This window comes from Tuberibacillus sp. Marseille-P3662 (assembly GCF_900178005.1).
Taxonomy (GTDB): domain Bacteria; phylum Bacillota; class Bacilli; order Bacillales; family Sporolactobacillaceae; genus Marseille-P3662.
On sequence record NZ_FXBS01000006.1, the window covers coordinates 1,497,413 to 1,728,098 of the forward strand.

The 230,686-nt window shown below is 42.3% G+C and carries 214 protein-coding genes, 2 riboswitches and 2 other annotated features (2 of these 218 cut by a window edge); of the genes, 51 read left to right on the forward strand and 163 right to left on the reverse strand.

Annotated elements, in window-relative coordinates:
• The 3 genes in view from B9Y89_RS16155 to B9Y89_RS16165 are tightly spaced (at most 42 nt apart) and all read right to left on the reverse strand, a layout consistent with a single transcriptional unit that may run on beyond the window.
• A protein-coding gene (locus tag B9Y89_RS16155) for a class I SAM-dependent methyltransferase (RefSeq protein ID WP_176222265.1) crosses the window boundary here: on the reverse strand, positions 1–185 show its beginning. The gene continues 1,315 nt to the left of window position 1, outside the view; the window shows 185 of its 1,500 coding nt (coding positions 1–185); it begins with the start codon at positions 183–185; its stop codon lies off the left edge, out of view.
• A gap of 39 nt (positions 186–224) precedes the next feature.
• Complete coding sequence (gene csaA / locus B9Y89_RS16160) at positions 225–554, reverse strand: chaperone CsaA (RefSeq protein WP_085524218.1); 330 nt, start codon at positions 552–554, stop codon at positions 225–227.
• Positions 555–596: 42 nt separating this feature from the next.
• Positions 597–1,349 (reverse strand): DUF2087 domain-containing protein, encoded by a 753-nt coding sequence (locus B9Y89_RS16165; protein ID WP_085524219.1) that lies wholly within the window; start codon positions 1,347–1,349, stop codon positions 597–599.
• A 221-nt stretch (positions 1,350–1,570) separates the two neighbouring features.
• Between B9Y89_RS16165 and B9Y89_RS16170 the strand changes: the two genes are divergently transcribed.
• Positions 1,571–2,227 (forward strand): cysteine hydrolase family protein, encoded by a 657-nt coding sequence (locus tag B9Y89_RS16170; RefSeq protein WP_085524220.1) that lies wholly within the window; start codon positions 1,571–1,573, stop codon positions 2,225–2,227.
• Between the two features lie 157 nt (positions 2,228–2,384).
• Here B9Y89_RS16170 and B9Y89_RS16175 read toward each other — a convergent pair whose 3' ends face one another.
• From B9Y89_RS16175 to argC, 29 genes are all read right to left on the reverse strand, one after another.
• Entirely contained in the window at positions 2,385–3,518 is a 1,134-nt protein-coding gene (locus B9Y89_RS16175) for a zinc-dependent alcohol dehydrogenase (protein ID WP_085524221.1), read from the reverse strand.
• Positions 3,519–3,603: 85 nt separating this feature from the next.
• On the reverse strand, positions 3,604–4,332 hold the full coding sequence (locus B9Y89_RS16180) for an ABC transporter permease (RefSeq protein WP_085524222.1): 729 nt from the start codon (positions 4,330–4,332) through the stop codon (positions 3,604–3,606).
• A gap of 1 nt (position 4,333) precedes the next feature.
• Positions 4,334–5,041 (reverse strand): ABC transporter permease, encoded by a 708-nt coding sequence (locus B9Y89_RS16185; RefSeq protein ID WP_085524223.1) that lies wholly within the window; start codon positions 5,039–5,041, stop codon positions 4,334–4,336.
• Complete coding sequence (locus B9Y89_RS16190; protein WP_085524224.1) at positions 5,038–5,952, reverse strand: ABC transporter ATP-binding protein; 915 nt, start codon at positions 5,950–5,952, stop codon at positions 5,038–5,040. Before B9Y89_RS16190 ends, B9Y89_RS16185 begins: the two co-directional genes overlap by 4 nt.
• A 92-nt stretch (positions 5,953–6,044) precedes the next feature.
• Positions 6,045–7,409, reverse strand: a complete 1,365-nt coding sequence (locus tag B9Y89_RS16195; RefSeq protein WP_085524225.1) for a HAMP domain-containing sensor histidine kinase — start codon at positions 7,407–7,409, stop codon at positions 6,045–6,047.
• Entirely contained in the window at positions 7,406–8,077 is a 672-nt protein-coding gene (locus tag B9Y89_RS16200; RefSeq protein WP_085524226.1) for a response regulator transcription factor, read from the reverse strand. Before B9Y89_RS16200 ends, B9Y89_RS16195 begins: the two co-directional genes overlap by 4 nt.
• A 141-nt stretch (positions 8,078–8,218) precedes the next feature.
• A complete protein-coding gene (locus tag B9Y89_RS16205; RefSeq protein WP_085524227.1) occupies positions 8,219–8,581 on the reverse strand; it encodes a hypothetical protein in 363 nt (120 codons plus the stop codon).
• Positions 8,582–8,596: 15 nt separating this feature from the next.
• A complete protein-coding gene (locus B9Y89_RS16210) occupies positions 8,597–9,145 on the reverse strand; it encodes an acyl-CoA thioesterase (protein WP_085524228.1) in 549 nt (182 codons plus the stop codon).
• A 266-nt stretch (positions 9,146–9,411) separates the two neighbouring features.
• Positions 9,412–10,299, reverse strand: a complete 888-nt coding sequence (gene cidR / locus B9Y89_RS16215) for a cidABC operon transcriptional activator CidR (protein ID WP_085524229.1) — start codon at positions 10,297–10,299, stop codon at positions 9,412–9,414.
• Between the two features lie 243 nt (positions 10,300–10,542).
• Positions 10,543–12,363, reverse strand: coding sequence for an asparagine synthase (glutamine-hydrolyzing) (gene asnB, locus B9Y89_RS16220; protein WP_085524230.1), 1,821 nt, complete (start codon positions 12,361–12,363; stop codon positions 10,543–10,545).
• Between the two features lie 285 nt (positions 12,364–12,648).
• A complete protein-coding gene (lhgO, locus tag B9Y89_RS16225) occupies positions 12,649–13,845 on the reverse strand; it encodes an L-2-hydroxyglutarate oxidase (RefSeq protein ID WP_085524778.1) in 1,197 nt (398 codons plus the stop codon).
• Positions 13,846–13,882: 37 nt separating this feature from the next.
• Positions 13,883–15,160, reverse strand: coding sequence for an Nramp family divalent metal transporter (locus B9Y89_RS16230; RefSeq protein ID WP_085524231.1), 1,278 nt, complete (start codon positions 15,158–15,160; stop codon positions 13,883–13,885).
• A gap of 76 nt (positions 15,161–15,236) precedes the next feature.
• Positions 15,237–15,932 carry a FadR/GntR family transcriptional regulator gene (locus B9Y89_RS16235; RefSeq protein WP_085524232.1) on the reverse strand — a complete coding sequence of 232 codons (696 nt, stop codon included), beginning with the start codon at positions 15,930–15,932 and terminating at the stop codon, positions 15,237–15,239.
• A gap of 389 nt (positions 15,933–16,321) precedes the next feature.
• Positions 16,322–16,531 (reverse strand): hypothetical protein, encoded by a 210-nt coding sequence (locus B9Y89_RS16240; protein ID WP_085524233.1) that lies wholly within the window; start codon positions 16,529–16,531, stop codon positions 16,322–16,324.
• A gap of 426 nt (positions 16,532–16,957) precedes the next feature.
• Positions 16,958–18,010 carry a GrpB family protein gene (locus B9Y89_RS16245; RefSeq protein ID WP_085524234.1) on the reverse strand — a complete coding sequence of 351 codons (1,053 nt, stop codon included), beginning with the start codon at positions 18,008–18,010 and terminating at the stop codon, positions 16,958–16,960.
• Positions 18,011–18,365: 355 nt separating this feature from the next.
• Positions 18,366–19,565, reverse strand: a complete 1,200-nt coding sequence (locus B9Y89_RS16250; RefSeq protein WP_085521477.1) for an IS110 family RNA-guided transposase — start codon at positions 19,563–19,565, stop codon at positions 18,366–18,368.
• A gap of 292 nt (positions 19,566–19,857) precedes the next feature.
• Positions 19,858–20,277, reverse strand: a complete 420-nt coding sequence (locus tag B9Y89_RS16255) for a nuclear transport factor 2 family protein (RefSeq protein WP_085524235.1) — start codon at positions 20,275–20,277, stop codon at positions 19,858–19,860.
• Between the two features lie 118 nt (positions 20,278–20,395).
• Positions 20,396–20,752, reverse strand: a complete 357-nt coding sequence (locus B9Y89_RS16260) for a hypothetical protein (protein WP_085524779.1) — start codon at positions 20,750–20,752, stop codon at positions 20,396–20,398.
• Between the two features lie 83 nt (positions 20,753–20,835).
• Positions 20,836–21,384: a GNAT family N-acetyltransferase gene (locus B9Y89_RS16265; protein WP_254901273.1), complete on the reverse strand. Its 549-nt coding sequence runs from the start codon at positions 21,382–21,384 to the stop codon at positions 20,836–20,838.
• 125 nt (positions 21,385–21,509) lie between these two features.
• A complete protein-coding gene (gene argH / locus B9Y89_RS16270; RefSeq protein ID WP_085524237.1) occupies positions 21,510–22,883 on the reverse strand; it encodes an argininosuccinate lyase in 1,374 nt (457 codons plus the stop codon).
• Positions 22,876–24,099, reverse strand: coding sequence for an argininosuccinate synthase (locus tag B9Y89_RS16275; protein WP_085524238.1), 1,224 nt, complete (start codon positions 24,097–24,099; stop codon positions 22,876–22,878). Before B9Y89_RS16275 ends, argH begins: the two co-directional genes overlap by 8 nt.
• On the reverse strand, positions 24,075–24,251 hold the full coding sequence (locus B9Y89_RS19155) for a hypothetical protein (RefSeq protein WP_176222266.1): 177 nt from the start codon (positions 24,249–24,251) through the stop codon (positions 24,075–24,077). The genes B9Y89_RS16275 and B9Y89_RS19155 overlap by 25 nt, the downstream gene beginning before the upstream one ends.
• 3 nt (positions 24,252–24,254) lie before the next feature.
• On the reverse strand, positions 24,255–25,214 hold the full coding sequence (gene argF / locus B9Y89_RS16280) for an ornithine carbamoyltransferase (protein ID WP_085524239.1): 960 nt from the start codon (positions 25,212–25,214) through the stop codon (positions 24,255–24,257).
• On the reverse strand, positions 25,168–28,458 hold the full coding sequence (carB, locus tag B9Y89_RS16285) for a carbamoyl-phosphate synthase (glutamine-hydrolyzing) large subunit (RefSeq protein WP_085524240.1): 3,291 nt from the start codon (positions 28,456–28,458) through the stop codon (positions 25,168–25,170). The genes argF and carB overlap by 47 nt, the downstream gene beginning before the upstream one ends.
• Positions 28,442–29,530 carry a carbamoyl phosphate synthase small subunit gene (locus tag B9Y89_RS16290; RefSeq protein ID WP_085524241.1) on the reverse strand — a complete coding sequence of 363 codons (1,089 nt, stop codon included), beginning with the start codon at positions 29,528–29,530 and terminating at the stop codon, positions 28,442–28,444. Before B9Y89_RS16290 ends, carB begins: the two co-directional genes overlap by 17 nt.
• A gap of 19 nt (positions 29,531–29,549) precedes the next feature.
• Entirely contained in the window at positions 29,550–30,737 is a 1,188-nt protein-coding gene (locus tag B9Y89_RS16295; RefSeq protein WP_085524242.1) for an acetylornithine transaminase, read from the reverse strand.
• Complete coding sequence (argB, locus tag B9Y89_RS16300; protein WP_085524243.1) at positions 30,727–31,533, reverse strand: acetylglutamate kinase; 807 nt, start codon at positions 31,531–31,533, stop codon at positions 30,727–30,729. Before argB ends, B9Y89_RS16295 begins: the two co-directional genes overlap by 11 nt.
• A gap of 18 nt (positions 31,534–31,551) precedes the next feature.
• Positions 31,552–32,796 (reverse strand): bifunctional ornithine acetyltransferase/N-acetylglutamate synthase, encoded by a 1,245-nt coding sequence (gene argJ, locus B9Y89_RS16305; protein WP_085524244.1) that lies wholly within the window; start codon positions 32,794–32,796, stop codon positions 31,552–31,554.
• 22 nt (positions 32,797–32,818) lie between these two features.
• Positions 32,819–33,856, reverse strand: coding sequence for an N-acetyl-gamma-glutamyl-phosphate reductase (argC, locus tag B9Y89_RS16310; protein ID WP_085524245.1), 1,038 nt, complete (start codon positions 33,854–33,856; stop codon positions 32,819–32,821).
• 75 nt (positions 33,857–33,931) lie between these two features.
• Positions 33,932–34,164: a binding site (T-box leader), on the reverse strand.
• A gap of 149 nt (positions 34,165–34,313) precedes the next feature.
• Positions 34,314–34,548, reverse strand: a binding site (T-box leader).
• A 227-nt stretch (positions 34,549–34,775) separates the two neighbouring features.
• Here argC and B9Y89_RS16315 point away from each other — a divergent pair.
• Positions 34,776–35,066: a hypothetical protein gene (locus tag B9Y89_RS16315; protein ID WP_085524246.1), complete on the forward strand. Its 291-nt coding sequence runs from the start codon at positions 34,776–34,778 to the stop codon at positions 35,064–35,066.
• A complete protein-coding gene (locus B9Y89_RS16320) occupies positions 35,008–35,316 on the forward strand; it encodes a hypothetical protein (protein WP_139822826.1) in 309 nt (102 codons plus the stop codon). The genes B9Y89_RS16315 and B9Y89_RS16320 overlap by 59 nt, the downstream gene beginning before the upstream one ends.
• A 132-nt stretch (positions 35,317–35,448) precedes the next feature.
• Here the strand turns inward: B9Y89_RS16320 and B9Y89_RS16325 are convergent, their stop codons facing one another.
• Both B9Y89_RS16325 and B9Y89_RS16330 read right to left on the reverse strand, forming a co-directional pair.
• Positions 35,449–36,615, reverse strand: coding sequence for an acyl-CoA dehydrogenase family protein (locus B9Y89_RS16325; protein ID WP_085524248.1), 1,167 nt, complete (start codon positions 36,613–36,615; stop codon positions 35,449–35,451).
• Between the two features lie 82 nt (positions 36,616–36,697).
• Positions 36,698–38,053, reverse strand: a complete 1,356-nt coding sequence (locus B9Y89_RS16330) for a sigma-54 interaction domain-containing protein (RefSeq protein WP_085524249.1) — start codon at positions 38,051–38,053, stop codon at positions 36,698–36,700.
• 209 nt (positions 38,054–38,262) lie between these two features.
• Between B9Y89_RS16330 and ahlS the strand changes: the two genes are divergently transcribed.
• Both ahlS and B9Y89_RS16340 read left to right on the forward strand, forming a co-directional pair.
• A complete protein-coding gene (gene ahlS / locus B9Y89_RS16335) occupies positions 38,263–39,111 on the forward strand; it encodes an AhlS family quorum-quenching N-acyl homoserine lactonase (RefSeq protein WP_085524250.1) in 849 nt (282 codons plus the stop codon).
• A 20-nt stretch (positions 39,112–39,131) separates the two neighbouring features.
• The gene (locus tag B9Y89_RS16340) at positions 39,132–40,256 is read left to right on the forward strand and encodes a zinc-dependent alcohol dehydrogenase family protein (RefSeq protein ID WP_085524251.1); all 1,125 of its coding nucleotides are present in this window, start codon (positions 39,132–39,134) and stop codon (positions 40,254–40,256) included.
• A gap of 67 nt (positions 40,257–40,323) precedes the next feature.
• Here the strand turns inward: B9Y89_RS16340 and B9Y89_RS16345 are convergent, their stop codons facing one another.
• From B9Y89_RS16345 to B9Y89_RS16365, 5 genes are all read right to left on the reverse strand, one after another.
• Positions 40,324–40,569 (reverse strand): hypothetical protein, encoded by a 246-nt coding sequence (locus B9Y89_RS16345; protein WP_085524252.1) that lies wholly within the window; start codon positions 40,567–40,569, stop codon positions 40,324–40,326.
• Between the two features lie 348 nt (positions 40,570–40,917).
• Positions 40,918–42,378, reverse strand: coding sequence for a CoA-acylating methylmalonate-semialdehyde dehydrogenase (locus B9Y89_RS16350; RefSeq protein ID WP_085524253.1), 1,461 nt, complete (start codon positions 42,376–42,378; stop codon positions 40,918–40,920).
• Positions 42,379–42,396: 18 nt separating this feature from the next.
• On the reverse strand, positions 42,397–43,722 hold the full coding sequence (locus B9Y89_RS16355) for a GntP family permease (RefSeq protein ID WP_085524254.1): 1,326 nt from the start codon (positions 43,720–43,722) through the stop codon (positions 42,397–42,399).
• Positions 43,723–43,737: 15 nt separating this feature from the next.
• Positions 43,738–44,934, reverse strand: a complete 1,197-nt coding sequence (locus B9Y89_RS16360; protein ID WP_441351495.1) for an iron-containing alcohol dehydrogenase — start codon at positions 44,932–44,934, stop codon at positions 43,738–43,740.
• A gap of 147 nt (positions 44,935–45,081) precedes the next feature.
• Positions 45,082–46,875 carry a sigma-54-dependent Fis family transcriptional regulator gene (locus B9Y89_RS16365; RefSeq protein ID WP_254901274.1) on the reverse strand — a complete coding sequence of 598 codons (1,794 nt, stop codon included), beginning with the start codon at positions 46,873–46,875 and terminating at the stop codon, positions 45,082–45,084.
• A gap of 125 nt (positions 46,876–47,000) precedes the next feature.
• Between B9Y89_RS16365 and B9Y89_RS16370 the strand changes: the two genes are divergently transcribed.
• Entirely contained in the window at positions 47,001–47,774 is a 774-nt protein-coding gene (locus B9Y89_RS16370) for a 3-hydroxybutyrate dehydrogenase (RefSeq protein WP_085524256.1), read from the forward strand.
• A gap of 231 nt (positions 47,775–48,005) precedes the next feature.
• Here B9Y89_RS16370 and B9Y89_RS16375 read toward each other — a convergent pair whose 3' ends face one another.
• Positions 48,006–49,268, reverse strand: a complete 1,263-nt coding sequence (locus B9Y89_RS16375) for a beta-ketoacyl-[acyl-carrier-protein] synthase family protein (protein WP_085524257.1) — start codon at positions 49,266–49,268, stop codon at positions 48,006–48,008.
• 237 nt (positions 49,269–49,505) lie between these two features.
• On the opposite strand from B9Y89_RS16375, the gene fabL reads away from it, so the two are divergent.
• The 5 genes from fabL to B9Y89_RS16400 all read left to right on the forward strand — a co-directional run bounded on the left by fabL (position 49,506) and on the right by B9Y89_RS16400 (position 54,665).
• The gene (gene fabL / locus B9Y89_RS16380; RefSeq protein ID WP_085524258.1) at positions 49,506–50,282 is read left to right on the forward strand and encodes an enoyl-[acyl-carrier-protein] reductase FabL; all 777 of its coding nucleotides are present in this window, start codon (positions 49,506–49,508) and stop codon (positions 50,280–50,282) included.
• 135 nt (positions 50,283–50,417) lie between these two features.
• Positions 50,418–50,672: an acyl carrier protein gene (acpP, locus tag B9Y89_RS16385; RefSeq protein WP_085524259.1), complete on the forward strand. Its 255-nt coding sequence runs from the start codon at positions 50,418–50,420 to the stop codon at positions 50,670–50,672.
• A 20-nt stretch (positions 50,673–50,692) separates the two neighbouring features.
• Complete coding sequence (locus tag B9Y89_RS16390) at positions 50,693–52,321, forward strand: class I adenylate-forming enzyme family protein (RefSeq protein ID WP_085524260.1); 1,629 nt, start codon at positions 50,693–50,695, stop codon at positions 52,319–52,321.
• Between the two features lie 90 nt (positions 52,322–52,411).
• The gene (locus tag B9Y89_RS16395) at positions 52,412–53,635 is read left to right on the forward strand and encodes an acyl-CoA dehydrogenase family protein (RefSeq protein ID WP_085524261.1); all 1,224 of its coding nucleotides are present in this window, start codon (positions 52,412–52,414) and stop codon (positions 53,633–53,635) included.
• A 1-nt stretch (position 53,636) separates the two neighbouring features.
• Positions 53,637–54,665, forward strand: a complete 1,029-nt coding sequence (locus B9Y89_RS16400; protein ID WP_176222267.1) for a zinc-dependent alcohol dehydrogenase — start codon at positions 53,637–53,639, stop codon at positions 54,663–54,665.
• A gap of 92 nt (positions 54,666–54,757) precedes the next feature.
• Here B9Y89_RS16400 and B9Y89_RS16405 read toward each other — a convergent pair whose 3' ends face one another.
• The 13 genes from B9Y89_RS16405 to B9Y89_RS16460 form a co-directional block, all read right to left on the reverse strand.
• Positions 54,758–54,973, reverse strand: coding sequence for a hypothetical protein (locus B9Y89_RS16405; protein WP_085524263.1), 216 nt, complete (start codon positions 54,971–54,973; stop codon positions 54,758–54,760).
• Positions 54,974–55,279: 306 nt separating this feature from the next.
• Entirely contained in the window at positions 55,280–56,047 is a 768-nt protein-coding gene (locus B9Y89_RS16410; RefSeq protein ID WP_085524264.1) for a 3-oxoacyl-ACP reductase, read from the reverse strand.
• A 15-nt stretch (positions 56,048–56,062) separates the two neighbouring features.
• Positions 56,063–57,511, reverse strand: a complete 1,449-nt coding sequence (locus tag B9Y89_RS16415) for an acyl-CoA reductase (RefSeq protein WP_085524265.1) — start codon at positions 57,509–57,511, stop codon at positions 56,063–56,065.
• On the reverse strand, positions 57,508–58,602 hold the full coding sequence (locus B9Y89_RS16420; protein WP_085524266.1) for a LuxE/PaaK family acyltransferase: 1,095 nt from the start codon (positions 58,600–58,602) through the stop codon (positions 57,508–57,510). The genes B9Y89_RS16415 and B9Y89_RS16420 overlap by 4 nt, the downstream gene beginning before the upstream one ends.
• On the reverse strand, positions 58,602–59,948 hold the full coding sequence (locus tag B9Y89_RS16425) for a solute carrier family 23 protein (protein ID WP_085524781.1): 1,347 nt from the start codon (positions 59,946–59,948) through the stop codon (positions 58,602–58,604). Before B9Y89_RS16425 ends, B9Y89_RS16420 begins: the two co-directional genes overlap by 1 nt.
• 83 nt (positions 59,949–60,031) lie before the next feature.
• Positions 60,032–60,130, reverse strand: a riboswitch (TPP riboswitch).
• Positions 60,131–60,171: 41 nt separating this feature from the next.
• Positions 60,172–61,362, reverse strand: coding sequence for a thiolase family protein (locus B9Y89_RS16430; protein WP_085524267.1), 1,191 nt, complete (start codon positions 61,360–61,362; stop codon positions 60,172–60,174).
• Positions 61,359–62,846 (reverse strand): AMP-binding protein, encoded by a 1,488-nt coding sequence (locus tag B9Y89_RS16435; protein ID WP_085524268.1) that lies wholly within the window; start codon positions 62,844–62,846, stop codon positions 61,359–61,361. Before B9Y89_RS16435 ends, B9Y89_RS16430 begins: the two co-directional genes overlap by 4 nt.
• Before the next feature lie 9 nt (positions 62,847–62,855).
• A complete protein-coding gene (locus tag B9Y89_RS16440; RefSeq protein ID WP_085524269.1) occupies positions 62,856–63,422 on the reverse strand; it encodes a biotin transporter BioY in 567 nt (188 codons plus the stop codon).
• Between the two features lie 243 nt (positions 63,423–63,665).
• Complete coding sequence (locus tag B9Y89_RS16445; protein WP_085524270.1) at positions 63,666–63,866, reverse strand: cold-shock protein; 201 nt, start codon at positions 63,864–63,866, stop codon at positions 63,666–63,668.
• Positions 63,867–64,041: 175 nt separating this feature from the next.
• The gene (locus B9Y89_RS19440) at positions 64,042–64,167 is read right to left on the reverse strand and encodes a hypothetical protein (RefSeq protein WP_254901275.1); all 126 of its coding nucleotides are present in this window, start codon (positions 64,165–64,167) and stop codon (positions 64,042–64,044) included.
• Between the two features lie 88 nt (positions 64,168–64,255).
• Positions 64,256–65,239 carry a Gfo/Idh/MocA family protein gene (locus B9Y89_RS16450; RefSeq protein WP_085524271.1) on the reverse strand — a complete coding sequence of 328 codons (984 nt, stop codon included), beginning with the start codon at positions 65,237–65,239 and terminating at the stop codon, positions 64,256–64,258.
• Between the two features lie 24 nt (positions 65,240–65,263).
• Positions 65,264–65,773: a GNAT family N-acetyltransferase gene (locus B9Y89_RS16455; RefSeq protein ID WP_085524272.1), complete on the reverse strand. Its 510-nt coding sequence runs from the start codon at positions 65,771–65,773 to the stop codon at positions 65,264–65,266.
• 22 nt (positions 65,774–65,795) lie between these two features.
• Complete coding sequence (locus B9Y89_RS16460; RefSeq protein ID WP_085524273.1) at positions 65,796–67,505, reverse strand: hypothetical protein; 1,710 nt, start codon at positions 67,503–67,505, stop codon at positions 65,796–65,798.
• Between the two features lie 151 nt (positions 67,506–67,656).
• Here B9Y89_RS16460 and B9Y89_RS16465 point away from each other — a divergent pair, with 151 nt between their 5' ends.
• Both B9Y89_RS16465 and B9Y89_RS16470 read left to right on the forward strand, forming a co-directional pair.
• Positions 67,657–68,196 carry a TetR/AcrR family transcriptional regulator gene (locus tag B9Y89_RS16465; RefSeq protein WP_085524274.1) on the forward strand — a complete coding sequence of 180 codons (540 nt, stop codon included), beginning with the start codon at positions 67,657–67,659 and terminating at the stop codon, positions 68,194–68,196.
• A gap of 4 nt (positions 68,197–68,200) precedes the next feature.
• Positions 68,201–68,530 (forward strand): DMT family transporter, encoded by a 330-nt coding sequence (locus B9Y89_RS16470; RefSeq protein WP_085524275.1) that lies wholly within the window; start codon positions 68,201–68,203, stop codon positions 68,528–68,530.
• 226 nt (positions 68,531–68,756) lie between these two features.
• Here the strand turns inward: B9Y89_RS16470 and B9Y89_RS16475 are convergent, their stop codons facing one another.
• From B9Y89_RS16475 to B9Y89_RS16530, 12 genes are all read right to left on the reverse strand, one after another.
• Entirely contained in the window at positions 68,757–70,382 is a 1,626-nt protein-coding gene (locus B9Y89_RS16475) for a long-chain-fatty-acid--CoA ligase (RefSeq protein ID WP_085524276.1), read from the reverse strand.
• Between the two features lie 14 nt (positions 70,383–70,396).
• Positions 70,397–71,563, reverse strand: a complete 1,167-nt coding sequence (locus B9Y89_RS16480) for an acyl-CoA dehydrogenase family protein (RefSeq protein WP_085524277.1) — start codon at positions 71,561–71,563, stop codon at positions 70,397–70,399.
• A gap of 62 nt (positions 71,564–71,625) precedes the next feature.
• Positions 71,626–72,807 carry an ABC transporter substrate-binding protein gene (locus B9Y89_RS16485; protein WP_085524278.1) on the reverse strand — a complete coding sequence of 394 codons (1,182 nt, stop codon included), beginning with the start codon at positions 72,805–72,807 and terminating at the stop codon, positions 71,626–71,628.
• 34 nt (positions 72,808–72,841) lie between these two features.
• A complete protein-coding gene (locus B9Y89_RS16490; RefSeq protein WP_085524279.1) occupies positions 72,842–73,549 on the reverse strand; it encodes an ABC transporter ATP-binding protein in 708 nt (235 codons plus the stop codon).
• Entirely contained in the window at positions 73,533–74,306 is a 774-nt protein-coding gene (locus B9Y89_RS16495) for an ABC transporter ATP-binding protein (protein ID WP_085524280.1), read from the reverse strand. Before B9Y89_RS16495 ends, B9Y89_RS16490 begins: the two co-directional genes overlap by 17 nt.
• Positions 74,306–75,298, reverse strand: a complete 993-nt coding sequence (locus tag B9Y89_RS16500) for a branched-chain amino acid ABC transporter permease (RefSeq protein WP_085524782.1) — start codon at positions 75,296–75,298, stop codon at positions 74,306–74,308. Before B9Y89_RS16500 ends, B9Y89_RS16495 begins: the two co-directional genes overlap by 1 nt.
• Before the next feature lie 8 nt (positions 75,299–75,306).
• Entirely contained in the window at positions 75,307–76,170 is an 864-nt protein-coding gene (locus B9Y89_RS16505) for a branched-chain amino acid ABC transporter permease (protein WP_085524281.1), read from the reverse strand.
• Between the two features lie 97 nt (positions 76,171–76,267).
• Positions 76,268–77,932 carry a long-chain fatty acid--CoA ligase gene (locus tag B9Y89_RS16510; protein ID WP_085524282.1) on the reverse strand — a complete coding sequence of 555 codons (1,665 nt, stop codon included), beginning with the start codon at positions 77,930–77,932 and terminating at the stop codon, positions 76,268–76,270.
• Between the two features lie 65 nt (positions 77,933–77,997).
• The gene (locus tag B9Y89_RS16515) at positions 77,998–78,777 is read right to left on the reverse strand and encodes an enoyl-CoA hydratase/isomerase family protein (RefSeq protein ID WP_085524283.1); all 780 of its coding nucleotides are present in this window, start codon (positions 78,775–78,777) and stop codon (positions 77,998–78,000) included.
• Positions 78,778–78,788: 11 nt separating this feature from the next.
• Positions 78,789–80,015, reverse strand: a complete 1,227-nt coding sequence (locus tag B9Y89_RS16520) for an acyl-CoA dehydrogenase (protein ID WP_085524284.1) — start codon at positions 80,013–80,015, stop codon at positions 78,789–78,791.
• 44 nt (positions 80,016–80,059) lie between these two features.
• On the reverse strand, positions 80,060–80,833 hold the full coding sequence (locus B9Y89_RS16525) for an SDR family oxidoreductase (protein WP_085524285.1): 774 nt from the start codon (positions 80,831–80,833) through the stop codon (positions 80,060–80,062).
• A gap of 140 nt (positions 80,834–80,973) precedes the next feature.
• Positions 80,974–82,155: a thiolase family protein gene (locus B9Y89_RS16530; protein WP_085524286.1), complete on the reverse strand. Its 1,182-nt coding sequence runs from the start codon at positions 82,153–82,155 to the stop codon at positions 80,974–80,976.
• Between the two features lie 191 nt (positions 82,156–82,346).
• Here B9Y89_RS16530 and B9Y89_RS16535 point away from each other — a divergent pair, with 191 nt between their 5' ends.
• Complete coding sequence (locus tag B9Y89_RS16535) at positions 82,347–83,294, forward strand: alpha/beta hydrolase (protein ID WP_085524287.1); 948 nt, start codon at positions 82,347–82,349, stop codon at positions 83,292–83,294.
• Here the strand turns inward: B9Y89_RS16535 and B9Y89_RS16540 are convergent.
• From B9Y89_RS16540 to B9Y89_RS16550, 3 genes are all read right to left on the reverse strand, one after another.
• Positions 83,286–84,065 (reverse strand): class I SAM-dependent methyltransferase, encoded by a 780-nt coding sequence (locus tag B9Y89_RS16540; RefSeq protein WP_085524288.1) that lies wholly within the window; start codon positions 84,063–84,065, stop codon positions 83,286–83,288. The genes B9Y89_RS16535 and B9Y89_RS16540 overlap by 9 nt on opposite strands.
• Before the next feature lie 207 nt (positions 84,066–84,272).
• Entirely contained in the window at positions 84,273–84,911 is a 639-nt protein-coding gene (locus B9Y89_RS16545) for an SDR family oxidoreductase (protein ID WP_085524289.1), read from the reverse strand.
• A 101-nt stretch (positions 84,912–85,012) separates the two neighbouring features.
• Positions 85,013–85,324 (reverse strand): hypothetical protein, encoded by a 312-nt coding sequence (locus B9Y89_RS16550; RefSeq protein WP_254901276.1) that lies wholly within the window; start codon positions 85,322–85,324, stop codon positions 85,013–85,015.
• 177 nt (positions 85,325–85,501) lie between these two features.
• Here B9Y89_RS16550 and pxpB point away from each other — a divergent pair, with 177 nt between their 5' ends.
• The 4 genes from pxpB to B9Y89_RS16570 are packed head-to-tail and all read left to right on the forward strand — an operon-like array spanning position 85,502 to position 89,221.
• Positions 85,502–86,221, forward strand: coding sequence for a 5-oxoprolinase subunit PxpB (gene pxpB / locus B9Y89_RS16555; RefSeq protein ID WP_085524290.1), 720 nt, complete (start codon positions 85,502–85,504; stop codon positions 86,219–86,221).
• Complete coding sequence (locus B9Y89_RS16560) at positions 86,218–87,219, forward strand: 5-oxoprolinase subunit C family protein (RefSeq protein WP_085524291.1); 1,002 nt, start codon at positions 86,218–86,220, stop codon at positions 87,217–87,219. Before pxpB ends, B9Y89_RS16560 begins: the two co-directional genes overlap by 4 nt.
• A 14-nt stretch (positions 87,220–87,233) precedes the next feature.
• Positions 87,234–88,004 carry a 5-oxoprolinase subunit PxpA gene (locus B9Y89_RS16565; RefSeq protein WP_085524292.1) on the forward strand — a complete coding sequence of 257 codons (771 nt, stop codon included), beginning with the start codon at positions 87,234–87,236 and terminating at the stop codon, positions 88,002–88,004.
• A gap of 29 nt (positions 88,005–88,033) precedes the next feature.
• Complete coding sequence (locus tag B9Y89_RS16570; protein WP_085524293.1) at positions 88,034–89,221, forward strand: NRAMP family divalent metal transporter; 1,188 nt, start codon at positions 88,034–88,036, stop codon at positions 89,219–89,221.
• Between the two features lie 117 nt (positions 89,222–89,338).
• On the opposite strand, the gene B9Y89_RS16575 is transcribed toward B9Y89_RS16570, so the two are convergent.
• From B9Y89_RS16575 to B9Y89_RS16610, 8 genes are all read right to left on the reverse strand, one after another.
• A complete protein-coding gene (locus tag B9Y89_RS16575) occupies positions 89,339–90,502 on the reverse strand; it encodes a cation:proton antiporter (protein WP_085524294.1) in 1,164 nt (387 codons plus the stop codon).
• A 121-nt stretch (positions 90,503–90,623) separates the two neighbouring features.
• Complete coding sequence (locus B9Y89_RS16580) at positions 90,624–90,926, reverse strand: zf-HC2 domain-containing protein (protein WP_176222268.1); 303 nt, start codon at positions 90,924–90,926, stop codon at positions 90,624–90,626.
• Positions 90,910–91,479: an RNA polymerase sigma factor gene (locus B9Y89_RS16585; RefSeq protein WP_085524296.1), complete on the reverse strand. Its 570-nt coding sequence runs from the start codon at positions 91,477–91,479 to the stop codon at positions 90,910–90,912. The genes B9Y89_RS16580 and B9Y89_RS16585 overlap by 17 nt, the downstream gene beginning before the upstream one ends.
• A 215-nt stretch (positions 91,480–91,694) precedes the next feature.
• A complete protein-coding gene (locus B9Y89_RS16590) occupies positions 91,695–92,780 on the reverse strand; it encodes a zf-HC2 domain-containing protein (protein ID WP_085524297.1) in 1,086 nt (361 codons plus the stop codon).
• A 126-nt stretch (positions 92,781–92,906) separates the two neighbouring features.
• Positions 92,907–93,866 carry a siderophore ABC transporter substrate-binding protein gene (locus B9Y89_RS16595; protein ID WP_085524298.1) on the reverse strand — a complete coding sequence of 320 codons (960 nt, stop codon included), beginning with the start codon at positions 93,864–93,866 and terminating at the stop codon, positions 92,907–92,909.
• Positions 93,867–93,893: 27 nt separating this feature from the next.
• Positions 93,894–94,652, reverse strand: coding sequence for an iron ABC transporter ATP-binding protein (locus B9Y89_RS16600; protein ID WP_085524299.1), 759 nt, complete (start codon positions 94,650–94,652; stop codon positions 93,894–93,896).
• Entirely contained in the window at positions 94,649–95,596 is a 948-nt protein-coding gene (locus tag B9Y89_RS16605) for an iron chelate uptake ABC transporter family permease subunit (RefSeq protein ID WP_085524300.1), read from the reverse strand. The genes B9Y89_RS16600 and B9Y89_RS16605 overlap by 4 nt, the downstream gene beginning before the upstream one ends.
• Positions 95,589–96,539, reverse strand: a complete 951-nt coding sequence (locus tag B9Y89_RS16610; protein WP_085524301.1) for an ABC transporter permease — start codon at positions 96,537–96,539, stop codon at positions 95,589–95,591. Before B9Y89_RS16610 ends, B9Y89_RS16605 begins: the two co-directional genes overlap by 8 nt.
• Positions 96,540–96,905: 366 nt before the next feature.
• Between B9Y89_RS16610 and B9Y89_RS16615 the strand changes: the two genes are divergently transcribed.
• On the forward strand, positions 96,906–98,255 hold the full coding sequence (locus B9Y89_RS16615) for an N-acetylmuramoyl-L-alanine amidase (protein WP_085524302.1): 1,350 nt from the start codon (positions 96,906–96,908) through the stop codon (positions 98,253–98,255).
• Between the two features lie 109 nt (positions 98,256–98,364).
• Here B9Y89_RS16615 and B9Y89_RS16620 read toward each other — a convergent pair whose 3' ends face one another.
• The 6 genes from B9Y89_RS16620 to B9Y89_RS16645 all read right to left on the reverse strand — a co-directional run bounded on the left by B9Y89_RS16620 (position 98,365) and on the right by B9Y89_RS16645 (position 104,643).
• Positions 98,365–99,084 carry a LutC/YkgG family protein gene (locus tag B9Y89_RS16620; RefSeq protein ID WP_085524303.1) on the reverse strand — a complete coding sequence of 240 codons (720 nt, stop codon included), beginning with the start codon at positions 99,082–99,084 and terminating at the stop codon, positions 98,365–98,367.
• Positions 99,059–100,507, reverse strand: a complete 1,449-nt coding sequence (locus tag B9Y89_RS16625) for a LutB/LldF family L-lactate oxidation iron-sulfur protein (protein WP_085524304.1) — start codon at positions 100,505–100,507, stop codon at positions 99,059–99,061. The genes B9Y89_RS16620 and B9Y89_RS16625 overlap by 26 nt, the downstream gene beginning before the upstream one ends.
• A complete protein-coding gene (locus B9Y89_RS16630; RefSeq protein ID WP_085524305.1) occupies positions 100,498–101,232 on the reverse strand; it encodes a (Fe-S)-binding protein in 735 nt (244 codons plus the stop codon). The genes B9Y89_RS16625 and B9Y89_RS16630 overlap by 10 nt, the downstream gene beginning before the upstream one ends.
• A 17-nt stretch (positions 101,233–101,249) precedes the next feature.
• Positions 101,250–103,031 carry an L-lactate permease gene (locus B9Y89_RS16635; RefSeq protein ID WP_085524306.1) on the reverse strand — a complete coding sequence of 594 codons (1,782 nt, stop codon included), beginning with the start codon at positions 103,029–103,031 and terminating at the stop codon, positions 101,250–101,252.
• Between the two features lie 222 nt (positions 103,032–103,253).
• Entirely contained in the window at positions 103,254–103,982 is a 729-nt protein-coding gene (locus tag B9Y89_RS16640) for a FadR/GntR family transcriptional regulator (protein WP_085524307.1), read from the reverse strand.
• Positions 103,983–104,187: 205 nt separating this feature from the next.
• The gene (locus tag B9Y89_RS16645) at positions 104,188–104,643 is read right to left on the reverse strand and encodes a hypothetical protein (protein WP_085524308.1); all 456 of its coding nucleotides are present in this window, start codon (positions 104,641–104,643) and stop codon (positions 104,188–104,190) included.
• 155 nt (positions 104,644–104,798) lie between these two features.
• Here B9Y89_RS16645 and B9Y89_RS16650 point away from each other — a divergent pair, with 155 nt between their 5' ends.
• Both B9Y89_RS16650 and dapA read left to right on the forward strand, forming a co-directional pair.
• The gene (locus B9Y89_RS16650; protein ID WP_085524309.1) at positions 104,799–105,725 is read left to right on the forward strand and encodes a DMT family transporter; all 927 of its coding nucleotides are present in this window, start codon (positions 104,799–104,801) and stop codon (positions 105,723–105,725) included.
• A gap of 184 nt (positions 105,726–105,909) precedes the next feature.
• Positions 105,910–106,094, forward strand: a riboswitch (Lysine riboswitch).
• 149 nt (positions 106,095–106,243) lie between these two features.
• Positions 106,244–107,131 carry a 4-hydroxy-tetrahydrodipicolinate synthase gene (gene dapA / locus B9Y89_RS16660; RefSeq protein ID WP_085524311.1) on the forward strand — a complete coding sequence of 296 codons (888 nt, stop codon included), beginning with the start codon at positions 106,244–106,246 and terminating at the stop codon, positions 107,129–107,131.
• A 369-nt stretch (positions 107,132–107,500) separates the two neighbouring features.
• Here dapA and B9Y89_RS16665 read toward each other — a convergent pair whose 3' ends face one another.
• Both B9Y89_RS16665 and B9Y89_RS16670 read right to left on the reverse strand, forming a co-directional pair.
• Complete coding sequence (locus B9Y89_RS16665; protein ID WP_085524312.1) at positions 107,501–108,478, reverse strand: NAD(P)H-quinone oxidoreductase; 978 nt, start codon at positions 108,476–108,478, stop codon at positions 107,501–107,503.
• Between the two features lie 43 nt (positions 108,479–108,521).
• The gene (locus B9Y89_RS16670; RefSeq protein WP_085524313.1) at positions 108,522–109,547 is read right to left on the reverse strand and encodes an NADP-dependent oxidoreductase; all 1,026 of its coding nucleotides are present in this window, start codon (positions 109,545–109,547) and stop codon (positions 108,522–108,524) included.
• Between the two features lie 194 nt (positions 109,548–109,741).
• Between B9Y89_RS16670 and B9Y89_RS16675 the strand changes: the two genes are divergently transcribed.
• The 4 genes from B9Y89_RS16675 (at position 109,742) to B9Y89_RS16690 (ending at position 112,885) form a co-directional block, all read left to right on the forward strand.
• A complete protein-coding gene (locus B9Y89_RS16675; protein WP_085524314.1) occupies positions 109,742–110,179 on the forward strand; it encodes a MarR family winged helix-turn-helix transcriptional regulator in 438 nt (145 codons plus the stop codon).
• Positions 110,180–110,429: 250 nt separating this feature from the next.
• Positions 110,430–111,098 carry a cysteine hydrolase family protein gene (locus tag B9Y89_RS16680; protein ID WP_085524315.1) on the forward strand — a complete coding sequence of 223 codons (669 nt, stop codon included), beginning with the start codon at positions 110,430–110,432 and terminating at the stop codon, positions 111,096–111,098.
• A gap of 33 nt (positions 111,099–111,131) precedes the next feature.
• On the forward strand, positions 111,132–112,058 hold the full coding sequence (locus tag B9Y89_RS16685; protein WP_085524316.1) for a glycine betaine ABC transporter substrate-binding protein: 927 nt from the start codon (positions 111,132–111,134) through the stop codon (positions 112,056–112,058).
• Positions 112,059–112,243: 185 nt separating this feature from the next.
• Positions 112,244–112,885, forward strand: coding sequence for a hypothetical protein (locus tag B9Y89_RS16690; protein WP_085524317.1), 642 nt, complete (start codon positions 112,244–112,246; stop codon positions 112,883–112,885).
• Positions 112,886–113,014: 129 nt separating this feature from the next.
• On the opposite strand, the gene B9Y89_RS16695 is transcribed toward B9Y89_RS16690, so the two are convergent.
• From B9Y89_RS16695 to B9Y89_RS16720, 6 genes are all read right to left on the reverse strand, one after another.
• Positions 113,015–114,007 carry a nuclease-related domain-containing protein gene (locus B9Y89_RS16695; RefSeq protein WP_085524318.1) on the reverse strand — a complete coding sequence of 331 codons (993 nt, stop codon included), beginning with the start codon at positions 114,005–114,007 and terminating at the stop codon, positions 113,015–113,017.
• 434 nt (positions 114,008–114,441) lie between these two features.
• Positions 114,442–116,154 carry a dihydroxy-acid dehydratase gene (ilvD, locus tag B9Y89_RS16700; RefSeq protein ID WP_085524319.1) on the reverse strand — a complete coding sequence of 571 codons (1,713 nt, stop codon included), beginning with the start codon at positions 116,152–116,154 and terminating at the stop codon, positions 114,442–114,444.
• A 136-nt stretch (positions 116,155–116,290) separates the two neighbouring features.
• A complete protein-coding gene (locus tag B9Y89_RS16705) occupies positions 116,291–117,229 on the reverse strand; it encodes an SDR family NAD(P)-dependent oxidoreductase (protein WP_085524320.1) in 939 nt (312 codons plus the stop codon).
• Positions 117,230–117,282: 53 nt separating this feature from the next.
• Positions 117,283–117,852 carry a TetR/AcrR family transcriptional regulator gene (locus B9Y89_RS16710; RefSeq protein WP_085524321.1) on the reverse strand — a complete coding sequence of 190 codons (570 nt, stop codon included), beginning with the start codon at positions 117,850–117,852 and terminating at the stop codon, positions 117,283–117,285.
• A gap of 66 nt (positions 117,853–117,918) precedes the next feature.
• Positions 117,919–119,049 (reverse strand): NAD(P)/FAD-dependent oxidoreductase, encoded by a 1,131-nt coding sequence (locus tag B9Y89_RS16715; RefSeq protein ID WP_085524322.1) that lies wholly within the window; start codon positions 119,047–119,049, stop codon positions 117,919–117,921.
• Positions 119,050–119,358: 309 nt separating this feature from the next.
• The gene (locus tag B9Y89_RS16720) at positions 119,359–121,158 is read right to left on the reverse strand and encodes a S9 family peptidase (RefSeq protein WP_085524323.1); all 1,800 of its coding nucleotides are present in this window, start codon (positions 121,156–121,158) and stop codon (positions 119,359–119,361) included.
• Between the two features lie 199 nt (positions 121,159–121,357).
• Between B9Y89_RS16720 and B9Y89_RS16725 the strand changes: the two genes are divergently transcribed.
• Positions 121,358–121,657 (forward strand): hypothetical protein, encoded by a 300-nt coding sequence (locus tag B9Y89_RS16725; protein WP_085524324.1) that lies wholly within the window; start codon positions 121,358–121,360, stop codon positions 121,655–121,657.
• 78 nt (positions 121,658–121,735) lie between these two features.
• Here B9Y89_RS16725 and rlmN read toward each other — a convergent pair whose 3' ends face one another.
• Both rlmN and B9Y89_RS16735 read right to left on the reverse strand, forming a co-directional pair.
• Positions 121,736–122,806, reverse strand: a complete 1,071-nt coding sequence (gene rlmN, locus B9Y89_RS16730) for a dual-specificity RNA methyltransferase RlmN (protein ID WP_085524325.1) — start codon at positions 122,804–122,806, stop codon at positions 121,736–121,738.
• A gap of 69 nt (positions 122,807–122,875) precedes the next feature.
• Positions 122,876–124,054, reverse strand: coding sequence for a M24 family metallopeptidase (locus B9Y89_RS16735; protein ID WP_176222269.1), 1,179 nt, complete (start codon positions 124,052–124,054; stop codon positions 122,876–122,878).
• Between the two features lie 202 nt (positions 124,055–124,256).
• On the opposite strand from B9Y89_RS16735, the gene solA reads away from it, so the two are divergent.
• Positions 124,257–125,402, forward strand: coding sequence for an N-methyl-L-tryptophan oxidase (solA, locus tag B9Y89_RS16740; RefSeq protein WP_217807191.1), 1,146 nt, complete (start codon positions 124,257–124,259; stop codon positions 125,400–125,402).
• Positions 125,403–125,560: 158 nt separating this feature from the next.
• On the opposite strand, the gene B9Y89_RS16745 is transcribed toward solA, so the two are convergent.
• The 6 genes from B9Y89_RS16745 to B9Y89_RS16770 form a co-directional block, all read right to left on the reverse strand.
• Positions 125,561–126,067 (reverse strand): GNAT family N-acetyltransferase, encoded by a 507-nt coding sequence (locus B9Y89_RS16745; RefSeq protein ID WP_085524327.1) that lies wholly within the window; start codon positions 126,065–126,067, stop codon positions 125,561–125,563.
• Between the two features lie 38 nt (positions 126,068–126,105).
• Positions 126,106–126,681 carry a hypothetical protein gene (locus B9Y89_RS16750; RefSeq protein WP_085524328.1) on the reverse strand — a complete coding sequence of 192 codons (576 nt, stop codon included), beginning with the start codon at positions 126,679–126,681 and terminating at the stop codon, positions 126,106–126,108.
• Between the two features lie 48 nt (positions 126,682–126,729).
• Positions 126,730–126,999: a hypothetical protein gene (locus B9Y89_RS16755; RefSeq protein ID WP_085524329.1), complete on the reverse strand. Its 270-nt coding sequence runs from the start codon at positions 126,997–126,999 to the stop codon at positions 126,730–126,732.
• A gap of 51 nt (positions 127,000–127,050) precedes the next feature.
• The gene (locus B9Y89_RS16760) at positions 127,051–127,596 is read right to left on the reverse strand and encodes an NAD(P)H-dependent oxidoreductase (protein ID WP_085524330.1); all 546 of its coding nucleotides are present in this window, start codon (positions 127,594–127,596) and stop codon (positions 127,051–127,053) included.
• 29 nt (positions 127,597–127,625) lie between these two features.
• A complete protein-coding gene (locus tag B9Y89_RS16765) occupies positions 127,626–128,744 on the reverse strand; it encodes an NAD(P)/FAD-dependent oxidoreductase (protein WP_085524331.1) in 1,119 nt (372 codons plus the stop codon).
• Positions 128,745–128,865: 121 nt separating this feature from the next.
• A complete protein-coding gene (locus B9Y89_RS16770) occupies positions 128,866–130,428 on the reverse strand; it encodes a flotillin family protein (protein WP_085524332.1) in 1,563 nt (520 codons plus the stop codon).
• Positions 130,429–131,218: 790 nt separating this feature from the next.
• Here B9Y89_RS16770 and B9Y89_RS16775 point away from each other — a divergent pair.
• Positions 131,219–131,863: a 5-bromo-4-chloroindolyl phosphate hydrolysis family protein gene (locus B9Y89_RS16775; RefSeq protein ID WP_085524333.1), complete on the forward strand. Its 645-nt coding sequence runs from the start codon at positions 131,219–131,221 to the stop codon at positions 131,861–131,863.
• A gap of 4 nt (positions 131,864–131,867) precedes the next feature.
• A complete protein-coding gene (locus tag B9Y89_RS16780; RefSeq protein ID WP_085524334.1) occupies positions 131,868–132,953 on the forward strand; it encodes a toxic anion resistance protein in 1,086 nt (361 codons plus the stop codon).
• A 197-nt stretch (positions 132,954–133,150) separates the two neighbouring features.
• Here the strand turns inward: B9Y89_RS16780 and B9Y89_RS16785 are convergent, their stop codons facing one another.
• The gene (locus tag B9Y89_RS16785; RefSeq protein WP_085524335.1) at positions 133,151–134,269 is read right to left on the reverse strand and encodes an NADH:flavin oxidoreductase; all 1,119 of its coding nucleotides are present in this window, start codon (positions 134,267–134,269) and stop codon (positions 133,151–133,153) included.
• A gap of 341 nt (positions 134,270–134,610) precedes the next feature.
• Here B9Y89_RS16785 and B9Y89_RS16790 point away from each other — a divergent pair, with 341 nt between their 5' ends.
• Positions 134,611–135,681, forward strand: coding sequence for a tetratricopeptide repeat protein (locus B9Y89_RS16790; RefSeq protein WP_085524336.1), 1,071 nt, complete (start codon positions 134,611–134,613; stop codon positions 135,679–135,681).
• A 193-nt stretch (positions 135,682–135,874) separates the two neighbouring features.
• On the opposite strand, the gene B9Y89_RS16795 is transcribed toward B9Y89_RS16790, so the two are convergent.
• Together B9Y89_RS16795 and B9Y89_RS16800 are read right to left on the reverse strand one after the other, a co-directional pair.
• A complete protein-coding gene (locus tag B9Y89_RS16795) occupies positions 135,875–136,636 on the reverse strand; it encodes an SDR family oxidoreductase (RefSeq protein WP_085524337.1) in 762 nt (253 codons plus the stop codon).
• Positions 136,637–136,766: 130 nt separating this feature from the next.
• On the reverse strand, positions 136,767–137,063 hold the full coding sequence (locus B9Y89_RS16800) for a DUF2332 family protein (protein ID WP_085524338.1): 297 nt from the start codon (positions 137,061–137,063) through the stop codon (positions 136,767–136,769).
• A 293-nt stretch (positions 137,064–137,356) separates the two neighbouring features.
• Here B9Y89_RS16800 and B9Y89_RS16805 point away from each other — a divergent pair, with 293 nt between their 5' ends.
• Positions 137,357–137,803: a hypothetical protein gene (locus B9Y89_RS16805; RefSeq protein WP_085524339.1), complete on the forward strand. Its 447-nt coding sequence runs from the start codon at positions 137,357–137,359 to the stop codon at positions 137,801–137,803.
• Between the two features lie 87 nt (positions 137,804–137,890).
• Here the strand turns inward: B9Y89_RS16805 and B9Y89_RS16810 are convergent, their stop codons facing one another.
• Positions 137,891–138,823: a DMT family transporter gene (locus B9Y89_RS16810; protein WP_085524340.1), complete on the reverse strand. Its 933-nt coding sequence runs from the start codon at positions 138,821–138,823 to the stop codon at positions 137,891–137,893.
• Positions 138,824–139,238: 415 nt separating this feature from the next.
• Between B9Y89_RS16810 and B9Y89_RS16815 the strand changes: the two genes are divergently transcribed.
• Both B9Y89_RS16815 and B9Y89_RS16820 read left to right on the forward strand, forming a co-directional pair.
• Complete coding sequence (locus B9Y89_RS16815) at positions 139,239–140,789, forward strand: Na+/H+ antiporter NhaC family protein (protein WP_085524341.1); 1,551 nt, start codon at positions 139,239–139,241, stop codon at positions 140,787–140,789.
• Between the two features lie 163 nt (positions 140,790–140,952).
• The gene (locus B9Y89_RS16820; RefSeq protein ID WP_176222270.1) at positions 140,953–141,207 is read left to right on the forward strand and encodes a hypothetical protein; all 255 of its coding nucleotides are present in this window, start codon (positions 140,953–140,955) and stop codon (positions 141,205–141,207) included.
• A 59-nt stretch (positions 141,208–141,266) separates the two neighbouring features.
• On the opposite strand, the gene B9Y89_RS16825 is transcribed toward B9Y89_RS16820, so the two are convergent.
• The 6 genes from B9Y89_RS16825 to B9Y89_RS16850 all read right to left on the reverse strand — a co-directional run bounded on the left by B9Y89_RS16825 (position 141,267) and on the right by B9Y89_RS16850 (position 146,475).
• The gene (locus tag B9Y89_RS16825; protein WP_085524342.1) at positions 141,267–142,754 is read right to left on the reverse strand and encodes a sodium:solute symporter family protein; all 1,488 of its coding nucleotides are present in this window, start codon (positions 142,752–142,754) and stop codon (positions 141,267–141,269) included.
• A gap of 3 nt (positions 142,755–142,757) precedes the next feature.
• Positions 142,758–143,006, reverse strand: a complete 249-nt coding sequence (locus B9Y89_RS16830; protein WP_085524343.1) for a hypothetical protein — start codon at positions 143,004–143,006, stop codon at positions 142,758–142,760.
• An 81-nt stretch (positions 143,007–143,087) separates the two neighbouring features.
• Complete coding sequence (locus B9Y89_RS16835; protein ID WP_085524344.1) at positions 143,088–143,996, reverse strand: hydroxymethylglutaryl-CoA lyase; 909 nt, start codon at positions 143,994–143,996, stop codon at positions 143,088–143,090.
• A 28-nt stretch (positions 143,997–144,024) separates the two neighbouring features.
• Positions 144,025–145,221: a CaiB/BaiF CoA transferase family protein gene (locus B9Y89_RS16840; protein WP_085524345.1), complete on the reverse strand. Its 1,197-nt coding sequence runs from the start codon at positions 145,219–145,221 to the stop codon at positions 144,025–144,027.
• 2 nt (positions 145,222–145,223) lie between these two features.
• Positions 145,224–145,898, reverse strand: a complete 675-nt coding sequence (locus B9Y89_RS16845; protein WP_176222271.1) for a GntR family transcriptional regulator — start codon at positions 145,896–145,898, stop codon at positions 145,224–145,226.
• Between the two features lie 163 nt (positions 145,899–146,061).
• Positions 146,062–146,475, reverse strand: coding sequence for a DoxX family protein (locus B9Y89_RS16850; protein WP_085524347.1), 414 nt, complete (start codon positions 146,473–146,475; stop codon positions 146,062–146,064).
• A gap of 529 nt (positions 146,476–147,004) precedes the next feature.
• Between B9Y89_RS16850 and B9Y89_RS16855 the strand changes: the two genes are divergently transcribed.
• Positions 147,005–148,267, forward strand: coding sequence for a SulP family inorganic anion transporter (locus B9Y89_RS16855; protein WP_085524348.1), 1,263 nt, complete (start codon positions 147,005–147,007; stop codon positions 148,265–148,267).
• A gap of 158 nt (positions 148,268–148,425) precedes the next feature.
• On the opposite strand, the gene B9Y89_RS16860 is transcribed toward B9Y89_RS16855, so the two are convergent.
• Complete coding sequence (locus tag B9Y89_RS16860) at positions 148,426–149,931, reverse strand: MFS transporter (RefSeq protein ID WP_085524349.1); 1,506 nt, start codon at positions 149,929–149,931, stop codon at positions 148,426–148,428.
• A 276-nt stretch (positions 149,932–150,207) separates the two neighbouring features.
• Here B9Y89_RS16860 and rfbA point away from each other — a divergent pair, with 276 nt between their 5' ends.
• The 3 genes from rfbA (at position 150,208) to B9Y89_RS16875 (ending at position 154,057) form a co-directional block, all read left to right on the forward strand.
• A complete protein-coding gene (rfbA, locus tag B9Y89_RS16865) occupies positions 150,208–151,134 on the forward strand; it encodes a glucose-1-phosphate thymidylyltransferase RfbA (RefSeq protein ID WP_085524350.1) in 927 nt (308 codons plus the stop codon).
• 104 nt (positions 151,135–151,238) lie between these two features.
• Positions 151,239–152,369 carry a dTDP-4-amino-4,6-dideoxygalactose transaminase gene (gene rffA / locus B9Y89_RS16870; protein WP_085524351.1) on the forward strand — a complete coding sequence of 377 codons (1,131 nt, stop codon included), beginning with the start codon at positions 151,239–151,241 and terminating at the stop codon, positions 152,367–152,369.
• Positions 152,366–154,057, forward strand: coding sequence for a DUF6044 family protein (locus tag B9Y89_RS16875; RefSeq protein WP_085524352.1), 1,692 nt, complete (start codon positions 152,366–152,368; stop codon positions 154,055–154,057). Before rffA ends, B9Y89_RS16875 begins: the two co-directional genes overlap by 4 nt.
• Before the next feature lie 75 nt (positions 154,058–154,132).
• Here the strand turns inward: B9Y89_RS16875 and B9Y89_RS16880 are convergent, their stop codons facing one another.
• From B9Y89_RS16880 to B9Y89_RS16890, 3 genes are all read right to left on the reverse strand, one after another.
• On the reverse strand, positions 154,133–154,348 hold the full coding sequence (locus B9Y89_RS16880) for a hypothetical protein (RefSeq protein ID WP_085524353.1): 216 nt from the start codon (positions 154,346–154,348) through the stop codon (positions 154,133–154,135).
• Positions 154,345–154,590 (reverse strand): spore germination protein, encoded by a 246-nt coding sequence (locus tag B9Y89_RS16885; RefSeq protein ID WP_085524354.1) that lies wholly within the window; start codon positions 154,588–154,590, stop codon positions 154,345–154,347. Before B9Y89_RS16885 ends, B9Y89_RS16880 begins: the two co-directional genes overlap by 4 nt.
• A 185-nt stretch (positions 154,591–154,775) precedes the next feature.
• Entirely contained in the window at positions 154,776–154,988 is a 213-nt protein-coding gene (locus B9Y89_RS16890; RefSeq protein WP_085524355.1) for a hypothetical protein, read from the reverse strand.
• A 256-nt stretch (positions 154,989–155,244) separates the two neighbouring features.
• On the opposite strand from B9Y89_RS16890, the gene B9Y89_RS16895 reads away from it, so the two are divergent.
• The 3 genes from B9Y89_RS16895 (at position 155,245) to B9Y89_RS16905 (ending at position 158,909) form a co-directional block, all read left to right on the forward strand.
• Positions 155,245–155,625, forward strand: a complete 381-nt coding sequence (locus B9Y89_RS16895; protein WP_085524356.1) for a MerR family DNA-binding protein — start codon at positions 155,245–155,247, stop codon at positions 155,623–155,625.
• 62 nt (positions 155,626–155,687) lie between these two features.
• Positions 155,688–157,175 (forward strand): class I adenylate-forming enzyme family protein, encoded by a 1,488-nt coding sequence (locus B9Y89_RS16900; RefSeq protein WP_254901277.1) that lies wholly within the window; start codon positions 155,688–155,690, stop codon positions 157,173–157,175.
• A 3-nt stretch (positions 157,176–157,178) separates the two neighbouring features.
• Entirely contained in the window at positions 157,179–158,909 is a 1,731-nt protein-coding gene (locus tag B9Y89_RS16905; RefSeq protein ID WP_085524358.1) for an acyl-CoA dehydrogenase family protein, read from the forward strand.
• A gap of 93 nt (positions 158,910–159,002) precedes the next feature.
• Here B9Y89_RS16905 and B9Y89_RS16910 read toward each other — a convergent pair whose 3' ends face one another.
• Positions 159,003–159,464, reverse strand: a complete 462-nt coding sequence (locus tag B9Y89_RS16910; protein WP_085524359.1) for a GNAT family N-acetyltransferase — start codon at positions 159,462–159,464, stop codon at positions 159,003–159,005.
• A 357-nt stretch (positions 159,465–159,821) separates the two neighbouring features.
• Between B9Y89_RS16910 and B9Y89_RS16915 the strand changes: the two genes are divergently transcribed.
• Entirely contained in the window at positions 159,822–160,226 is a 405-nt protein-coding gene (locus B9Y89_RS16915; protein WP_085524360.1) for a hypothetical protein, read from the forward strand.
• 178 nt (positions 160,227–160,404) lie between these two features.
• Here B9Y89_RS16915 and B9Y89_RS16920 read toward each other — a convergent pair whose 3' ends face one another.
• The 11 genes from B9Y89_RS16920 to B9Y89_RS16970 form a co-directional block, all read right to left on the reverse strand.
• Complete coding sequence (locus B9Y89_RS16920; protein WP_085524361.1) at positions 160,405–161,670, reverse strand: metal-dependent hydrolase family protein; 1,266 nt, start codon at positions 161,668–161,670, stop codon at positions 160,405–160,407.
• Between the two features lie 12 nt (positions 161,671–161,682).
• Entirely contained in the window at positions 161,683–162,882 is a 1,200-nt protein-coding gene (locus tag B9Y89_RS16925; RefSeq protein WP_085524362.1) for a hypothetical protein, read from the reverse strand.
• A gap of 56 nt (positions 162,883–162,938) precedes the next feature.
• Positions 162,939–164,117, reverse strand: a complete 1,179-nt coding sequence (locus B9Y89_RS16930) for an amidohydrolase (protein WP_085524363.1) — start codon at positions 164,115–164,117, stop codon at positions 162,939–162,941.
• Between the two features lie 170 nt (positions 164,118–164,287).
• A complete protein-coding gene (locus tag B9Y89_RS16935) occupies positions 164,288–165,580 on the reverse strand; it encodes a helix-turn-helix domain-containing protein (protein ID WP_085524364.1) in 1,293 nt (430 codons plus the stop codon).
• Positions 165,581–165,864: 284 nt separating this feature from the next.
• Complete coding sequence (locus tag B9Y89_RS16940) at positions 165,865–166,914, reverse strand: galactitol-1-phosphate 5-dehydrogenase (RefSeq protein ID WP_085524365.1); 1,050 nt, start codon at positions 166,912–166,914, stop codon at positions 165,865–165,867.
• Positions 166,915–167,372: 458 nt separating this feature from the next.
• Positions 167,373–168,404 (reverse strand): zinc-binding dehydrogenase, encoded by a 1,032-nt coding sequence (locus B9Y89_RS16945; protein ID WP_085524366.1) that lies wholly within the window; start codon positions 168,402–168,404, stop codon positions 167,373–167,375.
• 20 nt (positions 168,405–168,424) lie between these two features.
• Complete coding sequence (locus tag B9Y89_RS16950) at positions 168,425–169,687, reverse strand: galactitol-specific PTS transporter subunit IIC (RefSeq protein WP_085524367.1); 1,263 nt, start codon at positions 169,685–169,687, stop codon at positions 168,425–168,427.
• A 46-nt stretch (positions 169,688–169,733) separates the two neighbouring features.
• Positions 169,734–170,018, reverse strand: a complete 285-nt coding sequence (locus B9Y89_RS16955) for a PTS sugar transporter subunit IIB (protein WP_085524368.1) — start codon at positions 170,016–170,018, stop codon at positions 169,734–169,736.
• Positions 170,015–170,506: a PTS sugar transporter subunit IIA gene (locus B9Y89_RS16960; RefSeq protein WP_085524369.1), complete on the reverse strand. Its 492-nt coding sequence runs from the start codon at positions 170,504–170,506 to the stop codon at positions 170,015–170,017. The genes B9Y89_RS16955 and B9Y89_RS16960 overlap by 4 nt, the downstream gene beginning before the upstream one ends.
• 40 nt (positions 170,507–170,546) lie before the next feature.
• Positions 170,547–172,601 carry a BglG family transcription antiterminator gene (locus tag B9Y89_RS16965; protein ID WP_085524370.1) on the reverse strand — a complete coding sequence of 685 codons (2,055 nt, stop codon included), beginning with the start codon at positions 172,599–172,601 and terminating at the stop codon, positions 170,547–170,549.
• Positions 172,602–172,985: 384 nt separating this feature from the next.
• Positions 172,986–173,903 (reverse strand): aldo/keto reductase, encoded by a 918-nt coding sequence (locus tag B9Y89_RS16970; RefSeq protein WP_085524371.1) that lies wholly within the window; start codon positions 173,901–173,903, stop codon positions 172,986–172,988.
• A 346-nt stretch (positions 173,904–174,249) separates the two neighbouring features.
• On the opposite strand from B9Y89_RS16970, the gene B9Y89_RS16975 reads away from it, so the two are divergent.
• The 3 genes from B9Y89_RS16975 to B9Y89_RS16985 all read left to right on the forward strand — a co-directional run bounded on the left by B9Y89_RS16975 (position 174,250) and on the right by B9Y89_RS16985 (position 176,977).
• The gene (locus B9Y89_RS16975) at positions 174,250–175,572 is read left to right on the forward strand and encodes an MFS transporter (RefSeq protein ID WP_085524372.1); all 1,323 of its coding nucleotides are present in this window, start codon (positions 174,250–174,252) and stop codon (positions 175,570–175,572) included.
• 425 nt (positions 175,573–175,997) lie between these two features.
• The gene (locus tag B9Y89_RS16980) at positions 175,998–176,582 is read left to right on the forward strand and encodes a hypothetical protein (RefSeq protein ID WP_085524373.1); all 585 of its coding nucleotides are present in this window, start codon (positions 175,998–176,000) and stop codon (positions 176,580–176,582) included.
• 242 nt (positions 176,583–176,824) lie between these two features.
• The gene (locus B9Y89_RS16985; protein ID WP_085524374.1) at positions 176,825–176,977 is read left to right on the forward strand and encodes a Fur-regulated basic protein FbpA; all 153 of its coding nucleotides are present in this window, start codon (positions 176,825–176,827) and stop codon (positions 176,975–176,977) included.
• Between the two features lie 53 nt (positions 176,978–177,030).
• On the opposite strand, the gene B9Y89_RS16990 is transcribed toward B9Y89_RS16985, so the two are convergent.
• The 22 genes from B9Y89_RS16990 to B9Y89_RS17095 all read right to left on the reverse strand — a co-directional run bounded on the left by B9Y89_RS16990 (position 177,031) and on the right by B9Y89_RS17095 (position 199,096).
• Positions 177,031–177,852: a cytochrome c oxidase assembly protein gene (locus tag B9Y89_RS16990; protein ID WP_441351508.1), complete on the reverse strand. Its 822-nt coding sequence runs from the start codon at positions 177,850–177,852 to the stop codon at positions 177,031–177,033.
• 10 nt (positions 177,853–177,862) lie between these two features.
• A complete protein-coding gene (locus tag B9Y89_RS16995) occupies positions 177,863–178,363 on the reverse strand; it encodes a DUF2243 domain-containing protein (protein ID WP_085524376.1) in 501 nt (166 codons plus the stop codon).
• 217 nt (positions 178,364–178,580) lie between these two features.
• A complete protein-coding gene (locus B9Y89_RS17000) occupies positions 178,581–179,597 on the reverse strand; it encodes a DUF3231 family protein (RefSeq protein WP_085524377.1) in 1,017 nt (338 codons plus the stop codon).
• Between the two features lie 369 nt (positions 179,598–179,966).
• Entirely contained in the window at positions 179,967–181,373 is a 1,407-nt protein-coding gene (locus B9Y89_RS17005) for an SLC13 family permease (RefSeq protein WP_085524378.1), read from the reverse strand.
• A gap of 67 nt (positions 181,374–181,440) precedes the next feature.
• Positions 181,441–182,781, reverse strand: coding sequence for an MmgE/PrpD family protein (locus B9Y89_RS17010; RefSeq protein WP_085524379.1), 1,341 nt, complete (start codon positions 182,779–182,781; stop codon positions 181,441–181,443).
• 16 nt (positions 182,782–182,797) lie between these two features.
• Positions 182,798–183,454 carry a GntR family transcriptional regulator gene (locus B9Y89_RS17015; RefSeq protein WP_085524380.1) on the reverse strand — a complete coding sequence of 219 codons (657 nt, stop codon included), beginning with the start codon at positions 183,452–183,454 and terminating at the stop codon, positions 182,798–182,800.
• 22 nt (positions 183,455–183,476) lie between these two features.
• The gene (locus tag B9Y89_RS17020) at positions 183,477–184,964 is read right to left on the reverse strand and encodes a tripartite tricarboxylate transporter permease (protein WP_085524381.1); all 1,488 of its coding nucleotides are present in this window, start codon (positions 184,962–184,964) and stop codon (positions 183,477–183,479) included.
• Positions 184,965–184,976: 12 nt separating this feature from the next.
• Complete coding sequence (locus B9Y89_RS17025; protein WP_085524382.1) at positions 184,977–185,414, reverse strand: tripartite tricarboxylate transporter TctB family protein; 438 nt, start codon at positions 185,412–185,414, stop codon at positions 184,977–184,979.
• Between the two features lie 48 nt (positions 185,415–185,462).
• Positions 185,463–186,488, reverse strand: coding sequence for a Bug family tripartite tricarboxylate transporter substrate binding protein (locus B9Y89_RS17030; RefSeq protein WP_176222272.1), 1,026 nt, complete (start codon positions 186,486–186,488; stop codon positions 185,463–185,465).
• Between the two features lie 289 nt (positions 186,489–186,777).
• Positions 186,778–187,635, reverse strand: a complete 858-nt coding sequence (locus B9Y89_RS17035; protein WP_085524384.1) for a VanW family protein — start codon at positions 187,633–187,635, stop codon at positions 186,778–186,780.
• A gap of 819 nt (positions 187,636–188,454) precedes the next feature.
• Positions 188,455–189,843, reverse strand: coding sequence for a GntT/GntP/DsdX family permease (locus B9Y89_RS17040; RefSeq protein ID WP_085524385.1), 1,389 nt, complete (start codon positions 189,841–189,843; stop codon positions 188,455–188,457).
• A gap of 117 nt (positions 189,844–189,960) precedes the next feature.
• Positions 189,961–190,860, reverse strand: coding sequence for a phosphogluconate dehydrogenase (NAD(+)-dependent, decarboxylating) (gene gnd / locus B9Y89_RS17045; protein ID WP_085524386.1), 900 nt, complete (start codon positions 190,858–190,860; stop codon positions 189,961–189,963).
• 314 nt (positions 190,861–191,174) lie between these two features.
• Positions 191,175–192,026, reverse strand: coding sequence for a MurR/RpiR family transcriptional regulator (locus tag B9Y89_RS17050; protein ID WP_254901279.1), 852 nt, complete (start codon positions 192,024–192,026; stop codon positions 191,175–191,177).
• Between the two features lie 244 nt (positions 192,027–192,270).
• Entirely contained in the window at positions 192,271–193,314 is a 1,044-nt protein-coding gene (locus tag B9Y89_RS17055; RefSeq protein ID WP_085524388.1) for a cytochrome d ubiquinol oxidase subunit II, read from the reverse strand.
• Positions 193,315–193,331: 17 nt separating this feature from the next.
• A complete protein-coding gene (locus tag B9Y89_RS17060) occupies positions 193,332–194,636 on the reverse strand; it encodes a cytochrome ubiquinol oxidase subunit I (protein ID WP_085524785.1) in 1,305 nt (434 codons plus the stop codon).
• Between the two features lie 266 nt (positions 194,637–194,902).
• Positions 194,903–195,472 carry a class I SAM-dependent methyltransferase gene (locus B9Y89_RS17065; RefSeq protein ID WP_085524389.1) on the reverse strand — a complete coding sequence of 190 codons (570 nt, stop codon included), beginning with the start codon at positions 195,470–195,472 and terminating at the stop codon, positions 194,903–194,905.
• 123 nt (positions 195,473–195,595) lie between these two features.
• Positions 195,596–196,375: a sulfite exporter TauE/SafE family protein gene (locus B9Y89_RS17070; protein WP_085524390.1), complete on the reverse strand. Its 780-nt coding sequence runs from the start codon at positions 196,373–196,375 to the stop codon at positions 195,596–195,598.
• A gap of 51 nt (positions 196,376–196,426) precedes the next feature.
• Positions 196,427–196,654: a sulfurtransferase TusA family protein gene (locus B9Y89_RS17075; RefSeq protein ID WP_085524786.1), complete on the reverse strand. Its 228-nt coding sequence runs from the start codon at positions 196,652–196,654 to the stop codon at positions 196,427–196,429.
• A 29-nt stretch (positions 196,655–196,683) separates the two neighbouring features.
• On the reverse strand, positions 196,684–197,817 hold the full coding sequence (locus B9Y89_RS17080; protein WP_085524391.1) for an MBL fold metallo-hydrolase: 1,134 nt from the start codon (positions 197,815–197,817) through the stop codon (positions 196,684–196,686).
• Between the two features lie 30 nt (positions 197,818–197,847).
• Positions 197,848–198,156: a rhodanese-like domain-containing protein gene (locus B9Y89_RS17085; RefSeq protein ID WP_085524392.1), complete on the reverse strand. Its 309-nt coding sequence runs from the start codon at positions 198,154–198,156 to the stop codon at positions 197,848–197,850.
• 54 nt (positions 198,157–198,210) lie between these two features.
• Positions 198,211–198,693 (reverse strand): DsrE/DsrF/DrsH-like family protein, encoded by a 483-nt coding sequence (locus B9Y89_RS17090; RefSeq protein ID WP_085524393.1) that lies wholly within the window; start codon positions 198,691–198,693, stop codon positions 198,211–198,213.
• Positions 198,694–198,835: 142 nt separating this feature from the next.
• The gene (locus B9Y89_RS17095; protein ID WP_085524394.1) at positions 198,836–199,096 is read right to left on the reverse strand and encodes a metal-sensitive transcriptional regulator; all 261 of its coding nucleotides are present in this window, start codon (positions 199,094–199,096) and stop codon (positions 198,836–198,838) included.
• A 211-nt stretch (positions 199,097–199,307) separates the two neighbouring features.
• Here B9Y89_RS17095 and B9Y89_RS17100 point away from each other — a divergent pair, with 211 nt between their 5' ends.
• Positions 199,308–199,880: a ferritin family protein gene (locus tag B9Y89_RS17100; RefSeq protein ID WP_085524395.1), complete on the forward strand. Its 573-nt coding sequence runs from the start codon at positions 199,308–199,310 to the stop codon at positions 199,878–199,880.
• Positions 199,881–200,441: 561 nt separating this feature from the next.
• Here the strand turns inward: B9Y89_RS17100 and B9Y89_RS17105 are convergent.
• Together B9Y89_RS17105 and B9Y89_RS17110 are read right to left on the reverse strand one after the other, a co-directional pair.
• Entirely contained in the window at positions 200,442–200,897 is a 456-nt protein-coding gene (locus B9Y89_RS17105) for a YndM family protein (protein WP_085524396.1), read from the reverse strand.
• Positions 200,898–201,070: 173 nt separating this feature from the next.
• Positions 201,071–202,573, reverse strand: coding sequence for a malate:quinone oxidoreductase (locus B9Y89_RS17110; RefSeq protein ID WP_085524787.1), 1,503 nt, complete (start codon positions 202,571–202,573; stop codon positions 201,071–201,073).
• Positions 202,574–203,107: 534 nt separating this feature from the next.
• Between B9Y89_RS17110 and B9Y89_RS17115 the strand changes: the two genes are divergently transcribed.
• The 5 genes from B9Y89_RS17115 (at position 203,108) to B9Y89_RS17135 (ending at position 210,137) form a co-directional block, all read left to right on the forward strand.
• Positions 203,108–204,586: an aldehyde dehydrogenase family protein gene (locus tag B9Y89_RS17115; RefSeq protein ID WP_085524397.1), complete on the forward strand. Its 1,479-nt coding sequence runs from the start codon at positions 203,108–203,110 to the stop codon at positions 204,584–204,586.
• Positions 204,587–205,272: 686 nt separating this feature from the next.
• Positions 205,273–206,538 carry a glycosyltransferase family 2 protein gene (locus tag B9Y89_RS17120; protein WP_085524398.1) on the forward strand — a complete coding sequence of 422 codons (1,266 nt, stop codon included), beginning with the start codon at positions 205,273–205,275 and terminating at the stop codon, positions 206,536–206,538.
• Entirely contained in the window at positions 206,535–207,263 is a 729-nt protein-coding gene (locus tag B9Y89_RS17125; RefSeq protein WP_085524399.1) for a WecB/TagA/CpsF family glycosyltransferase, read from the forward strand. Before B9Y89_RS17120 ends, B9Y89_RS17125 begins: the two co-directional genes overlap by 4 nt.
• 16 nt (positions 207,264–207,279) lie before the next feature.
• A complete protein-coding gene (gene wecB, locus B9Y89_RS17130; RefSeq protein WP_085524400.1) occupies positions 207,280–208,392 on the forward strand; it encodes a non-hydrolyzing UDP-N-acetylglucosamine 2-epimerase in 1,113 nt (370 codons plus the stop codon).
• 14 nt (positions 208,393–208,406) lie between these two features.
• A complete protein-coding gene (locus B9Y89_RS17135) occupies positions 208,407–210,137 on the forward strand; it encodes a polysaccharide deacetylase family protein (RefSeq protein WP_176222273.1) in 1,731 nt (576 codons plus the stop codon).
• 183 nt (positions 210,138–210,320) lie between these two features.
• Here the strand turns inward: B9Y89_RS17135 and B9Y89_RS17140 are convergent, their stop codons facing one another.
• The 12 genes from B9Y89_RS17140 to B9Y89_RS17195 form a co-directional block, all read right to left on the reverse strand.
• Positions 210,321–211,283 (reverse strand): L-lactate dehydrogenase, encoded by a 963-nt coding sequence (locus B9Y89_RS17140; RefSeq protein WP_085524402.1) that lies wholly within the window; start codon positions 211,281–211,283, stop codon positions 210,321–210,323.
• Positions 211,284–211,476: 193 nt separating this feature from the next.
• Entirely contained in the window at positions 211,477–212,820 is a 1,344-nt protein-coding gene (locus tag B9Y89_RS17145; protein ID WP_085524403.1) for a GntP family permease, read from the reverse strand.
• Between the two features lie 411 nt (positions 212,821–213,231).
• Entirely contained in the window at positions 213,232–214,218 is a 987-nt protein-coding gene (gene ilvC, locus B9Y89_RS17150) for a ketol-acid reductoisomerase (protein WP_085524404.1), read from the reverse strand.
• A gap of 86 nt (positions 214,219–214,304) precedes the next feature.
• Positions 214,305–215,723, reverse strand: coding sequence for an Nramp family divalent metal transporter (locus B9Y89_RS17155; protein WP_085524788.1), 1,419 nt, complete (start codon positions 215,721–215,723; stop codon positions 214,305–214,307).
• Between the two features lie 190 nt (positions 215,724–215,913).
• On the reverse strand, positions 215,914–216,909 hold the full coding sequence (locus tag B9Y89_RS17160; protein WP_139822829.1) for a 2-hydroxyacid dehydrogenase: 996 nt from the start codon (positions 216,907–216,909) through the stop codon (positions 215,914–215,916).
• 47 nt (positions 216,910–216,956) lie between these two features.
• Positions 216,957–218,264 carry an MFS transporter gene (locus tag B9Y89_RS17165; RefSeq protein WP_217807192.1) on the reverse strand — a complete coding sequence of 436 codons (1,308 nt, stop codon included), beginning with the start codon at positions 218,262–218,264 and terminating at the stop codon, positions 216,957–216,959.
• Positions 218,265–218,296: 32 nt separating this feature from the next.
• Positions 218,297–219,205: a dihydrodipicolinate synthase family protein gene (locus B9Y89_RS17170; protein ID WP_085524406.1), complete on the reverse strand. Its 909-nt coding sequence runs from the start codon at positions 219,203–219,205 to the stop codon at positions 218,297–218,299.
• A gap of 19 nt (positions 219,206–219,224) precedes the next feature.
• A complete protein-coding gene (locus B9Y89_RS17175) occupies positions 219,225–220,007 on the reverse strand; it encodes an IclR family transcriptional regulator (RefSeq protein WP_085524407.1) in 783 nt (260 codons plus the stop codon).
• Positions 220,008–220,644: 637 nt separating this feature from the next.
• Positions 220,645–221,400, reverse strand: a complete 756-nt coding sequence (locus tag B9Y89_RS17180; RefSeq protein ID WP_085524408.1) for a glucose 1-dehydrogenase — start codon at positions 221,398–221,400, stop codon at positions 220,645–220,647.
• Positions 221,401–221,815: 415 nt separating this feature from the next.
• Positions 221,816–222,793, reverse strand: coding sequence for an aldo/keto reductase (locus B9Y89_RS17185; protein ID WP_085524409.1), 978 nt, complete (start codon positions 222,791–222,793; stop codon positions 221,816–221,818).
• 344 nt (positions 222,794–223,137) lie between these two features.
• Complete coding sequence (locus tag B9Y89_RS17190) at positions 223,138–223,884, reverse strand: SDR family NAD(P)-dependent oxidoreductase (RefSeq protein ID WP_085524410.1); 747 nt, start codon at positions 223,882–223,884, stop codon at positions 223,138–223,140.
• A gap of 43 nt (positions 223,885–223,927) precedes the next feature.
• Positions 223,928–226,174 (reverse strand): MMPL family transporter, encoded by a 2,247-nt coding sequence (locus tag B9Y89_RS17195; RefSeq protein ID WP_085524411.1) that lies wholly within the window; start codon positions 226,172–226,174, stop codon positions 223,928–223,930.
• Between the two features lie 173 nt (positions 226,175–226,347).
• Here B9Y89_RS17195 and B9Y89_RS17200 point away from each other — a divergent pair, with 173 nt between their 5' ends.
• Entirely contained in the window at positions 226,348–226,971 is a 624-nt protein-coding gene (locus B9Y89_RS17200; RefSeq protein WP_254901280.1) for a TetR/AcrR family transcriptional regulator, read from the forward strand.
• A gap of 426 nt (positions 226,972–227,397) precedes the next feature.
• Here B9Y89_RS17200 and B9Y89_RS17205 read toward each other — a convergent pair whose 3' ends face one another.
• From B9Y89_RS17205 to betA, 3 genes are all read right to left on the reverse strand, one after another.
• Positions 227,398–228,414, reverse strand: coding sequence for a DUF3231 family protein (locus B9Y89_RS17205; protein ID WP_254901281.1), 1,017 nt, complete (start codon positions 228,412–228,414; stop codon positions 227,398–227,400).
• A 260-nt stretch (positions 228,415–228,674) separates the two neighbouring features.
• Entirely contained in the window at positions 228,675–229,640 is a 966-nt protein-coding gene (locus B9Y89_RS17210) for a nucleoside hydrolase (RefSeq protein WP_254901282.1), read from the reverse strand.
• Positions 229,641–229,900: 260 nt separating this feature from the next.
• Positions 229,901–230,686: the 3' end of a choline dehydrogenase gene (gene betA, locus B9Y89_RS17215; RefSeq protein ID WP_085524413.1), read on the reverse strand. Its footprint extends 900 nt past the window's final position; only the last 786 of its 1,686 coding nucleotides appear in the window; the start codon falls outside the window, past its right edge; it ends in the stop codon at positions 229,901–229,903.

Genomic DNA, 230,686 nt, shown 5'->3' on the forward strand with positions numbered 1-230,686 from the left:
TCATTCAAATGCCAGTTGTAATAAAGGTCTAAAATCCCTTTCGTTTCCAGATCGAATGTGTGAATGATTTCGTCTGGAAAATCATTTTCTATCGCTCCATTAATATGAGGATTGATCATGAGTTTTGCTTCACCAAGTTTATGCAGGCTGACTTTCATATACTCAATGTCATCCAAACGATTCATTATAACCCCTCCTAAAGCCTCCATGATTCAAGTCTATTTTTAACTTATTGGCGTGCCATTCGGGACTTGGGCATCTGGTTGTAATAGAACGACATCTGCTTCATCAGGGGTGCCTCCAAGGACAAGCACCTCTGATTTAAAACCCGCGATCCGACGCGATGGAAAATTGACGATTGCGATCACTTGTCGCCCCTCTAGTTGTTCAGGCGTATACCGCTTCGTGATTTGAGCGCTGGATGATTTCTCGCCGAGGTCCCCAAAATCTATTTGCAATTTGATGGCCGGTTGACGGGCTTCCAGAAATGGTTCAGCCTTTACAATTGTACCCACGCGCATATCTAGTTTTGAAAAATCATCTATGGTCGCCATTTTATCCCCTCCCCCTTATTTAACACTCATCGTTTGGCTTCCCTAGTGTTTGACCCAGTATTGAGTACAGTCTTGACTGCGATCAATAAAACCGTATTCAATCAAGTATCTTCGAATCGTAGCAAAGTCACTATAGAAATTCCGAATGACTTCATTAATTTCCTTTTCAGTGTAAGTCTTAGATGCATCAAACTTTTTGAAAATGTACTGTAAAACAATGATTTTACGTTTTTCCTTGCTCGGGAACTGTATTAGTTCGCCAGTTTTATCGTCAATATACGTCTTTAAGACTTTTTGTTTTTCTTGTTCAGTAATGGCAAATCGTTCATCAACCATTGTTGCCCCCCTGTGGATATCAATTAAAGTTTCTTTGTCTTGCGCCTCATCTTTCAGTAAACCCATCATTGCTAAAAACACACGTGATTGTTTTTCTTTTTCTTTTAACTTAAAACGGTGGTTACGAATGGTCGATGGGCTGGCTCCAAGTTTTGCTGCAATATCACGATCACTCAAACCCTCCCGAAAATAAGCAATGAGGGCTTGTTGGTGTTCGGTTAAACTTGTGTATTGTTTATTCATCCCTAAAAAATAGTCAAGCATGGAATCATGCTCATGCTCAATGTGATGTCTGACTGCCTTCTCTGCATCGTACAACATATCTCCACTGGGATAGATGACACCTTTAATATAAGACTGATTACAGATTAAGCAGTTATATGCTTCATGGATGGGGTCATAAACAAATCCTTGCTGTAGTTCTTCGATGGTTGCTTGCCAAAACCGTTTATCATCCATAACCAAACACACCTCAAATATGTTTATCATTTTATAAACATTATATTAATATGTCTACAAATAGTCAACACCCGTATTTGAGTCAATATTACGTCATTCATTCTTAGCCAAATTGATGGGTGATTTTGATTGACAACTTCTATTATATTTAATAATTTCTATATGAACTAAATAAAATATTTTCATCATAATCATTAGATTGATTATAAAGGAGACAACACATGGATGTTTCAAAAACCGCCCTTGTCCTGATTGATTTACAAAAGGAAAGTGATTTTGGTATAGAGGGGGCCAGCCAAGCTATTAATCATTCAAAATATCTGATTCAAACATGCCGGGATATCGGTATACCGATCATTTATACACGCCAACTCAACCGATCTAACCAGATAGGTTTATCCAATGGCGAGCCAATTAAAGATGACGGCACGCCCGTTTATTATTCGACGGATACAACGAATGTTGAGATATTTGATGAAATTGCTCCAGAGGGTCATGATATTGTGATTGACAAATACCGTTGGAGTGGTTTCTTTCAAACCCCTCTAGACTCGACATTAAAAAGTATGGGGATCAAGCATGTCATTATGGGAGGATTCGTTACAGACGGGTGTTTGATGACCTCTGTCTTTGACGCTTATTTCCGTGACTATCAAGTGAATCTCGTCAAAGATATTTGTGCGACATCCAATGAAGGGGCACACATGGCCTCCATCATGATTATGGCCAATTGGATTTATGACATGACGATTTATCAGTCTTCTGAACTTATCAAAAAACTGAGAGGTGAGGATTATCGGGTATGGGAATCGCCAGGACCTGATTCATTACAATTCACACCTGAAAATATGCGCGACGTTTTTCATACCACTGATTGAAACAAAATGAGGACAAAAGTATATAGTCACAGAATCATCCGAACTTGTTGATTAATCAGTTCGGATGATGTGTTGAAAGGAGTCATTCCTGTCATCGCTTCGTCAAAATCCTTCGCTTTCCACAGGAGTCTAAGTCTGTATATAATCTCGCAGTATCCTATGGTTGTAGCACGACTTTGACACTGTCCTCTTGTCTCTTATTAAAAATATCGTATCCGTGACTGGCCTCATCTAACGACAACTTGTGCGTCACGATGCCCTTCGGATCAAATTCATTGTTTTTAATCATATTATATATTTTGGGCATATAGTGGACGACTGGGGCCTGCCCCATCTTAAGTGTCACGTTTCTTGCGAAAAATGGTCCTAATGGGAAAAAGTTATACAGACTGCCATACACACCCGTTAGGTGCACAGTGCCAAACTTGCGCACGGCTTTGGTTGCGATTTGGATCGCACCAAGTGTACCTCCTTGAAGTTTCAAGTTTTGTTCAACGGTTTCCAGCGGTGATTTTTTACCATCCATACCGACGCAGTCAATCACTTGGTCGGCGCCGCCTTTAGTGATTTCCTTAATATGCTCACCCATGTCCATATACTGATCAAAATTGAACGCTTCGACGTTATTCATAGCTTTGGCTTTTTGCAACCGGTATTCATAATGATCAACAGCGATGACCCGTTCCGCGCCCTTCGTCCAAGCGAACTTCTGGGCCATTAACCCAATTGGGCCGCAACCGAGAACGACAACGGTATCCCCTTCTTTGACCCCTGCATGGTCAACACTCCAATAGGCGGTCGGTAGCACATCCGAAAGAAACAGCAAGTCGTCATCTTCCATACCACTGTCCTGCGGCACCACAAATGGTGTGAAATTGCCGTATGGAACGCGGAGATATTCGGCCTGTCCGCCCGGAAAGTCACCATATTTTTCTGAATATCCGAAATAACCACCAGAATCATAATGCGGATTACTATGATCACACTGGCTTTCCATCCCATGGTTACAGTAAAAACAAGAACCGCATGCAACATTGAATGGAATGACAACGCGGTCTCCCTTCTTCACTCTTTTAACATCTGGTCCTACCTCTTCAACGATGCCCATGGGTTCGTGGCCGATAATATAACCCTTCGGCAGCGGAAAATTCCCTAAATAGAGATGCAGATCCGATCCACAAATCGCAGTACTCGAAATACGAACAATGATATCTTCATTATCCTGAATATCGGGATTGGCAACCTTCTTAACTTGAATGTCTCTTTTCCCTTGATACGTGACGGCTTTCATATGCGAACCTCCTAGTCGATACTACTAAAAGGTTAATCATTGTCCAATGAAAATATACGCCACCAAATAGAATATCTAATGTTGATCAAATCGTTTTTCTACGAAAATAAACCAGTCCCCCAATTAAGAACACTAAAAAGCTCCCGCCAATAGTGACGACCAGTGTTTCAACAGGGACATAAAAAGCACCATAGGTCCCTTCCGTTTGCGGCATCATCGTTAAGAACGGCTGCGCCCACGGATACCAGGGACCGAAATCTTCAGAGTTTGCAATCAACATATTTGGCAAGGTCAAGATAACATTTAAAGCTAAGGGGGCCGCAAAACTCGCCCATGCTGTCGATACCCATAGTTGTAACGCAGCCAACGGCAGACAGGCTAACCAACCGCCAAGGATACTTTTCAGCGCCATATCTATAGGAAAGGGATCCGTATACCCTTGAGTCCACCCGATGTCTAACCAGCCAAGCAAAAATAGGAACTGCGTGATTACCAGTATTGACGCAACAATTACCCCTTTTGAAAGATAAATTTTCCATCTAGGGGCGGGTAGAGCCACTAATTGCTTCCATCCACCGTTCTGATGTTCGTACCGACAGACGAACGCCGATAAAACCCCAGTTAATAATGGTAGAAATAGAACAGCGTGAAGTTGAATCATCATAGACATCGGATTGAGCCAAGCATTGTTAGCCATATCCATATGACTCGTAAAACCTATAAGTGTTGCCAAAGCTGGACTAATAAACGCAAGTAATCCTATTTTCGATTTCCTTAATTTTATACCTTCAGATCGCAGTAAATTCCATAGCATGTTATGTCACATCCCGTTTTGTAAAATCAATCATGCCAATCAAGAAAATGATTATGCCCGTCATACCGCCAATGATTGCGTACCATGCGACAGCGTGTTCACTTTGGAGCAGCGGCCATTTCCAGAGTACCCAATCAGGCATATCGGCTGTATACATAGAAAAAATCGCTCCCAAAATCCCAATAGATAGCGCAAGCGCTTGATTCTTGAACGTAATGGCTAACCATAGTTGAAAGGCTAATAGCGGCAGTGCAGCCAATAGTGGCATGAAACTCATTTTTAGAAGATCAATCACCGAGAATGTCCAACCGAAGTCTAAAATGATGCCTAAGATGATTGATCCCAAAAATAACAATAGGCAAGAAACCAGTAACATCAGGACTGTCACAAAAAATTTTGCACCATAAATGACTGATCTTTGAACCGGAAGGGCTAATAACTGCTTCCATGAATTTTGGTGGTGTTCAATGTTCGCGATCATGGACGTGACAATAGCGATACCGAGTAAAAGCGTAACTGGAACAAGGTTCTGGATATTACCGATTAATCCTTGCCAATCGTTGCTGTATAGATTTAACAAATAGTCATAGCGAAGACCGTAATTAACGCCTTGTAAAGCTATGACACCAAATGGACCAAGAAAGATCAAGAACCAGATCCATTTCCGTTTCATCTTCAGCATGTCAGCTTGGAACATGCGCAGCATCATAGACTGTTCGCCTCCTTTGTAATATCAAGGAAGATATCTTCAAGCGACATTTTTTGTTCTTCAACACGGTAGATCGAAAATTGTTTGGCCGCCAAATGCGAAACAATTTGAGCGACTAATTGATCATCAGTCGAATCCAATAAGACTCGCCCGTCTTCATAGTCAGCTGTATAGCCTTGGGATAATAATGACTGCCATGCTTTCTCACCATGATCGACAGCAAGGGATATTTGACTGGACGCCTTTTTGCGAAGAACATCAATCGAATCTTGGAATATCAGCGATCCGTTCGTGATAATGCCAACCTTAGTCGCCATATGATCGATTTCACTCAGTAAATGACTAGATACAATAACAGATATACCGAACTGCTCGGGCATACGTTTAATCAGTTCACGGATTTCTTGAATACCTGATGGATCAAGCCCATTGGTCGGTTCATCCAAAATCAACAATTCGGGATTCCCAAGCAAGGATGCTGCAATCCCAAGCCGCTGCTTCATGCCTAAAGAAAAGCCTTTGACAGGACGATTGGCGTCCTTTGATAAACGGACGATCTTTAATACCTCATCGATTCTTGACTTTGGAACGCCATATATCTGTCTTAAAGCTTCTAAATTCTCTTTCGCTGTCAGATGACCATAATAGGATGGCGATTCAACTAATGATCCCACTTGACCTAAAATATTAACTTTCTCCTCTTTTAAATCTTGACCAAAGATATGGATGGAACCTGATGATGGACGCATGAGTCCTAATAACATCCGGATCGTCGTTGTTTTCCCAGCACCATTCGGACCAAGAAAACCATAAATTTCACCCTTTTCTATTTCAAGATTGACGTTATTCACGGCCCGTTGTCCGCCTAATTTTTTCGTTAATTGATTCGTTCTGACAATCCATTCACTCACTCTTATCACCTCATCTTCAATCCTAACGAGCGGAGGTTAAATATAAGGTAAGGTGACGTTTAAATTTTGTTTAAAAAAACAGCCTCTGAACGTTACTCAGAGGCTGCCCGTTTTGATAGTGTCATTGTCGTGCCATTTTCGTCCGACTCAATGGTCCAAGTTAATCCCATTTCTTTAAGCATAAGCGAAACAATTGAAAGTCCGATGCCCACACCTTCTTCATCAGATTCATTACTGAGGCCTGTCCCCTTGTCTTCAATAACCAGCTGCAGTCCATCCTGAGTTTCTTTGGCTTGAAGGCCAAGGTACTTCCCATCAGAAGCATGTCGGAGAATATTTTGCAAAAGATTGTCCAAGATTCGCTCGAGCCATTGTGGATCAGCATACCAGTGAATTGCGTTCTCGGGCAGGTTAACATTAACCTCTACGCCTTCATTCTCAAAGACGGGATACCAAGTCGCAATAGCTGAGCGGACAATACGAATGACATCAACATTTTCGGGATGATAGGGATATTTTCCGGCGGAAAGCAGCGTATAGGACAGTAAATTGTCGATTAACTGTCCTAAATAACTGATTTTATGATCGATCAAATCGAGTGATTCATGAGCTTCATCCGATATATCTTCTTTTTTCAAAGCATAAGCATGACCACGAATCGTCGTTAACGGTGTCCTCAAGTCATGAGATAAATTAGCGATCAGCTGGCGGCGCAATTGTTCTTCTTCTTGCTCCCTAGCCCGACTATCTTCTAACTCATCCGTCATCCGATTGAAGGAGGCCTCCAGATCTCCGATTTCGTCTTTTTTGTAAATGGTCACATGCTCTGGAATGCCGTTCTCTTTCCGCTTGTCCATCGCTTGTTTGAGATGAAGCAGACGTTTCCGTATCCGGTTAAAGAATAGCCAAGATAAAAAGATAAATACAATCAGAACAACCGCAAAACTAGCCAAAAACACATACTGAAGGTTATGTGGTGAATCATTAAGAAACCGGCGCGGCAGTTGAAATACCACAAAGCCGTTGTCAGACTTTCCTCCTATAAAGGCAACGATCGTAAAGGGATCAGCATCATAACCCCTGCTGCCTTTCATAAAATCAGCCATATATGATGCCGACCAGTGATCCGGGATAGCCTTTTGCTTTGGCAGTTGTAATTGCGTATCACCACCCGAATTCACCCAGAATATCGATGCATCGGCATACTTATCTTTAAGCTCGTGTAACCTTTGATTAATCTGTCTAGACGTGGCTCCTGATAGTTTCTCCGCTTCCTGATGCCACATGTCTTCGAGTTCATTGCCATTCGGATAATCTTCCTCTTTTTGTACTTCATTCGCCGCCCAAATTGGAGAGTAAGCGATGAACGAGATCAACGGATAGGCAAATGGAATAAGAAAAACAGCGATACAAATGATGAATAAATACTTGGCTAACAACGATTTTCTAAATTTCATGTCTTCACCCGGTAGCCCAGCCCGCGGATGGTTTCAATAATCTTAGGATGCGTTGGGTCTTTTTCAAGTTTCTCCCGTAAATAACGGATATGCACCATCAATGTCTTATCTCCTTCAATAAACGATTCACCCCAGACACCTTCAAAAATCTGCTCTTTGGTCAAAATTTGATTCGGATGCCGTAATAAGAATTGAAAAATGTGATACTGTTTACCTGTTAAAATAATTTCCTCACCCGTTTCGCGGCTCTCAATTCGATTATGAGTGGGATAAATCAGCAAGTGCCCCAGCTCATAATTTTCCGGTTCCTGTTTTTGAAACCGCCTTAATAAAACTTCAATGCGTGCCGCCAATTCTTCCGGATGAAAGGGCTTCGTTAAGTAATCATCGGCGAAGTCTAACCCCTGAAGTTTATCATCAACAGACGTCCGCGCCGACAATATAAGAACGGGGATATCAGGTTCCTCTGTCTTCAACCGTCTCCCGACTGAAAAACCATCAAGCCCTGGAAGCATCACATCAAGAATCACGATATCTGAGGCGTTAACGGCCTTTTCCGCACCGTCACCTGATAAATGCCACGTCACTTGATAGCCACGCTCTTCCAGATCACGCTTCACCCAACTGCCGATGTCTTGATCGTCTTCTATGTATAAAATCCTTTGCATACAACCACAACCATTTTTAATTGAATGATAAAAAACTCTTTATAAGTATAACATCTATTCAGTGATCCGATATTTCTTATTCATCCTTCTCACATATCAAACAAAAAAAAAGCTATCGACATGGGGGCCGATAGCTTATCTTCAACTGACACCTTTTAAAGAATCCGGGGTATTTCCGAGCGCCAGTAAACTGAGGTTCTCATACCCAATATGCTTGTAATTGCTGAAAATTTGTTTGATCACTTCAGCTTCGTCTTGTTCCTTCACGTTCATGACTTCCGATTCATAGAGGCGGACAACCGATTCTTTAACAAATCGGGGAGAGGCTTCGCCGGGCTCCTCTCCCATAAACAAGCGCCCCATGTACTCATATTTCAATTGAAGCTGTCGAGTCAAACTAATCATGTGCAGCAATTGACTAAAAACATCAGGTTGTTTTGCTTTAAGTTGATTGAGGGCATTTTCAGCGTTCTTTAACGCTTCAAGACTTGATAATACAATCATCACAAGTGACTCCTCTTATCGATTTAATGTACCAGTAATAGATGGATCTTGATCCCATGGTTTTTTCAAGGTAATGGATTCAGCTAGTTCCTTGCTTTTCTTTTTCCTTTCTTTGCGACGCTCCGCGCGTTCATGTCCGGATTCATATAATATCTGCTCTTCTTCTGTTTCCGGCAATACTTCTGGAACTTCTATCGGTTTTTTGTTTTCATCTAGAGCGACAAACGTTAGAAAAGCGGTCGCTGCGATTCGCCGTTCCCCTGAAATCATGTTTTCAGCGATCACTTTACAAAAAATCTCCATCGAACTCTTGCCAGTATAAGAAACAAAGGATTCTACGCATACTGAGTCCGATTGATCAATGGCACATAAAAAATCTATAGAATCGGTTGAAGCCGTCACACATTCTTTGGCACGAGAATGACGTCTTGCTGATAGCGTGGCACTATCATCCAATTTTTTCATTAAAACGCCGCCAAACAGCGTATTATAATTATTGAGATCACCAATTAATACTTGACTTGTGTTGACAATTCGACTGAATCGAGCTGGTTTTTTTTCCAATTTACAGGACCCTTTCCGTACTAAAATATCTACTCATATATAACTAAAAAATTTACCTACATCAATAATGTTAAATCGCGCAGTACCTTGCAGGAATTAGTTTACTCCTGAAAACGCAAACAGGTTAAATGATGATATTTCATGCATTGTATAGACAACATCAATGATAGGGTTTCCATTGATGAACATTTGTTATACGAAAAGAACCTTTCAAAATGGAAAGCACAAAAAAAGCCGATTGTTATGTTAAACAGTCGGCTATCTACTCAATATTTGTCCTGTAAAGCTTCTTTCATAAAATGTAACCATTCTTTCGTTGCATACGATAAGTAACGATCTTTGCGCCATATCACACCAAGATGCCAGTCGATTATAGGGTCTACAATAGCGATGGTTTTAACGTGACCATTCAGTTCTCGACAAATGCTTTCAGGCAAAAGAGTCACGCCAAGTTTGGATCCGACCATTTCGCCAATAAAATCCCACTGGGAACTTTCAGACATAATTTGCGGCTCAAACCCTGCCCTATGGCATGCATCAATCATTCGATCATGGAGGACAAAATCGTCATGGAATAATATAAATGGCTCATGTCTCACATCACTTAATCGTATCGTTTCTTTCTGAGCCAATGGATGTTCTGGATGGATCACTAATTTCAAGTCTTCTTCAACAAAGGAAAATGTATTCAAGATATCGTCATGAGTTGGCAAAACGACGACGCCAATATCCAGGTTACCGGCAGCCACATCTTCTTCAATCTTCTTTGAGCCGTCTTCGACCAACTGAATGGTAATCTCCGGGTACTGCTCACGAAAGCGACCAATAATACTTGGAAAAAATCGGGAACCAATCATGGGAGGGAGTCCCATACTAATGTGGCCTTTCTTAAGATCTAAAAGGTCATTGAGTTCGATTTCTAAATTTTTAAAGGCTTTATTAATCACTTGTGCCTGTTCCAAAACCACCTGACCCGCATCCGTTAAGACAATCTTTCGCCCTTCACGTTCAAACAATGTCACGCCGAGTTCACTTTCGAGATTCTTAATCATTTTGCTGATGGTCGGCTGCGTCACAAACAAATGCTCAGCTGCCCGTGTGAAACTGTTAAATCGGCTAACTTCGATAAAATATTGCAGATGTCTAATATCCAAATTTACACCTTACTCTTCCCAATATAGTTAATGTATCCCTATTATCTATTGTAACGATTTTCAATGGCGTATGCTAATCTAACCTTCGCCTCAAGTATTCCCCATTAATGAATAACGGCGGTAAAAACGCTTGAAACATTTGGACAGTCCCCATAATCCCTGTAACCATGTTGGTTTACGACTAGACACAATCGTGTATAACAAAAAATGGGCCTGCTCCTAATGGAACAGACCCTTTCTTTATTATACTAACTTAACTTCATAATGCCGCATCCATTCGTTGACTTGAATGAGATAGTCGCAGAGTCTTGCCTGCGTTTGTCCGTCGATCTCTGCGTTATCTTGCAATAGCGAGCGCACGGTTGCCTCATCAATCAATGTCTTAATCGGAGATTGATGATCATCTAAGATAGTCAACAACCATGTCTTGACACCGTTTAGATACTCAGGACTTTGGTTAAATGGATAGGCACTCTTCTTACGCGTCCGAACCTCTTCGTTCATCAGACCGGTTAACGATCGCCGTAGAAGACCCTTTTCCATATGATCCATGGATTTCACTTCCCATGGCACATTCCAAAGATACTCAACCAAGCGATAATCACAAAACGGCACCCGTACTTCAAAACCGTTTGCCATACTCATACGATCCTTACGATCAAGCATGAACGGCAAGAAACGCGTTAAGTTGAGGTAAGACATTTCGCGACGTCGTGCATCTAACGAGTTCTCGCCCTCTAATTTCGGCACTTCGGCAAGCGCCTCTTCATAACGCTGCTTGATATAGCTATCAGGGTTAATCGCATCGATCCATTCTTGTTTAAGCAGACGTGTACGGCCGCTGGACTGAAGGGCCCAAGGGAACGTGTCCGCTTCTAAAAATTTGTCTTGATAGAACCATGGATAACCACCAAAGACTTCATCAGCTGATTCACCAGATAACGACACCGTTGCATCCTGCGACATCCGATCGAAGAGGAGATACAGCGATGTTTCCATCTCACCCAAGCCTGGTAAGTCTCTGGCATACATCTGGGCGAGCAAATTGTCGACGAGCTCTGGCGCATCCAAAATAAGTTCACTATGGCGAGTCCCAACATCTTCAGACATTTTATGGATCCATGGTGTATCCCGTCCAACATGCATTAGGTCTTCCTGGAAATCTTGTTCACTGTTTTTGAAATCCAGTGAATAAGTATCTAGCGTTTTGCCTTCCTCTTTAAAGGCATTCCCAGCGATTGACGTTAGCGCACTAGAATCTAATCCTCCGGACAACATCGAAGCAACCGGTTTATCCGCAACAAGCTGACGATGAACGGTATCAAGTAATAGCTCGCGAACTCGCTCGACAGCTTCATCTGCTGAATCAGTAAATGGCTGGCTATTCAATTTCCAATATTGACGGACTTGTAGACCGTTTTGGTTTAAAATTAAGCAGTGCCCGGCCCGAAGTTCATGAATATCTCTAAACACAGCATGACCTGGTGTGCGCATCGGATTCAAAGCAAAGATTTCAGCAAGTCCGTCTTTGTCAACGACCGCTTCAACCTCTGGATGGGTTAACAGGGCTTTAATTTCAGACCCAAATAAGAAACGGCCATCCTTCCAATGATAGAATAAAGGTTTAACACCAAGATGATCCCGTGCCATAAATAATTGCTGACGTTTGTCATCCCAAAGACCAAAGGCAAAAATGCCGTTAAGATGTTGGACACAGTCCTCACGCCATTCTAGATAAGCATGTAAAAGGACCTCCGTATCCGATGTCGATTGAAACGTATGACCTTTTGCTTCTAACTGTTCCTTAAGTTCACGATAATTATAGATTTCCCCATTATACGAGAGCACAAGTTTTTCTTCGCCTTCTTGAAAGACCATGGGCTGCTTGCCGCCATCTGGATCAATCACAATTAAACGCCGATGGGCCATCGCGGCATGACTTGATAACCAAAACCCTTCTTCATCAGGGCCGCGGTGCGCGATGCTGTCTGCCATCTCTTTTAAAATCCCTTTTTCTTGGGTGAGATTTCGTGTAAAATCAATCCATCCAGTAATGCCACACATTGATTTCATCTCCTAAGTTGTTTTGAGCATTGGAAAAGCGTACACCCTTATTGTCCTCCTACTAAATCCCAAAACTCAATCAAAAAACCTAGCCTTGAGCAAAAACAAGGCGATGTTCCCAGGTAAAATAGCCCTTGACATTTTTTGATACAACTTGATATAGGAAATGAGCATTAATAGTTAGCAAAAATCCCAATAAAACCAGAATTCTGAGTATCAGACATAACTTAAGGCTGTTTTCTAAAAGACTGATGCTTTTGCGCAAAATTTACGAAAACAGCTGATTTAAACACTTATGCGTCTTTCAACATCATCGACAATCTTTTGTCCAATTTCAATCGATGCTGTGGCTGCTGGTGATGGCGCATTACATACATGGATCGCTCGTTCAGTCGGAATGATCGCAAAGTCATCTAATAACTGCCCCGCCTCTCCCAACGCCTGCGCGCGGACCCCGGCTTCTGCAGGTTGAATATCATCTTCGTTAATATCGGGAATGAATCGTTGCACCTCTTTGACAAATGCGTGCTTATTATAAGATCGAAACATTTCTTTCAAGCCTTCAGACATATTCTTGGCGGCCAATTTTAAAAATCCTGGATATGTCATGGTTTCCATAAAATCTTTGGCATGAAAGTCCGTTTTCTTGTATCCTTCTCGTTTAAAACTCAGCACCGCATTCGGACCAATGAGCACCCTTCCATCCATCATTTTCGTGAAATGAACGCCAAGGAAAGGAAAGTCAGGATTGGGAACGGGATAAACAAGGCTATGAACGAGATGGCGCTTATCCGGTTTCAGTTCATAATACTCCCCGCGAAACGGGACGATTTTCATATCCGTTTTCACGTTAGCCATCGCCGCAACCCGATCACTGAGTAAACCACCACAATTAATCATAAAACGGCTATAAAACTTGCCGTTATTCGTTTGAAGTTCGATGTGATCATTCCCAGTGACCACATTCTTTACCTCAGTATTCACGGCAATGTTTCCGCCCTTTTTTTGAATCATCTCCGCAAAAACTTCGGAAACTTGACGATAATCCACAATCCCCGTGCTTGGCACACGGATCGCCGCAATCCCATTTACGTGTGGTTCGATGTCATTTAAAGTATCAACGGAAATTTTCTCAACCGCCAGTTGATTTTGCCGCCCTCTATTATAAAGATTCTCAAGTAAGGGACGTTCATCCTCACTAGTGGCAACGATCACTTTACCACAGACATCATGTTCAATCCCATGTTCTTTACAAAAGGCTACCATTTGTTGATTACCGGTGCGGGCCAATTCAGCTTTTAGACTCCCCGGTTTATAATAAATACCCGAGTGAATCACACCGCTGTTTCTACCTGTCTGATGTAATGATAATTCGGGTTCTTTTTCTACGAGCAAGATTGATGCATCTGGGTGCCGCTGGCTGAGTGCCATGCCAACGGAAAGACCAACAATACCGCCTCCAATAATCGCGTAGTCGTACATCATACGATTTCTCCTTTCTTTTATATGTGCCTTCGGTTTAGATCATATCTACGAGTTTCATAACCCCAAGATAGGTGAATAATAGGACACAACCTGCTAAAACGATATTTGTGATCCAGCCGTTCTTAAGCCTTTGCTCAACCCGTTTTGAGTTTAATAGCCAGAGTAACGTCACGGCCAGAAACGGCATAAATACAGCGCCGAGTGCTCCATAAAGAATCACGATCGCGACAGGTTTGCCAAAGAATAGCAGCAGCATAGGTGGAAAGGTCAACCAACCCAAATATAAACGATACGCCGGATCTTTTTCAGAGACGGGTTTGTCAGATTGATGCGTCTTCCTACGTATGATGCGGACAAAGTCGGCAAAGAGATAAGGTACGCCGTTCCAGACACCTAATAATGAGGAAAAAGCAGCTGACCAAGCACCGATTAAAAACAACCATTTGGCGAAACTTCCAAATTGGTCATTGAACATTGTAGAAAGCGTCACAAGACCTTCTTCGCCGTTAATTTCAATGCCCGTTCCATAAAGGAATTCAGCCCCGACAATTAACAAAGATAATGTAAAAATAGCAGTTACAGTATAGGCAACTGAAGCATCCACTCTCATCATGGATACCCATGATTTGCCCTGCCATTGCTTTTCTTTCAGCCAGTAACCATACGATGCCATTGTGATCGTGCCGCCGACACCACCCAGTAAGCCCATCACAAGTAAGAACGACCCATCTCCCATTCGAGGGGCTAAGCCACTCAAAATTGTGCCAAGATCAGGAAGCAGCATGACGGCTGAGCCGACAACCGTGATGAACATCACACCGATCAATACCATCATCACACGTTCGAACACACCGTACCGTCCCATCCAGACGAGGATAAAACCAACAATGGCGTGGATGACAGCCCATGCCCATAGCGGTAGGATCGGAAACATGGTTGTCATCATCAATGCACAGGTTGATGTTGCCGCCGCTCCATAACTGAATCCCCATATAATTGTATAAATACCGAAATAACCTAGGGCCCAGCGTCCAAGCGACCGCCAACCCTCAAGAATCGTTTTTCCAGTGGCTAAATGCCACCGACCCATCCCTTCCGTTAAGAAAAATTTAAGAATCGCGCCAATGATCAGTGCCCAGACTAGTGTTGTGCCAAAAGCAGCACCGGCAACTAGGGCTGCAACCAAATCACCTGTCCCCACACCCGTCGCTGCCGTGACAAAGCCTGGCCCAACCCTTTTTAACTTTTGGCCAAACGTGGACGGTGGTGTAGCTACTACCTTCTGCTGCTCAGTACTTAATTCCGTGTTCATTGAGACAACCTCCTTAAAAGCGCCTTGACGCATAGTGATTAACCGCTTACATAAATCATAAAAATAAAATACTGCTTTACAAATATCTTTGTTTCACCTTTTGTAAATGATCCCACATCGCTTCTCTCGCTAATTGAGAATGACCGTCCTTAATCGCTTCATAAATGTTCCGGTGCTCTTCCAAAATAGAATGGCTCTTTCCCGGACGCTTTAATGTGTTAGCCCGGCTTTTTTCCAAACCCACCATAAGTTGATCAGAGACCATATTCATAACCTTAGCGATCGTCCGATTTTGTGCGGCTTTCGCAATACTCATATGAAAAGCCAAATCTTCGTCAGCAGCAAGTCTTTGTTCCAAAACGGCTTTCTCTAAGTCACTGAACGCATGGTACAGCCTTTCAAGGTCATCACGACTCCCTCTAAGGGCGGCGTAATAAGCGCATTCCCCCTCTAATGCCTGACGTAATTCCATCAATTCAACAATGTCAACGGAAGGCCCTTGAATCACAGCATTCAGTTTCTCCAAAATGTCGTCAATGGGGGCTTTCAGTAAGAAGACACCACTTCCTTGCTTGATTTCAACGACTCCGGCCGATTCTAAGACACTGAATGCCTCTTTAACCGACGTTCGCGAAACTGAAATCGTCTCCGCTAATGTTCTTTCTGAAGGCAGTTTCTCACCCGGAAGAATCTCCTTCTCCTTAATCGCTGCTTTAATTTGTTTAACAATATCTTGGTACATGCGTGGCTTTTTTACAGGTGCCCATTTCATCAGCCTCCCACCTTTCAAATATGAAGTGGCTAAGTGGTTGGTCCAGTATACGACAAAACAATTGTAAGCGCAACTATTTTTCAGATATTTATATTATGTGGCAATATGGTAAAAAGTGAAAAAACGCCGTTTCTACGTGTCGGTTTAAAATAAAGTTTGATCAAAATTGTGCCTATAAAACCTGACTTAGTAAAAAGGTAAAAGCCTGTTTTTGAAAAAAATTGGTCAAAACAGGCCCTTAAAAAAACTCCCCGTTAATGGAACATCAGAAATAGGCCTTTTTGTAGTCAAGACCAAAAACCCCCTTTGTTTAATGACCACTTGTGTCCACGTCCCTTTATGGAAGCATCATTGATCAACTAAAGCGCTCGTAGTGAAATAGACATTACCTAGTCTTTGTTCATTTTTTCATGCCTTTGTTTGTGATTTAGATCTATCACAAGATCTCCAACACCCATTGCAATAAATCCATTCAGCAAAGCGAAAAATGGAATGGTTAAATCTCCATTACTATTTGCAAAAGGGATCATAATGAATACAACTATACTAAATAAAATAAAAGCAATTCCTAATACATATAAGATTCGACCAACAAACAATTTTATCCACTCCACATAATTTCTTTCCCTATTCCGTTAGTTTAAGTAAATCTTTTCATAAATCCTCATTCTATATTACTACAAACATCCATTTAATCACTTAAGAGTTACTCCATAATCTGGCCCGATTAACCAGTAATGGACACACTTTTGTTCCTCCTAATAAGCACCCTTTAATGGAATACTGATAAGCTTAAGTTATTGGTTAAAGATAGGAATGCTAGTACGAAGTTAACTCTGAATTCTTATTTACGTTTTATATTTATAAACTTTATTCCTCTCTAATACTTGACAACCATTATCTTTAAAAGTTTTTAGCATAGGTTTATTATTCTTGCTAGTACACCCAATGTAGAAGAATGCACAAAATTTATTCTTTAATATTTCCAATGCTTGTCTGTGAATTGGTTTACTTTTCCCTTTACATCATTGACTCGGAATTAATCCAAAGTAAAATAATCGACCTTCTTCTTGAGTTCCTGGTTCAATATGGGGCATCGCAACCCCAATTGGGAATTCTCCTTCATACACAACTAAACAAGAATCTTTATAAGATTGACCTAATTCAAATTTTACACTCTTCATTTGTTCATCAATATTTAAAGAAGAAGGTGAATTTAAAGAAACATTCATTGAATGTGCCCATATCCTTTTAAATTCTTCAATAGAAAGTTCATTCAAAGATTTGAACGTAAATGAAGATTTCTTATTATGTGATTTATCACTTAAACTATGGAACACTTTTACTATTTCATCATGTAATTGTAATCCTTTGTCCATAAGATATTGCTCGACTTCTTGAGGGAACTTATCACTTACTAAGATATTTAAATTACCCATTTTTTTAAAACTTGGGTCTGAAAGAACGTGAGATATAAGGTCCAAAAACTCCTCAGTAGTTAATTCCTTTGTATCCTCAATGGTTACAAAGTTTTTTCCTTTAACAATCTTTACTCTTCCGTAAAGGTCTAGTCTGTCTGAAACTCTTTTATAATCTGCCGAAGACAAAATCCCCTCAATAAAATCTGCTTTCTCTTTACGGTAATCATCCATGTCTTTCCCTTGATACTTCCGTTTCAATTGATTATAGAGGTCAATGTATTCAGGATTCTCTTTGAAATATTGCGTAACTTTCCAAAAGTTATCAACGACCGAAGATTTAACAGTTAGCTGAATACCAAGTGGAAGAATTTCATCTTCCTTTTCAAATGCACAAAAGAATGAAGTTTGATCACTACCTTTATTTATGTCGTAATGTTCCATTAGAAATGCTCTTGCTTGGCTGAATGCCTCTTGGGTCACACGTATTTGAATATCAACATCACCTTTGGTTAAAGAACCTTCAACAGCAGTGCTTCCAACGTGATAAACCTGAGATTCTGGCAAATTACTTTTTATAAATTTAAAGTGTTTCCCAAACACTTCTTGTGCTTTTTCTCTATATTCCTCTTCAGAAGCAAACATAACTGGTTCTTCCATTAAATGAGCCCCCTGAGTTTAAATATATAATTGTTTTAAATAGCTACTCAGGAATTACATCGGTACCTATCCATTTCTAATGTAATTTTGGCATGCACTTACTCATTTGTTTAAAATAAATCTCCTAATTTAACTATTACATTCTTTCGATTTGGTGAGTTAAAAAACCTTCCTTTACTCCAAAAACTGGCCCTTATACACGATATTGGCGCTATTTCTTATTAGAGAATACCAGCTAATAAGAGGTCAACCCTTAAGGCTAAAAAAGTTCTTAAGAACATGATACAATAAAATAAGGAACGACAAATAGCCCTCCAATTTGGAAGGCGTTGGAAATATTCGTTTTCATGACTCTTTAGGCCTCTACAAAGGCTTCTTTTCGCTTAAGCATGTAAAAAATCCAATGAATCAGTTTATTCATACAGGCTCCCATCACGACTTTATGGGGTTTGCCCTCGTCTCGCTTGTTTTGATAGAAAGCGATGAGCTTTGTATTTCGAGATTTACGCAAGCCGCATAATACAGCAGTATACAAGGCTTGACGCAGCTTACTGGAACCGCGTTTGGTCATGCGGTTTTGCGTAGCTTTGAATTTTCCTGATTCATGGACCCTGGGGTCAATCCCTGAAAAAGCAACTAACTTCTTCGGATGATGAAATCGATCAATTCCCCCGATCTCAGACAAAATTGTGGCTGCAATCTTGTCTCCGATGCCTGGAATGGATCGAATCAAATCATAGTCATCCACTTCTTTTGCCTGAGCATCTATCTCCTCTTTCAAGGTGGATAGGTGTTCTTGGTATTCAAGCAGCAGTTTAATGTACATTTTTAGACTAATGACAGGACTTTGATAGAGCGCTTGCTGGAATGGATCCCGAAGAGCTGCTTCTTGTAATTGTTCTGCCTTTTGCACAGCCCATGTATAGGATCGCGTATGGCAATGGGCTTTAATGCCCTTGGCTAATTCATCAATGTCTGCAGCTAACACGGTTGCCGGTGTAGGAAAGTCCAGAAGCTGTTGCAGTGAGACTGTTGAATAAATCGATCCAAATACTTTTTTGTATTCAGGGAATAGTTGATCCAGCACCGTTTGGAATTTCAGCTTGACTTCTACATAAGAATCAGTGAGCGCATCATGTTGCCTTGTTAAGTGGCGCAGATTTAAAATCTGAACGCTCTTTTTCCGAAAAGGCACCAAATCTTCCTTATAGTACAACTCGCATAAGTGAGCAGCATCTACCGCATCTGTTTTGACCTTTCTCATGCCCGTTTGCTTAGCCCCAAAGGAGACAATCGGGTTGACAAGAAAATAAACCATTTGGTTTCGTTCCAGAAACTGAACCACCGGTTCATGATAATGTCCGGTTGACTCCAGGATGACGGTCGGATACTTACCACTTGCTTGCTCAACTTCCTGATAGAAGGTATAAAACTTTTCCAATCCTTGAATGTTGTGCTTAAACTTGAAGCTCTTTTTGTAGGGTTTCTTTCTTCGTAAATAGGCTTGGACCTGGCTTTCTTCCTTTGCCACATCCAGACCTATAACAGGATTCATACGTCGATCACTTCCCTTTCAGAATATTTACCGGTAACCTCTATCTCTCCTACAGTGTCATATCTTCGCTTGTTATACGAGATCATCTGAAAATGTCCCAACCAGCCTCACCCATGTTTCTGTAAGTAGAGGGGGAACAGTTTTCTGGACGGGATCAATCAAGTCCCACGCGCCCGTTCGTTCTCCTCCGGCTACCCCTATTAAACCATTAAAATGGTCAATCAGAAATAAATTCTGATTGACCTCATAATACGAAGCGCCCGTTTAATGAAGAGTGCTATGTATATTTTTATTAGTACTTTGTAGGATCATCAGTGTTAAAACCATTTTCAACGTATTCTCGGATCTTTTTCCACTCATCTTTTTCCTTCCGAAATGTCTCTGTAAACAACAACTTCGAGCTTGTCATTTCACCATCAACTTCAAAACTCACCCAAAAAATTGCAACACCTTCATTTTGCTTATTTACATCAACCATAATATCTTGAAAATACCATTTCGGGTCTCTTCCTTCGTACATTTCATAAGCTTGCTTCCAACCCTCTTTTGCATTTTCATAGCCCCAATCCCCTACCTCTGCTTCTGGTCCTGCCCATCTAACCATTAATTCGCTCGACGAATGACTCGCCATTCTAGCTGCGTCTTTACTGTTCCAAGACTCTCGATACTGAATCAAAAAGTTTTTGAAGTCATCCAATAAAGTGTTTGACATAACTTCTAGCCTCCTACAAATCCCTTGATAGGTAACATTTCAATAAAAATCAGCAAACACCTTTTTGCAATCTCCGTTTTTTATAAAGAACAACATATTTCTTCCGCAAACTGGCCCTTTAATTGAATAATGATATTGCAATTACTTCAAAAATTACCGAACATACTAATATGAATATTGATTGTATGCAAATAAGGCATTTTACTACATTATTATCTGTTATATCGGCAATACTTTTTGCAGTCTTAAAATTTATTGGCACAAAGTATAAAGAAAACAGAAGTCCTCCTGAAAATGACATACATAAATGAACAAGTAATGAGTTAGTGGTTGAATTCTCAACTATACCTCCAATGATAAAAAAGGGAACACCAGCCCATATAAAAAAGGTTGGAATTAACAAAACCAATGCCATTATTACTAACATAAAGTTCTTTTTGAGCGCCTTTAAATAACTATGATCGTAAACATTCATCGTTGAAACCCCTTTTCTTTCTTCTAAAATGAGCATTGATATTGCAAAATCGCCTCCCAGAGTTCTATAAATGGCATATTTACTCACTTCCTTATTGACGTTGGGTAACCGAATGAACCATTGTTCAAGCGTATTTTTGCGTAGAGGCAATCATCTCTGATGGCGCCCGCTGGATCGATGAAGTTGTTTATAAGGACTGCCTCCAAGTGGTACCCACAGCGCTCCGCAACAACCCTACAACTAGCACTATTTCTAGTGTCACAACGTATTTCGATGCGATTGGCGTGAAGATTCTTAAAAGCAAATTGAGTCACTCCATCCACAGCTTCACTCATAAATCCCTGTCTAGCAGCAGATCGCCTAATCCAGTAACCAACTTCAAAGCGGCGCACTTGCCAATCTGCCCTTACCAGGCTGCAAGTACCTATGAACACTCCATAAAGTTTATCTAATATGTAAAAAGTGAAGGCGTCACGCAATAAAAAATTCGCTCGATGTTTACGAGCATTGGCTTCAGTCTCTTCGGTTTCTGGAATATGGTCAGCCCATTGCATCCACTCATGAAGACATTCAAAAGACTCTCTTATCGCCTCATTAACCATTGCTCCATCGCCATTCTGAGGGGCCCGCAATAAAAGTCTTTCGGTTTCAAACTGTTCTGGTATATCAAGAAGAATTGGAATGGTCTAACCTCTTAACCTCTCATTGTTCATTAAAAAATCCCAATCCGTGATGGATTTGGGATTCATATGGTCTTTTATTGTAATGCAGCTTTCGCCTGCTGCAGCTGTTCTTCGACTTGTTCAAATCCGGTTCCGCCTTGGCTATGGCGGGCGCTGACAACATGCTCAGGACGAAGGATATCATAAATGTCTTCTTCAAATAAAGCGCTAAAACCTGTGTATTCGTCCATATTTAAATCTAATAAATATTTGCCTTGTTCAATCGCGTAGATCACGATTTTGCCGATGATGTCATGCGCTTCACGGAACGGCATGCCTTTGGTCGCGAGATAATCGGCAATGTCCGTAGCGTTGGAATAATCTTGAGTGACGGCTTGGCGCATGTGAGCTGTCTTGACGGTCATCGTTTCAATCATTGGTGCCAGCATACTTAATGACGCATCCAAAGTGCGGACAGTATCAAACATGCCTTCTTTATCTTCTTGCATATCTTTGTTGTAAGCGAGCGGCAAACCTTTTAAGACTGTTAGCAGTCCTACTAGGTTGCCGTTGACGCGTCCGGTCTTTGCTCGCAATAACTCAGGGACGTCGGGATTTTTCTTCTGCGGCATGATGCTCGATCCCGTACTGAAGGAATCATCGAGTTCGATAAATTGAAACTCCTGGCTCCCCCAAATAATGAGTTCTTCGGATAGACGCGAGATATGCGTCATGAGAATGGAAGCATCTGATAAAAATTCTAGAATAAAATCACGGTCACTCACAGCGTCCATACTATTCGGGTAAACAAAGTCAAAATCAAGCAATTCGGCAACACGTTCTCGGTTAATCGGAAACGTCGTCCCTGCGAGTGCGCCTGCGCCTAACGGTAAACCGTTGACCCGTTTCTGGCTGTCTTTTAGACGTTCTTTGTCTCTCTGAAACATCCAAAAATAGGCTAATAGATGATGCGCGAATGAGACGGGTTGGGCGCGTTGTAAATGCGTATAACCCGGGAGAATCGTTTCCACATTCGCTTGGGCTTGTTCATACAGAGCCTCTTGAACTTGGGTGAGTAATGCCAAGATGGCTTGTATCTTGTCACGCAAATACAAGTGCATATCGGTCGCCACTTGATCATTACGGCTGCGGCCGGTATGGAGCTTGCCACCGACCGCGCCGATCTCCTCGATCAACAGTTTTTCCACGTTCATATGAATGTCTTCATGTTCCACTGAGAATTCAACTTGACCCTGCACTATTTTATCCTGAATCGTCTTAAGACCCGTTTGAATCTGCTCGGCCTCTTCCATGGTAATGATGCCGCATTCCCCGAGCATCTGTGCATGAGCAAGGCTGCCTCTAATGTCTTCGTTTGCCAACTGTTGATCAAATCCAATGGAGGCTGTTTCTTGTTCAACGATTGTGTTCGTCTCTTTTGTAAAACGGCCGCCCCATAGTTTACTCATCATGGGCCCCCTGTTTTGCACCTTTTTTATGAACCTCTGAATAGACTTTGGTTGGCAATCCCCATAGTTTAATAAAACCGACGGCTGCGTTGTGATCAAACGCATCACCTTTGTTATAGGTCGACAATTGTTCATTGTACAGGCTGTTGTCAGACTGGCGACCAACAACCACATGGGTACTTTTGTGCAACTTAACGCGTACTGTGCCGGAGACGACTTGCTGCGTTTCTTCAATAAATGCGTCCAAAGCATTTCTTAATGGCGAATACCAAAGGCCATCATAGATAGTTTTGGCTAATTGTTGGTCAATCGTTGTCTTAAATTGGGACACATCACGTGTTAAAGTTAGGAATTCCAATTCTTTATGAGCGTTAATTAAAATGAGAGCGGCCGGATTTTCGTAGACTTCACGTGATTTAATCCCGACCAAACGATTTTCGACGTGATCGATACGGCCTACGCCGTGCGTACCGCCCAATTCATTCAGTTGTTCAATCATAGCCGCAAATGGCAATGTCTGACCGTTCAAGGCAACAGGTGCCCCTTTATCAAAAGTGATGTCGATATATTCCGCTTCATCCGGCGTTAACTCGATAGGATTCGTCCAGTCGTAGGCCGCTTCTGGCGCTTCAGCCCATGGATCTTCTAGAACACCGGCTTCACACGCACGTCCCCAAATGTTGGCATCAATGGAAAACGGATTATCGAGATCGACCGGAATCGGAATGCCTTTCTCTTCCGCATAAGCGATCTCTTCATCTCTTGTCATCCCCCATTCACGGACAGGCGCAAGCACTTCTAACTCAGGGTTGAGCGCTTGAACAGAGACCTCAAAACGGACTTGATCATTGCCTTTCCCGGTACACCCATGTGCAACAGCCACCGCCCCTTCTTGCTCAGCGACATCAACGAGCAATTTGGCAATCAGTGGTCGTGACAATGCTGATGAAATTGGATATTTACCTTCATATAACGTGTTGGCTTTGAGAGCTGGTAAAAGATAATCATCAGCCAGCATGTCTTTGGCATCAATAGTGATCGATTTAATCGCGCCGACATCAAGCGCTTTTTGTTTAATAGTCTCCAAATCTTTACCTTCACCAACATCTAGACCCAATGCGATCACATCGTACCCATACTTTTCTTGAATCCATTTGACCGACACCGAAGTATCCAATCCGCCGGAATACGCTAGAACGACTTTATCTTTTGCCATTTGTAATCCACTCCCTTTTTATGATCATTGTGATAATTTATCTTTAGTTGCGGAACTTTTGCCTTAACTTGCTGAACTTCCACCTTATCTTGCGGAACTTCTGGCTCAACTTGCTGAACTTCCACCTCATCTTGCGGAACTCTACCGAACACCGTTCACATCACATTTTTCAGAATCGCTTTTTGCGCGTGCAAGCGATTTTCCGCCTCATCGAATACAAAGGAATGGGCTCCATCAATAATCTCTGTTGTGACTTCTTCACCGCGATGTGCCGGCAAGCAATGGAGAAACATATAATCATCGTTCGCATGTTGACAGAGTGCTTCGTTCACTTGATAGTTAGCAAATGTCTTAAGACGCTCCGCTTGCTCGGCTTCCTGCCCCATGCTTGCGAAGACATCAGTGACAACGACATCCGCCTGTTCGACCGCTGCTTGTGGTGATTCTGTTATAGCAATTTGACTCCCTGTCGCTTGGCCAATGTTCCTAGCATTGTTTAGAATGTCATCCTGCGGCCCAAAGCCCTTAGGCGACGCCACTGAAATGTGCATGCCTACACTGGCTGCGCCTTCCAAGAGGGAATGACACATATTGTTGTGACCGTCACCGATGAAAGCCATTTTAAGACCCGCCAAGGAACCTTTTTGCTCGTAGATCGTCAAAAGATCGGCCAATACTTGAGTCGGATGATGCTCATCCGTGAGACCGTTAATGATCGGAACATCTGCGTGTTTGGCTAAGGTCTCCACGGATTCATGAGCATAAGTTCGAACCATAATACCATCTATATAACGTGACAGGACTTTAGCCGTATCTTCAATCGATTCTCCGCGACCCAATTGGATATCGTTAGAGCTAAGAAAAATCGCATCACCGCCAAGCTGCTTCATCCCTACCTCAAACGAGACTCTTGTTCGCGTCGACGATTTTTCAAAAATCATGCCCAGCATTTTCCCTTGCAAGTAGGGATGGGTGCCACCATTTTTTTGCTGCTGTTTTAACGCCTGTGCTTGATCAAGTAAATCCACAATGGCATCCGGCTGCCAGTCTGATAGGGTGATAAAATCCTTACCTTTTAACTGAGATGGATTCGTTTGTGTGTGTTGGCTGATCATGCGATTCACCCTCCTGTGTACAATTTTCATCTAGTGATAACTTCCGATACCCGGCAAGCGGTAAAACGGGTGATGGATACTGATTGTTAAGTGTCATCGCCGTTTTAAATGTGTCCAAGGACGTAAACAATGGCACCTGATAACGCACGGCTAATTCTCTTAAATGAAAGCCAAACGTGGTTTTATTACGACCTTGTGTCGGTGTATTTAACACGGCAGCAATCTGACCGTCAGCCAGCCATGTTTTTAAAACCGATAATTCATCAAGAATGGCCGAAACTGTCACATCATGATTTTGTAAAGAGGCCGCTGTTTCCTGTGTTGCCGCGATCTGAAAACCGCGGGATTGTAAAGACTTGGCTATTTCAACTCCGGCGACTTTCTCCTGTTCTGATAACGACATCAGAATCGTCGCTTGTGCTTCCGTTGATTGAAGAGGGCTGTCGCCGTCTAAAAATAAAGCTTTTGATAAAGCATCATGAAGCGTTTGCCCCATTCCCAGTCGTTCACCCGTTGATTTCATTTCCGGACCTACGACATGATCCACATTCTTCAACTTATGCGTTGAGAACACCGGCGCCTTAACCGAATAAAAATGAGGCGGCTTTAATAATTCTGTTCCTAAATGCTGCTCGGTCAGCGGTATGCCAAGTTGAACAGCGACAGCGGCTTCAACCATACCGACACCTGTGACTTTGCTGACAATAGGCACCGTTCGGGATGACCGAGGATTAACCTCAAGGACATACACCGTATCATCTAAGACAACAAATTGAATATTCATGAGTCCGCGAATATTTAAGGCCTGACAAATGCGCTTAGTATCATTAACTAACGTTGTTTTAACATTTTCTGATAGTGAGATCGGCGGGAATACCGCGACACTATCACCGGAGTGAACGCCCGCTTTTTCAACATGTTCAAAGATGCCTGGAATGACGATTGTCTCGCCATCACTTATCGCATCAACTTCACATTCCATCCCCGGAAGGTAACGGTCCACTAGTAACGGCCACGAACGATCATTCAAGTCATGATGCGACTGAATATAGTCCGCTAACTCATCCCTATTATGAAGAATGAACATTGCTTGACCGCCGATGACATAAGACGGTCTAACGAGAATTGGGAAACCAAGCTCTGTCGCTGCTTGACGTAACGACTGAGTATCATAGACCGTTTCACCTTGAATGTGCGGAATATCAAGCGTTTGTAACAAGTGATAGAATTGTTCACGATCTTCTAATTGATCAATCGCATCCGTTGATGTACCAAGTACCGGTATGCCTTCGCTTTCTAACGCATCGGCAAGATTAATAGCCGTTTGTCCGCCAAATTGTAACAAGACACCCTCGACATTTTCTTTTTCTATCACATTCAGCACATCTTCCAGCGCGAGCGGTTCAAAATAGAGTCTGTCGGCAATAGAGTAGTCAGTACTAACTGTTTCAGGATTATTATTAATCACAACCGCTTCATAACCTAATTTTTGTACGGCCAAAGCAGCCTGTACGGAACAATAGTCGAACTCGATGCCTTGCCCAATCCGGATAGGTCCTGAACCGATGACGAGCATTTTCGGTTTGCCGCTGACTTCAGCTTCATCAACACCGTGCCATGTTGAATAATAATAAGGCGTTTCGGCTTCAAATTCCGCCGCACATGTATCGACGAGTTTGTAAGCGGGTTGTATACCGTGATCCTTCCATTTGTTGCGAACAGCCTTTTCATCGATGTTGTGAATCGCCGCAATTGTGGCATCACTCACATTGAAATATTTGGCTTGCTTGAGTAATGAAGCCGGTACGTCTTCCCACGCATAGTCAGCTAATTGCTTTTCAAGTTCAACGATGGCTTTAATTTTGGTTAAAAACCATGGATCAATCTCCGTGTGATGATGGATAACATCGACACTATAGCCGCGGCGAAACATTTCTGCGATAGCGAACAACCGCTCATCAGTTGCCTTTTGTAAATGATATATAAGGCCATCTTCACTCTCAGCCGTGAAGGCGGGTAAGTGAAGGCCCGATAAATTTAATTCTAGTGATCTTAGGCCTTTGTTCAAGGCACCTTCGAACGTCCGGTCAATCGCCATGACTTCACCAGTGGCCTGCATTTGTGTTCCAAGATTGCGATCCGCTTCCGTGAATTTATCAAATGGAAAACGCGGTAGCTTCACGATGACGTAATCAAGGGCCGGTTCAAAAGCCGCATAAGTCGTGCCGGTGATCGGATTAAGGATCTCATCAAGCTGCAAACCAATCGCGCATTTAGCTGCAATACGAGCAATCGGGTAACCCGTGGCTTTCGAAGCGAGAGCTGATGAGCGGCTCACTCTTGGATTCACTTCGATAATGTTATATTGATCTGAATAGGGATCAAGCGCAAATTGGATGTTGCAGCCGCCGACAATATCTAATGCACGAATGACTTTCAGTGAAGCGCTGCGCAGGATTTGGTATTGGACATCCGTCAACGTCTGTGAAGGTGCGACAACCATTGAGTCACCCGTGTGAACACCAACGGGATCGATGTTTTCCATATTACAAACAATCACGCATGTATCGTTGGCGTCCCGCATGACCTCATACTCAACTTCCTTCCACCCTTTAATACTTTTCTCAATTAAGACTTGATGAATCGGGCTTTGCTGCAGACCCTGATTTAATATCAAATCGAGTTCCGTGTCATTAGCCGCAACACCTCCACCAGAGCCTCCCAAAGTATAGGCCGGACGGATAATGACCGGATAGCCGATCTCCTTAACAAACTGACAACCTTCATCATATGAGTGAATAATTTTTGATTCAGAAATGGGTTCTTCGATATCAAGCATGAGCCTGCGAAATTGTTCACGATCTTCACCTTGTTGAATCGATTCAACTGATGTTCCTAAAAGCTCCACACCATGTTTTTCTAGAATCCCCTGTTCATATAATTGGACAACGAGATTGAGTCCTGTCTGTCCGCCTAGTGTTCCGATAATTCCGTCGGGGTTTTCTTTTTTAATAATGGTCTCAATCGCTTCGGTTGTTAATGGTTCGATATAGACTTGATCAGCCACTTGTTCATCGGTCATGATCGTCGCCGGATTATTGTTAATCAGGACAACCTCAATATTTTCTTCTTTGAGTGCTAGGCAAGCCTGCGTCCCAGCATAATCAAATTCTGCCGCTTGCCCGATGACGATAGGGCCCGATCCAATCACTAAAACTTTTTTGATATCAGTAAGTAAAGGCATAATTCATCTCACCTGTTTGTCGAATATTGTGTAAAAAACGATCAAAAATGGGCTCAGCATCTGTCGGTCCAGGGTGGGCTTCCGGATGAAACTGTACGGTTTCAATCTTAAGCCAATTATGTTTTAACCCCTCAATCGAACGATCATTAACATTTCGGTAAGTGACTGTTAATGTATCCTCGTCGATACTGCCATCCTTGACGGTATAACCATGATTCTGCGGCGTGATCCATACCTTACCTGACTGCAAATCTTTTACAGGGTGGTTCCCGCCTCTATGGCCAAAGTGTAATTTCTCCGTTTCCGCACCGTAAGCTAAAGCGATGAGTTGATGACCCAAACAAACTCCTAAAGTTGGATAATGCTCCGTGATCTGTTTGATCTGAGGTAACCACGGGACCAAAGCTTTAGGGTCCCCCGGCCCGTTACTCAACATCACGCCATCAGGGTGCAGTTGTTTGATTTCAGTAAACGTCGTTGTGTACGGAACGATGGTCACTTCGCAGCCTGCCTCAAGTAACGCATTAAGCATTGATTTTTTATAGCCGAAATCCATGAGGACAACATGTGACCCTTTCCCTTCATAATGCTGATTTGATTGAATCGACACTTGTTCAACCAATGACGGATCATTTGCTTGGTAGGATCCCAACGATGTCACGTTATCCGGTGTTTTCGTTATTATCCCGCGCATTGCTCCGTGCTCACGGATGCTTTTTACAACCGCTCTTGTATCGACACCCGCAAGACACGGAATACCTGCCTTTGCCATATGGTCGGCAAACATTTGGACTGACGCATAATGACTCGGTGTCATACAGACATCGCTGATGATCACGCCAGATAAATGAAGGGCAAGACTTTCATCATCCCACTCATTAATCCCATAGTTACCAATGAGTGGATAACAGAATGTCATGATTTGTCCAGCATAAGATGGATCGGTCAAAATTTCCTGATATCCAGTCATACTCGTGTTAAAAACCACTTCACCTGTTGCCTGAACATCTTTTCCAATCAAGGTCCCGGCAAAAGTTTCTCCTGTTTCTAGTCGTAAATAGGCCGTCTCCATTCTCAAAACCCCTCCTGTTCTAAAGATTAGCAAACACTTGGTTAAGTGCCTCTACAAACGTGTCCATTTCCGCTTGGTTGGTTGTCAAAGGAGGTAAGATCCGTACAACATTCGCTCCAGCCGGTAAAATTAAGACGTTTTGCTCACGTGCTTGATGAATGATTTCGGCGGCAGGTCGATGAGTGACCAATCCTAAAAGCAGCCCTTTTCCCCGTACGGATACGATTTGTTCAGGGTACGCCGCTTGCAATGCTTTAAGTTGCTTTTGCAAATACTCACCATTTTGCTGACTGAGACTAACCACATCTTGGCTCTTGATTGCCTCTATGGTTGCTAATCCTGCCGTAGCGGCCATCGGGTTACCGCCAAATGTACTACCATGGCTGCCAGGATCGAACGCTTGCGCGGCTTCCGCTTTGGCTAGCAGAGCACCAATGGGAAAACCTGATCCTAATCCCTTAGCCAAAGTAATGACATCGGGCTCAATCCCGTACTGTTCGTAAGCGAACAAGGTTCCTGTTCGACCCATGCCTGTTTGAATTTCATCAACCATGAGTAATAATCCATGCTGTTGACACAATTCAGCAAGCTCGGAGACCCAGGCCTCATCAGCAGGAATCACACCGCCCTCACCTTGAACCAATTCAAGCATGACAGCACATGTGTTAGGTTGGATGAGTTGGTCTAACGCACCGACATCGTTATAGGATAGATACCGAAATCCTTCAATAAGCGGCGCAAACCCCTCTTGAATCTTTGTCTGCCCGGTTGCTGCTAATGTTCCCAACGTCCTGCCATGAAACGATTGTGTAAAAGTGACAATTTCGTAAGTCTCTTTTTGCTTAACTTTTTGCGCATATCGTCTCGCTAATTTGATTGCGGCTTCATTAGCCTCTGCTCCGCTATTACAGAAAAACACCTGGTCCGTACAACTAGATTCCGTCAATTGTGAAGCCAATTGCTCCTGTTGTGGAATATAGTAGAGATTCGAACAATGCCATAACTGATTCAGTTGCTCCTCCATTTTCTCTTTCACAGGTTCAGGGCGGTGACCAAGATTGCACGTCGCAATCCCTGCGGTGTAATCTAAATAGGCCTGCCCTGTTTCATCCCAGACATAGCTGTCTTTGCCCGCCTTGATTTGGATAGGAAATCGATTATATGTCTGCATTAGCGGTTGTTCCGCTGTGTCTATGTTACTTGGCATGGGTACCCTCCTCATCCAAAGTGATGGTTGTTCCGATGGTTTCTCCGTTTATAAATGCGGGTAAGCTATGGGATTCGAGCCCATTAATAATTCCAACTTCGGGAACATGGTGACTGAGGCCATCCATCGCCGCTCTCACCTTTGGAATCATCCCGCCGCTGATCTCGCCTGATGCAATTAAGTCCTCAATTTGTTCTTGAGAAACGGTTGACAAAATCGATGGTTGGTTAGCTTCTGTTGTGTAGATACCGGGAATATCACTGACAAAACATAGCCTTGCTTCAAGGGCTTGAGCAATCGCCGCAGCTGCCATATCAGCGTTGATATTATATCGCTGTCCATAAACATCTGCTGATAAGGGTGAAATCACGGGTATCTGGTTTTGGGTTGCGAGTTGTTGAATCATAGCTGTTTCAACGCCGGTCACTTTACCAACAAACCCTAACGGACTATCTTGTTCGATGGGCTCAGCTTTTAATAACTGCCCATCGGTACCACTGATACCAACAGCTTTTCCGCCTACGGCTGTAAAGCTGCGAACCACTTGTTTATTGACTAACCCGTTTAGTACCATTTCTACAACATCCAGCACATCATCGGTAGTGACCCGTAAGCCGTTATGGAAGGTGGTTTCAATATTTAATTGGCTTAATAAGTTTGAAATCGTCGGTCCACCACCATGAACGATAATCGGTGCATATCCGCCATAGATCTGTAAGTCCATAATATCTTGATAGAAAGACGGCGGTAATTGCTCAAAAATACTGCCTCCGCATTTGATGACTAGAAAGTTCATGACATCTCCCTCTTCGGTTTACGTCCGGTATGACGCATTAATTTTGACGTAATCATAGGTTAAGTCACAGCCCCAGGCGACCGCCGATCCCTTACCATCCGCTAAGTTAACGGAAATTTGAATGTTTTCTTGTTGTAGATAAGCTGTCGCTTCCTGTTCATCAAAAGGAACAGGAAGACCCTTTTCAATGACGGTGATGGGTCCCAGTGCCACATGAACTTGGTTTGGATTCAACGGGTAGCCGCCGTACCCTATAGCAGTGACAATTCGGCCCCAATTCGGGTCTGTACCATATATCGCTGTTTTGACAAGACTTGATCCGACAACCGCCTTGCTAAATGCTTGCGCCGCTTCTTGATGAGCTGCACCATCGACTTTGACTTCGATGAGTTTGGTCGCTCCTTCACCGTCTCTCGCAATCATCTGTGCCAAAGTTTGGCAGACGTAAGTTAAGGCTTCGACAAATCGTTTCCAATCTTGATGGGTTACAGACAGAGTTTCATTACCGGCTAATCCGTTAGCCATCACTAAAACCATGTCATTGGTACTCGTATCGCCATCAACGGTAATCATATTGAATGTGTCATTCGTGATGGTTTTAAGAGCCTCCGATAGTTCCTTGTGCTCAATTTTGGCGTCCGTCGTTACGAAGCCCAGCATGGTCGCCATATTCGGGTGGATCATGCCTGAACCTTTTGCAGCGCCACCGATTGTGACTTGTTGTCCATCAATGATTGTTTGCACAGCGACGTGCTTTTGCCGCGTATCCGTTGTAAAAATCGCTCTCTCAAAGTTATCAGATACGTCATCATCCAATTTGATTTGCTCAATACCTGCGCTAATTTGATCCATCGGGAGTTGCTCGCCAATCAAGCCTGTGGATACCACAGCGGCGTAATGAGACGGAATACCGATGTGATCCGCAAATGCTTGCCTCATATCATAAGCGTTCGTCAACCCTTCATCTCCTGTACAGGCATTGGCGACGCCAGAATTAACGATCACCGATTGAATTTTTTGCTCCGTCGCCAGACTTTCTTGGGTGACGCGTAAAGGCGCGGCTTGAAATTGATTCATCGTATACACAGCAGCTGCATGAGCGGGAACCTCCGAATGAATCCAGCCGAGATCCGGTCGTTTACGTTTGATACCGCAGTGAAAGCCGTTCGCCTTGAATCCTTGTGGTGACGTCACACTTCCTTCAGATAACACCTGCCAACTCGCTTGACTGTGCTCAACCACATAAGTCCCTTCGTTTGTCATCTCCTATTCCTCCCACTGTTATTTACGGATAGACAGGGGTCTGCTTAAGACCTGTTCGGACATCCCATCCGTTTAAAAGATTCATATTTTGAACCGCTTGACCCGAGGCACCCTTAACGAGATTATCAATGACAGAAACGATGGTGAGACGGTTGGTCCGTTCATCAGCCATAATACTAATATCACAATCGTTTGAACCGTAGACATCCTTCGTTCCCGGCCATAATCCGGTTTCTCTAATTCGTACAAAAGGGTCTGATTCATAGAATAATTGATAATTGTTAACAATGTCTGACGTTGACAGATGTTGCTTCAAATCAGCATATATCGTACACATAATCCCTCGTGTCATCGGGACAAGATGCGTGGAAAATGTGACTTTGGCAGATTGCCCCAGTTCCTGGGTCATCAATTGTTCAATTTCAGGCGTGTGTTTATGCGCCCCTAGTTTATAAGCCTTAAAATTTTCGTTAACTTCACTAAAATGTGATGTTATTGACGGATTGCGTCCAGCCCCAGAAATACCGGTTTTACCATCAATGATGACTGTTTTCGGATCAATAAATCCGCTTTTGACAGCTGGGAGGAGCCCCAGTAAGGCTGCCGTCGGATAGCATCCCGGATTGGCGATGAGCTGTGCTGTCTTGATTAGATCCTGATTGATTTCAGCTAATCCATAGACAGCTCGATTCAGATAAGCTTGCTGAGCTGCAGGACGGTGATACCACTCCGTATATTCCTCAGGATCTTTCAAACGAAAGTCACCTGATAAATCAATGCAAATCACACCTTGCTCGAGCAGCGGTGGAACAAGTTTTTGACTGACACCCGGCGGCGTAGCAAAAAACATAAGATCGACACGTCCGGGGATAGACTCAACATCAACATCTTCTAAAGTTTGTTCGCAAATATCTGTTAAATGCGGGTACAATTCTGTGATGGTCATGCCACTCGTTGAATGCGAAATAAGCATTTCAATTTGTACAAAAGGATGTTGTTCCAATAAACGAATCAGCTCAACACCGCCATAACCATTTGCCCCAATGATCCCTGCTTTCATTTTCCCGACCTCCTTTTTGTAATTTTAGGAATTAATATATTATTAAAAGGGATAAAAAAAACACTCGCCTCCTTGAAAAGAGACGAGCGTCGATTGTCCGCCCGCGGTACCACTCTGATTGTTCCGAATCGGAACCCGCTTTGAGGCTGTTAACGGAAGCCATCCGATCAGCTCTAATAGGGTATGATACTCACCCGTTCAAACCGACATCTCTAAAGTCCGGTTCATCACATGCCGTACCAGGCTCCCACCTTCCCTGATTCGCTGACAACAGTCAATGTGACTACTCTCTTTATCATAGATATTTTGACTCACTTATTTTTAATTTCTTTAAATACAAAGTTAATACGCTAAAACACTAAAGTATACAGTTAGCTTGAACCATCTGTCTTTTCACTTTTATGGACACCGACTGAATCAATGAGAATTATGGTATTAAAAAACGCCCGCCTCCTAGAAAAGAGACGAGCGCTTGGAAACATGACTCGCGGTACCACTCTCATTGTTCCGATATACGGAACCAGCTTTGGGGCTGTTAACGGTAACCATCCGGCCGACCCTAGTCAAGTGTATACTCTTTCAAGTCGACATCTTAGAAGTCCGGTTCATCGCCTTATTTGACCGGGCTCCCACCTTCCCCGGCTCGCTATTTGCAAATGAAAGACGATTACTCTCTTCATCAACGATTTTGCTAACGTTATCTTTGTTAAGTTATTATACACGACTCATAAATGAAGTCAACAGCATTTATAAAAAAATTATATTTTTTGATCAAATTCTTAATTGAACCTACTATACCTATTACCGGTGCCCGGTGAAATCATGGCAAACTACCATTTTTGTCTTTCCTACTACAAATGCTGATACAAGCTTCGTTCATAAACATAGTATGTCGTATAACTTATAAAGGAGTTGTTAAATGATGTCTTACCATCACAATTGTAATGGAATGGAAAACGAAAATGAGGTTCAAGGCACTGAAACAGAATCTCAATCCCGTCGCCGTAGAAATAATGCAGTCGTGAAAAACAGCGGTAACTCATATGTCTATGTAGAAGCTGAAGCTTCAGCTAAGGCTTTTGCTAATGCATTCGCGAAAGCTGTTGAGCGGAATAGTACTGACAACCAAAATGATGTTGGCGGTACTGAAGATGAAGAAAATGATAACCACAAATGCGGTTGCCACCGCCGCTGGAAACGAAATAACTAAAACAGGGAAAGGTGAAGGATTCATGGAACAACAAGCCAAAGTTAATGAGAGTGGCAACAGCCATGTCTATGTCGAAGTTGATACCCGCCCGATGGCTTATGCCATGTTATCTACGATGCACGCGACCGGCCGATTCTCTGATGATGAAATGAACGAAATGGTCAGTAACATGAGACTATTAAATTCCGAGAACAGCGTGAAGTTTTATTCTAGTGAAAATGACCCTAAGAGAGCAAGACTCTTTGTCTAACGCTTCTTATAGCGCCTCACTTTGTGTGAGGCGCTATTCTTATTTTGGATAGAACGCTTAAAGTCGCGGATAGACTTGAAAAAACCATCCCTTAACAGGAATGGTTTTTTCATCGTCTATCCTCTATTAACATTAATCGTCTTTTAACGCCTGACCTGCTAACATTTGAATCACCGCATCGTCCATTGGCGGATTATGCAGACCTGCTCGAACGTCACGATAGTACCGTTCAAATGTGGACTTCTTCGATAATCCTCGACCACCAGCAATTCGTAAAGCAAGATCAACGACATGATTAGCCGCATTGGTCGCAACTGTTTTAACGGCTGCCAATTCGGTTCCCATATTCACACGCTGATCCGGGTCTTGATCCCAGCGTTCAGCAACAGCATACATAAAATGTCTAGCTTTCATCAATTCAAGATCCATTTCACCGATTTTTTGCTTGATATGTGGTACTTCGGAAATCGTCGTATCAAGACTGTTGGGTTGATAGGATTTCGCAAACTGAATGGCATCATTGCGCGCAGCAATGGCGATGCCTAAATAACAAGCTGGAATGTGTAATAACCAACCTTTCGGGGAAGATTTTTTGGAAGATTGTACGACTTCGACGAGTCTATCTTTCGGAACCGTGACATTCTCGAGAATCAAATCATCGCTTCCTGTGCCCCGCATGCCAAGAACGTCCCAAGTATGTTCGACTGAAACGCCTGCCCGATCACGGTCAATTAAAAACGATCCAACCGTTTCTAATTCTTCAACATAGGCTGTTACAATATAATAGTCGAGAACATTAGCCATGGTTGTAAACGTCTTATGACCATTAATGATGTATTGATCACCTTGACGAACAGCACGTGTTTCTGGAATACCCCCGCGCGTCGGACTACCCGTCGCAGGTTCCGTTGCCGCCCGGTTCAGAACTTTCTTCTGTGTACCTACTTCATTTGCAATCCAAGTAAATGTTGCTTCATCCCACAGAGTTTGCTCGCTTAACTCCATCATGGTCCCCAAATGCCATCCCATGGACAGTGCCGTCGAACCATCACCAACGGCCAACCTTTCCTGAAGGAGCACAAATTCATAGAGGGACAGTTCTTCTCCGCCGTAGGCTTTCGGTAAAGTCAATGAGACATAATCATGCACCTTTAATTCATGGAGATTGTCTAACGAAAACGTCGCCGAGCGATCCGTTTCTCCCGCCCGATCTTTGATCAATGATGCCAGTCTCTCTGCTTTTGAAAACAAACGCTCTTGCCGGTCATTTTTAACAAAAGGTGTGTAAATTTCCTTCACTTTTCACCACTCCATTCGATATCCTGTATAAATCATACTAAACTTATGGAAATGGCTGCAATTATTCAATTTATACAAAAAATCATTCTTCACGCCACTTTTTCATTTTCTTAACTAGCGTTGAATGATTCATGCCTAACTCTTTAGCTGCCTTCCGGATAGAATCATTTTTTTGTATTGCATTCTTAACGATCCGTTTTTCAAACTGTTCCAATTGCTCCCTCAAGGATAATGGTCGATCAACATCCATGTTCGTATTCTGGTAAATATGTGGAGGGAGATGGTGTGGCTCAATTGTTCTCGACGGTATGGAGACAACCATACTTTCCATCAAGTTTCTCAATTCTCTGACATTACCTGGCCAATTATAAACATTTAGTAATTTATGTGTATCATTTGATAGACACTTATTAATTGAATATTGCCGGCAATAATAGTTAAAATAATGGTCGACTAATTCCTGGATATCTTCAGGCCGTTGGACTAAAGGGGGAACTTGAATGTCGACAACAAGCAATCGGTAAAAAAGGTCTTCGCGAAATCGCCCTTCCGTGACAAGTTTTCTTAAATCTTGATTCGTCACCGATATGATTCGGATATTTAAATTTCTTGGATGACTCCCACCAATTCTTTGAATTTGCTTTTCTTGGAGGGTACGCAAAAGCTTGACCTGTAATTGTTGCGGCATCTCGCCAATCTCATCTAACATGATCGTACCTTCATTAGCCAACTCAAGTAGTCCGATTTTTCCGTTCTTATGAGCTCCTGTAAATGCACCTTTCTCATATCCAAATAGCTCCGATTCCATGAGTGACTCAGGAATCGCTCCGCAGTTCACCTTGATAAAAGGTTTATCATGCCGATCACTCAATTTATGAATCATGTTTGCAATAACCTCTTTCCCAGTACCCGAAGGACCAGATAAAAGTACACCTGTGGGATGAGGCGCAATCAGTTTAATTTTGTCATAGATCTGCTTCATTTTTTGACTTTGGAAAACCATCGTCTGACGCGGATCATTCAGCTTAAAAGTATATCGATTATTGTTGATTTTGGAAAAGCTTTTTGCCTTCTCTAGTTCTCCTCTTATGTCGTTCAAGTATGTAATATCGCGAACGCTTGTAACAACCATATCAATCTGTCCTGATTCGCCAAAAACTGGATTGCCAGTCACAATCACATCTTTTTTCCCGTTGATTTTCTGCATAATTGAGATTTGCTTTTTCTTTTCAAGGACAAGTAAAGATACCGATTGGTCAATATAGCCCTGATTCATTAAATCAGTCATATGATGGCCAACCAATTCATCTCTTCGAAAACCAGTCATCTCTTCATAAGCTGAATTAACCAAAATGGTCACACCATCTTGATCGACAACATAGATGCCATCTGTAGAAAATTCTATGATTGACGCCATTTTTTTATTGAGAGATGTCATTTTTAACCCTCCACCTCTGGTGATTTTCAGAACATGATGGTGACTTTTTTCACCATTAAAATTTCTATACTTCCAGGAAAATTCCTATCCGTATGGTGATTTTTTTCACCAACAAAATATCTTTTTAGGCTTGTCATGCCCTTCTATATTTTGGCACTACAATTGCATATACAATAATGAATCTTGTTTAAAAAGGAGGAGTTAAAACAATGGTAAATATCAACAAGTCGAGACCTAAGCTTTATGTGATGGACAATGGCCGAATGAGCATGGACAAAAATTTAATGATCGCCACATCCAATCAGGCGACCGTGGATGATCCCCACGCCCCCAATGAAATGGTTGAATTCCCTATTTACACTGTGCTTATTGATCATCCGGAAGGAAAGATTTTATTTGATACGGCCTGTAATCCAAATTCGATGGGACCCGAGGGACGTTGGAATGAAGCTACTCAGAAAGGGTTCCCATGGAAAGCTAGTGAAGAATGTTACTTGCATAACCGATTAGAACAGTTAGGCGTTCGCCCCGAGGACATCAAGTATGTTGTTGCATCCCATCTCCATTTAGATCATGCGGGTTGCTTGGAGTTATTTACCAACGCAACGGTTATTGTTCACGATGATGAATTAAACGGCGCCCTACGAACCTTTGCTCGAAATCAAAGTGAAGGCGCCTACATTTGGGCCGACATCAATGCATGGATCAAGAATAATCTACAATGGCAAACCGTTAAACCAGACGAGGATCATTTGGAACTTGTGGAAGGGGTTAAAATTCTTAATTTTGGAAGCGGCCATGCTTGGGGCATGATTGGCCTTCAAGTTGAATTACCTGATACAGGCTCTATTATACTCGCCTCTGATGCTATCTATACTGCTGAAAGCTATGGGCCGCCAATAAAACCACCTGGCATTATATATGACTCCGTGGGTTGGGCGAAAGCTGTAAACAAAATAAAACGTTTGGCAAGAGAAACGAACGCTGTCGTTTGGTATGGTCACGATGCAGACCAATTTAAAACCTTCCGTAAATCAACCGAAGGCTATTATGAGTAATGATCGAAAGGAGTATTCAAATGCAAACACGAGCAGCTGTTCTACATGAGATGGGACGCCCCACTCCCTATGCTGAAAGCCAGCCTTTAAAAGTTGAAACCCTAGAATTAGATGGTCCTGAGAGAGACGAAGTCCTTGTTCAAGTTAAGGCTGTTGGCTTGTGCCATTCGGATTTATCTGTCATTAACGGCAGTCGTCCAAGACCAACGCCTATGGCACTCGGCCATGAAGCAGCTGGTGTCATTACCGAGGTCGGTGAAGGTGTTACCGGTTTAAAGCCTGGAGATCATGTCGTCTGTTCATTTGTTCCGAGTTGCGGACATTGCCTGCCTTGTCAGGAAGGACGGCCAGCTTTGTGCGAAACCGGAGCAGCCGTCAATAATGAAGGTGTATTACTCTCAGGAGAACGTCGACTTCATTCTGATCATGGGCCTGTCAACCATCATCTGGGCGTTTCCGGTTTTGCCGAATATGCCGTGGTATCTCGAAACTCAGTGATCAAAGTTGATCCAGAAGTGCCATTGAACAAAGTTGCTATCTTTGGTTGTGCGGTTATTACAGGTGTCGGGGCCGTTATCAATACAGCTCGTGTAAAACCTGGAAGCAGTGTCGCTGTCGTAGGACTGGGTGGCATTGGACTTAATGCGTTGCTTGGTGCTGTTTTAGCAGGGGCTCGTCAAATTATCGCAGTCGATATTAACCCAGATAAACTTGAATTTGCTAAAAAAATAGGTGCAACATCGACCTTTGATTCTCGAGATCCAAATGCTGTGGAAAACATCCGTTCAGCAACAGGCGGAGGAGTTAACTATGCTTTTGAAACAGCTGGCGTTGTGCCTGCCATGGAAACAGCTTACGGGATAACAAAAAGGGGTGGCACCACAGTTACGACAGGATTACCCGACCCGAGTCACCAATTTTCGTTCCCTCAAGTGACGCTCACAGCCGAAGAACGCACGGTTAAAGGATCTTATCTCGGGAGTTGTGTCCCTTCCCGTGATATCCCCCGTTTTATTGAATTATATAAAAATGGACGACTTCCGGTTGATCAACTTCTAACAGACAGTCTGCCACTTGACCAAATCAATGAAGGTTTTGATCGACTTGCCAATGGTGAAGTCTCCCGTCTCGTTATAGAGATGTAGGTTGTTTCAACCGATTAGTTCTGAAAGGCATCCCTCAGTGGGGTGCTTTTTTATGTCGTACAAAGCATTAAATAAAAATAATCAAAGCAATAATAGCCCCCAAAAAAGTAACCCCATAAATCATTGATAACACCTTGACATTCTTTAATGAACGCGTTTCATAATCCCAAGATCTTTGTTGTTCATCCTGGTGTGTATCCCCTTCTTCATCATATTTTTCTATCGTTTGATTCACTTCTTTACCAACAAAGATGGTCCCGACTAAACCAACTACACACACTAGAATAGCGAGAACAATTAAAAATATATACATAATACACCCTTTCAAGTCAGGAAACCATTGGTCCCTTTTTGATTTCTTACCTATAACATTATCAAAAATGAAGCCCCCTTTCACCTATTTTTAGCCTTGATCTTTTAAAGGAATGAAACTTTAATTGAGGAATAAAGGGCTGGGACAAATATAAAACAGGATACTCAAATGCCACACAATAAGATATGAAAGCAAGTTCTAAACGTAGTCTAGTCAAATACGTAGACGCCCGCGAGCGATGACAGGAATACTATTCTAAACAAATCATCCGAACTGATTAATAAACAAGTTCGGATGATTCTGTGACTCATATACTTTTGTCCCAGTCCCCCCTTTTCCGATCTTAAATCATGACCAGCGCGCGGTCACCATTTTCTTTCTTGTATAGAAGTTCACACCGTCTTTGCCATTAGCATGCAAGTCACCGTAGAATGAATTTTTCCACCCAGAGAATGGGAAAAAGGCCATCGGTGCTGGGACGTTAATATTAATCCCAAGCATACCCGCATCAATCGTTTCTCTAAAGTCACGAACAGCCTTACCACTTCCTGTGTATAGGCAAGCACCATTCGCAAACTCTGATTTGTTTGTCAGTTGAATACCTTCCTCAAGGTCTTTCACGCGAACAATGCTTAAAACAGGCCCGAAGATTTCATCCTTCCAAATCGTCATGTCTTCATTAACATGGTCAAAAATGGTCGCACCCAAGAAGTAGCCCTTGTCTGTTTGTTGCGCATCAATCCGGCCATCTCTAATCAGTTGTGCTTGCTCATTTTCACCTTTATCAATATAGTCCAACACACGTTTTTTATGGCTGTCGCGAATCAATGGACCGAGGAAGACATCTTCAGATAATCCGTTACCCATTTTAATATGATCCGCAGCATCAACCAACCGCTCGACAAATTCATCCGCGATTGCATCTTCAACAACAACCACTGAACATGCCATGCAGCGTTCTCCTGCACTGCCGAATGCTGCACTCGTCACACCCTGAACAGCCTGATCAAGATCAGCATCACTAAGAACAATTGAGTGGTTCTTCGCACCTGCAAGTGCTTGCACGCGTTTGCCATTAGCTGAGGCTGTTTTATAGACATATTCGGCAACAGGTTGCGAACCAACGAAGGAAATCCCCTTGATATCTTCATGTTCAAGCAAACCGTTCACAACATCATGAGCACCATGAACAATATTTAAAACCCCATCTGGAAGTCCGGCTTCTGTAAATAGTTCAACGAGCCGTTGAGCAAGAAGAGGGGTCCGCTCAGAAGGTTTTAATATAAACGTGTTGCCGCAAGCAACAGCCATTGGGTACATCCAACACGGCACCATCATTGGGAAATTAAATGGAGTGATCCCGCCTACAACACCAATCGGATAACGGTACATACCGGATTCAATATTGGAAGCAACATCCGGAAGCACCTCTCCCATCATGAGGCTCGGAGCTCCCGCAGCGAATTCGACATTTTCAATGCCTCGTTGCACTTCACCCTTAGCTTCTGAAAAAGCCTTTCCGTTTTCTTTTGTGATTAATTCCGCCAGTTCATCAAAGTTTTCAAGCAACAGCTGTTGATACTTAAACAAAACTCGTGCCCGCTTGGCTACTGGTGTTTGGCTCCATGTTTTAAAGGCCTTTTGTGCGACTTCAACCGCTTGATAAACATCTTCTTTAGAGGAAATCGGTACTTCGGCAAGTGTTTCCCCTGTTGCAGGATTAGGGACAACCTCTGTCTGATTAGACTGAGCTTCGACCCACTCACCGTTAATATAGTTTTTTAATACAGTTACTGTTTTTGTCGTCATAATGATGCACTCCTTTAATTAAAATATCGAATATAATAATACGGCTAATAGCAAAGCCGCCATCGGCAATAGCACGCTAAGGAAAAGGATCGGTTTGTACGACCGTTTATGTGTTTCACCACTGATCGCGCGGATTGTCGTCACAACATAACCGTTATGAGGCAGCGAATCCAAACCACCTGATGCAAGAGATGAGATGCGGTGCATCGCACCGGGATCCAATCCTTTCGCCAAGTAAATCGGTGCTAAAATCGGTAACGCAATCCCCAGTCCCCCGGAAGCTGAGCCGGTCAGACCGCAAATAATCGTTACAGCAATTGCCAAACCTAGTAATGGTGGCCCAGGTATGTTCATGAGCGAGTCAACCACTGATTGGAAGGCTGACATATGCGAAGCCACACTGCCGAAACCAACGACAGCACACGTATTCGCGGCTGCAACAAGAGCATTTTGCGCCCCGGAAGCGAGGGAACCCCAATATTCTTGGACAAATTTGAAGTTAAGCCCCCAAGTCAAGAGAACACCAGCCGTTAGTGATACTAATGCAGCACTACTTGATGACAACCACTGGGCTAATAGATTTAATATGACGATAACGGCTATTAGCGGCAAAATAGCATTAAATGCATTGGGCAATGAATGCCCCTCTTGATCGCTCGGTTCTTCATCAACGGACTCAGCCGTTGCTGCCACTTCTGCTGACGGCGGTGAAAACCCTTCCCCATTGTCAACCGCTTTTTTGACCATTCTTCCTAGCCACATGCCGCCGACGATCATGATAACAAAGGCCATTAAGAACCCGATCCATCCTCCGGCCGTTGGTTCGGTATTAAAATGCTCCGTCGGTATCAGATTTTGTATTTCAGGAGAACCCGGCGCGGTCATCGTAAAAGAAATTGACCCAAAAACTAAGGCTGCCGGAATAAACCGGTGCGGTAGATTCGCGCGGCGAAATAGGGATACCGCAATCGGATACACTGAAAATCCAACAACAAAAAGGCTAACCCCGCCGTAGGTCATAATCGCACAGGCAGCTACCACAGCAAAAACAGCCTTTTGGGGCCCCATTTTTCGACTGACCCAATTTGCGATAGAATCAGCGGCTCCTGTATCCTGCATCACCTTTCCGAAGACAGCACCTAGTAGAAAGATTAAAAACCATGAAGCAAAATAATCCGTAAAACCCGTCATATAATAACCGGTCATGGCTTTTTCAAGATTCATACCACCTGCTATAGCAATAATCACTGAGCATATGATCGCAGCAATAATAATATTAATCCCGCGCATCGTTAAATAAATCAGTAAGGCTAAGGCAATAAATAACCCAATCAATCCCAACATTTCGTTATCTCTCCTTTACCTATTCATAACTTGGCTATTGGAGAAATCGTAGTCATAACAGATCTGATATAAGTCGACAATTTCATCTTCAGTTGGAACCCTTGGATTATTGCCCGGACTCCCACTAATGACTGCGTCTTTTGCCATTTTTGCTTGTACTTGTTGAAGTTCGTTCTCATCAATGCCATACGATTTCATATTAGGAATATCTAAATCACAACATAACTGTTTGACTCCAAGCACCACTTTATCGGCAATCTCTCGGTTCGTGAGATCGGCCACATCGTCGAAAAGTAACTCACCAATATCCGCCAAACGATCAAGGGCTTCATCTTTGCTAAATTCAAGGACTGCCGGCAATAACATCGCGTTGGAAACGCCGTGCGGGACATGAAACATCGCCCCAATGGGTCGGGACATGCCATGGACAAGGCATACAGAAGCATTTGAGAAGGCCATACCTGCAAGCATAGCTCCATAAGCCATATTGTCTCGTGCTTCCAAATTGTCGCCATGATGATAAGCATCACGTATATTGTCAGTGATGAGTTTGATGGCCGACATCGCTAACGTATCTGTCAACGGCTGAGCAACCCTCGAGATATAAGCTTCAATCGCATGGGTCAAAGCGTCAACGCCTGTCGCAGCGGTTACTTTCTGTGGTGACGACGCTGATAACCGCGGATCCACAATTGCTGTCTCTGGTAAAAACGCGGGCTGCTTAATCATCATTTTGACATCACTTTTAAGATGCGTGACGACCGTGACATCAGTCGCTTCTGAACCGGTGCCCGCTGTTGTCGGAACCGCTATTAACGGAAGCGCTTTCTTGGTAGCGACGACTTTATTATTCATGTAATCACCTATATTGCCCCCATTCGTCGCTAGAACCGCTACAGCTTTTGCGGTATCAATACAGCTCCCGCCACCGAGAGCAATGATGACATCACAAGCTTCACTTTTTAATAGTTCAAGTGCCTCATAGACAAATTGATCCGTTGGTTCTGAATCAATATCAAGATATTTGACATGATCAAGATCCGCCTCGGTCAAAGCTGTTTCACAGGCATCAACATTACCGAGTTTTTCCATTATCCGGTCACTGATAATCAGAACCTTTTGGCCAAAAGTCGCGGCCTCATCCCCTATTTTTTTAAAGGCGTCTTTTCCATAATAAATGTTCTTAGGCATTCGCACAGTTGCAAAACTCAAGGCTGTCATACCTCCCTTTACATGTATTCGCTTTCTTATATGCAATAATCATGCCAAGAATACTTTCCTTTAAAAATCTGATATTCCGGCTCCTAACGACAACAACAGTGTAGATATTTATCTACACTGTTGTTTGGGTGTTGAATTTTATGAACATTCAACCTGTAATCGTTTTAATTTTTGATAAAGCGTTGATCGATGGATCCCTAATAGCTCCGCTGCCTTGGTTTTATTACCATTGGCCTGTGTGAGGACGCTCCTTATAGCCTCCCTTTCTTGTTCCTGTTGTTGTGATTTTAACGACTGTCCGGTCGTGATCACCGTTTGCTTCTGCTTAGACGGACTACCCACAATATTTTTCGGTAGGTTGTTCACACCAATCGTTGTATTTTCAACTAGCGTTACAAGCTGTTCAGCCATATTCACGACTTCCCGTATATTGCCTGGCCAATCATATTGCACCAGAGCCTCCATAGCATTCCGGGTAAACGTTTTTGCGGAAAAGTCATAAATCTCGCAAAAACGTTGAAGATGGTGGGATAGGAGCATTGGAATATCATCTTTGCGTTCCTTAAGAGACGGCACCATTAGCCGGATGATATTAAGTCGGTAATAGAGATCCTCCCTAAAGTCACCACTGTCAACCATGGCTTCAAGGTGATGGTTGGTCGCCGCAACAACTCTGACGTGTACAGGAATTTTACGGCTTCCTCCGACTCGTTCAACCTCTTTCTCCTGCAAGACCCTAAGGATTTTGGCTTGCATAGATAACGACATATCACCAATTTCATCAAGAAAAATCGTTCCTTTATCCGCCGACTCAAATTTTCCTGGCTTTCCTCCTCGTTTCGCCCCCGTAAACGCCCCTTCTTCATAACCGAACAGTTCTGCTTCCAGTAAATGCTCAGGAATCGCAGCACAATTTAAACTGATGAATTGCCCATCTGACCATGGGCTAAGATGGTGAATCGCTCTAGCAAACAACTCTTTGCCTGTTCCACTGTCGCCGGTGATTAAAACCGTTGCCATGGTCCTTGCTGCTCTTCTAGCCATGCTTTTACAGTTGGCTAATTCATGACTTTCTCCAATAATTGATTCAAATGTGACCGGTTTCTGCTTTTGCACATGCCTCTCTAGTGGGGGCTGTTTTTTAACATGCTTCCGGTTAGCTTCATTCGCCCTTTCAATAATTTGATAGAGTTCGGAAACACCTTCAAAGATGAGCATGCCAATACACCCGCTAATCCTGCCATTCCGCCAAATCGGTATGCGATGCACAACCATTTTTTGTCCTTGAATTTCCTGAATATACCCTCGCTCTGGAATGCCGGTTTCAAGCGCAATATGCATACGAGTATTTTCAATGACATCCGTGACATGTTTGCCGATCACATCAACATCCCCAACCCCCAAAAAGTTTTTATACGCCTTATTCATTGTTTGAATATAGCCATTCTCATCGGAGACTGACACACCTTCATAAGCACTTTCTAGAATAGCATTAAGCGTTTCCGTATCATGGGTTTTCGATTGAATGAAACTGGAATAGGCCTGCAGGATCGTTTGTCTTGATAATTGTCCAACTAATTGGTTGTTAGTAATCACGGGGATAATAGTGTGGGTTGAGTGAGCAAGACTCAACATAGCGTCATCCGGGAACACTGATTGGACGGTTTCCAACATATCTATCTGAATCGTTTCATTAATTGGCCAGCCATATAAAAATAGATCAAACAAACGCCATGTTGTTAAAACACCAAGAACACAACGTTTCTCATCGGTTACGATAACTTCTGAACACTGTTGCTCCCTCATGAATTGAATGGCCTCGTAGATATCAATGCCAATTTTAAGATCAAGGGGTGGCGTCATCCAATATTTAACTTGATTACGAGCCGATGTATGGTTTAATTCTATGGGTTGATGCAGTTCCATAGCCATAAGAGCGCTCTCTCCTATCATTGATTTTAGGCTACCAATAGTCATATAATATATTGTATCAAGAAAGCGCTAACAAATCTATCTAACAAAAGAACCTATCAAGCTATTTAAAAGGAGAATCATTTATGCAAGAACAAGTTGTCATGATCACGGGCGCTGCCCGGGGTATCGGTTATGAAATCGCCAGAGCGTTCGGTGAAGAAGGTGCAACCGTTATTTTAACGGACATTGATGAAAAAGGTTTAGCTGATGCTTCTGCTCAATTAACACAAGAAGGAATAGATAGTCACAGCCAGATATGTGACGTGACCAGCGAAGATCATATTAAAAGAACGCTGAATCATATCTTAGACAACCATGGCCGTATTGATGTATTGATTAATAATGCGGGCTTACAACATGTAGCATCGATCGAGGAATTCCCCACAGAAAAATTTGAGCAGCTTGTTCAACTCATGCTTGTCGCACCTTTTATGACGACAAAACATGTCTTCCCAATCATGAAACACCAACAGTTCGGACGGATCATCAACATGGCTTCCATTAACGGCGTCATTGGCTTTTCAGGAAAAGCAGCCTATAATAGCGCAAAACATGGAGTGATCGGTTTAACAAAAGTCGCCGCGCTTGAAGGCGCTGAACATGGGATTACTGTCAATGCGCTCTGTCCGGGTTATGTGGATACCGCACTGGTCCGTAATCAAATGAACGACTTAGCCAAGAATCGAAATGTTCCATTGGACGAAGTGTTAAAGGAAGTTATTTATCCCCTCGTCCCGCAAAAACGCCTGCTCGCTGTCAAAGAAGTCGCTGACTACGCTATGTTTTTGGCGAGCGACAAAGCGAAAGCCATAACGGGGCAAGCAACAGTGATTGATGGCGGCTACACCGCCCAATGATAAAGAGGCCGGGAAAATCTAAAACAGGATACTCAGGAAGCCGAACCATAAGATATGAAAGCAAGTTCTAAGCGTCGTTAAAATACTTAGACGCCCGCGGCAAGCGAAGGATTTTGACGTAGCGATGACAGGAATGACGATTAAAAAAAATCATCCGAACGGATTCATCAACAAGTTCGGATGATTCTGTGACTCATATACTTCTGTCCCAATCTCTTATTATTTAAAGTCTTAACGGTTAACCTGTTGCCATATTAAGACACCATTTTGCCCGCCAAAACCAAAGGAATTGCTAAGCACACTTGAAATATTTCCAGGGCGGCTATGGTTAGGAACAATATCTGGCGGTGCTGTGTCATCCTTGTCCGTACAATTCAATGTCGGCGGTAAAGTCTGCGTCTCCAAAGCTTTGATACTTGCAATACTCTCGATGGCGCCTGCAGCACCTAGCAGATGACCGATCGCCCCTTTGATGGAACTCACAGGGATCTGCTCTAGCTGTTGACCGAAGACATCGCTTAATGTAGCAGATTCAGCCTGATCACCAGCAAACGTAGCAGTGGCATGTGCGTTGATATAATCAATCGCTTCTGCATCGATTTCAGCCCGGTTAAGCGCCTCTTGGATAGCATTTTTGGCTCCAAATCCCTTAGGATCAGGTGCCGTTTCATGATAAGCATCATTTGAAGCGCCATAACCAGTCAGTTCTGCATAGATTGTGGCATTTCTCGCTTGAGCATGTTCAAGCGTTTCAAGAACGAGCATCGCAGCTCCTTCTCCCATCACCATTCCTTGACGTTCCCTGTCAAAAGGACGCGACCATTCACTGTCATTTTCAGGACCAGTAGTGGCAATGGCTTGTGAAGCACGCAGTCCCGCTAAAATGGAAGGACTAAACAAACACTCTGCCCCCCCTGCTAGCACCATATCTGCTTTCCCTAATCGCAGCCAATCACTACCCTCTCCAATCGCATTCGCTGAAGAAGCACAGGCTGTCGAATAGGTCATAACAGGACCCGTCATTTCATATTGTCTGGCAATTTCTGCTCCGGCAGCATTCGGCATCGACTTAGGCACGAGGCGCGGGCTGACCCGGGTGGAACTCCCAGTAGCCAAACGTCCGGCACCCTGTTCCAATGTTTGTACCCCGCCATAAGCACATCCAATCGAAATTCCCATACGATGGCGACTATAAGCATCATGTAACGCTTCTTTATCAGACCAACCAGCATCTCTTAAAGCTTCTTGAGCAGCAACTAATCCCAATTGTGAAAAACGATCCGTTCTTTGAATCGATTTTCTTTCAAGATAGTCTTTGGGATCAAAGCCGGAAAATCGGGCTATAACGGGAGCCCATTGCCGCAAATAGTCATCCTCCGTTTGGCTTACGGCAGAACGTGAGGCGATCAATTCATCCCAAAATAAAGACACACCAGCACCAAATGGTGTCATTGCACCAAGTCCTGTTACAACAATGCGTTGATTATTAGACATCCTGAATCCATCCCTTCTAATCTAAACAAACCTAAGGCTACCAGTGCACATAAGTTGAGTTTTAAAAAAATAGAGTGATAAAATAAATATTGTATAAGGCGTCATTCACAATATTTTAACATATTAATGTCTCAATACGGTATTATCAATGCTTATAGATGATTAAGGTCATTGTGAAGGACGTATCCTTTTTTGGGGATTTGACATCACTATATCCAACCTTGAAAGGAGGCGAAAATGCTGGAATTATCTTCAATCAGACCATATAAAGACAAAGTTGTCTTCATTACTGGCGGTTCACGAGGGATCGGCCGTCGACTTGCTTTACGATTTGCTGAAGCAGGCGCAAATATCGTCATTAACTACTTCCGAAATGGCGAGGCTGCTCGAGAAGTTGCTGCAGAAATAGAAGCCTTAGGGCGACAAGCACTGACCGTCCGTGCCAATCTAGCTCAAGAAGAAAAAATCGTTGATATGTTTGAGGAAATAAATGCTAAGTTCGGGCGACTTGACGTTTTCATACATAATGCTGCCTCAGGCCGCAATCGTCAAGCCACAGAACTCGATATCAAAGGCTGGGACTGGACCGTTAACGTCAATACGCGGGCTTTTCTAATTGGTGCTCAACAAGCTGCCAAATTAATGCCTGAAAGTGGCGGAGCTATGCTTGCCCTTTCATCATTCGGTGCGGATCATGTTTTCCCCTATTATACTGCTGTCGGCGCGAGTAAAGCCTCGTTAGAATCATTGGTAAGATACTTCGCTCTTGAACTTGCTCCGCAGCACATTAATGTGAATGCGATATCTGCCGGGGCAGTACAAACAGATGCCTTGAATCACTTTCCTGAGATGGATGATACAATGGCCGCTATTGAGGAGAAAATGCCATATGACCGTATGGTTGTCCCTGATGACATTGCCAATACAGCCTTATTCCTGTGTTCGAAGGAAGCCGAGATGATTCGCGGACAAACCATCCGCTTAGATGGTGGTTTAACGCTAAAACTACCATGATTAATAGCATCAATGAACTTTATACAGCTTAGACACCATTTGCCTTCTTATCGGTTAATGGTGTATTTAAATGGTAAGAAATAATCTTATAAGATTTAATATCAAATTTTAATTGAATAATTGGAGATGACAAAAATGGCTGAGACCTTAACGAAAGAAGAAATAACGGAAAAAGTACGGCATGTTGTGAGTCGTGAATTACAAGTAGATATATCTGATATCCAGACGGAGAGTCTCTTTGTTGATGATCTAGGTGCGGACTCTCTTGATTTGACAGAACTAGCTGTTGCTTTTGAAGATGAATTTGGCCTTGAAATTCCCGAATCCGATTTTGGACAACTTTCAAAGGTATCCGGCGTCGTTGATTATATCGCTGGCCGACTTGCTTAATTAAAGAAAGGTGGAAAATAATGTTTGATTTTAACGGTAGAACCTTAACCGATGCTCGTGCTCAAAGCTTTTTAGACCAAGGTGTTTGGACAGAAGAATCATTTATTGATGTTTTGGAACACAATGTCGAACGCTATCCCGAATTAATTCACAAGGACGAAAAACAAAGTCTCAGTTATAAAGAACTATGGGATGAAGTGGAAGCTGTTTCGGCTCACTTTTATGACCTTGGTTTAAGAAAAGGTGATAGGATTGCTTTACAATTACCGAATACCCTCGATTATGTGATCGCAATTTTTGGTGCAGCCCGCATCGGAGCTGTAGGGGTCACCCTGCAAATCGACCTCGGACGTCAAGCGATTATCCAAAGTCTTGAGAAGTCTCAAGCCAAAGCATGGATTATTGCCGATAGTTTCCGCGGCGAATCACTTTATAAGATGGCTCAAGAAATTCAGCAAGAAGTCCCTGGACTCACGCACCTCATCCTCCAAGGAGATGCCTCCCAAGCACCTGAGAAAACCCTTACCTTCGCTTCACTACGTACACCGACAAGACAATTGGCACAATCAGAGCTGGAAACAAATCGACCTGGTCCTCTAGATGCCTTTCTGATTGTCTTTACCTCGGGAACCACCGGAGAACCGAAAGGCGTTGTGCATCTCCATGCGAATTACCTTTGGGCAGCACGTGCCTATGCCGACAACTTTGAATATCAACCGGGTGAAGGCGTGCTTGACGTTGCACCGATCAGCCACCAGACTGGAATGCTGGCGGGTGTGATGATGACGATTGCGAAATGCGGAAGCATCCTCTTATTGGACCGATTTTCTGCAACTCGGGTGTTAAATTGGATTGAAAGAGACAAGCCCGCTTATATTATCGGCGCACCGCCTCATGTGATTCACGTAGCCAACAACCCAAAACTAACATCTACTGATACTTCCAGCGTTAAACTATTTATCTATGCTGGAGCATCCGTACCTAATGCGGTCTTACAGAACTTACAAACAGAAGGCGGTATTAAAGTTGGTGCTATGTTTGGCTGGTCAGAAGGATTTGTAGCGACAGCGACACGGCCTAATGATTCTTTAGAGGCGATTAGTAGTACGGTCGGGTTTGCTGTGCCTGGTATAGAGGTACGGCTTGTTGACGATGATGGTCACGATGTAGAACAGGGCACTCCGGGAGAAATGTGGTCACGCGGCCCCAATTTCAGTCCTGGATACTTCGAGAATCCAGAAGCCGCTGACCGCCAGTGGGATAAAGACGGTTGGTTCCATTCAGGGGATTTGTTACGTGAAGACGAAAACGGCCGATATAGTTTCGTTGCACGTGCCGATGACATTATTAACCGCGGCGGAACAAAAGTCGATCCCAAGCATGTAGAAGATGCGATTGCTGAACATGACTCAGTAGAAACGATTGCTGTTGTCGGAACACCACATGAAACACTCGGTCAACAAGTCGTGGCCTGCGTTGTACTGAAGGAAGAAGCCGCTTCGTTTGACTTAACTGAACTTAATGATTTTCTAGCCGAAAGTGGTTTAGCTAAATTTCAGTTCCCAGATGATCTAAAATTAATGGATGCCTTGCCCACCACTCACTCCGGAAAAATCAAGAAAAAAGATTTGCGCGAAACCTTACAGTAAACATGCCATTATTCAATGAATGAATCATTAACAAGCCCAAAAAAACAACTCATTTTTTTGGGCTTGATTTTAGCAAAGGAGCTTAGAACTATGAGCATTTTGAATTCCTCAGAACCGGATGGGATTGAGATCACTCATTCAGAGATTGATCCTAGCCTCATTCAAAGAGCCAACGAAATTCGTAACCGTGTTCTGACCTTCCGCCAAGATGAAGCAGCGGAGTGGGGAGAAAAAATTGAACAGACAGGCCGCATTCCCGATGATCTCTGGGAACGCATACGAACGCTCGGTTTACACAAGTTAACACAACCGATGTCATATGGCGGTGAGGGGTTTCCTCTCAGTCTTTATTTCCCTATCTTGGAGGAAGTCGCTCACTGTCATGGCGCTATTCGTATGATCGTTCATGCCTATAACAGTCTTTGGAGAACTGTGGGACAAGGATCTAAAGACCAACAAAACGAATGGCTGTCCAAAATGATTAACAATGGTGAAGTGATTGCTTTCGCATTAACCGAACCTGACAATGGAACAGGGATTGACCTTAAAACCACAGCTGATGAAAAAGATGGACAGTTCATCTTAAACGGACGCAAGCATCTGATTACCTTCGCCGAGGAAGCTTCGGCCTTGACCGTTATCGCTAAAATGTCAGGAGAATCGGGCCGTGATGGTTTAACTGCTTTTCTTATCCCTAACGATCGTGAAGGGCTTTCATTGGAACCGATGCCGGAAATGATGGGCGACAAAGGATGCTCTCATGCTATCGTCACATTTGACAACTGCCGGGTCTCTCAAGATGAAGTACTAGGAGACATTGGCGGAGGCTTCGGACTTGCCGTTCGGGGCTTCTTAGACCAAAGCCGGGCGTGTATTGCCCAAAGTGCTGTGGGATTAGCCCAGGAGGCTTTGAATGCTACCCTTCAAAAAGTTCGTTCTAGAACCACTTTTGGAAAAGCACTCGCGAGTCGCCAAGCTGTGCAAATGCGTCTGGCTGATATGCAGGTGGCGATTCAAAGCACACGGCTGCTTTGCTTGGATGCGGCTCAAAAATTTGATCAGGGTCAAGATATCTCCTTGGAGGCATCTATAGCTAAAGAACAAGCAATCGGTATGGTTAAGCAAGTTACCGACAATGCGCTATCCTTGTTTGGCGGCAGCGGGTATGCTGTCGGCAGCCCCGTCGAACGCCTTTACCGTGATGCCCGCTCACTCTGGTTCGAAGAAGGTACTGAAGAAATGCAGAAAATGACGATCGCTGAATCGCTATTGACCAATGCTCGCCGTCGTGAGCGTAGAAAGAAGCATCATTAATATGAAAGCTATTGAATTTACTCCGGAACAAGGTTTCCAACTAACCGACAAAACTTCTGTGACACCAGAACCTGGAGAAGTGCTTTTAAATGTTGACGCCTGTGGAGTGTGTGGCAGTGACCGACAAATTGTAAACGGGGGTCCGCCTCCAAAGGGAACGACCTTTCCATTAATTATGGGACATGAAATTGCCGGAACTATCGCAGCGGTTGGTGATCAAGTCGAAGGCTGGCAAGTGCACGATTCCGTACTCGTCCATCCCTTTATTCCCTGTGGAACTTGTTCAGCCTGTCAAAATCAGCAGTATAACCTTTGTTTGCGACAAACCTGTATCGGATACCATCGTCAAGGTGGATTTGCTGAACAGATGGTGGTTCCTGCTCAGCAATTAATTCGTGGAAGTCATCAATTATCGGCACTAGCATTAGCCCTATTGCCTGACGCCTTTGCGACACCTTATCACGCCATACGCCTAACAGAAATGACAGCGGATGATACAGTTCTTGTTATTGGTACCGGGGGACTAGGGTTAGCCACCCTTCAGCTGGCTAGTATCTTTGCTCCCAAAAGACTCGGAGCGGTCACCCGCCGATCATCGGGTGTCGAGACAGCCCAAAATTACGGAGCTGAGATGGCGGTCGCACTAAATAAGCAACACAGGGCAACCGCAAGGCAGATTCGGCGTTGGTCTGGCTCGAGTGGCGTTGATGTGATTATCGATACGGTGGGAACGTCCGCTTCCATGACCTTGGCATTGGATGTGATCAAACCCGGAGGTACTATTACACTCGTGGGGCTGTCTGACGAGTCAGTTCCCCTCCCGATCCTCAAAACCGTTCAGCGGGGTATTAAAGTCATCGGTAGTTTTGGATCCTTGCCTGAAGACATCTCAATGTTAAGACAATTGGCAGAAAAAAAGCAGTTTGACCCGTCTTCATTAGTTGCCGGAACGCTGCCTTTGGAGCACATTCATCAGGCTTTTACAACAGATAGACAATCAGGACGCTGGGTCATCGAACCTAATCGTTAACCTGAAGGTTGATTTATCCCGTCAAAATGGGGTTCCTAAAAGTATTTATCATACTTAAGGGAGCCCCCGTTTTTTCCACTTGATTAACGACCTCAAATCATTGCACTTGAACCTAATGCCGCCCCTCCTAAAGACTGTTCTTTCAAAACCTGAATCGACTCGGGTTGCGGGGTAAAGTTCATAAGAACTAAGCCGGCAACAGCGATCACCAAAACCATAATAACAATAGTGGCGAAAATAATCGTTTTTACTTTTCCCCTTCTTTGAAAGGTACTAAATGTATCGAAATCTTCATGCGATTGAGTCAATATTGATGCCTCCCTTCATTTCTTGATAAAACTATGCCACTTAGAATCATACTGAAAGATCAAGCAGCAGGCAATAGCCAAACTCTAAAATGACCCCCTATGATCATTCCCTATTTGCAAGTCTCTCCATTTGTTCGCAGGAACAACTACAGGCGATCCCTATGACAATTTAGCGGAACTCAGCGCCGAAAACAATAATGCCTCCATTTTCGACCAAAGATAATCATGGAAAGACCCAATCACTCGAAAAAGATTAGATTAACATAAAAGAGGTACCTCTTATGGTACCCCTTTTTCTTTATTCATCTAACTCATCACGAGTCCACCGTCAATAGAAAGACATTGACCGGTGATGAAATCAGCCCAGTCCGAAGCGAAAAATAGCACGCCCCCTGTGATATCCTTTGGTGTCGCCAGTCTGCCCAAGGGTGTCATATTAGAGATCGCTTCCCGGGTGTCTTCCTTCGTCTCCCGGCTGGCGTCCGTCGGGTAAGTTAGGCCCGGCGCCACACAATTGACCGTGATCCCAAAACGACCCAGGTCAGCAGCGAGATTCCGACTATAGCCTAGAAGGCCTGCCTTAGCGGTCGTGTAATCATGGTAAGGCACGAGAGGACGATCAATAAGATTAGTTACCATATTAATGATCCGTCCGCCATTTTGTTGTTTCATGTAAGGAATTACAGCTTGGCACACGTTAAAGGTACTGCCTAAGCTGCCGTCAAGCTGTTCCTGATAATCCGACCACTCCATTTCCCAAGCCGTTTTCCGCGTCTTTGGATTAAATATATAGTTGGGAAGCGCGTTATTGACCACAACATCAAGGCCACCAAAAGACTCGACGATATCGGCAACCATTTGTTGAACGGCTGATGCGTCCGTCACATCCGCTTGCATGAGAGCGGCATCCCCGCCGCTGTTGTAAATGTCAGTCACGACCTGATGAGCGGCGGATTCACTTTTTAAATAATTGACAACAACAAAGGCCCCTTCCTCGCCAAAAGCTTTAGCAATCGCCGCTCCTATCCCGCGGCTGGCTCCAGTGACAAGAATGACTTTCCCTTTAAAATCCACTGTGGATCACCCCTTTTATTCAGCGTCTAGATCATAATCTTCCGCTTGGTGTTCTGCACTATATTCAATATCGACCCAGCGAACCAAATCAAGTAAATTCATACCGCCATCATGATGCCACCCAGGCGTGGTTCGAGACATGTTACCAACAGCGGTAACTCGTGTGACCCCCACCTGTCCTAACTGCTCAGCTAAGGGGAATAGCCGTTGAGGTGCGACGGCGACACCAACAGACTGTAAATAAGACTTAAAAGGTTGAATATAAGACATGGCTTCAGATAAGTGCTGACAACCAAATACATGGATCGTACGATTGAGCGGTGAAGCAGCAAATCCGGGCTCGTGATGAACAATCACCGTCCAATGGGTGTTATCAGAACTGGTATACACATCGCTTTCTGTAAACTCAAACCGACTGCGTTCACTACGGATCGCTATAGCCTCAGCGTGCGAAATCGTTCCCCTTGGCCGTTTATCGTCATATCGCTGTAGCGCCGTTGCCAACATTTGTGCAAAAGCCTGCGGTGCCACCGAACCGCCGGCTTCAACAAATACCGCATGAGGTGATAGACACCCCTGTTGATCATAGATGGAAACATCCTCAGCAAGACGTTGGACCGTGTCATCAAAGCGATCCGGGGTGAGCGCCTCTTGCCCAATCATCGCAAAACTGATTTTATGCCCATACCCAATAAACCGTTGGGTTGCCGGTACCCGTTTTTTTATGGCTTCAAGTGATTCATTCGATCCGTAGGCAACAATAGCTTCTGCTTCCGCAATCGCCGCATCTTCAAGCTCGGCTGTCCCACCTTTCCACGGCAAAATCGCTAGACAAGATCCTAATTCTGGGCTGACCTCTTCTATAGACCGAGCAAAAAGAACCGGCATCAATGGTTCAGCCGATGACGTTTTTCCAATGATACCCGATTTTAATAACAGCCCCATGACTAGACTCCATATCGGCAAACCAGGGATATTGCCTGAGAATACGTTAAAGACGACATCGGGCCCATATGCCTTAGTGAATCCGCCTGATTTGCTCGGTCGAAACCCATCCAGCACTGAAGGATTATCGAATTCATTATGCAAAAAACGGGCTAACGCCTTCTTCCGGAATGTTCGCATGAAACGTTTTAATTCAAGACGGATGATTTCCTTATCATATCCAGTGATCTCCGGGAGCCACCGTTCGGCGAGGCGCCGCCAATGGTACTCTGGGTCAAGCCACTTTTGCACCGCCTGATCCACGACATCGACGATCTCCATCACGTCAACATTCGTAAGCAACCATTCGCGATGATGTTTAACAATCCGAGCAATGTCCGTTATGTCTCCGGCTGATAACTTCGGCAATCGCAGCGTCAAGGTACGATCCTCAGATGAAAATACGCGTTCTGTAAATGAATCGAGATCAATGTTTTCCGGGATATAGAAAGCATCTAAATGATCATGTCGACCGCTCATGATTGATGAGCCTCCATTAATGCATCCACAGTTAAAGAACAACCACGCGCTTCAGACCCTTTCGCCCGTCCGAGTAAAACAAGACCTTCTTCAGTTTGATAGCCAAGATCTTCGGTTAATACGGCGAGACAGCTGTTCCAATTGGCTAAATCATAATGAGCCAAGACACCCACTTCTCCCATCTCTACTGGTTCCAACGTGTCTGGATGTAATACTTGTGTTCGTACCCAAGCGGGACTGACTTTCTCCCGAGGCGGACCTTGTTCGTTGACAAAACATTGATCGTACAACTGTGAACTGATCTCTGTCATCCCGTACATATTGATGCAATCAGCCTGACTTACGCCAAATGTATCTTGAAAAGATGCATATAATGTTTCCTGATCAACCTCACGTGATTGACCTTTAAAACCCCCGGTATCAAATAGACGGCTCCCATCTGGGAGTTCAAAATTGATGTTTTTTTCAGCACAATAATCAAGGACATGAACATAAGCAAATGATGCGCCCATTAACAGCACAGGCTTTTGTCTGTCTTCACTTACTCTAAGTGCCTCAGTTAGTCCCGACATATCAAGGGCTTCCCCTTGAAAGAAACATTGGCTATGCTCATCACCGAATGTCTTGACGACCATCGTTAGATACCTTGCTAATGAAGAATGGGGATTCACATCAGCACCCGGAGAAAGGGTATAGATCGTCATCCGGTCGCGATCAGGCAATACAAACTGTTTAAACCCTGTCGTCATCGAAGCATCCCAAACATCCAAAGTCGGATGATGATTTTTTCCGCGTTGATTCTTATTCGTCGTTCCACTTGTCATAAATATAGCCTCAGCTTCCGTTGGCGGCTCACAAGACAACGCCAATGCTTTAAAGGCTTGGAGCGGTATCGCTGGAATATCACGCCAATCCTTGACAGTTAATGGCGTCTTTCTTCGTTTCTGACAATACTTTTTATACGGAGCATTATGCTTGAACTGATAAGCGAATAATGACAAGGCCATGTCGTTAAAAGTTGTGTCATCATCCTTTGATGATTTAATAAAATCATAGATTGTCGATGTAACCTCTATAGATTCCGTCTGCATCAAACGTGTCCTTCCTTTCTGAGGGATTTTAACCCATTTGGAATGTTGACCAGTACCAGTTGCAGCAACATCGCTGTTAGAGCCCCAACAAGAATGGTATTGCCGAGCAAGCGCCCGGCCCAGTTATCTACTGAGCTAAAATCATCCGGAAGCGCAATCGCCAGTAGAATAGATAGGCCCGCGATCACAAAATTGGCCTCTGTTTTTGCCATACGATTCAATATATTGATACCTGTGAAAATAAGCGATGCAGCAGCCGGCAAGAACATACCACCAACGACGGCATCTGGCGTTATGGCCAAAACAGCCCCTGCCTTCGGAACAAATCCCAGTATAAGAAAAATGATCCCGGCAACTTTGACGGCATGCCGCGAACCGACACCTGTTAATCGCATTAAACCGACGTTTTGTCCATATCCTGTTGTCGGAAATCCACCAAATAACGTTGACAGCATTGACCCGGCCGATTCGCCTGCAAACCCGCTGCGGAGTCGTTGCTGATCGAGCTTAACCCCAACCATGTCTGCTGCCGCTTGATAAACACCCATTGCTTCAATAACCGCAACTATGTAAGCAATAAAGAAGGTCATAAATGTTAACAAATCAAAATGCAAGGCACCATACGGCATGAAATGCGGCCATCCAAACCACCCTCTCGTCGCAATGTCCGAAAACGACAGTGCTCCAAGGACAAAACCTATAATATCACCGATGACCAAGGCAATGAGAAATGAAAACGAACGCCACATGCCTGTTCCAAAAACCGACAAGATGATGACCAGCAAGGCGGTTGTGATTGACATCGCAAGCACGTCACCATTTAAAAAGTTCTTGGTTCCTGGTGCCCCTCCTAAAAATAAATTCAAGGTGAATTCGGAAAGGCCGATGCCGACAATAAAAATGACAGTCCCTGAAATCACCGGTGTAAAAAACGCCTTCATTTTTGCGAGAATACCCGTCACAGCAAGTAGAAAAACAATCGCAGCACTGACGATGACGCCGCCTCCCGCTGCAGGTAAGGTATGCGTTTTTCCAGACGAAATCATGAGCGCATCAAAGGCTGCCGACGGACCCTGGACGACCGGAAGCCGGACCCATCTTGTTGCTTGAACAAGCGTCACTAACCCCGCCGCGATAAAAATCGCGTTAATCATATTTGCTGACAGCGCAAACGGTAACCCAATCATAGCGGCAACAAAAACCGGATCAAGCCAAACGTTAGACACAAACACATGCTGCAGGCCATAAAGCAACCCTTTTACCGGTGGAAACTGCTCCTCCAAGCCGATTGTTACATGACTTTCACTCTTGGACGTCCTATGGTCCTCTATTTGTCTGTCTTCCATCATCCATCTCCTCCCAAATAAAAAAAGCCACCCAGCAAAGTGGGTGGCTTAAGGGACAAAGTTTTAATACAATGACCATCATTCGTAATACCACGCCACTTCCCCACGCTAGTATTACCTAGTTCAGGTCCAAAGGGTCGAATAAAATCTCTCAGCTTTTGACAGCTCCCCTAGTGGTGACTTTTTCAGTTTTTATAATATTAGCACCTGATGGCTAACATCGTCAATGAATAGATGGGTCCTGCGTTTGAACCCGTTTGACCAACACGGCGGTTCCGATACCGCCGCCAATGCCCATTGTCGCCACACCATATTGCTGATCTTCCATGATTAATTCATGAACGAGGCGCGTCATAATCACCCCACCGCTCGCGCCATACGGATGCCCTAATGCAATCGCACCGCCGCCTCTATTCACCTTATATTCGGGTATATGTAATAACCTAAGGGAGGCCAATACTTGTGACGCAAAAGCTTCATTCAACTCAAATCTATCAATAGCTTCAATGGTCAGTTGATGTCTATTAAGCAATTCGGTGACTGCTGGAACGGGTCCCATTCCCGGTAAGTTAGGATCCACACCAATAGAAACAGCATCCACGACTTCGGCCATAGGCTGTAAGCCAAACGCCTTGGCCTTTGCTTCTGACATCATTAAGACCGCACTTGCCCCATCATTCATTGGACAAGCATTCCCCGCAGTGACCGTCCCCTGTTGTCCATTGTCCGCAAAAAGGGGTGGGAGTCGACGAAATAAGCGATATAATGATCCGCTCCGCGGACATTCATCGACCATTAAATCATTATGGTCATGCGTACTAACGGCTATCATCTCGTTATTAAAACGACCCGTTTTGATAGAATGAGTGGCTTTCTCGTGACTATTCATAGCGTAAGCATCCTGGTCTTCTCGTGTGATGTTATAATGTTGAGCGACATTTTCCGCCGCTTGTCCCATATCAGGATCCCCGATTTGAGCAGGCGCAAATGGCGCCCGTACATAAAATTGCGGTGGTTGGACTTGATGAATCGATTGTGGCCGAGCCATTTTCCATGGTGCTTGACTAACACTTTCCACACCACCAGCCACATACAAATCACCCGCCCCTGCTTGAATACAGCGCATGGCATAGACGATTGCTTCCAGACCCGAACCACATTGACGATCAATGGTTACACCTGGAACCTTATAGGGAAAACCCGCTGTTAATGAAGCTAACCTCGCCATATTCCCGCCAGGTCCAACGACATTGCCTAATATAACATCATCAATGGCTTCAGGAACCACCTTCGCCTTGTTGATTAAAGCTTTCAGTACTTTGGCTGCTAATGTTTCTGGAGCAATCGATTTAAGCCTTCCATTTGCTCGACCAATCGGGGTTCTTAATGCTTGGACAATGACCGGACGATTCATATTTTAAAACCATCCCTCTCTTCTAACATGTCTATTAATTGACGCCGGGCTAATTTGCCGCTATTCGTCAAAGGTAAGGTTGGTATGACTTCAATCCTTCTTGGAACCTCATGTATTGGCAAATGATCTCGGCAATATTGTCGTAAGTGCTTCATGTTAATCGAATCGGCCAATGCTTGTTCAATCACAAGGATAGGAATCCTTCCCCAAAGATGGTGTGATAAACCGACCACCGCCAAATTATCAATACCTGGATAACGCCGAATGACCGTCTCAACGGACTCCGGGTAGACATTCCATCCACCCGTGATAAACATATTTCTTTCTCTGCCGACAATGTATAAATAACCATCTTCCATATAGCCTAAATCACCGGTTGTAAAATAGTTGCCGAGAAAATGATCCCGATTTTTCTCTGGGCTATCAAGATACCCTGAAAACATCATATCGCTTTTCACATAAACCCGGCCGACTTCTCCATCAAGACAACGCTGATGTTGCTGATTGCTAATGAATAAAGAGACACCTGAAAATGGGACACCCACAGAATCAGGGGCCTTATGAGCATGCTCTGGTGAACGGTAAGCAACAAAACTCAATTCGGATGCGCCATAAAATTCATATAGACGAGTCGACGGTAACCACGCTCTAAATTGCTCTCGATCAGCCGGCTTTAATTGATCCCCGGAGACAATCACCGATTTAAGGGAGTCGGGAGCCGATGTTACGGGTTCAAATTGAACACCCGATAACAACATGGTCAGCATGGTTGGCACAACGTACAGATCCGTCAATTGATCTTCTTGACACCAATGTAACCATCCACTGGGAGACAATCCTTGTCTGATATAAGCCGTCCCACCCACTGTTACGGTCTGAATTAACGCAAAAAAGTTTAAAGAATGCTCTAAGGGACCCGGAATACCAACCCGATCCAATCGGGATAAGCGGAAAACAGACTGACCTCTTATTAAACTATTCACCCATGATTCATGATCTCTGATAAATGGCTTCGGAAGTCCAGTCGTCCCACTGGTAAAACTTAAATAGAACGGACTTTGAGGGGATACATCTGAAATACCGTCACCTTCGTTATACTTAGTCATTAACAGTTCGTCCCTATATACAATACGCTTAACTTCATCCTCCATCCACGGTTGATAGAAGGCCTGGTCAATAATAAGGAGATCTAATTGGATTTTCTTTAAAATACCTAGCAACTGGTCATTCGTCCATTTACGATCCAATGGGGCGATGACTTTCCCTGATAGAATTGTCCCCAGTGACATTTCAATCATCGTTTCATGATCCCGTGTTAGCACCCCAACGCGTCCAACACCTATCTGAAACGACTCTAACATCTTTTTAATATGTAACAAGCGATGGTAGAGAGATTGATAGCTGTATGTCGTCCGCTCTGTCACGATAGCTTTATGATCCGGTTGCTGATATGCATGGTTACGCAACGGTTCTAGAACATTCATGGTATCACCTCATCCAGCTTGTTTGCGCTCTTTAATATCATAATTGATAGAAGATGTTATCCGGTATAACCTCATGGCAAGCCATGATGATAGCATCACTTTTACAAGATCACCTGGAAGAAAAGCTAGATTACTCAACATAAAAGGAATGGCTTCTGTCTGGGTCATAACGACCGCATACGAAATCCCACAAATATAGATCACGAATATGCCGCCGACCACATTGGCCATTATCATTTTCCAAATTTTCTTAGCCCCACATATATGACTGAGGCCTCCAATGACAAAAGCAGCGATGGGATAACTTAACACATAGCCGCCACTGTAGCCTAGCAAAACACCCATGCCACCGCGGAATCCAGACAAAATGGGGACACCGATCGCAACTAAAATGACAAATAGAAACAAACTCATAAAACCTTTTCGAGCGCCTAACACATTTCCTGCCAGCATTACGCCAAGGGTCTGCAAAGTGATCGGAACAGGAATAAATGGGAGGGGGATCCCTGGTATCACTCCTAAAGCTGCCATAAATGCTGTGAATAAAGCCGTGTAAATGATCGCCCTTAATCGCACATCGATCTTCCTTTCTTATGTTAAAATGTTTAATTGTTAACCATTCTATAATACAAGTTAACATTTTGACAAGAGAGTCAGTTGGGGTGAATTTGAATGTTTCCAATTCTCTAGAAAGAAAAAAACTGACCCCCAATCATAGGGTCAGTAAGGTCTGGATAACGAGTATGCTTCTCATGGTCCGAATCAAATCTAATATCATAAAAAAAAGCACCCAATTGGGTGCTTTTTTGCTAAGTCAATTTATTGCTTTTCAACGTTAGCTGCTTGTGGTCCACGGTTGCCTTCAACGATTTCAAAAGAAACCTTTTGGTTTTCTTCTAATGTTTTGAAGCCTTCTTCTTGAATAGCTGAGAAGTGTACGAAAACATCATCTTGACCTTCAACCTCGATGAAACCGAAACCTTTGTCTGCGTTAAACCATTTTACTGTACCTTGTACCATAATTTCCTCCTGCGTGGCTTCCAACCACATTGTATTACCAATTCTTGCTCAAATAATCATTTTTCAAGACGAAACACTTCAGAAGCTATTCATTCTTTCCATCATACCGAACAAAATTAGTTAACTACAGTATAGCAGGGAGCCAAAATAATTGTCAATGGTTTTTATTATTTTATCAGCGAGATATGCCGATAAAAATAATACCGATCACCAACACGATACTGTAAACCATCGTCATGCGGGATTGTTGTTGTTCTTTTAATATAAATATGCCGAACATCATGCCAATCCATGCCGCCATCTGATTGTTTCTGCAATCAGTTCCAAGTCGCATGAATGATTGATGACGCAATGACGAGCAGTAATGCAAGCAGCTGCATAAGCGTGCCTTATTGATCAGCAGGATAAACCAGACCGATTTGCTGCCGAGCACGCTCCAGAACACGAGCAGTCATCTTGGAATGGTCATATGAGTTGATAGTTGATTCCCGTTTACCCATTTTGATGAGATCAATAAACGCCTTCATTTCATAATACATCGACGGCTGATCGTCCGGTTGTTTAATAGATTCTTGAGTGCCATCATGATACTGTATGGTCACGTCTCCAGGCTCAGATATTTTATCAATGATGATACTGCCGTTTTCACCTTGAATTTCTGCCGGCAAATGGGACGTTGTGATTTTGGAATGCATGACGACTGCATCCATGTCATCATAATGAGCAAGCACACTCCCCTCACCATCAACGCCGGATTCAAGGGTCACACCTGTCGCCTGAACATGATTGGGCTCTCCAAATAACACGACCATAGGGTAGAGACAATAGACACCTAGATCCATTAATGAGCCATTGGACAGTTCGGGTTTAAAGGCATTCAAGACCTCACCTTGCTTATAAGCGTCATAACGGGATGAATACTTACAAAAACTTGCGAAATAACGGCGCACGGTTCCAATCTTATGTAAATGGTCCCTAATACTTTGGAAGTTAGGGAGAAGCGTCGTCTTCATGGCTTCCATGAGCAATACGTCATGACGCTTGGCCGCACTGATCATCGCTTCCACCTCTGCTGTGTTGGACGCCAGCGGTTTTTCACACAGAACATGTTTGCCATGATTCATAAACAGAATGGACTGCTCAGCATGATAAGCATTCGGGCTGGCAATATAGACAGCATCAATCGCTTCACTATTCGCCATATCATGAAGATCAGTAAAGGTGTCTCGGACACCATATTTTTCGGCAAACGCCGCCGCTTTCTCTCCACTTCTTGAATAAACAGCCGTCAACTGAAAGTCCTCAATCTCACTCGCTGCATTAATCAATCTTTCTGTAATCCAGTTCGTTCCTATAACACCAAATCGTATCATGATCCATTCACCTGACCTTTATTGTCAATTTTCAGTGCTGGTCACCCTATAAATCAACGCATCACCGACATGTAAACGAACGGTTTTGTCATAAAACAGACCTGCTTTTTTGGCCACAAATATGGAAGCTGGGTGATTGGGATTGATGATGGAAATGAGTTGATTCAGTTTTAAGTCATTTAATCCGTAATCCCGAAACCCTACGGCTGCTTCCTTCGCTAACCCTTGACCCCAATATTCAGGGACTAACCAATAGCCGATTTCCACTTCTTCCTGTCCATCGATCGTCTGCCTGATTAATCCAGCGTGCCCAATTAACCGGTTGTCCGGTTGATAGACCATCGCATATAGTCCCAGCCCCTGTTCATATTCAGGTAAGATTCTATTTCTCATATGTTCTTCTGCTTCTTCATACGATTTAGGCTTCCCCATACCAATATAACGGATCACGTCCTGATTCGCCCATAATGATGCGTAGAAATCGAGATCGTCCATCGTATAAGGTCTGAATAGCAGCCTGTCTGTTTCAATCATGACCTTTACCCCTTTTTTTCTATTAATCTTTCTCGCCTTTTTCTTCATCAGATATTGTAACATCGATTTCTTTTACCTTCATTTTCAGGACAGGCGTTTCCATCTCGTTCGACTCAACAAAATGGATCGTCACGTGCATCCCAGACTTCAAAAAAATAGCCAATGGTTGTTTCTTGCTGGTGATACTATAAATGTGTTCTTTACCTTGAAGCATAAACTTGACGGTTGATTTTCCTTCGGTTTCTGATTTGTAAACATGCGATATAACGCCTTTTTCTTCACTTAAAATGCTTGTATCTGTCGGTACTGCTTGGTCTCCATCTGCACTTTGAACAATTGATGTTTTATAATGATTGAAGGCAGCTTGTTTATTTTCCGCAAAGCCTGTAATTTGCTCATTATTAGCGTTAACCAATACGACTTGCCGGTACACATCATTGGCATCCATGAGCGGGACAACCCAAGTGAACTTTCCATAAAGGTAAAACAGACTTGGGGCACCTCCGTCATATTTTTTCTCCCTGAAGGCCTTTTCTGCAACATCGATAGCTGACTTTCCGCTAATCCCCCCATTAGCCCCGTTGTAATAAGTGATGTTGCCTGTTCGTCCATTCATCATTGCGTAACCAACCATGGATCCGGAACTATTGTCAGGTCGAGTAAAATCAGTAAACCAGTTAAATCGCTTACCTTCATCGAAGACGCCTGTCACAGCATCGTAACCTTCCCAATCTGTTAATTGTTTAACATCTTTTTTGCCGAACCAAGCGTTTAATAAACCATGCCGATATTTCCCGTACCATTCGCTTCTTTCTTCAGCGACATCCTCCGGAACAACTTGCTCGACGAACTTAGGTGTTGCTTGTTTATCGTATTTTTTCATGTCACCTGTTTTCGGATCAACCATGACAACACCATCGACGACACGAATGTTGCGATAATTTGTATAGTGGCCATAACTTACAGCATAATAAGGCTTTCCATTCTTATCAGGTTCCAGTGATGCATCCATAATAATCATCCCTGGGTATCGATCCCTAACAAGGCGATTGAGGTTGTCACCAAAATAAGCATAAGGGGTGTATTTCATATCATACTTAACCATTTGAGCATCGGACCACTGATCTTGAGCACTCATCATAATATAACCCGGCGCTTGTTTTGCTTTCCACCATTTAAAGAAACCATCATATTCAATGGAAGACACCCATGTAAGATCACCATTAATATTTTGGATATGCGTCTCACCCAATGTATAATAAGATGCATTATCTAGTTTACCGATAAGTTTTTCTGATTTATAGCGAGCGTATTCCTTTGGGACTACCGGGATATGTTTTTCATTCATATCTTTAGCCGGTTGTTCAACTACTTCAACTTTCTTTGAAGCAATATCATATTTATCATCGGCTAACGTAAAAGGATAGAGAAACAACATAACGAACCAAGCAATAATGAATAAAGATCCGATCGCCGAACCACTTTTGCCCCCTGATTGACGACTTAACGCATCCACGACTAATAGTATTCCAACGATTAAACCATAATAGAGAAATATCGCTGAGAATGATACATCGACTAACCCAAAATAAAAATAAAACACGGTGACTAGAGCGCCCACAATGAGCCGTAAAGCTTGTTCAAAGTAAAATTTTTTTCCGCTTTCCTTACGCCACCGACTTGGAATGAGTGATACAAATAAGAAGCTTAAAAGATAAACAGTAAAAGTCATCAGTCCAACCCTTTCTATGATGTTTCTGTAACACCTATGATCATATTACGATTTACATAGGTTAAGGTTCCCAAGTAAAGTTTGTCTTCATTGACAAAAAACCGTCCAGACGGTACAATAAATTTAGATCAAAAAAGAAAGGAAACCATTTATGACCAAAATCAATACCCGATTAAAAATTTTAGACGCGGCATCCCAAATTGTTCACTCAGATGGCATATTTGATATGACCCTTGATGCGGTTGCTGAACAAGCGGATATGAGTAAAGGTGGATTGCTATATCACTTCCCCTCTAAAGAAGCTTTGATTAAGGGAATGGTTCAGCATTTAAGTCAAAACTATATTGATAATATTAAAACGGATGCCGATCACGATCAGTCAGATCAAGGTAAATGGACGAGAGCCTTCATCAAAGAAACCTATCGGCAAAGTGCCTCGAATCAAGAGATGAATGCGGGCTTGCTTGCGGCTCTCGCTATTAATCCTGATTTACTCGAACCCATGCGGGAGGCTTATAAGGAATGGCAGAACAACATTGAAAATGACGGCCTCGACACCGTTAACGCGACAATTTTGCGACTGGCTGGTGACGGTCTATGGTTTTCTGAATTATTTGGTCTAGCCCCATTAAATGATGATTTGCGTAACCGTGTCTTAGAAGCGTTAATGAATTTTACCAAGGAGGGATAGGATTATGAAAGGTATGGTGTTTCTCCTTATTGCTGTTATTTGCGAGGTGGTTGGGACAACGGCTTTGAAGTCTAGCTCTGGATTTAGTCGATTAGGTCCTTCTACGATTGTTGTTCTCAGTTATACCCTCTCTTTTTATCTGTTAGGGTTGTCTCTTAAAACGGTTCCTTTAGGTATTGGCTATGCTTTATGGTCAGGGATCGGAACAGCCTTAACAATCATAATCGGCATTGTTGTCTGGAAGGAAGCCTTCTCTCCGGCACATGTCTTTGGTATTCTATTGATTCTTTTTGGTGTTGTGATCCTGAATTTGAATCAATCAGCAGCCGCATGATAGCTTAAGAAGGCTGAAATTTTAAGTTATGGCATAATCATCGTGATAAGGGATCATAACATTTGAATTAGGGAACATTTTATGAAAGTTAAGGAACACAAGTGACAAGAAGGAGGCATAGCTTGAAAATTAGAAAACAAAAACGGTGTCAGGATGCATAAAGAAGGTGTCTCAAAAGTATGATGAATACTTCAGAGACACCCTTTTTTATATATATTTCCATTTGTTACATTGTCTGCTTCCCTTTTTCCTTTTCTTCCTTAACGATTTGCCGTCGTAGGATTTTTCCTACACTGGTCTTCGGTAATACATCTCGACATTCTATTGATTTCGGTGCTTTATAGGCAGCTAAGTATTTTCGGCAATAGGCCAGCATATCTTTTTCAACGAATGATGATCCGTCCTTCAAAACAACGACGGCTTTGACAGTTTCACCTCTGTACTTATCCGGAATCCCAACAACAACCGCTTCTTGAACATCCGGATGTTGATACAGCACCTCTTCCACCTCACGCGGATAAATATTGTAGCCTCCAGCTATAATTAAATCCTTTTTCCGATCCACAATAGACACATACCCTTCTTCATCCATCGTGGCAATATCCCCCGTATATAACCAACCCTTCTTAAGTGTATTTTTCGTTTCTTCAGGATTTCGCCAATAGCCTTTCATCACCTGCGGTCCGCGAATGATCAATTCACCGGGCTCACCTGGAGGCATTTCTTTTATCCCGTCAGAATAATCGACAATCTTATAATCAGTTGAAGGTAATCCAATACCGACAGAACCGGGTTTACGCTTAGCAAATCTCGGATTACAGTGCGTTGTCGGTGCGGCTTCGGATAATCCATACCCCTCAAAAATTTCAGCCCCGGATCTGTTCTCAAATGTCTTCATTAACTCAACAGGCATCGGAGCACTGCCGCTATTACAAAACCGAATGCTGCCAATACCATAGGCCTCCGCGTCGGGATGGTTGGCGATCGCTACATACATGGTGGGAACACCTGGAAAAGTCGTCGGTTGTTCATTTTTAATCGTTTCCAGAACTTCCCCCAGATCAAAGCGTGGCAATAAAATGTTTGTCGCAGCAGTGTATACGGCCATGTTCATCCCCGACGTCATCCCGAATACATGGAAGAGCGGAATCACTGTCAAAAACCTGTCATGACCAATACTAATCGTATCTTTAAAAAACTCATATGTTTGTACAACATTAGCCACAAGATTACGATGCGTCAACATAACACCTTTTGAACGACCGGTGGTTCCTCCCGTATACTGCAGACTCGCAAGATCTTCAGCTGGGTGGATCGTTACCTCACTGAATCGTTCCTTATCACTCGCCAAAAAATCATCGAAGGTCACTTCAGGACAGTCATTATCCCCATGTTTCTGTAGTGATACAACCACAACAATGTCTACTTGTGTGCGCGGTTGAATTTTTTTGACAAGCGGATATAATTGATCCCAAACAACGATCATCTTCGCCTCAGAATCTTTTAATATATATTCCAACTCACGTTCCACGAGCATAGGATTCACCTGCGTAACAATCCCGCCCATCCTTAATATACCGTAGTAAGCCATTACAAACTGCGGCGAATTTGGCAGCATCATCGCGACCCGGTCCCCTTTTTGAATCCCGTTCTGCTGCAAACCAGTCGCAAAGCGATCCATTGAACGTTCGAGTTGTTGATAGGATATGTCTTGCTGGTAAAACGAAATCGCCGTCTGATGCGGCCAGTCCCGCGCCGTTTTTTGCAAGATTTCCGGGATAGATTGCTTTGGAATGTCAATTTCCTTGGCAATATGATCCGGATAATGAACAAGCCAGGGCTTGTTAGGCATTGATATCAACCTCCTTAAATAAAGTCACCGATTTTGACATGACCTTTTAATAGGTTTCTCGCAATAATCATTCGCTGAATTTCATCAGTCCCATCATAGATCCTCCATAACCTTGCCTCACGATACCAACGCTCAATCGGCAATTCTTTCGTATAACCCATACCCCCGTGAATTTGCAGCACGCGGTCAATCACGCGATTCCCCATATTGGCGCCGAACAGTTTGGCCATTGAGGCCAGCTGCCGGTTATCCTCACCTTGATCAAGTGTCCAAGCTGCGTTAAATACTAGACCTTTTGTCGCTTCAATCTCAACGGCCGAGTCAGCGATCTGCCATTGAATCGCCTGTCTGTCAGCAATAGGCTTACCAAATGTCATACGCTGCTTTGAATAATCAATCGCATCTTGAAGGAGGCGCTCAGCGGCCCCAATAGCTCTAGCAGCGACGACCCAGCGGTTAAAACCAATCCACTCAAGTCCCAGTTTGTAACCTCCGTGCAGCTCACCCAGAATATTTTCTTCAGGCACACGAACATTGTTAAAAATGAGAGAAGCCGGACCCCATTCTCCCATTGTATGAATATATTCCGATTCCCAGCCCATGTCTCGATCCACAAGAAAACAAGTGACCCCGCCGTGCCCATTCTTTTCCTTGTCCGTGACCGCAAACACCATGACAAAATCGGCTTCATGACCATTTGTAATGAACGTTTTCTCTCCATTAAGCACCCATTCATGTCCATCCTTGACCGCTGACATTTGGATTCGGCGTGTATCCGACCCTGCTTCTGGTTCCGTAATGGCAAAGCAAGATTTCTTTTCTCCTCTAATTGTCGGGAATAAATATTGCTCCTTTTGGGCTTCGTTACCGTAATAAAGAATATTATCGGCAAAACCGCCAAATTGGAATGGGACGAACGTTCTTGATGTTTCCATCATGACAATGGCCAGCATCATTTGTCCTAAGTCTGCACCGCCATATTCTTCTGGTGTGTTAATGCCCCAAAATCCGAAATCCTTTGCTTTGTCCTGCAATTCCTGAGCTTTCTCTGGTGAAATCCCTGGTCTGCCTTCCCTTTCATTTCGCAATACTTCCGGTTCAAGTGGCATCAGCTCATTTTCCACAAATTTCCTTATTGTTTTTTGAACCATTTTTTGTTCATCATTTAATCGCAAATGCATAGTTTCTCCTCCATTATATTGAAATGATCGGGACTGCGGTGGCCCGCAACCCCAGAAATGTATTATTCGGCGTCTAAGCGTTTGACTTCACCATCTTTGATTTCGGCAATCGTGAGCTCAGATTGCCAGCCACCGTTATCACTCAATCCATTTAATACCGCAACTTGTGCAGCTTCAGGTATTTGTTTCATGCCTTCTTCTACATGGGCACGAATCTTCTCAGCATCCGAAACGGTTCCTGCGAGTTTCATAGCCTCTGAGAATGCATAAACGGCCATATAATTCCAAGCAGCCTCCCATCCCGGAACCTCGCCATATTCTGCTTTATAGTTTTTGATAAATGCTGCAGTTGACGGTCCTTCATAGTCTTCCAGCGGCATCACACCAACGGAACCATTCAACATGTCATAACCACCTAATACATTGGCAATTTCATTAAATTTGGCTTGATCCATAATCGCAAAGCCACCTTCAAAGCCGAGTTGCCTTGCTTCCTTAATGACTAGAGCTGTCGGTTCGGAAGGTCCGCCGACAAACAAGACATCCGGATTTTTCGACAGCGTCTTACTGACCCCTGCATTAAAGCTCGTATCATTGTTGTAATCAAGTTCATTCACCGCAACAACTTCGCCCCCATGTTCTTGCCAGCCTTTTTTAAATAATTCCGTCCATGCTTTGCCATATGCTGAATTGGTCGGCAGCATACCCAGCTTCTTGCCGAATTGCTCCATTCCGAAGTTAGCAAAAGGATCGATGTAGCCGTCATAAGATGGCGGGAGACGAACCGTTAAAGGATTGCCACTCGCCGTGACTTGGGGTTCACTTGTATAGGCAGCCACAATGAATTGGCTTGATTCATTAAATTCTTGTAAGGCAAGAACCCCGCCGCTGTGAGAAGTAAAGACAATAGGGGCTTTGGATTGCTGTACAAATTTCTGGCCATTCTTGGCCGTTTCACTGGGTTGGTACTTATCATCAAGCGCTTTCAAATTATAGCTATAGGTCTTGTCATCAACCTCAAAGCCGCCATGATCGTTAATTTCTTTAACGGCCAGTTCAATACCATTTAAAGCGTTTTGACCATAGTCAGCCGCACCCCCACTTAATGGTCCACTATAACCAATATTGACAACATTTTTGCCACCATCTCCTCCTGATGACTGTTGAGCTCCACTCGGAGGTTGACAAGCCGACAATGCAAAGACGAGAACCAAAGACATCATTAAAACCCTATTTTTCCTCAATGTTCTTTCCCCCTAAGAATGGCATCATCATATTCTAGGCACCGATATACGCCTTCCTAATGGCGTCATTTTCTAACAATTCCTGTCTGCTTCCTTGTGTAACAATTGAACCGCCTTCAATCACGTATCCCCTGTTAGCAATTTGCAGGGCAGCATTAGCATTTTGTTCAGCCAATAGGATCATGGTCCCCTTCTGATTAATCATTTTAATCGTCTCGAACATCTGCTGAACAACAAGCGGTGCAAGGCCTAGCGACGGTTCGTCAAGCATCAGCAATTTAGGGCGGGCCATCAGTGCACGTCCGATGGCTAACATTTGCTGCTGCCCCCCACTCAATGAACCGGCGGAGAGATTCTTTTTATCTTGCAAAACTGGAAATAGTTGAAACACCTCCTCAATAGACGCTTGTATTGCTTGTTGCTTTTTTCTAAGCACATAGCCACCCATGATTAAATTTTTCATGACAGACATATGCGGGAATAACTTCCGTCCTTCAGGACATTGAACCAGCCCAGTACGAACAATCTTATCGGGCTTCCATCCACTAATTTGTCTATCGGCAAACCAAATGTCTCCGGCTGTCGTTTTCTCTAAACCACTGATCGTTCGAAATATCGTGCTTTTACCAGCTCCATTGGCTCCTAGTAAAACAACCAACTCACCATCATGGACATCTAGATTAATACCGTTCAATGCTTGAAAATCGCCGTATGTCATACAAACTTCATTCATGTGCAGCATCATAAGCACCCCCCAAGTAAGCTTCAATGACCGTTGGGTTCTTTCCAATCTCATCAGGTGTTCCTTCAGCAATTTTTTCCCCATGATTTAAGACAACAATGTGATCAGCGAGATCCATAACCATATCCATCTTGTGTTCAATTAAACAAACCGTTAATCCCGATTGCTTCATTTTTTTGATCAGTGCCGCCAATCCTTCTGTTTCACTTGGATTCACACCACCGGCCGGTTCATCAAGAAGGAGGAGTTGCGGTTCCGTCGCTAGCGCGAGGGCGAACGCGACTCTTTTTTTCGCTTCTTGGGAAATATCATGGACTAGACGGCTGGCGAGATAATCCGCCTCAACAAATTGTAGAACCTCAAAGGCTTTCTCGCGGCATTGGCGCTCTTCACGTTTTAACCGGGGAGTCTTTAATAACGCATCCCATAACCCTGATTTTGTTCGCAAACGGTGACCAATGATAAGATTGTCAAGAACCGTGGCATCTTCAAAAAGATGGGTCGTTTGAAACGTTCGGGAAATACCAAGTCTGGCGATCTTATTTGCTGACAAGTTCGTGACAACCTCACCCTGAAACAAAACGTTTCCATTAGTTGGTTTATGGAAGCCGCTAAGCAGATTGAACAAAGTTGTTTTACCCGCACCGTTAGGGCCGATGATCGCCGTAATCTCTCCCTGTTCTACAGTCAGGTCAATATTGTCAACGGCTGTTAATCCTTCGAAAGTTTTCATGAGCCCTTCCGTAATCAGTTCCATCAGCCGGCCTCCTTAATATTGGATTGACTATCTTTTGTTGTTGCTTTTAACCTTTTGGCTTTTCTATTGTCCATCCATCCTTTAAGAGAACCGACAATCCCTTTAGGAGAGAAAATCACGAGTAAGATGAGTAATGGGCCAAAAATAATCATCCGATATTCAGACCAAGCATTCAGATATTGGGTGACCCAGGTAACGAGCAGCGTACCAACAATCGGACCACTGATGGTACCAATACCACCAACCAACAAATACATAAGAATATCAAAAGTAATCGTCACATGACCGATTTCCGCTCCAAGAAACCGAATATACACGGCATAGAGACCACCAGCTAGACCCGCAAAAAAGGTCGACAACACAAAAGCAACTATTTTATTTCGAATTAAAGAAATCCCTAACGTTTGGGCTAATGCCTCGCTGTTCTTGATGGCTGTAAATGTTCTTCCAATGATGGAATGAACAATCCGTGAAAAGAAAAATACAGTGCATAGCAAGAAGAATAAGATGAGGTAATACATGTTGATCGGATGATTTTCAAAGATGATGGGTCCAATGGCTTCAGGGTAAGGAACGCCAATCAACCCAACGACGCCGCCTGTCAAACTGTCCCACTGTTGAATGATCAAATAGATGATGAACCCAACACAGAGGGTAAATATAGCAAAATAATGTTCTCTTAACCGCAAGGAGATGATACCTACCAAGAGGCCAACAACCATTGTTAGTAAGCAGCCAAGGCCGAGGGCCATCCAGAATGACATACCCGCTTTTGTTAAAATCCCCACGGTATAAGCGCCTATTGCAAAAAAACCGGCATGGCCAAGATTAAGTTGACCTGTATATCCTGTTATGAGATTAAGTCCATATACCGCAATGGCCCATATAAAACCAAGGGCGGTCACGTACAGATAATATTGATTAGGTACAATAAAAGGGAGAACACCGCCTATCACAAGCAATACAACAAATAGCCATTGTTTTCTTATCATCTGAGCCACTAATGAACCCCCTTTGCAAAGAGACCCTTCGGCTTAACAGAGAGAATGACAACAAGTAATAAGAAGGCGGCAATATCTTTATAATCGGTCGAAATATAAGTGGCCCCAAGACTCTCACCCAATCCCAGAATCACCCCTCCGACAATTGCGCCGGGTATACTCCCCATGCCTCCTAAAATAATAATGACAAATGCCTTCATAATAACGAGATTTCCCATTGACGGATACACAAGGTTAATCGGTGCAAATAAGGAAGCGGCAACAGCTGCTAGCACACCTGAGATCGCGAATGTCAGCATTAATACCCTTGTTCCATTAATCCCAACTAAAAAAGCCCCTTCCCGATTCTGCGCCATCGCCATAATCGCAGAACCAGTGATCGTTTTTCGCAAGAACCAGTGAAGGGCTAGCATTAGAACTATCGCCCCAGCAATCACAATTAACCTTTGTAAGGGAGTCGATAATCCAAAAAAGTTGACGACTTCTGAATACGGCGTGGCCATTCGCCGAAATTCCGCCCCCCAGAAGTACTGGGCTAAAGCTTCAAGGAACAACATAATACCAATGGCTGCAATCATATCGTGAACCGGCTCGGCATTGCGGAGCGGGTGAAAGACGAGCCTTTCTGAAAGAACAGACAGCCCGGCGACAACAACCATCGAAATCAGCATGGCCACCCAGTAATTCAGGCCATAGGATGCCGCCATAAAAAAGGTGACGTAAGCGCCCACCATGTAAAAAGCACCATGGGCAAAGTTAGGCACATGTAAAATTCCATAAACCAATGTCAATCCTAAAGCGACAAGACTATAAATACTTCCGAGTGTGAGACCGTTTAACAACTGCTGCAAAAGCAAATCCATGCGTTTCCCTCCCTCGACTCAAAAGCCGCGAATTCAAGAAATGGATTTTGATCCGTCAACCCAAAAGTCATTGATATCAGCTATTTAACGGTGTTTCTCAATGACTTATTGCTCTTTCGCGCTCCTGAAGTTTGCGCCATAAGATTTTACCACTGCCTGAGACAGGTAGTTCCTCTAAAAATTCCACAATCCGAGGGTATTTGTACGCGGCCATTTGCTGTTTTGACCAAGCGATGATCGCTTCTGCTGATGTCCGGCCACGCTCCTTTTCATTTAAAACAATACACGCTTTAACCGTCTCGCCCCTTCTTTCATCAGGAACCCCGATCACACATGCCTGCTCAACAGCAGGATGCTTGTAGAGGGCTGACTCCACTTCTGCTGGCCACACTTTAAATCCAGATGCGTTGATCATCCGTTTGACCCGATCAACCATAAAGTAATAGCCCTCGTCATCATAGGTCGCGATATCCCCTGTTCGAAAAAAGGATTGACCAGCTATTGTCATGAATGAACGGTTGGTGTCTTCAGGACGCTGCCAATAACCTTTGAAAACTTGAGGACCATTGACAACAACTTCCCCTTCCTGATGTGGCCCCAATTCTTGTAAACTTTCAGGATCAACAATTCGAGCATCAACGTCAAAAGATGGGATACCCATACATTGCAATTTCGGGCGATCCGGAGGGTTAAAATGCGTTTGTGAAATAGTTTCGGATAAACCATATCCTTCTGCATACTGAACACCTGTGACTTCATACAGTTTTTCCCCAACGGCCTTCGGAAGCGGTGCCCCTCCACCTCCAATTGAACTCAAAGAGCTCAGATCAAAATTAGGCAAATTTGGGTTCGCTAAGAAATCGATCACCATCGTCGCGATGTTCGTCCAGTGACTGCACCCATAACGTTGAATCAGTTCACCAGCCATGTCACGATTCCAGCGAGTCATCATCACCATGGCACTACCGCTGAATATGGGCGCATTCATACTATGCTCCATACCCGTGACATGAAATAATGGCAAAGAAGTCAACACAACAGCATCGGATGTGACTTGTTGAAAATCACAGGTCCCGACGGCATTTGCTTGAACTGTTTTATGGGTATGTATACACCCTTTTGGCTTGCCGGTCGTTCCGGATGTATACGGCAAAACAGCTATATCATCACTCGCTGCCGTATGCCGGTCAGGTTGATCACAATATGACAGCGCTTTCAACCAAGTCGTTATACTCGTTCCCTCGAACCCTTTTGCTGGTTCTTTAACGACATCAGGCAAGTTGGAAAAAATATCACCTGCATAGTCCGAATAGGCAGCCACGACTAAATGTGTTAATGAAGTTGTTTTTAGAGACGGCTCAATCTGCTTCAACAACTCCTGTCCGATCACCGCGACCTTTGCTTGTGTATCATCAATATAAAACGACAGTTCATTAGCGACATTCATTGGATTGATCGGGACGACAACCGCATCAGCCCGAAGAATAGCATAATAACTAATGACAAATTGCGGTGAATTTTGCATGTAAAGTAAGACGCGATCACCTTTGGTTACTCCAAGTTGGTGCTGCAAAAATCCGGCAAGTGACAGTGTCTCGTCGTAGACTTGCTTATAAGTCATATCATTGCCGTAATAGTGAATAGCCGTTTTATTAGGATATCTCCTGGCGGTTACTTCAAGATTATCGAACAACGTTGTTTCCGGCACAGTGTGTGTTTTTGGTACACGTTTCGGCCAATGCTTAAAATGCGCATTCTGCATGTTGGGTCACCACCACATAAAGAATTGTTAGTGAAGTCATTGACAATCGCTCAATTCGTGCTTATCTACTTACCAGTAAAATGCGGATGGCGCTTGTCTTTAAAAGCAGCCACGCCCTCCTTATGGTCATCAGATTGACTGACCATGCCCTGCGTCGTCCGTTCAACTTCAAGAATTTCTTTGAGATCTGCTGTCAGCGACCGGTTAGCAATTTTTTTAATAAAACCGTAAGCTTGGCTTGGTCCTTGGGCCAACTTGTTTGCATAGGCTATAGCTTTGTCGTGCCATTCATCAGATGAATAAATAAAATTCACCATCCCCCATTGCTGCGCTTTTTGTGCATCAATCGGTTCAGCGTTAAATAACAACTCTTTTGCACGAAAGGTCCCAAGGGTCCTAGGAAGAAAAAACAACCCGCCACCATCAGAAATCAGACCTACTTTAGAAAAACTGAGAACAAATTGGCTATCTTCGGATGCGACAATCTGATCACAGGCCATGGCTAAACAAACCCCGGCACCCGCTGTAAAACCATGGATAGCAGCAATAATGGGTTTACCTAATTCAGTCATTTGTTGGATCAATTCATTAAGCTCGCCTATGTGTTCATAAACACCGACCGGATTGGCCGCTCCCATGCCTTTCACGTCACCCCCGGCGCTGAATGACCGTCCCGCTCCAGATAAGACCACTGCACGAATGTCGTCATCATGCTCGGCTCTTTGGAATGCTTCCTTTAAACCATCCATCATGTCCGGACTAAATGCATTCAGGCTATCAGGTCTGTTAAGTGTCAGCGACATCACATGATCGTTCACATTGACTAATACATGTTGATGGGTCATGAGTCATATCCCTACCTTTGTACTGATGGTTGATCAGCATATTTTTTCAGTTCCAGTTTTGCGATGGCATTCCGGTGGACTTCATCGGGACCATCAGCCAATCGCAAGGTTCTGGATGACGCCCAACTGGCTGCCAGTGGAAAGTCATCACTCACCCCTGCGGCGCCATAAGCTTGGATAGCCCGGTCAATCACACGGAGAGCCATATTCGGTGCAATGACCTTGATCATCGCAATCTCTCCTTTAGCTTCTTTGTTGCCGACCGTATCCATCATGTGCGCAGCCTTTAATGTTAACAACCTCGCCTGCTCAATATCGATGCGGGATTCGGCAATACGCTCACGAATAACACCTTGATCAGCGAGAGATTTGCCAAAAGCTTCGCGCTCTTTGACACGTTTGACCATCAGTTCAAGCGCACGTTCGGCAGCACCAATTAAACGCATACAATGGTGAATCCTCCCAGGTCCCAGACGCCCTTGGGCAATCGCAAATCCTTTCCCTTCATTCCAAATCACATTAGAAGCAGGAACACGAACGTTATTAAACTCAATTTCAGCATGACCGTGCGGAGCATCATCATACCCAAAGACCGGTAATGTCCGTAAGATGTTAACGCCAGGTGTATCCATTGGAACAAGAATCATCGATTGTTGTTCATGTCTTGGTGCCGATGGATTCGTTTTACCCATAAAGATGGATATTTGGCAGCGCGGATCCCCTGCACCGGAAGACCACCATTTTCGGGCATTGATGACGTAATGGTCACCATCCTTCTCTATACTCCCTTGAACATTTGTTGCATCGGAAGAAGCGACCTGCGGTTCTGTCATTGAAAAACAGGACCGAATATCACCTTCAAGCAGTGGCTTCAGCCATTGTTCTTGTTGCTGTGGTGAGCCATAACGGGCCAGAACTTCCATGTTACCAGTGTCCGGTGCGGCGCAATTGAATATTTCCGGAGCAATCGGTGAACGTCCCATGATTTCACATAAAGGGGCGTATTCTAAGTTCGTCAGTCCGGAACCGTATTCACTGTCAGGCAGAAATAGATTCCAAAGACCGCTCGCTTTTGCCTTTGTCTTCATTTCTTCCATAACGGGTGGAATCTCCCAACGGTTGTTGCCAGTATCCAGCTGTTCTTTATACGTTGTTTCATTTGGATAGACAACGTCCTCCATAAAATCATTCAGTTTGGCCTGCAATTGCTTAACCTTGTCGGAATACTCAAAGTCCAAAGTGAACACCTCCCATTTCCTATTTAAATAATCCCATAGCTATTTTATGTCGCGCTTGAACCGCCATCGACTGCCAATACTTGCCCAGTGACGTAGCTTGAGGCATCAGATGCAAGGAATAAGGCCGCGCCTTTCATATCATGGTCTGAGCCAAACCGGTTTAACGGCGTCCCTTTGAGGATTTCATCCCCGCCCTTCTCAAGCACACCTTTAGACATTTTGGTTGGGAAAAATCCGGGAGCAATCGCATTAACATTAATGTTATGGCGGGCCCATTTGACGGCTAAATCTTTGGTAAACGTTATCACTGCACCTTTGCTGGAATTGTATCCGATAGCATCAAGGGATTCCGGAAAAGCTCCGCCTAGACCTGCGACCGAGGCAATGTTAATGATTCTACCGCCACCTTGCTCGATCATAACTTTGCCGGCAGCCTGTGACATCAAAAATGTTCCTCTTGCATTAACATTCATCACCTTATCCCATTTATCCGCCGGCATATCAACCACAGGGGCTCCCCAAGTTGCTCCACTATTGTTAACCAAGATATCAATAGTCCCGAAATGCTCTTTCGTTTTCGCAACGATGTTGTTAATATCATCAGCGTTCGTGACATCACACTGACATGCGAATGAATCAACACCAATGTCCTTTATTTTCTCACTCACCTCCTGACAGGGTTCCAGTTTGCGTGATCCTAGGACAATATTGGCTCCTGCCTCAGCTAAGGCGGTTGCTATTTGTTCACCCAAACCGCGGCCACCTCCGGTTACAATGGCGGTTTTGCCTTTTAAATCAAATAATTGATTGATATGCATCGTCTTATCCCTCCATTTTTCTGGTATACTAACTGGTTGGTATATCATATTTTGTCTCGTTTTAATCCATTCCTATGAATCTCAAAAAATACACTGTTTTGATCTCATCATTTTCGCATCGCGTCATGGACACTATTCATTCAATACGAATCACTGTCTCGCTCTAGGATTGTCGCAATTCCTTGACCACCCCCGATACATGCTGTCACTAAGGCAAAGCGTCCATTGGCTCGCCTTAATTCATACACAGCCTTTGTCGCTAGAATCGCTCCCGTTGCCCCTAGCGGGTGGCCATGAGCAATGGCTCCCCCATTGACATTAACTTTGTTTGAGTCCATATGGAGTTCTCGGTCGCAAGCGATCACCTGAGCTGCAAAAGCCTCGTTAATTTCGATCAGATCCATGTCGTTGAGTGTTAGACCTATTTTGTCAAGAACTTTTCGTGTGGCTGGAACCGGACCAATTCCCATAATAGTCGGATCCACACCTGCAACGGCATGCTGTCGAATGACAGCGAGCGGTTTAAGGCCTAACTCATTAGCCTTTTCACGCGACATAACAACAACCGCTGCAGCCGCGTCATTCAAGCCTGAACTGTTACCAGCCGAAACACTTCCACCTTCTAGAAACGCCGGGGATAATGCTTTAAGCCCTTCTTTTGTCGTCTGTGGACGGGGGTGTTCATCGATTTCAAAATGATGGGGATCTTTTTTCTTTTGTGGTACGGAAATAGGAACAATCTGTTCAGTAAATCGCCCTTCATCCATGGCACGCGCCATTTTCATTTGACTATGGTAGGCAAACTCATCTTGCTCTTCACGACTGATATTGTATTTTTCAGCTAGATTCTCAGCCGTGATGCCCATTGGCGGATCACCAATGTCACGCGGAGATAACTGGGGTTTTTTGAATTGAGGCGGCTGTACGCTGTACAATTTGTGTTGTTTCGCCATAAGATAAGGCGCTTGACTATAACTTTCGACGCCCCCAGCAATAAAAACGTCACCATCTCCCGCTTTGATAGCCTGTGCCGCCAAATTGATGGCATTAATCCCTGATCCACACTGCCGGTCTATGGTTAACCCTGGAAGATCGAGTCCCAATCCAGTTTGCAGAGCAGTAAGCCGCGCAATATTTCCACCACCACTGAGAACGTTTCCAAAAATAACATCGTCAATCATTTCCGGTTTAAGCATGGCTCTGTTAATCGCTTCCTTTACCACTTCCGCCGCGTACTCATGCGGTGGAACCGACGCTAATGCGCCACCATTTTTGGCCACAGCTGTCCTGACCGCGCTCACAATCACAGCATCACGTGTCATGTCACATCCCCCTTATTTCATTTTATACTAACCAGTTGGTATCTCCTCAGACAAAGAATATTATATTTTTTCAGAAAAATCAACCGTTATTTTTGTCCTATTCACTATTTTACGGATATCAATAACAGCATATTTTTACAGACATATACAAATAATAAGCGCACATAACTGTAGCAACAAGGAGAACCAACATGGATCATCAACAGGAAATCAAACATGTTTTAGATCGATTGTCGCGTTGGGAGCAAAAGATTCATTTTCACAAGCCCACTGATAAGAATTCCGATATTATCGCATATCTTGATTACTATGGATTTCAATTAGAGAACGTCGCATTTCACCTTGGGAAGCTGGAGATTGATGGGACAGACATCATGGTGCAAATGTTTTCACCAAGAGAAAGCAAAGGAACCGTTTTCTTATTACATGGTTATTTAGATCATGTCGGCTACTTGCAAAGAATCATTCAATTTTTAAATGACCATCACTATAGTGTGATCAGCTATGATTTGCAGGGTCACGGTCTTTCTGAAGGGGAAAAGGCGTCGGTCGATGCCTTCTCTGATTATGTATTAACCCTTGAAAAACTGATGAAGAAGGCAAGGGATGAAATGCCAGATCCATTTTACGTTATCGGCCATAGTACTGGCGGTGCAATAGCGATCAATTACGTCTTAAAACACCGTAACCATCGTTTCAATAAAGTTGTGTTGGCGGCTCCGCTGATTAGATCAAAGTATTGGCATTTGACAAAATTAGGTCATACTCTAGCGAAGCCATTTCCGTTTATTGACGACATCAACCGACATTTCCGAAAAAACTCATCCAATCAGAAGTACTTATCTTTAGCTAAAAAGGATCCTTTGCAACCCCAAGCGATTCCGCTAGAATGGGTGGATGCCCTTATTGAATGGAACGAGAATATTCAAACCTATACTGAGACGACCTTGAACACTTGTGTGATTCAAGGCGACGAGGACGACACCGTTGCTCAGCAATACAATCTTGAATTTATCGAAGACAAGTTCCAAAATTTACAGGTTTTTCATATAGAAAAAGGCCGGCACCAACTATTCAATGAACAAACACAGATTCGTGAGAAAGTCTTTGCTATCATCAAGCAATTTTTGTTAGATTAACGGCTTGGTTGCCTTTAATACTATAGCTTGGCCTTGAAATGAGATCATTTGTTGATCATTATTCGTCCGAAATCGGAATTGATGTTTCACTGATTCCGGGACTTCGAGCATATAGTCGTTTAACGCCTTTTGATCGGCCTCAGAGACATTCATGCGCTGACACCAGCTCGCGAATTCAAACGATTTATCAAAACGGTGGACCTCATCAATTTCAAACCCACTCAACTCCAACATACGCAGCCATTCGGTTTTTTTCCAAGCACGATAATGGCTTGCGTCCCTTTTCTTCTCTATAGTGTTGTAAAAATGATCAAACGCGTCATCCTCAGGAGCGACATTGTCATCCAGCAGGAATCGACCGCCGCAGCTTAATACACGATAGACTTCAGTGATAAATCTTTCGACGTTGGGAAAATGGTGCGGAGCGATCCGACAAGTGACTAAGTCGAATGACTCATCGGAAAAGGGGAGCTGCTCAGCATCACCTTCGATAAATGCAACATTATCATGCCCATTTTCCTTAATAAATTGTTCAGCTGCCGATAGCATTTTCGACGTTAGATCCAAGGCTGTCACCTTATGAACCAAAGGTGCAAGGGCATTCGCCGTATGTCCCCCGCCAGTCGCGATGTCAAGCACCTCTTCGTTCCCAGTGACATCAGCCAAATCCACAAGTTTCTTGAGATCACCGCCCTTTCTGTGGCTTGTGCTTGTGACATAAGCATTGGAATGACTGCCAAATTGTTTTTGTACTTGCTTTTTGATATCCATCCGATCGCCCCTTTTTTTATACAAACCTTTTTGTGATCAAAGCGCTGACTACCTTAACTATAACCTTGAATCCTCATCATTAAAATAACAGCTTGTTTATGATCATTCATAAGAAAATATGATCATATCAAAAAGAGCCACGATTGAATCGTGCCCCTAAGTATAGCTGAGGAGAGCTGTCCCCTCCTCAATCATCATCAATTTGTTTTAAACCTTTTTCAATGCCTCATCAATTGGAACATCACCTGAGAGGATTTCGAATGTGCGATGATAAGTATTCTCTAGGTCAAGCGACGATACAGCAACTTGGGCGACATCAGCACGAGGAATGCCGTTCGACCGGTCATCAATATGTTCTGCTGCTGTGACGGTACCTGTAGCAGGCTCGTTTAATAATCTTCCGGGACGGAGAATAGTGTAGTTCAAATGGCTAGATTGCAGCTTATGATCCGCATCTCCCTTTGCTTTGAAGTAGTGTTTCATCTGCTCCGGACCGTTATCAGGTGTATCCGCGTTCATTGAGCTGACCAGAATGAAGCGATCCATGTTTTGCTTTTCCGCCACTTCAACCATTTTCATAGCTCCTTGGCGATCCACCGCCTCGGTCTTTTCAGGACCGGTATGTCCTCCGGAACCTGCGGTAAAGATCACCGCATCACACCCTTTAAGCGCATGAGAAAAATCTTGTTCCAAATCAGCAACAACCGTCTCTGCTCCTAATTTCTCTAATTCAGGCGCCTGACTTTCATCGCGAATCATCGCCTTTGCGTGATGCTCACTTTTATCAAGCAGCGATACAATGTGCTGTCCGATCTGTCCATGTGCGCCGACAATTAATACGTTCATACGGGCATCCTCCTTACGATTCAGATGATCTAGACCGATGGATTGTCTCATTATCTTTCCGTATGTTTATTTTCCCCAACTGAATCCCTTTCAAAACAGTCTTATGCATGCGATTCATTTTGATATTGAAGAATCGTACGCTGCAGAGGGGCACCGCCCATGGGGACATCCCGTTTCATAAGAATGTACGACTTTCCATCGATAATAAAATGACGATTATGTTGATAGGTTACCGTTCTCCCTTGCTTCCCTAGTTCCTGCTTCACAGCTTCAATATGATCATCGAAATCTGTATACCAGTTGTCTAAATCAATGGTAATGTTCCCCTTTCGATAGCCCATAAGCTTATTAAATACATAAAGAAACCAAGCAGGAACCGCAAACACCATCATAAGCTTAATAAGAAAAGACATGACGCTCCCTCCAATATATGATCTTATATATGATAACGAAATGACAAGTAATAGGTTTCACAAACCTTCCTTTTTATTCCTATTAATTTCATCTTTGACAGCCCCGACAAAAAACGTGATAATAAACAAATTAAGACGTCTAAATATTTGGTTTATTCTATAAGGTGTGATAAAAAGATGGACTATCATTTCTATCCATTAGGTGATCAGGCAGTCATGATTGAACTCGGGAAAACGATCAACATCGAAACGCAGCAAAAAGTCAAAACAGTGGCCGCTTATTTTGACGAGCATCCTATTGATTGGTTCATAGAATACGTCCCTGCCTTTACAACGGTGACCGTCTTTTATGACCCAATAAAAATATTGGACATACACAATCTTGATTCTATCAATCTACCTTACAATGTTGTGTGTGAATATCTCGAGGCCATATTAACACCTTTAGTAGTCGGTGAAGCCTCTAAGCCCAGAGTAGTTGACATCCCTGTCTACTATGGCGGGGAAGCTGGATCTGATATTGAGTATGTGGCGGAGCACAATGGATTAACGGTTGATGAAGTCATCGATATCCATTCGGGCGGCGATTACCTGGTCTATATGATTGGTTTTGCCCCCGGGTTCCCATACATTGGCGGTATGTCTGAATCCCTTGCAACGCCACGCCGGTCTTCCCCTCGTACGAGAATACCTGCTGGCTCCGTTGGGATTGCCGGGAGACAGACAGGCGTTTATCCCATTGAAACACCTGGGGGCTGGCAGCTGATTGGAAAAACCCCGCTAAAGTTATTTCAGCCCAATAAATCCATCCCGAGTCTATTACAAGCGGGAGACCATATTCGATTTAAGCCAATAAGCTTTCAAGAATATCAACAGTGGGAGGAGAATAGCGATTGATTAACATCAACAAACCAGGTCTGCTGACAAGCATTCAAGATTTGGGACGACACGGTTTACAAAAATATGGTGTCATCATGAGCGGTGTGATGGATCAAATGTCACATCGTATTGCCAATCTATTAGTGGGTAACGAGGAAAATGAAGCAACCATAGAAATGACACTGTTAGGTCCGACCCTTCAATTTGAAATGGATAGTCTCATTGCCATTTGCGGTGGCGACTTATCACCAACAATTGATGGTGAGCCTGTTCGCTTATGGCGATCGATTTTTATTAAAAAAGGCAGTGAGTTGCGCTTAGGGCGCTGCCAATCAGGGTGTCGAGCGTATCTTGCCGTTGCAGGCGGTTATAAGATATCAAGTGTTATGGGTAGCCAGTCCACCTACCTTAGAGCTGAAATCGGCGGATTGAAAGGCCGTGCATTACAAACAGGTGATCAAATCCATTTCGGTAAGCCCAGCAATTTATCAACGCAAATCATGGACGATCTTAAGACTCATTTGGGAAATCAACGTTTTATCGAAACGGATTGGTCAGTCACATCCGAACTGATTCCCATAGATAAAACACCCCATCCAATCCGGGTCATGAAAGGCAGACAATATCACTTATTTACGCGTGAGAGCCAAGAGAATCTATTTTCTGAATCGTTTGAGATCACACCTCAATCTGATCGTATGGGGTATCGTTTGAAAGGATCTAAGTTGCATCTAGAATCAAAGGGAGACATGATATCGGAGGCCGTCAGTTTTGGAACCATTCAAGTACCCGCTGAAGGACAACCGATTGTGCTTCTAGCTGACCGGCAGACCACCGGCGGCTATCCTAAAATCGGCCAAGTCGCCACCGTTGATCTGCCCTATATGGCACAATTAAAACCCGGTGATAAGGTGTCATTTATGGAAATATCTCTCGAGGCGGCCCAACGTCTTTATTTGGAACAAGAAAGAAAAATTCAACAGCTGGCGCAAGGCATTACGATCAAAATACGATAATAGGAGGATTGACTATGCCTACAGTTGATTTAAATTGCGATATGGGTGAAAGCTTTGGCGTCTACAAGAAAGGGACAGATGAAGCGATTTTAGACTTTGTAACATCTGCCAACATTGCCTGTGGTTTTCACGCCGGCGACACAGCGACCATGCGGCAAACCGTTCAAATGGCCTTAGAGAAAAATGTGGGTATTGGTGCTCATCCCGGTCTACAAGATTTGGTTGGTTTTGGGCGGCGCAATATTGATATTTCACCGCAAGACGCTTATAATCTCGTAGTTTATCAGATTGGCGCGTTAAATGCCTTTGTTACGTCCGAAGGTGGCGAGCTTCAACACGTTAAGCCGCACGGAGCTTTATTTAATATGGCAGCCAAAAGCACGTCACTATCAGAAGCGATTGCCGAGGCCATCTATAAGGTTAATCCTGAATTAATTTTGTTCGGATTAGCAGGAAGTGAACTCGTCAAAGCAGGTAAAAAAATCGGACTGCGTTCAGCCAGCGAAGTGTTCTCAGACCGGACTTATCAAGCAGATGGATCGTTAACATCGAGACAGGAATCTGATGCCCTTATCACAGACTCTGAAGTCGCCATTAATCAAGTGATTCGAATGGCTAAGGAAAGCCTAGTGACATCTGTTCAGGGATCTGATGTCTTAATTCAAGCAGACACCGTTTGCATCCATGGTGATGGCGCCAGTGCCTTAGACTTTGCGAAATATATCCGCCAAGCCCTAGAAAAAGCAGATATTGCTGTGACCAAAATTAGCGACATCATAAAATAACCCTTACATCAACCCAAGGAGAGAGACACATGCCAAAGAAAACAAATATCAGCTTACTCTTAGGGGCAGCATTCCTGATGGCAACTTCCGCGATCGGTCCCGGATTTTTAACCCAAACCACAAAATTTACTGAAACATTGGCGGCAAGTTTCGGTTTTGTCATTTTAATATCCATTATTATTGATATCGGTGCCCAATTAAATATTTGGCGCATTATTGCCGTAGCCGAAAAGAGAGCCCAAGATATCGCCAATCTTGTTTTACCAGGGTTGGGCTATTTCCTTGCTGCATTGGTGGTTGCCGGTGGTCTCGCTTTTAATATTGGTAACATTGCCGGTGCAGGACTTGGCCTTAATGTGTTATTTGGTGTCTCCCCGAAAATAGGTGCCTTATTGAGCGGGATTGTTGCCATCGGTATCTTCCTTGTTCGTGAAGCTGGCAAAATGATGGATCGTTTTACACAAATTCTTGGGATCATCATGATCGGACTGACCATCTATGTGATGTTCTCTTCCCACCCACCCGTTGGAGAAGCGGTCCGCCAAACCTTTGTACCAGATACCATCGATATTCTGTCAATTATTACACTTGTCGGTGGAACGGTTGGCGGCTATATTACCTTCGCTGGCGGACACCGTTTATTAGAGTCAGGTGTCAAAGGCAAACAAGCCATTCCTGAGGTGACGAGAAGTTCGATAACGGCGATCAGCGTCGCCTCTATCATGCGAATTTTCCTATTTTTAGCGACATTAGGTGTCGTCGCCCAAGGATTACAGCTTGATCCTTCTAACCCACCGGCGTCCGTTTTCCAGTTAGCTGCCGGTAATATGGGCTATAAAATTTTTGGTGTTGTAATGTGGGCAGCGGCCGTTACTTCGGTTGTTGGAGCCGCTTATACGTCGGTTTCCTTTATCCGCACTTTTAATCAGAGCCTTGAAAAGTATCATAAATGGCTGATTATTGCTTTTATCACGGTATCCACTTTAGTCTTTGCCCTGATCGGTGAACCTGTGAAAGTTTTAATTCTAGTTGGCTCCTTAAACGGGTTGATCCTCCCTATTGCCTTAGGGGTCATGTTGGTTGCGGCTCACAAGCCTAAAATTGTAGGTAACTATAAGCATCCCCTATGGATGACGATTTTTGGTGTATTTATCGTGATTGCTATGGCTTGTATGGGCATTTACTCATTAATTAACGGTATTCCGAAACTGTTCTAAGTCTGGCAGTAACAATGATGTCAGTGAAGTTTTCATTAAAGGCAAAATAGTAGGTAAGAAGTCGTTCCCCTTTTTTTAGAAGGAGAACGACTCCTAGTTAAATATTGACTGCTTTTATTAAAGCTGACTTGATATATTGACTTCCTGCTGAACCTTTTCTTCTTTAAAGAAGAGCTTCAAGAGCGGCGGGGTTACGATGGTAGTGACTAATATGACGATGATTAACACTGTGAACATTTCCGAACTTATGAGTTGTTGTTCAAGTCCGAGAGCAGCCAAAATTAAGGCTACTTCACCGCGGGAGACCATGCCGGCGCCAACTCTCAACGAACCTAACCATCCGAGGCCGGCCAGTTTCGCGCCAAATCCACTACCGATAAGTTTGGCGAAGATCGCGAGCATACTCAGACCGATGATCATCCAGACGTAGCCACCGAGTCCATTCAAATCAGCGGCGAATCCAATTCCGACAAAGAAAATGGGGACGAAAAAGGAATAACTGAGGACCTCAATTTTTTCAATCATTTCTTTTTGGAAGTTGGTCATACCAATGGCAATGCCCGCTAGGTAAGCACCGATGATCTCGGCGACCCCTGTATACTCAGCAAAGAAGGCGAATAGCAGGCAGATGATCAGTGCCGCTCCAACCGGTGCCTGCGGGACTTTCATCTGGGACAAGATCCTCATTGCCCAAGGGACACCTTTCCAAGCCACTAGAATAGCAATAGAAAAAAACATTACTTTTTTAACGACGACCATTGTCAGGCTGACTTCCCCGCCCATAAAGCTCATGAGGAAAGCGAGCAGGATAATGACGGCAATATCATCTAAGACGGCGGCACCAAGAATCGTCATGCCTTCTTTTGTTTTTAATTTGTCCATCTCTCGCAACACTTGCACAGTAATACTTACACTTGTAGCCGTCAAAACGAGACCGAAAAATAACGATTCGAATAACGTGAGGCCTAGAAGCGTGCCTGAATAGTAACCGCCGACAAATGGGAGGATGATGCCGCCAAAGCCTACGAACGTGGATGCCTTAATACTCTTTTTAAATTCTTTAAGATCTGTTTCCAGACCGGCAATAAACATAAGCAGGATCACGCCGAGCGTACTAATTTCCTCTATAAAATGGTTTTTATCGACCCAGCCAAGGATGGCAGGGCCTATTAATATACCAACCATTAATTGCCCTAAAACGGACGGCTGACCAAGCTTGACGCTTAGGTTCCCGGCTAGCTTAGCGGCAATTAAAATAATCGCCAATTCCAAGATTAACATGCTGTGAATCACTCCTCAGGTTAGGTCAAGATAGTATCTGCGATCCGAATCATTTTAAGGGCAGTTCCCACAAGCATAGGTCCGCGGGACAGCATGCTCAGGTTGTGCCAGGGGTGTGATATCAAACAAGGAACCAACAGATCAATGAAAAAAGGAATATCAAGAGGATAAAGGAAGCCCCCGACCAGCGTCTGCTTTTTTGAATGTGTTTGACAAATGCAAGTTCATAAGGCGAAGGCTCGGTCGGCGAGGGCTGCATCATATTTACGGCATAACTTTTATTCTTTAGTAGTTCGGCTTTTATTTGCCGGCACCGTTCACATTCAGTTAAATGATCGGTCACAAACATCTTTGTCTCCGTATTGGTCACCTGATCAACATATAAGGGCAACAAGTCCTCGATGATCTCACAATGTTTCTTCACGATACACCACCTCTTTTTCATATAAAGCCTTGAACTTCTTTTTTGCTCTATACAGTAAAACCTTTGTCGTTTGAGGGGTTTTTTCAAGGATTTGAGCAATCTCAGCGTGTGAGAATCCATGGACTTCTTTAAAGATCAGGACATCCCTGTAATCCGGGGGCATTTGTTTAAATATGCGCTGAATATCACAAGTTACTTGCCGTTCGCTTAATATTTTTTGAGGATTAAAGGTTTCATCACCCTGCAATTCGATCTTCTCAGTTGTCTCAACGTATTTTCTTTTAGCTAATGCCCGGATTTTATTTCGATACGTATTCCGGGCAATCTGCATCAGCCAAGTCTTTAATGTGGACTGACCTTTAAATCGATGAATCGATTTAACTGCTTGATAAAACGTTTCCTGCGTTAATTCTTCGCTTTCTTCAGGCGAACCGATTAAATTGTAAAAATATAAATAGACGATAGATCGATTGTCCTTATAAAACTCCTCTAATTTGTCCATGAGTGACTGACCATTTTTGCTAAACTTTCGTAACGAATCGAACAGAGCCAAGAAATTGCCCCCCTTTTTCCCTCACCCATGTAGTAACCAAACAGGCAAAAAGGTTACACTTTATTTGAATATATCTCTGGAAATTTGTTATTAAGTTGTCTAAATTCGGTGCAGCCGAACTATGGGCTTCAGAACCTGCGATCCCCATCAAGGTTACGACAACTGTTTTGAAGCATAAAAAAACCTTTTAGGAATCATTTCCTAAAAGGTAACGATTAAGATGAAGGGGGCGTTACAGAAAATTTATAATGCATCCCTGGAATAATTAGGACGGCGTGCTCTAGCTGCAGGTGATAAGGAGGCTTAGCTTTCTTATATAAAGGAATTTCAGCCACTCTGTTTTTCCCCATATCGAAATTGATTTTGGGTTCTGTACTCCATTGTTTATTGTGAGCATCAACAACGCTGAAACTCAGTTCATATAAACCGACTTCGTTGATCTTATCTAATTGTTGGTAATAAACATGAATACGCGAATCCTCCACCTTCGCTTTCTTAATTTGAAAGCGGATCCCATTGAATGCCATTTCCTTCTGAATCGGTGTCGTGCCATCTTGGTTTAATTTAATTGAAAAACTAGGGGGCTTAAAGAAAACGGCGATATTTGGCAATTCTACCCCGACCATTTTTGTATCTTTCTTAATACCTTCTAAGACCCATGTTTCTTGTTCCGACATCGCGCCGGTGTAGGTTGTATTTTTTATCCGGCCAAACACATCATTATTGGTTAAGTCCGTTGCAATAAGGTGGTTCGGCCAATAGACATCCTCCATAATATAGTCAATTTTGGGGTTATCCCATGTATATTTGTAAGCAATCTTACTCTTCTTAGTCGAAAAGCTTCGTTCTGTGAAGTGAATGTTAATGCCAGTTTGCTTAAAAATTTCCTCCTGCGGCGGGGATAATGAGACAAGCTCAGAATCAATTTGGACTAATTCGCGATCATGGGCCAATTTTTCCTGTTCATATTGACCTCTTGCGGCTTGTTTACCGGATATCCAGCTGACAATGGAGAACACGCCGAATAAACAGACAGCGACGACGGCCACGATGAGCATGAGCTTTCTGAGTTTTTTAATGAACGGTGTTCCTCTGCCGTGTTCTTCTACCTCAAAGGCGTGGTCAGCGGTCAAAGGAGGAAGCGTCGTCAAGTGCTCCTCTTCCTGAATATCCCGCAATAGCTGCTGACATTCGGTGCAGGATGCCAAGTGATCTTGTATCACTGCCTTTGTCTTATCACTCACCATATCATCTGCGTACAAAGTCAATAAATCCTTAATTAAATCATGATTACGAGTCATCACCCCAACTCCTTACCAAAATCTTACCATATGTAACCAAGCAAAAAAAGGACGAACGATTGTTAAAATATAGAATGATAATAGAGCTATCCCAAACGTTGTGGGATAGCTCTGATTCATGCTCCATTATTCCAACCCTTTATCGATTTCCTTAACCATTTCTTGTACGGATGCTAAGCCACCGCCAGAAAGATACCAATAGTTCGGATTCAAGTAGACAATATGATCACTTTTAGACGCATTGGTCTTTTTCACTAAAGCATTCTCAATGACTTTTTTAGCTGATGCCCCCCGTCCAATCGCTGAATCTCTATCAATAACAAAGAGGTAGTCAGGATTCTTTTCAGAGATATATTCAGATGATATTTTTTGACCATGAGTCGATGCTTTAATATTTTTATCTACAGGTTTGACGCCAAAGACATCATGAATAATACCGAATCTAGAGCCGGGGCCGTATGCACTCATCTTACCGCCAGTGGTTAATACAATTAGTCCCTTTTTATCCATGGTTGAAGCCTTTGCCTTCAACTCTTGAATTTGGCTATCAATCTCTCCCAAGGTCTTTTTAACAACAGATGTCTTGTCAAAAATCTTACCAAGGGTTCTCATATTCTTTTTAAATGATGTCATATAGTTTTTGTTATCAACACCCACATATATGGTTGGTGCAATCTTACTAAGCTCTTCATAGGATCCCGATTGCCGTCCGGAAATAATAATTAAACCAGGATTAAGTTCGTTAATTTTTTCAAAATCTGGTTCCTTCAAACTACCGACATTCGCATATTTGTCATCGTCATATTTAGACAAATACGGTGGTAGGCTGCTCTTGGCAACACCGGCAACGTCCACATTCATTTCATTCAAAGAATCCAAGGCACCAAAATCAAACACGACGACATTGTCAGGGTTTTTCTTGACTTTCGTGGTTCCCAATTCATGCTGAACCGTTAATGTCTCAGCATTGTTTACTTTCGATTGTTCTGCTCCATTAGCACTCGAAGAAGAACCATTTGACCCGCAAGCTGTCACAACCATCGCCAACACAACTGCCACGACTAATGTAAGAAACGTTTTCTTCATGTTCATCACCTCTTAAACTATTTTTGATTACGTGAAATAAATACATATTCGATTACCATTAATCCGCTCAATCATCATGTCCATCTCGTAAACATCTTTTAATACCGAGCGGGTGATCACTTCATCGGTTGTTCCTTCTTTTACGAGTTCTCCTTCTTTTAGTGCCACGATATAATCGGAGTAACAAGAAGCAAAATTGATATCATGGATAACAAGAATAACCGTTTTACCGAGTTCATCAACCAATCGCCGGAGGACTTTCATGATTTGTACGGAATGTTTCATATCTAAATTATTAAGCGGCTCGTCTAACAAGATATAGTCCGTATTTTGCGCAATTACCATCGCAATATAGGCTCTTTGTAATTGTCCGCCGCTTAACTGATCAATATACTTATCTTGCATGTCTTCCAGTTCCATATATTGAATAGCTTCATAGACATAATCCCAATCCTCGGGCTGTAATCGCCCCTGCGAATAGGGAAAGCGACCAAAGCTCACTAATTCCTTAATTGTTAACCTGAGATTCAGATGATTTGACTGCCTCAGAATTGATATCCTTTTTGCCAAATCATTACTTTTATAATGACCCATCAATTCTCCATCAATCGTCACCTCACCCTCATCCTTTGATATAAGCCGACTGACCATGGACAGCAGGGTGCTTTTACCGGCGCCATTAGGACCGATAAATGATGTGATTGACCCTTTAGCAATATTGAGTGAGATATTATTCACCACATTCACCTGATCATATTGCTTGGTCAATTGTTTAACTTCGATCATGACCCACGCCCCTTTAAAAGCAGATAGATAAAATAAATGCCGCCAACGAGATTAATGATCACACTGATTGTTGTTGAAAATACAAATACATGCTCAACTATTAACTGGCCGCCAACTAAAGCAATGATGCTGACCAAGATGGCCCCGGCAATCAAGGACTGATGCTGATAGGTATGTAAAATCTGATAGGTAACGTTAGCAACAAGCAATCCCAAGAAAGTGATCGGTCCAACCAATGCTGTTGAAATGGACACGAGAATAGCAACGATGACTAGGAGTCGTTTGACAACACAATCATAATTGACACCTAAATTAACCGCATGCTCTTTCCCAAGGGCTAACACATCTAAGTATTTGCTAAACTTCAGAAAGTAAACAACAACGGATAAGACAGCAACAATAGCGAGTATGAGAATGTCTGTATTCACATTATTAAAACTCGCAAACATCTTGTCTCGCACCATCATAAATTCATTTGGGGCAATCAGCACCTCCATGAAAGACGATATACTTTGGAAAAACGTCCCGAAGATTAACCCCACTAACAGTAGAAAATAAATGTTGCGTCCTTCTCGATTAAAAAGGATTTTAAACAAGACTCCCGAAAACAGGACCATCAAACCAACTGACAGTAAGAAATGAACATTTTGATCCATCATTGTTAGGGTCGTTGATCCAAACACAAAGACGATAACCGTTTGAATTAACATATAAAGGGAGTCTAATCCAATAATGCTCGGCGTCAGGATTTTATTATTGGTCATCGTCTGAAATATAACGGTTGAGAAGGCAACAGATCCCCCCGTTAACACAATCGCTATGATTTTCTCACCACGCCTAGGAAGCACATAGGCCCAATCATCACCCACATCGATGAACATAAATCCTCCGATTAATACGAGTGCAAGCACAACTAGAATACTTAGCTTCATTCGATCATTCATAGGCCCTTCTCCTCATCAGTAAGTAAAGAAACATGCCGCTGCCGATTACACCGACCGTTAAGCCGATCGAGATCTCATATGGAAAAATGATCACGCGACCTAAGATGTCACAGAACAGGACAAACACCGCACCGAGCAACGCTGTATGAAATAACGCATGTTTCAAGTGATCCCCCTGATAAATACTGACTAAATTCGGAATAACGAGGCCCAAAAACGGTAACGTACCAACGGTCACAATAACGACCGATGAAACCATGGCAACGATGAGCAGACCTGTATTAACGACCCGATGATAATGAAGCCCTAAATTTCGGGAGAATGACTCGCCCATTCCCGCAATCGTGAACTTGTTCGCAAATATGTAAGCCAGGATGACGAGCGGCAAACTTAGATATAACAATTCGTACCGGCCTTTCATCACCATGGAAAAGTCTCCGTGCATCCATGACGACATGCTTTGTATCAAATTGTACTTATAGGCAAAAAACATTGAAATTGAACTCATGATTTGACCAAACATAAGACCAACAAGTGGTATAAAAATTCTATCTTTCAATTTCACCTTTTCTAAAATCTTGATGAATATGAATGTCCCCGTCAACGCAAAGGCAAACGCAATGATCATCTTGAGGAGTGGGCTTGAAGCCGGAAAGACGATTAGAGCAAATAAAATACCAAACCTTGCCGAGTCCATGGTGCCAGCCGTTGTTGGTGAGACAAACTTATTTTGCGTGAGTTGCTGCATAATAAGCCCCATAATACTCATGCTTGTTCCAGCAATGATTATGCTGATTAACCGCGGCAATCGGCTAATCAGTAATATCTGAGTTTGGCTTTCAGTTAAATGAAACAGGTCTAACGGCGTAACATCCTCAACCCCAATAAAGATCGATATCAGGGATAAAACCACCAACGCGATGATCAGATCTCTCTTTTTCATAAACCATTCCTTATTCTTTCTTAGCGCTAAGATTGTTGTTAATTGATAATGATTATGATAATCATTATCAATTAATGATAGTCTATGGCAAAATCTTCACATTGTCAATGGGTTTTCAGCTTTTTCTGCATATACTCTAAAGGTCCTATCGCATCGTTTAAATCCTTGGATCATAATAGCGCCCCACCCCCTCTTCCTAATTTTCAACCCCTTTTATAGCCATAAATCTATCAACACTCGTTTGATTATTAAGGATTATGGACGCTTGTATATAACAAAAATTCTATGTAATGACTACAATAAGAAGTGAATCAGATATGAGAGGATCATTTATGATTGGAATGGTCTTAACCTGGGAGGGAGTCTATGAAGCTATATTTGGATCCAGGTCATGGCGGCCATGACCCAGGAGCGACGGGTAATGGTCTATTAGAAAAAAACATTGTCCTTGATATTGCATTACGCATTCAAACTATCTTAAATAATAATTATAACAATGTAGAAGTTAAAATGAGCCGGACAACAGATACCTTTGTCAGTTTGGACCAACGGACGAATGAAGCTAATGCATGGGATGCTGACTACTTTTTATCGATTCATTGTAATGCCTATAATGGTTCAGCAGATGGCTATGAGGACTATATTTATGTTGGATTGTCAAATTCATCTGTAACGGCTAAATATCAAGACATCATTCATAATGAGGTCACGAGTGTCAATCAATTAGATGACCGCGGACAGAAGCAAGCGAATTTTCATGTCTTACGGGAAAGTGCCATGCCGGCATTAATAACGGAAAATGGCTTTATTGATAATGACCATGACGCAGCCTTGCTAAATGACCCTTCCTGGCGGCAAACTGTCGCTAGAGGCCATGTCAATGGATTAGAAAGAGCCTTCAATCTCGAACGTAAGCAGGCTTCCGGAAAGTTGTATAGGGTCATTGCTGGATCTTTCAAGGACAGAAACAATGCCAAGGATCGCGTTCAATATTTAGATTCCAAAGGGATTCAATCCTTCGTTAACCCTATCTATATATCAGACGACTTATGGTACCGGGTCCAAGCAGGGGCATTTGAAAAACGTCAAAATGCTGAAAATCGTTTGACAGCAGTCAAAAAAGCCGGCATTAAGAAGGCCTTTATTTCCGTTGAACAAACAGACACAGTCAATAACAATTCGGGTAAAAGTTCAGGATATGCCATCTTAGGAGCGGTACAATTATCCCCGGAACAGATGAATCGTTACGCCCGGAAGGTGAATCCAGACGCACCTCTACTAGGGCAGTTTTATCTTAACTTTGGAACACAATATGGGATAAGGGGCGATATTGCTTTTGCCCAGGCCCTGCACGAGACAGATTATTTCCGATTTACTGGTAGCGTCAAAGCCAAACAAAATAACTATGCAGGGATTGGCGCAACTGGACCGGATCAACCCGGAGCCAGCTTTGAGACGCCAAGACAAGGCGTTCTCGCCCACATCCAACACTTGTTTGCCTATGCTACCTCAGAATCGTTGCCCAATATTCATGATTTAGTTGATCCGCGATTTAATCTCGTCGATAGAGGCAAAGCACCAACATGGCAGTCTTTAAATGGGAAATGGGCTGTTCCAGGAGACAATTACGGCCAATCTGTTCTAGACTTATACAGCAAAATGATCAACAATTCGATGACCGACTTAGAATCCATTTTAGCTGACATAAAAGAATAGTTTTTGTACCTGTGCCCCATCTAAGAAGTGAGTTCATTAAAAAGAAGGTTGCGTTCCGCAAACGCAACCTTTAGTAAATTCATCCACAATGCAGGCCTGACTTCTTTAATTAGCGATCCTCTACAACAATATACGTCGCCTTAATCGGTCCATGGACACCGACAACAAGATTCATTTCGATGTCAGCACTATTACTCGGCCCGCTAATGAAATTGACACACGAAGCCACATCCTCCCCGCTTTCAACACGCTGATGAATCTCTCTTGTCGCCTGCGACATTCTTGGAACGAGCGTGCTCTTGGGAATGATAGCAATATAAGTTGACGGCAGCAGACTCACTGATCGGCCTTTACCATTGTCGCTGAAAAGCACCACCGTCCCCGACTCAGCAAGCGTCACATCACTGAACGTAATACCTACATCCGCTTGCTCGGCGACCTGGATATTCTCATCTCCCATTGACGAATCCCACTTATGGATATCGATGCCCTTATTACTTAGAAGATCGAACGCATACTCGAGACCAAAAGATAAGAAACGCGGATCATCCCATGCGAGGACTGAACGCCCCTGATTGCTCTGAATCACTTGCTCCACAGTAGCACCGAGCTGTTCGACATTCGTTCGGAACACATCTGTATGAATTGCGGCGCATTGTTTTTCCAACACCTCAACCAAGTCATCTTCAGTGCTATTTTTTAACACTTCCCATTGAGGCTGGTGTTCCCATGACGGCCGTTTGACGCCTTGGGTATTCCGCTCCCGTCCTAAGTTATGGGCTATATTATCTAAAAATTGATCCCTATTTTGAATGGTGCCCTTCATCATCCGCACCTCCATTCTTCTGTCTCTTTTTAAACCAATCACGGAACCGATCTTTCTCCGGAGCTGGAAACTCACGGATATCCGTCCATGGTTTGACGGGGCCCGGGCCTTTTGAGATCGATCCTTCATTCACTAAAGGACTAGCAAGCGCTGGTGCCGCTTTCGTTCCTACCTTATATAGCCACGGTGATCCCGCACCTAATTCGAAACCTTTCATTGCCAGCCACTCACTTAAATCATTTTTCTTTTCTTCCTCGACGATGATTTGCCGATGCTTGATTAATTGTTCATGGAGCGGGATTTTCACAGGGCATGCCTCCGTGCAAGCCCCACATAGGGATGACGCATAAGGCAAATCTTTATGGTCCTCATAACCGTCAAGTAGCGGCGTTAGAACAGCACCGATTGGCCCTGAGTAAACGGAACCGTAGGCATGACCGCCGATGTGCCGGTACACTGGACAAACATTCATACACGCCCCGCAGCGAATACAATGCAAGGCTTCCTGAAATTCACTACCTAATATTTTGGATCTGCCGTTGTCGACAATGACTAGATGAAACTCTTCAGGACCATCAACATCTCCAGCTTCTTTCGGTCCTGTCAGGGCCGTCACATAACTGGTTAATTTTTGCCCAACCGCACTGCGGGTTAATAAACTGACCATCACATCTAGCTCTTCCCAAGTGGGCACGACGCGTTCCATCCCCATAACGGTGATCTGCGTTTCGGGGAGCGTACTCACCATACGGGCATTGCCTTCATTGGTTACAAGCGCAAATGATCCCGATTCGGCCACAGCAAAATTACATCCCGTAATCCCAATATCCGCTGATAAAAATTCGCGACGCAGTTGTTCACGCGCATAAGACGTTAGCTCCTCAGGGTTCTCCGTATTGGTATAACCGATTTTTTCTTGAAAGACATCTCGGATTTGCTCTTTGTTTTTATGCAAAGCCGGGGCGACGATATGGGATGGCGGGTCCTCATCAATCTGCAAAATGTATTCACCAAGATCACTTTCAACGACATCACAATCAATGTCTTCTAACGCGTCATTCAGACCAATTTCTTCCGTAACCATAGACTTTGACTTGACGACTTTATGAGCTTCTTTTTTCTCTGCAATCCCTTGAACATATTGATTAGCTTCTTCGGCGGTTGCAGCAAAATACACATGTCCGCCCCGTTCAGCCACCTTTTCACTCAAAAGCTGCAAGTAATAATCCAAGTTTTCCATGGTGTGGTGGCGAATCTCTGCACCAGCACTTCGCCACGCTTCCCAGTCTCCTAGTTCTTCAGCCGCATCCAAACGATTGGTTTGTAGTCGACCTTGAGCCGAACGGACCGCACCACGCATGAACTGATCATTCAGCCCCGTATCCACACGTGATGAGAATGCTTCTTCACTTATTTTCATTGCCATGATGCTTCACCTCGACTGTTAAGAACTTCGGCTATATGCATAACACGTATGGGCTTGCCTTGCCGGTCAATCCGACCTTCGATATTCATTAAACAACCCCCATCAGCGCCAATCAAGATGTTAGTCTCGGTATCCTCAATATGCTCAACCTTTTCATCAACCATCTGTTCCGAAATCGATGTCATTTTTACCGCAAATGTGCCGCCAAATCCACAACAATCTTGGCGATTTGGTAAGTCCACAAGCTCCAAACCTTCAACATTGTTTAATAGTTTAAAAGGCGCCTCTTTAACACCTAGTAATCTCGTCATATGGCAGGATGAATGGTAGGTCGCTTTGGCATTGAAGACAGCCCCCGTATCTTCAACATTCAAAACGTTTGTTAGGAATTGTGTGAGTTCATACGTCTTATGCTTAAGTTCCCTCGCCTTTTCCTCCCAACCCGGCTCATCAGCCAAAAGATGTTCATACTCATAAAACATATACGCGCATGACCCAGACGGTGTCACAACATACTCAGCATCTGCAAAAGTTGTGATCATATTCTTGGCTGTCTTTCTCGTCTGCTTATGGTAACCGCTATTGTATGCTGGCTGACCACAACAAGTCTGATTCTCAGGAAAATCAACCTCGCAGCCAAGTCTCTCCAACAATTCAACCGTGGCTTGTGCAGCCCGGACATAGAAAAGATCACATAAACAGGTGACAAACAATGATACTTTCATGAAAAAATCCCCTCTCGTTAAGCAGACAAATCAACCTGTTCCGTGTCACGGTTGTAACTTATGCCTTTCTTGATGGCTATCACTACGAGACCCAACACGATAACAAGAAGCAACGTTCCAATATTGAAACCAATGCCATTAATAACAACAAATCCCAATGCCCCGGCAAATACAACATAGAAAGCTGTCGGGATCAGCGTTTTCCGGATGATGGTTCCCTCCTTACCAAGCAGTCCAGCAGCCGCTGAGGCCGCAACAACGTTATGCACACAAATCATATTACCGGCGGCACCACCCACCGCCTGTAAAGCAACAACGGTCTCAGGAGTGGCTCCAATTGAATCACCGACACCGAATTGGAAAAGGGAGAACATCATGTTACTGATGGTATTACTGCCGGCAACAAAGGCCCCGATAGCACCGATCGTTGGAGCAACAACGGGCCAGACATCCCCGACGAGGTTTGACATGCTCTCAGCCAATACTAGTGGCATGCTTGCAAAATCAGCCGCATTCACACCTGAATTAATAAAAATTTGTACCATTGGCACCGTAAAAATCAACGCCGCCATGGCACTGACAACTGTCTTAAACGAATCTTTAACGGCGCGCCCATATTCAGGGGCCTTCATGCGATGCAGGAAGACGACAATCAACGATACGATAACAAAAACAGTTCCCGGTACATACAACGGTTGAGTTGATACCGTCATCCCCGTGCCAAATAAATCTTCTAAGGAAATGACCCAGGATTTTAGCCAACCGTTAAACGGTAGTGAAGATATACGCGTTACAACTAATAACACTGCCACTAATAAATACGGCATCCAAGCCGACATCATGCCAATTTTTCGTACAGGCTGTCCATCCTCAGTAACCTTTAGATTCCCGATCCATTCAGGATCCCAATTTTTTCGGTCGTCAAAATCCCAAGTTTGTTTCGGCATGAAAAGTCCTTTTCTTGCGGCCGGTATAACAATTGCCAAACCAATTAATCCGCCTAACAAAGCTGGAAATTCAGGTCCGAGAATATTGGCCACTAATGCGTACGGCACTGAAAAGGCAAAACCCGTAAAGATAGCGAATTTCCACACCGCGAGTCCTTCTCTAGCTGATTTTTTTTTGCCAAAAAATCGCGTTAACATCGCTGACAAAAACAGTGGCATTAAAATGCCCACAATACCATGGAAAATAGCCACTTCACCGCCAATCCCGTCAATGAAGCCCATATAACTCGTCCCGACTTCAGCGACACGTTCCCCTACGATATCTGAACCTTTTAGCCCTGAGTTCACTCCCACTAATATGGGAGTGCCAATCGCTCCGAAAGATACAGGCGTAGATTCAAGGATTAAAGCCACCATAACGGCGCCCATAGCTGGAAAACCAATCCCCACAAGTAACGGACCAACGATTGTAGCGGGAGCTCCCCATCCAGCTGCCCCTTCTAAAAAAGATCCAAATAACCAACAGATGATAATCGCTTGGATTCTCCGATCAGGTGTTATCGCTGTAAAGCCCTTACGAATGGTGTGAATCGCACCACTTTCCTTCAACGTGTTCAACAACAAAATAGCTCCAAAAACAATCAAACCAACTTCAAGTGCCGTAAATAGACCCTTGATTGCAGCCGCCCCAATCTGATTAGTTGGCACTTGCCAAACCAAACCAGCTACGATAACGGTTACAACTAGTGCAACAGGCATGGCCCATTTTGCCGGCCATCGTAAAATAACTAAGAATACAAATACTGAGATAATGGGAATAAGAGCGATGAGTGACAACATCCCTATGCTCATCTAATTAATACCTCCTTCATATTAAGATATGTTCATCTGGTCATCTGATGACTTAACACCATCTAAGACCCATTGTATAAAAAGCGCTTACATAATACAAGTCAATAAAAATATTTTCTTGCTCTTGAATATTGCTACGCCAGAAGATTAAGAAATCTGAATCCGGATGGCTTCATATGGAAACCACCCCGGTCACAATGCTTAACTTTATATCTTGATTTTTCATACTGTATTTGCTGCATTAGGTAAATATTTTAAAAGAATGTTCTCAACCTCAGTCAGATGGGACATCATTAAAGTTTCAGCTTCATCCGGTTGTCCTTGTTTAATCGCCTCATAAATTTGTCTATGTTCTTCATAGAGCCGATCAAGCGTTGTTTCTTTAGAATAGAGCCAAACACGTCTTGTCTCACGCATCGCCGCAACCATCGTTTCTGAAACACTATCCATAAGGTCAACTAAAAACCGGTTCTCTGAGGCCCTTACGATGGCCATATGAAAGTCCAAATCCGCTTTTTCACCAAGTTCTTCATCACCGTTCGCGTGTTTCATCGCTTCTAATGCTGCAAAAATGGGCTTCAGATCGGCTTCTGTAGCATGTTCAGCCGCTAATGACACACTTCCTTTTTCAAGGATCTTTCTTACTTGCAGCAAATCTTTGACATCCTTTTTATTCATCAGCACAGCTGTTAAAACGGATGATGACAAGGTTTTTGGATCAAATTCACGAATATACGTCCCTTCGCCTTGATGCATCTTTAAAATGCCCATCGCCCGCAGCGCACTTAAAGCTTCACGGATTGCCGAGCGGCCAACATTGAAATTTTCCGCAAGCTGCTCAACAGAATCAAGTTTGGCACCTGGTGATAAATCGCCTCTTTTTATCATATCTAATAGTTCATCTGCGACTTCCTCGTAGATCTTTCGGGTCCGAATTTGCTTATATACCAATCGTTCCACCCCTATTTGTTACATACTACCCCTATTTTAGCGAAGCAACCCTAGAGCGGCAATAAATAAAAGCATCGGTGTTTTTAATAACTTTTCCTAAATCCCCAAAAAGATTTGAAGTGATGAGATTCATAAAAGGAATTTGAAGCCGTTGTTGCTGTTTACCGCTGTATCCACAATATCCCCTCATTCGCACAGTATTGGTTCAAGAGCACGCCCGGCTGATCCATTTATAATATAGTAATAATATGATGAGAAGTATAGGGTTAACAAAAACCGAATGCCACATGTTCCACCAACCGTAATGAAAGTACCCCCAGGGACTTGGTAACAGCGTGATACTTTCATAAGTGAGCAACGCAATTTCCCAAAGGATTAAGTAACGCACTTTTTTTAACACCGAGCTGTTAAAAGGAAACCCATTGATTATCATCATATTAACAGGCGGTAGCAGTGCTAAGTGTGCAGGAATTGCCCTCCAGTCAACCCCATTTGAGAAGTACCAGTAGCCATGGTATTTAACATCAACATAAATATCAAAACTTTGTTGAAGTGCAATTGTAAAAACCCAAATATGAGCAATTTGAATGGATGATAATCGTTTATTTGTTTTAAATGCAATGAAGTTAAAGACAAGTGTTGCGATGATTAATCCGATCATAATTTTACTCCTTTGTGAATACAATTCCCATTCCACAGATTACCCATACTCTCACGTGGTCTTCAAAAAAATGTAATATAAATTTTTGTTTAGGGTAAGTCCATTATCTATGGTAAAATAATCTAATTGATATTGTTTCGAAAGCGAGGGGTTTTGTGAACAAGGGATTGATTTACGGTCTGTTACTATGTTTGATGATGGTTTGGGGCTTTAACGTGATCGCCATTAAAGTTTTGGTTGATTATTTTTCACCAATAACTATACAGGCGTTTCGAATCTTAACTGCCGGAATCGTCGTTTTGGGTGTCCTTCTCGCGAAAAACGAGTTCAGAAAATTGAACAAAAAAGAAACTGGATATATTGCATTGATTGCCTTAACGGGTGTATTCGCCCATCATTCTCTTTTGGCGACTGGCCTCTCACAAACAACCGCATCTAATGGCGGGCTGATTTTAGGATTAGTACCGTTAACAACCTCTATATTTGCTATGTTGTTTCTCGGTGATCGGCTCACCCCTTTACGCTTGCTTGGTATTGTTCTGGGGTTTGTGGGCGTCGCCTTTGTCGTCCTTAATGGCAGCGGGGGAATTGGGAGTGCGTCACTAGGCGATCTATTCGTTCTTTTAGCTGTTTTGTCTCAGGCCACAAGTTTCGTTTTTATTAAGAAGGTCACACAAACACTGGACGCTCGTCTTATTACTGGCATAATGCTCGTAAGCGGATCGATCCTCCTCTTTCTCGTTGGCAGACAAATTGAGCCAGCAGGACTCGAGACGTTCGGTACAGCGCCTGGATGGATTTGGCTGATTTTTCTAGGTTCTGCTGTTCTAGCTACTGGGCTTGGTCACATGCTGTTTAATAACGCGATTCAACATCTTGGCGCTGGGGAAACAGCGATTTTCAATAATCTTGTCCCGTTCTTCTCACTCATTGGCTCCTACGTATTTTTAGGAGAAATCATTCACTTTGGTCAAATTTTTGGGTTCATTTTTATCATGGCAGGCGTCATTCTCGGAACTGGCGTTATTGAACACCGGAGACATTTTGAAGAAATCAACGCAAAGAAAATTAATCATCACTAAAAAGTAAAGGTGCCTGAAGAAAATATGGCAGGCACCTCTTGACCAGGCCAATTCCTCTTCCAACCATGTTATTCTCCACAAAAATCATTCCATTAGTTTAAAACAACTATTGCATTGCATTCAGCCTCAATGTTTGGTATATTGTAATTATAATTATATTCGCTTTACTTCAATATAAAGTTGAAGTGAGGATAGAGGTGCAAAGACCATCAGTAAGCTTCCTGAGGAGAATGAGCTCTGTTGACGGTTGCCGAAAGGGGGATTTGCCGAAGTGAGCAGATACTCATCATTCTGTTGCACTGGTTTTGCGTTGAACAAATGCAGAGCTGTCATATAGCGATTCTGGCTATATGGAGGGCTATCTCACGCATCATAACGGGAATTGACGATGATGCACCAACGGCCCTCGTTGGTGTTTTTTGTGGTTTTAAGTTATGATGAGATACCCTCTATTCATACTTACCGTCCCCCCAAGTCTGTGTGAGTAGTACCCGAATCCATGAATAGAGGTGGCAAGAATGAATTTTGGTAACGTTCTAACTGCCATGGTCACACCTTTTGACCAAGATGGCAACATCGATTACGGAAAAACTGAAAATCTGATCAACCATTTAATTGCCAATGGGACAGATGCGCTGGTTGTCGCTGGCACCACCGGCGAATCGCCAACGCTCTCGAAAGAAGAAAAACTTTCTTTATTACAGTTCGTCATGAAAACGGTGAAGAAACGTATTCCAGTGATTGCTGGTACAGGTTCTAACAACACTCAAGCTTCTATAGAGCTGACGAAGCAGGCTGAAACCATCGGGGTTGACGGCATTATGCTCGTCACACCCTATTACAACAAACCGTCTCAAGAAGGTATGTTCCAGCATTTTAAAACCGTTGCTGAAGCCACAACGCTGCCGGTGATGCTCTATAACATTCCTGGTCGGAGTGCTGTCGGCATGACCGCTGAGACAATCATCCGCCTATCGCAGATTAACAATATTGTCTCCGTTAAAGAGGCTAGCGGCGATCTTGATCAAATGACTAAGATTATTCATGAGACCGATGCCTCATTCACTCTATATAGCGGAGAGGACAGCCTGACACTTCCGACGCTTGCCATTGGCGGAGACGGTATCATCTCGGTGGCTTCACATGTTATCGGCAATGATATGCAGGAAATGGTTCGCAGCTATCTGCGTGGTGAACCGCAAAACGCGGCTGCCATCCACCAGAGCATACTGCCGATCATGAAGTCGCTATTTATGGCACCAAGTCCGGCCCCTGTTAAAGAAGCACTTAAACTTTCAGGTGTGGATGTTGGATCGGTTCGGCTGCCACTAATGCCATTAGATCAAGAAGAAAAACAATCACTTGAGCACACGTTGCATTTCGTTACCCATAACGTGGCAGGTTAACCATTATAGTGATTCTATACAGCACGATTTATAAAAAAAGCTGGCCCGTGAGCCAGCTTTTTTTGTGCATGAAATGATACGATTGTCGGTTCTAAAATGGGAACGGTCCAAAGGCATCCAAAAATTGGCTGATCAAGGACGCTTTGGATGGCGCTACAACGTAGACAGCTACACCGAGGGCATTAAATTCATCAATGCGCTCACGCAACTGCGTGAGATAAGCTCGACACACTGGTCAACCAAGATGGCGAACGAAAACCACCATTGTCATTTGTCCATGATGAGTCATCTCTTCAAGCGTGATCATAGCATCTTGTTGAGTTTCAAATTGGACTGCCATTAGACTCCCTCCCATTCACAAAACGATATTTATTGAACCTGCAGAACGATTTTTCCTGCATTCTTGTTCTGTTCCATGTATTGATGGGCTTCGTTGACCTCTTTCCAGCTCCAAACCGAATCAATCACAGGCTGCAAACGACCTTGATTAAATAGCGGCAATGCAAATTCAGAAAAGCGTCGGGTGAGATCAATCTTTTGTTCAACTGTTCTCGATCGAAGAGCGGTTCCAATCACTTGGATTCTTTTAAAAAGCAATTGACTTAAATCGACATCGCTAACTTTGGCACCGCCCATGACACCGATCAAAACCAACCTTCCGTCAACGCCAAGTGACCGGATATTTTGTTCCCAGTACGGAGCACCAATGAAATCAAGAATGAGATTAACACCTGTTCCATGGGTTGCCTCTTTCACCTTTGATTCAAACGGTCCTGCTTTATAATCAATCGCTGTTTCAGCACCAAGCGATAGACAAAAATCCCTTTTTTCATCTGTTCCTGCAGTCACAATGGATCTCGCTCCAGCTTCACGAGCCAGTTGAATAGCTGCGGTACCAACGCCGCTGGCACCAGCATGAATTAACACGCTTTGGTTTTTGCCTAAGCCGCCCAGTTGGAACATATTTAAATAAGCGGTCAAAAACACTTCTGGAATCGCCGCTGCTTCCTCAAAGGAAAGTGAATCTGGTATGGGCATCGCCATATCCGCAGGAATCGTCACATATTCGGCGTAACCGCCACCGGGCAGCAACCCAAATACCCGATCACCTTTTCTCCAACCTTGGACATTTTCACCAGTCTCTTCAATGACACCGCTCATCTCAAGGCCCAGGATCGGTGATGCTCCTTTTGGGGGTGGATAGTTCCCCTGCTTTTGCATTAGATCGGCGCGATTCAGTGCCGTTGCTTTGACTTTAACAAGCAAGTCTGAAGCCGATATTGTCGGTTGCTCGGTGTCACCTATATATAGTTGTTTGAATTCGTCTTCTACAAGAATCGCTTTCATTGCCGCTGCCTCCTACTTTAACAGTTTGGGATCAGATAAGCTGTTATTCTGAAGGTTCACTTACTTTGACCAATTGTTTTCCGAGATTTTCACCTTTAAATAACCCTAGAAAAGCCTGCGGAACATTATCAAAACCTTCAACAATCGTTTCTTCGTATTTGATTCTACCTTCAGATAACCATTTACCGAGATCCTGTGTGCCTTCTTTAAAACGATCAGCATAATCTTGAACCACGAATCCTTTGATCATGGCATGGCTTTTAATAAGTTTCGGTTGGATTCTGGGTCCTAAATCATCGTCTGTCTTGTTATATGATGAAATCGCACCACATACGGGAATACGCGCAAAGTCATTCAATCTATTCATAACCGCATCAGATATTGGACCGCCGACATTATCAAAATAAACATCAACACCATTCGGACATGCTTCATCAAGCGCCTGCTCCATGTTGTCAGTTGTTTTATAATTGATCGTCGCATCAAATCCGAGTTCTTGCTCAAGGAATGTCGTTTTCTTTTCCGATCCGGCAATCCCAACAACGCGGGCACCCTTTATCTTTGCTATCTGACCAACAACCATTCCAACAGCACCAGCTGCACCGGAAACGACAACCGTTTCGCCTGCTTTCGGCTGACCAATATCAAGCAAACCAAAATACGCTGTCAGTCCAGTCATCCCAAGGACACTTAAATAAGCCGATAAAGGAGCAATCGTTTCATCAACTTGACGTACAGTTGTTGCTTCGACAGTATTGTATTTCTGCCAGCCTAGCATCCCAATGACTTTATCCCCTACTTTTAAGTGATCGGATTCCGATTGAACAACTTCTCCGACAATACCACCGGGAATAACTTCATTGACTTGGAAAGGCTCGACATAGGATTTCGCATCACTCATTCTCCCCCTCATATATGGATCAACTGAAAGATATAAAGTGCGGACGAGCACTTCACCAGCTTTCGGATCAGCGATAGGAACCTCTCTAAATTCAAAGGTTTCCTCGGTCGGCATCCCGTTTGGACGGGCCGCAAGTAAAATTTGTTGATTTTCCATGCTCTCTGTCATACTATCACTACTCCATTCTATATATAAAAATTGACGAATTACTTTGTGCACAATTTAATTGCTTACAAGTGAATTCTACAAATAAAACATGCATCCGTCAAAAATAACCTCTTACCTTATTTAAATAGAGTTGACATTTGCGGCTCATACAATTAGTTTTTAAAGAAGAAAAATGAAAGGATGCAATATAATTAATGGATATGATGAAGCTAAGCAACCACCTCTGTTTTTCCATATATTCACTATCAAGAGAAATTAATAAAATGTATCGACCGTTTCTAGACGAACTTAATTTAACCTACACCCAGTATCTCGTTTTACTTGTATTATGGGAAAGAGAAACGTCTTCCATCAAATCGTTGGGTGAAGCTCTTTATCTTGATTCTGGCACATTGACCCCCTTGCTGAAACGGATGGCTGATCGGAATTTGGTCAATCGAAAGCGAGCGGCTGACGATGAACGAAAAGTGTATATTTCACTAACAGAAGAAGGACAAGAACTGAAGGAAAAGGCAACAGAAATCCCTGTCAAACTTATCGAAAAGAGCGGCCTGACTAAAGAAGAACTGACAACAGCCCTTTCCGATTTCTCAGGGTTGCTGGACAAGATCCAAGACGCTAATTCGAAGTAGACCTGCGCGTACTTATCATCAGTACAGAGTTTCATTAACATATCATTGAATCAAAGGTTGATTTAGAGCACTGAAACGCTTGGGTTTCAGTGCTCTTGCTTATTCAGTCGAGAACTAAAGGGTCAATAATCCACAATGTTGACTTTGTTCAATTTATATTATATAATTTAATTTGTTTAATATTAATTGAAATAATTGAACAAAATCCGTTCTAAGTAAGGACTTAGTCCGATTTAAAACAACAAAGAGGGTGACAACACTGAACACAGTTAAAACAGCATTCGTATTAATTGATGTGCAAAAGGAAAGTGAATTCGGCATTCATGGCGTGAATGCCGTTGTAGACAACGCTAAGCTATTAATTGATGAATGTCGGAAAGTGGGTATTCCCATCATATACACCCGCCACATGAACCGCAAGGATACCATTGGTCTATCCAACGAAGAACCTCTAACTAAAGATGGCCAACCTGTCTTTTATAATGATGGCACGGCCGCAGTCGATATTATTGATAAAATCAAACCTGAACAACACGATATTGTCATTGATAAATATCGCTGGAGCAGTTTTTACGATACCAGTTTAGACTTGATCCTTAAAAGCATGGGCATCGAACATTTAATCATGGGTGGATTGGTTACAGACGGTTGTTTAATGACGTCCGTATTTGATGCGTATTTCCGTGATTATCAAGTCAATTTAGTTAAAGATATCTGCGGAGCTACAAATGAAGGCGCACAAATGGCCTCCATTTTAATTATGGCTAATTGGGTCTATGACCTCGCCGTTTACGATACATCTGAGATAATCAAGAAGCTCTCTGGCCAATCGTATAGAAGTTGGGAATCGCCCTATCCCGATCAATTACAATTCACACCGGAAAACATGCGCCAAGTATTTGATAAATTAAACCAATAAAGATATTCAACTTTTAAAAAAGGAGATAAAAATATGTGGAGAAAAACAAAACTTCTTGCCTTAGCCGCGATTTTCATGCTGTCGATCGCTCTATCAGCGTGTGGGAGCAATGATAGCAAAAACAATGATACCGCAAATAGTGACAGCAAAGATCATCTCGGCCAAAAGGAATTAACCCTTCCTTACGTTTCATGGGCATCAGCTACGGCTAGTAATAACGTGATGAAAGTGGTCCTTGAAAATGCGGGTTATGATGTCACCTTGAAATCTATTAATTCTGGAGCGATGTACACGAGTCTTGCTAATGGTGAAGCCGATGCATCCGTTTGCATATGGCTGCCGCACACAGATGCAAAATATTGGAATCAATATAAAGATAAGCTTGTTCATCTGGGTCCAAACATTGAGGGAGCACCACTCGGTCTTGCAGTCCCCACATATATGGAGGACATTAACTCCATCAAGGATTTGGCCAAAAACACAAATTCAATCGGCGAAAAATTAGATTGGACCATCACCGGAATTGAACCTGGAGCCGGACAAATGACGGTAACAAAAAACGAAGTTATGCCAAAATACGGACTGGATAAATGGGAATTGCAATCCAGTTCTTCACCTGCAATGGCTTCAGCATTGAGTCAAGCCATTGAGGATAAAAAACCAATAGTTGTGACACTCTGGTCACCTCATTGGGCATTCTCAAAATTTGATTTAAAATATTTAAAAGATCCGAAAAACCTTTATGGAGACCCTGACAACATCAATACCATTGTTCGGAAAGGCCTAAAAGACGATGCTCCAGCAGCCTACAAAATTCTTAATCAATTTAAGTGGTCAAAAGACCAAATCGGTAAAGTGATGGTCATGATCAATAACGGTATGGATCCTGCCAAGGCGGCGAAAAAATGGGTTAATCATCACCAAGATATGGTCAACAAATGGACAAAAGGTGTTAAATAATTATAAAACAATAACGTGTTAAAAAAACCTCTTGAACAATGTCGTTTAAGAGGTTTTTTTAACGGGAATCACTACGACTAATAGAACGGTTGCAAAAAATCTCTCACATTTTTGATGATTTTTGCAACGTATCTCCAGGTTATCACGTCTTATATAGAGACTATGAATTTTAAAGAGGTGTTATTATGAGTATGAAAACTTTGTTGACAACTGCTGTAGCAGGGGTAATAGCGTTATCGGGTTGCGGTCAAGGAAACCTAAATGACAGTTCTAGCGGAGCGACACAAAGTCAGAATCAAGAACAGCAAGATGCCTCTAATCAAATAGAAAAATCAGATAAAACCAAAGATACTCAGGAAGAACGTTTAGTTAGTGCCGCAGAAACAAAGACACCATCATCTGATAAAAACGGGACATCTGACACATTCGACAAGGACAGAGCACGAGTTGTCCTTACCGAATTTGAAAAAGCTTTTAATAAAGTGATCAATTATACAGATGATCAGCAAAGGCTCAAAGCATTTGACACCAAACAAGCGTTAATCACCCATTTCAAGCATTTCATGTCAAAGAACCTCGCTCAGTCGATGGTTCATACGTACTTTAAAGAAAAAGAAGATGGCGTGTATGTCGTGGCGACGGAGGCACCAACCTTTCTGAAAGAAGATCAGCCATTCACCTTTAGTAAAACTGGACCAGACATGGCAAAGGTTGTGCAAGAACGTCGGAATGAGCTTATCGGTCACGTGAATATGGAATTCATCCTGACCAAAAAGGATAACAGATGGATCGTGAAAACAGTTAACAGAAAACAGCTTAATGAATAGTCAGCAGGATGGGACCGTTCCTGATTTTGCATGCAACCGTTCCAAAATGGGCTTGAACCGTTCCAATTTTGCTCCTGACCGTTCCAATTTTGCTTGCAACCGTTCCAAAATTCATATTAACCGTTCCTTTTAATCATTTGACCCTGCATCATATAACTTGTCAAAGGACAGTGTGTAGAAAGTGGTTCTATTTTCACCATCTGAGGGTAAATTCAAATCCTTTAATAACTGCCATGCGACTTTTCGTGAGGTGAGATGAAGAAAATCACGACATTGACGATTCGTTATTTTAGAACCAAAAAGCAAAAAGTAATCTAGCAGCGCTTGCTTATGTGCTTTTTTTGAGACACATTGACATATGGAACAGTACCATTCGCCAAATTTCCGTGTCATTGAATATTTCTTACAAGCTGGACATTGCACACCACAGATAATATTATTGACATCAATTGAATAGGTTTTGAGAATATTCGTATCAACAGGATTATGTTTATTAAGCAACAGAGTCATAATTTTGTTCATATTAGACAGTGTAAGCATTGGCTTAGGATGTATATGATGCAGGGAGAGGATTTTCTCAAGCACTTGTTCAACACGTATGACTTTTTGAAAGCCTTCTTGATTTTCAGGTTTTGCTTTTAATATGGCATGGGCATTGCTGCTTACAACGAGGTAATCTATTGGTAGGTGTACTTGATTCGATTGCATTAGCCTTTCAAGAAGGTGCTTTTGTCTTCTTACTTGTGCCAGGGGATTGAGGTAGGCTCTTTCTTTTTTTGACTTAGTTTGTATGAGTTGGTTAAAGGTGTTATCAAAAAACAAAGTACCAGACATATGTTTTACTTCAATGATCACAGCTAAATGGGAAGAAATGACTAAACTATCGATCTGAAATGAAGTGTTGCTGGTCGTTGGCAACCGGAGGTCGTTAAAAATGTGGAAATCTTTGTCCGGAAGTTCTTGCAAATAATATTGTAACTGATGTTCACCTCTATAACCTGATTCTCGACTTTTCTGGTCTTCTTCAATATCAGACCTCTTATCATGATTAAGAGGCAACCGTCTTAGCAATGCTTGATCCTTGTAAACTCTAAGTGGAATGTCTAATTTTTTGTGAATCAATCAACCACATCCTCACCCAAATGAATTATTATAAAGCTGGGACAAAAGTATATGAGTCAGAGAATCATCCGAACTTGTTTATTAATCAGTTCGGATGATTTGTTTACACTTAAAGAAAGTATAAGTGCAACTAAGGCTTTCGCCATTAAGGCCTGGCGATAAGCCAAGTTTCTTTAAAATAGTCATTCCTGTCATCGCTTCGTCAAAATACTTCGCCTTCCGCGGGCACGGCCTCAGCTAACTTGGTAAAGAAAACCGTTTACCAAGTGGATCTTCGGCTCGTGCTCCTGCATCTTCAAGCCTATTCAGGGAAGCAAGATGCTTCGTCGCAGTCCAAAGAAGCTTATTCTAAGGCGTTCGTGCTGTTCCCGCGGGAGTCTACGCATTTTGACGACGCTTAGACCTTGCTCTCATATCTTATTGTTCGGGAGACTTTACCTCTTTGGAACAGTTTCTACTTCAGGTTGTTGTTCAAAATCGTCTGTGACGGCGCCTTTTGATGAACAGGACACATTATGCGCATATTTTCCAAGGGCACCTTTGGCATACAGCTTAGGTGCTGTCCAATGTTTGCGGCGCTCATCTAATTCGTCTTCTGTTACAGCCATTGTAATTTCCTGTAGATCCGAATCGATAGTCACCTCATCACCTTCTTTGAGTAAGGCAATCGGCCCGCCGACTTGTGCTTCGGGCGCGATATGACCAACGACTAACCCGTGCGTGCCGCCCGAGAATCGACCGTCTGTCAATAGCGCGACTTTCTCGCCAAGCCCTTTCCCTACAAGAATCGATGAAATAGATAACATCTCCGGCATCCCCGGTCCGCCTTTAGGACCTTCATAACGAATAACGAGGACATCGCCTTCGTTAATCTTATTATTGATCACAGCATCTGTCGCTTCCTCTTCTGTATCAAATACGCGAGCCGGCCCCGTATGGCGTTTGACTTTAAGACCCGATACTTTAGCCACAGCCCCTCTTGGCGCTAAATTTCCTTTTAAAACAACGAGTGGGCCAGTTGTTCGATAAGGTTTGTCTAAAGGTAGAATAATATTCTGATCTTCCGGCAAAGCGGACGCTTCCTCAAGGTTTTCAGCAATCGTCTTACCTGTAACCGTCAAGCAATCTCCATGAAGATAGCCGGCTTCATAAAGGTATTTCATGACAGCAGGAACTCCGCCGATATGATATAAATCTTCCATTACATATCTACCGCTTGGTTTCAAATCGGCAATATGCGGCACTTGCTTTTGAATCCGGTCAAAGTCATCAATACTTAAATCGACATTAGCGGAATGCGCAATCGCCAATAAATGGAGAATCGCATTGGTAGATCCGCCTAAAGCCATCACAACGGTAATAGCATTCTCAAAAGCCTTCTTCGTCATAATGTCCTTTGGATAGATGCCTTTTTCTAATAGATGATAAGCCGCTTCACCAGCTTGATTACAATCTATTCGTTTATCTTTAGATTCAGCAGGGTGAGACGAACTCCCCGGCAAACTCATCCCCATCGCTTCTACAGCGGACGCCATGGTATTTGCTGTATACATGCCGCCGCAAGAACCGGCTCCAGGACAGGCATGACACTCAATGCCCTTAAGTTCATCGTCACTGATATCACCGTTATTATGTTTGCCGACACCTTCAAAAACCGAGACAATATCTAGTTTTTCGCCGTCACGAAACCCTGGGGCAATCGAGCCGCCATAGACAAACAAAGCAGGAACTTCTGATCGCGCAACCGCAATCATACACCCAGGAATATTTTTGTCGCATGCACCGATCGCAACAAAGGCATCCATATTTTCAGCCTCAGTTACAGTTTCGATAGAGTCACCGATGACTTCCCGGCTAGGTAACGAAAACCGCATGCCTTCTGTCCCCATAGAAATCCCATCAGATACCGTAATCGTGTTAAAAACAAGCGGAACCCCGCCGGCATCCTTAGCCCCTTGCTTCGCACTCTTCGCTAAATCATCTAAGTGGATATTACATGGCGTCACTTCACTCCATGTACTGCCAATGCCAATCATCGGCTTTTTAAAGTCCTCATCGGTCACCCCAACGGCACGAAGCATCGCCCGATTAGGAGCTCTCTTCTGGTCATCGAAAACTTGACTGCGAACACGTAAATCTTTTTCCATAATCTATTCTTCCTCTCTCTCTTTTATATAACTATAAAACATATTGCAGAATGGTTCAACAAATTTATATGTTCAGATAATTAATTGTAGAATTTTTGAATTAAATGATAGACTATCACCCTTCCTTCGAGAATAATTAAGTTTTTTCACCATACATATCCTCCAAAGTACATCTCAGTCCGTCTTCATATGACGTACGTGGCAATGGCCCCACCCATTTTTCGTATTTTTCTCCATTTAAGATAACGGGTTCTTCGTTCAGATAAAATAACTCGACCACTTCCCGCATATCTGAGTTAAATAGACCTAGTAGCCTAATCATGCTTTTATTAATCGTTGAAACCCGCTTAGTGTAATTTGTGAGAGACCGAATCGTTTGAATAAGTTCCTCACCTGTAATGACACCATATCCGGGAATATTCCAATTCTGTCCATAAGCATGATCATTTAAAGATAAATTAACGATGGCCTTTGCACCATCCGGGGTGAAAATGAATTCTTTGGCTACTTTTTGGCTTCCCACAAAACTTGCCTTATTATTTCTCACAACGTTTTTAAGTGTTACATTCAAAATGGTTCTCTCCGCTTTTGGACCAAAGAAATCCGGAAAATGAGCAAACAGTGCCGGAACACCGGAACGTTTTACTAATCTTTCAACCTCAAGACGAATGTTCCCTTTTTTAGTATGAGGATTCTTTGGACTCATCTCATTTACTATCTGACCTGGACTCCTCCCATAAGCGTAAATATTATCAACAATGGCGAGTTTAGCAGACTCACTTTTTGCCGCATCAACAATATTATTCATCAATTGAGCTAGTTCCTTTTCCCACCGGGCATACGGTATGTTTACCGAATGAAAGATCACATCAACTCCAGAAGCCGCCTTTCGTAAATCCTCTAGTTGAAACACATCACCTGATATTGTAGTCACATTTGGATCCTCACCAAATAACCTTTCTAGTTTATGCTTCGTTCGCGCAAAGGCTTTGACGGGTATACCTCTGCTAGTTAGTTCTTGAACAATTGAATACCCCATTCCCCCTGAAGCTCCTAATACTAACGCTTGATTCATTATTGTGTCCTCCTTATAATTAATTGACCAGTGTTCAATTAATTATAAAAAAATTAACCAATGGTTTTCAGAAGAAAATTCACATGTGCCTGTGCCATATCTTTGACCTCGTCATAACGCTTGATATGTCTACAATAATGAGTAACAAAACCGTGTAAGGACAAAAATATAGACCATATCTCATGGATAGTGATTGGCTTCTCACATAAAGCATTCAGACTTTGAGCGAACTTCGCATACGTTTGATTCGGCCCTTGATTGATAAAATTCCTGACTTCATCATCTTTAATCAAAAACATAATCTCATAATGACTTTGATAAGTGAGACCAAATTCTATAAAGCCTAACAAGACCTGCTTTGCTTTTCGCTTGTTATCCATCTCTAGTTCCATAATGGCATCTAATTTTTGATCTAACATTTGAAAATGGTCTTCAACCAAAGCATAAAATAACTCTGCCTTATTTTGAAAATGATAATAAATGGCGCTATGGCTGCAGTCCAATTCCTTTGCGATTTGCCTCATTGACACATGTTGGTACCCTTTGTTGACAAAGAGATGTCTTGCCGCATCCATAATCATATCTATTGTTAATTCTTGACTTACTGGTCTTCTAGGTGACATGATTTCCTCCTTATTGACCACCGTTCAATAAAATCATATGCTAACCATACTTAATTGTCAACACTCTTAATCCTGATCCATTAACTCTAAAGCCCCCGCGACATCAAATTCACTAGGCTCAATTTCTGTTGGCTTATCTAAGGCAAGCTTGGCAAGTTCAGCGCCTAAATAAGGTCCGCTCGTTAAACCTGAAGCGCCGAGCCCGTTAGCCATGAGCAGGTTTTCATAGTTTGGTATTGGACCGATCACAGGTAGTGACCCAGGTGTAAATGGCCGAAAGCCAACCCTTGTCTCTAACAAAGTACTATGAGCTAAACCCGGCGCAATCGCCAAGGCTTTATCAAAAATTTCATGTAATCCACCCGCAGTTACCCGGTAATCAAATCCGACATGATTTTCATGCGTCGCTCCGACGACCACGCGGCCATCCCCAAATGTAAGTAAATACTGATCATTAGGCGGCATAATCACTGGCCACTTACTTGAATCCATGTCAGGGAGGTCAAGGTGAACAATTTGCGCTTTCTGTGTTGTGACTAATAAATCCATACCTAAGGGGGTCAGCAGCTCTTTTGCCCACGCACCTGCAGTGACAACAACCTTATCAGCATGTAAAGTCCGCCCCTCTACATTGATGCCAGTTATCCGGTTGTCCTCAAAGTCAAGCGTGGCATCTGCGTGAATAAAGGAGGCGCCATGCTTCTTCGCAGCATTGATCAAAGACTGGCGAAGTTTTCTCCCATTGACACGAGCAGCACCACTAACATGAACAGAACCATACTGTTCCGACAGTGGTGGAAACTGCGCCTGTGTTTCATCAGGTGACAGCCGAGTAATCTCGCCCATTTCCGGTGCGTCATCACGTCGTTTTAACGCTCGTTCCACCATCTTATCAAGTTTGGTCTCATCTGTATGAAGACTGATGGCGCCAACACGGTCATAACCTGTGTCCGCTTCACCATCTGCCTCTAGCGCTTTAATCAGGGTCGGATAATACCCCGCACCGCCTTTGGCTAATTTATACCAAGATTTATTTCGACGCTGTGAGAGCCAGGGACAAACAATCCCAGCCGCGGCATCCGTCGCCTGCCCCGGGTCTTCGCGATCAACCACAGTGACGTTAGCTCCTGCTTTAGCAAGATGATAAGCTGTCGACGCTCCAAGAATCCCCGCTCCAACCACAATATAAGTTTGCACTAAAAAAACACCTTTTCCATTTTAATTCTCTACTACTCTATTATTTTACAAAATATTTTGGTGGGACTCAATTGTGGATGAGTATGAAGATAGTTCTTGGATGTCGTGGATAAAATAAAAAGTGGCCTGGCCTCTTTTGCAAAAAAAGAGTGAACGATTAAAATCGGCATCTTCAACAATAACCGGCCGTACCATAACCCCATCCTCCGATCATTAAGTGTCTTTTATACAGTCTTTAAAACAGGTTAGGGGGCTCCACCCATTTGGCAAGCCCCATTATTATCTATAACATTTACATTCAGATCAGCATCACTGTTCAATGTGTCGCTCAAAAAACTCGAGTATCTTCTTATATACTTGAATTTCATTCTCTTTTTTTGAGAACCCATGGCCTTCATCCTCAAGAACAATGTATTCGACGTCTATTCCCTTCTCTTCAAGAGCTGCAACAATTTGATCCGATTCTTGCTTCACCACACGCGGGTCATTAGCCCCCTGTATCACAAGCATCGGGTTCGTCATTGAATCTAAATAAGTGATCGGTGAATCATTGACAAATCGCTCCTTGTCCTTTTCAGGTTCGCCCAACCAAATCTTCATAATGGGTTTCCAATGCTCCGGAACTGAATAATAAAATGACAACAAATCACTTGGACCAAAGATATCGACGACGGCTTTAAATAAATCTGGATGCCGTCCAGCAAGTAGCAAGCTCATATATCCTCCATAGCTGCCGCCAAGAATCAATAACTTATCAGGACTACTATAGCCAGTGTCAAACAGCCACTCGATCCCTTTAACACAATCCAGCCGCGGTCCATGACCCCAGTCACCTTCCACCATTTTCACATACTCAGAACCATACCCTGTACTGCCCCGAAAATTAGGCGCAAATATATGATACCCTTTTGCCAGAATGACTTGGAATAGAGCACGGAACGATTTTCTCTCAGCTGCCTGCGGTCCTCCATGCGGCCAAAAGACAGTATATCCATTGGCGACATCTTCCTTTGCCTTAAAGAATAAAGCTTCAATTGACATGCCATCAAACGATTGATAAGTGACAACGTCGGGATCAACTAAATCCTCTTCCGGAACACCTAGCGCCCGGTTCTCCGTTAATTGTATCCATTCAGTACTGTTATCCTCACATTGAAACAAGTTATGAGGCTTGGTCGCACTTCGGCCTAAGACGTACATGTTGCCAGAATCGGCGACTTGCAGACTTTCAATCACAGCTGTTGGTTGCGAAAGACTTTTATACTTTTGATTGTCAATTCTGAACTCATATAAGCGATCTTCCACACCCTTTTCAGTCACAAGGTAAAGACAGTTCGACGCCTGATGATCAACCAGCTCTTTCATATTTTCATTAGGTAATGTCAAAACTTTATTAAAGGTTTGGTCTTTCAAATGAAATGTCGCTAAATAAGAAAAGTCACTTTCATAATTGGTCAAGAAATAAACGACATCATTGCTTGTATAGACAGCATCAGATACCGTATGCACTTTCGTTGGATCTGGTGTCAGTGAAAACTCATCACCATTAATATGAACATAAGCCTGCTGATACGTATTCGAGAAAGCATTAACAAAAACAAAACTATCCTCTTGTGGACTAACAGACGCTATAAAGTTTGCGGCATCTTGACCGCTTCTGAGTAACTCATCCTCCCCTGTTTTCAAATCGCGCTTTCTAAGATTCAAAAAGTTTGGATTATCTTCACTCGTCACATAATACAGCCGTTCACCATCTTGAGACAGATGGGCATAATAATACTTTTCTTGGTTCTCTCCAGTAATAACCGGCTCCGGTTGTCCGCCATCTGGAGGCAGAGCGTAGATCTGATAATTCTCATCACCGTCATTGTCAAATCCCGTCAATATGTAACGACCTTTTGGATCAAATTTTACAAAATCGCTTGCCTGATCCTCAAAACAGATTTGATAGGGATAAGTATGGGGCAAGTCCATTGCCCAAAGGTTCATTTTTCCATCAAGATTACTATTAAAGACGAGTTTGCTTTCATCTTGACTAACGGCAAAATGACTAATGGTATAGGTTCGAAAATACTGTTCAATATCCCGTTGTTTCGAAAAGTCAATCATAAAACATCCCCCTTTTTTTAATCTTCTATTAATTATATCACAGTTTTAGTCATGGCTTACGATTATGTGACCTCTATTTCGCCGAACCGCACATATCTATTGCAAATACAGCAATGGTTTAGGAAAGATCAGGGGCCATTGTTGATACATCTAACTTTCGTTATAATAACCCTATATAGCTTGAAGGAGTATTCACATAATGAATCCAAAAGAGATGGAAGACAAAATTATCAACAACTACAAGAACGACGAACACATGATGATTCTTGTATTCGCACAATGGTGTATCAATAACGACCTTGATCCAACCGAATTGTACTTAAAGGCATATCCTAACCAATCCGCTAACCAGGCTCTTCAGCAAGCCAATGACTTAACCGTCCCTAAAGAAGAATCTGAACATATCTCAAATGATATGTTGCTCGGCGTCTTATCCCTATTTGGCAACGATGACCTTGCATTTGTTGTAACCGAGTATATTAATAGAGAGGTTACTTAATGGTACACAAAACCCTTGGATGATCGGTCATCCAAGGGTTTTACTATAACGTGCATTAATTATTTTAATGATATGATGTTATACAGCCTTCGCTTTGTTTTTCTTAATCTGCTTACTTCTTAATTGGCCGCAAGCTGCATCAATGTCTGTTCCATGTTCTGTCCGAACACCGCAATTAATACCATTCTTAAGCAGCGTTTCATAGAACTTTAAGATCGATTCCTTATCACTTCGTTCGTACTCATTGTCACCGACCGGATTATAAGGAATTAAGTTAACATATGACAGATGACGTTTATCAGCTAGCAACTTAACCAACTGCTTGGCCTCTTCCTCATGGTCGTTAACATCTTTCAGCAGAATATATTCGAATGTGATTCTGCGATTCGTTTTTTCTAAATAATAATCAACAGCCGGCATTAATTTTTCTAGCGGGAACGCACGATTGATTTTCATCACACGCGTTCTCAACTCATTATTAGGCGCATGCAAGGATAACGCTAGGTTCACTTGCAAATTAGCATCCGCGAATTCGTACATTTTATGGGCAAGACCGCTCGTCGAAACGGTAATATGTCTCGCACCAATGGACAATCCTTTTTGGTCATTAATCACACGTAAGAAAGTCATCATGTTGTCATAGTTATCAAACGGCTCACCAATACCCATAATAACAACGTGACTCACCCGCTCACCTTGTCCCGCCTCATCGAGATGTTTTTGAACGTTCATAATTTGTTCGACAATCTCACCGCCGGACAAATCACGGTTCTTCTTCAATACACCGCTGGCGCAGAAACTGCAGCCAATATTACAGCCGACTTGCGTTGTGACACAAACCGATAATCCGTAATTGAATCGCATTAACACCGTTTCTATTAGATTGCCATCCTGTAATTTGAACAAGAATTTTTTCGTTTCGTCCTCTGATTCTTGCATAATTTCTTTTTCTAGCGTATGAATAACAAAGTTGTCTTCTAATAACTGAAGGCATTCTTGATTAAGATTCGTCATCTCCGAAAAGTTCGTAACGCGCTTCTTATATAACCAATCCCAGACTTGTTTTGCCCGGAATTGCTTCTGCCCTTGCTCCACAAGCCAAGCTGTTAGTTGATCTAATGTTAATCCATAAATGGATGTTTTAGTCATTCGTGACCCTCATTTCAAAACTTTACACTCCTATACTATGTTACTGGAAATGAGCTGATGGTGCAACATCTAGACAGACATCGTACTGACCGGCGACTTGACAAATACTTCACGGGGCAATTTCGTTATAACCTCACAGCCTGTATCAGTCACTCGAATCGTTTCCGATAAGCCCATGGCGAATTCACCAGGAACCAAACCCCAAGGAATTAAATGGAAAACCATGTTAGGCTGAAGACATTGCGTTTCTTTTGGACGAAGACTGAAGGTCCCCTCAAACCATCCTGGAGGAAACGCTATCCCAACCGGGTAAGCTGATTGAGCTAATTGTTGTAGACCTATAGTATTTTTGCCGATGATGTTTCGATTCACAGCATCAACTTCTTCAGCCACAGCACCTGGTTTGATCGCTGCAATGGTTGCTTCGACAGCTTCTTTGATGATTTTCTCTGCTTCCCTTTGGACCAGCGTTGGTTCACCAATGAAACCCGTTCGCATACAAGGAGCATGGTAATGCTGTTGACACCCGGAAGGTTCTAGAAACACGCAATCTCCAACATCAATGGTACGTCCTGACCACTTGGCATGGCCGATAGCCGAACGATGCCCACTAGCAATGTAAGGAGCGTCAGCAGGATAATCACTTCCAGCTTGTATCATAGCATGATGCATCTCGGCAGCGACGAATGTATCCCTAATTCCTGCCCCAGCGGCTTTGATCCCACTCTGTATAGCTATTTCTGTCAATCGTGCCGCTTCTCTAATTTTCATAATCTCTAGGTCTGATTTAATCGCTCTTATCCCCTCAATTAATCCGGAACAGTCCACAAACGTGGCGTCAGAACACACGGCGAATAATTTTTCCTGTTGAGAGATAGAAAAGAACCATGCGTTGCGTTCATACCCTATCTGTTTCTGCTGAAGATTAAATTCCTCAAGGACCTCCCGAGTTCGGATCAACGGATCATCGCCATCCGCATAAGGACGACTCTGCTCAATCCAACTGAAATTCTGCACACCGGTATTCTCAAGAATGCGTGTAACGATAAAAGGTTCAGCCTCTAATGGTATAAATAATGCCTGAAAACTTGTATAGCCGGTTGTTTCAAATCCAGTTAAATAAAAAACATTCTCTGGACTCGAAACCATCATAACGTCAATACCTCGTTGCTCCATATTTCTGCGAACCTCAGATAATCTATATTCATATTCAGGTATTGGAAAAGGCAAATCATGTCTTTGTTTCACAGTCATCCAACCTCCTATAGGTCACTTACCATTTTTTAAAATGCTTAGATTAAGTTTATTAGTGGCACCAGCTATTGACTATTGGTCAATCTGTCATAAAAAACGGCTATTAGTTTCTTACAATTTTGATGATTGTGTTTTGTGCGACAAAGGATTATAGTTAAAAAACGACTATACATGGAATTAAGGAGAGGATGAAAAAGTGAATCCGACATATGATGCCATCATCATCGGAATGGGGATTATGGGCAGCGCTGCCGCCTATCATCTTACAAAACGCGGCCAACATGTCCTCGGGATTGATCAGTTCAATCCCCCGCATACATTAGGTTCCTCGCATGGTCATACCCGAATTACAAGGCAAGCCTATCTTGAAGGGGCTTCTTATGTCCCAATGGCACAAAGATCCCACGAGTTGTGGCGGGAATTAGAAAAAAAGACAGGTAAAACATTGCTTGCTGAAATTGGTGGACTCAATATTGGTCCTGAAAACTGTCAAATTGTCAAAGGCACTGTGGAGAGTGCCGACTGTTACGGCTTGCCTTATGAGATATTAAACGCTCATGAAGTCCAAAAACGTTTTCCGGCTTTTCAACTCGATACCGAAGAAGTCGGCGTCTATGAAACCATTGCCGGCGCCGTTTTTCCTGAAGAAAGTATCCGGGCCCATCTTGATATAGCAAGTCAACATGGGCTTGATATCCGAACCAATGAACGGGTCATTGAATGGTCAGTCAAAAATGATCGCGTCACAGTCCATACTGAAAAAGGCTGTTATCAATCGGAGACCTTAATTCTTTCTGCCGGCGCTTGGAGCCCACAACTATTTGGATTCGACATCCCTTTGGAAGTGGAGCGCAAAGTACCTGTTTGGTTTCAGCCGGATCAGCCGTCTGACTTATTTAAGCCCGGTGACTTCCCATCGTTTGTATGGCACTGTACTGATGAATATAACATTTATGGATTGCCTGGTTTTCATGGAGAAGGTGTTAAAGTCGGCTTTCATCAAGGCGGACTCAAAGGAGAAGCGGATCAACTGTCCCGGCAGGCATCATGGAATGAAACAGAAGATGTCCGCCGCACTGTTGCCAGTCGATTCCCACGTTTGAATACACAAAATATCTCTTACGAAACATGCTTATATACAAACACACCAGACGGCCATTTTGTTTTAGGGTACCATCCTAAATACCAAAATGTTGTGACAGCTGGCGGATTTTCCGGACACGGCTTTAAATTCGGCAGTGTCGTTGGTGAAATCTTGGCTGACCTTGCAATAAAAGGTCAAACTAACTATGACATATCTTTATTCAACCCGAACCGGTTTAGTAGCGACGGAACCGAATGATGGAATGCAGCTGACAATATTCACAGCATTCCATCATCGTCACGAAAAAACTTGTGGATTGATGCTCCAAAGGCTGTTTTCGTAAACTTTTTTGCTATTTCAGAGAAGGGGTTCACTTCCGCTCCAGGATGCGCGCTTTCCACGGGGCGGATAGAAAACTATGATAACGGTCTTACGTACCTTAATGACACATAATTTTCATCCGGGGCATTTGAATAGGCCGCCTGTTCAGAATGGTGTTTAAAACCCCTAGCTTCATAGAAAGGTATGCCTTTATCATTACCTTTCTGCACTGAAACCCATTGTTCCTCAGCACCCTTTTTCATTTGCACCTCTGTTATGTCGTTTAAAAGTTGCGTACCGATCCCTTCTCCGCGGCGATGCGGATCTAAGTATAGAACATATATCTCACTTCTGTTATGACCCGTCATCCCGCCACCTATGGCCCCGACGACCTCGCCTTGATCTAACGCAACAAAATAACCATCCCAGCCTTCTGTTTCATTTAACTCTTGATATATACGATCATGGTTATAGAATGTTCTGTTATTCCGCAGGATATTTGCTTCACTTCTAATACCTTTATATGTATCTAAGCAGCCCTCAGAACATACTCTAGCAATGCCGGGCACATGTTCTGAAGAGCCTCTTCTAACTTCAATCAATCAAATCTCCTCCCTTCTAAGACTCTAAGCATACGTTACTAAGCCAAGTTCAACACATAAAAGACGATCCCAACAATCATCACAACACCTACGGCTAAACCGCCCATCAGTCCGATCAGACTCGTTTTCAATGTATAACCTTTAAAATCCGCTTGTGACGTCGAATGATCTACTTTTCTTATGTGTATGTATAGTCCTATATTCATCAATATTATTATAAATAGAATCATCAGCAGCATAAAACGGCTGTCCATCTCCATAACAACATCCGTTGAGCCGCGAGACCAGTAGGCCTCCATCAAAAATACTCCACTTAAAATAAAGTCCGAAATGAACCCCATACGATGCTGCTTTCTCCATTCACGACCCATCTTTTGTTTTTCATAGATCGCGACTTGTTCAAAAATGGGAATGAGTGATTGCGTTGACTCTCCTTTAAGCAATCTTACTAATGATTGCACCAATACAATAATGGCTAGTGCAACAAACATTTGCACCATCGTGACCCTAAGCATAGTAAAAAGCGTTAAAACTATTGTTAAGAGAGCGATGAGCAAACCGTTTGTGATCATCACTTGTTTGATTCTCATACTTTTTAATGTCTTCGGATCCACTAATAATCCCCTCCCTTTGAAATGGCGGCTTAAAGACAGCTAGGATGATCATCTTGTGTTGACATCCTCGGGTGGTGGAAGATATTTTGTAAAATAAGCGCCCACGAATAATAACATCATCGTTGAGAACCAGCTGGTCGCTCCTAAAACATCAAACCAGTAAGCTAAGATATTAATAATGGCAATGAGGAAAAAACAAGCAGATGTTAAAAGACTTTTAAAACCTGTCACACCTTCCTTCTTTCTTCTTTTATGGATGATGTACGGAGCAACCAAAAGAGCGCCTATACTCAAAATAGTGATAATAGAACCAAACAATGGGTACACCACCTTTCAATGATTGAGCGCCAATTTTTTAGATCCTCTATTTCATTCCCAAGCATTATAATGAAACGAAAAAGATTGCCGTAAATACTCGAGATACTTTTGTGCTTGTTGATCAAGATCCGCTTCGGTGACCATTAAGTCCTCGAAAGTCTTAAATAAGGGCAAAGACTTAGTTCTAATAAAATTACAGGTCGCATAAAAAGGCGCCATGATCTGTTCAATCGTATGTCGATGATGGCCATCAAACCGGTAATCTTCCGGTGTAAAGCCGGAACTGATCGCAACGCCAAATGCTTTACCTCGAAGCGCATAACGTCCTTTAAATGCCCAGCCACGTTCTAATACGTCATCAAACCATTTCTTTAAAAGAGGCGGATAACTATACCAATAGTTAGGAAATTGGAAAATCGTGCGATCATGATCTTCTAAAAGCCGCTGTTCGTATTGAACATCGATGCTTTCATCAGGATATTCACGATATAATTCATGAACGGTGATATCAGGTTGGTTAATTATGGCCTGCTTTAAATGGGCGTTGATCCGGGATTGATTAATGTCCGGGTGTGCAATGATGACTAACGTTTTCAATGTAGAACCCTCCCTTTGATATGATTAATCTAATCTTGGCGCAATGCACCCGCAACGTCATAGTCCTCTAGATGAAGCTCAGTCGACTCGCCCAACGCTAGCTTAGCAAGCTCTGAACCTAAATAGGGACCGCTTGTTAAACCTGAGGCACCAAGACCATTGGCAACTAGCAACCCCTCCGTATCTGGTACTGGCCCAAAGACCGGCAAAGAGCTTGGTGTAAACGGTCTGAACCCAACTTTGGTTTCAACATATGTACTCGACGCTAAATCCGGAGCTACATTAAGCGCTTTATCGATGATGTCATGAATGCTGCCCATAGTTACACGGGCATCATCGTGAATAGGATCCTCTTGAGTTGCACCGACAACGATTTTTCCGTTTCCAAATGTGAGCATGTATTGATTATAAGGGGCCATGACAACCGGCCAGGAGCTCGTGTCTGTATCCGGCATTTGCAGGTGGACAATTTGCGCTTTTTGTGACGTCACTTGAAAATTCATACCTAGGGGTTCCAGCAGCTTTTTGGCCCATGCCCCGCCAGTCACAATCACTTGATCAGCAGAGATAGTCTCTCCATTCACGGTCACTCCTGTGATTTTCAAAGCTTCATATACAAGCGATGCATCTCCATATATAAAAGTGGCTCCGTTCCTTTCAGCACCACGAATCAGGGCGTTTCGTAAAGCGCCTCCATTGACACGAGCCGCCCCACTGATGTGAACCGCCCCATATGCTTCCGATAACGGCGGAAACAACGCCTTGGTCTCAGCAGATGATAGTTTTGTGACGCCTCCCATTTCAGGCGTATCTTCCTGGCGTTCTTGGGCGAGCGCTACCTTCTTATCGAGTCTTTCTTCTTTTGAAAAAATATTAATTGCCCCGACTCTGGCATATCCTGTCTCGGTCTCCCCATTGGCTTCTAATTCCTCAATAAGTGTTGAGTAATACTTGGCTCCTGCTTTAACTAATCGGTACCAGGCATTATTGCGACGATGGGTCAGCCACGGGCATACAATGCCGGCCGCCGCATTTGTGGCCTGCCCAGGATCCTGCCGATCGACCAGTGTTACCTCTGCCCCTTGCTTGGCTAGGTGATACGCTGTCGATGCACCAAGAATGCCTGCTCCAATGACGATATACTTCATATTTAGCACCTTTTCCAATCAGTCTATTTTTATCTTGGTTCTTATACTAGTCTATCCAATGACTCATTGATCAAAAAGCTGAGAACACCCGCTTAATGGTGTCTCAGCCTTTAATAGATCGTTATTCACTGTCAGATGATTGATCTTCACTATGTAAAGATTCATCTTCATTCACATGATCATCCTGTGAATCGGACTCATTTGACGTTGCCTGACTTTCATCTTGAGCATCCGTCCCAGCTGCAACTTGATCATTTCCTTGAGGAAATGGGGTGACATTGCCCCGGGCCACAAACGACTCTAGCATTGATTTAATATCCATACCTGTAGACTCTTTTAAACTTTCTTGGAGTCCCAGCATCGTTTTCGTTACATTATTTGTGATTTTAGAGGAACCGCTGCTTGAGCTGGATGAATCCCCCATATCAATCACTTTCATCTCTTCAATTTGGGACAGTGGTTGCGCAATTTCGCGAGCATACTTAGGCAGCATCTCAATAAACATCTCAAGAATAGCCGCTTCCCCGTATTTTTCCATCGCTTCAGCCATAAGCTCTTTCGCTTCTGCATCCGCTCGACCTCGTTCACGCACAACTTCGGCTTCAGCAAGACCTTTTTCTTTTTCAATGGCCGCCTTGGTTTCACCATCAATCCGATCTTTTTCAGCCTCGGCTTCGGACCTCGCTTTGATATCGTAGGCATCAGCATCTGCTTGTGCTTTACGGCGTTTTTGCTCTTCCTCTTCCAGAGAAACTTGACGTTGACTTTCAATGTATTTGACTTTCATTTCTTCTTCTTTCACTTCTTGATTCAGTCGCGCTTGTTCTAAATTATAGGCCGATTCAGACTTTGCTCTGGCTGCTTCAACTTCGGCTTTGTATTCCGCCTCTTTGACATCTTTTTCATTTTTAGATTTGGCGATTTCGGTTTGCCGTCTAATTTCATCTTCTTCTGCTTCTTGTGATGTCTTCGCTTTGTGCATTCTTGTCTCACGAGCAGCATTGGCTTCAGCGATATCAGCATCTTTCTGTGCTTCGGCAATGCGCGGCCGGCCAATGGCTTCAAGATAGCCGCTTTCTTCATCATCATCTTTGATTTCTTTTAAAGCAAAGGACGTGATTTCAAAGCCTAAATTTTGTAGATCTTGTTCAGCAATCCCCTTCACTTTTTGGTTGACGGAATTAAAGTCTTTATAGATCTCATCAACCGTTAAAGCTGAAATAATCGCCCTTAAATGACCTTCTAGGACTTCTTTCAGTTCTCGTTCTTTTTCGTTTTGACTTTTACCTAAAAACTTTTCGGCGTAGTTAGCAACGATCTCAAGTTTACTGCCAATGCTAATTTCCGCAACACTTTGCGCGCGGATCGGAACACCTTCCGAAGTATACGCTTTCGGTGATTCGATTTCTAACTGAAAGGACGTTAGATCGATCGGCGTACTGGTTTGGAACATTTTCAAACGGATCCCGCCGCCGCGAATGATTTTCATACTTCTGCCATTATCATCGACAAATATACGATTATCCTCTTCCGGCTGACCCAGCTTTGGTCCCGTAATAATCAAGGCTTGGTTCGAGCTGGCGGTTTTATAACGTAATTTAAAAATGAGAAAACCAATACCGCCAACAATTAAAGCAATAAAGACGAGAACGCCCAGCACAATCAGCCAAATAAATTCCATCATCGAATCATCACCCTAGAATGAAAACTTAAATCCGAAAAAATAAATACCTTCCCCCTTTGTTTGATGTCTAATCATACATACGACTCAAATCCGAAAAAGTTGCACATATTGTCAAACTCATACAAAAAATATCATATTATACTTTGAATTGATAGAGATTACCCTGATAAAGTAGAATACTCATATAAAATTCTTTTCGAAAGGCTATTTTGTAAAAGATTGGTGCTTTTGCACAAAATCTATAACATGCGTCGTCATATACCGCGTCACTCAGCGAGCGCGTAGTGTATTTTCGGACCGTGAACCTCCCCATCCCCGAAAAGCAATTTTTGCTTTTTGGGGTGGATTGATGTGGGTAGGATCAGCGTTGTCACAGGACGTGACGCATTTAGCTGATCATCCTTTGCCCTGCGGGGTCTCACTTTGGCCACTAGTCCCGCAGGAGTCTCCGTGTATTTCCTCGCTAGTATTGTGCTTAACCACTTTATAAAAGTGATTTTGCTTAATTAAATACAAGGCGTTGATTGGAGTGAAGGGCCGTCGACTCCGGCGGGAAAAGCAACAGCTGAAGACCCCGCAGGAAGTGGTTTTCTTCCGAGGAGGCTGAAGCGTTGCCCGCGGAAAGCGACTGCCCGGAACGGAAATCAACGGAGCTGCCATTTCGTATTTTGGTTCAACCATGAGGTTGAAAGCAACAAAATTTACGAAAACAGCCTTTAGAAATTTGAAACCTATTGGTATGCTATGTTGTATATAGATATAAAGGCATTTTTCATTGGAGTCGATTAACGTGAAAGCTATTTTTACTTTTTTCCTATACGGATTCATTGCATTCCCTCTATGGATTCTGACTTGGCTATTTGCTTTCTTTGCTTTTCAGGCTTCTTTTGGCCTCTCCTTTTTATGGGCGACAGGTATTGTTGTGATAGCCATGGGTTCACTTATATGGCGCAGGAAACACAACTTGCTCAAACGTCATCAAATCACCAACAAAGACTATCGCTATATTCAAAGCCATTTAAAAGAAGCCCACGATAAAATGAAACGTTTAAACAAAACACTTCTGGGTGTTCGTTCTTTTCGTGCTGCTAGGCAAATTGGCAAGCTTCAGCAAATGGTCAGCAGAATCTATCGTATTGTCAAGAAAGAACCGAAACGCTTCTTTGTAGCAGAACGTTTCTTCTTTTATTATTTAGATTCTATTGTCGAATTATCCGAAAGATATACCTTTTTAACCCGTCAGAACGTCAAAGAACCTGACGTCCGTGAATCTTTAGCAGAAACGGAACGGACCCTTGCAGACCTCTCGAACTCAATTGAAATGGAGCTACGATCGATATTGTCAGATGATATTGATGAGCTCAATATTGAACTCGATGTCGCCAAACATTCGATAGATCGTGAGAAAAAGGCTTTTCCTAAAGGAAGGAGTTAAGTATATGAGTGATCAAGTGGAACAACCCGTGACGAATGAATTCATGAATGACAACACATTATCAGACGAACAACGCCAAAAAGCCCATGAGCTTGCCACCCAAATGCATTCATCAGATCAGCAGACAATCATTCAATTCGGGACAGAGGCGCAATCAAATCTGTCAAACTTCTCCCACTCAATGGTGGATCATATCCAGAAGAAGGATACAGGACCCATTGGTGATATTCTAAGTGAACTGATGCAAAAATTGGAGCAGGTTAACCCAGAAGAATTACAGCCGAAAAAGAAAAACTTCGTCGCACGCTTATTTAATAAAATGTCAAGTTCCATTAATGAAACGTTATCTAAATACCAAAAGATCGGTGCCCAGATTGATAAAATCAGCGTCAGACTCGAACATCAAAAAGAGACCTTGCTGTCAGACATTGATCGTCTTGAACAACTATTCCAACAAAACAAAGACTACTTTGATACATTAAATGTCTATATTGCCGCCGGTGACATCAAACTTGAAGACATTAGAAACAATGAAATCCCCGCACTCAAGGAAAAAGCCGAGCAATCAAACGATCAAATGGCTTATCAAGAACTCAATGATATCACCCAATTTGCCGATCGACTTGAAAAGCGGATTCACGATTTAAAACTGAGTCGAACCATCACGATTCAAAGTGCACCGCAAATCCGCATGATTCAGAATGTGAACCATACACTGATTGAAAAAATACAGTCGTCAATATTAACGACCATTCCTTTATGGAAAAACCAAATTGCGCTTGCCTTAACCTTGTTTCGACAGAAGAAAGCAGTCGAGACTCAGAAACAAGTGAGCCAAACAACGAATGATCTGCTACTGAAGAATAGCGAAATGTTAAAGACAAACAGCATTGAGACGGCACAGGAAAACGAGCGCGGTCTTGTTGATATTGAAACGTTGAAGCAGACACAAGCCGATCTCATATCTACTTTAGAAGAAACCCTTAACATTCAAAGCGAAGGCCGTAATAAACGTCAACAAGCTGAGCAAGAACTGGTTCAAATGGAAGACGAATTAAAACAAAAGCTGTTGGACGTTAAAAATAACTAATAACATGCTCACTAAAAAATGCTCGTCGGACGGGCTTTTTTTAGTGAGCATGGCATCCGGAAACGCTGAAACCATATCAGTCCTCTTCCCTGAGATGACCGTTCCATTCGAAACAAAATCATGACTAAATATATATGATAGTAAAAGTAAAGCTAGTCAAACATGGGGCATCCCATGTTTGACTAGCTATCTTTCAATTAGTATAACGTTTTGACCGCATCTTTTTCATAAGGGACGAGTTCCTCTGCCTGACCAGCACGTATCTTAGCCACCCATGCCGGGTCAATCAACAATGACCGGCCGATTGCGACGAGATCAAATTCATCGTTGTCTAGCCTTTTCATTAACCCGTCAAGACTTGTGGTATTTGCACCTTTTCCACTGGTAAATTCGCCATCAAGGCCGACTGAACCAACAGTAATCGTCGGCTTACCTGTTAATTGCTTCGTCCAACCTGCGAGGTTAAGACTGGACGCCTCAAATTCGGCTTCCCAAAAGCGACGTGTTGAGCAATGGAAGACATCAACGCCTGCTTCTACCAACGGAGCTAGGAACCGAGAGAGTTGATCTGGATGATCAGCCAGCTTTGCTTTATAATCACTCATCTTCCATTGGGAGAAACGAAATATAATCGGGAAGTCAGAGCCCACTGCTTGCCGGCACGCCTCGATGATTTCTACCGCAAAGCGGGTACGCCCTTGTATATCACCGCCATAACGGTCAGAGCGTTGATTCGTTTTTTCCCAAAAGAATTGGTCAATTAAATAACCATGTGCACCATGAATTTCTATGCCATCAAAACCGATTCGCTTCGCGTCGGAAGCAGCTTGAGCATAAGCATCAATGACTTGAGCGATCTCAGACTCTGTCATGGGATCCGTCACTTTTTCACCTGACAAGTTGAGGCCTGAGGGGCCAATCGGCAGCGCTTCAGCATTGGGTAGATCCCCGATTTGCCGGGTCAAACCAACATGCCAAAGCTGCGGCACGATTTTCCCTCCTGCTTCATGAACCTGTTTGACAACTTGGGACCAACCATCCAGTGCCTTTTCCCCATGGAAGCGCGGTATGCTTGAGCCTGAGACAGCTGCAGGGTGATTAATCGCCGTCCCTTCTGTTACAATCAATCCTACGTCATTTTCCGCCCGGCGACGATAATAGGCGGCAACGTCAGAACCGGGCACGCCCTCAGGCGAAAAGCCCCGGGTCATGGGCGCCATAACTGTACGATTAGGAAGAGAAAGGTTCCCAATCGAGAAAGGCTGCAACAACGGATCTACCGATGAGTCATGAGAATGGATTTGAGTATTATTCAAGCTATATCCTCCTACAACAACGATTGTTATTTTTAATAGTGCTTTGTCTAACACAACAGCATGCGGCTACTGAGTAGCCAACATATTATCTATTGTTACAGATTTGCCAATCCAATAACAACATTTTGCTTCTTATGTCATTCCAATCACTTAATCACACCATCTTATAGGAACGCACGTCTGATGATTCTTCAATAATAACAATACATAACATGATTTTTGGGAAAAAATTAAAAATCCCCCCCACTCATCAGCCCATTTTTCAATCAATTTTCCCAATAACAAAGATTTCTATTTTTTGTTATGATTAAAATGAACCAAAAAAAGGAAAGGAGGCTCCTATGAGTGTTGCGACATTTAAACCTTCATTAGCTGATTGGTATAAGGCTTTACGTTCTCAAGATTTAGAAACCTCACGTAAAATCAAGCAAGCTTTTGATAGGGAACCCAGTCATCTTGATGACATGACAGCAAGAAACTTCCACCAGCTGCTAAATTTAAGGTACTGTATTCTCGAAGAAGACTTTGAAACAGCAGCAAGCATGATGTCACTGTTGAACGTGAACCGTTTCGAGACAGAGCTCTTAAATTACTATGCCTATTTTTTCAAGGGTCTGTATCATCATTATGTAAAACAATACGATCAGGCCGAACGCCACTTCCGATTAGCAGAAAAGCAATTAACAAACATCTATGATCCTATCGAGCAAGCCGAATTTTATTACAAATTTGCTTTGACCTACTATCAAACACGACAATCTGTTCTGTCCATTAATTATGCACAGAAAGCACTCGACAGATTTCATTGGCATGACTCTCAAGAGCGTTTGGCTGACTGTTTAATGTTATTAGGCATTAATTATACAGACGTCAAACAGTTTGGAGTGGCCGAGGAAAACCTTCATGAAGCAACGGATTATGCCCGTTGTTTGAGTATGTCTAAGTTAATCAGCCGAATCCATCATAACTTAGGCTTTCTATACGCTGAACAGGACATGTCCAAAGCAGCGATTAAATATTTAACAGACAGCCTTGAAGAAAATACCGATCAGCCTTATGTACAAACGTACTATTTACTTGCAAGAGAACATTTCAAACTTGAAGATGACCAAAAGGCGAATGACTACATTGATGAAGGTATTAAATGGTGCAAAGCATTTGGTGAAATCGAATACAAAGTTCATTTTCAATTGTTAAAAGAAACCTTTAACCCAACACACCAATTTGAAAAAATATTCAAAAATGGTGTAAACTATTTTATAGACAACCAGATGTGGAACTATATCAAAGAATATGCTGAAACACTTGCCGATTTTTATCGGAAACAGGACCTTTTTGAACCAGCGACGAAGTATTACCATATCGCTGTTCAAGCCCAATGCAAAAATACTAAGGAGGCATGTCTCAAATGAAACAAAAAGCGAAATCTTTCTTCAAGGTGATGACTCTATGTGCTCTAGTAACTGGTGCCGTGTACTCAGGAGTCGCTGCCACTGATTATAGTCATCAACCGTCAGCGCAACATGGCGTCGTATCTGACTAAGATAGGCTATGAGCATGAAAAAAGGGGCCTCCTTATGAGAGCCCCTTTTTACTGTTTGTATCTTACTCAATCGAACGTTTCATCTTGCTATACATCGACGCCACAGTAGTGTCAATATCATCTCTTGACATACGAAGGGCTTTCTCCGATGTCCCATAGCCGATTTCTTCTTTCCCTTCTTCAAGTCCTTCGAAAATGCCATCAGCAAATGCATCGACAGGTTCACCGAAGGTATGTAGTCCGACTCCGCCTAGGTCTGTGTTCACAGCAGGCGGTGCGACTTCAATCACTTTCACACCCGTATGAGACAGCTGCATTCTTAGGCTCATCGTGAACGAGTGAATGCCGGCCTTGGTGGCCGAATAGATCGGTGCAATCGCCATGGGTGTAAAAGCCAGACCAGACGAAACATTGATGATGGCCGCATCGGTATTCTCAGCAAAGTATTGAGAAAATAACATGGCAAGATGAATCGGTGCATGCATGTTCGCTGTCATTTCTTTACTGTAATAGTTCCAATCTTCCTTCACTTCAGCTTTTAATACGTTCATACGCTGCTGAATGCCGGCGTTATTGACAAGCACATTCACTTCAGGATAGTGATGTGTTACCCAATCAAAAAGCGATAAGCGTTCCGATTCATCAGTGACATCACATACCCGAGTAATGAGTTCCGGCATTTGTTCCTTCGCTTCTTGCAGTTTACTTTCTCGTCTTCCGCAAACAATAACTTTGCTCCCCGCCTTAACAAAACGTTCGGCAAAGGCCAAGCCAATGCCTGCGCCCCCGCCTGTAATGAGGACGGTATTTCCTGAAAGTTTCATTGTCATCCTTCTTTCTTCGTATCAAAAATTTGCTCGATCAAGGGACTACTCACTATTCTATCCGTTTCTTATAGAAGCTTGTCATACTCTAGTTTGGACAGTCAAATATTCTAATAATACGCCGGCCTCTCTAACCAACTGCTAATGATTCAGGCATTTCCTTGGAAATATTAGAAAGTAAGCTAACCCCATCCCCTTCTATTAATTTCAATGGATGTTGATTGACCTCTTCAGCGGCACTTTTAAAGAGTTCCCGCCTCTCCTTATGCTCTGACCAGATTAACGATTTTAGCCATAAATAATCGTTTGGGTCCAATAAATCACTAGTATGTAAATCAAGCCCAATTCTTGATATAACAGGTGGACTGCTCGAACGTAAGAAAGGATCCTTTAAGTAGGCTGTTTTTAAAAGATTGTTGTTTTGCATGGAACAAATAACGACTCTAAACGCTCTGAGCAGCCCGAATACACGTAGACTCCTGCGGGAAGTGCGAGATAGGCAAGACCCCACAGGGCCTGCCCGAGGAGGCTTGCCACTCGCCCGCGGAAAGCGAAGTGTATTCGGGCTGCGGTCTAAATAACAACTGTCTATACCAAAACACCCTAAATTGTTTAGATAAATCTGTTTCAAGCAAAATCAGAAAGACAGCCATTGGCATCTGCCAGGGTTCAGGTGCTATAATGGACTGACTTTATAAAAATTCCTTTATCGGAGGTAACATGCTAACATTTGAAGACAAACTCGCTATTATCGAATCATTCCCTGAATTAAAACGTAAAGACGTCTCACTCGGTCGTGTGAATTTCCATTTTGAAGAAAGTGTCATGGATAAAAAGATTGTTGTGTACCGCCTGCATCCTAACGGGAACGGCTATGTCTACGCTGAACTTATAGATGATCACGACAACTACAATATCGAACAAAATGGAATGGTTAATATCCGTGACTTCTCAGAAGATGAACTCCGCAGCATTGTCCGCAAGTCTATCGATTCGCTTTCTCAACCATCGGATGAAACTTGGGTGAATGATGACAATCATACCCTTAGGCTCGTTTATGACTTTGGCTTGTGGAACACTTATGCCGGGGACATGCTTGACGGAACCTTCCCTACTTATAATGAAGCTCTTGACTACTTACACCAAGAAGGCTTTGAACGTCAATAAAATGGTGACACTGTTAACCATATTAAAAGAGACTGACCTACATGGTTCTTGTGGGTCAGTCTCTCTTTTATGTTAGTTATATTCGTTTTAGTAATAAGACTTCATCTGTGGCTTATAATTCAATGAATGATGGACTTTAGGTCTCTTTTTATTAGGAATCACCGTAATAAATAACGATGAGAAGACTAATAAAAAGCCGATCCATTGCCAACCCGTTAAACCGTCATTAAAGACAAGTACACCGATCATAACGGACACGACTAATTCGACGGTTGAAAGAATCGTGGCTTTACTGGATTCGATATAAGTCAATCCTAGGGTGTATAAGGTATAAGCAAAAATGGTCGATATAATCGATATCCCAAAAATATAAATCCAGACGTCCCCATTCATAAAGATCGAGCTCTTTGTCCAAATGGAGCTGGTCGGAATCATCAATACACTACCGCAAATCATGGAATAAATAGTAATGGTTACCGGATGATAGATTTGACTGACGTACCTACCCAGGACACTATACAGTGAACAAAACAGCCCGGATAGAAGGCCTAACAAGACAGTCATCCCTGATAGACTTGTTCCGCCACTGGATATAATGCCAGCCACGAGGCCACACCCGATAATCGTCAGACCCATCGCAACGCATTTTTTGAAGGTGATTGTTTCCCTATAAAAGAATCTAGCAATGATGGCTGCGAAGATAGGCGACGTATAGACGAAAATAACGGCGACTGAAAGTGACGTTCGTTCCATAACGGCAAAGTAACACCAATTGAAAAAAGCGATACAGAATACGCCTAGTCCAAAAAAGTACGGTAAGTGTTTGATTTGCACCTTCAGATAATCGCGCCCCAGAATACTAAGGATGAGTAATAGGATGGCACTTGAAACCGACATCCTGATCGTCACAACATCCCAAGGTGTCAAACCAAATTCATATAAATATTGAACAAACAATCCTGTGACGCCCCAAAAAGAGGCACCCATGACAATAAGTCCATACGCGATATAAATATTCATAGTCTCACCTTCCCTTTTCTCTCTGTCTACCAGGTTGAGGTAAAATCATGCCTTAGACTACTTCAATTTAATTTATAAAGGTTATTAAAAAGTTACATAAGACCCCATCATCGGATGTTATGGTCGGCTTTCTTCAAACCTCACGTATTCAAATATATGCTCTTAGTCCTGGAACTGTTCTTTTTTAAACTTAGTTATCTTACCCATGAATCAATTAAAGATGCTGCTAAGATTAACTTAACTCAAATCCAAGTTAAATTCAAGATTTAGACATTAACATCTATCCTCTTATAGGTAATAGCCATCTACACGATCCATTCAAGATTGTGTTTCACGACCGACCATACTAAAGTCATATATCATCTAAAAATTCAGTATGTTAAAATAACTAAAAAACAAACGGAGGTGTTAGACCATGGCCTTTTTATCGATTGTCCCACCGATTGTGGCCGTTTTGTTGGCGATCATGACAAAACGTGTTTTGCTGTCTTTGTTTATCAGCATATGGGTGGGCGGCTTGATTGCAGCAGGCGGAAACCCGTTCACCGCCGTTGCCAATACCTTCAATTGGATGAAAGATGTGATGACAGACCCATGGAACGCTCGGTTTCTTGTCTTGACGGCCTTGCTTGGATCAGGTGCTGCGTTTATGTTTAAAACGGGTGGTTCAGAGGCACTGATCAAAGTTCTCGAAAAGAAATTGACAACGAAAAAACGGGCTCAGTTACTGCCATTTATTTTAGGAATTATCATTTTCTTTAATGACTATGTCAACTCTGTCATCGTTGGCAATGCTTCAAAGGATGTTACCGCTAAACACAAGGTATCCAGAGAAAAATTGTCCTACATACTTGATGCAACGGCTGCCCCGATGGCGACCCTTGGACCTGTCTCAGATTGGATTGGTTTTCAAGTCTCCCTAATTGCCGCTGCTTTTGCCAGTCTAAGTATTGCAGGTGCTGAACCTTATTTTGCTTTTCTGCATTCGATCCCTTGGAATTTTTATGCCATTCTTTGTCTTTTGTCGGTTCCGATGATTATTTTGGGTAAGGATTTTGGTCCCATGGCCAAAGCAGAGAAGCGTGCTCAGACAACTGGGAAGCTTATCCCTGAAGGCGGGACACCGCTATCATCTGTTGAACATGACTTAGGCGAACCTTTTAAGAACCAATCGACAATCTGGAACTTTCTCCTGCCCCTTATGACATTGATCGTCGTCAGCCTATGGGGCCTGTGGTATACAGGCGGTGGTCCTGACGGGAAAAGTTTGATGGAAGCACTCGCCGACACCGACGTAGCTGTTGCTTTATCATGGGCCGCTTTTGCGATGACCTTGGTCGGTATTGTTTTAGCTATTTGCCAAGGCGTATCCTTAAAAGATTGTGAAGAGACACTACTGGGTGGGATTCGAACGATGTTGCCGGCACTGGTCATTATCGTTCTGGCATGGTCCATCGGAACTGTTTGCGAGCAGCTTGGAACCGCCGATTATGTCGTTCAAGCCACAGAAAGCTGGATGACTCCAGCACTCTTGCCATTTCTCATATTTGTTATCGGGATGTTCATTTCATTTGCGACAGGAACGTCATGGGGCACAATGTCCATCCTTACGCCAATTGCAGTTCCGCTTGCCTATTCGATTGGAGGCATAGAAATGGTGCATATAATCATTGGCTCCGTTTTTGCCGGTTCGATTTTTGGGGATCACATCTCCCCCATTTCTGATACAACAGTTATGGCTTCCATTTTCGCTGGATCAGATCACATCGCTCATGTGAACACACAGGTGCCTTATGCCGCTGTTCCTGCTGTAATATCAGGTGGTTTGTTTCTATCAACTTCCTTCATTCATAACGGATTGATTTTGTTAGTTCTGGGTATTATTGTACAGTTCTTAGTATTACGCTTTTTAGGCAAACAACATGAGAAAAAAAGATTGCGTTCAAATTCGGAAATTGGTTTTTAAGACAAACCGCAGCGATGTCACTTTCGCTGCGGTTCTTTTGGGTATTCATTATCAATTCCTTTTTCCTATGCGAATGCTAAAGTTCGTTGTATATTATCAGCACATTGCCCACACAATAAGGTCTGGGCTTAAAAAGCTCAACCATTTTAAGGAGGTCATGATCATGGCACAACAAAACCCACAACAGCAGCAAGCTCAACAAGCTGCTCAGCAAGCTCAACAGGCTCAACAGAAAAAGCAGCAAGCTGCTCAACAGGCTCAGCAAAAGCAACAACAAGCTGCTCAACAAGCCCAGCAAGCTCAACAGCAGGCTCAACAACAAGCTCAACAATCTCAACAGCAAGCTGCCCAACAAGCTCAGCAAGCCCAAAATGCTGCTCAGCAAGCTCAACAAGCTTCCCAAAACAAACAACAGTAAGTTTGTTTCCAGAAAAAAAAACCGGGATGGAGTGCTACACTCTCTCCCGGTTCATTCATTTAGAAACCAATCACATCATTCGCATTTTTCTTTTCGGTCATAGGCACATTAACGACAAAACTGCCGATCACACAAATGACGAGATTAATCAATAATCCCCACAACCCGCTAAAGATACCTAACGGTGTGAGATTCACAAAGGTCATATATGATGCAATAACAGCTCCGGCAAGCATCCCTGCAAATACAGCCTTTGTACTAAGGTTTTTCCAATATAGACCCAGAATTAAAGCTGGTGCGACTTGAATTAATAATTCAAATTTCAGAACAAATATCTGATAAAGTGTCGCTGGCGGGAACCATGCTATGAGCAGTATGATGGCCACAGCAACGATCCCCACGAGCTTACCGACTAGAATTTTCTTATTATCGTCCGCATCTGGATTGATGTACCGTCCATAGATATCCTTAGAGACAATAGCCGTCAAAGTCAACAATACGGAGTCAGCGGTTGAGACGATAGCGGCAATCACGCCGCCAAACAAAAGCACCATCGCCCAATAAAAGAAAGCATTTTGATTCGCAACCGCACTCGCCATCTTACCGACTAATTGCTCGGACTCACCATCAGTTAAATCAGGAAATGCGGCAATGCCAATAATCCCGACAATAAACACAACACCTGCTGTGAGAAAAGGCATCCACGCCATTCGGCCGAAAGAGCGCTTCAATGTTTTTTCACTTTTTGCGGAAAAAATACGCTGTACAGCATGGGGATAGACGGCCGCACCAATACCAACAAGAACTAATAAGCTGGCCCAGTTAACGACGCCCGGACCCTCTGGAACCCCTAATTTTTCAGGTGAATAAGCTTGCATATAATCCGCAGCTGTTGGAAGTCCGCCAAAATAAATAATCGCACCAATTAAAAGTATGAAAACACCGAATAACAAGGCGATTCCCTGCATTGTGTCTGTGTAAGCAACGGAACGCATGCCGCCAAGCCAACCGTAAATCAACATAATCACAATGAAAAAGACAACGGCAACTTGATAAGGAATCGTACCGCCTGTTAAGCCGGCGACACCTTGTCCAATAGCCACGAATTGTTCTAACAAATAATTACCAAGAGCATATAACATTAAAAATGCCGCTAAAATGGAAATCGACTTAGATTTAAAGCGTTTTTCAAGCCAGTCAACCGGCGTAACAAGATTGAATTTTTTTCCTATAACATATAACCTTGGAGCAAATGCCAAGTAAGCGACAATAATGACAATAAAGTAAGGAACCGTCACAAGATACTCATAACCGATTCTGTAAGTCTGCGGCGGGTATCCGACGATCGTATTACCACTATACTGCGTTGCAAAAAAAGTAAAGAATAATACCATGACGCCAAGCCCTCGACCGCCAAGATAGTACTCATCAATGCTCTCATGAATTCCTCTATTCCGAAAATAAGTGAACAGCCCGACACCGAGCATTAGGAGACCATACATTAGCAGGACTAAGACGCCCGACCAACCCGAAAACGCCAAATCCATATGTTATTCATCCTCCTTTGCTTGCTCTTCTTCATCTTCAATAAGATTCCACTGATATTTAATAACGTAGTTAATGAAAGCCGACAAAATGAAGGACACCCCTATAACGATAAATGCCCAATAAGGAACTCCAAAGAATAAGGGTTCGTATGAGCCTGTTGGAAAATACCATGGTACACTTAGAATAATAATAATCCCCAGTATCACCCATGACTTCACTTGCTTGATTGGTTCCTTTTTAGATTGATTCACGGTCATACTCCTTTCGCTATTTTGGTTATATTCCGAAAAATGGATACAAAAAAAGATCGATTTTCTATTTGTATCTTTCTACTAAGAGACAGGATGAAGGTCGTTGATTTTACCAGCTTTAATAATTTGACCCGGCACCTCATGATCCATCAATGATTGCAAATACTTGGCCGAGTCGATCAGCTGATCAAGATCAGCACGAACATCATGTCCTATGAACTTAAGCATATGAACCAGATCTTCTGTGCAAATATTGCCTGTTGCCCCGGGAGCAAATGGACAGCCTCCTAATCCGCCAAGAGAAGCATCAAACCGCGTCACTCCAGCGCGAATACCTTCAATAACATTGGCCAGTCCCATGCCTCTCGTGTTGTGGAAATGCAAAGTTAAGGGGAGCTCCGGCCAGCGTTTTAACACGTTTTCAGCTAATCGATACACCTGATTGGGTGTTGCCATTCCTGTCGTATCCGCAAGGGTGATACCACTGACACCTAATTCCAAGTACTGTTCAACTAAACGAAGGACCTTGTCTTCAGAAATAGACCCTTCAAACGGACAACCAAAGGTCGTCCCTAGAGTTCCATTGACATCAATCCTTTCATTAGACAAAAAGCTTAGGATATCTCGGAAGTTTTCAAAGGATTGATCCGTTGTTCGCCGGACATTCTTTTGATTATGAGTTTCACTCACGGATACAACGAGATTGATCTCATCGACCTCACATTCAAGAGCTCTCTTAGCCCCCTTTAAATTAGGAACCAAAACACTGTAAGTCACGCCGGGTTGTCGTGTAATACCCTTCATCACCGCTTCGGCATCGCTCATATTGGGTACAGCTTTTGGCGAAACAAATGACGTCACTTCAATTTTATCGACGGCCGCATTGCTCAACCGGTTAATCAATGCGATCTTTTGTTCAGTTGGAATAAATTGATCTTCGTTTTGCAGACCGTCTCTGGCAACAACGTCTTGAATCTTAATCGTTTTCATACCCATCTCCTTCCTTTAGTAAAAAAGGTTAAATAATGCCTTGATCCTTTAATTTCTGAATTTTATCGTTATCATAGGCTAGCCAATGTTTCATCACTTCATCTGTATGCTGTCCAAGCTCAGGCCCCAGCCAGTTAATTTCTCCAGGTGTTTCACTCATTTTCGGAACAATTCCCGGAATTTTGACCGATTCTTCGTCATTCATTTTGACATTCTGAATCATCTCACGGCTTAAGAAGTGCGGGTCATTCATGATATCTTCAATGCTGTAAATCGGACCTGCCGGAACCCTCGCTTCATCAAGCACCTCTAAAGCGGTCTCAAAATTAACAGTCCTTGTCCATTCTTCAATGGTGTTATCAAGATAATCAGCGTGTTCTGCTCGACCGCTATTACTTTGGAACCGCTCATCGTCCGCTAATTCCGGTCGGCCAATCGCTGCCATCAACCTTTTGAAAATCGCATCACCGTTACCGCCGACAACGATATATTTTCCATCCCGGCATTGGTATGTATTCGATGGCGCGATACCAGGTAAGGATGATCCCGTTCTTTCTCGAACAGCTCCGAGCTTATCGTATTCAGGAACCATGCCTTCCATCAAGCTGAATACGGCTTCGTAGAGAGCAACATCAATGACTTGTCCTTTTCCCGTTCCGTTTATATCACGATGATAAATCGCCATGAGGGCACCGTTTACCGCGTACATCGCAGCTAACGAGTCGCCGAGACTCACGCCCACTCTTGTCGGGGGACGATCGGGATATCCGGTAATATGACGGAGTCCGCCCATCGATTCTCCGACGCTGCCAAACCCTGGTTTATCTCGATAAGGACCAGTCTGTCCGTAACCCGATACCCTGACCATCACGAGTCCGGGATTGATCGCCGACAGCTCATCATAACCTAAGTTCCATTTCTCAAGGGTCCCAGGCTTGAAATTCTCGACTAAAATATCACACTCTTTGACAAGGTCCTTAATCACCGCTTGTCCCTCTTCACTTTTTAAATTGACGGTGATTGACTTTTTATTTCTCGATTGCAGCCGCCACCATAGTGAACTCCCTTTGTAGATATGGCGCCAATCTCTGAGCGGGTCCCCTTTTTCCGGGGGTTCGACTTTAATGACATCGGCTCCGAATTCAGCCAGTAACCGACCGGCAAACGGGCCAGCAATTAAGCTTCCTAATTCCAAAACTTTAACGTTTTCTAAGGTTTTTTCCAAAGTTATTCACCCTTTTGTTGTGTTGTCTTGTCTTCAAAAAAGGTACAAATGGCTTGCAAATCATTTTGGATATGTTGTTTCATCAACCCTTCCACTTGATCGTCATTTTGCTCCAGAATCGCATGAACAATGTTTTCATGTTCTTCAATAAAATCATTGGACCTTGTAAAATGCTTTAAAATACAATTTCTCAAGTATACGGTTTTGGCACTGATCACCTTCAGCAATTGAATCAATTGTTCGTTACCTGAAGCACGGACAATAAGGTCATGAAATTGGGTATTCAATGCCACCACCTCACCCATATGATTGGAGCCTAAAGCAGTCTTTGTCTGATCTAGAATGACTTCTAACTGATGCTGATCATCCTGTGACATATTCTGGGCTGCGAGTCTTGCGGCAAGAGATTCTAAACTTTCGCGACAGAGATAAAGATCGATGGCATCTTCAACGGTTAGATCCAGGACATAAGTATAGGCCCCTTTCTGATTCACCAAACCATCCTGAAGTAACATGCGCATTGCTTCGCGGACCGGACCACGACTGATCCCTAATTTGTTCGCGAGTTTCACTTCCGTCAATTGCTCACCAGGTACAAACTCATTGTTTAGAATTAAATGTTTAATATGATTGTAAGCTTGAATATGCAAAGGTTCAGATTTGATAACCGGCGTCATTCGTTCACCTCCTCTTTTTGGAAACGCTTTTATCATATATTAGAATGTTGACTGTTAATTGTCAACATTCTAATGGGTTTGATTTTTAGTACAAATCTAAAATCAGCAAAACAAAGTGCCAACCTGGTCTCTTACAGGTTGGCACTCTGATTACGGGGGCTATTTACCGTTTCCGAAAAATGGACACTCTTTTCAATGATCTCGCCAATAACGAATCCAGTGCCAGACCTTGACTGCCGCTAAAAAGAAGATGGACGGCAGCGACAAGCAAGATCAGATTAAATTCAAATCCCCCCAAAAAGCCGGCCGATAATTTGACAGTAACAATCGCGCCAAACATGATTAGAGCAAATAGAGCAGCCATCACCCTAGTACCAGCCCCTACGACCATCGCCAGTCCACCAATGAGTTCAATAACGGCAACGATGTAGGCTAAAAATCCCGGCAAGCCCAAATCCGCAAAAGTAGCCACGGTTGTTTCAAGCCCTTTTTGAAACTTATCAAACCCGTGAATGAAAAAAATGATACCGACCGTGATTCGTAATAAAAACAAGCCCATTTTATACCGTTGATTCATTATCATCCTCCTAACCTTGTTATCCACAACTGCTATTTGTATCTACGTCATTCAACTGATATGAGGAATCCAGTATGAATATAACCCTTCTAAATCATACAAGTATTGACGAATCAATGAACATGATACCTATATACGCTTCCCCTTCAATGACATGCTTCTCAACGCCTCCATGATTAGCAGAAAGGCTTCCTCTTACCCGTTTAAGATCTCTATCCTTGTCAAATTTTCTCACTCATACAAAAGTTTTGTTTTTCTTGACCCCTTTTTTTATCATTATAAGCGGCTTAAATGACAGGCCCTTCATTGGAGTCAATCACTGCGCGATTGACGGCGCTTTCAATCTTCTTAATAACACTATCATCAATTTAGACCCATTTTCCCATTTATTTACGTGTTCACTTCACCGTCAAATTCTTGTATTTTCAATGAAATCATACATGATATCTTTTGTATTAACGGAGATATTAGAGACAACCAAAGTGAATGAATACCAATTTTAATTTGCTGATAAAGGAGATTGTTCTTTATGGATCTGAAAGCATTCAAAGGATACTCTTTACAACATTTCAAAAGGGATCTACTATCAGGAATTATTGTGGGCATCATCGCTATTCCGCTTGGTTTAGGATTTGCCATTGCTTCTGGAACGGCTCCTGTGACAGGGATTTATACAACCATTGTGGCGGGTCTACTAATCGCGCTCTTAGGAGGGGGCCGATTTCAAATTGGCGGACCAACCGGAGCTTTTGTTCCTGTCTTGATGGGGATCATTTCTCAATTTGGATACCAAAATCTATTAATTGCCGGATTTATGGCGGGGATTTTACTCATGATTCTAGCGGTTTGCAAAGTGGGAAGCTTAATTCACTTTTTTCCTCATTCAGTTATTACTGGTTTCACAGCCGGCATTGCGGTGATTATTTTCACCGGACAAATTGTCAACTTTTTAGGCATGCACGATATTCAGCAATATCAATACTTTCATCTCAATATGCAGGCCATTGCAATCAATCTTCACCTCGTCAATCCCTATAGTATCATAACAGCCTTGATTTGCTTACTCACTATCTTGGTGATTCCACGTTTTTTTCCGAATGCTCCCGCTTATTTACTGGGCATGCTTGTATCGAGTACCATTTCGGCATTCTTCTATAATGGTCGCGTCGAAACCATTGGGTCGATTTACGGTAACATTCCAAGTGGATTCCCTGAATTTCAACTGCCTGCCTTGACCTTGGACAAAATCATCACTTTGTTCCCATCGGCTATTCTAATCGCTGTCCTCGCAGGACTGCAATCTTTATTAACTTCCCGCGTAGCGGCTGACATGACGAATTTTAGCCATAACAATCAAAAAGAACTCATCGGCCAAGGCGTGGTTAATACGGTGGTACCGTTATTTGGCGGCATTCCAGCCGCTGGTGAGGTGGCACGAACGGTCACGAATATTAGAAACGGAGCCCACTCCCCGGTTGCAGGCATGACCCATGCCTTAGTCGCTTTATCAATGTTATTATTACTTGCCCCTTATGCTACACACGTGGCCATTGCCAGCTTAGCACCGGTTTTAATGGTTGTAGCGTGGAACATCAGTAAAAGAGACCAATTTATTCATGTGGTTAAAGCACGAACTGGAGATTCGTGGATTTTATTAGTCACCTTTGTGCTCACATTCTCCACTAATCTAACCTTAGGCATAGGGGCTGGTTTATTTCTCTCCTTTTGTATCTATTTATACAAAAAAAGACAGGAACGTCGGTCGTCTAAAACTGAGGAAATAAGGTTATAATTCCCCTTATTTACCAAAAAAAAATGAGACAAAAGTATATGAGTCACAGAATCATCCGAACTTGTTTCATTCATCAGTTCGGATGATAAACTTACTTTCATCTCTTATTGTTCAACTTTTGGGTATCCTGTTTTAGATTTGTCCCAGCCTCCGCTCATTTAACTGTTATTGTTGTTGTCATCGTCTGATTCCTCTATCCTCTGATCAATCTCATGCTTTTCTTCTTCCCACCATAAAGCTTCTTCCGGCTCTTCGATAACCTCTTCAATGTCCTCTTTTTCTGCAACGGCTGGCATTGAACCCCGGAGCGGTTTGCCAGACGTATCCTTAACAAGATACGTCACAACCATAATACCAATGAGCGAAGCAAAAATAAGATAATAGGCCGGGACCATCCTGTTCGACATCGCATTAATCAACCAGGATACAAGTAACGGTGTCGTCCCGCCAAACACTGAAGCCGATATATTATACGTTATCGCCAGCGCACCGTATCTGACTTCTGTAAAGAATAGTGAGGGCAGCAATGACGGCATGGTTCCTTGAAACGAGGAAGAAAAGATGGCCAATAACATAACTCCGAAAAACACCAGCAAAGTATTGCCGCTCCCAATCAATAAAAACGCTGGAATCGATAAAAGGATTAAACCGATTAATCCTCCTTGGATAATCCGTTTGGCACCAATCCGATCCCCAAAATAGCCCATCATTAACACAATGGGTACCATAAGAACCATGACAATTAAAATCAACAGCAGCCCTTTCGTTTCCCCGTAACCGAGGACAGCGGATAAATGTGAGGGCATATAGGACAAAACCATATAGTTCACGACATTATAAAAGAAGACGACGATCAATCCAATAAGCAAAGGCTTCCTGTGGTAGACAAGGATGTCTTTCATCGACACATGCTCATTGTCATCCCTTGATTCTTCCATAGCTTCGAAAGCCGGTGTTTCTTCTAAACGATTCCGCAGCCAAAAGCCGACGAAACCAATGGGTGCAGCAATAAAGAATGGAATGCGCCATCCCCAGTCTACCATGGTATCGGATCCCAAAATAAATGTGAGCAAGGTGACGATACCGGATCCTGCAATATAACCGATTAGGGTCCCCATTTCTAACCCGCTTGATAAAACCCCTCGCCTCTTATCTGGCGTGGATTCAGCGATAAACGTCATTGCACCCGCATACTCTCCACCTGTTGAAAAACCTTGAACTAATCTGGCAACAAGCAATAATATGGTCGCTGTCGCACCGATCGATGCATAGCTTGGAATCAACCCGATACTTAAGGTGGATAGTGCCATCAATGTTAACGTCATCGCTAGAACTTTTTTGCGCCCTAATCGATCACCTAACATTCCAAAAAACATCCCGCCGATGGGACGGACAAGAAAGGCAACAGCAAATGTGGCAAAGGAATAGATTAATTGCACCGGCCCGCTTAGTTCAGGAAAAAATACTTGGCCAATCGTTGCAGCGAGATAGGAGTAAATACCGAAATCAAACCATTCCATGGCATTACCAACCGCTGTTCCCACAACGGCTTTTTTCGCAACTTGAGTATCGACAACTGTCACATCATCTTTATGTAAGGTCTGTTTCGATTTTTTCTTGAACGACAATCGGGATCGTTTTTTGTTATTACTCTTTTCAGCCATTGATCGATTCCTCCCTTTGATCTGCTCCAATCTTTAATAGCCACTTCAATATTAGGTTTTACGACTTCCTTATTTCACATTCACTTTGGCTTTCATATTACAATGATTAAATTCAGATTAAGAATGATCTCAATGGAACAAGTTTTATTGATTGATTCGAAGGGTATGAAAAAGTTACCAAAGTCAGTGTCATCACCCAAAATGGTCAGTCATTCGATGAAAGGAACATAACGCGAGATAACATTCGATGCAATGAAACACAGGAGGTTCATTCTAATGAAGGGCATTATTCTTGCTGGAGGAAACGGAACACGCCTTTACCCGTTAACCCAATCCATTTCTAAGCAACTGCTCCCTGTCTATGACAAACCGATGATCTATTACCCTTTATCCGTATTGATGCTCGCTGGAATCAAAGACATCTTAATTATTTCGACTCCAAAGGATACACCAAGATTTCAAGAACTACTCGGTGATGGCAGTCAATTTGGGATTTCTCTGTCATATAGTGTACAATCTTCTCCTAAAGGACTCGCTGAAGCCTTTATTATCGGTGAATCATTTATCGGTCAGGATAACGTGGCCTTGATTCTGGGAGATAACATTTTCTATGGCCAGGGCTTCACGCCGTTATTACGCCATGCAGCCAATAAAACAAATGGTGCAACAGTTTTCGGTTATCGTGTCAGGGAACCTCAACACTTTGGTGTTGTCGCTTTTGATCACGAACAAAAAGCTCAATCCATAGAAGAAAAACCAGCCAACCCTAAATCTGATTTTGCGGTTACCGGCTTATATTTTTACGATCAAGATGTTGTGCAAATGGCCAAGGACATTCAACCATCAGAACGCGGTGAACTCGAAATCTCTGACATTAATCAGGCATATCTTGAACAGGGAACGCTTGATGTTGAATTACTCGGACGTGGTTTTGCCTGGCTCGATACCGGCACTCCTGAATCTTTATTCGAAGCATCACAATTTATCGAAACCGTCGAAAAGCGTCAGGGGTTTAAAGTCGCCTGTCTTGAGGAAATAGCCTATTATATGAACTACATGTCCCAAGACCAATTAATGAGCAAAATCAAAACGATGAAAAAGAGTGCTTACAGACAATATTTGCTTGAAGTGGCGCAAAGTGCGTATACTCAGCAATATTGGAATCAAGCGAATCGAGGCCATCGAACAGAATTGATGCAATGATGACGTTTTTGCGACAATATAGACGAGCATTCACTTCATCATGACTTTCCAAAACCAGTCGTTAATACCTGCAAACAAAGACGTGAACAAGACCGGAGGCTGCTATGATTCCTTTCAACGTTCCACCCATGACAGGTAAGGAACAACACTATATCGAGCAAGTCATAAAAAACAAAAAGTTATCGGGTGACGGTAGGTTCACCCAAGCTTGCCAAGCATGGATCGAGGAAAAATACTTTTGTCAAAAAGCATTGCTGACAACATCATGCACCCATGCGCTTGAAATGGCTGCCATGCTAGCGGGCATCGGACCGGGAGATGAAGTGATTATGCCCTCTTATACATTTGTCTCCACAGCTAACGCATTTGTGTTACAGGGGGCCACGATTGTCTTTGTTGATATTCGCCCGGATACAATGAACATCGATGAGACATTGATTGAAGATGCGATTACGGATAAAACAAAAGCGATTGTGCCTGTCCATTACGCTGGCGTTGCTTGTGAGATGGACACGATTAATGCCATTGCTGATCAGTATGGCATCACTGTGATTGAAGATGCTGCTCAAGGCATGATGAGCGTTTATAAAGGTCAAGCCCTTGGAACACTCGGGCGTCTAGGTTGTTATAGTTTTCACGAAACGAAAAACTATTCTAGTGGTGAAGGCGGAGCCCTCCTTATCAACCATGAAGGTGATCAATATAGATCTGAAATCATTCGTGAAAAAGGCACGAATCGTTCCCAATTTTTCCGGGGACAGGTCGATAAATATTCCTGGGTTGATGTGGGATCGTCTTTTTTGCCAAGCGAATTGAATGCGGCCTACTTATATGCTCAATTAGAGCATGCGGGTGGGATCAATGAGGACCGGTTAATGTCATGGCAAACCTATTTCAATGAATTAAAACCTCTCGCCGATGAAGACAGAATTCAGCTGCCACATGTACCTGATCACTGTCAGCACAACGCCCATATGTTCTATATCAAGGCGAAAGACCTAAATGAGAGAACAGCTTTAATTGACTATTTAAAAGACAATGAGATTATGACTGCCTTTCACTATGTCCCGTTGCACTCGTCCATGGCAGGCCAAACGTTCGGTCGATTTCATGGGGAAGATTGCTATACCACACGCGAAAGTGAACGGCTATTGCGGCTGCCGCTTTACTATCACTTGGAAGAAAAAGATGTTTATTATATTATCAAAACAATAAAGGACTTTTACAAACCATGAAATTCAATCAATGGTTGTTCGCCGCCGCAATCGCCATCATCCTTATCTACCTCTCCCCCCTGCTCATATTGGGGGAGGATGCTCATGTTCGAATCCATGATAGTCTTGACTCTAACATGGTCTGGTACAAAATATTAGCAGAAAGCGGACAAGCCTTCGCCGCATCGGGAGCCGACATTCCCAATATGATGAATGGTCTCCCTAGAATAGCTTATGGTTCAGAGTTCAAGCTTTACGTGTTGTTATTCAGTCTGTTCACACCAATGACGGCTTTTATCATCAACGCGGTGATAATCAGGTTCACTGCGTTTTTCGGTATGTATATGCTATTGAAAAACCATATGCTGAAAAACCCCAACCCATTAATAGTAACAGGGGTCGCCCTTTGCTTTTCGCTGCTGCCGTTCTGGCCGTTCGGAGCGTTAAGCACCGCAGGTATTCCACTGGCTTTATACGCATTTTTAAATATCAGAAGGCATAACTCAAATGTTTCTGACTGGCTCATTCTTGGCTTGATGCCCTTTTATTCCAGTTTCATTCTGACATTCATTTTCTTTCTTGGTCTCATGGGGATACTATGGCTTGTTGATGGGATCCGTAATAAGGATATGAATTGGACAATGTTTTTGGCCATCGTGATGATGACCGCCATTTATCTTGGAAAATTGTATCGTCTTGTTATTGGGGTATTATTCGGGCACGCGTTTACAGACCATCGAGCTGAATTCTCCCTTGGACATAACAGCTTGAGCGATACGCTGAGCTTATTTATCGAGAATTTCACGACAGCTCATACACACGCCTATACATTACAGCAATACATCATCATTTACGTTGTCGGCGGAGCCTTATTGCTTGTGTTATTCTCTAAATACAAACAGCGTTCCTTACGTCTCAAAGCTGATCAGAATCATTTGTTGCTTTTATTGCTTGTGCTTGCAGCCGCTTTTTCCTTTTGGTACGCACTCTGGTATTGGGAAGGGATGCGCGTCCTAAAAAATGTTTCTGATTTGTTGAATACCTTCAACTTCAGCCGAATCCATTTTCTCAATCAAGTCTTGTGGTATTTGATGTTTGCTTTAGCTTTAACCATCATTCATACCAAGTTTAAGGTCGGAAAAATCATCGTTAGCGTCCTGCTTATAGGTCAATTGCTAGTCGTCTGCAACCAAAATCACGAATTGAAATACAGAAGCGTTGATTATCCGTCATTTGAACAATTTTATTCCGAAGACCTTTTTTCCAATATACAAGACTACATCGGGAAGAACCCTGAGAACTACCGTGTTGCAAGTATCGGGATGCATCCCGCTATCGCACTGTATAACGGCTTTTATACGCTGGACGGCTATATAACGATGTATCCTTTATCGTATAAACATCAATTTCGAGACGTGATAGACGGTGAACTGGATAAAGATGCAACCCTCCAACATTACTATGATACATGGGGCAGCCGCTGTTACATCTTCGTTGATGAACTTGGCAAACATTATATGTACACAAAAGATAAGCACAAAGTTGTGAAACACCTTGATATAGACACCCCTCAATTCAAAAAAATGGGCGGCGACTATATTTTATCTGCTGTTAAAATCAAAAACGCCAAAGCAGAGAATTTGAAATTACTCAAGGTGTTTGAGAATGATCAATCTGTTTGGCGCATCCGGCTTTATAAGGTGTTATAGAACCCGTTTATAGAAATGATTCCACACCTAGTTGTCAGCTTGTCTCATACATAATATATATGAAAATCAGGAGGTTCACTGCTGATTGTTATTATAATAGGGATTGTCAGTTGTGTCTGGATCAATCACCGTATTGACGGGCTTGATAATCACATTATTCTGCCCCTCAACGGTTCCAAATCCTGAATTTGTCTTGGATTGGGTCCTCCAATTCATTTGATGATTTGTGCCGGTGAAAATCCCAGATGTTGTGTCAATGACATTGACATTAATCGAATCGAAATGGATCATCTTGCTTGCCCCTGTGATGATGAAACAACATCTCCGTCATGTATTGGAATGTCAGCAACATCAGGGTCATAAACATTATTGACTGAATTAGAGGTTACATTCCACCCAAAAAACATGCCGTTACCGAAGTTATTTTTTGAATGAGCCGACCAATTATTTTGCTGATTCTCACCAACAGATATGCTGGAGTCTGTATCTAACGTATTCACATTGATCGAATTAAAACTAATTGGAACAGCCATGTGCTCCCTCCTTGCGTAATATCAGTTACACATATAAATAATATATGGTACAGCTATCACAACGTGACAACAACGCGACTTCTTCGCCTTGTTTCTTGTTGAATCCTTTAATACTCATTTCATAAAGCCTAAAAATCAACGACAGCCTTAAGGCTGTCGTCAACCGGCCGAAAAATATTAGACTGTCATGTACATGCTTCACATTCATAATAGTTTTTTTCAACGTCCAGTGTCTTAAGTAACTTTTCAATTCGAATGTCACTTTCATCAACAAATTCAAGATCAGCGACTCTCTCAACAAGTTTGTTCCTAGCTATATCTTCAGATTCCGCCACAATGCTAAATTCACTTGTCTTATTTTCCGGAATAACCACATATTCAAAAAGATATCGTGCCAATTGAGGGGCAACTCCTTTCTCGCTATCATTTAAAAGTTATCATTATAGACATCATATCAATAGTTGATTCAGTATGGCTAGAAATACGATTGAGCATTAGGAGGGAGACTTTACTAATAGTATAACCTTTGCTTGTTCATAAAAAAAGGATATATTATTCGAATAGTCAAATTTGATTGACAATTATAATTAAGAGTGGTACATTTATGCTAGTTAACGTTAACGTCAACTCAATATTGAAAGCGGTGGATCAAGTGTGTCGTGTCATGAAAAACAATACCTCATTAGCGAACTGGCTTCATTATTTGACATCAGTTCAAGAACCATCCGTTATTATGAAGAAATGGGATTGATACAATCACAAGATCGTGATGCCTCCAGTCAGCAGAGAACCTTTTCTGACCAAGAAAGGCGTCGGCTCAAACTCATTCTCCGCGGCAAACGTTTAGGTTTCCGATTGCAGGAAATTAAAGAAATGGTCGACCTATATGAGAGCAATCCAAAAGGTGATCTGGAGAAACAACGCATATTGGCCTACACGGATCAAAAGTTACAAGACATTGATGAAAAACTGCTTGAATTGCAAACAGCTAAAGCGGATATTTTGGCATATAGGGAAAGATTCGAAAATGATTAACGAGTAGTATCCAAGCCCGCTAGGCTTGATATAACCAATAATACTTTAGGGCAGGTGTCATGATGACGACCATTCACGGTATATTGGAACGACATGCTAGGAAGTATCCTGTTAAAGAAGCGTGGATCACCCCGACTGCTCGGCTCAGTTACCCTGATATGAATCGTACCGTCAATCAAATGGCAAGATGGCTTCAAAATAAAGGAGTTAGCCGCTATGACAGGATTGCGATCCAGTCCAACAATAATGAACATTTCTTCTATGCTTATTTCGCTTTAATGAAACTCGGTGCCATCCCGATGCCTTTGAACGTGAAACTAACTTCAAATGAACTCATCCCCCTATTAAATAACACCAAGGCTTCTGGCGTTCTTTTTGAAAGCGCATACAAACCTGTAATAGATGAGGTCACCGCGCAAAATCTAATACCTTATTGTTTTTCTATAGAAGATGCAACCAAACTTGCCCGCGGGTTTTCCACTGATAACTTGGAACTTGCCATCAGTTCAAAAGACATTGCTGAGATCATGTTCACATCCGGAACCACCGGTGTCCCAAAAGGCGTTCTATTCACACACGAACAATTAACAGCCGTAGCAACGGCAATCGCAATAGAGTTTAACTTATCGGCGGATGACCGCTCGCTGACCCTTATGCCTTTATCCCATTCTGCGCCGCTTAATGACTTCTTCCTGGCTCCTTTTTATTGCGGTGCCTCACATGTTATAGGCGATTACACACCACAAGCATTTTTGCAGGCCATTCACAAGGAACAAACGACAACCACATTCGCCGCGCCTATCGCCTATTTACTAGCAGCCAAACATCCTCACCTTCAATCTTATGATTTATCAAGCATGAGAGTATTCGCTTACGGTGGAAGCCCCATGCCGCTCGCTTCGTATCAATATGTCAGCCAAGCATTTCGAAATAACAACTTTTATCAAGTCTATGGTTTAACAGAGGCCGGACCCAATGGTTGCCTGTTAAGACCTGAAGAACACCATACAAAACCGGGGAGTATCGGGAAAACGCCTGTCGTTAATGTCGAAATGAAAATTGTTACGGAGTCTGGAATAGAAACAACCCCTGGTCAATACGGAGAAATTATTCTAAAAGGCGATAGTTTGATGGTCGGCTATGATAATAACGCACAAGCGACGTTAGAAACCATCCAAGACGGCTGGCTGTATACAGGGGATATCGCCTATCGCGATGCGGACGGCTATATTTATATCGTTGATCGCAAAAAAGATATTATCATTCCCGGCGGTGTAAATGTCTACCCACGTGAAGTTGAAAACATTTTAACTAAACATCCCGGCGTCGAACAAGTGTGTGTTGTAGGTGTGGCTGATAAAGAATGGGGTGAGACCGTTAAAGCTGTCGTCGTTCCAAAGGAGGGAGCCGAGCCCACCCAAGAGGCATTAAAAGAATATGTTTCCGAGCACTTAGCTGACTACAAGCAACCGCGCATCTATCGTTTTGTAAAGGCATTACCGCACAATGCCAGCGGAAAACTGTTGAAACAAAAAATAAAGGAGATGTGATCCATGCCAAAAAGTGTGAAGGAACACACAAAGATAGATTATACAAAATGGGAACAAGGCCATGACGCCCAATGGTATGACGATGATCCAATTTTACAGCGATATGCGAAGCGATATTTATCCAACACAATGTTGGACTATGTGGAGTCCGATTTTCATAAGACGGGGAAACTGGCTGCCGGAGCGATGGATGAAAGAGCTGAACATACTGACAGAGACGGAGCACCAAAACTGATTCGCTACAACCGTAAAGGCGAAGAAATTAATGAAGTTTGGTATAACGAAGGCTACTTACAGACGGTCAAAGACGGGTATGGCACCGGTGTCGTTTCATATCGGTATGATGAGTATGCACCAGAACAAGTCCCGTTCATGGTTAACGCGATTCTGCTCTATATGCTTTGTGAAGCGGAAACAGGATTCACATGTCCGATCGGTCTCTCACAATCTGCTGCTTTTGTTCTTGAGAAATTCGGTACCCAGCAGCAAAAAGACGATTATTTGTCTCTATTAGCTGCAACAGATCCGGATATCCACGAACAAGGCGGCACCTTCCTTACAGAAATTCAAGGCGGCTCTGACGTGGGAGCTACGGAAACCACAGCCGTCAAACACGGAGACCATTATCTATTAAGCGGTGAAAAATGGTTCGCAAGCAATTGTGATGCCGAAGTGGCCATTACTTTAGCACGTATAAATGATCAACCATCAACACGCGGACTGGGTCTTTTTCTTATGCCGAGAACACTCCCTGATGGGACAAAAAACAACGTGACGATCCGCCGATTAAAAGATAAATTGGGTGTCAGAGCGGTTGCCAGCGGCGAGTTGGTATTGAACGAAGCCGTTGGTTACCTGATCGGTGAAGAAGGAAAAGGTTTTAAATATATGGCAGAAGCGTTAAATGTATCCCGTTTGGGGACTTCCCTGGCAGGACTCGGGGTTGCAAGAAGAGCCTTTCTAGAGGCTGCTATTTACACAAGTCATCGAAATGCCTTTGGACAGTCAGTGAATCAATTCCCGATGGTCCAGGAAACGCTTGTTCATATGATCACAGAAATTGAGGCCGGTTGGGCGGTTGCTTCACAAACGATTCGCATGTTCGACCATGTTCACACTTACAATCATCACACTAACAATGACTACTCTTTAATGCGAATTTTATTATCACTTGCCAAATACCGCTGCAGTGAACTCGGAGTTTCCGCGGCCAAAGAAGCCCTCGAACTTCATGGCGGCAACGGATATATCGAGGAATACGTCACGCCGAGACTCCTTAGAGATGCGGTTGTCAATCCTGTCTGGGAAGGAACAGCCAATATTCAATGCCTTGAAGTTCTGAAGACGCTGCAGAAAAGCGGTGCCGCTTCGTTTTCTGAAGACCTTCACAAGACGCTTGATAGCATCGATCATCCTTCTCTGTCAACAACAAAAAATCAATTAACAGAAGAAGTGAACCGTACAGAGCAGTTGATCGAACATGTTCTCAAACAAGATGAACACCAACAACAAGCGGCCGCAAAAAAATTAGCCAATAATATGTACGATGCCTTTGCCGGCGTGCATTTACTTGAAGAAGCCCAGTATGACATCGAAACAACCAATGATAACCGTAGAGCTCTGGCGGCAGAACACTGGGTCCATCAACAATTCAGGCAGACTAACGATCAAGATATACTCACCAATGGTCATGTCAGCCCTGAAATGTTTGAAACCCTTGTTTGTTTTGGATGATGTTTCGACATTTTGAGAACACCCCTCTTTTATAGATACTCCTAAAGCGGCTGTTATTAATCGTAATAGTCGCTTTATACTCATGCATCCCTATCAAACATCTTTATAGATAAACTTCCTATATGTTTTAAAACCTTGCTTTCGATAGAATTCCTTTGCGATACGATTGTCCACCCAATAATCTAACTCGATTTTGTCTATGTGATCGTCCTTCGCCATAGCTTCAATGAATTGCATGAGCTGCGACCCATACCCTTTTTTCCGGTAGACGTCCTTAATACTGATTTGGTGAACATACACTGATTGATAGGATTTCTTAAATGCATTTTCTGGATAATCCTTGATTTCAATCCAAGCGTAGCCTAGATATTGATGATGATCCTCTAAAAGAAGAAACGTATGGTGAGGTTTGTTGACCGCATTTCTAAAAAGAGCTTCTGCGGCTTCATAGTTATATGCCTTAAAATGCTCCGGATAAAGCTCAACATGCAAATTGTGGACATATTGATTTAATTCGGCAATGGTACTATAATCTTTAGTCTTTGTTATTTTCATGTGAGTTCTCCTCTATGAATTTTTTCTTAACCCTTCACGTATTCCTACAAATGATTTTTATAAAATTGATGCAGGAATTCGTCGATCAATGTCGTATTTTTATTATGTAGGTTGATCTTTTGATGCCAAGCGTTCCCCTTAATGAAATATTTTATCTTTCCAGCTAACCTCATGCTTTTCCATCTTATCAAACACTCAATCACCCGTATTCAATCAGCTATAAAATCCAGTAACTAAAAGTTGACTCGAAAATCTATTATTTGATTCATGCCATTTAAACAACGGGTTGAGATCATTTAATGATATAAGAAAGGCTTATTATGATATGTTATCATACTGATAAAAGGAGCTTTGACAATGGATGATGAACTCAAAGTTATTTTACAAGGTTTAAAAGAAGGTCAAGAAAACATGGACGCTAAGCTCGAAGGCTTAAGCTCACAGTTTGATGCGTTCAAGCAAGACATGTACGAATTTAAAGGTGAAATGTATGAATTTAAAACGGAGATGTATGCATTTAAAGATGACATGTACGAATTTAAGAGTGAGATGTATGCATTTAAAGATGACATGAATGGATTCAAGGATGAGATGCAAGACTTTAAGGAAGAAGTCTATGAATTTAGACATGAGACAAACGAAGGGCTCACTCAATTGAACCAAAAAGCCGATGAAGCCCAAGACGGCACTGAAGCCTTAAATCAGCGCGTTTGGAACCTTGAGAAACAGTTGATCGGTGGAAAGAACCATCGGAACGGTTGATCTATAAAGACATACGCCCCTCCCTACTCTATCACCCTAATAACGATCCAATTTATAAAAATATTTAATGATAATATTTAATAAAAAAAGAGTGACTCATGGAACTCTCTAGCATTCCAGGAATCACTCAATAATGATTTTAACCTAATGCACGTCCTTAATCCTTATTCATCAACAGTTATTGCACGATTTCTTTGGCTGACGTTCTTAAATCCTTTTCTATGTTTCCATCTTTTATAACCACACGAATATTATCACTGTTTTCAAGGGAACGGATATCCGCTATCGGGTTTGTTTTAGTAATAATAAGGTCCGCTTGTTTACCAGTCTCAATCGTTCCTAATTCATTGTCCCAACCGAGACATTCCGAAGCAACTTTCGTGGTTGCGGTAATAGTTTCCATCGGTGACATCCCGATATCACACATTAGACCGAGTTCACGAAGATTTGTTCCATGCGCCATAACCCCTGCATCTGTCCCCATGGCGATTTTTACGCCTGACTTATAGGCCTTCGCAATACTTTCACGATGGATATCGGCCACCTCTTTCGCTTTTTCAACCGCGTGTTGTGGCATATCATCACTATCTTGACTCGCTTCTAACACCGCAATCGGGGCGAGCAACGTTGGAACAAGATAGGTCCCATTTTCAAGCATTAATTCAATCGCTTCATCATCAAGGAAAATGCCATGTTCGATGGAATGAATACCGGCACGGACGGCGTTCTTAACGCCTTCAGCACCTTGGGCATGGGCCATAACTTTCGCACCACGCCGAAATGAGGCTTCTTTGACCATGATTTCCAATTCCTCTTGCGAAAATTGAGTATATTCAGGATGATCTGTAGGGCTCATGACACCTCCCGTCGCATGCACTTTGACAATATCTGCCCCGGCTCGCAACATTTCTCGTACTTTTTGGCGAACTTGTTCCGGGCCATCACAAATGCCGCTTGGCATCCCTGGATAGCTAGCCGATGTTACATCAATACCAGAACGCATCCATGAATCACCATGCCCACCTGTAATCGTCAACGGATTGATACTTATTTGCATACGCGGTCCCGTTACCAGCCCATTCTCGACCGCTTCCTTTACACCCACATCCGTGAAGCCTGCATCACGAATCGAAGTAATGCCTGCATCAACAGTCCTTCTTAAGTATTCAACTGACTGAAAAAATTTATATGAAAAGGGTGTCTTCAATGTTTCTCGCATATCGGTTATTTCCATCATCATATGAACGTGTGTATCGAATAAACCAGGAAGAATAAAACCGCCACCAGCATCCACGATTTGAACATTTTCATTGGGTACCTTAATATCATTTACTTGACCAACCGCTTCGATCCGATTGTCTTTCAATAACACTCCTGCCTCAAGTACCGGCTGTCCTCCTTTACCATCTATCAATATTCCATTTTTAACAAGCGTGTACATCATATGATATCCCCCTTATAATGTTTGAACGAGTAGACTTGCAATGACAACAGATCCGACTGTCACAGATGTGAATCCACCTATCAGCATAGGGGATAGAACTTCATTAAAAATCGCATCTTCTTCCTTTTGATTTCTACCCACGCCGCGGCTAACCTCTTGCGAAATAAGATAGTCGCCTGGAAAACCATACAGTGCTGTTAAAGCAACGGGTATACCTTTGCAAGGATCCCATTTAAACAATTTTGATCCAATGTAACCACCTACGACAAGCCCTGCCGTACCAATAATAATGATTAAAATGACTTCAGGGAGAATTGCAATCACATCATTGAATGAAATCGTCGCCAGGGACCCAACAACGATAAAAATGAGTCCCACCATGGCAATGCTGAATCCATTGGCCTGCTCCAATGCTTTTTGCGGATAAAAACCAACATAAGTTCCGATAATGCCAATAGCTAGGCCAAACAGGCTATAACTAATACCAGTGAGGGTTTCCAGCCATACAGCAAGGGAACCACCTATAAATATCATGAACAGCAATATAAAGCTACTATTCTGATATTTTTCAGGCACTAAGGTTTTCTTCTTGCGTCCCTTGTTTACCGGGTTTTCTTCAGGACCCTCACCTGAAACGTCTTTTGCAACAACAGAAGCAGCCGTAAAGTGACCAGCATCCATAGATTGACGAATTCTAAAGCCGTGCCGACGAAGTAAAATTGAAGTAAGCGGCATACCCGCTATGCCTTGCAATGCTAAGACGATCAATGGAATAGCAGCCAGACTTGCGAGACCAACATTTTTAAGCGCTTCAGATGTCACAAGATATGCGATCAACCCTCCGGTTAACGGACCTGATCCTGCAACTGCGGTCTCATAACCAAAAAGCGGCGTAGCAATAAGGAAAATCAATATAACTGAAAACGATATGCCTATAAGAGAGATGAGCACAGCTTTATATTGGCTTTTCATCACCCTTATAGGAATGAGTGTCCCCATATGCACTAGGAGAGCCGGTTGTAAAACGGCACCAACAACAGAAAATGTAGAAGCTTCAATAATATTCTCTGGTAAAATCCCTGTCTTAAGCAATGCAAACATACCCACTAGAACGATCAGCAAGGTAGGAACTTTGGCTCTCGTTTTGATTGAAACAATCTCACCTACTGTTATTATAGCTAAAACAATCATCGTGGCTACGACAGGATCCATATGATCAACCTCTCTTTGTGTTATAAAAAAATCTAGAAATGATGACGCCTTATCTATTAATCTAATAATTTAAACGGGGCATTGACTAAAATTTTGAGGCCATCTTCCAAGGCATCTTCATCAATAGTGAAACGTGGATGATGGTGAGGATGGACCATTCCCTTATCCTCGTTTCCGGCTCCAACGCCGATAAAACATCCTGGTGTTTGTTGGGAAAACGCTGAAAAATCTTCACTTCCCATTTGCGGCGGTGCTTGTAAGACGTAATCACTTCCAAGCACTTCAGTCACCATGTCTTCAACTTCTTGTGTCACTTCCGAATCATTCATCACAGAGCTATAGCCCCATTGATAGTCTATTTCATAAGAAGCGCCATGCGCTTCAGTCACACCTTTTACAATACTTTCAATTTTTGCCCGCGTCTGTTCGCGAACATCTTGACTAAAACTTCGTACCGTTCCGCCCAAATTAACGGTTTCCGGAATCACATTATATGCCGTCCCCCCGTGAAACTTGGTCACTGATACAACAAGTTTCTCAGCAGGATCCAAACTTCGTGAAACAATGTGTTGCAAATTGTTTAAAACTTGAGAGCCGATAGCGATGGGATCAATTCCCGCTTCAGGCTGAGAGGCATGTCCACCTTGGCCTTTAATTTGAATATCAAATGTATCACAGTTAGCTGTCATCGGACCGTAAGTGATGCCAATTTGACCGACTGGGACTGGCGAAAACAAGTGAAGACCGATCACCTTATCAATCCCGTCCATGACACCCACCTCAACCATCTCTTGAGCTCCTCCAGGTTGTAATTCTTCAGCATGTTGGAAGATGAAAAGCACCTCTCCTTGAATGTGTTCCTGTAACTCAGTCAGTACTTTTGCAGCGCCGAGCAGCATCGCCGTATGACCATCATGTCCGCATGCATGCATAACACCAGGATGCTTTGAAGCAAAATCAAACTCATTTTCTTCTTCAATCGGAAGGGCATCCATATCAGCCCTCATAGCGAGAGACTTACCAGGAAGAGCCCCAACCAGTCGTGCTGTCACACTCGTTTTTGTCGGCCGAGACACTTCTAAGCTTCCAAATGATTGCAGCGTTTCATAGACAAATTGCGAGGTCTCCTCCTCTTGAAAGGATAATTCAGGATACTGATGCAGGAAACGTCTCCACTCGACAACCTGGTCTTTTACCTTCTGAACCAATGATTCACCTATTTTTGTTTCAAGCATACTTCCTTAGCCTCCCTTAATAGATATATTTTCGGTTGAATTTAAGTTATGTCCTTAAGTATATTGTTGCGTCAATTATTTGTCAATATAAAATTTTCTAATAATTATTGTCAAAAATACTTACATTTAACTAGACACATAAAAAAACAGGATGATTGATAATCACCCTGTTACAACTGAATTCGATATATTTTTCTTGGCCGCCCCCGGGGATTCGGGCTCTCTTCACCCGTTCCTTGTGCAAACTGATGCTTTTCAAGCTCAACTAAAATTCTTCGCGCACTTCTCGGCATAATTTGCATTTGCTGGGAGAGTTCGTGAGCAGTAATTTCATTTTTGCCGATTTTCTTTAGAATGGAATCAACCTTGCCTATGGTTGCGACACTTAATGAGGTTTGCTGACTAATGGTTTGAAATTTCTTCGTGTCATACGAATAGGTGATCGTTTCTGGTTTTCCTAATGGTCCGTTTATCGTTTTGTCTTCAAAATGGACCATCCATGCCCCTTTGCCTTTCTCTTTAGCATGGAGTAACGCCTTACCTGCATGAATCTCTGCTTCATAAGCGGATTGACCCAGTCCAATTCCACAAGTCACGACATCCTTATCAATCTGTTGAATTTCTTCCATGTTTGGAACAGCTGTGAAATCTTGTGTAATATCGGATAGTAACCCCCGTGTTGTAAAGATGACATACCGGCCGGGACCTACTGTTTTAAGCGATCCTTGAATTTTTTTAGCATAGACTAACAACTCTTGTGTATGTTTCATTTCAAAATGATTAAGCTCATCAGAAGAATACATGTCCTTAGATAAACTCATGAAAGTATCAATCTCTAACATCTGAACCGCGATTTGTGCATTTTTAAAACGCAGCATTTCATGCGTACGGAGGGCCATATTAAGAACGGAACTGATGGCTGATTCTGAAGGCCTTACGCGAAATACCGGCACACCAAGACGTTTAAGTTCATTTCGCACCATCCATATGCAGGTGACAGCCGCTTTCGTCTTTCCTTCAGTCCACAGTCGGTAATGATGCTCAACAATCTCATCAATCGATCCAGCGTATGGTTTAAGGTGTGCTGGATTAACATTAACATCTAATTCGCTGAAAATTTGACTGAATTGATAAGGCTCAAAAGCGTCAAAACTGATTTCATCACTATTGATGTGATCGTGATATTGCGCCTGATACAACGTTTTATAAAGGCTTGATTCGGTATAAGGCACATAGAACATTGGCTGAGTGACCTTTCCCCATCTTTCAGCTATTTGATAGACATAATAACCGGAAAAAACCCACATATCGATATCATGTTGATGCGCTTTTAGTATATCTATCACTTCTTCTCCTAGAGCGTGTAGAAATGGAAAAGTCGTGAATTCAGGGTACTCATTGGCAATAGATTGGATCAGTTCCAAATTGTCTTCCACCCCGATGATCCCTAATCGAATATTCATACTGTGACCTACTTTCTTTAACCTTAATGTTAAAAATTCCAGTTATATGAATAGTATCGCTTATCCATATAAAGACAGTCAAGAAAGTCCTGGTCACTCTGGGTATCTTTATTAAGCTTCTTGTTAGGAAAATGATTTGAAAGATGATTGTCATAAGAAAAGCCGTAAAAAAGCTCCTGATCTTGGAATTCATCCTAAATCAGAAGCCTCTTTAATCGTCCTTAAGAGTGATAACACCCTTTCAGTTAATGCGATCCTTAAACTTCATAGAAACTTTATGACATTCATTCCGGATAAAAAAGGACTTTGCCAAAGGATCCATCTCGATTTATTATTCTATCAAATGTTTTTGGTCCTTCATGCAAATGAAGTCTGTGTGAAATCATGGGCTTCACATTAATTTGTCCAGTACTCATATAGTGAATAGAAGCTCCCCATTCTTTTCCCGGAAACGGTGAGGAAATGGCATTCCATGAGCCCAACACTTTTAATTCATTACGAACGATTTTTTCAAAATAATATCGTTGAATATGAATATCAGCATAAGGAATACCCATGAATACGACTTCCCCACCTTTTTTCGGCAAAGACAACACCTGTGCGGATGTGGCTGGTGCCCCCGCAGATTCTACAGCTAAATCAACCCCGCAACCACTTGTATATTCATTAATCTGTTCATGAGCTGGTTGTTCTAATGAGTTAATTAAAACATCGGCTCCAACTTTATTGGCGACTTCAAGTTTGGAATCATCGATATCAATCGCATAAACTTTCTTCGCACCGAAAATTTTGGCCCATTGTACGGCAAGTAACCCGATATTTCCACATCCCATAACAGCCACTTGAGCACCCGGCTGGATGCTTGTGCGATAAAAACCGTGAGCAACGACGGAAGATGGCTCAATCAGTGCAGCGGTATCGTAATCAACATTGTCTGGAAGGGGGATAATGTTATTGGCGGGTAGTTTTACATACTCCGCATAGGCACCGGGATGACGCGCACCAATAACAGTGAGTTTCTCACAGCGTGATAATTCTCCTTTTTGACAGCTTTCACATTGACCACAATAAAATGTTGGACAGGCTGCAACACGAGCCCCTTCTTTAATATTTTCGTCAACATCTGGTCCAACATCTATGACCTCTCCAGCGAATTCATGACCAAATGTCATCCCTTCAACATAGGGTCCCAATTTTTTATATCTGGATATATCTGAACCACAAATACCAACTGCTTTTACTTTAATTATGACATCATCTGACTTGTCAATAACCGGTTTAGGTGATTCTTCAAAACGGATATCTTGTTTGTCATAAAGACTTAGAGATTTCATTCTATTAACCGTCCTTTTCTAAGGGTTAATCGTCTCTTATTAGCTCGAAGATTCATTTTGTGTTTTTCTTTTACTGAAAACAATTTTAAATAATGCGCCGCCTACTACTAATGAATTAAAAATCATTTGATATTCTAAGTAAAAATCGCTGATGACCCTGAAGCGTCCTAACATAAAATCCAACAGTGCATCGACCATTTTTAACTCCCTTTCTTGCGATTTGGACGATTAAGTCGTAACTCAACCGTCCATGAATCTTACAATCTTGTGCTTAGAATCTCTTAACGTCTTTTTTAATGGCTCTTGAGGAGGCTCAAGCCATGCCCGCGGAAAGCGTCCGCCTAGAGTGGAAATCAACAGGCCAAGCACACTTACACATGTTTGGATTATCTGCTTTAGTTTTGAATGATGAAATCGATTCGCATCTAAAAGCAGCAATTTTTTATAAAACAGCCTTTTTAATCAACAGGCGTTAATAATACTTTGATGGCTTCACCGCTTTTAATGGCATGATAGGCTTCGTCCCATTGTGTAATATCGAACTCATGCGTGACCAGCGCTTTTGCATTGACACTTCCATTATTCATCAATTCGAGGGATGGCTCCCAGTCGGCAGGCTTTTGACTCCTGCTTCCGACAACTCGGATCTCTTTCTGAATGATTTTTTTTAGATCGAATGAGACATCCGGTTGAGGGAAAATGCCTAACTGACCATATTGTCCTTTCTTACGCAATACATCAAGCCCTTGTTTTGCTGCGGGAACTGCGCCTGAACATTCGAATACAACATCTGCACCGTAACCGTCTGTCAGACTATTAACAAGTTGTTTAATATCTTGTTCCTGTGTATTCACTGCATAGTCAATGCCCACTTCTTCTGCTTTATCTAAACGGACTTTATCGTTGGTTAAACCAGTGATTAGCACGCAGGCACCGCGACTTTTAGCAACCATTGCTGTAAAGAGACCAATTGGACCGGGGCCAATCACGACAACAACATCCCCTTTGTTAATCTCCGTTTTTGCAACAATATGATGCGTACAGGCAAGCGGTTCTGTCATTGCTGCTGAGCGATCATCAACATGATCTGGAAGGTGATGGAGACTGTCCTTACGGGCAATTAAATACTTTGCAAATCCACCATCCTGCTGTGTCCCCAATCCTTTACGATGATGACATAGATTGTAGTCACCGGATTGACAATAGTTACACTCTCCACAAATATAGAAAGTGGTCTCTGACGTCACACGGTCTCCTATTTCAAACTCACTAACACCTGCACCAACCTCAACGACCTTACCAGAGAATTCATGACCTAATGTAACAGGTGCGCCAACTTTGTAATTCCCTTCATAGGTATGAATGTCCGATCCACAGATCCCTGCATATTTCACTTCAATTTTCACTTGATCTTTTCCGGGCTTAGGTTCTTCTTTATCTTGAATGTCTAGATTCCCAAATCCGAGTTCCGTTTTGACTAGTGCCTTCATTTGAACGCCTCCTGGACAACCTAATTAAACAAACTAAATAATCTATAGATGAGCCAATTCACTAAGTTACCACCTTGATCAATACTGGAGACTTGTGCTGATCCTTCCGGCATATCGAATTCAGCATTTTCAGCCATTTGTGTGAAGACAGAGGCAACATCTGTTGCAATATACAGCGAAAGAGCGATCATAACGGTTCCTACAATGACAGAATGAATGATATTACCTCTCGCAGCCCCTACGATAAATGCCACAACAAACGGAATCGTAGCCAAGTCGCCGAATGGCAATAAAGCATTTCCAGGTAAAATGACAGCTAATACAACGGTAATTGGAACAAGGATAAGTGCTGTCGAAATAACAGCTGGATGGCCTAGCAATACTGCTGCATCGAGGCCGATATAGATATCTCTGTCACCAAAGTGTTTGTTTAACCATTCACGTGCTGATTCTGATATTGGCATTAATCCTTCCATCAGAATTTTAACCATTCGTGGCATCAAAACCATAACGGCAGCCATTGCCATACCAATATCAATGATTTCGCCAACACTGTATCCTGCTAGGAAACCAATTAAGGCACCTAAAAATAATCCGATGAAAATTGATTCACCAAAGATACCAAATCGCTTTTGGATCGTATCAGGATCTGCATCCCAATTTTTTATTCCAGGAATTCGTTGAAGTAATTTGACTAAAAAGATGCCTGGTGAATAAGAAATCGTACTTCCAGTTGCTATGGAGACACCCGGTAACTCATAGAAATCGCTAACCATGGGTGCTGTCCAATCAGCCACTTTAAGCGCGACAATCTGAAATACAACTGCTGCAATGAGACCTTGAATGATACTCCCTGAAATTGTATATATCATGGCAGCCATAAATGTATAATGCCAAAAATTCCAAATATCTACATTCATCGTCTTAGTCATTTTCGTCATGAGCATGATAACGTTTACAATCAATCCCAGTGGAATGATAAATGCTGCAACAGATGTAGTGGCCCAAGCAATAGAAGATGTCGCAGGCCACCCAACATCGATGACATCTAATTCTACTCCTAATCTGTCAACCATCCCTTGTGCTGCTGGTCCCAGGTTATTAACAAGTAAATCTACAACTAAGAAAATACCAACAAAAGCAACACCAATTGTTATACCCGACCGGAATGCTTTGCCAGGTTTCTGACCAAATAATAATCCCAACAAAAATATTGCAATTGGTAGGATGACTGTTGCCCCCAAGTCTAAAAAGCCTTGTATGAAATCAACAAATGATTGCATTGACTCTTCCTCCCCATTTAAAACTAAGGCTAGTAGGCCTAAAAGCTTATTTCAGTAGTTCCTCAAGTATTTGTTTTTTCGTATTTTCAGTCCCGATACCTGTTAAGAATGATTGGGCATTAATAACCGGAAAAGGATAGTCCTTCTTAGTTTTGGCTGTCGTTACTAATAAATCCGCAGTGTCCACATAGCTTCCTACTTCAGCAATCTTAATTTGGACTAAATCTAATTTAAGATCATGTTCTTTAGCCATTTCTTCAATGGCACCATTAACAACTGTCGATGTTGCAATACCCGCTCCACATGCGACTAATACTTGTTTCTTTTTCATTTGTAAGCATCTCCTTTAAGTGCAAAAAAGTCTAATTTTTGTTCTAACAGATGTTTGATATTTGTCTTATCTTTTTCACTGACTAAATACTTCAAGGTGTCTTCATTATGGAAAACTTGCATTAATTCTTGTAATAAGGATAACTGTGAATGAGGTTCATCCATCGCTAGCATAAATACCAATTTCACAGGTGCCGTCCCACTGTCATCACCCATGACACCAAAATCAACAGTATTTTTTAGAACACCCATACTGATTGCCTTTCTGTTGACGTGTTCTACATCGGTATGTGGTATCGCTATAGAAACCCCTGCTGTTGGAAGTCCTGTTGGAAATTCTTCTTCTCTTGAGATAATGGCATGAATAAAACTGTCTTTCACAAGATCTTTATCCACTAGGTTACGACCCATTTTGGTTAAAACGTCTTCTTTTGTGGTACATTCTATATCTAGCAGAATGACAGACTCATCAAAATATAATCCACTCATTTTCTACACCTCTTTAACTATGTTCTTAATCGCAGTTTGTTCAATTTGTGGAATATAATTGAATCATTTCATAGATTTCCTCAACGGATTCAGCGTTAATGACACGCTTTCGATCTCTATCCGATCCAGCGAGTTTCATCAGTTGCATGAGTGCATGGATATGCTGCTTCTTATCTACGGCAGCAATCACTATGATCAAGTTAATCCTATAATCCGTTGTAAACTGAACACCCTCTTCCAACTTTAATAAGCTCATCCCAACTTGATTAACACCGTCTTCAGGGGCTGCATGCGGGATAGCCATATGTGGACCGATGACAATATATGAATCTTCCTCCGTATGATGGATCATGGCTTCCACGTACTCCGGATGAATGGTTCCGCTCTGAATTAAGGGCTCAGCGGTCACCCGGATGGCTTCTTCCCAGGATTTCACGGAATTTCTTAAGGTCATAAACGGCGGATGAATCAAATCATTTAAATTCATGTCCTTGCTTACAGCTTTTTGCTTTACGGATGATTCATCATCCCGATAAACATATGCTTGTAGTTCTTCAGTTAAGGCTCCTTCATTTTCGATCATGGCATGGTTCCTTATAATATCCATTAAATGGTCTATCTTAATATCATTTAGAATATATCCATGTAATTCCAACATGACCTGTTTTCGCAATCGATATTTCTCTTCACGTCCAAGAAATGCTTTAGAAATAAATAACTTTTTCTCCGTTTCCAAAAAATTCGGTGAGAAAACAATATCGTAATCTAAACTGTAATCTAAGAATTCACGTACAGATAACGAATCCAAAAATATAAATTCAGGAAACAATTCGCTGAGTTCATTAAACATGAGTTTTGAAACCGACACGCCTTGTGGACATACAACAATAGCTTTCACCTTTTTCTCGATGCTATCGCCTTGTCTTGTCATCCATCCGCCAATCAACATCGTGATATAAGTCGTTTCGTTTTCAGGGATATCACTTCCGATTAAATCCGCCACCGGACCTGTAGATCTTTTAACAAGATGATGTAATTCCATGAATTCGTTACTTAAGGAATTCTGAATATCAATGGTTTCTGTAAGCTGATACTTAATACGGTAATAAGCAGGCTTGATATGCTGCAGGAGTTTGTCTAGTAACTGTTCGCGATCCTGCAAATAGATACAAGCACTTTTTTCAAAAAGGCGTAACATATGATCGATAGCTGAATGTAAATTCGGGATCGTATCTTCTGTTAAGAATTCTGATGAATGCACATTCGTCGTCAGAAGGTGTAATGTTATAAATAAACGTTCAGCAACTGGAATGTCTCTAAAGTCGTATAGGATTTCCTCTGTTGCCTGATACTCTTTCGTGTTCGATAATTCCTCATATTGGATGGAAAAATGATTGATTTCATGACCTTCCGCTATTCTTCTTAAGATTAAAATAAGAATATAAGGCATTGTTTCCAATTTTTCATCAGTGAACGTTAAATTTAATTTATTCTCAACATTTTTAATACGTTTCTCGAATTCATCAATTTCTCCAATTCGGATATTGGCTATTTCTTCAACTCTGATTTTCCCACTGTGCATTTGTAGTAAATAATAGGCTACATTAATAAGCAATTTTCTAATCTGAAACTCGTTACCTTCTAGGAGATAACCAGATTTTCTTGAATACCGGATGATTAAATCATAATCTTGTAAATGGGTTTGTACTTGTTTTAAGTCACTGAGAATGGTATTTTTGCTAACATCTAATTCTGCAGTAAAATGATTAAGTGAGAGCTCTTCTTGACTACTTAAGAGTTTCAATATAATAAGATAAACTCGTTGATGCTCTGAAATAACAGTTGTGTCTACAGGTAGACTTTCTTCTTTCCCATTCAGTTTCGTAAAGACTGATTGATCAATGATAAAGTGACCTTTTCTCGTTCTCTCCATGACTGGAAGGTTATGTGTCATCAGCCATTCATTGATTTTATTGAAACTGTAACCAAGCTGTCTCCGAGTGAGGTTATATTTCTTCTCCAAAGCCATGCTAGTTATACTTGGATTACTCATGAGCTCATCCAAAACTCTCTTACTTCGATCATTAAGTGACAACCATGAACCCCCTTTCAATTCTTATTGTATTACCTAACACCTATGTTTTGAATACGTTTTCATCCCAAATGAATGAACAGTTAATGTACATTATAGTGATTGACATCAAAAAACAAAGATGATGAACAAATTATATAGGTAATAGGAGCTGTTTTGCCATACGAATAAGTTAAATAAAAAATTTCCATAAAAAAAAGACACCTTTTTAAAGATGTCTTTTCCTACTTAAAACCATTTGTCCAAAAATCTAAGATACTTGAATCGCTTTCAAAATCAACGATGTTAACGTGCTGAATTGACAAACTTTAATACAATAGACCTTTGGGTTGCTCGGATCTAGTATGAATATAAGCAATTATGAAATTGATTCACTTAAGTAATGTATTATGGCAACTCGTTGCCTGCCGAAAGATAGATATCATACCATTCTTGCCTTGTTAATTCAATATCAGAGGCTTTTGCTACGTCAGTTAAACGTTGGGGATTCATCGTACCAACAACGGGCTGGATGTTGGCGGGGTGGCGTAGAATCCATGCTATCGCCATCGCAGAATCAGTAACGCCTTTGCTTTCAGCAAGTTCTTGTAGTTTCGCATTGACTTCCGGAAATTGCTCATTGCCGACAAATGGACCCTGAATCATTCCGTATTGGAACGGCGACCACGCTTGGATAGTCATATTGTTCAAGCGGCTGTAATCGAGAACGCTGGTGTCTCGGACTGTTGCTGGATCATGCCGCATGTTCACATTTAAGCCGGCATCAATCATCGGCGTATGCATGACACTAAGTTGCAGCTGATTCACGATCAAGTCTTCTTCAAGATATTTTTTTAATAATTCAATCTGCATCGGATTATGATTACTCACGCCAAAGTATCGAACCTTCCCGCTTTTCTTTAACTCAGAGAATGCTTCGGCAACTTCCTCTGGTTCAACTAAGGCATCCGGACGATGAAGCAACAGAACATCAATATAGTCGGTGTTTAGCCGCTTAAGGCTACCATCAACCGATTCAAGAATATGTTCTCTGGAAAAGTCAAAGAAACCATCGCGAATACCGCACTTTGTCTGAAGGGTCATCTTTTCCCGAACGGATGGATTCATGTCAATCGCGTCAGCAAACACTTCTTCCGACTTGCCACCCCCATAGATATCGGCATGATCAAAAAAATCAACCCCAACATCCACGGCTTTTTCAATCACGTTTGCAGCTTCTTTTTTGGACAGCTTATTCATACGCATACAACCTAAGGCTATTTCGCCCACTTCTAAGTCACTATTTCCTAATTTGATTTTTTTCAAGAGACAACACCTCTCTTTGTATGATGATGACATTTTAACACTTTGTTATGGATCGTTGAATCTCCGCATAAAAATGGTTACTTGACTTAACTGAAGGTCAGATTCATCGTTATATTTTACTATTCCGATAACTGGTCAATTTCTCTTTGCCAATTTATCTTATTTATTTTATACTACCATAAAGTTTTATATAAGTAGTAGTATATGTATTAGTTTGACAATTGTTTCTCCAAAATATGAATATATTGGAGAGGGACTCGAAGGCTTGTGGAACATGGAAACAAGCTTGGAATGAGTGCTATCTCATTCGAAATGAATGTATTAAAAAACTTCATTGGGGGATTGTATGGCGACAGCAGATGAATCTACAGATGCTAGTATGAAGAAAGCAACAATTGCGACTGCAATGGGGAATTTGGTCGAATGGTACGAATATGGCGTCTATAGTTATACTGCGGGGATCATCGGCGCTCAATTTTTCCCGCAAAGCAGTAACACGGCAACTTTTTTATATGCCTTTGCGGTATTTGCCCTTTCATTCTTTTTGAGACCACTGGGGGGCATGATTTTTGGATCGATTGGAGACCGATTGGGTCGAAAGAAAATATTGACGATAACGATTGTCTTGATGTCGGCCTCAACAGCCGCAATTGGTATCATTCCGACTTATGGATCGATTGGGTTAACTGCGACATTCCTGCTGATTCTGATGAGAATGTTACAAGGTCTAGCCGCGGGCGGGGAATACGGAGGGGCGACCGTTTTTATGAATGAATCCGCACCCCATCGCCGCCGTGGCCTATTCACTAGTTTCCTTGAGTCAGGTGTTTTACTTGGATACACCATAGGGGCCGGATTTGTTGCATGTCTCACTTTTTTCCTTAACCCTGATGACATGTCAGCATGGGGATGGCGGATTCCCTTTATTTGCTCCTTACCTTTAGCATTGACTGGGATGTACCTTAGGACAAAGTTAGATGACACACCTGTTTATACTCAAATGAGGGATAATCATGCGCTGTCACAAACACCTCTTCGGGAAATGTTCCAAACGGCGCGAAAGCCACTTCTCATCGCCTTTTGCTGTGTTTCATTTGCAAATGGAGCTTATTATACACTGTTAACTTATCTTCCTTCTTATTTTGAAACGGAAATTGGGTTATCCGCAGGTGAATCTTTGACAGTGACCATGGTTGGTATGATATTTATGATGCTTCTCATCCCAATTGTTGGTATGCTTAGTGATCGATTCGGAAGAAAACTATTTATGATGTCTGCAACTGTGTTAACGATGCTTACGGCCATATCTATCATATCCTTTGTTTCTAGTGGGTCACCGGCCGGTCCGATCGTTGGCTTCTTATCCTTAGGGATACTGGTTTCACTCTTTGTTGGAGCGCACCCTTCTGCGCTTCCACCGTTATTTCCGAATCGTGTTCGAAATAGTGCCTATGCTTTTTCTTACAATGTATCGACAGCGATTTTTGGAGGCGGTGCACCTTTTATTATTACCTCGTTGAAGTCATTAAATGGAAGTCCATTAATGCCGGCTTTCTTCTTAATGTTTACAGCGATCGTAGCAATCATCGCTATTGTCATTATGCCTGAAACCGCGAAGCAACGTATTAATACCGAGAAGACAGATAACAAGAAGCTGGGACAAATCTAAAACACAAGATACTCAGAAGTCGAACAATAAGATAGAAAGCAAGGTCTAAGCGTCGTCAACATACGTAGACGCCTGCGGGAACATTATGAGCCGAAGATCCACTTGGCCAAGGGATTTTCTTGACCAAGTTAGCTGAGGCCGTGCCCGCGCGAGCGAAGGATTTTGACGAAGCAGTGATTCAACAAATCATCCGAACGGATTCATAAACAAGTTTTGTCCAATCCTCCATATAGGAGACATACAAAAACAAAGTAAAAGCAGGGTATCGGCCAAGATGTCGGTACCCTGCTTTTTCATTCTCATTTGTTCTTTGTATACCGTTTTAGGCTGAATGAAAAGGGGGCTAGCCGAATCACCGTTATTTGAATAAAAACGATATGACCCGTTAAAAATAAAGAAATAAGTTTTTCAGAGGTGTTAGTATAATGAATGAACAACAACTTTATCATAAAATTTACGTAGAAAAAGAAAAACTCGACCATTTGATTTCTAATTATTGGAGCAGCTATTCCAACATTGATACATGGTATTTTTGGGTTAATGTGGCGAGCGTGTTAATCCCCTTCATTTTACTATATATCGCCGTCGACAAGAAAAGACTATTCGAAATTTGCTTCTTTGGCTATACAGTACATATGATATGGGCAAATGTGGATACTATGCTATCTCAACATAATTACCTTGTTCACCCACATACCCTGACCTATCTCCTTCCATTTGGCATTACAATAACAGCCGTTGTATTTCCGGTGACGTTCATGTTGTTATATCAATATTGCACCAACAGGGATAAAAACTTCTACATATATACGATCATCGCATCGCTTATCTTCTCATATAGAGCTGGTGGCCTTTCTGATGTCGTTGGACTATTGAATATCCATAAAGGTATGAACTTCTTCTACTTATTCCTTATTGATGTAGCTATTGTCTACATATCTTTTTGGATGACAAAACTTTTCAGCAAATTCATGAATATGAACGGAAGAACTCAAGAAGGTAACCATTGAGTGAAGGAGTTAAGTGCCATCCATCATACCTGCCTTTTCTCATCCCTTTATGTTAATCAGCCTTGCTAACCAAAAATTAAATCGGTACCCCCATGGTTTTGATCTCCGCTGCGATTATTTATAACAATATTTTAGTCTTGGTTTTTCAAGCAGTTTTGAAAAAAGCCTAGATAATTTGAAATATTAGATGCTTTCCATGACTTGCGGTCAAACGATCCTTTAAGGAAAGGAGGCGACCACGAATGACACATGACTTTCGCAAGGCAGTGGAGAGCAAAAAACAATATTACATTGATCGACTACTGAACGCGGGCATTTACAAAGTTCGCGGTTTGCATCTCTATAGATTGACCTTAGGTGAATTAAGAATCACATGTTTTAACTACGCAATGTAAGTGATTGCTTTCCATATAAAGTTAAAGGGCTCCGCTTTGGAGCCCTTTTGATCTCATTGATATCGATTCATTTTTGATTGTACCTTAACCGGTCCATGGCTAGGCCTAATTCGCGGCCGGGTCGATCTGAACCATTGCAAGCAAAGAATGAAAATAATACCCATGTCAATGACATCTCCACCATAGTACATGATTTTCCCTCCAAGTTCTGCCTGGTCCGAGAGTATGCCGGCTGGCGGGTGACTGTAGATGACTTTTGATAGAATGCCGTGCCCGGCTAAGGCAAGGATCAATACGATGGAGCGATAGAAAAAAGAATATCGGTGGGGCATTGGATCAATATAAACCATTGATACTGTGAATAGATACCCGGCAACAAATACATGGACATGAACCATGATATGGATAAGAGGATGCTCGTGCATCAGCGAGTACAGCTCGGTGGTATACAGTAACCAAAGCCCTCCAATATTAAGAATGGTGGCAACAATGGGATGGGTATACAAGCGCGACGGCCAACTCCTTAGAATACGTGAAAGACGCCGTGCTCGAGGAGTGCTTAGCGTCCGTAGGACAAGCGTCATCGGTGCTGCCAATGCCATAAGCAGCGGCGCCAGCATCCCCAATAGCAAGTGACCAATCATGTGCACAGGGAAATCCATGTGGGCGCGATTGGCTAAAGGACCAGCAACTGACACAAGCGCGGAGAGGACGCCCAAGGTCCAGCAGACAGTACGATAGAGCGGCCAAGACTTATAACGCCGGCTGGAATGGATCGCAGCAAAGATATACATGATTAATGCCAATACAAACGGTAATGCTAAGACTAACTGAGGTATCATCCCAGCTCCCTGATGTAAGTCAGTCCCATTGATATAATAATTACTATTGTCCATGTGAATCAGTCTCTCTTCGATGTATATGTTGCATACGAATAACAAGCGTGAATCCGAGGATGATCATGAGCACAGCAAGGATGTTCCATATCAAGTCGTAGATAAACACATTGTCTACATAACGAATTTGATGAATCCGCATGAGTTTATGTTGGACGATCCCATCGTATAATTGGAATCCGCCTGCCCCAAGCAATACGCCTCCCCACCACTTCATAAGCCACAATGCATGTCGACGCCGAAGGTCGGCGAACAGGAATAATCCCGCAATGGTCGCAAACCAACTAAAAGCATGAAACAAACCATCTGAAATCAACCCAACATCGGTTGTGGATTTGTCATAGAAATGATGCCAATGCAACAACTGATGAAAAACGGTTTCATCTATGAAAGCCGCTAGACCGATTCCGAATAAAAATCCGTACCATAAATTTCGACTTGAGTAGGTAAATTCATTATTAAAATTTGAATGCATCTTCTTCGTTTCCATTTTTTATCGCTTTTGATCTCCTTTGCTATAAATCTCCGTATATCCGTGTTAACAGGAACATTAACCCAGCTCTCACTAGTTTAGCCGGATGGATTCAAAGCTAAAACCGGCTTCGTGTTTTTTAATAAAAAAAGCTGCTATATTTAAGCAGCTATGGACTTCAATGATATTCAATATTGCCCCTATTTATATGATCCCATGCATTTGCGATTCCACATCAAGACAATTGATCGCGATTGATTAACTCCGGCGGTTGTTCCATCCATCCGTGGTCAATCATGATATTAGCCCCATCTTCAACATATAACGAAACATCCAATAAACATCGTGCATATAAGGCACCAATATCTCGTCTCCCATTGAGTGAGGCTCCATTGGCATATTCCCTTATTTTCATTGAGAACATATCAATCTTATGAAAAACCATGAGTTTGTCCGAAAATGGCGGCGTGGTCGATGGGGTCACCAAATGATCTAAAATGGTTGGTGCAGGAGAATGATCTTTGTTCAACTTATCTGAAAGCATTTCGATATGCTTCTTATTAATATTCTCGCCCCGCTCCAAGTACTTTTTTACTTTCTCATGTCTTGCTCCCTGCCTAAAACCAACAATGAGCGCTTTACTTGTGATATCGTTATTAATGTTATCGAAAAGATGAGCCACTTCCAATCCATGAAGTGGCCGAACATCTCCAAGAAAACCGCTCAGGAAATCTTGTCGTTTCACAAAGTCAACTTTTTCTGGACTCGGCATAGGTTGTGCATTCGTTAAAATCCCTTTAGATTTTAAAACATCATTGACCTCAGTCATTAATTTGACAGTATCCCTCAGACTTTCAACAAAAAAATCCCTTACATCCTTTCTTGTCACTATTGGAATCGCAGCACTGTAGATGCTAATCCCAGCTTTGCCAACATATTGTAGATAATAAAGATAAAACTCATCGTAAAAGAGTCGAGGAGCATCTTGATCGACATCTTCATCCGTTAACCCAACTGGTATAGGAAAATTTTCTTTAACGAAAATCGCTTTGATATCACGGATAAATGATTCACTTAAATCCAAAGCATATTTCAATACCTTTTTAATATCCGCATCATCCACGTGTTTCAGATAGTAACTGATGACACATCTACCTAGCGTATTACCCGTGTAGGATGCCCAAAGCTTCCCCATTTCTGCTGATGTTAACGGGTTACCATGTAACTGATTTGATGATTGATCTTCTCTCATAACGCAATATCTCCCTTTACCATACTTTTTTCAAATTCATAATTGACTGGCACGAGCCATTTCTTTTAACCGTCCTGGCTAGAAGAAGATCTATCTTGTTTGAGATTTCGAATCCACAAATGAACATGTCTTCTTATATAATAGGACCAATAAGTATATTTGTTGCTCCTGCGACTCAACCATATAAAAATCGCAGCTAGTAATATCCCTACTAAATATTTCCGCACAACCAGTTCTCCTTTTTCCGTTTATTATGGTCAATAACGGTGTGCAATATGTATGGAGATGTTGTATTTACTGATGCAAAATTTAAAAAATCGGTATTGTTAACAGAAAGGAGGATCCAAGCACTAAATTTCCTGGAATCTTTTAATAAATATTCACACCGACCATAGGCCAATAAATGAAAGCTAAAACCAGGGTGACAAGAATAATGATAATTGTTAAAAATGACCCAATAACAAACATGTCACGGCTTGTATAATATCCCGTTGTGAAAGTGGTCATGTTACCAGCTGATTGTGAGGGAAATAAATAACTCGTGCTACTAGCAACAACGCAAACCATCCCTAACCATACAGAATTAAAGGAGCTTCCAACTGCAAACGTCAATGCAACTGGCATTAAGGAAGCCACCATAGCTGTAAAATTCGTAAAACATAATCGAATAGAGACAAAAAGAAGCATCATAATAAGCGGCAATGTTACACCACTGAAATTTTGCAAGTAATCTTTAATTAATACTGTCATCCATTGGACAACACCGCTCTCATCCAATGCATGGGCTATGGTAAATCCAGCAGCGAACAATAAAGGAACACCCCAGTTGATTTCCTTTCTTACTTTATTCCATTTAAGTATATCGAACCCAGGAACAAATAGGAAAATAACGACTAATACAGCTGACAATGAAATGGACATGTGATGCCATTCCTTTGTCACCCATAATCCTAATAATAGTAAATATAACCCCATCAACTTTTTTTCCGAAGCAGAAATGGGACCCAATTGATTTCTTTCTTCTAAAATATACAAATCCACGTGCTTTAAACGAATCACTTTAACGGGAAATAACCATAGAAGCAACAACCAAAATAGAAACAACACAGTTAAAGTAATTGGCATCATTACTATAAGCCAATGGACATAACCCCATTGGAAACCCAGCATGGAGTCAAATAGACTTACCGCATAAATAGATCCACCTGATCCCGTTATTAGACTTATTGTACAAATATACGGAACGAAAGTGACAATAAAAATCATTGATTTCGAAAAATTACCACTCAACTTATTTTCAAAAGCATGAATAAAACTTAAGGCAATTGGTAATAATACGGTTAAACGTCCCATTGCGTTCGGAATAATAAACGTAAGGAGAAATGCCAGAATGATGAAATTTAAAAGAATTAATTTTATCTTGCCATTGGCAATCGACAGCATAAATAATGCTAACCGTTGATCTAAATGAGTCTCTTTAACAGCTGCCCCCATAATTAACATCGAAATAATGAGCCAGATAATTTCATTTCCAAGGCCAGAAGCGGCTTCTTCAAAGGTTAGTACCTTAAATAGAGGAAACACTCCAATAACTATTAGACTCGTAATAGCTGCATGTAGGAGTTCCGTAAACCATAAAGTCATTGCAAAAAAAACAATGGCAAGACATCTCCAACCTGTTTGTTCCATTCCAGGAGAAGGGGGTACAAACAAGGATAGCAATATAAATAAAAAAGATATATAAATAAATATCACTTTAATTCTGTGTCTACTCATGACTCTCCCATTCACCTACTTCAAACATTAAAAACCTTGGAAACCCAAGGTTTTTAATCGTAAGTATTTACGCTAAAACATTCTCGCCTGTACACAAACTAATAATTTCATTAACGGTTGATAGGCTTTCAAAATGGTCAATTTTATCTATAATGTCCACAACTTTGTCTGCCCCAATAATCGGCTCAGCTAAAGTATTAAATTTATTAACTAATTGACTCTTTGTCATTGGATTTTCAATACTACCTGTAGCGTGTTCAATCTTCACGGTATACTCATTACCATTATTTAAAATGATCTTTCCAATCGCTTCATCCTCTTTCAGGTCCTTATTCACGAAAGGTTTAATTTTTGAACGAAAAGCAACAATAGCTGGATCTAAAACCTTTTCATCTTTGTATTGTATTTCACCTGCACTTCTTTCGAGGAACCCTACTGTCCCAGAATGGTAAATACTAAATTTAGCTTCCAAACCTGTCTGTGGTTCTTTTTTACCGGTTAATTCAAGAACGTAAGGATTGACAGTGACTTGAATTTCCTTTACATCTTCGGGTTCAGCATAATCTCTCAATTGAATACATGCATCAATGGAAGGATGTAAGACAATGCCACAAGCGTAAGGTTTAAAAGCATTCTTAAGTAACTCCCATTGTGAACCCCAGTTTTCATTAACCCTATTCAAATCATAATCAGGGGATAATACTGAAGCAAATCCTCTTTTGGCTTCTAATACTTGTTCTGAACTCGTAAACCCTTTTTTTGCCAACATGGCGGCTAAAAGTCCATTTTGTGCTGCTTTTCCAGGATGAAATGGCTTGGTCATTGTTCCAAACATTTCCCTTAGACCGCTGGATTGGGTTCCAGCAATGCCTAATGCCTGCAGCATTTGCCCTTCATCTAGTTTTAAAAGTAGACCTGCAGCTGTTGCCGCTCCGAACACACCTGCAGTACTTGTAATGTGCCATCCCAAATCATAATGACTAGGATATACCGCATTACTAATCCTCAATTCCACCTCACACCCAACTACAAATGCTTTAAGCGCTTCAGTTGTGTCTAGTTCATACCACTCAGACAGTGCAAAAACAACTGGAGCTACAGGACCACTGGGATGGTGAATCGTGTCTAAATGGGTATCATCAAAATCAAAAATATGTGAGGCCATCCCGTTTGTTAGAGTGGCTAACAACATATCTACTTTCTCAGACCTTCCAAAAACTGAAACTTGTTCACTTGAATTCAAATCTTTTTTTAAATCCAGAACCATATCCACAGATGGTTCATAAGCTGCCCCTATAGAAACTCCGATCCAATTTAAAATGCTTTTTTTCGCATGTTCTAGGACATTTCTTGGAATATCAGCATAAGACGTCTTTAATATATTATTGACTAACGTTTGGGTTGTCATCGTCTTCTCCCCTTATTTATGAATTTAATTTATCTATTTTGTTTAATGCTGTATTATAAGCCTTTCTAACATGAGATTTAGTGACTGCTTCCGCCAATTCAGGATCCCAACTTTCAATGGCATCAATAATCATATGGTGTTCTTTCAAATTTTGAATGGGTCTATTTTCTGATGACAGTGAAGTCGCCATAAGAAGATTGATGTTTGACTGCAATGTGTGCATAATATTTTCCAAATAATAATTTTCGGATGATTTAGCGATTTCCATATGAAATTGACTGTTGATATTTGATAACTTGTCTATATCCCCTTCTTTAACAGCTTGCTCTGCCTTCTCCATTATTTCCCTTAGTCTTTCAATTGCCTTCTCATTTTTGTTCTTTGAAATTAACTTGGCTCCAAGACCCTCAAGCAATTCACGAACCTGGTAAAGATTGCTTATCCTCTCTTTTGACATGGAAATCACTCTTACCCCTTTATGCGGTTCAGAGTTTACTAGTCCAAATTTCTCAAGGCGTCGCAATGCTTCTCGAACCGGTGTGCGGCTCACTTCTAATTTCTTAACGATTTCTCTTTCTGTTAGCATCTGGCCGGAGGGAAATTCTCCGCTTTTAATACCGTCATAAATATACTGAAAAACCCTATCCGTTTTGATGTCCTTCTCCTCTTTCATATTTATCCCCTTGTCGAGTGAATTATTGTAAGTTTTTCTTTTTATGGCTCCTTATGTTTTGTACAATTGGAACTATTAAGGTGATGATTGATAACAGTAACAATATAAGAGTCATTGGACGTGATAGGAAGAATGAAAGATCCCCATTACTAACCGTCACTGCCCTGCGAAAATTTGTTTCCATCATATAGCCTAAAACGAGTGACAATACCATTGGGGTTGTTGGAATATTAACTTTACGTAATCCATATCCAAAGATACCAAATATAATCATCACCCAAACTGGAAACATTGAATTACTGTAGGCATAAGCCCCCAGAACACAAATACCCGAAACAAAAATTGCTAGTATGCTTTTTGGAATAAGAACCACTTTTGCCCATAACCGTGCTCCGCCTAATCCTAAAACCAACATAATTGGAATAGAAACAAGAAGTGTAGCAAAAATTGAATAAGGAATATCAGGATTATCTGTAAATAACATCGGACCAGGCTTCACACCTTGTACCGTCAGAGCTCCAATAATAATAGCAGCACTGGCCGACCCAGGAATGCCAAGTGCCAACATTGGTGCAAATGCTCCTGAGACAGCAGCATTATTAGCACCCTCCGACGCTGCAATGCCTTCTGGATTTCCTTTACCAAAAGACTCTTTTTCTTTAGAAACTCGTTTTGCTTCATTGTAACTGACTAAAGAAGCAATTGTTGTGCCCGCCCCGGGGACAACTCCTATAAAATACCCGAGAATAGGCGCTCGTAACAATGTCTTCCATATTTTTTTTACTAGTGTCTTCGGTATTCCTATCCCTTTAAGTTTTTCAAGTTTTGCTGTCTTATTATGAACATCCTCTAGCATGTAGAACACTTCGGAAAGAGCAAATAATCCAATCAATGCAGGCAGAAATGGTATACCATCAAATAATGCATTTGTAAATACAAACCTTGGAGTCCCCATCACAGGATCAAGTCCAATGGTTACAATTAATAATCCTAACAATAAACTTAATATCCCCTTAACCATTGACTCCTGACTTAATGACCCAACTAAACTCAATCCAAAAATAGCAAGTGCAAAGTATTCAGTAGGTCCAAAGTGCAGTGCAAATTCTGCCATTGGTACTGCTGTGAAAATTAATAATATTGAACTCATTAAGGCACCTATGGCAGAGGACACAATAGAAATCGTCAAAGCTTTACCGGCTTGCCCCTTTTTTGTAAGTGGATAACCATCAAAAGCTGTAGCTGCAGCTGCTGGAGTACCAGGAGCATTCAATAATATCGCTGTTATCCCCCCACCATATTCTGCAGCCATATATAATGATGAGACGACTATCATGGCCATAACCGGTTCCATTGTAAAAGTAAACGGTATTAAAAGGGCAATACCTATACTTGGCGTTAATCCCGGCATAGAACCAATAAAGTATCCTATAACTATGCCCAATAGAAGTCCAGCAAAGTGATATAGATGGAAAACTTCAGAGAATCCTGTTAATAAATTTTCTATCAATGACGCCACCTCCTACGGTAAGGGGACTTTTAATAATGAATCAAAAATGACAAAGGCAAAGAGCTCAAATAACAATGTCACACCAATAAGACTTTTCCAATTCGTTTGACCCGCTAGTAAGAGCATAACCGGAAAATATATAGCACTAGATAGATATATACCTAGATGTGGAATCGTTAAACCAAATATAATCATGATCCCCATAGAAATAACAATGTTTTTAAATCTTTTAATAATGACTGTACTTACTTTTGATGACTTCAATATGGCCCTTAAAATGAGGAGAATTGAAAATACGATAACTAAAACGGCCATCATTTTAGGAAATGCTCCAGGTCCTATCTCTTTATCATTTAAAGGTGCAGGCAAATGAATGGCCTGAAATAAGAAAATGACACCCAGAATAATAAAGGCAATACCACTTGCGATTTCAGCTGTCTTCATTCGCATCTTTTAGCCCCCTTACTTAGGGGGAGCTTATCCCAAGCCCCCAAAAAGTTACTCTATACCAAGTTTTTCAAGCCACTCTTGATTAACATCCATTTGCTTATCAATAAACTGGGAGAATGCTTTATAGTCCATATCCCCATATTCCTTTTGAGCATCTTTCATATACTTTTCAAAGCTTTCAGTATGCATCGCTTTCTTAAAAGCCTTACTTAATGTATTTAAAACTTCCTTAGGAACATCCTTATTGGTATAAATTCCCCGGAATTGCGACCACTCTACTTTTACCGGTACACCAGCTTCCTTATAAGTTGGTACGTCAGGCATAGATTCTAATCTTTTATTTCCAAGAACCCCTAATACTCTTAGCTTACCGGAATCAACATATTGACTAACTTTTCCAGGGTTTGAATTTGCAACGTCAATATGATTACCCAACAATGCTGTTACCGCATCACCTGTACTTTCATAGTTAACCCATTCTCCTTCAACACCGGCTGCTTCTGCAAAAATATTATAAGCAACATTGTGACCAGAACCGACTGCACCATAACCGCCAACCTTAGTTTCACCTGGATTTTCCTTCATGTAATCTACTAGGTCCTGGAGAGTTTTAAATTCACTATCTGCATTTACAACAAGCACATAAGGGTCAATTTGGACACGAGTGACAAACGAAAAGTCTTCAGGGCCAAATTGTTCTTTCAATGTATTATTCCATGCACCTATATGGGTCGGTGTAATTGATGCCAGTGTGTAACCTTCTGAATCAGCGGATTTAAGAGCTGCCATCTGCGCTGCTCCACTTCCACCTGGTTTATTTTCTATAACTATGTCTTGTCCTAAAATAGGTTCTGCAGCTTTAGCTAACTTACGAGTCATTGTGTCTGTTGGTCCACCAGGACTCGTATGAACGATAATTTTTATATCTTTGGTTGGATATTCAGACTCCCCCCCATCATTGCCGCTAGTTTTATTGTTTCCGCTTGCTCCTTCACTTGTTGCCGAGCACGCGGAAGCGATTACAAGAATAAGAACAATAAATAACGTCTTTGTGAAGCGTTTACATTCACTCATTTTTTTCTCTCCCCTTTTTTTAAGTTGATTAAGATTGTATACCATTTTGTTTATCATTTCAATATTAAAAAATAATATAATTATAAAAAAATTAAATAATGGCTTTAAATCAGGCTTTTCATTTAAAAAACATTAAGATAAAATCATAGCAACCAAATGAAGTTGTATGCAATATTCCTCTGTAAATCATTAAAGGACGGTTAACTAAACCGTCCCCATGTTTTAATATTTAATTTTCATCACTCACTTTTAAAAATAACATTTTCAAGTAATAAATCGGTGACTTCTATTACGAACGCCTCAAACGGTCTGAAGAATAGAGCTGGACAATCATTTTACCGTTAACTGATTTAGCACGAATTAAGATGGGTTGGTTATATTTGTTTTTGAACGTGAAATCCGGGCCATACCAGCTAACAGTAGCATCTCTTCCTTCGGGGACATAAGGGACTTCTCTGCTGTGAGAATAGCGTTCAACAATTTGAAGCCCCGCATCATCGACGGCGTTATACAGGGTAGACGATACTTGGCAGATGCCGCCTCCGATATCTTCAGATAATTCACCTTTCACAATTACAGGGGCACGCATATATCCTTTTTCTTTGGATCGCTTTCCAACGACTTGATTAAAAGAGAATGTCTCTTGCGGGAATACGACGTGATTATTAATTGCTTCTGTCGCAAGCGAAATATTGTTTGTCCGTGCTCTTTTACTCTTTTTAAAATAAGTCTGGTAGTCGCCAATTTGTTTGGTTCTAATATCCGCAAGCAGTTCGGCATCAACCTTTGGATATACAGGACGGGTAGGCACCGTAGTCTTGACTGAACGATGGCCATAAAAATAATTATAGAATGTCTCGCTTAATTGGGCCTGATCCACTTTGAAACCAGGTTTCCCTTGGACAATGTTCCCATCTTTATTGATGGTTGCATTGACCGGGGGTTGAGCCAGTTTGTGATTTAATTCATCCATAAATGCCTTTAATCTATGTTGATCCACAAACGTTTCATCAAGTAAGGGAATTGTAAAATCGGTTTTGCTGACTGTCGCAATCGTCTCCCCTTCATATGTAAGGGAAAGATCATCCGTTGTTTGTTCTTGTGGGGGGATAAAAAATAAAAGTAAAGATAAGAACATGGATGTCATGACATATCACCTCTCCCAGTAGTATGAATCGCTGCCATAAATTCATGCACAACCCACCATCAAAAAAGACCTCCCCAGTGAGTGTAGTTACTCACATCAGGGAGGTCTCATATCTCGGACAAAATCCGTACTATTTTGAATCAAATTGAACATTTGCTCACAGAAGTTACGCATAACTTGTAGCACATAAATTCTAAATAAGACCTATGACCAGTACATCGCTGTCATGTCACGCAGTTAAATAAGCCTAGGCTGGTACTATGCCCTTAGAACCATTTTTAATAAAATTGAAATAATCAGAACATTTATTGACATTTCTATGATATACTAAAAGCGCTAGGCTATATACAGAATGAGTCATCCCTTTAGAAAGGAGATGATTGCCGTGGCTCCGTTCGAAGTGATAACGCTGATGATCAGCTTTGGCTTACTGGTCGCTACAATCATGAATGGACGGGAACAATAGCTTATTTTTTAAGACTCATTCTGTATGACCAGGGTGCCCTCACACCTTGGTTTTTTTCATACTCATGATTATATCGTTGTTTGACTCGAACATCAAGTTAAAATTGAAAAGGATTTCAAATTTTATAAAAGTAACTGATAGGATAAAGCGAACTTTATTACTTTAATATCATTTGTTTTTTTCAGGACAAAATGCTTAATTGAAAGTAAATATTCACAAACGTTGCTTAGTCTTCCGATCAGATGTCTAGAATGGGCCGTTTTTATCAATGTGGTTTTAATGCCCAATAAAAAAAGCTCTATTCCCCGTTATCAAACGAAGAATAGAGCGCTTACTATTGAATCTGAGGCTTTTTACACAAATATGTTTAAAATTAAGACACACACAAAGGCTGTTAAAGAAAGCAATGTCTCAAGGACGGTCCAGGTTTGAAAGGTTTCCTTCACGCTTAAGCCCATATATTCTTTAATAAGCCAGAAACCGCCATCATTCACATGAGAGAAGATTAATGACCCTGCCCCTGTGGCAATGACGAGCAATGCTGTGTTGACATCAGCCATTCCTGCAACAGCTGGAGCAACGATTCCCGCCGCTGTAATCAAAGAAACCGTCGCTGATCCTGTTGCGACCCTGACAAGCGCTGCGATGACAAATGCCAAAACAAGCGGTGGTACACTAAGCGCTGCAGAAATATTCCCGATCACATCACCAATACCGGCTGCGCTTAATACCCCTGAAAAACCGCCGCCTGCACCAATGATAAATATAATAGCGGCCATCGGCTTTAATGAATGTTCAGCAACAGCCTGGAACTTGCCTTTGTTCCACTTTTTATTGAACTTCAGTGTAAAGAAGGCAACAAGCACAGAAATTAATAGCGCTATCACCGGATCACCGATAAATTGTACAAAAGTGACAAATCCTTCACCTAAATTTAAATAAGGCCCGAACGTAGAAAGTAATATTAAGATAATGGGCAAGAGAACAGTGAAAAAAGACCAGCCTGGCGTTGGCAAATAAGCCGCGTTAGCACCTAGAGAGCCGTTCTTTATATCCTCTTCCTTTAAACCGTTTTCATCAGAATCATAAATTGAACTTTCCCCCACCTTAGGTGAACTGGACGGGGTGACGCGTTTCGAAATCCATTTGCCAAAAAGCGGCCCTGCTATAATCACTGAAGGAATCGCAACAATTAATCCATAGATTAGAACGCTTCCAACATCCGCATTATAAATTTTAATTCCTGTCATCGCACCTGGGTGAGGTGGGATGATCCCGTGGACGATCGAAAGCCCAGCTATTAAAGGCATACCTACTAAAATAATTGATTTCTTAGTGCTTTTAGAAACAGCAACAACCAAAGGGATTAGTAAAACAACGCCGACTTCAAAAAAGACCGGCAACCCGATGATAAAACCGGAAATCATCATCGCCCAATGGATCTTGTTGACCCCTAACTTTTTCGTCAGCGTGTTGGCAATTTGCAGGCCTCCGCCTGATTCGGCCAACATGCCACCTAAAACCGTTCCTAACCCAATAATAATGGTCAAACTCGAGAGGGTATCCCCTACACCTTGTTCAAAATGCCCTACTAGTTTTTCAATGGGGACATCGGCTGCTAACCCTAGAAATACACTAGCAATCAACAGACTGATAAATGGGTGGATGTTTAATACGGTTACACCGATGATGACGACAACGATAGCAGCTACCGTAGCTAAAATTAAATACCAATCTGGCATCACAATCTTCCTCCGATCTCTACATATATATTCTTATAAAGGAGTGCATCCGGTCCCAAAACATCTGACATTATGATGTTTTTTAAACCGGATTTATCACACATTTTTTGCTTTGGATTATTCGTTTTTTTCCATTTCATGACCGCCAAACCCATTTCTTAAGGCTGCAACGACCTTCCCGTTAAATGTATCATTTTCCTGCGAACGGTAACGCATCATTAACGACATGGCAATCACTGGAGCAGCTGTCTCAAAATCGAGTGCGGATTCCACCGTCCATTTGCCCTCTCCAGACGAATGCATGACCCCGCGGATGTCCTCCAAATTCGGATCCTTTCGGAAAGCCTCTTGAGCCAATTCCATGAGCCAGCTTCGAATGACTGATCCATGGTTCCAAACCTTGGCAACCTTTTCATAATCGTAATCAAACGGGCTCTTTTCAAGGATGTCAAATCCTTCTCCAATCGCCGCCATCATGCCATATTCAACACCGTTATGAATCATTTTCAAGAAATGGCCGCTTCCAGCCTGTCCGGCAAAATAATAGCCATTTTCCACAGCAAGATCTTGAAACAACGGCTCAATATCAGGAAAGATCGCCTCTTCACCGCCGATCATGAAACAGGCACCGTGACGGGCACCTGAAACTCCGCCGCTTGTGCCAACATCAAATAGGTGAATACCGTGTTCAGCTAAAACTTCATGATGTTTAAGGGTCTCTTTGTAATTCGAATTGCCACCATCAATGACAATATCTCCCTTTGAAAGCAACGGTTTGAGGTCATGGATGACTCGATCCGTGATTTCTCCCGCAGGCACCATTAACCAAATAACCCGCGGCGTCGGTAGCTCTTCTACAAGCGCCTCGAGTGAATCAAACCCAGTAGCATTGTGTTGTTCTAACTGTTTGACAGCGTCAGCATTCACATCATAAGCCGCCACACTGTGACCGCTTTCCAAAATATTTAATCCTATGTTGAACCCCATTTTTCCGAGCCCAATGAGTCCTACGTTCATAATGCCTCACCTTCCTTTATTTCCGTTGTTCCACTCTTGCTGAAAGTCGGAAAGTGCCTTCAACTGGGTTGCTTTCATCTTTCTCTCAATCTTGGAACCCCAAAAAACGGAAAATAATAAAAATAATTTTCTTTCCACTAATAATAATATCGAAATTATTTTCCTTTGTCTACAAAAAATATCGATCCCTGTCGAACATGGATCATAACAAGAAACGATGATGGCATTGGGAACAAAAAATGAGAGCGTATGATCGCCTCATAGCCCCTCATCATTTTTCCTGGGAACCTTTCCCACTATAACAAATGTTGGCTTTAATATCGTTTTAACGCAATCGCTTCACGAATTTTCTCTAAACCTGAAAGCGTCTGTTGTTTCCGGCTCATCCCTACACCCACATACAATACATCCATAACAGCCAATTGAATGAGTCGTGAAGTTAGGGCTTCTGAGCGATATAGGGTTTCCCGAGACTTTGTATAAAGGGCGACATCACACAATTCCGTCATCGGCGATTTCGCAAATTGAGTGAGCCCAATCGTATAAGCGCCAGCTGCTTTCGCCTGACTGAGCGCCTGCATCACATCCTTGTTGCTTCCGCTGTGGGAAATCCCAAACGCCACACATGTTGAATCCAACAATGAAGCGTTCATCACTTGTTGATGTCCGTCATTAAATGCCTGGCATAACAATCCAGTTCGTATAAATTTATGTGCAGCATCTTGGGCGATCATTCCTGATCCCCCCGTTCCATAAAAGTCGATACGTGTCGCCCCAGCTAATACTTTGATTGCTTGATCCAACATAGTCGCATCGTACAACTGTAACGTGTCCTGAAGGCCCTGAATATGCCCTTGAAACACTTTATCCATCAAAACATCGGACGCATCCGCTTCATCAATCTCTTGGTAAATATTCTCAACCGCATTCACCACATCCCTGGCAAGCGCTATTTTAAATCCCTGATAGCCGTCGAAGCCGATTCGCTTGCATAGACGAAAAATCGTTGATTCGGCAACGCCGACATTGTCTGCAAGTTCTGTAATCGATTGATGGACGACTTCATCTGGATTCGCCAATATGTAATCGGCAACAAGTTTTTCCTTTTTGTAAAGCTGAGAAACAACCGCCTCCAAGCGAAGTAGTGATCCATTCTGATTAGACATTGACATCCCCCTCATAAATTCCTATCTTTTCTATGAATCTATCATATCATGGTGAGGATCGACATAGAAGATTGCGTTCTCATTAGCCCATTCCGGGTTAAATGGCAGTAGAATGGTCGCAAAAAGAAGATTGATTAATATTGATTCTTACCTATAGGAGACATTTTGAGTGGTGTTAAATGCGATTCATCGACGTTCCTAAACCTCCATTTAAGAGAGCTTCCATAAGAAAAATTTTAAGTCTTTAATCCTTTCTGTTTGATTTCACATAACGTCGATCAGACATGAACATCCGCCAAAATAATATAAATCCCGGAAACAAAATCAGAAAGCCGATGAGATAACTGATGGAGAGAGCTCGAAATGTTGCTGGATCCGTGAAGCCTTCACTAATGGTGATATACGGGTGAATAATGTAAGGATATTGTGCTTGCCCATAGGCATAGCCTGCAAATAGATACTGTAAAACAACACCGATCACTGCCAATCGAGGTCTGCCTAAAAATTCCCAACGCTTTGACGGGACCCATAACATTCCATAACCGAGAACAAACATAACGGCAGCGAGTACCAAATAGGGCTTTAAGTCCATCAATTGATCATATAACCAATGCGTTTCCTGATTTAAAGCGTAGAGAATGAAACCTGTCAAAATAAAGGTGAAGGGACCAAGTATCATCGCATCGCGCCGATAAGTATGATAAGCCTCTTCATCATCAGCCACGTGCGAATAATCCGCCAACAATAATGAGGATAAAAATAAGGTATTCGTAATGGCAAAGCCAGCAAATGCCACAAAACTGAGACTCGTCAATAACTTATTAAAGTCCACTAATTGGACATCATTAACCACTTGAATAAAACTGCCGTTAATGATCGGCAAAACTAAGATTAATAAAATCGGAATTAAAAACCCACTGGTACCTGATAATAGCGTCATTACCTTTTTATAATGCTCGTTTTGAACAGAATGGGCAAAAACCATAAAGCCACTCCGAATGGATAACAGTAACAACACAACACTTCCAGGTATTAATAACAGTGACCCCAAAGCATAAGACGCACCTGGAAAATAGCTAAACAATGCTACAACAATCAATACGATAAATACGTTAGTCACTTCCCACGAGGGCGATAAAAAACGATTGGCAATGTTTGTGGCACTCATTTTGCGTCGATTTTGATAAATCATCGACCAAAAGCCAGACCCAAAGTCAATAGAGGCGGCTACGGCATATACAAAGATGAAACTCCATAGAATGGTTATAGCTAACGCTTCATTTGTCATAAAGGACACCTCTCAGGTTAACGGTATGAGGCAGGAAGATCGTCATTTAAAGGACTACGGCGGAACATGAAGTAAAGGACTAGCACAACAGCCACAATTAACACAAGGTAGATGAATAGGAATAAGGCAAAAAGCACATCTAAATGACCTGCCTTGGTAACAGCCTCACTCGTTAACATGACATGATAAATGATCCATGGCTGACGGCCTGTACATGCAAAAATCCAACCAAATTCAATGGCTAAGATCGCCAAAGGTCCAGCTAACACAAATAACACCATTAAAACTTTAGGAAACACTTGATTCTTTTTAAATCTGTGCCACAAAAAACCGACAATTGATAGGAAAAGCAAAAAAAAGCCAATTCCCACCATAGCATTAAATAATATATGGATGAATAGTGGCGGCCATAATTTCTTTGGATAGGCTTCCAAGCCTTGAACTTCGGTGTCAAATCGATTTCCCGCTAGAAAACTTAAAGCCCAAGGAATTTCTATCGCATATTTGATCTCTCGGTCCTCACGGCTAACAATCCCTCCAATTGCTAAAGGCGCATGATCGGTCGTTTCAAAAAGCCCTTCAGCTGCTGCTAATTTTTCCGGTTGGGTTTCATGCAGCATCTGAGCCGTTTCATGACCATTTACAGCAGTCATAACAGAAAAGATGCCACCCACGGTTAAAGACATAATTAAGGCTTTCCTATGAAATTGATAAATCCGTGTCTGTCCACTTTCCTTTAACATTTTATATGCGGCAATTGTTGCGATCATAAAAGCACCGGTCATAAACGCCGAAATAGAAACATGTAGCGCAGAAACACCGAAACTTGGATTGAAAAAAGCAGCCCATGGATCAACATTAACAACTTCACCATTTTGCATCTCAAAACCCGTTGGCGTCCCTTCAAAAGCATGAACATTGGTAATAAGGACAGCCGACGCTGTAGCCCCTAACGTAACGAGAAAAACACTCAAAATCCGCATCCAAGGGCTCAATCGATCCGACGCGTAGACATAGATGGACATAAATAAGGCCTCTAAGAAAAAGGCATAAAGCTCGATTTGAAAAGGTAGGGACATCACTTCACCAATTACTTCCATGAATCCTGGCCATAACAACATCAATTGGACACCAGCAATAGTCCCAGTCGGAATGCCCACACCTAATAAGACGGCAAAACCCTTTGTCCATCTTTTGGCCATCACTTCATAATCGCGATCTTTCGTTTTTTGATAGACTAACTCGGCACTTAAAATCATTAATGGAATGCCGACGCCCAATGTGGCGAAAATGATATGCACGCCCATATTCGTTCCAAACATGGTCCGTGCAATTTCTGTGTGTCCCACATAGTTCCCTCTTTCCCTCGTTTTCTTTCCATATTTTATCCAAGAAGACAACACTTAACACCTATGAATTTTCATACCGGTAAGATCAGGGGGAATTAAATGCAATTTATACTAAAAAACACCGGCGACTACCACCGGTGAACATTAATTGATTTAGTTTTGAATCGCCTTGTCCATACAAGATGCGAGCTGAGCTTCAGTATCTTCAGCAAATCGACTTAATGAATGCCCTTGTAAGGTCAATTGACTGTGGCCTCAATGGCATAATTGATGGCATTGAGCTGGTATGGCGTTGCTTGAAACCCATGGTCTTGTAACACTTTCATCAGTTCTTTTGAAGCCAACCTTTCATGAAGCGGTGGTCCATCCTCCGATTCAACGGCTTCCCATTCGATAACCATCACAGTTCCCCCTGGCTTTAAGATGCGTTTGATCTCATTAAGCGTATTTACGACACTCGGTACCTCGTGAATGACAAAGGCGATCAGTACTTTGTCAATCGAATGATCATCCATTGGGATCGTTTCTAAGTCACTGTTGACATACTCAATATTCTCAACATGTGTTTCCTTTGCCCGCTTTTTTAACATTTCAAGCATTTTCAGTTCAATATCAACGGCATAAACGGTTTCTTCCGTATGGTTAGCCATTGGAATAGTAAAATAGCCGTTTCCCGCGCCCAAATCGGCCACAACATCATTTGGATCCAACGCTAGTCTGTCAATAACCTGATCATAAGGGAGTCGTTGTTTCCTGTCATCACTTAATAATTTATCAGCATTTTCGGGTTTAAATCGATGTCCTGACATATAAAACACCTCTTATCCTTCATCGAATGGTATCTTCCATGGTTTCATTTCAAATCCTGCTCAAATGGCCATTACGAAAAAGCGTTCATCCCACACTTGAAACCTATATTGAAACAATAAAAATTAATATAAAATATTAAACCATATTTTGATGGTCGTTGCTAGAATCAATAGGGCCAATAGACCTTGCAGCCATTTGACGTTCATCTTTTTGCCCGCTGTTGCACCAAGGGGGGAGGCAATGAGACTGGCTGCTGCTATCACAAGGGCTGGCATGAACGGGACTTGCCCAGTGACTAATTTGCCCGTTGTTGCACCTATGGATGACATAAATGTCACCGCTAGTGAAGTCGCAATCGTCACTCTTGTCGGGATTTTCAAGATCACCAGCATCATTGGAACGAGCAAAAAGGCACCCCCGGCACCAACAATACCTGCGCCAATGCCGACAATCATCGTTAGGATAGCTGCCAGTCCTCGATGATATTGGAGGTCATCATCGTTAATCTCATCTTTCCCTCTTTTTGGAAGAAACATCATAACAGAGGCAATCACGGCTAAAATGCCGTATACCAGATTGATACCCCCTTCAGTCAGAAAACGGGAGCCATATCCACCGATAAAACTGCCGACTAATACACTGATTCCCATGATGACGATTAAATGTTTATTTAAATAGCCGCCTTTTCGATACACAAGCACCCCTGAAAGTGTCGCAAAAAACACCTGAACAGCGACAATACCTGACACTTCATAAGCATTAAATCCAGCCAATCCAAGAAGGACAGGGATATAGAGCAACATCGGATAATTGATAATAGCACCGCCGATGCCAAGCATCCCGGATAAGAGTGACCCAATAAAACCGATGACAAAGACCGTTATAATAAATGATAGGTCCATCCTCTCTCCCCCTTAAATCTAAAATGGGGTACAATCATACCCCACTTTGATTTAACCTTTTTTAATCCAAAATTTCAATACGCCGTCTTCTTCTGTATTCTCTAACAACTCATGATTGCCGGACTTAGCCCATGCCGCCAAATCACTTTTGGCTCCTTTATCAGTCGCTTGGACTTCCAAGACTTGACCGGTATTAATGTCATCCATAGCCTTTTTCGTTTTAACAACAGGCATCGGGCAGGCCATTCCTGTCGCATCTAGGACTTTATCTGCTTTCATACTCATTTTATTAACCTCCAGTGGTTTTATTATTCGTGGATCGCACAACGGTTTGGTCCAATTTCCATGTCACGTTGTTTGTCTTCTTCAGGCGTTTTCTTACCCATATTCGTTTCACGAATGTCTTGGTAAGCATTGGGCTGTGGCGGTAAGTTCTCAGTCACCATTTGACGGAACTTACGATCATCACTGACTTGAAGTCCTTTATTATCGTTATAAAGATCGCCTAGCCGCGCCTGTACTTGACCCTTGTCGCCAAGCTCTTTCACAGTAGAATAGTGTGCTGGCAGAACCATCATATCCTGTGACAGATCTCTATAGCGTTGATACAAGGTTTCTCTAAGGTCAGCGACCCAGTCGTCTGCTTTTCCCGCAAGGTCCGGGCGACCGATGGATTGAACAAACAAGATATCGCCTGTCAGCAAATATTGGTCATTAATGATTAAGGATGTGCTGCCAAGGGTGTGACCGGGTGAATAAAGTGGCTGTACCTTAATTTTTGTGTTGCCAATCGAGATATCGCTGCCATCCTCCAGCGGTGTATAATCAAACGTCACGTCACTTGCGTCTTTTGGCGGCAAATAGTAAGTACCGCCGACATCATCTGCAAGTTGTTTCCCGCCGGAAATATGATCAGCATGCAAATGGGTATCAACAGTGTATTTGATGACAGCGTCCTTTTCCTCGGCAAAAGACTTGTATACATCAGTCATACGGTTGGCATCAAATACAGCGGCCACACCATCTGAAAGGATCATGTACGACAGACAGCCTTTACCCAAGCGAACGAATTGATACAATTCACCGCTCCCATTAAGGTCAGCGATTTTAACCGGCTCGAGATGTTCGCTCCAAGCTTTCATGCCGCCTTCAAGTGAATAGACATTTTCAAAACCGGCATCAATGAGCTGCTCGGCTACCATCTCGGATGACCCGCCTTTGGCACAGACAACTAGTTTTGGTTCATCATCAGGGAGACGGTCTTTCACCGCTGCAACGTCATCAATTAAGTTAAAGTAGGGTTCATTAATCACCTCAATATTTTTTCCCTCAATTTTCCAATCAGCAAATGCATCGGTTGCTCTTACGTCAAGGATGAATTGTTTTTCGTTATTAACAATTTTTTTTGCTAATTCTTTGGTTGTCATGGTTTTAAAGGACATACTCTCAACCTCCCAATCTGGCCTACCTGATTATAGTTTGGGTTTGGTTCCACCTTCATAAGCCAGCATGCCACCTTCCATATTTAGAACATTATAGCCCTTGTCTTCCAGGTATTTTGCGGCTTTTCCGCTACGGCCGCCGGACCGGCAAACCATAATGTGTTCTTGACCTTTATCAATTTCATCTAAACGGTCCTCAACGTCACCAAGCGGAATGTGCTTGGCCTCTGGAATCATACCTTCTGCCACTTCTTCATCTTCGCGGACATCAATAATGTTGAGTGTTTCGCCCTTTTCCAGCTTTTCCTGAACGTCTTTCGGTTGAATATCTTTAACCATTCCTATCATCCTTTCATTTCATTTAATCTTGAATAATCGACTCATCACATAGCCTTAAATAAATAGATTGTGATTGGATTGTTCAGCATCAGCAAGGTATGCGGCAACACCTGCATAATCCAATCCGTCAATCAGTTCATCTTCCTTGAGACCTAGCAAATCCATGGTCATGGTGCAGGCAACTAATTTAACACCTTGTTCCTGAGCCATATCAACCAATTGCGGTAGTGTTTGCACATTGTGTTTGTTCATCACACGTTTGATCATTTTCGGGCCCATGCCGCCAAAATTCATTTTAGATAATCCCATTTTGTCAGCTCCGCGCGGCATCATTTTGCCAAACATTTTTTCTAGGAACCCTTTCTTCGTTTGAACCAATTCGTTTTTGCGAAGTAAATTCAATCCCCAGAATGTATGGAAGATGGTCACTTCACGATCATAGGCCGCGGCCCCATTGGCGATGATATAGGCGGCAATCGCTTTATCAAGATCACCGCTAAAAAGAACGATGGTGGACCTTTCTTTTTGGTCCGTCATGATTGACCTCCTTTCTAAATAGCATCAATTTTAATACATATACATGTAGGGGTATTTATTTAAATCAAATAAAATCAGGGCCTGATTACCCTGTGGGGTATATAGTAACATGAGGTCGACCGATTGTCTACCTCATGTTTTTTTATCGACTTTTAACGAGCAAGTTAACGGCTTCTTGAATCAATTCATCGGTCGGTTCGTCTTTGTCAACTTGTTCCCGAACGCATTGTTCTAAGTTAGAACTGACAATGACCGCGATGCTTTTATCAAGGGCGCTGCGGACGGCAGACATTTGCGAAACAAGATCCCGACAATCTTTTTCTTCTTCCATCATTTTAATGACGCCGCGGACTTGTCCTTCAATGCGTCGCATACGGTTCTTAACTTTTTCATCATACTGCATCACTGCCCCTCCTTGAATGATGTGTTATCTGTTTACAATCTTAATTGTATACCCTAAGGGGTATGATGTCAAGAACGATACGATGAGACTAAGTCATTTGCCCTTTATAACAGACAGTTTCCTGAATATGATCTCCCGCAGATTAGGCGAACATTACGCAAATAGACGAATAAATTACAACTAACATGTGCAAAGGAGTGAGTTATTTTTAATGTCATATCCTAATCATTGGACAGTTTCAAATCAAGTTAACCCTTACCATAATCATTCATTATATCCACAAATGTTTGAAACAAGACCTCACCTGTTGCCAGACAACAACATGGATCAGCGACAATTCCAAGTTTTATTACAGTCGATCATGAAAGGTATTCAAGGCGAAGCACAAGCGATTGACTTTTACACAAGATTAATAAAGCAGGCTCCAAATGAAAGACAAAGAGATTCGATTCAACACGCCTTAGATGATGAAAAAATACATTTACAACAATTTTCTCAACTCTATACTGAATTAAGTGGTAGGGAACCCAATTATACATTTAATCCGGTTCAGTTTAGACAGTATCACGAAGGATTATATAAGGCTTATGATTCAGAATTAGAGGCCTATGAAATGTATCGGGATGTGTACCTATCTACGACGGACCAACGAGTTAGAGATATTTTTCTAAGAGCGTTTACGGATGAAATTGAGCACGCGAGTCGGTTTAGTTTTATGTATTTCGATCTTCAAAACACACCGGGGCAAAGACAGACTGAAACCGGGCCAGACAATATTAATTAATAACTGATCTTTCATCCACTGTAAAGCATGTTTTAAAGTGAATATGCCGTAACAGTGATATGAATTCTTAAAAAATGGCGTTTACTCGGAGTGTAATATGGATATTTATCCCCTTAAGTAGGCGGAAAAAAGCATTAATTGATCTACTATGAACGGTCATTTTTATGAAGAACATGAAGAACATACTGAAGACTTTTGGTTGTCATTGGCGAAAAAGGCTCTGTTAAACGTAACTGTTGATTTCCACTCCAGACATTCGCTTTCCGCGGGCAACGCTTCAGTCTCCTCATGCCCACACCCGTGGTCCCCGAAAAGCGGATTTTTGCTTTTTGGGGTGGATTGATGTGGGTAGGATCAGCGTTATCACAGGACGTAGGCCCGCAGGACTCTAGTAAAGGCTTGAGTAAGCGGCGCTGAGGAACACACTAAGTTTAAGTGTTCCAAGCCTCGACTGCCTTTCTCTCCAATCAACGAAGTGTAAAAACAACAATGAACTTTAACATAGCCAGAAAAATAAAGGTACGCGACATACACGAATAACGAACGAATGAGATGAGACCGTTACTTTTTGGGCTCTTTCTCATCTTCGCTTTCGTGTTCCTTAGCAAATTCCGTTTCATAAGCCGGCATCCGATCAAAGGTGAATGGCTTGTGTTCAGCATTGTTTCGATGGGAGGACATAAGGTTGAGCAAGTAGTGATGAACAAACACTTCTACGGCTGAAATGAGAACAGCTGACAGTATGCTGCCCCACGCAATTTGCATATAATTATCGAGAAGGATACTCCCGAAAATCCAAACACTTGTATAAGTTAAAAGAAAATCAGCGATAGTTGCCGTTGTGTTCCCTAACCGCGGCAAAATGATCCGATCTCCTATTACATAAGAAACAATGGTGACGAAGAGACTAAAGGAAAGAATATCAACAAAGGTTGCATCAAAAAATAAATCCATGCCGATTGCGAACGCAATGACACTTGAAACAAACTTAATGATCATGACAGTTACAGTTTCCATTATCCGACCTCCTTTTTTATTAACTTTGTCCAAAACAGAAACAATCTATTCACTTAGCCTGTCCTGTGAACTTAAAGGTCGATTTAAATAGCTGCATTTTTTAATGGCGTACAACTTATACAAAAATAAGACGCGATTCACTGCTTTGTGAATCGCGCCCTATCATTGAATCATTAACTTTGTTCAGGCAAGTTTTCGCGCAAACCAAGCGTCTGCGCCGTTGAAGAATGAATGTCCTTGAAAAGCTCTGGGTTATCCACGAGGGACACGCCGTATGAAGGAATCATTTCTTTTATTTTTGGTTCCCACTCTTTTAAATGTTGCGGGAAGCATCTGTTTATCACATCAAGCATGACGTGAACAGCGGTAGAGGCACCCGGAGAAGCGCCGAGTAATGCGGCTACTGAGCCATCAGCAGCACTAACCACTTCTGTACCAAATTGAAGTGTTCCTTTGCCGCCCTCATCAGTATCTTTGATCACTTGCACCCGTTGACCCGCTACCACTAAATCCCAATCCTCGCTTTTGGCGTTCGGAACAAACTCACGTAATTCTTCCATACGCTGTTCCTTCGATAACAGAAGTTGCTGGATCAGATATTTTGTCAAAGGCAAATTTTTCGCGCCAGCCGCTAACATAGTGAAGACATTATTAGGTTTTACGGAACCGATCAAATCAAAATTTGAACCCGTTTTTAAGAATTTTGGTGAGAAGCCGGCAAACGGTCCAAACAGTAATGTTTTTTTGTCATCAATATATCTTGTATCAAGATGCGGTACAGACATTGGCGGAGCACCAACCTTAGCTTTACCGTATACTTTTGCATGGTGCTGCCCTACAACTTCCGGATTGTTACATACCATGAATAGCCCGCTTACCGGAAATCCTCCAATATGTTTGGACTCAGGAATACCGGTTTTTTGTAGTAAAGGCAGACTTCCGCCTCCACCGCCGATAAAGACGAACTTTGCTGTATGGTATTCGATTTTGCCGCTGACGACATCTTGCACTTTCACTTCCCATGAGCCGTCACTTGTCCGTTTAATATCCTCAACACTATGCTGGTAGTTTATTTCGACATTGTTACTCTCTAAGTGGTCAAACAACATGCGCGTTAAAGCCCCGAAGTTGACATCCGTTCCCGAGTCGATTTTTGTTGCCGCTATCGGATCATTCGATGTACGACCATCCATGATCAGTGGGATCCAATCCTTGAGTTTTTCAGGGTCATCGGAAAATTCCATCCCTTGAAACAAAGGATTACTTGAAAGAGCTTCATAACGCTTTTTCAAAAAATTGACATTCTGTTCCCCCTGTACGTAACTCATATGAGGCAATGGCATGATAAAGTTCTCCGGATCGTGTATCAAGCCGCTGTTGACAAGATAAGACCAGAGCTGTCTTGAAAGCTGAAATTGTTCATTAATTGTTATCGCTTTACTAATGTCTATAGATCCATCTGATTTTTCGGTTGTGTAGTTAAGTTCGCACAGTGCAGAATGACCCGTCCCCGCATTGTTCCATTCGTTAGAGCTTTCTTCTCCTGCATTTGCGAGTTTTTCAAACACCTTAATGTCCCAATCAGGTGCTAATTCCTTCAGTAATGATCCCAAAGTCGCGCTCATGACTCCGGCACCAATTAAGATCACGTCTGTTTTAGTTTGTCTGTTACTGATTTTCACCATATCCTTATATCATAAGATTTGAAGAATCACACATTTATTCTGAATCAACTTTAGCCCAATTTATAGTTTATCAAAATTTTTTATAGACTAAAATAACGTTTTAGTTATTTATAAGAAGTTAAGATGTGAAAAACATCCCACAAGGACATTTCATTAAAGTCAATGATGTCTTTCCTGCACTGATATTCGAAATCTCCTTAATTAATTTTTTAACCTTTTGGGACCACTCAACAGCATCTGCATGATATTAAGCAGTTCAGGCCGCTGTTTAGAAAATAAAATTACTATAAATGACACACAATATGCAGACTATAAATCATAGCCTGTACAGCATCTTGGAATTTTACTTTATAGTTTCAGTAGTGCGATATTCAGTGGTGATATTCATCATGGTGTACGCAGTCTTTTTATAATGTATAAACATAGTAATGATATACAAATAACTTGACTATAAAGCTGACTCAAATTATAAGTATCATATGGGCTTATTGTCACATTTCATTTAGAAGAAAGAAGGTATTTATTATGGCAAATGAACCTCTAGTTATTGATGCCCTTATCAATGGTGAAAAGGTGAAAACAGACGAACAGTCTCATCGCGAGAATCCAGCGAATCCCGGAGAGATTGTGGGCTATGCCCCAATCAACACACGGGAAGAGGCGATTCAGGCGATAGAAACAGCCGCAGATGCCTTCCCATCCTGGGCGGAGACATCCCTTGATGATCGGATTAAGCGGATGAACCGTGCTATAAATAAGTTGAAGGATGCAACACCCGAAATAGCGCAGCTTCTTTCCCGTGAACACGGCAAACCTTTGTATGACTCTGAAGGTGAAATGGGCGTGTCATTGATGTGGATGGAACACGCCAGTAATACCACCAAGGATGTACTTAAGGATGATGTACGCGAGCGTGATGACGGCAAGACCATCATCAAAAATGATCCCATCGGTGTTGTCTCGGCCATCACTCCTTGGAATTACCCCATTTCTCTCTCAACAATCAAAATTGCGCCTGCTCTCTTAGCGGGCAATACCATCGTAGTCAAACCAAGCCCATTCGCGCCACTCGCTGTCAGCAAAGTGATTGAAATCATCGCAGAAGAATTTCCAAAAGGCGCCGTTAATTTGGTTCACGGTGAAAGTGGTGTCGGCGTCGAACTGACAACGCATCCTAAAGTCGATAAAATTGCTTTCACAGGCGGAACCGAAACAGCGAAGAAGATTATGAAAAGCGCCGCTGATACCATTAAGAATATGACACTAGAGTTGGGCGGAAATGACGCTGCCATTGTCCTCTCAGATTTTGACGTGGAGGATGAACGTGCGATGCGCCGCCTTGTGATCGCCAATTTTCTCACAGCGGGCCAAATTTGTATGATCGCCAAACGGATCTATGTGCACCGCTCGATTTACGATAAATTTGTTGAAAAGTATATTGAGGCGGCCAATAAGTGGATCCGGGTTGGAGATCCATTCAATAAGGATGTAACAATTGGTCCGGTGAACAATGCGGATCAGGTGAAGTATGTTCAAGGATTGATTACCGATGCTAAGAGCCGAGGTGCAAGGGTCATTCAGCTAGGCCAATTAATTGACCCTGAGATGTTTGAAAAAGGCTACTACATGCAGCCTTCCTTAGTGTTGGATGCCGGCTACAAAGACCCCATTGTTGAGGAAGAACAGTTTGGTCCAACGGTTCCCATTTTGCCTTATGATGATGACGACCATGCGATCTCGTTGGCCAATGATAGTATCTATGGACTGACAAGCTCTGTCTGGGGTGAGGAAGAACACGCTATTCAGGTGGCAAGCCGTATAGAGGCAGGTACAACGATGATCAATACAGCTGCGGTCCAAGGACTTGATGTCCGCTTCCCATTCGGCGGGGTGAAACAGTCTGGAGTCGGACGTGAATACGGAGAAGAAGGTCTGCTTTCTTACGTGGCAACGCACGTTATTAACGTACCCAAGGATCCGGAATTGCCATATATTCCCGAGTAACGAAATCAGTGAAGGGATATCTAGCCTAACTCTTAATACTTCAAAAGATTCAATAGCCACATCTTGGATATATAATCAAGATGTGGCTATTTTTTATTGATTTTAAAGATCGTGATGATCCCCCTCTATTATTAACGACCTAAGATACATTGGCGGCAATCGCTTAACTTCATCAAAATGCGACGCTAAAGTGTCTTTTATAACCTTGGTACTATTCTTGAAACGCTCTTGTTCCTCTTGGTTAAGATTCAATTAACGTCCCATATGCATCAAACACAATCCCCTTCACCGAATCAAGATTCATTTGGATCACACCTCATTTTTTCTCTATAGTCTTATCACTGCGCTAATTATAATTGACGTTTCATTTGCTTTATGCAGGAGTACGAGATATACCAGTCCTCATCATAAAAAAATAAATAATGATTTCAATCTTATTACATACATTATATTAGGACTTTAGTTTTAAGACTATTGTATAAAGTCGACAAGATCATAATTAGATGGCAGCCAAAAGACGCACACAATTGTAAAATTATGTTTAATATTGAAAAACATCCAGTGACAATAAGGTTCGTTCATTCATTGTGCCTCACCTTGTAAACTCTAACGTCCATCTGCCCTACTCGTAGGGTCTTTAGCGTTATATCAATATGGTTTTCCACCAATGAATTGGAGGTTCTAACATGACACTGGGATTTATTATTTTTCAATTGCTTTTATTAGTTTTTTGGGGATATTGGTTATTTATCAGTTTGTTTGGCATCTGGAAACCTCGTCTTTTAAAAAATCAAAAGGCGAAAATGAGATTCGCAATCCTTGTTCCTGCTCACAATGAAGAAAAGGTTGTGGGTAGTTTGGTAGAAAATTTATTAAATCTCAAATATCCGGATGAACGATACGACATCTTTGTTATTGCAGATAATTGTACAGATAAGACAGCGGAGGTCACTCGAAGGTTTGGCGGGAAGGTTATTGAACATACTTCTCCCCTGGGCGAACCCAAGGGAAAGCCTCATGCTATCCGTTATGCATTGGAACAGTTAGGAGATAACTTAAGAAAAAATTATGACTGTGTTGCCATCTTTGATGCAGATAATTTGGTCTCACTCAATTATTTAACAGAAATGAATAATCACTTTTTAAAAGGCGATAAAATTGTTCAATGTTTCTTAGATTCTAAGAACCCCGATGATAATTGGGTTACGTTATCCTATTCTACCTCATTTTATTATTCCAATCGTTTCTTTCAGCTAGCAAAGACAAGATTAGGATTAAGTAATTTCATAGGCGGAACAGGTTTTTGTGTAGATGCGAACCTACTACATGAAGTAGGTTGGACCGCTCGATCTCTAACTGAAGACTTAGAATTCACTATTCAGAGCATTCTTCGAGGTAATACCGTCAAATGGTGCCATAATGCCAGGGTTTTCGATGAAAAACCTGAAAGTTTTATAGCATCTTGTATACAAAGACTCAGATGGGCAAGGGGGCATTGGGATGTAACCTTTAGATATTCTTATAGGTTACTGAAGAAAGCCATTTTGAAATGTGACTTGAAGTCTTTAGATGCCTTTTTGTACCTGATTAACCCAGGGAAAATGGTTTTAGGTGCTTTAACAAGTACGATTCTTCTATTTAATTTGATCGATAATCAAGACTGGATTGAATCCGTTGTCCCTTGGTATATATGGATCTGTTTTCTGATCTATTATTTTGTATTTATTGCTTATCCGATGATTACGGATATTGGGGAAATAAGTTTAATTAAAATCATAAAGGCCTGTTTCTATACGTCTGCTATGTTTTATTCAAATATTCCTCTATACTTTTGGGGCTTTTTCACAGCCAGTAACAAGACATGGAAGCGGACAGCCCATTCAAGAAATATGGCGATAGATCAAATGGTTACGACAAAACATCAAATGGCATCCGGAGGTGAGAAACGGTGACGCCCTCTTTATTTGGACTACAATTTTATGACAAGAGCATGAACCGGTTTATTGGTATGTTGGAAAATCGAATCATGATGGGGCAAAAAACGTTTGTGGTTACGGCAAACCCGGAAATTGTGATGCATGGACAACGAGATGATGGCTACATGACCATTCTTAAGTCAGCGGACTATATCGTTGCTGATGGTATTGGGATCATCATGGCCTGTAGACTTATCAGACATGCCATTCCTAAAAGAATTACTGGCATTAGTTTGATGTATCAAATGTTGAAAGTAGCAGATCAAAAACAGTTTCGTGCTTACTTTCTAGGTTCAAGCATAGAGGTTATGAAGAAATTATTGGATCGAATGAATAAGGAATTTGCGAGCGTCGATGTTGCAGGATACCAAACAGGGTATTGTTTTGATCCATATACAGTTGCTGAAGAAATAAAAGAGAAACAACCAGATATTATCTTTGTTGCTCTCGGTGTTCCCAAACAGGAAGAATGGATCTCTACTTATTTTGGATCTTATAAAAAGGGAATTTTTATTGGGGTTGGGGGAAGTTTTGATGTGTTGTCGGGCGTGGTAAAACGAGCCCCCGCTTTAATAAGGAGTTTGCAGCTGGAATGGTTATACCGTTTATTGATCCGATCAAATAAAAAAAACACTGTATTTAATTTAATGACATTTATCAAGCTGACATTTCAAGAATTTAAAAAGTCATTGAAAAGATAGAGAGGGATCTATACAAATGATCAAAGCCATGACGATTTTTGGGACCAGACCTGAGGCCATTAAAATGGCCCCATTGGTTAAGGAATTGGAACAAAACAATGATATTGAATCTCTTGTGTGTGTAACGGCTCAGCATCGTGAAATGTTGGACAGTGTATTGAATGTATTCAAGATTTGTCCAGACTATGATTTAAATATTATGCAAACGGGACAAACCCTAGTAGAGATTACAAATCGAGCAATCGCAGGGTTAGATAAAGTGATCGCTGAGGCAGAACCTGATATAGTTCTGGTTCATGGTGACACTACCACAACATTTGCAGGAAGCTTAGCTGCCTTTTATAACAAAGTAGCCATAGGTCATGTAGAAGCAGGGCTTCGAACTTATGATAAATATTCTCCGTTTCCAGAAGAAATGAATCGACAATTAGCAAGCATATTAGCGGATTTGCACTTTGCTCCAACAATTGTAGCGAAACAAAATCTTTTAATCGAAGATAACAACCCTGACAATATCTTTGTTACAGGAAATACAGCCATTGATGCTCTCACAACAACGGTTCGAGATAATTATGAGCATGACATTATTGACAAAATTGGCAATAATCGTATGATTCTCCTTACGGCTCATAGGCGAGAAAATTTAGGAGAACCCATGAGACATATATTTAATGCCGTTAACCGAATTGTCGAGGAATTTAAGTATATTCACGTCGTTTATCCCGTCCATAAGAATCCCCTGGTACAGGAAATGGCGAAAGATGTATTAAAAGATGACCAACGCATTCATTTAATCGATCCATTAGATGTGTTTGATTTTCATAACATAGCATTCCGTTCCCATATCATCTTAACAGATTCAGGCGGGATACAAGAGGAAGCCCCTTCACTTGGAAAACCTGTACTTGTATTAAGACATACAACAGAAAGACCAGAAGGTGTCAAAGCGGGGACCTTACGATTAGTGGGAACCGATGAAGACCTCGTTTACAACCATATAAAACACTTACTCACCGATGATGAAGCATATACAAAAATGGCGAAGACATCAAACCCATACGGAGATGGTTCAGCTTCAAAAAAAATTATTGAAGGTATTATACAGTATTTTCATAGCAACATAAAATGAGGAGGATCAATAACATGTCCTTGAAGAATTTCTTTTCAAATAATAACAACTTATTGATCTTCCCAATACTCATGAGTTGTATCCTGATATTCGTTATGTCTCCTGTAACTAGTCATGCTAAACAAATGTTCTCTCCCGAAAAACCGCACACCCATATTTTGGTTGTGTATTCAACAGAAGATGGACAGGTCAATTCCAATGTTAGAAGACTCGAAATGCTGCTCGGCCATTTCACGACCCACATTGTTATAAAGAGTGCCAAAGAGGTCAATAAAGAGGACTTCTCAGATATTACAGCTTTATTTTATTATGGTGGAGTTGAAGCCAACCTGTCGCAACATTTTCGCCATCTAAGTGACACGTTTAAAGGGAAATATGTGGCGATGGGGGCTAACGTAGAGCAGCTTGGCACCCCCTTTTCGTTCGTTAACGTTAAATCACAGACTTCCATTAAACAATTAATGATAAGTACAAAAAGCGAAAGGGTCACACTTCCCAATACGAATCAAATTTATGAGTTTACGATGAACCAACCGGCTGAAGTCTTGGAAAAAGGCTTAAACAAAACAAAATCCTATCCACTATTCGTTCAACGTCAATCGCATTTCTACTTTGGTCGTGTTGACTTATACGGCCCATTTTCTGTTTTTCTTGGAAAAGGATTGCATCATGTTTTTAAAGACAAAATTATGGAGATCCACCCGGCTTATATACGTCTCGAAGACGTTGATCCGATGGAGAATCCTGAAAGGCTCATGAAAATCGCTAAATTTTTAAAGCAAAAGCACATCCCTTACATGGTTGCTGTTATTCCCGTTTATAAAAATCCTAAGACACATGAATCCGTTCATTATTCTGATAAACCAAAGGTGGTTAAAGCCTTGCGATATATGCAAAAAAATGGCGGGAGCATCGTGATGCATGGTTATACCCACCAATTCCGTAAGGGAGTCACCGGAGAAGGATTTGAATTTTGGGATGTGAACAACAACACACCTATCGTGGGCCCTCCTGATCAAAAGCACAAGACGAAAGATGATTTCACAAACAAATCCAGCTATAAGGCTTATAAAGCAAAACAGAGGCAATTCGAAAAAGACTATATCACAAAAAAACTGACAAAAGGGATACAGGAGCTCACAAGCAATCAGCTGTATCCACTGGCTTTTGAAGCCCCTCATTATACAATGTCCCTTGAAGGCTACAAAATCGTCTCCAACTACTTTTCGACTTACGTTGGACAAATCCAGTTAAGCAACAAAAATTGGAAAATTTCAGGGACATCGCCTTATATTACGCGACCTTCTTTTCTTAACAATATGCTTTTGTTACCTGAGACGATTGGTTACGTTCCAGAGAATGACAAAAACGCGATACCGAAAATGATGAAAAAAGCAAATCAAAACATGATTGTCAAAGATGGCGTGGTTGCAGGATTTTATCATCCTTATCTTGGTTTAGATCGTCTCAAAAAATTAGTTAACAATATGGAGGAAATTCCGAATTTACATTGGATAAACCTGAAAAAGGTTGATAACTCAGTAAAAGCACCGGAGGTCTCTATCACGTCAGGTTCACAAGGAGTTATTGTTCAATCTAACCTTAAGTCCGTGAATCATATTGTCAAATTCACAGTCTCCAATATCAGGGAAATCTTGTTATGGATCTTATCTAGCACCGCCATGATAGGCGTTGTACTGGTAATAGTCTGTACCCTTTTTCAAAAGAAACGTCGAGTAAACTAGAAAAAACCCTACTTAGATACTTATTTTTGAAGAATTGATTTTCTCATCCTGCTGTATTTACCTCTGGCTCTTTTCTTCTCCAATACAGAGTATTAACCATTTTGACAGAATAAATCGTGATAAAGGGAGACCATGATGCAGTCTTAATTAAATCTAGCCCATCGCCTCCCTTTCTATTGAAGGCTATCGCTTAACTTCTGTAAAATGCGGCGCTAAAGTATCTTTTATTACCTTGGTACTTTTCTTGAAATGCTCTTGTTCCTCTTGGGTAAGATTCAATTCCAAAATATCACGGACCCCCCTGCGGTTAATGACAGCTGGGACACCCGTATAAACATTGTTCTCATCGTATTCGCCATCTAGTAGGGCTGATACGGTCAGTATGCTATTTTCATTGTGCAAGATCGCTCTTGTGATTCGAACAAGTCCCATTGCTATACCATAGTAGGTGGATCCCTTACTATTGATCACTTTGTATGCAGCATCCCGGACATCTGTAAAAATCTTATCAAGATCTTCTTTTTGATACTGTTCTTGGCGGTTAATGAGGTCAAGAACGGGGATACCTCCAACATCGGCACAGCTGTAGACCGGGAGTTCACTGTCCCCGTGTTCTCCAATAATATAAGCATGAACGTTGTGTGGGGCAACGTTAAAATAATCGCCTAACAGAAAACGGAAGCGGGCCGTGTCAAGAATGGTGCCAGATCCAATGACGCGTTCCTTTGGAAGCCCGCTATACCGCTGTGTCGCGTAAGTTAATATATCAACCGGGTTGGTCGCTACCAGAAAGATGCCGTCGAATCCGGAGGCCATGACGTCCTTAACAATGGTGTGAAAAATGTTAAGGTTCTTCTCAACGAGGTCAAGGCGTGTTTCCCCTGGTTTTTGATTCGCGCCTGCACAAAGGACAACGATATCGGCTTCAGCGCAATCTTCATATGAACCGAAATGAATGTGAGCAGGACTTGGGGCAAACACTTTCCCATGGTTGAGATCCATGACGTCCCCTTTTGCTTTATCTTCGTTTAAGTCAATCATAATCAGTTCATCCGCTACCCCTTGATTCATTAAGGCGAAAGCATAACTTGATCCTACAGCCCCTGTTCCTACTAAAGCCACACGGTTGATTTTATGATCTGCCATTCCCACCCATCCTCTCTTAGGTCAATTGTGAAATGTTTCACAAATATATTGTACAATATATTTCTTTATGGGTACATTGATTGGCGGAAAAAACGGTTGACAATTTTGTTAATGAATGACGATCTTTTTTGGAATGCTTATTCCCTAGCATCTTTGATTAGGTCCGTAAAAAAAAGGCAGATCATTGATGCCTTCAAAAAACTAAGGCGCCTATCATTGCAAAACATAAAACGATCGCAGAAAGAATGGATTCTGAAAGAGTATAAGTTTTGAAACCACCTTTTATTGATAATCCAGCTAATTTCGCCGTCACCCAAAATCCGCTATCATTCACATGTCCTACACTAACGGCACCTGCTAGTGAAGCCATTGCTATCCAAACCGGCTCAACGGCTACATTTGCTGCTGCACTAGCCATTATAGACATAGTGGTAATACCAGCCACTGTTCCAGATCCTTGGGCGATTCTAAGTATCAAAGCAATACCAAACGACAAAAGGATGAGTATAATCGCGGAATGGGATCCCCCAGCTACGGTATCTATAAGAGCTTTTCCAATCTTTGTTTTTTGAATAACCGTCCCAAAGGCTCCTCCAGCTCCTGTGATCAATAAAACAACCCCTGCTGCCTGCATACCGAACGAAGCAGCGTTATCTCTTTGTTTCTTGTTTAAGGATTTCGATGCCACAAAATATGCAAATACTGCTCCAGTAAGCAAAGCTATTATTTGATTGCTTATAAAATTAACAAAGGCAGGCGGATGTTCAAGCACAGCGCTACTCACTGTCCCTATTAAAATTAAAACGATCGGTAAGAATACAGGGACCAATGAAAGAATCGCTGACGGTTGGTTTTCTGAAACGACATTATTTTCGTTATTGTCTTCCATAACAGGTTCCTCATCTGTTTCCTTATGCCAGATTCCCTTGTCCAACAGTGTGAAATATAGTCTCATAGCAATTAAACATGATAAAATTCCTACCACCAAACCAACACTAACCATAATTCCAAGATCAAAATTCAAAATGCTTGTAGCTGCAAGGGGACTAGGTGTAGGAGGAACTACCGTATGAGCAGTAGCTGCCCCAATGACCAGTGCCCCAACAACATAAGGAAGCGGCTTATTAATTTCTTTTGCCAACTGAATCCCAAGGGGAATTAATATAACAAACGTTACATCATAAAAGACCGGTATGGCTAATATAAAAGCTGCAAATCCAAGAGCATAGATCGATTTTTCTTTTGAAGTCAATTTTATTAACGAGGTTGCTATAGAATGGGCCCCTCCAGAGTCAGACAAAAGTTTACCCAATATGACTCCAAAACCTATGGAAAGCCCTATCTCAGCCATGAGTCCTCCAAATCCTGAGCTAATTGCCTCTATTGTTGCTGATAAGCCAAGCCCCGAAGCAAGCCCCATATATATACTTGCTATGATTAGGCCGATGGCGGCATTGAGCTTTAATTTTAAAACTAGGAATAAAATAATCGCTATCGAGACAACAAGATTAAGCAATATAATCTCTTGTGAGACCATTTTATCACTCCTTATTCCAATATTCAGAATTTAAATAGCGAGCGAAGAAGCTAGGACAATAGTATATGAGTGACATAATCATCCGAACTGGTTGATTCGTCAGTTCGGATGATTTGTTGAAAAGAGTCATCGCCTCGTCAAAGTCCTTCGCTTGCCATGGGCACGGCCTAACTAACTTGGTAAAGAAAACACCTTTTCCAAGTGGAACTTCGGCTCGTGCTCCTGCATCTTCAAGCCTATTCAGAGAAGCAAGATGCTTCTTCGCAGTCCAAAGAAGCTTATTCTCCGGCGTTCGTGCTGTTCCTGCAGGCGTCTACGTATTTTGACGACGCTTAGAACGTGCTTTCATATCTTATTGTTCGGCTTCCTGAGTATCCTGTCTTAGGATTATCCCAGCCCCGAAAGGCATCATCATAAATTCAATCTTTCTTTTAAACGACTTTCAGCTTTACTTAACTTATTTTCGAACGCCTCTTCACGCATTTGTTTAAAGTTCTTAAGGTCCTGTTTTTGTTCCTTACGCCACTCTTTAGCGAATTGTCCAGTATCAATGTATTCATAATTTGTTCTGATGAAATCTCTTATATATGAGTTATCAACTTTTTTGTATCTGGACAATTGTCCGTATTGACTCGTATTAGAATGGAGAGGGAGTTGTTTAAACAAACCTATATCAGCCATTTTTTCCATCATAAATGCGGGTTCTTTGGAAAGGTATAATTCCATTAACACGGCCTCTTCAGGATGACCCATCTCAACTTGGTACTCATAAATTTCTGTTAACACTGATAGTATTAATGGCCAAGTGATTTGTTCCGCTGTCAAGTCAAGGTAAGCTTCGTCCTTAAAGGTAGCCTCAATTGCGCCATTCTTGGTAGATCCAATGGCTTTTGCCAGGGATAGCACAATATCTTTAGCATCACCAGTAGAATCTTGTTCTACAGCTACAAAAGACGGGAAACCTTCTTCACTTTGATAAAGTTCCCTCACACCTTCTCCAATCATTCTCGGGGCAACCATAATCACATCTACATTTTCTGGTATATCAATATTGCCAAATACAACATTATATCCTGAGGCGAAATTTAGTACATTACCAGTTGTCAAATTTGCTCTTACTTTTTCTTCATAGACACTTGGAGCAATTTCGTCAGGTATGAGCATGAATATAATATCAGCCTTTTGACACGCTTCCTCTATTGGAAAGGCTTCGAAGCCGTCTTCTTTCGCCTTATCCCATGATTGATCCCTAACACTTCCAACAATCACATTTTTAACACCCGAATCCCTCAGGTTTAATGCTTGAGACCGACCTTGATTACCATAACCAATAATGGCTATTACCTTATTTTTTAGAATTTCTAAATCAGCATCTTTATCATAATAAATATTGGCCATATTCATACACTCCTTTGATATTCATCCTATTTTTCTAATTTCCATTTCAATAATCATGCGTCCTATTCAAACACATGGATGCGCCTTCAAAAAGTGAATCCAAAAACTTTAAGAGCTGTATAGACTCCCAGCAAAATGATGCTGATACTACTAATTATCAGCAGTACGTTGAAAGGGCCGTTACCGTATAGTCTGCTATCAACTTCAGTTTTACGTAGGTACCATACCGCTACCACTATAGCCAACAAGAAGACACCAGTAGAGATGCCACCAATCTGGACCAAGATCACTGGCGACTGGATGAATAGGAAGACACTGCCCCAAATAATTGGATTAGCTACGGTAAAGATGCGGAACCAGCGTAGACGAGTCCTTGTATCTTCCCAGTTAATGACTCCCAAAACGGCTAAAAAGTTAGTATACATTCGTGGATAACTAGCTGTCGCAGCCCACAATGTCGATCCGAGCGCTGCTATAGCACCAACCAAAAAGACTATATTGGCCCAATCGCCAAGAACATCGGTATACATGTTTGAGAGAGTGGTAATCATGCCATTGCCCTCGGGCACAAGACCCTGTGGATGTAGAACGGCTGCACCCATAATAAAAAAGGCTAACGTGGATATGGTATAGACACTCCAAGAAAGAAAAGCGTCCTTATACATAACTTTGATCCAACCCCTGGCTCGTTGTGCCCAAGCTTTGCTACCGTCATCTGGACCTACCCAACGACCGTATCCCTTTTCAAGGCACCAATATGTGTAATAAGTCATCTCATCTGAACCAACTCCAGTGATCCCGAACATAGCGACAGCTGCACCAATAGCCCCCATAGGTAAAGAAAATGTTAGACCGGTCAGTATGTCTTCCGTACCATAAGCAAAAGGTGTAAAGGGCAATCCAAAAGTGATTAGGATAGTGACAAGAGTGAAAAACAAAACGCTCACAAAGGATCCCCGTTCGATAAGATTATAGTTGTTAGAGTAAAGCATAGTAATCGTGATAGCGACAACAATGATCGTCCATATTAAGAGAGAGGTGAACCCCAACGGTTCACTACCGATTGGTATTAGAAAACTTAAGGCAGTGACAGCTCCGCCAACAATGCCGCCAAGCTGAAGGAACTTCGTGAGCATCATCAACCCCCATAAGAGATTAATCCACCCAATTCGCCCAAACTTTGGTGGCACCTTGTTAAAGCCCATAAGCGCTGGCTGTCCTGTCGATATTGTCCATCGTGCTAGCTCTATCTGAATCGCCACTTTAATGAAAGTACTGAATATGACCATCCACAATATAGCAAATCCAACCTCAGCCCCAAGGGCCGTCGTGGCAATAAGTTCTCCCGAGCCTACAACTGCCGCACTTAAAATCAACCCTGGACCCAGATAACGGAAACTGTTTCTCCAGCCCTGCGGAGGATCCTTGATCCCCTCAGGAGTCAGATGGTAGGGATCATAGTGGCTATCCATCGGCTCTGTTACTCCTTCCTTATTCTGATCCATAAACAACTTACCCCCCCCCTCGTTTTAAACCTAAGATAAACCTCACCTCAAATGAATTCTAATTTTACGTGTATATAAAATGTCAGTTATGTTGGGATATTAACCCCTCCCCCCCTTAAACTTAAAAGCGTTCAAAGGCATTTTTGATTCCCCTGAGTTTATGGAAATCAATCGATTTTCCTCAAGTCGATCAGTCATTTTGTTGATAAGAATGGCAAAACTCTTTAATGAGATTTGGTGGCGTCTCGCCTTGTAGACCGGTAACAAGATTGCGAGCAGCTAGCATGGCCATATCAAAACGAGCTTGATAGGTGGCTGTGCCAATATGTGGTGACGTTACTACATTTGTCATTTGTAGAAGTGGGTTATTGCTTGAAACGGGTTCTTCGGAATAGACGTCAAGAGCCGCAGCTTTCACTTTGTTTGTTCTAAGTGCATGGATTAGTGCCTGTTCATTGACCGTTTTCCCCCGGGATGCGTTTATGAAAATACTGGTTGATTTCACTAAATCAAACTGTTTCTCCCCCATCATTTCAAAAGTATGTTCCGTTAATGGAACAAGCAAGACAATAAAATCGGCTTGTTGAAGCAAAGAATCTAAGGAACAATAAGTGGCATCTAATTCGGCTTCCATTTCAGGCTTACGATTGCGATTATGATACAAGACATCCATGTTGAAACCATACTTTGCCCGCTTAGCTACGGTTTCCCCAATACGCCCCATACCAATGATCCCTAATTGTTTATGGTGAATGTCTGTACCGAAAAACGGCGTATCATCACCAGGGGAGCTCTGCCATTTGCCTTGCTTAACATGTCGGTCCAATTCTGGAATTCGTCGGGCGGCTGCCAGCATTAACCCAAAGACTAAATCAGCGATGGTATCATCCGCTATGGATGGCGTGTGCGTACCTATAATGTTCCGAGCTTGCATTGCTGGAATATCAAAGTTATTGTAACCGACGGACATGTTACTAACGATTTTGAGGTTTGGGGCATGACACAATAATTCGTCGTCAATCTTACCACCAGAGGTTAGTAAGCCGTTGACTTCGGTAATGGCTTGCAGCAATTCATTTCGCGTAATCGGTCGTTCGTTGTTCCACTTCTCATAATCACAGTATTCTGAAATATATTCTTCCACTTTGGGGGGAATGGATTTGCTAATAAAGACCTTGGGTTTCATAAGAACCTCCTTGAAAGCAAAGAATTTTATTACGCAATTTGCTTGCGTTACGATGTCGTTTCTTCCTTAATGGGATTTTTCACGATAAACAAGTAGCAAATAGCAGCACAACCAACGATAATTCCGCCACTAATAAATGCTAACGAATAAGAACCGGTGGACTCGACGATAAAACCTGCTACCACAGGTGAGAAAGCGCCTCCAAAATATCCCCCAAAATTTTGAATTGACCCCACGGATGCTACCATAGATGAAGGGGCAACATCTGTTGCCAATGCCCAAGCATTGCCTGTAATCGCTGAGATGAAGGCTAAAGCTAATGTCATAAGCGTAATCGTAGACGCGATACTATTCATAAAAGGTAATAGAATGACACAAACAGCTGTTAAAACAGCACAAATACTAATAAATATCTGTCGTGATTTCATTGCTGTCGTCCAGCCTAAGTCAACCATCTTTTTCGTAAGATACCCACCGGTGATATTACCAAAAGCTCCGCCTATCCAAGGAATACTTGCATAAATTCCTAGTTCTGCTAATGAAATTTGATAGACATCCAACAGGTAGAGAGGTAAAAAGACAAGAAATATGTTCCATATCCAAATGGTACAAAAGTATCCAAAAATCATCCCCCAAACACTACGGTACTTAAACAATGAAAGCCAGTTTATATTGGAATCTTTTGTCCTTTGCTCCTTACCACTTCCATTCGCTTCGATATAAGCTAACTCTTTTTTAGATAATTTCTTGCTTTTATTTGGATTTTGATAAAATATAAAAAACAAAACCGCAAATATCCCGCCAATTAATCCTGCAAAATAAAATAATTCTCTCCACCCAAACGTAACCATGATAAAAATAAGCAGTGGAGGTGCCAAAGCCGGCCCCCATTTAGATGAGGAATCCCAGATACCTGTGATCAGTCCTCTTTCTTTTTTCGGATACCAATTTGCCGTAACCTTTGCTGATGTCGGAAAACAAGGAGCTTCACCCGCACCTAATAAAATTCTTAATAATACAAATACCCAAAGCGCGGCAACCATTCCACTAAAGAAAGTTGCTGCACTCCATATGAGGACCCCTAACGTATAGACTTTTTTAGCACCAAATCTATCAATAAGCCAACCAGAGGGTAATTGCATCACGGCATACGACCAGGAAAAGGCTGTTCCCAGTAAACCTATATCCGTAGCACTAAATCCTAAATCTGTCATCATTTTTGGAGCCGCAATGGAAAGGATAGAACGATCCAAATAATTAATCATACCACCTATTAACAACCAAATGACGACAGTATAACGGAATTTTAGTTTCGGTGTTTGGGTTGGTAAATTTGTGGAGATGTTTGTATTCACCTAATGACCTCCTTTTTAACAATACTTTTGTTTTATAAAAGTGAAGCTGATTTTAATATTTCTTTTAAGCGATCTTTATTCTCCTTATCCAGCTTTTTCGCTGGCGCTAGTACCTGGGTTGATATATTCAAACCGCGAAGGTGGATCGCTTCTTTAATAGCGCTGATAAGAGGCGAATCCAATTGGTACATTAATGGAAGAATAGCCAAGCGTCGTTGAAATGCTTCTGCTATTTTAAAATTCTTTTCTTGATAAGCTTGATATATTCCCACCGTTAATTCGGGAGCAAAGTTCGCACTCCCGGGTATACCTCCGTCTCCTCCAAGTTGTAGTGTATTTAACAAATGGTCATCCAACCCAGCAAGTACCCTGAAATCTGGATATCTCTTTTTTACTTTCAAAATCATTTCTCTTATGTGCCCTACACCGTCCACCGTTTCTTTAATTCCGACAATGTTAGAGTTCTCTTCCACCAATTCCAGAACCAGATCCGGGCTTAAATCCTGTCCGGTTAAATCTGGAAAATTATAAAGTAAAATTGGAATATCAATAGATCTTGAGATTTCCGTATAGTGATCAAATAAATTTTTCTTCGATAAATGCCAATAATAAGGATTGACGACAACGACTCCAGCCGCTCCAATTTCTTGGGCATGTTGGCTTAATAATATAGCCTCACGAGTACTAGTAGCTCCTGTTCCGATTAAGACCGGGACTCTGTCATTAACGTAAGAGACACTAAATTCAGCAACTTCTTTTCTCTGTTCAAATGACATCTGGCTGAATTCTCCGCCAGATCCTAAAACAAGTAATCCTTGAATATCTGTGCTAGTTAAAGTATCAATCAGTCTCCCCATCCCATGAGTGTCAAAGTGACCATCCTCATCAAAGACCGTTGAAATCGGTGGCATCACACCTTGGAAACCATTTTTTTGGACCATAATAACCTTCACTCCTTTTTTATCTAGGAAAAGGCTCCGTCGCTCCTAATCGAAGACTTAATTCCTTTGTACAAGCTGATAGTGCACGCGAAAGGCTTGCTTCTTTTTCTTTTAATTCCTGCTCTTCCCATACTGAAAAACTGATCGCGGCAACAGGAGAATTGCCAAAACCGAGGATAGGTGCGGCTACACAGCGTATTTCTGATGAATATTCACCCAAATCACGTGCATATCCCCGTTCCCTTATTTCGTTAAGCTCCTCTAGTAGACGATCTCTTTTGGTAATCGTCTTTTCTGTATAAGCATCGAGTTTAGGTTCCGGATAAATATCAAGCAATTGTTGGGTAGACAAACAAGCCAACAAAGCTTTACCTATACCGGTAACATAGGCCGGTAACCGGCTCCCTACCTGAGAAGATAATTGGAGAGGCTGGCTGGATGGTATCTTGGCCATATATACTACGTCCGCACCGTCAAGAACGGCCATTTGTACCGTTTCATCATAGTCATTTCTCAATTTTTCAAGATAAGGCTGGACAATTTGATTAACAGGCAAATTATTGGAATAAGCCATAGCGAATTCCCAAATTTTTGCACCCAATGTGTATGTTTTAATCTTTGCCTCATATCGGATCATGTTCATTTCAAGAAGCGTATTCAATAGTTGATTCAAACTACTCTTAGGTAATTCAAGTTTGGTATTTAAATCGGTAAATGTTAAACCAATCGGATTGTTTGATAGGGCTTCCAAAATATACATTACTCTGTAGGCCGATTTTACTGTCGTGCTCTCTTTTTTCAAAATGGATCTTCCTCCAATAAGAACTTTTTAAAGTGTTCATATACATGAACTCATGTTCATATTTTTATTTTATGTTCGGAAAAACCCCAATATTCATAACATTATACTAAACGTTTATTTCTAAGGACTAAAAACGCAAAGTAAGATGAAACTCGTATCAGGAAGTGAAAAGTGAATGTCCCCAACTCTACAAGAAAATTAAAAAACATGATGAAACAAACGAGGTTTCTGAAAAGCACACCTAAATAAAAGTGATTATTAAGAACATCGAATATCATGATCGGTATTTTTATGATTGATTGAGTTGTCATTTTTTAGCGTGGGACAGCATTGTGGGAAGTTGACGCTCTTGTTCTGCAGCGTCATTAAGCCATTGGGGAGTGTGAGTGTTTTTTAAATCGCTTTGTTTTTCGTTCCTTTTGGGGGTCTTATCTGTTTAGAAGAATAAATAACGGAGGCTAAGACACAAGTATATCCGTCACAGAATCATCCGAACGATTGATTAAATCAGTTCGGATGATTTGTTGAAAATAGTCATCGCTTCGTCAACATACGTCGCTTTTATGACATATGGAACTTTGATACCCTACACCCCTTCTTATATAAGGAGGGGTGTCTATTTTATAATCATGAATTGTTACCTTCCCATCCAACCACCATCCACTGTAATCGTCTCACCATGTATGTAATTGGATGCATCAGATGCGAGTAAAATAGCAGCACCAACCAAATCTTCAGGATTACCCCAGCGGTCTGCCGGGATACGTTCAAGAATTTGGCGGTTTCTTGTTTCATCAGCAATTAAAGCTTCATTCATGTCTGTTGCCATGTATCCAGGAGCAATAGCATTGACATTAATACCACGTTTTGCCCACTCATTAGATAAGGCTTTTGTCATTTGGACCACAGCACCTTTGCTTGCCGCATATGCAGGGACAGTATATCCCCCTTGAAAGGATAGAAGAGAAGCAATGTTGATAATTTTCCCATGGTTATTTTGAAGCATATACTTGCCGGCTGCTTGGCATAATTTAAATACCGACTTGGCATTGACGTCCATGACAAAGTCCCATTTTTCCTCGGGAAATTCTTCTGACAGTGAACGGTATTGTGCTCCTGCATTGTTAACAAGAATATCCAACCGACCATATTGGTTGAACACCTTATCTATAATATTTTCCACGTTTGTGGTATCACTTAAGTCATAATGAATCACAAAACAACGCCGACCCAGACTCTTAATTTCTTCCACTATCTCTGGTTCTTCTTCAGACCTTTGAACAATAGCAATATCCGCACCTGCTTTTGCAAGTCCTAATGCAATCGCTTTTCCTAATCCGCGACTACCACCTGTCACGATCGCCACCTGATTCTTCAAACTAAACAATTCCATCTTGACACTCCAATCATTTACTTGAGATTCATCATTGATTTCATAAGACGCAACTATATACTACCCAATGCAACTGACATGATGCCTCCATCCAGCTATTCCTATGATTTTTCGGCGTAGATAAGAAGTTTACAAGAATTCAAAACGTCGTGCGATTGAAGCTATTCCAGTATGTATGGATGGAACAACCAAAAGATTTGCGAAAGCTGTATTTGTTTGGCTAGTCCAGATGCAGACGATATTACTGCACAGACACTTAATATGGATGGTGGCAATGTACTTAGTTAATTGAATTTTAAAGATAAAAAGGAACGCATGCAAGTTGAAAATCCCCTTAAGACTTCTCCATCCCTAACAGACAAGACCGCAGATTCGTTCTGCGGTCTTGGCGAAAGAGATATTCGAGGCATCCTCTCTAAATGGGCAACGGTGCGTCTGGTGAAACCAGTCCATGTTCACGCATCTCCTGCCAGAAGTCCGATGGAATATCAGCTTTCATGGCTGTTAGGTCTTCGTTAATCCTCTCGGGACGTGTGGTACCGGGGATAACAGCGAAGACAGCTGGATGCGCTGCTGAAAATTGCAAGGCTGCGGCTTTTAGGCTCACCTGGTGGCGCTGTGCGATGGCTTTCATTCGATCGACTTTTGATGTAATGTTAGAAGGCGCTTCTCCATAATCATAGTGAGAGCCTCCGACTAAGATACCCGAACTATACGGTCCACCGACAGCAATGCTAACACCTTTGTCTTGGGCGGTAGGCATTAAGCGCTGCAGCGCATGCTCATGATTTAATAAGGTATAGCGAGTAGCCAACAAGCATAGATCTGGATGAGCTTCTTCTAGCTCCAATGCAAGCTCGATTGGTTCTGTCCGGTTGACGCCAATGCCCCAAGATTTAATAACACCCTCGTCACGAAGGCGTGTTAGTACGCGGAAGGCTCCTTTTCTCGCCGTATCATACTTCGTTATCCATTCATCCCCATGGAAATCCGGGGAAATATCATGGACATAGACGAAGTCCAGCCGGTCTGTTTGTAAGCGTTCCAAGCTCTGTTCTATCGATCGCAGCGTTGCATCTTCACTGTAGTCCGTAATCACTTTATTCTTACGGCCCTGTTCGAACAGTCCGTTTTTCTCTTCCAATTCATCTGAGATTACCCGTCCTACTTTTGTGCTTAACAAATAATCATCTCGATGATGTTGCGATAAAACGTCACCTAATCGTATTTCAGATAAACCCGCACCATAAAAAGGCGCTGTATCAAAATATCGAATCCCCTGATCCCAGGCCGCCTCAATTGTAGCCCTGGCTTCCTCTTCTGAAACATCACGGTACATATTGCCTAGAGGAGCTGTTCCGAATCCTAGTTTATCTTCTAACGCTTTGTTCATACTGATCGATCCTCCTCAAAGTTTTAGACCTTCTATCTATAATCTTTTACCGCTGTTAGTAAAAAGTAAACCTGGCATTGACTATATTTTGGTCCAAAGTCTTCAACCCTATTTTTGCTGTTAAAAGGAGCCTAGGGCTCTGGACTCCTGTGCAAGTATATTATCATTTTAAAATCATTGCTCTCAATTCTGGAGCATCCCATCAAGACCTCGTTAGTGAGTGGACAAAAGGTGTAGAAATTGCGCAATAACACGATCAAAGCAACTCCTTTATTATTTAAAGGAGTTGCTTTCTTTTTTGAAGGCCCTTTTCTAAATTGTTTTTTTAAATATGATTGATTTCCTTATTCTTCCCTAGCCCCCAATGTCATACCTCCATCAACAACAATTTCTGTTCCTGTGCAATATGAACTTTCATCAGAAGCAAGGAACGCTACAGCCCGGGCAATTTCAATCGGCTGTCCGATACGTCCCAGAGGAACCGAATTATAAAAGTCCGGAACTCCCTCACCTTGGGTGGCCATTTCTGTTTCAATTCCGCCCGGATGAACCATATTAACCCGGATTCCCTTTTGTCCCAATTCAATGGCGGCTGCTTTAGACATGGCCACCACAGATGCTTTTGTGGCAGCATAAGCCGAAGAATGACCGATTGGGGCAAACGCAGAGATCGACAAATTGTTTATAATAGAACCTTTCTGCTGCTTTTCCATATGGGGAATAACCGCCTGCATCCCCTGAAATACTCCGAGCTGATTCACATTAATCAAGTGTTGATAATCTTCCATCGTTATGTCTGTAAACGGTTTGCGTTTTAGAGCTCCAGCATTATTAACGAGTACATTGATTTTACCCAATTTATCTATAATTTCATCCGTAGCTGCTTTCCACTGTGATTCCTTTGTGACATCCAGCTGAACCGGATAGGCATGGTCTTCACCAATGGCCTCTGCCACTTCCTGAGCTTTTTCATAATTCCGGGCACCAACGACCACAGTGCCACCTAATGAAGCAAGGTGCTCAGCGATAGCTTTTCCCTGACCACGATTGGCACCTGTGATAAGGATTACGTGGTTTTTTAAGTCAGGCATACGCTCTCTCCTTAGTTATTGTTTTATAAGTAGACGGGGCTCTTTAATGATACGACTCATGATTTTTCTCATCAACCTTTTTCGTAACCGGATGATCAATGTCTTCCTTTTTCCAAAGCTGACCAGGCCAAAATGCATAGTTTCCAAGGACTTTTGTGATAGCTGGAACCAGTAATGGGCGAACAATAAATGTATCTAATAAAACCCCTATAGCTGTTACCGTTCCAAACTGTACGAGAACCTGCATGGGCATGACCGCCAAAACTGAGAATGTGCCTGCCAAAATCAGACCCGCTGAAGTGATGACACTGCTGGTGTCGACAACACCTTCCGCAATCGCCTTATTTAACGGCATGTGTTCTCGTTTTTTCCATATGCTCGAGACCATAAATAGGTTGTAATCTCCCCCTAGGGCAACTAAGAAGACAAAGGCATATAACGGAATAAGCCCTTGCATAGCAGGTGCACCCATACCGTAATGAATCAACAACCAACCTAGGCCCAAGGCTGACATGTAGGAAAGCACAACCGTTAGAAGAAGATAGATCATTGCTATAATTGAACGTAAATAGAGTAGCAGCAATGATGCTATGATCACAAGGATGACAGGGACAATGAGATTCTGATCCCGACTCGTTATTTTTTTCGTATCATATAACGTTGCCGTTTCTCCACCTATCCAGACGTGTTCGTTTGCATGGTCAACCTCCGCCTTTTCAAGGGTGTTAACAACAACTTTTTTTAACTCCGGCATTTTCGCGACAGCCTTGGACGAGTATGGATCGACGGATAATGTCACTTCTAACTTCTTTAAATGAGTATTATCTTTACCAGAAACCGGATGGCTTACTCTTTTGACAAAAGATAAAGAAGCTAATTTCTCCTGTAAAACAACCTCTTGACCTTCTGTATCAACAATCATCTGAACCGGCGCTATCCCACCTGCAGAATAATGATCAGCCATGATGGTAAAACCTTCACGGGACGGCGTATCCTTCGGAAAGGCATCAAAAACACCATAGGTATATTCCGTTTTGGATGTAAATGTCGCTAATCCCCCTAGAAGAATCAGGCAAAAGATGATGACTTTCCAAGGTTTCTTAATAACCCATTTGCTAGCCTTTTGACTAAGTCGGCTCTTGTTTTTACGTCGGGATATGGATTTGCCTTTCTTTTTCTCCAACTCCTGAACCATTTTTTCCGTTCTTGGTTTAAATGGAAAGAAGGCGGTTCTTCCGAGTATGGCCAGAATAGCTGGCAGCAGTGTCATAACCGCGACGGCGATCATTATGATGGCAAAACTAAATGGAACCGCAAAACGCTCATAAGATGCATATTGTGCCAAGGATAACGTTACTAATCCGATGGCTGTGGTCAGAGCACTCATCATAATCGCGCCACCAGAATGAGCGATGGCAGACTGCAGAGCTTTGTATTTATTGGGTTCCACCTGTAATTCATCGCGATATCGCGAAACAAGGAACAAGCAGTAATCGGTCCCCGCCCCAAACAAGAGGACCGTCATAATGGAGGTCGTCTGTGTATCTACGACAATCCACCCTTGACTTGCAAAAAATCCAAGGATTGGACTGATCACTCCATAAGCAAATCCTACCCCAATCAGCGGGACGAGTGCTAGAATCGGTGAACGGTACAAAACGACGAGTAACACTAACACCAGTAGCACGGTTGCGATGAGTAACGTTACATCGGCCTGGCTAAACAGTTCTTTTGCATCCGTTTGAATGGCTACCGGGCCTGTGAACCGGGTGTGTAATCCCTCAGCAGAAATATCTCCATTAAAAGAAGTTCCTTCTGTTAGATGATTGATTTTTTCTTTCAGTGCTGCTAATGACTGTTGTAAATGTTCTGTTGACGCAGCGTTATCAAAAAACACCGGTGTTGTTAATGCTTCTCCATCTTTTGATGCGGACTGGACAAGTACCTGCATGGGCATTTTGCCAAATTCCGGCACCATCGTCTGCTGATCAAGCGGCTTGTCATCCAAATGCTTATAAAGCGATTGAACCGCCTTAAAATCCGCTTGTTTTAACCCGTTTTGACGATGCCATACGATTAATAATGGAACACCCTGACCGTCTGAAAACTGTTCGTCAATGATCTTTGATGCCTTGACAGACATCGCATCTTCAGGAAGCAATTGATTCGTCCCAACGGCTTCATCGTTAACCTGGGGCCAAATCACTGATAAAAGGCTAACCACTAGAACCCAAATGCTTAATATAACCCATCGACTTTTCGAACCGGCAACTGCTCTCCCAAACTTCATTAAAATTCCCCTTCTCTCAGTTTTTACGCGGATATTTCTATAACACCTTTATATATCTGAATTAATTATATATACTGGTCAGTTAATTTTCAACGAACACCTTTATTGCATCGGAAGTCCTCACCTTATGTGATATACTTTAAATTGAATGAATGTATAAGGAGAGAACAAGTTTGACGGACAATAACAGGCGTTCAATCGGCAGACCTCGTTCCGATGAACAAAGTCAGCCAACCCATCGAATCATTCTCCAGGCAGCAATGGACCTTTTTTTAACTTATGGTTATCAAGAAGTATCAGTGGATGATGTCGCAAAAAAATGCAACTTCACCAAGGCGACTATATACTATTACTATAAAAGTAAAGGAGAATTATTCACCGAAACCATCGTTCAGATGATGTTTCAGATTCGCAGGCACATTCAATCAATATTACAAGAGGACATTCCCTTACGTACCCGCCTCCAAAAAATATTAGAGGAACATTTGAAAGCAACCAATGATATTGATTTGGACGGGTTTATGAGAGAAACGAAAAATGCATTGTCTCAAGATCAGATTAAAACAATGCAAGCAGCAGAAGAAGACATTTATAAAGTTATTGAAAAGACTTTCGAAGATGCGCTGACAGCTGGAGAAATCAGTCATATCAATCCGTCGTTTGCAGCCCTTATGTATATCTCTCTCGTAAAGGCTGGTAATTATAGAGACACAGATAACCAGGCCATTTTCACCTCCGCTGAGGAAGCTGCAGAACAAATAACCCACTTCTTCTGGAATGGCCTTTTTTCAAATTGAATCAATTTCATCATTCAAAACTAATGCAGAAAATCCAAACATTTGTAAGTGTGCTTGGCCTATTGATTTCCACTCTAGGCGAACACTTTCCGCGGGCATGGCTTGAGCCTCATGCCCACACCCGGGGTCCCCGAAAAGCGATTTTTGCTTTTTGGGGTGGATTGATGTGGGTAGGATCAGCGTTGTCACAGGACGTAGGCCCGCAGGACGCGGGTCAGTTCAGCGTTGTCACAGGACGTGACGTTTTTAGCTGAACCTCCTTACATGAACTGATCATCCTTGATTGCATTGCGGGGTCTCAAGGCTCATGCTATTCCCGCAGGAGTCGCCGCCTGCCGTTCCAATCAACAATGTTAACGCGCTGATTTTACAAACATTAATCCATTAGTTTAACCAACTAATTCTTTGAAACAAACCTTTTTGCCTTTAACCATTCTGTCCTTTTGATAATTGGGTCCTATCCTCCATTTGAGGGGGTTCCTCCATTAATCCGTGTTCAATCATGAGATCCCCTCCATCACTCGCAAAATCTAAAATATCTTTCGCCGTCCCCATCATTTTTAATGGTAAATCTTTTCTCAAACTGAAGGTTGTACCGATGGCATTGCTGCCTAAAGCAAAACTGTTTAATAGAGACGTATTATACATCATAAGCTTGTCTGAAAACGGCGACATTGTTGAGTTCGTCACCCGTCCTGCCGATGTAGCTGGGGCATTAATATCACTTTCCATTAATATGTTACTGAATGTTTTGGTGATTTGTTTGGACAACTCTTTCCCCCGGAAAAAGTATTGCCGTATATCCTTTGCCTTGGCGACTTGAGCAAAGCCTGTCATTAGTTTCATGCCTGCAATATTCGCTTCAACCGTCTGATATAGATAAGCGACTTCAACAGCATTTAAAGGTCTTCTGTGACCCGTTAATTTCAATCCTGACCGATAATCTTTAGTCTTAGCGAATTCTACATGTTTCGGAAGGTTAATATACGGGGATTTTGGAAGCACCCCTTTATCAAGCAAATACTGTGTTGTTTCTTCACAGAACGCTTCTGCATATTTAGTGAACTTTTGATACAGGTTCATGATGTCCTTCCGGTAACTCATCGATATATGTAAGGCGTGGATACCCGATGCAATTTTCATCATTGTACGTAAATACATGACTTCAAAAATGTCATCATACAACTTAGGCGCACTATGATTCACATCATTTTCGGTAAATCCAACCGGGACGGCTGCCCCTTCTTGTTTAAATATCTGACTTAATTCCTTAACAAATTTACTTTCCCCTTTTATAAACGATTGAAATATTTTTCTTGCCTCTGGATCCTGATTATGGACTAAGAAGAAATCAATAATCCTGACCATCATGGTCTTTTTTTCATAAACGACCCAAAGTGTGGCAAGCTCTGAGGATGTTAGCGGCTCCTGTTCTTTGGTCACTTTGTTCCTTCCTTTCATTAAAAAATAAGGCCTCTTGAAGGTTTATACTTGCCTTATCCTTCCCGACCTCTTGGCAAGGTATTCTTGTTAGACATCCTCGTGACTTTTCATTTTGAAGGTGGCTTATATAAGTATTTATTTTAAGTGAAGGTGAAGACTGAAACAAAGAACCAAATAAATAATGTAACAAATCAATGCGTAAATGACCTCCCAAATAACAATGAAAGGTCATCTATTAAAAAGGATCATTAAACACCCAATTATTCCGGCAACATCACCTTACTAAATTCATCTATAAATGCTTCATAATGAAGTTTGGTGGCAATAGCCGTTTTTCCTGTTTCACTTGTTGGTCGAAGGTCAATATAGGACAGTCCCCTTGCTTCTTTATCCTCTACAACATTTGCATCATAGTATATGAAATCAACGATGGCAGGATTTTTAACAAGTATAATAGTGAGAAGATCGTGAATAGGAGCACCCGAAATACCCGGTATACTTTTTTTATAGAATTCGTAGTAATACTCAAAGACAGGCGCGATCATGAAGGCATAGACGTTTTTCTTGTTTTTGGAAACGACGTCCACAATATCCGGAGTGATAATGGCGAATTGAGTGACATTTAGCGGGGTTATCGTCAGGTTATGTGCAAACTTAAGAACATAATTAGATGACGTCGGATCTCCAAAGAAATTTGCTTCCGCCAGGGCCGTTACGTTACCCGGAACAAAGAATGCCCCGCCCATTACATAAAAAGAATGAACCATTTTTATTTGATCTGGAAATAGAGTAAATGCAGTTGCCAGGGTCGTTGAACGGCCTGTATCTACAATGATGAGCTCATTGCTATATCGTTCTATGATGAGACGAATGGTGTCAAAAGGATATATCTGATATTGCATATTACCAGGAGGCTGTATCGGACCGATGCCTTCCTCACCGTGAATTTCTGGGTAAAACGTGACTTCTTCCTGCTGAATTGGATTGGAAGCACCAGGAATAATGGGGATGTCCTTTCTACCCGCTAATTGTACCAAATAAGCAGCATTGGCTGTCGCCTGGTCTTTTGTTACATTACCATAACCGGTGACGATACCAACCAGTTCGATTTCAGGATCCATCATGGTATACATAATTGCCAAAGAATCATCAATTCCAGGATCACAAAATAAAAGAATTTTTTTCGTAATAAGAAGCCCCCCTCCCCTTCTATTGTATATGTCCAATATTCATGAATCGTGCTTGAAACAGTGATGAGCAGGGATGGTTCGAGATCAGTGAGAAAGTCTTAGTGTGGATTTTAGTGATAAATGGTAATGGCCCCGATCATCGGCTTTTAATGATCGGGGCCACCTTTTGTTGAATGATTTCTACTATCTATTGCTTGATTTATATTCATTGCCATATATCTCTGCCATCAGTGATATCATCGTATTTTTTCTTACACTGATTTCTGTTCCGCTTGCGAAACAAGGCTTCTATCAACTTATTTCTCGACGGTGCCTGCATCTTTTGGATGGACGCCATGACGATAATAGTCCTTATACTCAGGTTTCATTGGTTTTTGTCCAGAGATGATGTCGGCTGCTTTTTCTGCCAACATCAACACCGGTGCATGGATATTGCCATTCGTCGTATGCGGCATAGCAGACGCATCAACAACCCGTACGTTATCCAAGCCATGAACCTTCATGGTCAGCGGATCAACGACGGCCATCGGATCTGAAGCCGGACCCATTTTTGCCGTGCAGGATGGATGAAGTGCTGTTTCAGCGTCATTCGCGACCCACTCCAGAATTTCCTCATCCGTTTGGACAGAAGGCCCTGGGGAAATTTCACCTGAATTGTAAGGCGCTAACGCTGGCTGGGAAAGAATTTTCCGCGAAACGCGTATGGCTTCAATCCACTCACGCCGATCCTCTTCGGTAGATAAATAGTTAAATACAATGCTCGGATGCTCAAAAGGATCTCGCGAACGGATCTTCAGGCTTCCCCGGGAGTTCGAGTACATCGGTCCAACGTGTACTTGGAATCCATGTTCCGTATCCGTTTTTTGGCCGTCATATCGAACCGAAAGCGGAAGGAAGTGGAACATCAGATTCGGATAATCAACATCTTCATTCGAACGGACGAAACCTCCACCTTCAAAATGGTTCGATGCTGCCGGGCCAGTACGTCCAAGTAGCCATTGCAAGCCGATCCAAGGCATTTTTGCTTTATTTAGGCTAGGCTGTTCGGAAACAGGCTGCGGACAAGCATGCTGAATATATAC

Excerpts from the sequence above, each read along its gene's own strand:
- B9Y89_RS19440 (WP_254901275.1), bottom strand. The coding sequence starts at position 64,167 with ATGGCGGCATGGATTGGCATGATGTTCGGCATATTTATATTAAAAGAA.
- B9Y89_RS17195 (WP_085524411.1), bottom strand. The coding sequence starts at position 226,174 with ATGAAGTTTGGGAGAGCAGTTGCCGGTTCGAAAAGTCGATGGGTTATA.
- B9Y89_RS17010 (WP_085524379.1), bottom strand. The coding sequence starts at position 182,781 with ATGACAACCCAAACGTTAGTCAATAATATATTAAAGACGTCTTATGCT.
- asnB (WP_085524230.1), bottom strand. The coding sequence starts at position 12,363 with ATGTGTGGCATTACTGGATGGATTGATTTTACACGAAATCTCACCCAA.
- B9Y89_RS16525 (WP_085524285.1), bottom strand. The coding sequence starts at position 80,833 with ATGCATATCAATCAATTATTTGATTTAAAAGGCAAAACCGCCATTGTA.
- B9Y89_RS16605 (WP_085524300.1), bottom strand. The coding sequence starts at position 95,596 with ATGAATGATCGAATGAAGCTAAGTATTCTAGTTGTGCTTGCACTCGTA.
- B9Y89_RS16705 (WP_085524320.1), bottom strand. The coding sequence starts at position 117,229 with ATGAATCAAGCGTTAGTATTAGGAGCTTCAGGGGGAATGGGGTATTCA.
- B9Y89_RS16915 (WP_085524360.1), top strand. The coding sequence starts at position 159,822 with ATGGATGATGAACTCAAAGTTATTTTACAAGGTTTAAAAGAAGGTCAA.
- B9Y89_RS16250 (WP_085521477.1), bottom strand. The coding sequence starts at position 19,565 with ATGAATCCTGTTATAGGTCTGGATGTGGCAAAGGAAGAAAGCCAGGTC.
- B9Y89_RS16330 (WP_085524249.1), bottom strand. The coding sequence starts at position 38,053 with ATGACATCTCTCAATAAAAAAATGGCGTCAATCATAGAATTTTCTACA.
- B9Y89_RS16315 (WP_085524246.1), top strand. The coding sequence starts at position 34,776 with ATGATGTCTTACCATCACAATTGTAATGGAATGGAAAACGAAAATGAG.
- B9Y89_RS16455 (WP_085524272.1), bottom strand. The coding sequence starts at position 65,773 with ATGATTGAAACAGACAGGCTGCTATTCAGACCTTATACGATGGACGAT.
- B9Y89_RS16470 (WP_085524275.1), top strand. The coding sequence starts at position 68,201 with ATGAAAGGTATGGTGTTTCTCCTTATTGCTGTTATTTGCGAGGTGGTT.
- B9Y89_RS16350 (WP_085524253.1), bottom strand. The coding sequence starts at position 42,378 with ATGACGACAAAAACAGTAACTGTATTAAAAAACTATATTAACGGTGAG.
- B9Y89_RS16535 (WP_085524287.1), top strand. The coding sequence starts at position 82,347 with ATGGATCATCAACAGGAAATCAAACATGTTTTAGATCGATTGTCGCGT.
- B9Y89_RS16490 (WP_085524279.1), bottom strand. The coding sequence starts at position 73,549 with ATGCTGCACATGAATGAAGTTTGTATGACATACGGCGATTTTCAAGCA.
- argB (WP_085524243.1), bottom strand. The coding sequence starts at position 31,533 with ATGAACTTTCTAGTCATCAAATGCGGAGGCAGTATTTTTGAGCAATTA.
- B9Y89_RS16900 (WP_254901277.1), top strand. The coding sequence starts at position 155,688 with ATGACGACCATTCACGGTATATTGGAACGACATGCTAGGAAGTATCCT.
- B9Y89_RS16425 (WP_085524781.1), bottom strand. The coding sequence starts at position 59,948 with ATGGAAGACAGACAAATAGAGGACCATAGGACGTCCAAGAGTGAAAGT.
- B9Y89_RS16395 (WP_085524261.1), top strand. The coding sequence starts at position 52,412 with ATGAGCATTTTGAATTCCTCAGAACCGGATGGGATTGAGATCACTCAT.
- B9Y89_RS16850 (WP_085524347.1), bottom strand. The coding sequence starts at position 146,475 with ATGAATCAACGGTATAAAATGGGCTTGTTTTTATTACGAATCACGGTC.
- B9Y89_RS16420 (WP_085524266.1), bottom strand. The coding sequence starts at position 58,602 with ATGCAGACGGAATCTATAGAGGTTACATCGACAATCTATGATTTTATT.
- B9Y89_RS16545 (WP_085524289.1), bottom strand. The coding sequence starts at position 84,911 with ATGAACGTATTAATTGTCGGCGCACATGGACAGATCGGACAGCACATT.
- B9Y89_RS16815 (WP_085524341.1), top strand. The coding sequence starts at position 139,239 with ATGGCCTTTTTATCGATTGTCCCACCGATTGTGGCCGTTTTGTTGGCG.
- B9Y89_RS16635 (WP_085524306.1), bottom strand. The coding sequence starts at position 103,031 with ATGAGCATAGGGATGTTGTCACTCATCGCTCTTATTCCCATTATCTCA.
- B9Y89_RS17075 (WP_085524786.1), bottom strand. The coding sequence starts at position 196,654 with ATGAAAGCAGATAAAGTCCTAGATGCGACAGGAATGGCCTGCCCGATG.
- B9Y89_RS16175 (WP_085524221.1), bottom strand. The coding sequence starts at position 3,518 with ATGAAAGCCGTCACGTATCAAGGGAAAAGAGACATTCAAGTTAAGAAG.
- B9Y89_RS17115 (WP_085524397.1), top strand. The coding sequence starts at position 203,108 with ATGGCAAATGAACCTCTAGTTATTGATGCCCTTATCAATGGTGAAAAG.
- argF (WP_085524239.1), bottom strand. The coding sequence starts at position 25,214 with ATGATCAGCCAACACACACAAACGAATCCATCTCAGTTAAAAGGTAAG.
- B9Y89_RS16340 (WP_085524251.1), top strand. The coding sequence starts at position 39,132 with ATGCAAACACGAGCAGCTGTTCTACATGAGATGGGACGCCCCACTCCC.
- B9Y89_RS17180 (WP_085524408.1), bottom strand. The coding sequence starts at position 221,400 with ATGGAATTGTTTAGTTTGAAGAATCAGGTGGCGATCGTGACAGGTGGT.
- B9Y89_RS16720 (WP_085524323.1), bottom strand. The coding sequence starts at position 121,158 with ATGATTGACTTTTCGAAACAACGGGATATTGAACAGTATTTTCGAACC.
- B9Y89_RS16515 (WP_085524283.1), bottom strand. The coding sequence starts at position 78,777 with ATGACCCATCAACATGTATTAGTCAATGTGAACGATCATGTGATGTCG.
- B9Y89_RS17090 (WP_085524393.1), bottom strand. The coding sequence starts at position 198,693 with ATGACGGACCAAAAAGAAAGGTCCACCATCGTTCTTTTTAGCGGTGAT.
- B9Y89_RS16590 (WP_085524297.1), bottom strand. The coding sequence starts at position 92,780 with ATGACTCGTAATCATGATTTAATTAAGGATTTATTGACTTTGTACGCA.
- B9Y89_RS16625 (WP_085524304.1), bottom strand. The coding sequence starts at position 100,507 with ATGGCAATGAAAATAAGTGAAGAAGCATTCTCATCACGTGTGGATACG.
- B9Y89_RS16260 (WP_085524779.1), bottom strand. The coding sequence starts at position 20,752 with ATGAATGTTTACGATCATAGTTATTTAAAGGCGCTCAAAAAGAACTTT.
- B9Y89_RS16925 (WP_085524362.1), bottom strand. The coding sequence starts at position 162,882 with ATGGATCCTGTCGTAGCCACGATGATTGTTTTAGCTATAATAACAGTA.
- B9Y89_RS16610 (WP_085524301.1), bottom strand. The coding sequence starts at position 96,539 with ATGAAAAAGAGAGATCTGATCATCGCGTTGGTGGTTTTATCCCTGATA.
- B9Y89_RS16805 (WP_085524339.1), top strand. The coding sequence starts at position 137,357 with ATGCTAACATTTGAAGACAAACTCGCTATTATCGAATCATTCCCTGAA.
- B9Y89_RS16940 (WP_085524365.1), bottom strand. The coding sequence starts at position 166,914 with ATGAAATCTCTAAGTCTTTATGACAAACAAGATATCCGTTTTGAAGAA.
- pxpB (WP_085524290.1), top strand. The coding sequence starts at position 85,502 with ATGGACTATCATTTCTATCCATTAGGTGATCAGGCAGTCATGATTGAA.
- B9Y89_RS16600 (WP_085524299.1), bottom strand. The coding sequence starts at position 94,652 with ATGATCGAAGTTAAACAATTGACCAAGCAATATGATCAGGTGAATGTG.
- B9Y89_RS17015 (WP_085524380.1), bottom strand. The coding sequence starts at position 183,454 with ATGAAAGAGGAGAAGGACATCAAAACGGATAGGGTTTTTCAGTATATT.
- B9Y89_RS16910 (WP_085524359.1), bottom strand. The coding sequence starts at position 159,464 with ATGAAAATAACAAAGACTAAAGATTATAGTACCATTGCCGAATTAAAT.
- B9Y89_RS16855 (WP_085524348.1), top strand. The coding sequence starts at position 147,005 with ATGGATCTGAAAGCATTCAAAGGATACTCTTTACAACATTTCAAAAGG.
- B9Y89_RS16495 (WP_085524280.1), bottom strand. The coding sequence starts at position 74,306 with ATGGAACTGATTACGGAAGGGCTCATGAAAACTTTCGAAGGATTAACA.
- B9Y89_RS16165 (WP_085524219.1), bottom strand. The coding sequence starts at position 1,349 with ATGGATGATAAACGGTTTTGGCAAGCAACCATCGAAGAACTACAGCAA.
- B9Y89_RS16835 (WP_085524344.1), bottom strand. The coding sequence starts at position 143,996 with ATGAAAACGATTAAGATTCAAGACGTTGTTGCCAGAGACGGTCTGCAA.
- lhgO (WP_085524778.1), bottom strand. The coding sequence starts at position 13,845 with ATGTACGACTACGCGATTATTGGAGGCGGTATTGTTGGTCTTTCCGTT.
- argJ (WP_085524244.1), bottom strand. The coding sequence starts at position 32,796 with ATGACAAACGAAGGGACTTATGTGGTTGAGCACAGTCAAGCGAGTTGG.
- B9Y89_RS16345 (WP_085524252.1), bottom strand. The coding sequence starts at position 40,569 with ATGTATATATTTTTAATTGTTCTCGCTATTCTAGTGTGTGTAGTTGGT.
- B9Y89_RS17005 (WP_085524378.1), bottom strand. The coding sequence starts at position 181,373 with ATGAGTAGACACAGAATTAAAGTGATATTTATTTATATATCTTTTTTA.
- wecB (WP_085524400.1), top strand. The coding sequence starts at position 207,280 with ATGATCAAAGCCATGACGATTTTTGGGACCAGACCTGAGGCCATTAAA.
- B9Y89_RS17100 (WP_085524395.1), top strand. The coding sequence starts at position 199,308 with ATGTCATATCCTAATCATTGGACAGTTTCAAATCAAGTTAACCCTTAC.
- B9Y89_RS16375 (WP_085524257.1), bottom strand. The coding sequence starts at position 49,268 with ATGTCTAATAATCAACGCATTGTTGTAACAGGACTTGGTGCAATGACA.
- B9Y89_RS16875 (WP_085524352.1), top strand. The coding sequence starts at position 152,366 with ATGAAATTCAATCAATGGTTGTTCGCCGCCGCAATCGCCATCATCCTT.
- B9Y89_RS16945 (WP_085524366.1), bottom strand. The coding sequence starts at position 168,404 with ATGAAGGCACTAGTCAAAACGGAACTCGGATTTGGGAATCTAGACATT.
- rlmN (WP_085524325.1), bottom strand. The coding sequence starts at position 122,806 with ATGACTAAAACATCCATTTATGGATTAACATTAGATCAACTAACAGCT.
- rffA (WP_085524351.1), top strand. The coding sequence starts at position 151,239 with ATGATTCCTTTCAACGTTCCACCCATGACAGGTAAGGAACAACACTAT.
- B9Y89_RS16985 (WP_085524374.1), top strand. The coding sequence starts at position 176,825 with ATGACACATGACTTTCGCAAGGCAGTGGAGAGCAAAAAACAATATTAC.
- B9Y89_RS17160 (WP_139822829.1), bottom strand. The coding sequence starts at position 216,909 with ATGAAACCCAAGGTCTTTATTAGCAAATCCATTCCCCCCAAAGTGGAA.
- B9Y89_RS16540 (WP_085524288.1), bottom strand. The coding sequence starts at position 84,065 with ATGGATATCAAAAAGCAAGTACAAAAACAATTTGGCAGTCATTCCAAT.
- B9Y89_RS16185 (WP_085524223.1), bottom strand. The coding sequence starts at position 5,041 with ATGATGCTGCGCATGTTCCAAGCTGACATGCTGAAGATGAAACGGAAA.
- ahlS (WP_085524250.1), top strand. The coding sequence starts at position 38,263 with ATGGTAAATATCAACAAGTCGAGACCTAAGCTTTATGTGATGGACAAT.
- B9Y89_RS16630 (WP_085524305.1), bottom strand. The coding sequence starts at position 101,232 with ATGAAAGTATCATTGTTTGTCACCTGTTTATGTGATCTTTTCTATGTC.
- B9Y89_RS16320 (WP_139822826.1), top strand. The coding sequence starts at position 35,008 with ATGAAGAAAATGATAACCACAAATGCGGTTGCCACCGCCGCTGGAAAC.
- B9Y89_RS17135 (WP_176222273.1), top strand. The coding sequence starts at position 208,407 with ATGTCCTTGAAGAATTTCTTTTCAAATAATAACAACTTATTGATCTTC.
- B9Y89_RS17120 (WP_085524398.1), top strand. The coding sequence starts at position 205,273 with ATGACACTGGGATTTATTATTTTTCAATTGCTTTTATTAGTTTTTTGG.
- B9Y89_RS16365 (WP_254901274.1), bottom strand. The coding sequence starts at position 46,875 with ATGGCTATGGAACTGCATCAACCCATAGAATTAAACCATACATCGGCT.
- B9Y89_RS17140 (WP_085524402.1), bottom strand. The coding sequence starts at position 211,283 with ATGGCAGATCATAAAATCAACCGTGTGGCTTTAGTAGGAACAGGGGCT.
- B9Y89_RS16710 (WP_085524321.1), bottom strand. The coding sequence starts at position 117,852 with ATGTCACCTAGAAGACCAGTAAGTCAAGAATTAACAATAGATATGATT.
- B9Y89_RS16445 (WP_085524270.1), bottom strand. The coding sequence starts at position 63,866 with ATGGTACAAGGTACAGTAAAATGGTTTAACGCAGACAAAGGTTTCGGT.
- B9Y89_RS16675 (WP_085524314.1), top strand. The coding sequence starts at position 109,742 with ATGGATATGATGAAGCTAAGCAACCACCTCTGTTTTTCCATATATTCA.
- B9Y89_RS16975 (WP_085524372.1), top strand. The coding sequence starts at position 174,250 with ATGGCGACAGCAGATGAATCTACAGATGCTAGTATGAAGAAAGCAACA.
- B9Y89_RS16565 (WP_085524292.1), top strand. The coding sequence starts at position 87,234 with ATGCCTACAGTTGATTTAAATTGCGATATGGGTGAAAGCTTTGGCGTC.
- B9Y89_RS17145 (WP_085524403.1), bottom strand. The coding sequence starts at position 212,820 with ATGGTCTCACAAGAGATTATATTGCTTAATCTTGTTGTCTCGATAGCG.
- B9Y89_RS17000 (WP_085524377.1), bottom strand. The coding sequence starts at position 179,597 with ATGAGAGAAGATCAATCATCAAATCAGTTACATGGTAACCCGTTAACA.
- B9Y89_RS16230 (WP_085524231.1), bottom strand. The coding sequence starts at position 15,160 with ATGAACACGGAATTAAGTACTGAGCAGCAGAAGGTAGTAGCTACACCA.
- B9Y89_RS16685 (WP_085524316.1), top strand. The coding sequence starts at position 111,132 with ATGTGGAGAAAAACAAAACTTCTTGCCTTAGCCGCGATTTTCATGCTG.
- rfbA (WP_085524350.1), top strand. The coding sequence starts at position 150,208 with ATGAAGGGCATTATTCTTGCTGGAGGAAACGGAACACGCCTTTACCCG.
- B9Y89_RS16615 (WP_085524302.1), top strand. The coding sequence starts at position 96,906 with ATGAAGCTATATTTGGATCCAGGTCATGGCGGCCATGACCCAGGAGCG.
- csaA (WP_085524218.1), bottom strand. The coding sequence starts at position 554 with ATGGCGACCATAGATGATTTTTCAAAACTAGATATGCGCGTGGGTACA.
- B9Y89_RS17185 (WP_085524409.1), bottom strand. The coding sequence starts at position 222,793 with ATGAACAAAGCGTTAGAAGATAAACTAGGATTCGGAACAGCTCCTCTA.
- B9Y89_RS16370 (WP_085524256.1), top strand. The coding sequence starts at position 47,001 with ATGCAAGAACAAGTTGTCATGATCACGGGCGCTGCCCGGGGTATCGGT.
- B9Y89_RS17035 (WP_085524384.1), bottom strand. The coding sequence starts at position 187,635 with ATGACATCCATGTTCTTATCTTTACTTTTATTTTTTATCCCCCCACAA.
- B9Y89_RS16960 (WP_085524369.1), bottom strand. The coding sequence starts at position 170,506 with ATGAGTGGATTATATTTTGATGAGTCTGTCATTCTGCTAGATATAGAA.
- B9Y89_RS16510 (WP_085524282.1), bottom strand. The coding sequence starts at position 77,932 with ATGCAGAATGCGCATTTTAAGCATTGGCCGAAACGTGTACCAAAAACA.
- B9Y89_RS16170 (WP_085524220.1), top strand. The coding sequence starts at position 1,571 with ATGGATGTTTCAAAAACCGCCCTTGTCCTGATTGATTTACAAAAGGAA.
- B9Y89_RS17040 (WP_085524385.1), bottom strand. The coding sequence starts at position 189,843 with ATGCCAGATTGGTATTTAATTTTAGCTACGGTAGCTGCTATCGTTGTC.
- B9Y89_RS16845 (WP_176222271.1), bottom strand. The coding sequence starts at position 145,898 with ATGACGCCGGTTATCAAATCTGAACCTTTGCATATTCAAGCTTACAAT.
- B9Y89_RS16500 (WP_085524782.1), bottom strand. The coding sequence starts at position 75,298 with ATGATAAGAAAACAATGGCTATTTGTTGTATTGCTTGTGATAGGCGGT.
- B9Y89_RS17065 (WP_085524389.1), bottom strand. The coding sequence starts at position 195,472 with ATGTCAGGACATCGATTTAAACCCGAAAATGCTGATAAATTATTAAGT.
- B9Y89_RS16355 (WP_085524254.1), bottom strand. The coding sequence starts at position 43,722 with ATGTTGGGATTGATTGGGTTATTTATTGCCTTAGCCTTACTGATTTAT.
- B9Y89_RS16400 (WP_176222267.1), top strand. The coding sequence starts at position 53,637 with ATGAAAGCTATTGAATTTACTCCGGAACAAGGTTTCCAACTAACCGAC.
- B9Y89_RS16790 (WP_085524336.1), top strand. The coding sequence starts at position 134,611 with ATGAGTGTTGCGACATTTAAACCTTCATTAGCTGATTGGTATAAGGCT.
- B9Y89_RS16245 (WP_085524234.1), bottom strand. The coding sequence starts at position 18,010 with ATGGAAGAACCAGTTATGTTTGCTTCTGAAGAGGAATATAGAGAAAAA.
- B9Y89_RS16880 (WP_085524353.1), bottom strand. The coding sequence starts at position 154,348 with ATGATCCATTTCGATTCGATTAATGTCAATGTCATTGACACAACATCT.
- B9Y89_RS16780 (WP_085524334.1), top strand. The coding sequence starts at position 131,868 with ATGAGTGATCAAGTGGAACAACCCGTGACGAATGAATTCATGAATGAC.
- B9Y89_RS16765 (WP_085524331.1), bottom strand. The coding sequence starts at position 128,744 with ATGAAGTATATCGTCATTGGAGCAGGCATTCTTGGTGCATCGACAGCG.
- B9Y89_RS16690 (WP_085524317.1), top strand. The coding sequence starts at position 112,244 with ATGAGTATGAAAACTTTGTTGACAACTGCTGTAGCAGGGGTAATAGCG.
- B9Y89_RS16430 (WP_085524267.1), bottom strand. The coding sequence starts at position 61,362 with ATGAATCGTCCGGTCATTGTCCAAGCATTAAGAACCCCGATTGGTCGA.
- B9Y89_RS16205 (WP_085524227.1), bottom strand. The coding sequence starts at position 8,581 with ATGATTGTATTATCAAGTCTTGAAGCGTTAAAGAACGCTGAAAATGCC.
- B9Y89_RS16275 (WP_085524238.1), bottom strand. The coding sequence starts at position 24,099 with ATGGCAAAAGATAAAGTCGTTCTAGCGTATTCCGGCGGATTGGATACT.
- B9Y89_RS16885 (WP_085524354.1), bottom strand. The coding sequence starts at position 154,590 with ATGGCTGTTCCAATTAGTTTTAATTCGATCAATGTGAATACGTTAGAT.
- B9Y89_RS16645 (WP_085524308.1), bottom strand. The coding sequence starts at position 104,643 with ATGATCGGATTAATCATCGCAACACTTGTCTTTAACTTCATTGCATTT.
- carB (WP_085524240.1), bottom strand. The coding sequence starts at position 28,458 with ATGCCTTTACTTACTGATATCAAAAAAGTTTTAGTGATTGGATCGGGC.
- B9Y89_RS16770 (WP_085524332.1), bottom strand. The coding sequence starts at position 130,428 with ATGATGGAATTTATTTGGCTGATTGTGCTGGGCGTTCTCGTCTTTATT.
- B9Y89_RS16390 (WP_085524260.1), top strand. The coding sequence starts at position 50,693 with ATGTTTGATTTTAACGGTAGAACCTTAACCGATGCTCGTGCTCAAAGC.
- B9Y89_RS16195 (WP_085524225.1), bottom strand. The coding sequence starts at position 7,409 with ATGAAATTTAGAAAATCGTTGTTAGCCAAGTATTTATTCATCATTTGT.
- B9Y89_RS17070 (WP_085524390.1), bottom strand. The coding sequence starts at position 196,375 with ATGGACCTATCATTTATTATAACGGTCTTTGTCATCGGTTTTATTGGG.
- B9Y89_RS17030 (WP_176222272.1), bottom strand. The coding sequence starts at position 186,488 with ATGAGTGAATGTAAACGCTTCACAAAGACGTTATTTATTGTTCTTATT.
- B9Y89_RS16475 (WP_085524276.1), bottom strand. The coding sequence starts at position 70,382 with ATGCCTAACAAGCCCTGGCTTGTTCATTATCCGGATCATATTGCCAAG.
- B9Y89_RS16435 (WP_085524268.1), bottom strand. The coding sequence starts at position 62,846 with ATGAATGTTCTAGAACCGTTGCGTAACCATGCATATCAGCAACCGGAT.
- B9Y89_RS16550 (WP_254901276.1), bottom strand. The coding sequence starts at position 85,324 with ATGTCTTTTCTTATTAAGCTTATGATGGTGTTTGCGGTTCCTGCTTGG.
- B9Y89_RS16450 (WP_085524271.1), bottom strand. The coding sequence starts at position 65,239 with ATGATACGATTTGGTGTTATAGGAACGAACTGGATTACAGAAAGATTG.
- B9Y89_RS16810 (WP_085524340.1), bottom strand. The coding sequence starts at position 138,823 with ATGAATATTTATATCGCGTATGGACTTATTGTCATGGGTGCCTCTTTT.
- ilvC (WP_085524404.1), bottom strand. The coding sequence starts at position 214,218 with ATGGCCAATATTTATTATGATAAAGATGCTGATTTAGAAATTCTAAAA.
- B9Y89_RS16460 (WP_085524273.1), bottom strand. The coding sequence starts at position 67,505 with ATGACTTTTACTGTTTATCTTTTAAGCTTCTTATTTGTATCACTCATT.
- B9Y89_RS16505 (WP_085524281.1), bottom strand. The coding sequence starts at position 76,170 with ATGGATTTGCTTTTGCAGCAGTTGTTAAACGGTCTCACACTCGGAAGT.
- B9Y89_RS16415 (WP_085524265.1), bottom strand. The coding sequence starts at position 57,511 with ATGAGCGGTCGACATGATCATTTAGATGCTTTCTATATCCCGGAAAAC.
- ilvD (WP_085524319.1), bottom strand. The coding sequence starts at position 116,154 with ATGGAAAAAGATTTACGTGTTCGCAGTCAAGTTTTCGATGACCAGAAG.
- B9Y89_RS16530 (WP_085524286.1), bottom strand. The coding sequence starts at position 82,155 with ATGACACGTGATGCTGTGATTGTGAGCGCGGTCAGGACAGCTGTGGCC.
- B9Y89_RS16295 (WP_085524242.1), bottom strand. The coding sequence starts at position 30,737 with ATGCCAAGTAACATAGACACAGCGGAACAACCGCTAATGCAGACATAT.
- B9Y89_RS17025 (WP_085524382.1), bottom strand. The coding sequence starts at position 185,414 with ATGCGAATGAAGACAGCTGAAATCGCAAGTGGTATTGCCTTTATTATT.
- B9Y89_RS16255 (WP_085524235.1), bottom strand. The coding sequence starts at position 20,277 with ATGTCAAACACTTTATTGGATGACTTCAAAAACTTTTTGATTCAGTAT.
- B9Y89_RS17170 (WP_085524406.1), bottom strand. The coding sequence starts at position 219,205 with ATGGTCCAAAAAAATGGTTTCCAAGGTGTGATGCCACCGATTTCAACG.
- B9Y89_RS17155 (WP_085524788.1), bottom strand. The coding sequence starts at position 215,723 with ATGGATCAGAATAAGGAAGGAGTAACAGAGCCGATGGATAGCCACTAT.
- B9Y89_RS16575 (WP_085524294.1), bottom strand. The coding sequence starts at position 90,502 with ATGTTAATCTTGGAATTGGCGATTATTTTAATTGCCGCTAAGCTAGCC.
- gnd (WP_085524386.1), bottom strand. The coding sequence starts at position 190,860 with ATGAACGTAGGACTCATTGGGCTCGGAAAAATGGGGTTCAACATAGGA.
- B9Y89_RS17055 (WP_085524388.1), bottom strand. The coding sequence starts at position 193,314 with ATGACAAATGAAGCGTTAGCTATAACCATTCTATGGAGTTTCATCTTT.
- B9Y89_RS16665 (WP_085524312.1), bottom strand. The coding sequence starts at position 108,478 with ATGAAAGCGATTCTTGTAGAAGACGAATTCAAACAACTATATATAGGT.
- B9Y89_RS16860 (WP_085524349.1), bottom strand. The coding sequence starts at position 149,931 with ATGGCTGAAAAGAGTAATAACAAAAAACGATCCCGATTGTCGTTCAAG.
- B9Y89_RS16930 (WP_085524363.1), bottom strand. The coding sequence starts at position 164,117 with ATGCTTGAAACAAAAATAGGTGAATCATTGGTTCAGAAGGTAAAAGAC.
- argC (WP_085524245.1), bottom strand. The coding sequence starts at position 33,856 with ATGAAAGCAGGGATCATTGGGGCAAATGGTTATGGCGGTGTTGAGCTG.
- B9Y89_RS16995 (WP_085524376.1), bottom strand. The coding sequence starts at position 178,363 with ATGGAAACGAAGAAGATGCATTCAAATTTTAATAATGAATTTACCTAC.
- B9Y89_RS16800 (WP_085524338.1), bottom strand. The coding sequence starts at position 137,063 with ATGCAAAACAACAATCTTTTAAAAACAGCCTACTTAAAGGATCCTTTC.
- B9Y89_RS16905 (WP_085524358.1), top strand. The coding sequence starts at position 157,179 with ATGCCAAAAAGTGTGAAGGAACACACAAAGATAGATTATACAAAATGG.
- B9Y89_RS17060 (WP_085524785.1), bottom strand. The coding sequence starts at position 194,636 with ATGTTTGGAACGAATATGGGCGTGCATATCATTTTCGCCACATTGGGC.
- B9Y89_RS16825 (WP_085524342.1), bottom strand. The coding sequence starts at position 142,754 with ATGGATTTGGCGTTTTCGGGTTGGTCGGGCGTCTTAGTCCTGCTAATG.
- B9Y89_RS16290 (WP_085524241.1), bottom strand. The coding sequence starts at position 29,530 with ATGGAGACGGCCTATTTACGACTAGAAACAGGAGAAACTTTTGCCGGG.
- B9Y89_RS16620 (WP_085524303.1), bottom strand. The coding sequence starts at position 99,084 with ATGATGAAGGGCACCATTCAAAATAGGGATCAATTTTTAGATAATATA.
- B9Y89_RS16935 (WP_085524364.1), bottom strand. The coding sequence starts at position 165,580 with ATGAATATTCGATTAGGGATCATCGGGGTGGAAGACAATTTGGAACTG.
- B9Y89_RS16595 (WP_085524298.1), bottom strand. The coding sequence starts at position 93,866 with ATGAAGAAAACGTTTCTTACATTAGTCGTGGCAGTTGTGTTGGCGATG.
- B9Y89_RS16980 (WP_085524373.1), top strand. The coding sequence starts at position 175,998 with ATGAATGAACAACAACTTTATCATAAAATTTACGTAGAAAAAGAAAAA.
- B9Y89_RS16670 (WP_085524313.1), bottom strand. The coding sequence starts at position 109,547 with ATGACAGAGAGCATGGAAAATCAACAAATTTTACTTGCGGCCCGTCCA.
- B9Y89_RS17080 (WP_085524391.1), bottom strand. The coding sequence starts at position 197,817 with ATGTCCTTTAAAACCATGACAACCAAAGAATTAGCAAAAAAAATTGTT.
- B9Y89_RS17105 (WP_085524396.1), bottom strand. The coding sequence starts at position 200,897 with ATGGAAACTGTAACTGTCATGATCATTAAGTTTGTTTCAAGTGTCATT.
- B9Y89_RS16570 (WP_085524293.1), top strand. The coding sequence starts at position 88,034 with ATGCCAAAGAAAACAAATATCAGCTTACTCTTAGGGGCAGCATTCCTG.
- acpP (WP_085524259.1), top strand. The coding sequence starts at position 50,418 with ATGGCTGAGACCTTAACGAAAGAAGAAATAACGGAAAAAGTACGGCAT.
- B9Y89_RS16480 (WP_085524277.1), bottom strand. The coding sequence starts at position 71,563 with ATGCATTTGCGATTAAATGATGAACAAAAAATGGTTCAAAAAACAATA.
- B9Y89_RS16465 (WP_085524274.1), top strand. The coding sequence starts at position 67,657 with ATGACCAAAATCAATACCCGATTAAAAATTTTAGACGCGGCATCCCAA.
- dapA (WP_085524311.1), top strand. The coding sequence starts at position 106,244 with ATGAATTTTGGTAACGTTCTAACTGCCATGGTCACACCTTTTGACCAA.
- B9Y89_RS16950 (WP_085524367.1), bottom strand. The coding sequence starts at position 169,687 with ATGCAATCATTTGTTGATTTCATACAAGGCTTTTTAGACTTGGGGGCA.
- B9Y89_RS16955 (WP_085524368.1), bottom strand. The coding sequence starts at position 170,018 with ATGAAAAAGAAACAAGTATTAGTCGCATGTGGAGCGGGTATTGCAACA.
- B9Y89_RS16820 (WP_176222270.1), top strand. The coding sequence starts at position 140,953 with ATGGCACAACAAAACCCACAACAGCAGCAAGCTCAACAAGCTGCTCAG.
- B9Y89_RS16920 (WP_085524361.1), bottom strand. The coding sequence starts at position 161,670 with ATGATGTACACGCTTGTTAAAAATGGAATATTGATAGATGGTAAAGGA.
- B9Y89_RS17095 (WP_085524394.1), bottom strand. The coding sequence starts at position 199,096 with ATGCAGTATGATGAAAAAGTTAAGAACCGTATGCGACGCATTGAAGGA.
- B9Y89_RS16795 (WP_085524337.1), bottom strand. The coding sequence starts at position 136,636 with ATGAAACTTTCAGGAAATACCGTCCTCATTACAGGCGGGGGCGCAGGC.
- argH (WP_085524237.1), bottom strand. The coding sequence starts at position 22,883 with ATGAGTAAACTATGGGGCGGCCGTTTTACAAAAGAGACGAACACAATC.
- B9Y89_RS16725 (WP_085524324.1), top strand. The coding sequence starts at position 121,358 with ATGAATCCAAAAGAGATGGAAGACAAAATTATCAACAACTACAAGAAC.
- B9Y89_RS17190 (WP_085524410.1), bottom strand. The coding sequence starts at position 223,884 with ATGCCTGACTTAAAAAACCACGTAATCCTTATCACAGGTGCCAATCGT.
- B9Y89_RS16200 (WP_085524226.1), bottom strand. The coding sequence starts at position 8,077 with ATGCAAAGGATTTTATACATAGAAGACGATCAAGACATCGGCAGTTGG.
- fabL (WP_085524258.1), top strand. The coding sequence starts at position 49,506 with ATGCTGGAATTATCTTCAATCAGACCATATAAAGACAAAGTTGTCTTC.
- B9Y89_RS16180 (WP_085524222.1), bottom strand. The coding sequence starts at position 4,332 with ATGCTATGGAATTTACTGCGATCTGAAGGTATAAAATTAAGGAAATCG.
- B9Y89_RS17050 (WP_254901279.1), bottom strand. The coding sequence starts at position 192,026 with ATGTCTAATCAGAATGGATCACTACTTCGCTTGGAGGCGGTTGTTTCT.
- B9Y89_RS17085 (WP_085524392.1), bottom strand. The coding sequence starts at position 198,156 with ATGGTTAAAGATATTCAACCGAAAGACGTTCAGGAAAAGCTGGAAAAG.
- B9Y89_RS16235 (WP_085524232.1), bottom strand. The coding sequence starts at position 15,932 with ATGAAATGGGCACCTGTAAAAAAGCCACGCATGTACCAAGATATTGTT.